Below are 224,556 nucleotides of genomic sequence, written 5' to 3'. Positions count from 1 at the left end.
ACGGACTACCCCAGCGCGGCCACCACCAGCTCGGCCGCGGCGACCTGGCCGGCGGCGAGCGGATGCAGGGTCAGTCCGACGCCGGGGATCGTCTCGACGCCGTTGACCCACGGGTCGTCCGCGCAGACGTCGTGGCCCGCGCTGGCGTCGTACAGATCGACGTACGACGCCTTGGCGGCGCGCGCCGCGCGCTGCTGGACGGTGTGGATCCGCTCGTTCAGCCCGGCGAGGTAGGGCCGGTCGCCGGCGGCGACCGGGAGCCGGTCGGGACAGTCGGCGTCGGGGGCGATGATCTGCGGGTAGCCGACCACCACGACCTCGGCCGCAGGCGCCTGCTCCCGTACGGCGGCCAGCGCGGTGGTGAGGTTCGGGCCGAGCTCGTCGACGGCGGATTCGAGATCGGCCCGGCCCTGCGACCCGAGCCGGTCCCGGCAGGGCGAGCCGCCGGAGGCGCACGAGATCAGCCGCGAGAAGACGCCGCCGTCGTTGCCGCCCATCCCGATCGTCACCAGCGCGGTGTCCGGCCCGAGGGCGTCGAGCTGCGGCGGCGCCTCGCCGGTGGTCGTCGGCTGCGGGGTGCTGAGGTTCTCGGTGGTGGCGCCGCTGCAGCTGACGTCGGTGAGGTCGTAGCCCAGCTCCGCGGCGACCAGGGCGGGGTAGTTCGTCGACGAGCGCAGGCAGCCGTCGACGGCCGTCTCGTCGGTGATCAGCGGGGCCGCGGTGTAGGAGTCACCGAGGGCGACGTACGACCGCTCCGGCGCCGCGCTCGACGGCGGGACCCGGACCGGGTCCGGCACGTCGGCGGAAGGCTCGGGGTCGTCGCCGCAACCGGCCAGGGCGAGGATGAAGGCCAGCGAGAAGGCGGCCAGGGTCGGGCGGCGGAGCATGCGCCCAACCTACGGACCGCTCAGGAACCCCGACGTCAGGAGCCGCGGAGATAGGCCAGCACCGCGGAGACCCGCCGGTCCGAGGCGGGGTCGAGCCGGAGCTTGGCGAAGATGCTGCCGACGTGCTTGCGGACCGCCGCCTCGCTGACCACCAGGACCCCGGCGATCGAGCCGTTGGTGCGGCCCTCGGCCATCAGCCCGAGCACCTCCCGCTCCCGCCCGGTCAGGGTGGCGAGCGGGCCGTCGTCGCGGCGGCGCCCGAGCAGCTGGCGGACGACCTGCGGGTCGACGACCGTCTCGCCGGCGGCCACCCGGTCCAGGCTGTCGAGGAACTCCCGGACGTGCCCGACCCGGTCCTTGAGTAGGTAGCCCACCCCGCCGCCGGGAGCGCTGTCGAGGAGCTCGGGCACGTAGGCCTCGGCGACGTACGCCGAGAGCACCATCACCGCGACCTCGGGCTGCTCGGCGCGGATCCGCGCGGCGGCCCGCAGGCCCTCGTCGGTGTGGGTCGGAGGCATCCGGATGTCGGTGACGACCGCGTCCGGGCGCTCGCGCGCGGTGAAGGCCAGCAGCGCGTCGGCGTCGCCCACGGCCGCGACGACCTCGTGCCCGGCGCGCTCGAGGATGCCGACCAGGCCCTCGCGCAGCAGGGCGGCGTCCTCGGCGAGCACGATCCTCAGTCGTCGCACGGGCACTCCATCCGCACCTGGGTCGGCCCGCCGGGCGGGCTGGTCACCTGCAGGTCGCCGCCGAGCGCGTCGAGCCGCAGGGCCAGCCCGCGCAGGCCGCTGCCCGGGCCGTCCGTGCGAGCCCCGCCGACCCCGTCGTCCACGACGCTGAGCACCAGCGCACCGGACCGCTGCCACGCGTGCACCTGCGCCTGCCGCGCGCCGGAGTGCCGGGCGACGTTGGTGAGCGCCTCGCTGACCACGAAGTACGCCGCCGCCTCCACCGGTCCCGGCAGTCGCCCGTCCAGGCGGACGTCGACGCTCACCGGCACGGGGGAGCGGTCGGCGATCTCATGCACGGCGGCGGCCAGGCCGTGGTCGACGAGCACCCGCGGGTGGATGCCGCGCACCGTGCCGCGCAGGTCCTCCAGCGCCTGCTCGGCCTGCCGGTGCGCCTGCCGTACGGCGTCCAGCCCCGGCCCGTCCGCCACGTCCAGCTCGGCCCGGCCCAGGGTCATCGTCAGCGCCACCAGCTGCTGCTGCACGCCGTCGTGCAGGTCGCGCTCGATCCGCCGCCGCTCGGTCTCGAACGCGTCGACGAGATCGACCCGCGAGCGCCGCAGGTCGGCGACCGCTCGGGTCAGCTCGGCCTCCCGCGGGTCCAGCAGCAGCCGGGCCAGGGCGGCCTGGGCGACGGCCAGCACGGTCAGCAGGTACGCCGCCAGCACGGTCGTCGGCAGCCCGACGGCCAGCGCCGCCACCCAGGCCTCGACGCCGGGATCGACCCGCCAGCCGAGGACCTCGAACGTGTCGACGCGGGACAGCCACGGGGCGAGCATCAGGAGCACCGGCACGGCCGCACCGAACAGCAGCACCATCAGGTCGATCGGCCACAGCACGAGCGCCAGGAGGGCGGCGTACCCGACCTCGGCCCAGGAGACCGGCAGCCGGCGACCGGCCCGCAGCCGCTCGCGCAGGCTCGGACCGGGCGCCGACCGGCCCTGCACCAGGCGCAGGCGGTGCCGCTCCACCGCGGCGATCAGACCGGCCAGCATCGGCACCGAGGCGAGCACCAGGAGGCCGACGACGAGCACCGCGGTCAGCACGCCGAGCAGCACCGTCGTCGAGAGCACCAGCAGCGCGACCAGGCCGACCGGCACCGTCGAGGCGAGGTAGCCCAGCGCGCCCCACGGCCAGCGGGAGCCGAGCAGGCGCCACGGCCTCGACCGCACCGCGGTCCAGGCGTCGGGCAGGCGGCTCACGCCTTGACCCTAGGGGGCGGGGAACGCCCGCGGGGTAGCGCACGCGCTACCCCTGGTGTCGCGTGCGGACCAGCGACCCGATGGCCCGATCCGCGTGGGATGGGCTCATGACCAGCACCCAGATCGACACCGACGTCGCCGTCGCGCTCGACGGCGTCACCCGCACCTACCACTCCCGCGCCGGCGACGTGTCCGCGCTCGCCGGCGTCACCCACGCGTTCGCCCGCGGCAGCTTCACCGCCGTGATGGGTCCGTCCGGCTCCGGCAAGTCCACGCTGCTCCAGGTCGCGGCCGGGCTCGACCGGCCCACCCGGGGCGAGGTGCTGATCGCGGGCCGGCCGCTGGGGCGCCTCGACGAGACCGAGCTGACCCGGCTGCGCCGTACCTCGATGGCGTTCGTGTTCCAGGCCTACAACCTGCTCGACGCGCTGACGGCGTACGAGAACGTCGCGCTGCCGGTGCGGCTCGCGGGCGGTCGGGTGGACCGGGACGCGGTCCTGTCCGCGCTGCGCCAGGTCGGTCTGGAGGACAAGGCCCGGCGTCGCCCGCCCGAGCTCTCGGGCGGCCAGCAGCAGCGGATCGCGATCGCCCGGGCGCTGCACGCGCGGCCGGAGGTGCTCTTCGCCGACGAGCCGACCGGCGCCCTCGACCGGGCCTCGGGACGCCAGGTGCTGGAGCTGCTCCGGGCGGCCAGCGACGAGCACGGGCAGACGGTGGTGATGGTGACGCACGACCCGCTGGCGGCGTCGTATGCCCACAGCACGCTGTTCCTCGCCGACGGCCGGGTCGTCGGCCGGCTCGACCGCGCCGACGCGACCCGGATCGCCGCCGCGATGAGCGAGTTGGAGCGGTGATGATGCTCGCGATCAGCCGGCGGACGGTGCGCCGGTCCTGGCCGGCGTACGTCGGCGCCTTCGTCGCCCTCGCCTGCGGGGTCGTGCTGATCGGGATGGCGGTCACGATCACCGGTGCCGTCGAGCAGACCCTGGGCGCCCCCGGCGTGACAGCCGCCGAGCGGGTCGAGCTGGACGACCTGGCCGCGCTGATCGGGATCATGTCGGCGGTGGCGCTGTTCATGGCGCTCTTCGTGGTGGCCAGCACCTTCGGCTTCGTGGTCGCCACCCGGCAGCGCGAGCTCGGCCTGCTCCGGCTGGTCGGGGCAACCCCGCGGCAGGTGCGGCGGATGGTCCTCGGCGAGTCGGCCGTCGTCGCGCTGCTCGCCTCCGCCGCCGGTGCGCTGCTCTCGACCCTGCTCGCTCCCGCCTTCCTCGCGCTGCTCCGGGCGCGGGGCGTCACCACGCTCGACCTGGAGCTCCCGGCGCCGTGGCTGGCCTGGTCGATCGCCGTACCGTGCGGCGCGGCGGTCGCGCTGGCCGGGAGCTGGCGGGCCTCCAAGCGGGCCGCCAGCGTCGCCCCGTCCGCGGCCCTGCGGGAGGCGTCGCTCGAACGGCGCCGGCCGAGCGTGACCCAGCTCGTGGTCGGGACGACCTTCCTGCTCGGGTCCCTCGCGGTGCTGCCGCTCGCCGGCCGGGTCAGCCCGCTCTTCGCGCTGGTCGCCGCGGTGCTGCTGCCCGAGGTGGTCGTGATCGGGCTGGTCTGCTTCGGTCGGGTGCTGTTCCCGTGGCTGGGCGGGCTGCTCGCCGCGCCCTTCGCGCGCCGCGACGTCTCCGCCCGGCTCGCCCGCGACCACGTGCGGACCGCGTCCCGCGCGCCGGCGGCCCTGGCCGCCCCCATCCTGGCGATCTCGGCGATCGCCGGCTCGCTGATCGTCACGCTCAGCTTCACCGCCGACTGGACCACCGCCCTCAACCGCGAGCAGCTGCACGCATCGGTCGTGGTCGAGACGGGCGGGGATCCCGCTGCGGTCGAGCGGCTCCGCGCCGCCGGCGTCGACGTCGCCGACGAGCGGACGACGCTTCCGGTGCTGCTCGGCGCGGACGCCTCACGCGAGAACGTGGACGTGGTCGACGTCGGGTCGGCGGAGCAGGCCCGCGGGCTGGTCGCCGTACGAGGCAGCCTGGCGCGGCTGGACCGCGGTCACCTCGCGATCAGCGAGACCTTCGCGATGGACCAGGGCCGCCAGGTCGGCGACCGGATGCGCGTGCAGATCGGCGAGCGGGTGCTGCGGCCGCGGGTGGGGGCCGTCGTACGCGACGCGCCGGACCTGTACGGCGAGGTGCTGCTGCCCCGCGTGCTGGTCGGCAGCCGGGCCGGCACGGTGGAGACGGTGTTCGTGGTCCCGGGTGCCGTCGACGTCGCCTCCGTGCTCGCGGGCACCGACGCCGAGGTGCTGTCGGCGCGGACCTGGATCGAGCGCACCGACGAGCAGGCCCGGGCGGGCAACGCCGTCGGGCTGTGGGTGCTGCTCGGCCCGTCGGGGCTGTACGCCGGCATCGCGATCGTGAACTCGGTGCTGATCGCCGGATCCCAGCGGCGTGCCCAGCTCCGAGCGGCCTCGCTGCTGGGCGCGACGGTCCACCAGCTGCGCCGGGCGGCGCTGTGGGAGGCCGGGGTCGTGGGTGCCGCCGCACTCCTGGTCGGGGGCGCCGTCGTCGCGTTCGTGGGCGCGGTGGTGCGGGCCTCGATCGCCCGCGACGTCGGCGACGTCGGCTTCACCCTGCCGTGGCTGCCGCTGCTGGCCATCGCGGTGACCTGCGGCGGGCTGGCCCTGCTCGCCGCGCTGGCGGGCTCCGCCCAGTCGGTCCGGGCACTGCGTCGGGCCGCCTGACGGATCGGGTACCGCTGCTGGGGTGAGCACCCCGGAGGAGCAGACCGAGCAGGAGTCGCTGCTGACCGTGCTGGTCGCCCTGACGGCGAACGGCCTGCTCGCCGTGGCCAAGTCGGTCGCGGCGGTGCTGACCGGCTCCGCCGCGATGGTCGCGGAGGCGGCGCACTCGTGGGCGGACACGGGCAACGAGATCTTCCTGGTGGTGGCCGAGCGGACGGGTCGGCGGCCCCGCGACGAGGAGCATCCGCGCGGCTACGGGCGATCGACGTACATCTGGTCGCTGGTGGCGGCCTTCGGCCTGTTCTCGGCCGGCGCGGTCGTGTCGGTCTGGCACGGCGTCACCGAGCTGCTGAGCGACGGGGCCGGCGCCGAGAGCTACCTGGTCAACTACGTCGTGCTCGGCGTCGCGTTCGTGCTCGAGGGAGCGTCGTTCCTGCAGGCGTCGCGGCAGGTGGGCGGCGCGGCCCGCCGGTGGGGGATGCCCCCGCTGCGCTACGTCAGTCGTACGTCGAACCCCACGTTGCGCGCCGTCTTCTTCGAGGACTCCGCGGTTCTGGTCGGCATCCTGCTCGCCGGCAGCGGGATCGCCCTGCACCAGCTGACCGGGGACCCGGTCTTCGACGCGCTCGGGTCGATCGCCGTCGGGCTGCTGCTGGCCGGGGTCGCCGTCTTCCTGATGCGCCGCAACATGGAGTACCTGCTGGGGGAGGAGCTCTCGCCCGAGCTGCGGGCCCGGGTGCTGGCCCGGCTGCTGGAGCACCCCGAGATCGACCGGATCACCTACCTCCACGTCGAGTACGTCGGCCCGCAGCGGCTCTTCGTCGTCGCCGCGGTCGACCTGGTCGGCGACGACACCGAGCCGCACCTGGCCCTGCGCTTCCGCAAGGTCGAGGCCGACGTTGAGCGGGACGCCATGATCGAGGACGCCGTCCTCACCCTGGCCCCGCCCGACGAGCCGGCCCTGCTGCCCTGATCCCCCGACCACCTCGCCGAGTCCGCGCGAATGGTGGGCCGAGTCAGCACCAGTAGTGCTGACTCGGGCCTCCATTTCTGCTGACTCGGCGGGGGTCTGTCCCGGAGGGAGGGTCAGGGGAGGTCGATCGGACGGAGCACCCGGTTGATCGCGTGCCCGACCTGCCGGTTGCCCTTGTTGACGTCGACGGCCACGACCCGAGCGTTGCGGTCGTTGCGGTCGAGGTCGGTGATGACGACCCGCTTGCCGTTGACCCGGATGCCGACCTTGGCTCCGTTGGCGGTCGTGATCCGCATGCCGTCGGCCCTGACGACCTTCTTCGAGGTCAGCGTCTTGCCGGCGACCACGTGGTAGAGCAGGACGCTCTCGAGCGTGTCGACGTCCGCGACGGAGGCGAGCGCCTTGAAGGTCGCCCGCTCGGTGCGCGGGGCGGTGCCGCTGATGTCCTTGACCAGCGCGCGGAACGCCGCGTCGGTCGGCAGGAACGCCGTTGCGCGCTTGCGGCCCTGGGTGAGCAGCGCGACCGCGCTGTCCGGCTTGGCCTTCAGGACGGTCAGCACCCCCCGCTCGAGGATGTCGAAGTCCTGCCAGTTCTTGTCGAAGCGGTTCCCGTCGGCGGCGAGCACCCGGGCCAGGCTCTTGGTGCCTGCCCTCCGGTCGGCGGACCCTGCCTCCGCCGCCTGAGCTGGGGCGACGGTGCCGAGTGCGAGTGCGGTGGTGGCGGCGACGGCGATGCCGGTGATGAAGTGCTTCATCGAACTCATCCCTCCGTAGGTGTGTCTGGTCGTCAGGGGTTCGGAGCCGGCGCCGGAGCGGATGGGTGCTATTTCGAGTTTGTCTTCGACACCCCCAGCGCGAGCGTCAGCGCGAGCACCAGTTCGGGGTCGTCGAGGCGCTCGCCGTACAGCTCGCGCAGCTGCCCCATCCGGTAGCGCACGGTCTGCGGGTGCACGAACAGCGCAGCGGCGACGTCGTCGCGGCGGCCGAGGTGGAGCAGCCAGGCCCGCAGCGTCTCGGTGAGCTTCTCGGCGGCGGCCGGGCGCAGGTCGGCGAGCGGGGCGAGGACCCGGGCCCGGAGGTCGGCGAGCGCGTCCGGATCGGCGGTGAGCACCAGCTCCGGCAGCTGCGTCTCCGTGTCGACCTCCAGACCGAGCAGCCGCGCCCGGCGCGCCCGGTCGTACGACGCCCGCACCTGCTCCCACGGCCGGGCCGGGCCGGCGACCGCACCCCGGTCACGCAGGGCCCGGAGCAGCCCGGGGCGGCGCCGGCCGTGCGCGTCGGGGACCAGCACCAGCGCGTCGTCGTCGAGGCCGGGCAGGTCGACGGCCCGCAGCGCGTCCGGGCTGATGGCGCCGAGGACGGGCCGCAGCTGCGCGGCCGGCACCAGCACCGCGGTGAGCGTGGTCGGCGGGTCCCAGTCGGCCCGCACGGCGGCCTCGAGCACCGCCTCGGCCGGGGACCCGTCCAGCAGCCGCTGGGCGACCCGGTCCAGCAGCTGCTGGCGCACCCGCCCCGAGGTCGCGGACTCGTCGTCGTGACCGGCGACGCTGGCGGCCGACAGCTCGTCGATGTAGGCGAAGACCAGCTCCGCGAAGGCGGCGAGGGTCTGGCCGTCCATGCCCGCCTCGACCGCGGTCGAGGACATCTCCCGCCAGCAGACCCGGGCGCCGATCCGGTACGCCGCGAGGATCGCGTCGGTCGACCGGCCGCTGCGGGCCTCGCCGCGGCCGAGCTGGTAGGCACCCTCGACCGAGGGGGCGGCGGGCGTGCGGAGGTCGGCCCCGCGGCGGCCGCTCGCGAGGGAGAGGAAGCCGGCCAGCGCCAGCTGCACCGCGGTTCGGATGGTCTCGCCCATCGGCCCGCTGAACGCGTCGGTGTAGCTAGGCACCTCCTCGATGATCGCGGTCACCGCGTGCTCGGCCACCTCGGGCAGCTCGGCGCGCATCTCGCTCACCGCTCGGGCGGGCAGCCGCAGCCCGTGCCCGGCGGTACGACGGCTGGGCGGTCGCGCCACGGCGTACTCCTTTGTCCTCAGTGAACAAGAAATCATGCTCGGTTCACGTCATCTGGACAGGACTTTACTCGCTCTGTTGGACGACAGTAGGAACATGACGGCCTCCGCCATGCCCCGTACGACTCCCGCCGCGACCCGCTCGCTGCGCGGGATGCTGCGCCGCGTCGCCGATGCCGCGGTCACCCCGCTCGCGCTCGACGACGTCCTCGACCACTTCCACCCGCTGCGTCGCGGCACCGAGCTGCGCGGCCGGATCGTCGAGGTCGTCGCCGAGACCGCCCACTCGGCGACGCTGGTGGTCAAGCCCGGCCGCGACTGGGACGGCCACGTGCCGGGGCAGTACGTCCGGGTCGGCGTCGACGTCGACGGCGTGCGCCTGTGGCGCACCTACTCGCTGACCCATGGGCCGCGCCCCGACCGCTGCATCAGCATCACCGTCAAGGCCATCCCGGGAGGCACCGTCTCCCACTACCTGGTGCACCGCGCGCAGGCCGGCGAGATGATCCAGCTCGCGCAGGCCGAGGGCGAGTTCGTGCTGCCCCAGCCGCTGCCGCGCAAGCTGCTCCTGGTGACCGCCGGCTCCGGCATCACCCCCGTGATCGGGATGCTGCGCAACCTGTTCTCGCGGGCGACGTCGCCGGCCACCGACATCACCCTCGTCCACGTGAACCCCAGCGAGTCCGCCTCGATCTTCCGCGAGGAGCTGCGCGCGCTCGGCGCCCGCGGCGCGATCACCCTGCACGAGCGGTACGACGACCAGCACGGCCTGCTCGACGTGAGCGACCTGGCGACCCTCGTGCCGGACCTCGACGACCGGCTCACCTACGCGTGCGGACCGGCCGGGCTCCTCGACGCGCTCGAGGCCCACCACGCCGAGCGCGGCCTGGAGCTGACCACCGAGCGGTTCCGCCCGCAGCTCGTCGAGCCCGGCGATGGCGGCACCGTGACCTTCACCAACGGCATCACCCTCGACGCCGACGGTGCGACCCCGATCCTCGACGCCGCCGAGGACGCCGGCGTCCTGATGCCCAGCGGCTGCCGGATGGGCATCTGCATGGGCTGCGTCCTCCCGATGCGCTCCGGCGCCGTGCGCGACCTGCGCAACGGCGCCATCACCACCGCCGTCCCCGGCGAGACCGGCCCCCAGGGCGTCCCGATCCAGACCTGCATCAGCGCCGCCGCCGGCGCGTGCGACATCGACCACTGATCTCGATACACCCCGCTCGTTCCTCGCGGGGCACTCGATCACCGAAACTGCGACGAAAGGCATCCGCCATGACCGTCATCACGAAGCAGCCCGTCAACCCCACGGCCCACCTCACCCCCGAGGACATCGAGCAGCTCGGTGTCGAGCTCGACGCGATCCGCCAGGAGATCCTCGAGGCTCGCGGCGAGAGCGACGCGGCGTACATCCGCAAGATCGTGAAGGTGCAGCGCAACCTGGAGCTGGGCTCGCGCGCGGTGCTGCTGGGCTCGGCGTTCCCGCCGGCCTGGGTGGTCGGCACGGTGGGCCTGTCGGTCGCCAAGATCCTCGAGAACATGGAGATCGGCCACAACGTCATGCACGGCCAGTGGGACTGGATGCGCGACCCGAAGATCCACTCGACCACCTGGGAGTGGGACAACGCCTCGACGGCGGAGGCCTGGAAGCACAGCCACAACGAGATCCACCACACGTACACGAACATCGTCGGCAAGGACAACGACCTCGGCTACGGCATCATGCGCGTCGACGAGGACCAGCGCTGGGTGCCGATGTACCTCGCGCAGCCGCTGTGGAACTTCATCAACGCCTGCTTCTTCGAGTACGGCATCGCGGCGTACGACCTCGAGCTCGGCAAGAACCTGGCGATCCCGAAGGAGAAGCGCAGCGACGCCTTCAAGGCCAACCTGAAGAGCACCCTGAAGAAGATCCGCAAGCAGGCCACCAAGGACTACGTCGTCAACCCGGCGCTCGCGCTGCCGTTCGGTGCCGTGCTGCCGACCCTGGCCGCCAACTTCACCGCGAACCTGGTGCGCAACGTGTGGTCGCACTCGGTGATCATGTGCGGTCACTTCCCCGAGGGCGTCGAGACCTTCGAGAAGAAGTCGATCCCGGAGAAGGAGACCCGCGGCGAGTGGTACCTGCGCCAGATGCTCGGCTCCGCCAACATCTCCGGCTCCAAGGCCATGCACCTGATGTCCGGCAACCTGTCCCACCAGATCGAGCACCACCTCTTCCCCGACCTGCCGTCCAACCGGTACGCCGAGGTCGCGCCGCGGGTGAAGGCGCTGTTCGCCAAGTACGAGCTCAACTACCACGAGGCCCCGCTGCCGGCCCAGGTCTACTCGGCCTGGCACAAGGTGGTCCGGCTCTCGCTGCCCAACGGCTGGATGGCCACCACCAACGCGAAGAACCTGCCGGCGCAGACCAAACTGCTCTGGGCCATGACCACCAAGGGCCCGAAGGTCCGTCGGGCCGCCCAGGCCCGTCTGCAGCAGCAGGCCCGCAAGCTCACCCAAGCCGCCTGAGGGTCGTGCTGGCGGGATACTCCGTCACACAGGGGGGGTCTGGGGGCCGGATCCTCCCGCTGGTGTGACGGACTACCCCGCCGCTACCCCAGCAGGCCGTCCAGCACCACCGGCGCGAGCCCGAGGGCGGTGGTCATGCCGATGCCGGAGATGACGGCGACCGCGCGGACGCCGTCGTACGGCGCCGCGACCAGGAAGTCGGTCTGCGGCGAGTCGGCGTAGACCCCGCGCCAGCGGCGCCGGACGGTCAGCGGCGAGCCGAGCAGCCGCGCGCCCTCGCGGAGCAGCAGGTCGGCCAGGCGCTCGTCGTCGAACGGCTGATGCGTTCGCGCGTAGTGGTGGGTGTCGCCGAGCACGATCGACCCGTCCGGGCGCTGGGTGAGCATCAGGTTCATCACCACCTCCAGCAGCTCCGGCGCCCGCGACTCGATCTCGCGCCGCACCAGGTGAGCCGACGGCTGGGCGGCCAGCGCGCCGTAGCGCAGCATTGACGTGCCGGTCAGCACGGCGGGCTCGATCGTGCGGCCGCCGGGCGGGGCGACCTCGAGCATCTGGAGGCGGCAGCGGCGTACGTCCCACTCGGCGGCGGTCCCCGGCAGCAGCCGGTCCAGATCGTGGCCGACCGCGACCACGACCGCGGGGGCGGCGACCTCGCCGGACGACGTGAGCACCCCGCCCTCGTGCACGGCACCGACCGACGTGCCCCAGCGCAGCTCCACGCCCGAGGCGCGCAGCCAGGCGGCCAGCGCCGGCAGCGCGGCGCGCGGGTCGAGCCGCAGGTCCAGGGGCAGGTGGGCGCCGCCGACGACCCCGGGAGCTCCGGGCAGCTGCGCGGCGACGGCGTCGGCGGTCAGCAGGACGACCTCGGAGGAGCCCCGGGAGGCGGCCAGCTCCTCCAGTACGCCGAGCTCGGCCGCGGTGCGGGCGACGACCAGGGTGCCGGCCCGCGACACCTCGAACCCGGCCAGCGACGACAGCCGCAGCCACCGCTCCCGGGCCACGAGCGCCAGGTCGTGCGCCTCGCCGGACTGCGCCGTCGTGCAGACGTGCCCGAAGTTGCGGACCGACGCCCCGACGGCGTGCTCGTCGCGGTCGAGCACCGTCACCCGCAGCCCGCGCTCGACGGCCTCGGCGGCGTGCGCGAGCCCGACGATGCCGGCGCCGACGACGACCAGGTCGGGCGTAGGAGCCGCGGGAGGGGTCACGGGCCGATCATCGACGACCCCGGGTGGACGACGGCTCGCGGGGGGTACCGTCGTCCGATGACGACGACCGCGCTGCCCGATCGCCTGCCGTTCCGTCTCGCCGCCCTGGACATGGCCGGCACGACGGTCGACGAGGGCGGCCTGGTCTACCGCGTGCTGGAGCAGACCGTCGCCGAGGCGACCGGGCGCCCGGTGCCGACGGACCTGCTCGCGCTCTGGAAGGGCACCAGCAAGCGGGAGGCGGTCGCCGGGCTGCTGGCCGCGCAGGGTGCCCCGACCGCGGACCCCGACGTCGACAAGGTCTTCGCGGAGTTCTCCGCGCGGCTGGTCGCCGCCTACCGCGAGACGCCGCCGGCCCCGCTCCCCGGCGTGCCGGAGGCGATCGCCGAGCTTCGGGTCCGCGGCGTGAAGGTGGCGCTGCAGACCGGCTACTCCGCCGAGATCGCCGAGTCGATCCTGGCCGGCCTCGGCTGGACGGTCGGCAGCGGCTCGGACGACACGGTTGACGCGATCGCCACGTCCGACGAGGTCCCGATCAGCCGGCCGGCGCCGTACCTCGTCTTCCGCTGCATGGAGCGCACCGGCGTCCTCGACGTCCGCGACGTGCTGGTCGCGGGCGACACCCCGAACGACCTCGCCGCCGGCACGCACGCGGGTGCCGGCCACGTGGTGGGCGTGCTCACCGGCGCTTTCGGTGCCGCCGAGCTCGGCCGCGAGCCGCACACGCACCTGCTGCCCAGCGTCGCCGGGCTGCCGTCACTGCTGGGCTGAGCCCCGCTCGCGTCGAGTGCCAGGAACTGGCCCCTCTCGGCCCCCTTGGAGGGGCCGATTCATGTCACTCGACGACAGCGGCGAGCGCGGCGACCACGTCGGGCTCGTCGGGCAGTCGCCGCAGGGCGGCCAGCAGCCGGTCGCCCGTCCCGGGGGCGTCCAGGAGCCGGTCGAGCTTGGCGACCAGCACGGCGTCGTCCAACGGGAAGTGCGCCGTGTCGCCGATCGGGTCCGGCTGGGCGAGCGCGAGCGTCGTCCCGTCGACCAGCGAGACGGTCACCTCGCAGACCCGCCGCCCGGGCAGGTGGGCGTCGAGCTCGTCGAGGATCTCGACCGTGACCCGCTCGCTGAACGCGTCGGCGGCGTCGAAGGCGGGCGTCCCGGGCTCCATGGTCGCGGGCGTGACGGCGCCGTTGACCGCGGCGGTGGCCACGGCGAACGGCAGCGAGAACATCGCCGACAGCCGGCTGTGGGGCGACCGCCCGAGCAGGGGCGCGGCCAGCGAGTGGATGCCGACCCGGATCGACGCGACGTCGTCGGGGGTCCACCGGCCGGCGGCACGCAACGACAGGACCAGGTCGATCGCGGCGTGCGTGAACGAGCAGGCGGCGTGCTGCTTGAGGTAGCCCTCCGCCGCGAGCCAGCGGGTGCCGAGGTCCTTCACCAGGAGGTCGGGGTCGAGCTCGCCGACCAGGGCGAGGGCGGCCGCGGCGCCGCCGCGGTTCTCGACCAGGCCGGCCCGGGCGAGGTGCGCGGCCGAGAGCCCGGCCAGGTTCGCCTGGCCCATCCACAGGTTGCGGGTCGGGTCGCCCGCGAGCACGGTGTCCCACGGCGCCACGGTCATCAGGCCGGTCGCGGCGTCGACCGCCGCCGCCACCTGCGCGGGCGTCGCCCCGAGCAGGGTCGCGGCGGCGTACGCCGCCCCCGTCACGCCCCAGTGCCCGTGCGGGTGCCAGGCCGGGTCACGGCGTACGGCGCGGCCGAAGCGGGCCGCGACCTCGTAGCCACCTGCGACCGCGCCGAGGAAGCGGCGCCCGTCGATGGGGTGCGGGGACTGCTGGGCGGCCGCGATCGCGGCGAACACGACGTGCGCCGCCGGGTGGCCGGCGGCGTGCTTGTTGCCCTCGTCCAGCTCCTGGGAGCAGGCCGCGGTGGCGGCGAGCAGGGCGGCCGTCTCCGGCGTGGTCCGGTGGCCCGTGCCCGGCAGGGGGTGCGGCCCGGGCGGCAGCGGCCAGGCGGCGACCAGCGCCTGCAGCTCGGGGGTCCGCATCCCCGCGGCGGTCACGCCGAGCAGGTCGGTCAGCACCACCGGCACTCGCGCGCGGACCGGGGCGGGCAGTGCGTCGTACGGCACCGCGACGGCCCGGACCAGGTCGCCGATGGCCGTCGCTGTGCGTTCCGGCAGGAGAAACGATTCGGCGGAACTCATGCGGCCACCGTACGGCCGGGGCTAGGCCCGAGCAAGGCGTCCTGCGGGCAGTGCTTCACGCCCGGAGCGGTACGGGCTACAGTAAAGGCCGTCCCGGGTGTTTCTCCTAGCGAAACGGAGTCCATGTGACCACCGCTCCCGCACCACTCGACGGCCTGAAGGTCCTCGACGTCTCGACGATCCTGGCCGGCCCCCTGTGCTGCCAGATCCTGGGCGACTACGGCGCCGACGTCGTGAAGGTCGAACACCCCCGCGGCGGCGACAACATGCGCGGCCACGGCCGCAGCAAGGACGGCGTTCCGCTGTGGTGGAAGGAGATCAGCCGCAACAAGCGGACGCTCGCCCTCGACCTGAAGGCGCCCCGCGGGGCCGAGGTGCTCCGTCGCCTCGCCGCCACCGCCGACGTGCTCGTCGAGAACTTCCGGCCCGGCACGCTCGAGCGCTGGGGCCTCGGGCCGGACGTGCTCCTCGCCGAGAACCCCGGGCTCGTGATGGTCCGGCTGACCGGCTTCGGTCAGACCGGCCCCTACAGCAGCCGCGCCGGCTTCGGCACCCTCGCCGAGGCGATGAGCGGCTTCGCCGCCGCGACCGGCGAGGCCGACGGCCCGCCGACCCTGCCGGCCTTCGGCCTGGCCGACAGCATCTGCGGCATCGCGGCGTCCTCGGCGGTGATGATGGCGCTGCGGCACCGCGACCTCACCGGCCGCGGGCAGGTCGTGGACCTCAGCATCCTCGAGCCGATCATGACCGCGGTCGGACCCGGCCCGACGGTCTACCAGCAGCTCGGCGAGATCCCGCAGCGGCACGGCAACCGCTCGACGAACAACGCGCCGCGCAACACCTACCGCACCTCCGACGACAAGTGGGTCGCGATCTCCACCAGCGCCCAGCGGATCGCCGAGCGGGTGCTGGAGCTGGTCGGCCACCCCGAGGTGATCGACGAGCCGTGGTTCGCCACCGGCGCCGGCCGCGCCGAGCACGTCGACCTGCTCGACGACCACGTCGGCAGCTGGATCGCCGCCCGCGACCGCGAGACGGTGCTGACCGCGTTCACCGAGGCGGGCGCCGCCATCGCCGCCGTGTACGACGCCCGCGACATCACCGAGGACCCGCACGTGCGGGAGACGGAGATGCTGATCGAGGTCGACGACGAGGACCTGGGACCGCTGCTCCAGCACAACGTCATGTGGCGGATGAGCGAGTCGCCGGGCCGGATCCGCTTCACCGGCCGCGCCATCGGCCAGGACACCGACGAAGTGCTCCACGAGCTCGGCTACTCCGCCGAGGAGATCACCACGATGAAGGACGAGGAGGTCGTGCGATGACGCCGACCAATGACGCACTGCTCGACGCCGTACGCACCGGGGTCGAGATGGTCGACCTGGGCCGCCAGCTGCGGACCGGGATGCCGCAGTCGCCCAACCACCCGCAGTTCTGGCACACCCTGCCGCGGCGGCACGGCGACATGGTCCGCTCCGACGGCAGCAGCGCCGCCAACGACATGATCAGCACCGGCACCCACGTCGGCACCCACATCGACGCCCTCGCGCACGTCTCGTTCGACGGCAAGATGTACGGCGGGGTCGACGCGGTCGCGGCCGGGATCGGCGGCAAGTACGAGGAGCTCGGCGTCCACACGATCGAGCCCATGGTGCGCCGCGGCGTGCTGCTCGACGTCGCCGGCCACCTCGGGGTGCCGCACTGCGAGGGCGGCTACGAGATCACCGTCGAGGACCTCGAGGGCACGGCCGAGCGCCAGGGCGTGAGCGTCGAGTCCGGCGACGTCGTCCTCATCCGCAGCGGCTGGGGCTCGCGCTTCGCCGAGGGCGCGCCGTACGTCGGCGGACCGTCGGGCGTGCCCGGGGTCGGCGAGGCCGGCGCGATCTGGCTGGCCGAGCGCGGTGTGCACGCGGCCGGCGCGGACACCATCGCCTTCGAGCGGCTCGCGCCGGGCGGCGGCCACGCGCTGCTGCCGGCCCACCGGGTGCTGCTCGTCGAGCACGGCATCTACATCATCGAGGCGCTCGACCTGGAGGGCCTGGCCGCGACCGGCTGGAGCGAGTTCACCTTCGTGCTGGTGCCGCTCAACATCTTCGGGGCGACCGGCTCGCCGGTGCGCCCGCTGGCGCTGCGGTCCGGGGGCAGCCGATGAGCGACCCGACCCTGGCCCAGCTGCTCGGCGCCTTCGCGGAGCGCACCGGGTTCGACGACCTGCCGGAGGCCGTCGTCGACAGCGTCCGCAAGCGGGTGCTCGACACCGTCGGCATCGCCGTCGCGGCGGCGCCGCTGGAGACCAGCCGCGCGGCCCGCGCCTGGGCCCGCTCGCAGGGTGGCAACCCCGTCGCCTCGGCGGTCGGCGTCCCGGAGCGGCTGCCGGCCGGGCTGGCGGCGTTCGTCAACGGCGTCCTCGCCCACTCCCTCGACTACGACGACACCCACCTGCCGTCGGTCCTGCACCCGAGCGCCACGATCGTCCCGGTCGCGCTGGCCGTCGCCGAGCGCGAGGGCGCGAGCGGGGCCGAGCTGGTCCGCGCGATCGCCCTGGGCCTGGAGACCTGCGTCCGCCTCGGCATGGCCGGGTACGACGACGTCGCGAAGAACTCCACCTTCTTCGAGCACGGCCAGCACGCCACCTCGATCTGCGGCGCGATGGGCGGCTCCGTCGCCGCCACCGTGCTGATGGGCGGCAAGGCCGACGCGGTCGTCGACGGACTCGGCGTCGCGGCGTCGATGGCCTCGGGGATCATCGAGGCCAACCGCACCGGCGGCACCGTCAAGCGGCTGCACTGCGGCTGGGCCGCCCACGCCGCGGTCTCGGCCGCCGAGCTGGTCGCCTTCGGGCTGACCGGCCCGCCGACCGTCCTGGAGGGCCGGTTCGGCTTCTACCAGGCCTGGCTGCACGGCGAGTTCGACCCGAGCGCGATCACCGACGGGCTGGGGGAGACCTGGGCGGTGCCCGACATCTTCTTCAAGCCCTACCCGGCGAACCACTTCACGCACGCCGCGGTCGACGCGGCCGGGCGGCTGCGCGAGCGGGGCGTCACGCCGGAGTCGGTCGAGCGGCTGACTCTCGGCGTACCCGCTCCCAACCTGCGCACCATCGGCGAGCCGATCGAGGTCAAGCGCACCCCCGAGACCGGCTACATGGCCCAGTTCAGCGGTCCGTACGCCGTCGCGGTCGGCCTGCTCGGCGGCTCCGGACTCGGCGCCGGCGTCGAGGACTACACCGACGAGCTGGCCCGCGACCCGGAGCGCCGGGCGCTGATGGCCAAGGTGGACGTCGTGCCCGACGACCGCTGCACGGCGATCTTCCCGACCCAGTTCCCGGCGGTGCTCACCGCCCGGCTGAGCGACGGCACCGAGCTGGTCGAGGAGGTCCTCACCACCCGTGGGGGCCCGCAGCGGCCGCTGTCCTTCGAGGAGCTGACCGCGAAGTTCCGCGCCAACGCCGGCCGGACGCTGAGCGCGAGCCAGGTCGAGGACCTGGCTCGGGCCTGCGCCGAGCTGGAGACCTACCCCGACGTCAGTGCGGTCCTCGCGCCCCTGACGACGGTGGACCCGCACGACCCGACCGACACCACGACGAGCAGCACGAGCGAAGGGTGAGCCCCATGGCCCAGCAGAACAACGCCCAGCACGACCTGATCATCACGAACGCGCGAGTGGTCCGCCCGGGGCACGAGCCCGAGCGGCTCGACGTCGGCGTCAAGGACGGCGTCTTCACGGCGATCGAGCCGTCGCTCGACACCGAGGGCGTCGAGGTCCTCGACGCCGGCGGCAAGCTGCTCTTCCCGGGTGTCGTCGACGTCCACCAGCACTGGGGCATCTACAACGAGCTCGGCGAGGACGCCGAGACCGAGAGCCGGGCCTCGGCCCAGGGCGGCGTGACCTCCGGCATCACCTACATCCGCACCGGCGCCTACTACCTGAACCGGACCGGCCCCTACCGCGAGGTGTTCCCCGACGTACTGGCCGCCACCGACGGTCGCGCCTACGTCGACTACGCCTTCCACGTCGCTCCGATCCTCGAGGAGCACATCGACGAGATCCCGATGATGATCGAGGAGTACGGCGTCCCGTCGTTCAAGATCTTCATGTTCTACGGCAGCCACGGGCTGCACGGCCGCTCGGCCGACCAGGGCTCGTTCCTGATGCTGCCCGAGGACCAGTCGTACGACCTGGCGCACTTCGAGTTCGTGATGCGCGGCATCCAGAAGGCGCGCAACGACGAGCGGTTCGCCGCCGACCGCGACGCCATCTCGCTGTCGCTGCACTGCGAGACGGCCGAGATCATGCGGGCCTACACGAAGCTGGTCGAGCAGGAGGGCAAGCTCACCGGCCTGGAGGCGTACAGCGCGTCGCGGCCGCCGCACTCCGAGGGCCTGGCGATCACGATCGCGTCGTACCTCGCCCACGAGACCGAGCTGCCGAACATCAACCTGCTCCACCTCACCTCGCGCAAGGCGATCGAGGCGGCGATGATGATGCAGGCGACGTTCCCGCACATCAACTTCCGCCGCGAGGTCACGGTCGGCCACCTGGTCGCCAACTTCAACACCGCGAACCTCGGTGGCAAGGTCAACCCGCCGCTGCGCTCGCCCGAGGACGTCGACTCGCTGTGGGAGCACCTGCTCGCGGGCAACTTCTCCTGGGTCACCTCCGACCACGCCTGCTGCAAGGAGGAGACCAAGTTCGGCGAGCCGAAGGACGACGTCTTCCTGGCCAAGTCCGGCTTCGGCGGCACCGAGTACCTGCTGCCCGGCCTGATCACCGAGGGCCGCCGCCGCGGTCTGTCGTACGGCGCCATCGCCGAGCTGACGGCGAAGAACCCCGCCGAGCGCTTCGGCCTGTCCCAGAAGGGCGACCTGGCCGTGGGCAAGGACGCCGACTTCTGCCTGGTCGACGACGAGGTCAGCTACGAGGTGCGCGCCGAGGACTCCCTGTCCACCCAGGAGTACACCCCGTTCGAGGGCTTCGAGCTCACGGCCAAGGTAACCGACACCTACCTGCGCGGTGCGGCCGTGCTGCGTGACGGTGCGGTCGTCGGCGACCCGCGCGGTCAGTTCGTCAAGCGCTCCGGCAAGCGCTGAGCTCACGCCGAGCGGGCGGCGGCACCGGGTGCCGCCGCCCGCTCACCCGTTCGTGCCCGTGCTGTCGTGCCCGGGGTTCGGTGCGGGACCTGGACACGATCGGCCCGCGCGTCCCACCCTGTGCTGAGATCCAGGTGGAGTGCGGGAGGTGGGCATGGAGGTCGTCGGTCTGTGGCGATACCCGGTGAAGTCGCTGCAGGGTGAGGAGCTGGCCGTGGCCGGCATCGAGCCCGACGGGCTGGTCGGCGATCGCCGGTGGGGCATCCGCGACGGCGGTACGGATCGGATCCTGACCGCGCGCCGCCGGCCCGAGCTGCTCGCGGCGTCCGCGTCGTACGACGACGACCTGCCGGTCATCACGCTTCCCGATGGCCGGGTCGCCGTCGGTCCGGGCGAGTCGACCGACCGGCTGCTGTCGGAGTGGCTGGGCGGCCCGGTCTCGCTGGTGCCGTCGCGGGGGACGGATCCGGGACGGGCCGAGTTCTTCGCCGACGCCACCGACGACACCAGCCAGGCGATCGAGTGGACGATGCCGGAGGGTAGGTACGTCGACGCGGCCCCACTCCTCGTCCTCACCACCGTGTCGCTGCGGACCGGCGCCCATCTGCACCCGGACGGCGTCTGGGACCCGCGCCGCTTCCGGCCGAACATCCTGATCGACCTCGAGGGCGACGGGTGGATCGAGGACGGCTGGGTCGGGCGCCTCCTCCAGGTCGGTGACGCCACCGTCCGTCCGATCGAGCCCTGCACCCGCTGCACGATGGTCACCAGGGCGCAGCCCGGGCTGGAGACCGACCGGGACGTCTTCCGCACGCTCGCGCGTCACCATCAGGGTCACCTCGGCGTCTGGGCCGACGTCGCCACCCCGGGGACTGTCTCCACCGGCCGCCCCGCCAGCGTCATCCGGATGGAGCAACCGGTTGCTCCGTCCGGATGACGTCGCGCCGGCCCCCGGCGACGACCCGGACGGTCGCTAGGACCCCGCCCGCGCGAGCGTCTCGCGCGCGCCGCGCACGACCGCGGCGTCGATGAGCCGACCGGCGGCGTCGGTGGTGACCCCGCCGTCGGCGGCCGCGAACCGGCGTACGACGTCGCGGGCCGCCTCGGCCTCCTCCGCGCTCGGCGTCAGCACGTCGTGGATGACCGGGACCTGCCCGGGGTGGATGGCGGTCCGCGAGCGGAAGCCCAGGTCGAGCGCGAGCCGGGTGCTCTCGGCGAAGGCGTCGAGGTCGCGGAAGTCCGTGGACGTGGGCGCGACCGGCGCCTCGAGACCGGCCGCGGCGCTGTGCACGACCACCTGGGTCCGCAGGTGCAGCACGGCCGCCTCCGTGCGGGAGGAACGGGCCATCCGCAGGTCGCCCAGCAGGTCGACCTCCCCGATCCCGAACGCCGTGAGCCGCGGGTGGGCGGCCATCTCGGCGAGCGCGAGCATCCCGGCCGCGCTCTCGACGAGCCCGACCAGCCGCACCGCGCCCGGAGTCAGCCCGCGCTCGCGCTCCAGCTGCGCGACTCCGTCGGCGACCTGGGCCAGCACGGCGGGCGTGCAGCCGGCGACGAAGAGGCCGTCGAGCCGCGGGTGCACCACGGCGTCCAGGTCGGCGGCCACTCCCAGCGGGTCGACCCGCACCCACACCTCGGCGGAGCCGGCAATGTCGGCATTGTCGGTGTCGAGCCAGCGTCGTACGGCGTCGCGCGCGGCGGCCTTCCCCGCGAGGGGTACGGCGTCCTCGAGGTCGAGTACGACGGCGTCGGCCGCCCCGCCCGCGGCCTTGTCGAACAGGTCGGGTCGGTCGCCGGGGACGTACAGGAACGAGCGGGGCAGCACGGGTCCTCCTGGGAGGGGGTCGGTCAGGCGTGGACGTCGGGTCGCAGCCGCTCGGTGACCTCGCCGGCGGCCTCGAGCACGAGCCGGATCTGCTGGTCCTGCTCCTCGTCGGACTCGTCGCTGTAGCGGAAGATCGGCCCGGAGGCGCTGATCGAGCCGAGCACGTTGCCGGCGGCGTCGAAGAACGGGGCGGCGATGGACGCGGCGCCGGTGCCCCGCTCGTTGAGGGAGATTCCGTAGCCGCGCTCCCGGATCTCGGCGAGCCCGGCGAGATAGGCGTCGACGTCGGTCTCGGCCTGCTGCTGCAGCAGCTGACGGACGGCCGAGTCGATGAACGGCTGGGGCAGATGGGCCAGGATGGCGCGGCTGGAGGCGCCGGAGTGCAGCGGGAAGCGGGGGCCGATCTCGATCACCATCTTCACCTCCTGCGGGCTCTCGAACTGGTCGAGGTAGACCCGCTGGTCGCCGACCAGCACCGAGAGCGTGGTCGTCTCGCGGGTCCGGTCGCGCAGCCGACGCAGCACCGGCGAGGCGACGGAGCGCAGGTCGAGCTGGCTCCAGGCCCGGATGGAGAGCCCGGCCGCTGCGGGGCCCAGCACGTAGGCGGCCCGACCCGGTGCCGCCTGGATCAGCGAGCGCGAGGCGAGCGAGCGCAGGATCCGGTGCACGACGGCCTTGCTCAGCGCCAGGTCGCGGGCGATCCGGGAGACGCCGAGCGGGTCGTCGGAGCGCCCGAAGAGGAGCAGTACGTCGGCGACCCGGTCCGCGGCCTCGGTGCCGCCGGGGGTCTCCTGCTCGACGGCCGATGGGGGGACTGCGCTCATCGCGCACCTCGCCTTTCCGCATTCGTTTCGCTAGGGGAAACGGTAACAGAAGCGACGTCGACGCATGAGCCTCTGGAATTTCGGGCACGAGGCATGCAATAGTGACGGCGATCCCGCTGGTCTGGACCAGTTCGCATATTGAACGGCCCGCTCAGCGAAACGATGCCTGGCTCGGAAGGCGTTCCCACGGGAACGGTTCCGCAGCCGTCTGGCCCGGAAGGACGGTCCTGCACCATGAAGAAGCTTCCCCTCGCTGTGGTCGGTCTCCTCGGCACCGTGGCGATGTCGGCTGCCCTGTCGGCCTGCGGTGGCTACGAGCCGGCCGACGACGAGGTCGTGATCGGCTCGGTGCACCCGCTGACGGGAGCGCTCGCCGGTCAGGGCGAGATGATGCACGAAGGCGCCCAGCTCGCCGTCGCCGACCTCAACGCGGCCGGCGGCATCGAGTCCCTGGACGGTGACCGGCTGGTGCTGCGCGACGGTGACAGCAAGGGCACCGCCGACGCCGGGCAGATCGAGGCCCAGCGGCTGGTGAGCGAGGGCGCGGTCGCGCTCATCGGCACCTACCAGAGCGACGTGACCGCCAACGTCTCCGCCGTCGCGGAGCGCAACCGGGTGCCCCTGGTGATCGACGTCGCGGTCGACGACGTGATCCTCGAGCAGGGCTACGAGCACACCTTCCGGATCCAGCCCAACGCCTCCAACATGGGCCGGGGCGGCGCGGTCGCGCTCGCCGAGCTCTCGGCGGCCAACGGCAAGCCGGTCAAGACCGTCTCCTACCTCCACATCGAGGGGGCCTTCGGCCAGAGCGTCTACGACGCCTTCACCGAGGAGGCCGAGAAGCAGGGCATCGAGGTGGTGTCCGAGGTGACCTACCCGGCGACCAACTTCACCGACGCGACCACCCAGGTCCGCGAGGCGCTCGCGGCGAAGCCCGACGTCGTCGCGGTGACCGGCTACTACCCCGACAGCCTGCTCATCGCCCAGGCGATCCGGGCCCTCGGCGGCGACGTCGACGCGGTGTACGGCGTCGCGAACGGGGGCTTCGACGACAGCGCGTTCCCGGCCGACTCCGGGCCCGCCGGGGCGGACCTGCTGAGCGCGAACTACCACTACGCGGCCACCGACGACCGCGCCCAGGACATCCGCGCCCGCTTCGAGGCGGAGTACGGCCGGACCATGGAGACCTCCGCGATGCTGGCCTACCAGGCCGTCGTGGTGATCGCCCGTGGCCTGGAGGAGACCGGGTCCAAGGACCCCGAGGAGCTGCGCGACGCGATCGCGGAGCTCGAGATCGACGACCCGCTGCTGGAGTTCGGCGGGCCGATCGCCTTCGACGAGACGGGTGAGAACGAGAACGCCTCGGTGACGGTCATGCAGATTCGCGACGGCCGGGTCGAGCAGGTCTTCCCCGACGAGTTCAAGACCGCCGACATCGTCTACCCGGTCGGCCGATGAGCCGGCGAGCCGCTGAGATCGACGAGGAGCAGAGGACATGACGGAACCCACGATCACGGGTACGGCGTCACCGGCGCCCCCGGACCCCGGCGGGACGCGCCGGGCCTCCGAGGCGGCGGTGCCGCTCGGGGTGGTGGCGGCCGTACTGGTCGCGATCGTCCTGGTCTACGCCGTGGGCCAGCGCTCGAACGAGCTGGTCACCCAGTCCGTCGTGACCGGGCTGCTGCTCGGCGGCGTCTATGCCCTGGTCTCGGTCGGCCTGACCCTGATCTTCGGGGTCCTCGGCATCGTCAACTTCGCCCAGGGCGCCATGCTCACGCTGGCCATGTACCTGGTCTACGAGATGACGACCTCGGGCGGCATCCCGGTGTACGTCGCCACGCTGCTCGCCGTGCCGGTGATGTTCCTGTTCGGCGTGGTCGTGCAGGCCGCGCTGCTGAACAAGCTCACCCTGGCCGGCAGCCACGAGGGGCCGCTGCTGGTGACCCTCGGGCTCAGCCTGCTGATCATCAACGTGCTGCTGATGATCTTCGGTGGTCGGCCGCTGCGGGTCCCCGGCTCGGTGGACGGCTCGATCGACATCTTCGGCGCGGTCGCGTCGTACGAGCGGCTGATCGCCTTCGGCGGCGCCCTCCTGGTCTCGGCGGCGCTGCTGCTCTTCCTGCGCCGGACCTCGTTCGGCATGTCGATCCGTGCGGTCTCGGCCAACTCCGAGGGTGCCGCGCTGGTCGGGGTCGACGTCCGTCGCATCTACGCCCTCACCTTCGGCATCGGGGCGGCCTGTGTCGCCGTCGCCGGGGGGCTGATGGCGCCCTTCCTCAGCCTGACTCCCACGGTCGGCGAGCAGTTCACGATCCTCGCGTTCGTGATCGTGGTGCTCGGCGGCCTCGGCAGCGTCACCGGCGCGCTCCTGGGCGGGCTCATCATCGGCCTGGTGCAGACCGTGGGGGCGCTCTACTTCCCCGGCACCGGCTCGCTGATCCTGGTCTTCGCGGTGTTCGTGCTCGTCCTGTTCTTCCGGCCCGAGGGCATCATCAAGGCGGCGTCATGACGACCCTCACCGATCGCCCCGCCACCGTCGCCGCGGACGACCCGCGGCTGCGCGACCGCAGCGCCGCCCGCTCCTACGCCGTGCTCGGCGTCCTGGTCGCGGTGCTCGCCGTACTGCCCCTCGTCCTGGACGACCAGACCGAGACGGTCGCGGTCCGCACCTTGATCTTCGCGATCATGGCCGTCGGCTGGAACCTGATGAGCGGCTACGGCGGCATGTTCAGCTTCGGCCACGCCGCGTTCTTCGGCATCGGCGCCTACACCAGCGCCTACCTGCTCGTGGAGCACGGCGTCTCGCCGTGGATCTCGATGGTCGTCGGCGCCGTCATCTCGGCCGCCGCCGGCTGCCTGATCGCCTTCCTGTGCCTGCGCTACAAGCTGGCCGGGGCCTACTTCGCGCTGGCGACCTTCGCCTTCGCGCAGGTCTTCCTGCTGGGCGTGCAGAACCTCGACTTCCTCAACCGCACCGAGGGCTTCAACGTCCCGATCCTCTCGGAGGACTCCTGGACGATGATGCAGTGGAAGGCCGGGAGCTCGTTCTACTTCTGGATCCCGCTGGCCATCCTGGCGCTGGGCCTGCTCGGCACCATCTGGTTCGTGCACTCCCGCACCGGGCAGTACGCCCAGGCGGTGCGCGACGACGAGGTCGCGGCGGCCTCGCTCGGCATCCACGTGATGCGGGTCCGGCTGGTGACCGTGGCGGCGAGCTGCGCCCTGACCTCGCTGGCCGGGTCCTACTACACGCAGTACTACTTCTTCGTCGGCCCCGAGCAGGCCTTCGGGTCGGCCGTCTCGGTCAACGCGATCGTGCCGGCCGTGATCGGCGGCATCGGGACGATCTGGGGCCCGCTCGTCGGTGCCCTGATCGTCGGCCCGCTCTCGGAGTGGATCGCCGACGTACTCCGTGAGCCGCCCGGGTTCCTGTCGTTCCTCGAGGGCCTCAGCGGCCTCGACGTCGCGGTGTACGCCGCCCTGCTCATCCTCATCGTGCTGTTCATGCCGAAGGGCATCTACGGCACCCTGCGCGATCGGTTCCGCTCATGAGCCTGCTCCAGGTCGACCAGCTGACCAAGTCGTTCTCCGGCCTGCGGGCCGTCGACGACATCGACGTGACCGTGACGGAGGGCGAGTTCCTCGGCATCGTGGGTCCCAACGGCGCCGGCAAGACGACCCTGTTCTCGCTGCTCGCCGGGCAGCTGACGCCGACGACCGGCCGGGTCGTCTTCGACGGCCAGGACATCACCGGCTGGTCCGCCGACCGGGTCGCCGGCGTGGGCCTGGTGCGCACGTTCCAGCTGATGCGCCCGTTCGAGAGCATGAGCGTGCTCGAGAACGTCGCGGTCGCAACGCACCACCGGCACCGCTCGCGCCGGGCGGCGCGGCAGCACGCGCTGGAGGTGATCGAGCGGGTCCGGCTCGCCGAGTACGTCCACTCGCCCTCGGGCAGCCTGCCGACCGCCGGTCTCAAGCGGCTCGAGCTGGCCCGGGCACTGGCCCTGGAGCCGCGGCTGCTGCTGCTCGACGAGGTCCTCGCCGGGCTGGTGCCGGCCGAGCGGGCGCCGATCATCGAGCTGCTCCGCGAGATCCACGCCGACGGCGTCACGGTGATGTTCGTCGAGCACATCATGGCGGCGGTGATGGCCCTGTCCGAGCGGCTGCTGGTGATGGCGCAGGGCCAGGAGCTCGCCCTCGGCGACCCCCAGGAGGTCATCCGTGACCCCCGGGTCGTCGAGGCCTACCTCGGAGAGGACTACGCATGATGCTCGAGCTCGACGACGTCCACGCCGGCTACCGGCGCCTGGAGATCCTGCACGGACTGTCCCTGCACGTCGACCGCGGCGAGATCGTCTCGCTGATCGGCGCCAACGGCGCCGGCAAGACCACGACGCTGCGCGCGATCGCCGGGCTGGTCACGACCTCCGCGGGCCGGATCCGGCTGGACGGCCAGGAGGTGCAGGGCCGGGCCGCGCACCGGATCGTCCGCTCGGGACTGGTGCACGTCGCCCAGGACCGCGCCCTCTTCGGCAACCTGCAGGTGGTCGAGAACCTCGAGATGGGCGCCTACTCCCAGTCGCGGTCGACGGTCCGGTCCTCCCTCGACGAGGTGTACGACCTGTTCCCCATCCTGGCCGAGCGCCGCTACCAGCGGGCCGACACGATGTCCGGAGGCCAGCAGCAGATGCTGGCGATCGGCCGGGCCCTGATGGCCCGCCCCACCTGCCTGACCCTCGACGAGCCGTCGGTCGGGCTCGCCCCGAACCTGGTCGCCCAGGTCCTGGCGGCGATCACCCGGATCCGCGACACCGGGGTCACGGTGCTGATCGTGGAGCAGAACGCCGCCCAGGCGCTCGCGATCTCGGACCGCGCCTACGTCATCGAGAGCGGCTCGATGGTGCTCGAGGGCAAGGCGTCCGACCTCGCCGACGACCCGCGGGTGCGCGAGGCGTACCTCGGGGTCTGAGATGGCCGAGTTCCTGGTCCACATCGAGATCGTCTGGCCGCCGGACGAGCCCGAGGAGCGCCGCGCGGAGATCTTCGAGCGCGAGCTCGAGCAGGGGCAGCGGCTGGCCGCGGCCGGTCGGCTCCGCCGGCTCTGGCGGGTGCCGGGCCGCTGGGCCAACTGGAGCCTGTACGACGTCGCCGACGCGACCGAGCTGCACGACTGCCTGACGTCCCTGCCGCTCCACCCCTGGATGGACATCGAGGTGCACGCCCTCGCCGCGCACCCCAACGACCCCCGCGCGCTGGGCCTCGGGCCCGAGGCGCACCGACTCGAGGAGGACCGCACCTGATGCGGCTGCTTGCCATCACCCCGATCACGGTCGACGACGCCGAGCTGGCCCGTCGCCAGTGGCGCTACGACGAGCTCGCGCCCGCTGGCGTCACCGTCGTGCTGGAGCACCTCGGGTCGGGCATCGCCCTCCCGCGGGCGCTGGAGACCGAGGCCGACGTGCGCGCCAGCGAGGAGGCGCTGCTGGCCCGCTACCGGGAGGTCGAGTCGGCGGACTGGGACGGCTTCCTGCCCGACTGCGTGCTCGACCCGCTCTCCGACGGCGACCACGGCCTGGGCCGGCCGGTCTTCGGCATCGGCCGGCTCGCCGCCGCGTTCGTCGCCGGGCAGGGCGCCCGGCTCGCGGCGGTGGCCCGCAACGCCGCGATCGCCGCCGAGCTGGACCGGCGCCTCGCGTCGTACGGCGTGCCGACGGTCGCGCCGACCGCCGTGCTCGACCTGAGCGTGGAGGACATCGCCGACGACGCCGTCTGGGCGGCCGCTGTCGAGCGGACCGTCCAGGGACTCGACTGCGACTTCGTCCTCAACGCCTGCTCGGCCGTCGAGGTGGCCGAGCAGCCGAGGGCGCCGTACCTCCTCGACCCGACGGCGGCGGCGCTGGCGATGCTCGCCCACCGCGGCGCGGTGACGGGGGCGCGCGGATGAGCGACGTCGAGGGGCCCGACCTGGTCGTCGCCGGTGCGGGCGGCGGGCTGGTCGCCGCGCTGCGCGCGGCCTCGCTCGGGCTGAGCGTGCTGGTCGTGGAGCGCAACGAGCACTTCGCCCGGGGCAACAACACCGCGATGTCGACCGCGATGGTGCCCGGCGCGGGCACCCGATGGCAGCGCGAGGCGGGGGTCGAGGACTCGCCCGAGCGGTTCGTCGCCGACATCCGGGCCAAGACGCACGGCGAGGCCGACGAGCGGCTGGCCGGCGCCCTGGCCGGGGTCAGCGCGCGGCTGCTGGAGTGGCTGGCCGACGACGTGGGCCTGTCGCTGTCCCTGGTGACCGACTTCGGCTACCCGGGGCACTCGGCGTACCGCTGTCACACCGTGCCGGGCCGCGCCGGCCAGGCGATGCTCGCCGACATCCTGCGCGCGGTGCGGTCCACGGACCTGATCGACCTGATGGTCCCGGCCCGGCTGAGCGACGTCGACGTCAGCGACGGCGAGGTACGCCGGGTGCTGGTCGAGACGCCGAACGGCGAGGAGTGGATCCCGACCCGGGCCGTGCTGCTGGCCACCAACGGCTTCGGCGCCGACCGCGAGCTGGTGGCCCGGCACCTGCCCGAGATCGCGGGGGCGACGTACCACGGCAGCGAGGGCTCCACCGGCGACGCGCTGCGGCTGGGGGAGCGGCTGGGCGCGGCGACGGCGTACCTCGACGCCTACCAGGGGCACGCGGCGCTCACCCCGGCGGCGACCCTCGCCGGCTGGGCGACCGTCATGCACGGCGCCGTGGTGGTCGACCTGTCCGGCCGCCGCTTCGGCGACGAGACGACCGGCTACTCCGAGTACGCCGCGGCGCTGCAGTCCGCCGAGGGCGGGCGCGGGTGGATCGTGCTCGACGAGCGGATCCACGAGGCCTGCCTGTCGTTCACCGACTACCGCGACACCGTGGAGTCCGGCGTGACCCGCACCGCGGCCGACGTGGCCGAGCTGGCCGCGACGACCGACCTCGACGCCGACGTGCTGGCCGCGACCCTCGAGGCCGCCCGGGCCGCCGCCGAGGGCGAGGCGGCCGACCAGCACGACCGGAGCCGCTGGGAGGCGCCGCTGCGGGCGCCGTACCGCGCCGTCCCCGTCACCCCCGCGCTGTTTCACACCCAGGGCGGGCTGGTCGTCGACGAGCACGCGCGGGTGCTGCGCCAGGACGGCACGCCGGTGACCGGGCTGTACGCCGCGGGCGGCGCCGCCGCCGGCATCTCGGGGCACGGGGCCGCGGGCTACCTCGCCGGCAACGGGCTGCTGCCGGCGCTCGGGCTGTCCTTCCTGGCCGCGGAGCACGTGGCGGCGGAGGGCTCCGCTCAGCCGGCGACCTCGTAGCCGAACCGGAACCGGAGCCCGTCGACCTCCTCGATGGTGATCGCGAGCTCGTCGGGCTCGGCCGCGCCCTCGACCTGGGCGGTGCAGGTGGACGTGGCACCGACCTCGCCGTCGACCTCCTCGCAGTCCAGCGACTCGACCGTGTAGCCCTGCTCCGCCAGCTGCGCGCCGACCTGCTCGGCGAGGGTGTCGCCAGGCAGGAACAGGCCCGCGTCGAACTCGACGTCCGTGCCGTCGACGGCCGTCACGACGGGCCGGAAGCCGGTGACGCCCCCGTCCGCGTCGGTGCCGAAGCAGTCCACGCTCGCGTCGACCTCGGCCGGCAGCTCGTCGTCGCAGGTGAGGTCGATGCCGGCGGACTCGAGGTCGCCCTCGCCGCCGTCGACGGTGATCTTGCTGGCGATGGCCTGCTCCAGCTTCTCGGCGGAGACGGCGTCGGCGTCGCCGACCGACACCGAGGCCGAGCAGGCGGTGAGGACGGCGGTGGCGAGCAGGGCGAGGGCGGCCGCGGGGGGCCGGAGGCGGAGGTTCACGGGTACAGCATCGACGGCGCGGGGGATCGGCGGAGCCGTTCGGCCGGATGCGCGTCGACGGCCGGATGGTTCAGCAGACTCCTAGGAGTCTGCTGAACAAGGCGGTCGAAGCGAGCGTCGTGAGGGACGTGCGCCGGCAAGGCGGAGGCGCGAAGGCACACTGGGCGTGCGTCGAGTGGCGACAACGCAGCCGGCGTGCGTTCATCGCGGCGCGTAGCCGGCCGGATGGTTCAGCAGACTCCTAGGGCCGGTACGTCGTCTGGCTGTGCGGGTCCTTGCCGAACGCGATCACCTTGGCCGGGCGGACGACGTAGACCCACGGCCGGTCGCCGTGCTCGCTGGTGAACGTCTCGTCGCCCGCCTCCCAGGCCCAGTCGGCGCCGTACTTCGAGCGCCACGCCGCGGCGAGCGGGGCCAGCGCGTCCCGCCCGAGCACGCGCTCGGCCCGGCCCTCGATGACGAGGTCGGTGCCGTCGGTCCAGGTCGGCGTGCCGGTGGTGACGGCGACGAGCGGCGAGGTGGCGAGGTTGACGTGCTTCTGCTCGCCCACGCCCGTGCAGAACGCGAAGGCCGCGTCGTGCCAGACGCCGACCAGCGGCGTCACGTGCGGGCGGCCGTCGGCGCGGACGGTGGTCAGCCAGTAGAGCTCGGCCTCGGCGAGCTGCCGCTCCACGGCCGTCCAGGTGGGCGCGGTCGCCGAGGGGTCGCCGAAGCGGAGGTCGATGGTCCCGATGGTCATGACGGGTAGACCGCCGGCGCCGCCCGGGCTCATCGCTCAGCCCAGGAAGCGCACCTCGAGCGGGCTCTCGGCGACCGTCGGCGCCTGCATCCCGTCGACGGCGTCGAGGCCGCCGCCGGCCAGGTGCACGCGGTACGCGCCGGCGCCCGGCCGCGACGAGACGGCCTCGACCAGCTCGCCGTCGCGGAAGAGCAGCGCGCAGCCGTCCTCGGCCGCGTAGCCGTCGGGCAGCACGCCGCTGCCCACCAGGTCGAGGTACGCCGGCCGCCGCTCCTCCTCGCCGTCGTAGTGCGGGCAGGCGCTGCCGGGGAGGAGTCCGAGCCCGTCCGGCAGGGCCGCGAGCGGGCCGAACGAGTCGGTGACCGAGCCCTGGAACCAGCAGTTCATGCCCGCGCTGATCCCGGCGAGCACCACCCCGTCGGCGAGTGCGTCGCGCAGGATCTCGTCGAGCCCGTGCAGCCGCCAGATCGCGAGCAGGTTGGCGGTGCTGCCGCCGCCGACGTACACGACGTCCTGCGCGAGCAGGTGCTCGCGCACGCTGCGGCCCTCGAGCTCGTGGAGGTGGAACAGACGCAGCTGGGTGGTCTCGGCCCGCTCGGCGAACGCCTCGACGAAGCGGTCGCCGTACTCCTCCGCGTCGCCGCTCGCCGTCGGCACGAAGCAGACCTTCGCGCGGCCCGCGGCGCCGCGGCGGCGAGTGGCGAGCGAGAGCAGGAAGTCGTCGAGGAGGGGGTTCTCCGGCTCCATCGAGAAGCCGCCACCGCCGAGGGTCAGGATCGTGCCGGTCGCCGAGGCCATGGACCGATCGTGTCAGCAGGGCGGCTGTGGTGAGGTGTGCGGGTGCGCTCACCGATCCCGGACTACCTGAACCAGGTCCTCGACACCTGCGGAGCCGACGGGAGCGGCGAGCTCGCGGCGTACATCCCCGAGCTCGCGGAGGCCGACCCCGACCGGTTCGCGCTCGCGCTCGCGACGGTCGACGGGACCGTGTACGGCGTGGGCGACGACGAGGTCGAGTTCTCCATCCAGTCGATCTCGAAGCCGTTCGCCTACGCGCTGGCCCTGGCGCAGCACGGCCTCGACCGGGTGCTGGAGAAGGTCGGTGTGGAGCCGTCGGGGGACGCGTTCAACGAGCTGTCGCTGGAGGTCGACACCGGGCGCCCGCTCAACCCGATGATCAACGCCGGGGCGCTGACGGTGCACGCGCTGATCGACGACGAGACGGTCCGCCGCGGGTTCTCGGCGTTCGCCGGGCGCGAGCTGGAGGTGGACGAGGAGGTCTTCACCTCCGAGCTGGAGACGGCCGACCGCAACCGGGCGATCGCCTTCATGCTGCGCAGCCACGGCATCGTCGAGGAGGACGCACAGGAGGTGGTCGAGGGCTACACCCGGCAGTGCTCGGTCCTGGTCACCGTGCGGGACCTGGCCCTGATGGCGGCCACCCTCGCGAACGGTGGGGTGCAGCCGGTCACCGGCCAGCGGGTGGTGCCGCACGAGGTGACCCGGCAGGTGATGGCGGTGATGGCGACCTGCGGGATGTACGACGCCGCCGGCGACTGGTTCTCCAGCGTCGGGATCCCCGCGAAGAGCGGGGTCGCCGGCGGGCTGATCGGCGCCCTCCCCGGGCAGGCCGGCCTGGCGACGTTCTCGCCGCGCCTCGACCGGCACGGCAACTCCGTGCGCGGCGTGCAGGTCTTCGAGCGGCTCTCCCGCGACATGGGCATGCACCTGATGGAGGTGCCGCCACCGGCCCGCTCGCTGGTCCGCGGCCGCACCGCTCTGCCCGGCGGCCGGCCCGGTCACGGCTGGACCTACGAGCTCCAGGGCTCGGTCAACTTCGTGGGCATGGAGCGGGTGCTGCGCTACCTCGCGGACGAGCCCCCGACCGAGTCCACGGTCGTCCTCGACCTGACCCGGGTGCACGAGGTCCGCGACATCGGTCGCCGGATGCTGATCGAGGCGGTGCGTCGCCTCGTGCTGGACGGGCACCAGGTCACCATCGTCGACCCCGAGGACATGCTGGAGGCGTTCCCCGACGACCACGCCGACGGCGACCTGGACGCCGGCGACGGCGTCGCGGTGCCGGTGCTGCGACGACGCTGAGGCGGGATCAGCGCGATTCGACCCGCAGCCCGAGGTTCTCGGCGAGTACGGCGGCCTGCTCGGGGTCGACGACGGCGCCCTTGAGCATCAGCACCCGCGGGTCGAACGAGACCAGGTTGGAGCCGCGCAGGTCGGCCTTGGTGAAGGTCGCCTCGTGCAGCGTCGCGCCCAGCAGGTCGACCCCGCGCAGGGTCGCGCCGTCGAACCGGGCTCCGGCGAGGTCGGCCTCGCGGAGGCTGACCCCCTCGAAGGTGCTCTTGCGCAGGTCGGCGCCGCGCATCGCGACGTAGTCCCAGGTGCCGCCGTCGACGCGCAGCCCCGAGATCCGGCAGCGCTCGAAGACCGACCCGGTCAGCTTGCACCGGGTGAACGTGGTCGAGAACATCGACGAGCGTCGGAAGCGGCAGCCGGTGAAGGCCGTGTCGGCGAGGTCCGCGCCGTTGAGGTCGACGTCGTCGAAGGTGCACCCGTCGAAGCTCGCCCCCCGGCTGACGACCTGTCCGAGGTCGACGTCGTGGAAGCGGACGTCGACGTACAGCTCGCCGGTCAGGTCGCGCTTGCGCCAGTCCTCGCCCTCGATCTCGGTGACCGACATCCACGCTCCTCGTTCCGGGTCCGAAAGTACGTCGGCGACCGTACGCTGACGCCGTGCGACCCCTCCTGGTGGCCGTCGTCGGACTGGTCCTGCTGGTGACGGGCGTCGCCGTAATGGTGACGGCGAACGGTCCCGCTGACTTCGGCTGGCTCGCCTACACGCCCCTCGAGGACGATGGCGCGTACTCGAGCCAGATCGTGTTGCTGTCTCCGCGCCGGCTCCTGCTCGGCGCCGTCGTCGGCGGCCTGGGCCTGGCGGTCCTCGCCGGGATCGCCGGCTTCCACGCGGGGCGCCGTACCCGCCCGTAGGTCCCGCAGCACGTTTCGTCCGCCCACGCCGTACGACATGGGCGGACCGGGTGGGGCTCAGAGGGTGCCGTCGGTGGAGATCAGGGCTCGGCAGGTGAAGGTGCTCTCGGTCCACGGGGTGTTCCACGAGCGGAGCTCGGGCCGGACCCGGACGGTCCAGGTGCGGCTGGAGTCCTCGCGCTGGCCCTCGAGACTGACCGGGGCGGTCGGCGACGTGGCCGTGGCGCTGCTGATCAGCCGGTTGCCGTTGAGCAGCTCGTAGCGGTAGACCGTGCCGGCCGGGTTGGCACCGCCGTCGAGGCCGGTGGTGGCGACCCTGGCCCGGTCGGCGAGGAACACCCGCGCCTCGCAGGCCCAGGTGCCGCTGATCGAGGTGGGCTGGCTCAGGCTCGCGGTCGAGACGGTCTGCGTGCTGGTGGCGCGGCCGGAGAACGCGGCGACGGCGAGCTGCGGGACCACCACCAGGCAGGTGGTGACGACCAGCAGCGCGATCAGGCGGCGGAGCGGGAGGTTCATGGCTGCGGAGTCCTTCCTGTCTGGTGGTGAGCCCAGTCTGGCGGTGCGATCTCCAGAAGCCCCGGTGCGCAGGCGCAAGGCTTGCGCAAGACCTGCTCGGACCGGGGTCAGACCGTCGCCAGGCCGCGGCGGTCGAGGTACGCCGCCAGGGCGGCGTCGGCGCGCTCGGCAACGGTCGGCAGCACCTGGGCGCTGGCCAGCGCCGCGGCGAGGTCGTCGGCGCGCAGGTCCTCGAAGATGCAGTCCGCGAGGTCGGCCAGCTCCCGGGTGCCGACCGTGGAGGAGGCGACCTTCAGGCTGAGCGTGGCGTCGACGGCCTGCTCGAGGTCGTCGGCCTCCAGGGCGTGCTGGATCCGGTCGAGGCGGGCCGGCAGCAGCTCCTGATAGCGGCTGGCGAAGCCGTCGACGAAGATCTCGTCCTCGACGTCGTCGGCCAGGCGGCGCAGGGTGGCCTCGTGCAGGACGATGACCTCGAAGACGGCGTCGACCGGCGCGTCGGTGCCGGCCGGCTCGGGCTCGGTCTCGTCCTTCGCGGGGGCGGCCCAGATCCGGGAGAGCCCGAGCAGCAGCGTGCCGCCGAGGGCGAGCCAGAGGCCGTACTGCTGGATCCAGGGGTGGCGCAGCGCCCGGATGACGTTGCCGACCTCGGGGATGACGTGGCGGGTGACGTACACGGTGTCGTCGCGGACCTCGGCGGTCCAGGGGTCGACGCCGGCGTTGGCGTCGCCCTTCGTGCGGATGGCGACGGTGCCGTCGTCGCGGTGGATGACCTCGGTGATGCGGTGGGTCTCGACGCGGTGGTCCTCGACGGGGATCTGGTAGCTGATCACGTCGCCGACCTCGAGATCCCGGGTGGCCTTCGGGAAGGAGACCGCGACGTCGCCGGGACTGATGACCGGCGCCATGCTGCCGGTGAGCATGGTCATCGTGCGGTAGCCGAACACGTGCGGACCGACCGCGAGACCGAGGAACGCCACCAGGCACGCGACCAAGACCAGGTTGCCGAGCCCGCCGACCAGCGTCCGACCCAGCGTCCGTCCCAGCCGGACGACGCGGCGTACGCCGGCGCCGGCCCGGGCGGGCTCGGTGCTGAGGTGGGTCGGCTGGGCGGTCATGGTGGTCTCCGAGACGGGTCGACGTGCGCGTGGGATCGGGCGATGCCGCTGGGTCAGCGGGCCTGGCCCGCGCGCTGGGTGGCGTCGAAGGTGAGGTTCAGGGCAGCGGTCTTGCCCTGCAGCGCGTTGTCGTTGGCGGTCTTGTTGTAGGGCAGCGCGAGGCGGACGCGGAGGTTGGCCGCCTTGGCGGTGCCGTTCAGCTCGTCGGTGAGCTTGGGCAGGTCGAGGCCGCTGGTGCCGACGGTCTTCTCGGCGACGATGCTGACGGGGGCGGTGGCGCAGGTGAGCTCGGTGGTGCCGGCCTTGGCGGTCCAGGGGGTCGCGCAGGAGTCGATGGCCACTCGGAGGCTGTTGGCGGCGGTGGGGTCGACGAGGACCTGGTCGCCGGTCGCGGTGGCGGTGAGGTAGACGTTGCCGAAGGTCTCGCTGCCGGTGTTCGTGAGCTTGATGGCGCGGTCGACGGTGTCGCCGGGGACCATGCCCGTGACGGGGGCCGAGAGCGAGCCGGACTTGTCGGAGGAGATGGCCACGGTGCCGGTGCCGACGTTCTGGGCGGCGGCGGTGGTGGAGGTGAACGCGCCGAAGGTGCCGAGGCCGGCGACGGCGGCAGCGCCGGTGACCAGGGCGACGGAGGCGAGAACCTTGGTGGAGGTGACGGTGGTGAGCTTGCGCATGGCCGAGTCCTTTGCTGGGGAGGGAGGCGGTCCGTCTCAGTGGCGGTGCCTTGATGAGTGCAACTCTCCCGTCCGGGACTCAAGGTTCTCGGGGCCGGCGGAGCAGGGTTGGCGCAAGGACTAAGACGGTTCCTCAACGAACCCTCAACGTTCTGGAGAATGGGAGAGCGGTCCCGGCCTCGGCACGAACGGCGAACGTCGACCGCTCGAGGACGGCGGGTCGGCGAGGGCCTCCTCGCGACGCGCTGCGGTGCGCACGAGTCCGGCCACGCCGGACGACGTGCTGCGCGGCGGCCAGGCGATGGCGGTCGTGACCTGGAGCCGTCCGAGAGCGGTACGACGACCAGCCTTGTCGCGCTGGCTCGGGCGGACCTACCGACCTCAACAGCTCCGCGCCCCAGTAAGGCGCCGCAGTCTTCCTGGAACTCGCGACGCGGCCCGGTGGTTGGTCGACCAGCACGAGCTCGGCGCTCGGGTCTTCGGACACGCCATGGAAGGCAGAGGGAGTGGCCATCCGTCTGAGTTGCCGTGAGCCTGTGGAAGACCTAGGGCGTCCGAACGTGCGTTCGAGTAGAATTGGGGCATCATCCCGCACCGTTGTGGAGCTCTCGGAGGCTCGCATGGACCACCCGATCCGGGTCGCCACCCAGGTCATTGACGGTGCCCTGAAGTCGGTGGCCGACGTGAACCCGGCGTTCATGACCACCACCGACAAGGCGTCCGCCCTGGTTGAGCTGGCCGCGATCGAGGACCGGGTGGGCGAGCTGCGACTGCGGGTCACCGCCGACGCCGGTGACGTGGCCGAGGAGTCGGGTGCGCGGGACGTCGGGGCATGGACGGCAGCCGCGACGCGGCGTCGTCGTGGTGACTGTGCTGCCGACCTCCGCCTCGCGTTGGTGTTGGCCGACCGTCCGGTGTTGGCAACGGCGGTCCGTGAAGGTGAGGTGAACCTCGACCAGGCCCAGGCCATTGCGGCGTCCCTCGCCGAGCTCCCGGCCGACGTCGACGCCTGCGTGGTCGACCGGGCCGAGGCCGCGTTGGTGGCGTACGCCGCCCGCTTCGACCCGGTCGAGCTGGGGCGCCTGGGTCGTCGGATCCTCGACGTCATCGCCCCCGACCTCGCCAGGCCGCCGAGGCCCGCCACCTGGCCGACCTCGAAGCCTCCGCCCACCAGCGGATGCGCCTCGGGCTGCGGCCGCTGGGTGATGGGACCACTCGCATCAGCGGACTGATCCCGGACGCCTCCGCTGCCCGCCTCGCGACCTACCTGCACGCCTTCACCAACCCCCGCCGCGACGACGCCGACCCCGAGCCGGCCGAAGCGCGGCGGACTCCGCACGGCCGCAAGACCGCCCGCGCGTTCTGCCAGCTCCTGGAGACCCTCGACCCGACCCGGCTCCCCATCCACGGCGGCGACGCCACCACCCTCGTCGTGACCATGTCGCTGGAGTCGCTCCGCGCCGAGCTCGGCACCGCCACCCTCGGCAACCCGGCACCGGGCGACTCGCTCGACCGGATCACCGCCGACGAAGCCCGTCGCCTGGCCTGCACCGCCCACCTCGTCCCGGCCGTCCTCGGCGGGAAGGGTGAGGTCCTCGACCTCGGCCGCTCCCAGCGTCTCTTCACCCGAGCCCAACGCCGCGCCCTGACCTTGACCGATCGCGAGTGCCGCGCGGAGGGCTGCCGGATCCCGGCTCCGTGGTGCGAAGCTCATCACGCTGGCACCCCCTGGGCCGCCGGCGGCCGCACCGACCTGGCCGACGGGATGCTGCTCTGCTCCCACCACCACCATCGAGCCCACGACCCGACCTACTCGCCCGAGCGGCTCCCCGACGGCGGTGTCCGCTTCCACCGACGGACCTAAACCGGCTTGGTAGGGCATTGGCGGCTACTAGACGATTCCCGTAGGGCCGGTGTCTGGCCAGACTCGGTCCAGGTGTCCGGCGGGAAGCTCTCTATGCGGCTGCCCACCGGCTTGTCGGTGTGGCTCTCTATCGGTCTGCAACCCGCCGGGCACCGCTGACGAGGCGTGGCTCCAGAAGGGACTGCCCAGCTCGTAGTAGCAATGCCCACCTCGCCGTCCACATCGGAACGAGCACAGGCGGGAGCAACACATGGAACAGCAGGCGGAGCACGTGATCATCGGGGTCGATCCTCACAAGCTGTCGGCCACGATCGAGGTCGTCGATCAGCAGGAGAACCTGCTCGGCTCTGGGAGGTTCACCACCGACCAGGCCGGCTACACAGCGATGCGGAAGTACGCGAAGACCTGGCCGGACCGGCTCTGGGGGGTCGAGGGCGCCAACGGGGTCGGACGCCCGCTCGCACAACGACTCCTCGAAGACGGCGAGCAGGTCGTCGACGTGCCGGCCAAGCTTGCTGCCCGGGTCAGGCTCTTCGACACCGGGCACAACCGCAAGACCGACGCCCGTGACGCGCACTCGATCGCCATCGTCGCGGTCCGCACCAAGACCTTGCGAGTCCTCCGGGTCGATGGCGAGCTCGAAGCGTTGCGGATGCTCGCGGACCGCCGCGAAGCACTGACCCGGCGGCGGGTCCAGACCGTCGACCGGCTCCAGGCGCTGCTGGCCGAACTCCTACCTGGCCAAGCGAAACGCGACATCACCACCGGCCAGGCCAAGACGATGCTGGCCACCGTCCGTCCGCGCGACATCGCGGGCAAGACCCGGCGCCGGATCGCTGCCGAGGAGCTCGCCGAACTGATCTCGGTCGAGGCAAAGATCAAGAAGGCCACCGCCGAGCTGAAGACGATCGTCCTCGCTCGGGGTTCGCGGCTGATGGACATCCATGGCGTCGGCCCGGTCGTGGCCGCCCGGGTCTTGGCCGACGTCGGCGACGTAGCGCGGTTCGCCGACCGCAATCGGTTCGCGTCCTGGACCGGCACCGCACCCCTGGACGCATCGTCAGGGGAGCAGAACCGGCATCGCCTATCCCGGGCCGGGAACCGCCGGATGAACCACATGATCCACATCGCCGCGATCAGCCAGATCCGGCTCGACACCGAGGGTCGGGTCTACTACAGACGCAAGCGGGCCGAGGGAAAGAAGTCGCTGGAGGCCATCCGGTGCCTCAAGCGCAGGATCTCGGACGCGATTTACCACCAGCTCGTCAAGGACGCCGCAGCGGCCACTGGCCGCGACGTTGGTACGGGTCCGGGAGGGCACTGCGGGGCGTCTCAAGAATCCAGCGCGGTCGACCTGCCCCCGCACATCGACACTTCGGATCAGCCACTTCCCGGACCCGCGCAACCGACGCTACCTCCGGCCACGGCGACCCGGAAGACCCACCGCGACGACTCCCTCAGACCAGCAGGTTGACAACAGAAGGGAGCCGGTTAGACGCACCCCGTTAGGTGCAGAACTCTCGGCCTGGACGGTCGAACTCACCGCGGACGGGGCGCGCGTCTGTCACGCTCGTGCAGTGGTCAAGTACAGGCGTCCGATCGCTGTCGCGATAGCCGGCGTCGCGTTTGTGTGCGCGTCAGTGGCGGTGGTCGACGCCTTCGACGTCGCCGACGTCCCAGGAGGAGCGATCTTCGGGATCGCGACCTGGATCTTCCTCGCCGCAACGTGGATCTTTCTCGACATCTCGGGGCGATGGCGCACCCCAAAGTTGGACAGCTGACGCTGCTGCAGCCTGGCTTGTCCGACGGTCCCGGGAGGCAAGGGGACCTCGCCTTCCACTACGCAGTCATACAGAGGGGGACAGGTGGCCCCGCGAGGCGACGCCTGATCGCGGGGGAAGGACGCGCCTTCATCACGTCGGATCTGTGGACTCAGTTGGCGATGCTGTCCAGGTCGGCGAGGTCCTGGGAGGAGAGAGCCGTCCCGGCGCCGGCGATGTTCTCGTGCAGGTGGTCGCTCGAGGAAGTGCCCGGGATGAGCAGGATGTTCGGTGAGCGTCGCAGGAGCCAGGCAAGGGCGACCGACATCGGCGTGGTCCCGACCCGGTCGGCAACGGTGGACAGGGCCTGGGACTGCAGAGGCGTGAAGCCCCCGAGTGGGAAGAACGGCACGTAGGCGATGCCGTCGGCGGCGAGGTGGTCGATCAGTTCGTCGTCGTGACGGTGGGCGAGGTTGTACATGTTCTGCACGCACACGATCTCGCCGATACTGCGTGCCTCGCCGACCTGCTCGGCGGTCACGTTGCTGACCCCGAGGTGGCGAATCAAGCCCTCCTTCTGAAGCTCGACGAGCGTGCCGAACGCCTCAGCGATCGGACCGACCTGAGGGCCTTGGGCGTCGCCCATGCGCATGTTGACCAGGTCGAGCACCTCGACGCCGAGCGACTCCAGGTTCTCGTGGACCTGCTGACGCAGGTCCTGGGGGTGTCGCGCGACTGGCCATCCACCCTCCTCGTCACGGTTCGCGCCCACCTTGGTGGCGATCAACAGCGACTCCGGGTACGGGTGCAGGGCCTCGTGGATCAGCTGGTTGGTGAACCGCGGCCCGTAGGCGTCGCTGGTGTCGATGTGGGTGATCCCGGCCGCGACCGCCGCCTGCAGCACGGCCAGAGCGCCGCCGCGGTCAGCGGGAGGTCCCATGACCCACGGACCGGCCAGTTGCATCGCGCCGTACCCGAAACGGGCGACAGTGTCGTCGCCCAGGGTCCAGCTGCCGCCGGGAAGGGTGGAGGTGATATTCATCGAGATGCCTTTCGTTCCACGCAGGGGGTGGCGTGATCAGCCACTGCGCATCAGTATTGGAGCGTTACTTCCCCACGGGAAGTAGGCACCTTGGAGTGCGTAACGCACCGTCCATGAAAGGTCGGGAACAGTGACCACCACCAAGACCGCGCAGCGGGAGCAGGCCAAGGCGGAGTACAACGCCTTCTTCGCGGCCTGCCCCAGCCGTCAGCTGCTCGACCGAATCTCGAACAAGTGGGTCGTGCTCATCCTTTGCGCCTTGGGTGGCGATGCGGGCAACGAGGCGCCAGAGCCGGGACAGTCCGATGCGCCGGGACGACCCGGCGGGCTCGACGCCGTCCAAGCCCTGCGCTACTCCGAGCTCTCGCGCCGGCTGGCCGGGGTCAGCCAGAAGATGCTCACTCAGACCCTGCGAGCCCTCGAACACGACGGACTGCTCACCCGCACCGTCACCCCAACCGTGCCCGTCACCGTCACCTACGCCCTGACCGACCTCGGCATCTCGCTCCACCACCTCACCCGCGACCTGCGCCACTGGGCCCAGGCCCACATGGGCGAAGTCCTCGCACACCGCCAGCAACACGACTCTGAGAAGCCTGCCCACGCCAGCGCCCCACACCTCGAGCGATCGCAGCCGTAGCAGTCAATTGAGAGGGTCGCGCATGTCCTCGATCCGCAGGGTGCCGCAGCGGACTCCGGGTAACGGCGCGAAGCAGGCGGCGGAAGAGTGCCATCGGTCCGAGCCGGATCGCGGCGGATAGACGCACCTCGAATGCGCGCTCTCGGCGGCATGTGAGGGCGTACCGGTCGGTCGCCGCTCCGCCTTTCGTTGGATCCGAACCGGATCCCCTTGCGTCGCTTGCCTATCCGCCAGCCTGCGTCGTCGTTGCGCAGAACAGGGTTGGGGCCGTGACCAAGGAGACCGCGATCCTGAACGACCTGACCGCTGCCAGTCAGGTAGATCCTGGCTGCGTGAGCGAGTTTCGACGAGGCGTCTCGCACTGACGCCGGGCAAAACCTCCCGTGCTGGTTTAGTCCTCTCCTCGAAGCACCCCGCCGGCACCCCGGGGTGTGGTTGTGTTCGGCAGCCGTCCCCGAGCCTGAGGGCGCGAACGGACCCGTGGGGGGACCTGATGCTGAAGACGTTGCGCTCGCGCGCATGGACACGCGGTGGGCTGGTGGGCCTGCTGACGGCCGGTGTGCTGGCGCTGGTGTCGGCCGCCCCGGCGGCCGCGGCCCAGACCATCGCCTGGACGACGGCCCCACCGGCCACGGCGACGCTCGGGCAGCAGGTCGGCTTCGCCTGGTCTGGCACGGCCAACACGTTCCTCGGCGCCCGGATCATCGGGTGCTTCGCCAACTACCCCAACGGGGGCAACTACCTCCTCTCCTTCGGCGGCAACTTCACCACCGGCAACTGCAACACGAGCAAGACGCTGACCACCCCCGGCACCTACGCCATCACCACCGGCTTCATGCTCTCCACCGGTGGGAACATGACCCAGACGCGGAACGTCGTCGTGGCCGCACCGACACCGACGGTCTACACCTCGGGCGACGCGATCGTCACGGCGACGAGCGTCAATGGCGCACCGGCCTTCTTCTCGGCGTACGGCACGGACTCCTACTACGGCACCTACGGCGCGACCTGCACGCCGGCCTCGGGCTCGACGTTCCCCCCGGGTGTCAGCACCGTCGTGTGCCGGGCCACCAACCCCGACGGCAAGACCGGCTCGGCGTCGCTCTCGGTGTACGTGAACAAGGCGACGCCGACCCTGGCCTGGAGCCCGCCCACCACGGTCACCTACGGGACGACGTACCGCGACCTGGCGACGGCCACGATGCAGACCCCCGACGCCGGGGTCAACATCGTCTACACGCGCGCCGACGGCACCGCGTTCGCCCCGGGCGACCTCGTCCCCGCCGGGACCGGCCACGTGCTCCGCGCGACCTACCAGCCGACGACGACGGCGCAGCAGAACGCGTACCACCGGGTCACGGTGGAGCGCACCGTCATCGTGGACCCGGCCGCCTCGGTCGTCGAGTTCGACAGGTGGTCGCCGCGCCGGAAGCAGTACGGCGACGAGCCCTTCCCGGTCAGGGCCACCGGCACCACCGGGGCCGGTGACGTCACGGTCAGCGCCCAGGCGGGGAGTGCCTGCACCGTGACCAGTCCGGCCACCGGCACCGCCGTGAGCGCGACGGTCACGATCACCGGGGCCGGCTCCTGCGTGCTGCTCGCCGACCAGGCCGCCGACAGCAACCACACCGCCGCCCCGACCGTGCAGTGGTCGGTCACCGTGGACCGGGCGAACCCCCAGATCACCTGGACCCCGCCGTCCTCCCTGACGTACGGCGAGCCGCTGTCGACGGTCCTTACCGCGACGGCCGACGCGCCGGGAACGTTCGCCTACCTGGTCGACGGGAACCCCGTCGCCCCTGAGACCGTGCTGGACGCCGGTGCGGACCGGGTCGTCAGCGCGGTCTTCACCCCGGACCGGCCGGCCGATTACACGACCGCGACGACCACCCGGACCCTCTCGGTCGCTCAAGCCGCGCAGACCTTGAGCGTGGAGGCGGTGGCCGACCAGGTGTACGGCTCCGAGCCGATCGACCTGGCGATCGGGGGCTCCGGCGACGGCACCGTCTGGGCCACCGCGACCGGCGCCTGCACCGTCGAGGACCTGAGCGTCACGCTCGTCGCCGCCGGTGAGTGCTCCGTGACCGTGACCAAGGCCGGCACCCCCAACTTCCTGGCCGCGGACCCGGTGACCCGGACGTTCACCGTGAGCCAGGCGCTCGCGGAGCTGCGCTGGGACGACCCGGACCCCGTCACCTACGGCACCGCAGTCGGCGCGGCCCAGCTCGACGCGACCCTCGTCGGCGCCCCGGCCACCGGCGGCGCGCTCACCTACGCCCTCGAGGACGGCACGCCCGCCCTCGACCAGGTGCTCGGCGCCGGTGACCACGACCTGACCGCCACCTGGACGCCGACCGACGCCGGCTGGCGGACCCTCACCACCACGGTGCGACTCCACGTCGACCAGGCCGTCCCGGTCCTGACCTGGGCGGCACCGGCGGGCGTCGTCCAGGGCGTCGCCCTCGGAGACGACCAGCTCGACGCCGTCGCCGACCAGCCGGGCACGCTGACCTACACCGTCGACGGCGGTAGCGCCCCGGCCCACGGCCAGGTGCTCGGACTCGGCGACCACGTGCTGCACGTGCGCTTCGTCCCGACGGACGGCACCAACGTCACGACCGCCGCTGGGCAGGTGCCGTTCACGGTGCTGGCGCCCGACGAAGAGCCGGAAGAGCCGGAAGAGCCGGAGGAGCCCGTGGAGCCCGACGAGGTCGGCCCGGGGGAGCAGCACCAGCTCGACGAGCAGCGGGTCGAGACCCAGGCCGGCCTGTCGGCCGGGGAGACCCGGACCTTCTCGGTGACCTGCCCGACCGGCTTCCTGGCCACCGACGGCTCCGCCCGGGCCGACGCGGTCGACCAGGGCACGGGGACGCTCGCCGACGTCCGGGTCCTGGAGTCCCGCGCGACGGCCCTCGACACCTGGACCATCACCCTCCTCAACCGGGCCACCGGACGCGCGCAGGCGAAGGTCTTCGCCGCCTGCCTCCAGGCGCAGACCTCCGAGCGTGGCGGCCACCGACACGCGCTGGTCCTCGACGAGGCGGACACCGAGACCCGGACCCTGTCCGGTCCGACCACGATCACGGTCGGGTGCGCCGACGGCTGGGTGCCGATCGCGCCGGGCTACCGGCTCGACGGCGACGCCGTCGTACGACGGAGCGCGCCGAGTGGCGACTCGGACTGGACCTTCGAGGTGGTGCCGACCGGGTCGGCCCCCGCAACGAACGGGACCTTCTCCGCCCGCTGTCTCTCTGACCGCGTCGCGGGAAGCTCCGGTCACGACCACGAGCTCACGGTCGAGACCCGGAGTGAACGGGTGACGGTCGTTGCCGGACAGGTGATGGAGGCCCCAGTCACCTGCGGTGACCTCGGCCGCGGCATCGTGGGAGGCTGGTCACTCGACGACGGGCTGGTGCTCGCCGGCGCCGAGCCGCGGGCGAAGACCCGGGCGACCCGGCTGATGAACCCCGCTGCCGACCCGCTCTCGGCCGACCTTGTCGTGCAGTGCCTGGAGACCCGGACCGAAGGCGGTGCGGGAGGTCCCGTGACGCCGCCCGTCGGCCCCACGGCCACACCGCCCTACCTGGGCGCACCGTCGGTCCAGACGTCGCCGGCCTCGCCGGCGTCGCGTGCGGTGACCGTCGGTCGCCACGGCCGCACGGTCGCGGCCGTCAGCTGTCTCGCCGGCTCCGCCCGCTGCTCGGGCACGGCCCAGGTGGTGGCGCTGAGGACCCAGCGAGTCGCTGGCCGGACGCTGCGCCGCGGCACCGTGCTAGCCACCGCGGCCTTCTCCGTGCGGGCCGGCTCCGTCGACCGGGTGGTACTCCGACCTACCAGTGCGGGACGACGAGTGTTGCGCTCCACGGGACTGCGGCGGGCGCTGCTGCGGGTTGGTGACGAGGGCCGGACGGTTCGCCTGCGGCACCGGTGATCCCGGGCGGCGACCTCGGGGTGACGAGAGCTGGGATGTAGCGCTCGCGGTCTCGGTCGACGTCGTCGAACTCGTCGGTGGTCTTGACGCGATGCACCCTCATCGGAATGAGAGTCTGCTCGGACTCGCGCCGGTGTGACGCGGGTCGAGCCGGATCGTCGATGGACGTCGCGGTGGATGGGTCCAGGCACGTGTCGCAACCGGGTACGCCGGCACGGGCCTGGTGGACGGGGGGCTCGTCTCGTCGCGTTGGCCCGGAAGCCGAATGCCCCAGAACGCCAGACAGCCGACCGGCGCGATGTTAACTTCTCTTTACCTTCGATGGCGTCGGCCGACCGGCCGATGTGTGAACGCGGCGCCTGGGTGCGCCGTCGTTCCTCGGTTCCCAGGCAGAACGGTCGGTCATGTCCTTCAGCGTCCCCAGCCGGAGGGTCGCGGCGTTGGCCGTGGCGGCCTCCGGTCTCGCCGCGGTCCTGTCCGGGGCGTTCGCCCCGGCCGCGACCGCGGCACCCACCACCACGAGCGCTGCGACGGCCGTCGTCGCGGCGAAGTCCTCGTGGTTCGTGGACCCCCGTACGCCGGCCCAGCGCCGGGCCGAGGTGGCGGTCCCGCGGAAGCCGGCCGCCTACCGGGGCAGGGTGCGGGAGACCCGCGCGGTGTACCGGACCCGCGCCGGCGCCCTGGCGGTGCCGATGCGGTTCGCGTTCGGACATCAGGTCGCCAAGGGTCAGGCGCTGACCCTCGACGGACGCGGCCTGTTCTCCGGCGGCTCGAACACCCTGACGACTCCCGCGAAGGCCCAGCTCCGTCGGCTCGCGGACTCGCTGGCCAACGCCTCGAAGGTGCGTTGTGAGGGGTATGCGGACTACTCCGGCCCGGCCTCGAAGGCCAGGTCGCTGGCGAGGAGCCGTGCGGCCAAGGTGTGCCAGCGCCTGGCGACGGTTAACCCGGGCCTGCGGACCTCTACGGTCGGCTACGGCTCCCACCGTCCCGCGGTCGTCGGAGGTACGCCGCGGCAGCGTCAGCTGAACCGCCGGGTGGTCGTCGAGATGACCGGCACCCGTCCGGCCCCGGCGACCCCGTCGACTCCTACCCCGCCGCCGGTGCCGCCGGTTCCGCAGCCCCAGGTGCCCGGCGCCCCGGTCCTCGACCACGTCACCGGCGTCGATCAAGGCGTCTACTACGGCTTCGCGGCCCCCACCAGCGACGGCGGCTCCCCGATCACCGGCTACCAGGTCGACTCCGGCACCGGCTGGGAGACCGTGCAGCCGCTGCTCGGTCGGTCCGCCGCGACCGCCTGCCGCGGCGCCTGCGGCGAGGACCTGATCTACGCCTCCCTCACCGGACTGACGCCGGAGACCACGGTCGACCTGCGGGTCCGTGCTCTCAACGGGGTCGGCGCAGGCGGGCCTTCGAACTCACTCTCGGCGACGGCCTTCGGTCGTCCCTCCGCCCCCACGAACCTGACGGTCGTGGGCGACGACGGCACCCTCACCGCCACCTTCGGCGCGCCCGAGCACGACGGCGGCTCCGAGGTCGACTCCTACGAGATCTCCTACGACGGCGGTGAGCACTGGTCGTCGGCCGACATCGACTCCAGCGCGCCGTACACCGTCACCAAGACCGGCCTGGACAACGGCACGACGTACGACGTCCGCGTCCGGGCCAGCAACCAGTGGGGCTCGGGGCCCTCCGCCTCGGCACAGGCTCTCGTCGCCACCGTGCCGGGTGCGCCGACCCTCGAGCAGCCCGAGCTCGACGGAACCTCGGCCTGGGTCGTCTTCGGCCGGCCGGAGTCCGACGGCGGGACCCGCATCATCAGCTACGAGCTCAGCACCGACGGCGGCGAGACCTGGCGCCCCTTCCTCTTCACCGACATCGAGCCGTTCGTCTACGCGACCACCGTGACCGGCCTTTCCTACGGCGAGTCGTACGACGTGCAGGTCCGCGCTTTCAACGACCGCGGTCGCGGGCCGGCCAGCGCCACGCGCACCATCACCCCGGTGACGGTCCCCGACGTGCCGACCGACGTCGTGGCGACGGCCAGCGGCTCGACGGTGACCATCGCCTTCGAGGCCCCGTCGTTCGACGGCGGGTCGGAGATCACCGGCTACCAGGTCAAGGTCGACGACGGCGACTGGGCCGCCGCCGTCCTCGACGGCAACCAGATCGTCCTCGGTGGCCAGACCTGGGGCACCCACGTCTACCAGGTGCGCGCGGTCAACGTCGTCGGCGCGTCGCCGAGTGCCACGAGCAATCAGGTCGTGCTCACCGAGCCGACCCCGATGGCCTACCGCTCCGAGTACTACTACAGCGGCGGCCAGGTCTGGACCTACGTCTACTACAGGACGGTGCCGGGCGCCCTCCGCTACGAGGCCCAGCTCGACGGTGGCGAGTGGCTCCCGATCTCGGTCGAGGCCGACTGGGTCTCGGAGCAGAGGGGTCGCGTCGACGACCCGGTCTGCGGCGCCACGGCCTGCACCGGCGACCGGACGATCCGAGTACGCGCGGTCACCGCGGCCGGTCCCGGCAACCCGGGCAACTCGCTCCCGGTGACGTACTACATCCTCGGCTGACCCCCACGAGACGACGGACGGCCCCGCGCATCGCGCGGGGCCGTCCGTCGTCGTCGGTCGAGTCGATCCTCAGGCGGGCGCGCTGCTCCCCCAGCGCTCGCGCACCCACCAGCGCGACCAGCCGCTACTCGTCACCCGTCAGGTTGAACCCGCGCAGCCGCCGACCGGTCAGCCAGGCCCCGCCGATGATGACGACGAGCGCGGCGCCGACGGCGTACCCGGTGGGGACGTTGCCGACGAGCTCGGTCGAGGCGACGGTGTCGACGATCTCGCCGGACCAACGGGTGATCGAGAGCCAGCGGACGCCGTCGAGGAGGCCGCCGAGCAGGCCCTCCCAGATCAGCAGGTAGATGAGGCCGACCACGATCGCGTGCCGGGTCAGCACGGAGAGGAGGGCGAAGAGGGAGCAGTAGGCGACGCCGCCGAGCAGGCCGGCGAGGCCGAAGCCGACGGCGAGCGAGGGCGTGGAGGTCAGCAGGACGAGACCGGCGGCCAGCAGGGGGAGCGCGGCGAAGACGAGGATGCAGCCGACCGCGACGACCAGCTTGCTCACCACGATGGACGACCGCGGCACCGGCTTGGCGAGCAGGTACGAGATCGAGCCGTCGTCGATCTCCGGCGCCAGCAGGCCGGAGGTGGCGAGCAGGGCGACCAGCGGCGTCACGACGGCGAGGCCGAAGGCGTACAGCGTGTCCTCCGCGACGCCCTGGTCCTCGCCGACGAGCACGCGGACCAGCACCGCCAGGCCGAGCAGCACCACGGGCAGCACCATCAGCAGCAGGCCGCGCCAGCGGCCGAAGACGCTGAGCGCGCCGAGGCGGACGATCGTGCCATTGATGGGCAGAGGGATGATCATGACGACACCAGGTAGGCGAAGACGCTCTCGAGCGACTCGTCGGTCGGCGTCACCTCGTGCAGGCGTACGCCGTGCTCGCGGGCCAGCCGCGGGAGCACCTCGCTGAACCGCCCGAAGTCGGACGCCTCCAGCTCGATCCCGCCCTCCGAGCGCAGCCGGGCGCCCCGCACCGACGGGTCGGCGAGCAGCACCGAGGCCATCAGCCGGTCGTCGGCGGTGCGCAGCACGAACCGGTTCGGCCGGTCGGTCATCAGCCGCCGGATCGCGCCGAAGTCTCCGGAGGCCGCGTGGCGACCGGCGACCACCACCTCGATCTGCCGGGCCACCTGCTCGACCTCCTCCAGGATGTGCGAGCTGAAGAGCACCGTGCGCCCCTCGGCCCCCATCGACCGCAGCAGGTCCATCAGGTGCATCCGCTGTCGCGGGTCCATGCCGTTGAACGGCTCGTCGAGGAGCAGTACGGCGGGGTCGTGCACCAGCGCCGAGGCCATCTTGATCCGCTGCCGCATCCCCTTGGAGTACGTCGAGATCTCGCGGTCCTGCGCGTCCGTCATCTCGATCAGCGCGATGGCTCGTTGCGCCGCCGCACCCGGGTCGGGCAGCCCGTGCAGCTCGGCGTTCGCGACCACGAACTGCCGCCCGGTCAGGTAGTCGAACAGCGCCTCCCGCTCCGGCACCAGGCCGAGCCGGCGGTAGACCTGCTCGTTGCGCCACAGCGGCTCGTCGTCCAGGGTGACCGTCCCGGCCGACGGCGCCAGGAAGCCCGACATCATCGCGATCAGCGTCGACTTGCCGGCGCCGTTGGGCCCGAGCAGGCCGGTGACGCCCGGGCCGATGGTCATGGAGACGTCGTTGACGGCGACGACGTTGCGGTACCACCGCGACACGTGTTCCAGCACGATCGACGCCATCAGTCGGCCTTCCGGTAGCGGAGCAGCAGCGCGCCGATCGACCCGAGCACGACGAGCAGCGTGACCACGACGTACAGCAGCCCCATCGCGGCGCCCTCCGGCGGCGTCGGGGTGGCGGCCGGGGAGTCGAAGAGGACGCGCTGCACGCCGTTGACCAGCGTGTACGGCGAGAACAGCCCCGCGACCTCGCCGACCCGCTCGTTGTCGACCTCCTCGGAGACGCCCTGCACCGTCGAGACCACCGTGTAGCTGACCAGCAGCACCACGATCACCCCCGCGACCGCCAGCCCGCGCCGGATCGTCAGCGCGGCGACCACGGCGGACAGTCCGGCCAGGCAGGCGGCGAGGAGCGCGGCGCCGACGATCGCACCCAGGAACCGCTCGGTCTCCCGGCCGGGCGGCAGGTCGGCCAACAGCCCGCCGACATACATCAGCAGCAGCGGCGAGCCGATCAGCACGAACGTCGCCACGGCCAGCGAGGCCAGCCGGACCAGGACGTACGTCGTGCGCCGCATCGGCCGCGCCAGGTAGAGGGTGATCGTGCGGAAGCGCAGGTCGCGCGAGATCAGCGCCGGCGCCTGGGCGGCGACGAAGACCGAGATGAGCAGCTGGGTGGTGAGCGGGTACGTCGAGTACGCGACGATCTGGCTGTCCAGGTCGAGCAGGTTGCGCGCCTGGACCAGCACGCCCACCAGGATCAGCGCCGGCAGCAGCATCAGGCCGAGCAGGATCATCGGCAGCGCCTTCGAGCGCGCCGAGCGCCCCAGCCCGTAGGTGTTGCGCAGCCCGGTCACGAAGAACGACCAGGCGACCGCGCGCTCGCCGAGCCGCGGGCCGGCGTACGGGCGGTAGCCGAGGTCGTGGATGACGCCGGTGGGCGGCGGCTGCGCGGGAGTCTCAGACGGGCTGGACACGGCCGGCACCCCCCTCGCGGAAGACGTCCTCGATCCGGTGGTGCCGCTCCTGCATCCGCACCAGCCCGAGCCCCAGGTCGACGGTGAGGTCACGGACCTGGTCGGGCGTGTGCTCGTCGCGGACCTCGACCTCGATCATCCGGCCCTCGGCCGGCCGGGCGACCAGACCCGCGTCGACCAGCGCCTGGCCGAGCAGCCGGTCCGCGTCGGGCCGGCCCTGCACCTCCACCAGCAGGCTGCCCGTCGAGTGCAGCAGGTCGGCCGTCGCGGACGACTGCAGCAGGCGCCCGCCGTCGAGCACCACGATGCTGTCGCTGATCCGCTCCAGCTCGCCGAGCAGGTGCGAGGTGACCAGGACGGCGATCCCGAAGTCGGTGCCGATCCGGCGCACGAGCGCGAGCATGTCGTCGCGCGCGGAGGGATCCAGGCCGTTGGTCGGCTCGTCGAGCAGCACCAGCCGCGGGTCGTGCACGAGCGCCTGGGCGAGCTTGGCCCGCTGCTTCATGCCGGTGGAGTAGCCCCCGATGGGGCGGTAGCGCTCCTCGGCCAGGCCCACGTGGCGCAGTACGTCGGAGGCGCGCTCGCGGGCTGCGGAGTACGGCAGTCCCGACATCTGCCCGAGGTGCACCACCAGGTCGCTCGCGGACACGTCCGCGGGCAGGCAGTCGTGCTCGGGCATGTAGCCGACCAGCGCCCGGACCGCCGCCCCCTCGGTCGCCACGTCGTGCCCCAGCACCCGCGCCGTGCCGCCGGTCGCCGGCACCAGGCCGAGCAGGATCTTGATGAACGTCGACTTCCCGGCCCCGTTGGCGCCGACCAGCCCGGTCACGCCGGCACCGATGTCGAGGTCGAGGCGGTCCAGTGCCGTGACGCCGGGGTACGCCTTGGTCAGCCCCACGGTCTCGATCACGGCCACGACGACACCGTAGCCGCCGGAACGCACCGGGGCCCGGCACCGTGCGGTGCCGGGCCCCGATGTCGTCGGAAGCGGTCAGAGTCGGCGGGTCACCGCACGATCCGGACGGTCTTCACCGTCCGGGCGTCGGGGAAGCCGGTGCCCCCTTCGTAGCGCACGACCAGCCGCACCGTGCTCGTCCTCGACTGACGCGGGAGCGCGATGCGGACCCGGCCGTTCCGGAGCGCCTTGGCGCGCAGGGACTTGCCGGCGTACGTCACCTTGATCCGGCCCGTCGGCTTCAGGCCCGGCGAGGTGACGGCGACCTTGGCGGTCGCCGACCTGTTCCGCTTGACCGCCTTGGGCGCCCGGACGGTCAGCTTGACCGCGGCGGCGCGGACCTTGGCGGTCGGGGCGGAGATGGACGTGCCGCTGTCATAGCCGGTGGCCGTCCGGGTCTCGGTGACGGTCACCGTCTTCCCGGAGTCCGAGGGCTTGAGCACGTAGCTGGAGCCGGTCCCGGCGGCCTTGCCGCCGACCGTCCAGGTGAAGGTGCTCGTGCCGGTCACGGCCCAGGTGGCCGGGGTGACGCCGAGGGTCCGGCCCACCCGCGCGGTGCCGGTGATCTGGGCCGGCGCGGTCGCGGCGGCGAACCGGCGACCGGCCTTGATGACCATCCGCCCGGTGCGCTCGTCGGAGGAGAGCACCTGGATCATCGTTCCGACACCGGCGACCTGGGTGGAGAACCACGACGCCGGGGCCGCGGAGCTGTCCCAGTAGCCGTTGACGTCGCTGTCGTCGAAGACCGGGTTGCCGGGCCGGGCGGGGACGTCGTACGTGACTCCGCCCAGGCTCTCGTTGGTCAGGCGCAGGGCGTCGGTCTGGTCGACGTCGAAGGTGGCGTCGTACGCGTTGAGCCGGCCGTTGGCCGCAGCCACGTCGACGCCGTTCTTCTGCCACCGGACGTACTTCGAGCTGGCGTCCACGGGCAGCGCCTGCCCGCCACCGGGGTGCGCGCTGGTGTTGTTGTCGGTGTAGAGCCCGTTGGCGTACCAGACCAGGAGACCGTCCTGGTAGGGGAACTGGTCGACCTTGTTGGGCGCGGTCACGGGGTAGTCGGCGCTGTAGGGGCCCTCGGCCAGCGTCTTGTCGTAGCCCTGGTACTGCCGGTTCTCGGCCAGGTAGTACCGGTCGTAGGACTTCGTGTACGACGGGCCGTCCATCACCTGGAAGCCCTTCAGCGTCCAGGTGGGTGCGCCGTCCTCGACGTTGGTCAGGACCGTGTCGCCGATCGCGATGCTGTCCACCGAGAAGCCGAGCTCGTGGTAGGCCGCGTCGTTGAACATCTCGAACTCGACCTTGACCGGCTGACCGGCGTACGCCGTCAGGTCGGCGCTCAGGTCGGTCCACGCGTTGTCGCAGACGCCGTCGCCGTCGCGCGTCCCCGAGCAGCCGGTGATGCCGAAGCCGGCGTTCTGCTGGTTCGGGTCGTCGGTCGTCGACAGGTTGGTCTGGAGGTAGGTCCAGTTCGCGCCGCCGTCGGTGGAGACCTTCGCGTGGGCGTAGTCCCAGTCGTCCTCGATGGAGTAGCTGACCCGGGCGGTGAGCGTCGGGTCGGTCGCCGGGACGGTCACCGTCGGGCTGGTCACGGTGGCGACCCGGTCGTCACCGTTTCCGGAGTAGAAGTAGTGCGTGCCCTGGTCGGGCTCGACGACCTCGACGGTCGAGCTGCCCTTCGGCAGGTTGACCGCGACGGCCTGCTTGCCCTCCTTCGTGGCGTGGTACGACGGGCCGAGGGTGATCGTCTGCGCGCCGGCGGTGCCGTCGACGATCGCCAGCTCCTCCTTGTTGTCGCCGTACCAGCCGAGGAACAGCTTCTCGGTCGCGCCCATGTGGTTCGGCGTGGTGCCGGTGGTCCCCTTCCCGTGGCCCAGCCAGGAGCCCGAGCTCATCAGGCTCCAGAAGGCGGTGCTGTTGTCGCCGCCCTGGGTGTCGTAGTAGTCGGGCAGGCCGAGGTCGTGGCCGAACTCGTGGGCGAAGACGCCCAGCCCGCCGTTCTCCGGCTCGGTCGTGTAGTCACGGATCCACAGCCCGGTGCTCCCGATCTGGACGCCGCCGTTCTCGTTGCCTGTCGGGCCGGCGTCGGCGTTCTGGTTCACCGCGGATCGGTGCGACCAGATGGCCCAGGTGTCCGCTCCGGCCTCCTCGCCCTCTCCGGCGTGGATCGCCTGGAAGTGGTCGATGTAGCCGTCGGCCTCGTTGAAGTTCGTGTCCCCGTCGAAGTCGTAGCGGTCCCAGACGTCGAAGGTCTTCAGGTACTCCTGGATCTGGGCGTCGGTCCTGCCGCCCGCGACCTGCGCGTCGTACCACGCGTCGGCGGAGTCCTGGAGGAAGCTGGTCATCTTCTGACCGGTCTCCTCGCCCGTCTCCGGCGTCTCGGGGTCGTCGTCGGCGTCCTGCAGCTCCTGGTAGAACGACGCCGGGTGCTCGACCCGGACCCAGTCGGAGACGTCGCCCCGGAGGTCGAACCGGCCGTTCGACATCTCGTCGTAGACGTCCCTGAACGACTCGCCGGCCTGGTCGGCGAGTCCGTTGAAGAACATGTCCAGGAAGTGCTGGCGGGAGAAGTCGCGCTTCCAGTACGTCGTGTTGTCGCTGCGGGTGGGCTCCGGGATGTCGTTGTGCAGCGGACCGGCCGTGTTGTCGGGGAAGTCCGGGTTGCCCTCGCCGTCGCCGAACTCGACGAGGAAGGTCAGCAGCTGCGAGGTCTGCTTGACCGGGTACTCGACCTCCGAGCCGTCGGCCATCCGGATCGTGCGGTCACGACCCTTGCCGACGGTCCTGGCCTTGCCGGCCACGAGGTCGTCGACCGCGCGCTGGCGCAGCGCGGTGCGCTTGCGCGCCAGGGGGTCGGGGAAGTTGTCGGGCCGGGTCTCCGGCTCGCCCGCGGTGGGGGGCAGGTCGTCGAGCCTGGGGTCCGGCTGCGCTGTCGCCTGCGCGGTCGTGGGCGCGGCCATCGACAAGAGGCCGAGACTCGCAACCACACCGACGACCCGAGAGATGCGTCGATTCACATGATCCTCCGAGATATGTGCGAAAGGGCGCCGGGATGGGCGCCGCTCCGGCGGACGCAAGAGGTCCGCACGGAGTACATCACCAGAAAATATGGCGTACAGGAAGCATCGTGCCGGAAATCGTCGGGCTGCCGGTGGACGGGGACCCCGCCTGGTACGGCGCGAACGGGCCCTCGTCTTGGGTGCTGACCTGGGCATTTGGCAATATTTCTCCGTGGACGAATTGCCAGTTTGCGTCGCGATCGTCAGCCCGCAGCCGGTCGTGGCCTCCGGTCTTCGCACGATCCTCGCCCGGTGCGGCGAGGGGATCGACGTGGTCGGCCTGCACGCCGACGGCCCCGATCCGGACGTCGTCCTCTACGACGTGATCGGGCTGGTCGACGGGGACGGCACGGACCTCGACATCCTGGTCGGCAAGACCGCCTCGACCGTGCTCGCCGTCACCCGCGAGCTGCGCCCCGATCTCGGCTCGCAGGCGCTGGCCCGCGGCGCGTCGGGGTTCTTCGCCCTGGGCTCCGACGAGGCGGAGATCTGTGCGGCGATCCGGTCGACCCAGACGGGCTGGCAGCCCGGCGACACCGGCGAGAACCCGGTCGTCGGGTCCAGCGAGTCCGCCGGGTTCCGCGACCAGGTCGGCGCCGACCTCGGCCTCACCGAGCGCGAGCGGGAGATCCTGGCGCTGATCGCGCTGGGCTACTCCAACATCGAGATCGCCAGTGAGATCCACCTCGGCATCAACACCGTCAAGACCCACATCCGCGGCGGCTATCGCAAGATCGGCGCCACCAACCGCGCCGAGGCGGTCGCCTGGGCGATCCGGCACGGGCTGCCCACACAGTTCCGCTGAGTCGGGGCTGCTGCGGGCAGCGTGGGGTCTGCAGATCGGGGCTGCTGGTCCATCACGGTATGCAGATCAGTTGGCAGGTCCCATGGTGGGCACGCCGTGGGGAGTGCGGGCTCGTCGGCATACCGTGATGAACCTGGGACGCGCAGCTCGGACGCGCTGTCGGTGGCGACCGGCAGCATCACCGCCATGACGACGTACGCCGACGCCGACGCCCGCCTGGCGGCGTACTCCGAGCTGGCCCAGCTGGCGGAGTGGTCGACCTGGGCACCGCTGCTCGACGTGGTCGGAGAGGCGCCGCGCCGGCCGGGGGTCTATCTCTTCCTGGAGCGGGACAGCCGGGTCGTCCGGCACGTCGGTCATGCGGGCGAGCGGGCGGGGAGCGGGTCGCCGCAGGGCCTGTACGGCCGGCTGCGCGCCTACCTCACCGGGCAGGCCGCGGTGTCGGGGTTCGTGGAGGCGGCGCTCGACCGAGCGCTGGCCGACCCCGACTGGGTGCGCGAGCGCCTTGCCGCCGGTCCGCAGCGGACCCGGCGGTGGGCGGGGGCCGCCGTACGCCGCCTCGAGCTCGACGTCTCCTGGGCCACCTGCACCGACCGTGACGAGGCCCGCTGGCTGGAGGGCCGGGTCGTCGAGCTGCTCCGGCCGCACGGCCTGTGGGTGCGGTGAGGTGGGATGTCGGTGCAGGGGCCTAGGGTTCGTGGGGTGAAGCAGCGATGAGCAAGATGGACGCCCTGCGGGCGATGCGTGAGGCGCGCTACGCCGAGATGACCGCCCGGACGGCGGCCCCCGCCGCCCCGCGGAAGAAGGCGGCGACCACGAAGCCAGCGGCCGCCACGAAGGCAGCTCCGAAGGCGGCCCCCAACACCGGCCCGAAGGACGAGCCCGCGACCGAGGCGCTCTGCGGCCACCGCAACATGAGCGGCCGCACCTGCACCCGCGAGCAGGGCCACGCGGCCAAGAGCCACCGCTACTCCTGATTCACGCCGGCCCGTCGCCCGGCCCCGTCGCGCACGCCTACCCCAGCGCCGCCGAGACGACCGAGCGCGCCTCGTCCTGCACCTGGGCGAGGTGCTCGGGCCCGCGGAACGACTCGGCGTAGATCTTGTAGACGTCCTCGGTCCCGGACGGCCGCGCGGCGAACCACGCCGAGTCGGTGGTGACCTTCAGACCCCCGATCGCGGCGCCGTTGCCGGGGGCCTCGGTGAGCTTGGCGGTGATCTCCTCGCCGGCCAGCGAGGTCGCCGACACGTCGGCGGGGGAGAGGGCGGCGAGCGCGGCCTTCTCTGCGCGGGAGGCGGGCGCGTCGATGCGGGCGTACGCCGGCTCGCCGTGCTGGGCCACGAGCGAGGAGTACCGGTCCGAGGGCGACGACCCGGTCACGGCCAGGATCTCGGCGGCGAGCAGGCAGAGGATCAGCCCGTCCTTGTCGGTCGTCCAGGTCGAACCGTCGCGGCGCAGGAACGACGCACCCGCGGACTCCTCGCCGCCGAAGCCGAACGACCCGTCGATCAGCCCCGGGACGAACCACTTGAACCCGACCGGCACCTCGACCATCGGCTTGCCGACGGCGGCCGCGACCCGGTCGATCATCGACGACGACACCAGGGTCTTGCCGATCTGCGCGCCCGCGGGCCAGTCGGGGCGGGCGCCGCCGAAGAGGTACTCGATCGCCACGGCCAGGAAGTGGTTGGGGTTCATCAGCCCGGCGCCGGGGGTGACGATGCCGTGCCGGTCCGCGTCGGCGTCGTTGCCGGTCGCGATGTCGTACGACGCCTTCTGGGCGATCAGCGACGCCATCGCGTTCGGTGACGAGCAGTCCATCCGGATCTTGCCGTCCCAGTCGAGCGTCATGAACCGCCAGGTCGGGTCGACGAGCGGGTTCACCACGGTCAGGTCGATCCCGTGCCGGTCGGCGATCTCGCCCCAGTAGTGCACCGACGCGCCCCCCATCGGGTCGGCGCCGATCCGCACCCCTGCGGCCTTGATCGCGGCCAGGTCGACGACGGCGGGCAGGTCGTCGACGTAGGTGCCCAGGAAGTCGTACGAGGTGGCCTTCCGGCGAGCCAGCTCGTACGACGTCCGCTGCACCTCGGAGAGCCCGCCCGCGATCAGCTCGTTGGCCCGGCGCGCGATCACCGAGGTGGCGTCGCTGTCGGCGGGACCGCCGTGCGGCGGGTTGTACTTGAAGCCGCCGTCGGTGGGCGGATTGTGCGAGGGCGTGACGACGATGCCGTCGGCCAGACCCGGGCCCGAGACCCGACCGCCGTTCGCCCGGATGATCGCGTGCGAGACCGCCGGCGTCGGCGTGTAGCCGTCGCGCGAGTCGACGAGCACCGTCACGTCGTTGGCGGCCAGCACCTCGATGGCCGACGCCCAGGCCGGCTCGGAGAGCGCGTGGGTGTCGCGGCCGAGGAAGAGCGGCCCGTCGATGCCCTGCGAGCGCCGGTAGTCGCAGATCGCCTGCGTGGTGGCCCAGATGTGCGTCTGGTTGAACGACGTCTTCAGCGAGGTGCCGCGGTGACCGCTGGTGCCGAACGCGACCTGCTGGTCGACGTCGTCGGGATCGGGGACCCCCGTGTAGTACGCCGTCACGAGGTGCGCGACGTCGACCAGGTCGGAGGGCTCGGCGGGCTGTCCAGCGCGGGGGTCGGCCATGGTGGTCATTCTGCCGGGCGGCCGGGTACCTCAACGCCTACCGCGCGCTCTTCCGCTGATCGGGTCGTCCCCCTGAGGGGGCGTCCCGGCGCGCGCTCAGGGGCACGACCCCGACCAGCAGGCACAATGCGGGCATGCCCGAGCCCGGACCGCGACCGCGTTGAGGTACGCCCGCACGCTCGCCCTGCTCGGGACGGCGGTGCTCTACCTGCTGCTCGGCCCGGTCGTCGTGCTCGTGGTGGTGCTCGCCTTCGGGGTCCCGCGCACCCGCCGACGGCTCTGGCCGTGGCTGCGCCCGACCCGCCGGGTGGTGGCGGCCTGGGCGGGGGCGGTCGTCCTGGTGGTGGGGGTGCCGGTGGTCGCTCCCGACGGGTGGTTCCCGATCCCGCCCGGAGGCGGCTCGCTGGTGACGCCGTCGTACGTCGGCCGCGCCGTGCTCGAGCAGCCGATCTCGATGGAGCTGCCCCAGCACCCCGAGCTGGCGCCGAACGGGCGCAGCTCGATGCACAACGACGCCTGGGCGTCCGATGCGTACCCCGGCCCGGGCCCCACCGGCGACTCCCCGGAGGTCGACACCGCCTGGTACGGCCTGGAGGAGTGCGCGACCCTCGCCTTCGACGAGCACGAGCGGCTGGTCGCGCTCTGCGGTGACCGCAGCGGCCCGACCCTGCACGTCCTGGACCCCGACACGATGCGGTCACTGGTCACCAAGGACCTGCCCGACCGCACCGGCAACTCGGGCAAGCGGCCGTGGCAGGACCTGTGCGGCGGGTCGTACTTCTACCTCGACGCCGAGGACCGCGCGGTGCTCGCGACCACCGACCGGCGGGTGCTCGTGGTCGCCACCGACGACGGGGCGGGCGACCCGGACCTGACCACCGACGAGAGCTACGACCTCTCCGGCGTGGTGCCCGAGGACGACTGCCTGATCGCGCTGATGCCGGACTGGGAGGGGCGGATCTGGTGGGTCACCGGCGACGGCCTGGTCGGCACGATCACCGAGACCGGGGCCGAGGAGCCCGTCGTACGCACCCTCGACCTCGGCGAGGAGGTGGCCAACTCGCTGGCCACCGGCGAGGACGGCGGGGTGTACGTCGTGACCGTCGAGGCGCTGTACAAGCTCGCCGCCGACGACCGGCGACACCGGCCCGTGGTCCGCTGGCGCACGACCTACGACCGCGGCACCGAGCAGAAGCCGGGCCAGCTGAGCCGGGGCAGCGGCACCACGCCCACCCTGCTCCCCGGCGGCCTGGTCGCGATCACCGACAACGCCGACCAGCGGATGCACGTGGTGTTCGTCCGCGCCGACGACGGCCGGGAGGTGTGCCGCGCCGAGGTCTTCGGGAAGGGCGCGGGTGCCACCGACAACTCACTGGTCTCGGTCGGCGACGGCGGCGTGGTGGTGGAGAACAACCACGGCTACGCCGGCCCGTGGAGTACGGCGCTCGGGTTCGCGACCCAGCCCGGCTTCGCCCGCGTCGACGTGGCCGGTGGCGCGTGCGAGGTCGTGTGGACCTCCGAGCAGACCGGCCCGACGTCGGTCCCGAAGGTCTCGCTGCAGACCGGCCTGGTCTACGCCTACACGAAGCGGCCGAGCCGCTGGGGCGTGAGCGCGTGGTACCTCACCGCCCTCGACGCCCGCACCGGTCGCACCGCCTTCTCGGTCCGCACCGGTCTCGGGTCGATGTTCAACAACCACTACGCCGCGGTCACGCTCGCGCCCGACGGGTCGGCGTACATCGCCACCCTCGCCGGGCTGGTGCGCGTGCGCGACCGGGTCAACGAGTAGGGGCCTCAGAATCGGTTGAGCTCGACCGCGTCCCGGACCAGCTCGACGAAGGCGTCCGCGGGCAGGTCGTCGCCCTCGTGCAGGTCGATCGCGCGGCGGGTGCCGGCGTCCAGGCTGGCGTTGAAGACGCGGGCCGGGTCCTCGAGCGACGCGCCCTTGGCGAAGGTGACCTTGACCTTGTCCCGATAGGTCTCGACGGTGCAGACCAGGCCGTCGCACGAGAAGGTCGGGACGCCGTCGGGGTTCGAGGCCTTGCGCCACTTGGCCTCCTCGACCGCGTCGGGCTCGGCCGTCAGGATCAGGGCCCGCACCCGCTCGACCGTCTCGCTGCGCCAGTCATCGCTCACGCCGGCGACGATACTCGCGGCCGGGCCCGGTGCTCCAGACCGAACCGGGCCTCAGGCCGGGTCGGTGTCGTCCTCCGGAGCGGACGCCGGACGGTCGCGCCGCTGCTGCCGCTGCTGCCGCAGCTCGTCCTGCTTGCGCCGGCGCTGGATCTCGGTGCGGGCGATCACGATCGCGAGCACGATCGGCCAGACGTACTTCACCTTGTCGAGCAGCCACTCCACCCAGCCCGGGACGCTCACGTCCGGCCAGGAGATCGACGGCCAGGGGAGGTCGGGCCACGGGATCGACGGGAGGTCCGGCGTCGGGATCGACGGGAGATCCCAGTCCGGCCACGGGATCGCGACGGCGAACCGGGCGACGAGCACCGCGAGCAGGATCGGGACGACGACCTTCGCGACGCCGCCGCCGGCCGCGAGCAGGGCGTAGCGGGTCGGGTGCGCACGGAGCCGGTCCTCGTACGCCGCCGCCGCGGAGCCGTGCTCGGGCACCAGATCGACGCCGCCGACGCCGGCCAGGGACTTCAGGTCGCCCTGCTGGCCCGGGTCGAAGTACGTCGCCCGCCGCGGCTTGCCGAGCCCCGAGAAGAGGACGCCGACCGAGCCCAGGTCGCGTTCGCCGTCGGCCGTGACCTGGATCCGGTCGTCCGTGGACTTCTTGGTGCCGACCAGCTCGCCGTCGACGTACCACTCGACCCGGCGACTCGCGCGGCCGTGCACCTCGACCAGGTGAGCGTGGCCGTCGACGACCAGCTCCCAGACCTGCTGCGGCTTCTCGGGCACCCTTCGGAGGCTAGGGGTCCCGACGCCGCCGGCGCATCGGCCGCTCGTCGGTGCCGGCCGCGACTTTGGTCTACGGGTAGCGGACCCCGGTGACGTTCTCGCTCAGCTCCCAGAGCCGGCGCTGGGCCACCTCGTCGTGCGAGCGCCGGTTGCTGGCGACGACCCGGGGCGGGCCGCCCATCTCGAGCGGCCCACCCGGTCCGCAGTACGTCGCGCCGGGCAGGTCGGCCGTCGCCGCCATCAGCGTCGGCCAGGCGCCGGCGGCCGCGGACTGCGAGACGGCGCGGATCGTGGCGTCCAGGATCGAGGCGCGTCCGCCCCGGGCCCGGCCGTACTGCCCGTTCGCCGCGAGGTGGGTGCCGGCGAAGCCGGGGTGCGCCGCGAGCGCCCTGACGGGCAGCGCGGCCTGCCGGAGCCGGCGGTCGAGCTCGTAGGTGACGAGCAGGTTGGCCAGCTTGGTCTGGGCGTACGCCGGCCACCGCGAGTAGCGGCCCTCGACGCGCGGGTCGCCGAGCGGCGCCGAGCGCGCGTAGCGGTGGAACTGCGACGACACCGTCACCACCGTGCCGTTCCCGCTCGCGACCAGCTGCGGAAGCAGCAACCCGGTCAGCAGGAACGGCCCGAAGTGGTTGGTGGCCAGCTGCAGCTCCAGCCCGTCCTCGGTGCGGGAGTGCGGCGTGCCCATCACGCCGGCGTTGTTGACGAGCACGTGGAGCGGCCCGAAGGCGCTCGCGGCGGCCGCGGCCCGGCGTACCGACCCGAGGCTGGAGAGGTCGACCTCGAGCCGCTCGAGCTCGGCGCCCGGCACCTCGGCGCGGATCGCCGCGTCGGTCTCCTCGATCTTGCTCGGCGTCCGGCCGGCGAGCACGACCCGGGCACCGCGACGGGCCAGCTCGAGCGCGGTGTGATGGCCGAGGCCGCCGACGCTGGTGCCCGTGACGAGGACGGTGCGCCCGGCCTGATCCGGGAGGTCGGCCAGCTCCCAGGCGTCGGTCCGCGGGGCGCTCACGGGGTCGTCGCGAGCGAGTCGAGGATCCGCTGGCCCAGCTCGGCGTCGCCCTCGACGGCCACCGGCCCCGGCGCGGGGCGGCGCCCGCCGGCGAGGCAGACGAAGCTCTCCCGATCCATCCGCAGGGTCACCTGCGGCGAGGGAGGTACGGCGGGCAGCCGCTCACCGCGCCCCGCGTCGTTGACCGTGAACGCGAACGGCTCGCTGCCGGCCAGCTCCAGCACGGCCGTCGTGCCCGGGGTGGCACCGACCTTCTTGGCGAGCACGAACCCGAGCGCCTCGGCGAGGTACTCGGCGGTGTGCCGGGCGGGCTCGCCGTCCATCCCGCCGGGCCGCCCGACCGCGCGGCGCACGTCCTGGTCGTGCATCCACACGTCCAGCGGCCGGTTGCGCAGCAGCGTCTCCCAGCTCCACGGCACGCCCCCGAAGATCACCTCCGGCTTAGCGCTCGCATCCGTCGGCGGGTCCGCCCGCAGCATCGCGTAGCGCGTCTTGGCCGCCTGTCGGATCTCCTCGACGATCTCGCTGACGGGCAGCTCACGCCGGTTCACCACCCCGATCTCGGTGTAGAGCCCCAGGAAGCCGCTGACGTGCGCCGGCTCGCCCACCTCGGCCGTCTCCTCGGGACCGCCGGCCAGGATGCCCTCCAGGTGCGCGGTGTGCGAGGCGACCGCCCGCACGTCCCAGCCGGGCAGGTCGGTCGGCAGCGACCAGTCCTGCTCCGGAAGGCTCTCGAGCAGGGCGACGAAGTCGTCGACCGCCTGCTTCCACACCTCGACGTACGCCGCGAGCCGCTGCTGGTCGTCCATGGCGAGGGAGCCTAACGAGTGCCTGGTCCGATGGGGACGGATCTCAGCCCCGGGCCAGGGACACCGCGATGGCCAGCATGGTCAGCCCGATCAGGACGTCGAGGACCTGCCAGGCGCGGGGCCGCGCGAGCAGCGGCGACAGCAGGCGGGCGCCGAAGCCCAGACCGGAGAACCACAGCAGGCTCGCCGCCCCCGCCCCGACCGCGAACCACCAGCGGCCGTCCGGCCCGTGGGTGTTGGCGATCGAGCCGAGCAGCAGCACCGTGTCCAGGTAGACGTGCGGGTTCAGCCAGGTGAGCGCGAAGGCCCGGCCGACCGCCGAGCGCCGCGACAGCCGCTGCCCGCCGTTGGCGGCCAGGCCGGCCGCGTGCCGCACGGCGAGGAGGGTGCGGACGCCGTACCAGGTCAGGAAGGCGACGCCGAGCCAGCGCACCACGTCGACGACCACGGGAGCCTGTTCGACGACGGTCCCGATGCCGCTGACGCCGGCGAAGATCAGCACCAGGTCGGAGATCGCGCACACCGCGACGACCGGGCCGACGTGCTCGCGCGCCAGCCCCTGGCGCAGCACGAACGCGTTCTGCGCCCCGATGGCCACGATCAGGGTCAGGCCGGTCGCGAGGCCGGCGGCGGCGGAGTCGATCACGGGGCGACGCTACGGTCGTGCCGCGATGAAGACCAGCGAAAGAATCTGCAGGACCATTAGCATTGCTTCATGAGGCCCCATCCGGACCAGCTCGCGGCACTGGTCGCGATCGCCGACCACGGCACCTTCGAGGCCGCCGCCCGGCACCTGCACGTCACGCCCAGCGCGGTCAGCCAGCGGATCCGCGCCCTCGAGTCGGCGGCCGGCCGGGTGCTGGTCCGGCGCGGCACGCCGTGCCGGGCGACGGACGCCGGCGAGACGCTGCTCAGGCTCGCCCGCCAGACCGAGCTGCTGTACGACGAGGCGCGCGACGCGCTCGGCGAGGGCGGCCACCGCGTCGAGCTCCCGCTCGCGGTCAACGCGGACTCCCTGGCCACCTGGTTCCGCGACGTCGTCGGCGAGGTCGCCACCTGGGACGACAGCGTGCTCCGGCTGCACGTCGAGGACCAGGCCTGGTCGGCCGGCCTGCTGCGCGGCGGCGACGTGCTGGCCGCCGTGACGAGCGACCCGGTCGCGGTCCAGGGCTGCGAGGTCGAGCGGCTCGGGACGCTGCGCTACCGCCCGGCCGCCGCCCCGGGGTTCGCCGAGCGCTGGCGCCGCGGTCGCTCGCACGACTGGGCCGCCATGCCGGTGGTGGTCTTCAACGAGAAGGACGCCCTGCAGCACGAGATCCTCGGGTCCCACGGAGTCGAGGCGGCGCCGCTGGTCCACCGGGTGCCGACCAGCGCCGACTTCCACGAGGCGGTCCGGCTCGGCCTCGGCTGGGGGATGCTGCCCGAGCCGCAGCTGCTGCCCGACCTGGAGACCGGCCGGCTGGTGGTGCTGGGTGGCCGGGCGCGGCTCGACCTACCCCTGCACTGGCAGCGGTGGCGGCTCGACTCGCCCGCCCTGGCCCGCCTCACCGACGCCGTACGACGGGCCGCGCGGGCGCACCTGCGGCCCTGACCGGCGCTGATCGGGCGTGACCGGCCCGGGACGCACGACGCCCCCCGCCGCGATGGCGAGGGGCGTCGGGAGGAGCGTGCGTCAGAAGGCGCTCTCGTCGAGGTCCATGATCGACAGGTCGGTGGCCTCGGCGATGGCCCGCTCGGCGCTGATCTTCGGCAGGTTGGTCTGGGCGAAGAACTGGGCGCCCGCGACCTTGCCCTCGTAGAAGGCCCGGTCCTTGCCGGCGTCCCCGCCGAGCTTCTCCAACGCGACCTCGGCCTGGCGCAGCAGCAGCCAGCCGCAGACGACGTCGCCGAGCACCATCAGCAGGCGGCTGGTGTTGAGGCCGACCTTGTAGAGGTTGCGGACCTCCTCCTGCGCCGACATCAGGTCGTTGATCATGTGACCGACCAGCGCGTTGGCGTCGTCGAGCGCCGTCGCGAGCAGCTGCCGCTCGTTCTTCAGCCGGCCGTTGCCCGCCTCGGAGTCGATGAACTGCTGGATCTGGGCCGCGAGGTGACCCAGGGCCTTGCCCTGGTCCTTGACGATCTTGCGGAAGAAGAAGTCCTGGCCCTGGATCGCGGTGGTGCCCTCGTAGAGGGTGTCGATCTTCGCGTCGCGGACGTACTGCTCCAGCGGGTACTCCTGCAGGAAGCCCGACCCGCCGAAGGTCTGCAGCGACTCGGTGCCGAGCAGCACCCAGGAGCGCTCCGAGCCGTAGCCCTTGACGATCGGGAGCAGCAGGTCGTTGAGTGCGGCGGCCAGCCTGGCCTCGTCGCTGCCCGACTCGCCGTTGGCCTCGGCGAGGTAGATCTCGTCCTGCACGGAGGCGGTGTAGAGGACCAGGGCCCGCATCGCCTCGGCGAACGACTTCTGCGTCATCAGCGAGCGGCGTACGTCGGGGTGGTGGGTGATGGTGACGCGCGGCGCGGTCTTGTCGCCGGACTGGGTCAGGTCGGCACCCTGGACGCGGGACTTGGCGTACTCGAGCGCGTTGAGGTAGCCGGTCGACAGGGTGGCGATGGCCTTGCTGCCGACCATCATCCGGGCGTTCTCGATGACGTCGAACATCTGCGCGATGCCGTTGTGCACCTCGCCGAGCAGCCAGCCCTTCGCCGGCTCGCCGCCACCGACCTGCGGGTCGCCGAAGGTGACCTCGCAGGTGTTGGAGACCTTGATGCCCATCTTGTGCTCGACGTTGGTGACGTAGACGCCGTTGCGCTCGCCGGTCAGCTCGCCGGTCTCGTGGTCGAAGTGGTGCTTGGGCATCCAGAAGAGCGAGAGGCCCTTGGTGCCCGGCCCGCCGACGCCCTCGACGCCCTCGGGGCGGGCGAGCACCAGGTGCATGATGTTCTCGCTCATGTCGTGCTCGGCGGAGGTGATGAACCGCTTCACGCCGGTGACGTTCCACGAGCCGTCGTCGTTGGCGACGGCCTTCGCCCGACCGGCGCCCACGTCGGAGCCCGCGTCGGGCTCGGTGAGGACCATGGTGCAGCCCCACTGGCGCTCGACCATGATCTGGGCGATGCGCTGGTCGCGCGCCACGCCGTTGGCGTTGTTCCACACGACCCCGGCGAACGGGGCGCCCGCGGCGTACATCCAGATGGGGGCGTTGGCGCCCAGCACCATCTCGGCCAGGCCCCAGATGACGCTCGGGGGCGCCGGGGTGCCGCCGAGCTCCTCGCGGATCTGCAGGCGCCAGAACTCCGAGTCCATCCAGGCCTGGTAGCTCTTCTTGAACGACTCGCCGATGGGCGCCGTGTTGGTCTTGGGGTCGAAGACGGGCGGGTTGCGGTCGCTGTCCTCGTACGACGCAGCGAGGTCCTCGCGCGAGAGCCGGTCGACCTCGGCCAGCACCTCGCGCGCGGTCTCGGCGTCGACCTCGGCGAAGGGGCCGGTGCCGAGGACCTGGTCGCGTCCGAGCACCTCGAAGAGGTTGAACTCGATGTCGCGCAGGTTGCTCTTGTAGTGGCTCACTGGTGCACACCTATTCCGTGATCGATCGGCTGTCGAGAAAGCGGCCAACAGAAAGCGCTACTGGCCGGTAACTTAATGGTAGGTCGGGGTTCGCGCCCGTGCAACATGTCGGCGGGCGTGGCCTTCGCCACCCGCAGGGCCCGAAGTTCGGCCGGGAGTTTGACAGCAGGCGGCGTCGCAATCTGTACTAGCTCAGTCGAATAAGCCAATTCATGCTTGTCGACTGTCTTATATCCGGTCGGTGATGGTGCAGTCACCGAACGACCCAAGGGTGCAACCTTCATGCGTAAGCTCATCGTGCTCGGCTTCGTGGGCCTGTTGGCCCAGCTCATCGACGGCTCGCTCGGCATGGCGTACGGCGTCACCTCGTCGACGCTGCTGCTCGCGGCCGGCGTCGCGCCGGCCGCGGCCTCCGCGGCCGTCCACTTCTCCGAGATCGGCACCTCGCTGGTGTCCGGCTTCGCCCACCACAAGCTGGGCAACGTCGACTGGCGGACCGTCTCCATCCTGGCGATCCCGGGCTTCGCCGGCGCCTTCGCGGGCGCGACCTTCCTGGTCAGCCTGGACGGGGACACCGCGAAGCCCTGGGTCGCGGGCATCCTGCTCGGCCTGGGCATCTACGTGATCTGGCGGTTCCTGGTCCTCGGCGGCCGGCGGCCGACGTTCAAGAGCCGGCCGTCGGCGAAGATGCTCGCCCCGATGGGTGTCATCGGCGGCGCGCTGGACGCGATCGGCGGCGGCGGGTGGGGCCCGGTCGGCACCACCACGCTGCTCTCCTCCGGGCGCCTCGAGCCCCGCAAGGTGATCGGCTCGATCGACACCTCGGAGTTCGTCGTCGCGGTCGGCGGCTCGCTCGGCTTCATCCTCGCCCTCGGCTCGCAGGGCATCGAGTGGTCGTACGCCGCGGCGCTGCTGGCCGGCGGCGTGATCGCGGCGCCGATCGCCGCGTGGCTGGTCAAGAAGCTCGCCGCCCGGGTGCTGGGCGTCGGGGCCGGCGGGCTGATCGTGCTGACCAACTCCAAGACCATCGTCGAGGCGGTCGGCGGCTCCGACGCGGTCGTGATCGCGGTCGCCGCCGTGCTCGGCGTGCTGTGGATCGCCGGCATCACCTGGGCTGTGCGCCAGGAGCGCCGGTCGCGGATGGTCGAGGCCGAGGACGGCGACGAGGACCTGGTCCTGGCCTGAGCCGTCGCCAGCGGCGGCCGTCGCAGCACTCGCCGGCGGGGAGTCGCCGAGTGTGTGCATCGACATTTCTGACACACTGCACCCATGCGAGTTTCCGCGAAGTCCGACTATGCGCTGCGCGCGCTGATCGAGATGGCGTCGCGGGCGGACGGTCGCGCGGTCAGTGCCGAGGAGCTGGGCAGGCTCCAGGAGATCCCGCACGGGTTCCTCCAGGCGATCCTCGCCGACCTGCGCCGAGCCGGCATCGTGATGTCCCAGCGCGGCCAGTCCGGTGGTTGGCGGATGGGCCGGCCGGCTGACGGCGTGTCGGTGGCCGACGTGATCCGTGCCGTGGACGGCCCGCTGGTCTCGGTCTACGGCCTGCGTCCTGAGGCCGTGACCTACAACGAGGCCGCGGACGTGCTCCAGCACGTCTGGATCGCGGCCCGCCGATCCCTGCGCGACGTCTTCGAGCAGGTCTCGATCCAGCAGCTCGCCGACCGCAAGCTCCCCAAGGCGGTCACGGCGCGGACCGCTGACGAGGACGCCTGGCAGCCGCACTGACCGGTGCTCAGTCGCCGGTCGCATCGGCCAGTCGGCGCTTGAGCCTGCGGCGCTTCTTCTGCAGCTTCGCCGCGCGCACCTGCAGCTGGGCGTGCTCGCGCCGCAGTCGGGCCAGCTCGGCGACGGTCTCCGCGAGGGCGCCGCTGACCAGGTCCAGACGGGCCTGGACCGGCTCGTCGTCGTCCCCGTGGGGAGAGCTCGGTGCGAGTCCGCCGAGGTCACCCTGCACGTCGTACCCACCCTCGGCGATGGTCTTCGCCCACTCCTCGGCCGCCCGGCGCAGCTCCTCGACGGTGGCCAGCAGACCCGCGGAGCTCGCGAGAAGTCGCAGCGCGCCGAGGTCCTGGTCGGCCGTGACCTCGAGGTCGGCGGGCAGCGGGAGCAGCCCGGCGTCGAAGCCCACGACCCGTCCCAGTGCCGCCCAGGTCGCGGTCAGGTCGCCGGGATCGGTCACGAGCAGGTGCACGCGGTCGGGGCTGCGCACGTGCGCGGCCCAGCGGTCCAGGACCGCGCCCAGGTCGTAGTCGTCCGGGAACAGGGTCAGTCGCGGGTCGGCCGGCCCCGCCGCCACCACGACGTGGACGTCGAACCCGGGCAGTCGGTCGACCAGTAGCGCGATCTCCGGGTCGCCGGCCGCCGCGAGCAGCTCGTGCCCGACCACGATGTCGCCCTTGCTCCGGTCGGCACGCCGACAGACGCCCGACCACGCGCCCTCGACGTCGCGACGTCGCAGGCCCCAGGACTGGTGGTCGCGGCGGATCTCCACGGACGCGCGGAACATCTCGTCCGCCGACCGCGCCGGCTGCCGCAGTCCGGCCTCCTCGAGACTGGGCCCGTGCGCGTGCAGGGCCGCCGGGAGGAAGGTTCCGCCGCCGTGCGGCAGGCCGACGATCAGATACGCCGCTCGCTTGGTCATGGCCCCAGCGTCGGCGGGACCGGCGGCCACCGGCTGAACCGGGCATGGCGCGTGGATGAAGCATCGCTCGCCGAAAAGTAGAACTCGTTCTACGCTGCGGTCATGATCACGTCCGAAGCCATCACCTGGACCGCCCCGAACGACCTCCACCCCGCGCGCACCGCGTCGCAGCGCTCGTACTCCGCCGTGGCGAAGGGCGACCTCGCCGAGTGGCTGACCGTGTACGCCGAGGACGCGGTCCTCGAGGACCCGGTCGGGCCGTCGATGTTCGACCCCGACGGCAAGGGCCACCACGGCCACGAGGGGATCTCGGCGTTCTGGAAGCTGGCCATCGAGCCGATCGCGACCTTCGAGTTCGAGATCTACGAGTCCTTCGCCAACCCCGGCAGCAACACCTGCGCCAACATCGGGCGGATCAAGACCAGCTTCCCGGACGGCAGCCACACCACGACCGAGCTGATCATGGTCTACGTCGTCCACGACGACGGCCGGGTCGCCTCCATGAAGGCGTTCTGGGAGCCCGAGCGGACGATGGCGTCGTTCACGAAGGTGTGACGCCGCGCGTCCCCCGTGCGTCGTAGAGGGTGGAGCACCACCCGAGCTACGGACCCTGGGGAGCAGATGAGCGACGACGACGGTTTCGAGGAGTTCGCCCTCGCGCGGACACCGAGGCTCTACCGCTCCGCGTGGCTGCTGTGCGGTGACCGGCACGGCGCCGAGGACCTGGTCCAGGAGACGCTGGCCAAGGTCTTCGTGAAGTGGCGGCGGATCGACAACCCGGCGGCGTACGCCCAGACCACCCTGGTCCGGACGTTCCTCAGCCATCGGCGGCGCAAGTCCAGCCGGGAGCTGCCGTACGCCGACCTTCCGGACGTCGCCGGGGCCGACCCGACCGACCTCAGCGACCTGCGACTCGGGTTGCGGGACGTGCTGGCCGGCCTGGCCCCGATCGACCGCGCGGTGCTGGTGCTCCGCTACAGCGACGACCTCTCGGTGGAGGACGTCGCCACCCGCCTCGGCATCAGTGCCGGGGCGGTCCGCAACCGGAGCATGCGGGCGCTGGAGCGCGCGCGGGAGAGGACGACGCGATGAACGAGCACGAGATGAGCGACCTGCTGGAGCGGGCCGGGTCCGGGCTGGACCCGGACGTGGCCGGACTGGTGGCCGGGGGCGCTGGGCGCGGGCGGACGCTGCGGCGTCGCCGGCGGAGCGGGGTCGCGCTCGGCGCGGTCACGCTGGTCGGGGCCACGGTGTTCGGAGCCGCGGTTGCGCCGGACCTGGTCGGCGGCGACGACCCGGGTCGCTCGACCGGCGGTTTCGCCGGAGCGCCGACCAGCCCGGCCGGGCTCGACGAGGAGGCGCCCACCTCGGCGCCCGGCGAACTGACCGAGTCGCCCACGCCGCCGGCGGCCCCCCAGCTGCGCCGGTTCGGCCCCGATCCCGCCGAGATGGGTCGGGTGCTCGGCGAGCGACTCGAGGGGCGGGTGACCCAGCCCCGGGCCTGGGACCAGCAGCCCGATGATGCGAACGGCTTCCAGGCGGGGTCGGTCCTGCTCGACGGGGCGATGGTGTCGATCGTGCTCGAGCACTCGACGGTGCCGGGATGCGGTCAGCACCCTCCGGGTGCCGAGTGCACGGCCGTGCCCGGCGGACATCTCACGAGCCTGGCCTATGAGGAGCCCGCGAGCGGCGGCGGCCCGACCGGGATCTTCGCCGCCACCGCGACGTACTTCACCGACGACGGGTTCTCGATCACGGCCATTGCCTGGAACGCGCCGTCCGAGAAGAACACCGACCCGGTGCTGGCCGATCCCGTCCTCACCGAGCAGCAGGTCGCCGACCTCGTGCAGGATCCGATCTGGCTCGAGTAGCCGCAGTAGTCGGACGCCGGCGGGTCAGACGCTGGTGTGCCGGGCGATCCACTCGACCAGGGGACGCAGCTCCCGCCAGTCGTCGCGCACCAGGTCGAGCAGCTCGGGGGTGTGGATCACCGGCTCGAAGCCGAGCGAGTGGCCGACGGTGAGCGACCGGTGGCGGAGCAGCTCGATGCGCGGGTGGTCGGCGTCGTACCCGCGCGGGCTGGTCTTGAGGCGGTCGCCGCCCACCTCGAAGCGGTCCTTCTCCAGCTTCCGCAGGATCTTCTCCAGCTCGGGCCCGAATCGCTCGTGGGCCACGGCCGCGCGGAACGCCGCGAGCCGCGGCCCGCTGGCCTCGTAGAAGCCGGCGCCGGTGCGGACCCCGCGCGGCGAGACCTCGACGTACCACCCGGTCGCCTCACCGACCCGGACGAACGCGCCCTGGTGGGTCTTGTAGGGCGTCTTGTCCTTGGCGAAGCGGACGTCGCGGTACGGGCGGAAGATCTTCGCCTCGCCGAACTCGGGTGCGAGGGCGGCGCACAGCGCGGTCATCGGCGCCTTGACCGACGCGGCGTAGACGCCCTTGTGCTTCTCCCAGTACGACTTGGTGTTGTCGACCTCGAGATCGTCGTAGAAGTCCAGGGCGGCGGCCGGGAAGCCTGCGAACTCACTCACCGGCCCAGCCTACGGAGGCGCTCATCCGACCCGGGCGGACACCTGCTCGTCGCCGCCCTCGGCGTACGCCGTGACGGTCAGGACGTCGCCGCCGCAGCGCGGCGTCTCCAGGAACGCCGGCCCGGCGGGCGACTCGTAGACCACCTCGGCGCTGGTGCCGTCCCAGCGGACCAGGCGGGCCGGGTCGGTGGCGTTCTGCGGGTCGCGGACGAAGTACGCCGCGCCTGCGCACCCGACGAGCGTGCCGGACGTGCCGGGGCCGAGCTCGACGACGCCGTCCGCGCCCCGGGCGAAGAGGTCGACCTGCTCGATGTTGCGCTCCTCGCGGACCACCGACCAGACCGGGCCCGACTCGAGGAGCAGGCCGTCCCAGGCGGTGCAGGCCGGGGCGTCGGGGAACGGCGCGACCTCTGCGCCCTCGACGGTGCCGACGGTGCGACACGAGGGCCGGGCATCGTCGAAGGTCTGCAGGGTGGTGCCGGCGTCGGTGATCCGGGCGCCGGTGAAGCCGTGCCGCTCCGGCGCGCACCAGCCGCGGGTGGCCGCCGTCGTGGCGAGCTGGACGGTGGCCAGGCAGTAGGAGCCGTCCGGGGCGATCGTCGCGTGCACCAGGGACGTGTCGCCGAGGGCCCAGGTGCCACCGGTGGTCGTCGGCACCTCGGAACTCCCGTCGAGCACGGTCTCCTCGCCGGAGTCCAGGTCGGTCAGCACCGCCCGGGCCGGCTCGGACTCCTGCGGGTCCTGCTCGACGACCAGCGAGTGGGTCTCGGTCAGGAAGGTCTCGCGGTGGGTCGCACCGGTGAGCTCCGTCCCTCGGGCGTTGCGGGTGACCGCGCGGTCGACCGGGCCCTCGACCGGCTGCCAGTCGGGCGGCGCCGGGGCCGGGGTGGACTCGGCCCCCGTCGGCGTCGGCTGCGTGGGTGCGGCCTCGGGCGGCTCGGAGCCTGAGTCGCCGGCCGGGTCGCTCGAGCAGCTCGCGAGCACGAGCAGGACCGCGGGGACGGCGTACCGGAGCCTCCGCATCAGACGCCGATGTTCTGGTGCGGGTGTTCCTTGTTGGCGCGGTAGCTCTTGTAGGCACTGCGCCACTGGACCCGCTCGACGTACGGCTCCGAGCGGTCGAACCGCTGCTGGTCCCACGGCTCGAAGTAGGAGATCGCCATCGCCTTGCCCGGCCGCTGGCGGTAGCCCCGGCCGACCTGGAAGTGGCCGGACGCGTCGTCGTCGATATAGGGGTAGAAGCGCTTGAGGAGGATCGGGTGCAGCACGACCGGTGCCCGGTAGACGGCGATGTGCTTCATGATCAGCCGGGACCACTGGCGGTAGGACCAGTCGCCGATGTCGAGCACGATGTAGGGCCCGGCGTGGTCCGTGCGGTCCCAGCCGGTGGAGCTGTTGACGGTCGCGACCATGTTGGAGATCGCGGTGCCGTCGGTGGTGGTGCCGAGCCGGGCGGCCCACCGGGACTGGGCGCGCTTCCTGTCCCGCCAGCCCCAGGCGATCATCTGCATGGTCGCCGGTCCGCACCAGTAGGTCTGGGTCTGGGAGGCGACCTGCCTCGCCTTCATGATCCGGGCCGAGGCCGGGTAGTCCGCGGCGCTGGTGCGGGCAACCGGGGCCGCTCCGGGAACCGCGCGGGCCTCCGGGTGCCGCTCGAGGAAGCCGTCCGGGAGCGGTACGCCCTGGAGCTCGTGCCGCAGCAGCCAGACCTTCGCCACCGAGCGGGCGGCCGAGGTCAGCTCGGCCCGCTCCTGCGCGGCGCGCTGGGCCGGCGGGAGGGCGGCGGTACGACGCAGGCGGGAGGCCGTGTCGAGGTCGCCGGTCTGCTCGACCGGACGCGCCCGGGCCGCGACCGGCCGGGCGGCGCCGGCGACCCGGGCCTGCACCTCGGCCTGGGTGTCCTGGGTCCAGCCGGTGCCGAGGCAGTAGCGCTGGCCCTCGAACTCGGCACACCGGGTCAGCGAGGCGGCGAGCGCGGCGGGGGTGGCCCGGGCGGCCACGGTCTCGCGCTGCCCCTGCTCCAGCACCCGCTCGATCTCGTCCGCGGCCGTGGGCGTCAGCTGGCCGAGGCCAGCGGCGGCGGCCGGGCGGGCGTCGTACTCCTGCTGCCCGGAGGGCGTGATCGCACCGTCGTCGTCATCGCCTCCCCGGGGGACGAAGGGGGCGACGGCCAGCAACAGGGCTAGCGCGCCGATGGCGATCCATCGTGGGCGAGACATCCGAGACTCCGAGACATGGGGGGAAGAGGGAGCCGCTCCACCATCACCACTGGCCACACTGATTGTCAATTGCCACACCAGTCACACTCCTCCCGCCCCGGGGCACGCCGAGTCGGCAGAAGTAGACCGACGAGTCGGCAGAAAAGGTGCCGACGCGTGCCGACTGGCGCGGCAATTTCTGCCGATTCGCGCGTGAACTACTGCCGACTCGGCAGGGGGAGGGACTGGAGCGGATGACGAGACTCGAACTCGCGACATCGACCTTGGGAAGGTCGCGCTCTACCAACTGAGCTACATCCGCACGCCGGGCGGACCGGCGGGAGGATGCTACCCCAGGCCGGGTCGGGCGAGAGCGGGGTACCTCGGCTCGAGGCCGTCGCCGGAGGAGCGCCCGGTCAGTCGCCGATGCACCCAGGGCCCGGCTGACTCGCGGACCCAGGCGGTGTGCGCGGCCCGCTGCTCGGCTCGGGACAGCGGCACGACCTCGCGCAGCGGCAGCGGCTGGAGGTCGTGCGATACGCCGAGGGTGTCGAGCACCTCGACGGCCATCCGCTGGTGGCCGGCCGGTCCCAGGTGCATCCGGTCCTCGTCCCACAGCCGCCAGTCGCGGTAGTCGCGGAGCCGCCAGAAGTCCACGATCGTCGCCCCGTGGTGGTCGGCCGCCTCGCGGACCAGCTCGTTGTACAGCGCGAACCGGCCCCGCACCGGGCGGTAGAGCGCGCTCCCGGCCGGGTCGAAGGCCGTCCACACCAGCAGTCGGGCGCCGGTGGCGGTGAGCCTGCCGAGCGCGGCGTCGTACCGCTCCGCCAGGGCGTCGAGGTCGACCCGCGGCCGGAGGATGTCGTTGGCGCCGGCGTAGATCGTGACGAGGTCGGGGGCCAGTGCGATCGCCGGCTCCAGCTGCTCGGCCAGGATGCCGTCGAGCTTGCGGCCGCGGATCGCGAGGTTGGCGTAGCCGAAGTCCGGCGACTGATCCGCGAGCACCTCGGCCACCCGGTCCGCCCAGCCGCGCAGACCGTTCGGACGGGTGGGGTCGGGGTCACCGACGCCCTCGGTGAACGAGTCGCCCAGGGCGACGAATCGGCGGAAATGCGGCATGCGGACATTCTGATCGGTGGTTCCATGAGGACATGACAGGGGTACGACGCGGCCTGGCCGCCGTGGTGCTGGTCATGGTCGCGGGACTGTCCGCCTGCGACGACGAGGCCGAACCCCCACGCGTGGACCTGCCGGCCGCCGGCGACCTCTTCACCTGCGACCGCACCTTCACCCGCGCCTCCGAGCCGCCGGCCGACCTGGTCGAGCAGGGCGGGATCTCGGAGTGGGCGGGCGGCTACGTCGGCGACGGGTACGTCGTACGCCGCGCCGCGAGCAGCCCGCTCGGCCTGATCGCGCTCGTCTCCGGCGACGTGGCCCGGGCGCGCACCGAGCTGGTCCCGCGCGGGGTCTCGGTGGTGGCGCCGTGGCAGGACCCGCAGGGCGACGCGAACCCCTTCGCCCAGGTCACCGAGGTGGTGGCGCAGCGGCTCGCCCCAGTCGCCCGGGAGGTACGACGCGAGGTCCGCGGCCTGGAGGGCGGCTACGACGTGGTGCCCTGGGTCGCCGGCGGCGCCGTGGTGGTGCAGTGGCGAGCGCCGGTCCCGGGCGTGGTCCAGGCGCTCGCCGGCGAGCGGGCGGACCGGGTGCGGGTGATCCTCGAGGAGGTGCCGCTCTCCCGGCACCAGGTGGACCGGGCCGCGGCCGCGATCGAGGAGGCGGACGACCTCGGGGTGGAGGTGACCGCGACGTCCGGCTGCGCGGGCGGCACCGGGCTGGTCGTGGGAGTGCCGCCCGACACCGAGATCGATGACCGGCCCGCGTTGCAGGAGCGGCTGGCCGGGGTGGCCGGCGTACCGGTGCTCGTCGTACCGCTGGAAGCGGCGGCGGCGCCGGGCCCATGACCGGTAGGTTGTGCGCGTGCTGCTGTCAGACCGCGACATCCTCGCCCAGCTCGACGAGGGCCGGATCGCCCTGGAACCCTGGGACCCCGCGATGCTGCAGCCGTCGTCGATCGACGTGCGGCTGGACCGGTTCTTCCGGGTCTTCGAGAACCACAAGTACCCCCACATCGACCCGGCGGCCGACCAGTCCGACCTGACCCGCGAGGTGGAGCCCGAGGGCGACGAGGCGTTCATCCTGCACCCGGGCGAGTTCGTGCTGGGCTCGACGTACGAGGTCGTCACGCTGCCCGACGACATCGCGGCCCGGGTCGAGGGCAAGTCGTCACTCGGTCGGCTGGGCCTGCTGACGCACGCGACCGCCGGCTTCGTCGACCCCGGCTTCTCCGGGCACGTCACGCTGGAGCTCGCCAACGTCGCGACGCTGCCGATCAAGCTCTACCCCGGCATGAAGATCGGTCAGTTCTGCTTCTTCCGGCTCTCCTCGCCCTCCGAGCACCCGTACGGCTCGGAGAAGTACGGCTCGCGCTACCAGGGCCAGCGCGGCCCGACACCGTCGCGGTCCTTCCAGAACTTCCACCGCACCTCGATCTGACGGGCACCCGTCCCGTAAGGTGAGCCTTACTTAGGCTCACCTAATCGAGGATGAAGATGACCACGCTCGCTGCCCCGGACCTGCCGATGCTCCTCGAAGAGGTCGAGGTGGTCGGTGTCGACCGGCTCTCGCCGAGCTTCGTGCGGATCGAGCTCGGCTCGCCCGCCCTGGCGGAGTTCGGGGTCGACGGCCCGCTGTACGACCAGCGGATCAAGCTCGTCTTCCCGCACGGCGACCAGCCGCTGCCCTCGCTCGTCGGGGTCGACCAGGACTGGATGGCCACCTGGTTCGAGCGACCCGCCGAGGAGCGCGGCCACATGCGCACCTACACCGTGCGCGACGTCCTCGGCTCCGGTGCCGACACCCGCCTCGTCGTCGACTTCGTGCTGCACGGCGTCGACGGGCACGGCGAGGCCGGCCCCGGGTCCACCTGGGCGGCACGGGCCCAGGTCGGCGACCGCATCGTCACGCTGGCGCCCCGCAAGGGCGCGGCCTTCGGCGGCATCGAGTTCGTCCCCGGTACGGCGGGCCGCCTGCTGCTCGTCGGCGACGAGACCGCCCTCCCCGCGGTGGCCGCGATCCTGGCCGCGCTCCCGAGCCACGCCCGAGGCGCGGCGTACCTCGAGGTGCCGCTCGCGGCCGACGTACAGACCCTCCAGCACCCGACCGGCGTCGAGATCACCTGGCTGCCGCGTGCGGGCGCTCCCCGGGGCGAGGCCCTGCACGCCGCCGTCCTCCAGCATCTCGGCGCGCCGCTGAAGCCGCTCGAGGTGACCGACGACGAGATCGACCCCGACCTGTGGGAGACGCCGTCGTACTCCTCCTCGGGCGAGCAGGTCGACGCCACGATCACGCACGTCGGCCACGACCTCGACGACCTCTACGCCTGGATCGCGGGCGAGTCGAAGGTCGTCACCGCGCTGCGGCGCGCGCTCGTGAAGGGCCTCGACGTCGACCGGCGCCAGGTGGCGTTCATGGGCTACTGGCGCGAGGGCGTCGCCATGAAGTCCTGATCCGCTGCTGGTCCCGGAGGACCGAAGGGCTCAGGCCCGGACCAGGACGACGTCGCCGCTGACGGTCTTCGCGCGGAGCTCCAGGTGGTCCTGGCCCTCGGCGGGCCGGCCGGCGCCGGCCAGGGCCGAGCGGATCTCGCCGGAGACCGTGGTGATGTCGGTCCAGACGGGGACGCCGGCCGGGACGCCGACCAGCACGTCACCGGACGCGCCCTTGACGGTGATCCGGCCGCGGTGGGCGGTGGCGACCGCGAGGTCCCCGCTGCCGGTGGAGAGCGTCACGTCGGTGCGGGTCTCGCGCACGACCAGGTCGCCGGAGCCGGTCTTCACCGCGGTGGGTCCGTCGGCGCTCCCGATGACGACGTCGCCCGAGCCGGTGGAGACCGCGACGGTGGCCGAGGTGCGGCCGAGCTCGACCGTGCCCGAACCGCTCTTGACGCGCAGGTCGCCGAGCGCGGCGCCGACGCGTACGTCGCCGGACCCGGTCTCGACCACGCCGGGGCCCCCCAGCGACTCGATCCGCACGTCGCCCGAACCGCTCCGGAGCCGGCCGTCGCCGACCCGGCCCTCGACGACGACGTCGGCGGAGCCGGTGCGGATGGCGACGTCGCTGTCCTCGGGCACGGTGACGTCGACCTGGAGCCCTGCGTCGCTGCCGAACAGGTTGTTGCGCTGACGCGGGGCGACCACGGTGACTCGGCGGCCGTGCTGCTCGACGCGGACCTGCTCGGCGTCGCGGCCCTGGATCTGCACCTCGACGGTCGCGGTCTCGGTGGCCCGGACGTGGACCGTGCCCTTGCCGACCTCGACGAAGAGCTCGACGGGTCCGGGGGTCTCGAAGGTGTGCTCGCTCATGGGGTCTCCTGGTCGGGTGGGGGCTACTGCCAGCCGGTCATCCGGCGGCCGCCGCTGCGCCAGGCTCCCGGCGCGTCGCTGCCGCCGAGGAACGGGATGCTGGACAGGTCGATGTCGACGCTGATGGCGTTCTCGCGGGTCGCGTGGCGCACCACGTTGACCAGCCAGGTGTTCAGCGAGTGCCCGGACCGCGCCGCCAGCTCCTCGGCCCGGGCCTTCACCGACTCCGGCATCCGCAGCGTGATCCGGGTGATCGCGCCGTCGTCCTCGGGCTCCTCGGCCGGCGCCCGGTCGGCCGGCGCGACGGCAGCCTCCGGGGCGGCATCGACGACGAAGTCGAGCTCGCGCCCGTTCAGGCGTACGCCGACCGCGCCCGCCGGCAGCTCCGCGGTGATCTCGGCGGCCGCCTGCGAGACGGCCTCCATGATCGCGAGCCGGGCGGCCGGGTCGAGCGCGAAGCCGAGCCGCTCGGCGAGCTGCCGGGACTCCTCGCCCGCGCCCTCGGCGGCGGCGAGCAGGTCGCGGCGCAGACTCTCGACGTACGGCGTGATGTCCATGTGCACCACCATGACACCAGTACGACGTCAACGCAAGGGTGAACGACGTCAACCTGACGTCACGGTTTGTCGGCAGCGGCCGCGGGGAACCCGATCCGAAGGTCAATCTCGGACGACGCAACCGGTTCGGTTGCACGAAGGGCACCGCCATGACGAGTCCGCTCGCGAGCGACACGATCATCTCCGCGCATGCCGTCGACTACCTGATCATCGGCCTGTACTTCGCCGTCGTCCTCGGCATCGGGGTCATCGCCCGCCGCCAGGTCTCCGACTCGGTCGACTTCTTCCTCAGTGGCCGCTCGCTGCCGGCCTGGGTCACCGGCCTGGCGTTCATCTCCGCCAACCTCGGTGCCGTCGAGATCATGGGCATGTCGGCCAACGGCGCCGAGTTCGGGCTGCCGGCCGTGCACTACTTCTGGATCGGCGCGGTCCCCGCCATGCTCTTCCTCGGCGTGGTGATGATGCCGTTCTACTACGGCTCGAAGGTCCGCTCGGTCCCCGAGTTCATGTTCCGCCGGTTCGGCACCGGGGCCCACCTGGTCAACTCGGTCTCGTTCGCCGTCGCCCAGCTGCTGATCGCCGGCATCAACCTCTACCTGCTCGGGACGATCATCCGGGCGCTGCTGGGCTGGAACCTCACCCTCGCGCTCGTCCTCGCCGCCGCGATCGTGCTGTCCTACATCACCCTCGGTGGCCTGTCGGCCGCGATCTACAACGAGGTGCTGCAGTTCTTCGTGATCGTGGCCGCGCTGCTGCCGCTGACGCTGATCGGCCTGCACAAGGTCGGAGGCTGGGACGGCCTGACCGACAAGATCACCGAGAACGCCGGGATCGGCGGCTCGGCGTCCGCGGCCGACCAGCTCAACTCCTGGCCGGGCAACGCGCTGACCGGCTTCGAGTCCGACTTCTGGTCGGTCGTCGGCATCGTCTTCGGCCTCGGCTTCGTGCTCTCCTTCGGCTACTGGACGACGAACTTCGTCGAGGTCCAGCGCGCGATGGCGACCGATTCGATCTCCTCGGCCCGCAAGACCCCGATCATCGGGGCCTTCCCGAAGATCCTGGTCCCGTTCATCACGATTCTGCCCGGGATGATCGCCGCGGTCCTCGTCACCGAGATCGCCGCGACCAAGGCCGGCGAGACCGTGTCCGGCGGGGCCAACGGCACGGTCCAGTTCAACGACTCGCTGATCCTGATGATGCGCGACCTGCTGCCCAACGGACTGCTGGGCGTGGCGATCGCCGGGCTGCTCGCCGCCTTCATGGCCGGCATGGCCGCCAACATCTCGGCGTTCAACACCGTCTTCAGCTACGACCTCTGGCAGCGGTACGTCGTCAAGGACCGCGACGACTCCTACTACCTGAAGGTCGGCCGGGTCGCGACCGTCGCGGCCGCCGTACTCGCGATCGGCACCGCGCAGCTGGCCTCGAACTTCTCGAACATCATGGACTACCTCCAGACGCTGTTCGGGTTCTTCAACGCCCCGCTGTTCGCCACCTTCATCCTCGGCATGTTCTGGAAGCGGATGACTCCGACCGCAGGCTGGGTCGGCCTGTCGGCCGGCACCCTGTCGGCCGTCGCGGTGGCCTTCCTCAGCGAGGACGCCTTCGGCTCGGCCAGCCTCGGCGTACTCCCGCTGGCCGGCCAGGGCGCGTCCTTCGTCGCGGCCGGTGCGGCGTTCGTCGTCGACATCGTGCTGAGCATCATCGTGTCGATGATGACCAAGCCGAAGCCGCCCGAGGAGCTGCGCGGCCTGGTCTACTCCGAGACCCCGCGTGAGGACCTGGTCGACGAGAACGAGGCGTCCTACCCCTGGTACCGCCGCACGATGCCGCTCGCCGGCATCGCGCTCGCCATGGTCATCGTCTTGAACCTCGTGTTCTGATGTCGTCCCCCGAGGAGGACCGCATGTCTTCGAACAGCAGCTCCGAGCGCAAGCACCAGGCGGGCGCTCTCGACATCCGCAACATCATCGGTGGGCTGATCGGGGTGTACGGCGTGATCCTGACGCTGATGGGCATCTTCGGCGACCCCGAGACCGACAAGACCGGCGGCCCGAACGCCAACCTGTGGGCCGGGATCGCGATGCTCGTCTTCGGGCTGGCCTTCCTGACCTGGGCCCGGCTGCGCCCGGTGCTCGTGCCCGAGCACACCGACAAGGACGAGCTGGGTAGTCGCTAGCCGCATATCCACCACCTCGGTGGCGAGCCCCCGGGCCGGGTGCCGAGACGGCAGGGTGTCCGGGTGGACGCGGCGCGGCTGATGACGGAGCAGGGTGGCGTGCTCGCCCGCCGGCAGGCGCTGGCGGGCGGGCTGACGGTGACCGACGTCAACCGGCTGCTCCGTCGACGTGACTGGGTTGCCGTACACCCCGGGGTGTACGTCGCCACACCGGCCCGCTCTCGTGGCTGGAGCGGGCCGGGGCGGCGCGGGCGCGAGGACTCGCTCATCCACGTCGCGGTCGCGCGGTCGCGCCACGTCGCGACCCCGGCGGGCCCTGCCAGACAGCCGCGAAGATCGGGCTCGTGCTCCGGCGGCGCGGCTGGGCGGGCGAGCTGACCAGCTGCCCGAACTGCGGTGGATCCGTTCAACCAGGCTGAACGGATCCACCGCGTTGGCGCTCAGAGGTCGAAGAGCGAGCTCGCCTCGGTGATGTCGACGTCGGTGCGGGGCTGGTGCGCCTCGCCGCTGACCGTCGGCTGCGGCTTCACCTCGGCCGGCTCGGGCTCGGACTCCGTCTCCGGGGTCGGCTCGGTCTCAGCCTCCGGCTGCGGCTCGGAAGTCGGCACCTGGGCCGCCGGCACCTCGCTCGCCGCGGCCGTGGCCGCAGCGCTCAGGTCGGCGCCGGGGTTCTCCGACTCGGGAGTCGGCTTCGGCTCGGCTTCGGTCTCGGTCTCGGTCTCGGGCTCCGGCTCGGGCTCGGCCTGCGGCGCGGCCTCGGACGCCGGAGCGGGCTCAGCCTTCGGAGCAGCCGGGGCCGGGGCGGCGACGGGCTCGGGCGCCTCGATGTCGAAGAGCGAGCCGAGGCTGTCGAAGTCGACGTCCGTGGCCGGGGTGACCGCCGTGGAGGTCGCCGCAGCTGGTGCCGGCTCGGCCTTCGCCTCGGGCTCCGGAGTGGGCTCGGGCTCGGCGGTGACCTCGACCTCGGCGTCGGGCTCGACCTCGGCGGCGGGCTCGGCCGGCACCGGGGTCGCCGGGGTCTCCGGCTCGACCTCGACCTCGACCTCGGCCACGGTCGCTGCCGGGGCGGCGACAGCGACGCTGACCGGCTCGGGCGCCTCGAGGTCGAAGAGCGAGCCGAGGCTGTCGAGGTCGACGTCCGTGGCGGGTGCCGAGGCAGTGGCCGATGCCGTCGCCCCGGTCGGAGCAGCCGGTGCCGCTTCCGGCTCGGGCTCGGGCTCTACGGCGGACTTCTCCGGCTCAGGCGCCGTCTCAGGCGCCGTCTCCGGTGCGGGCTCCGGAGACGGTTCCGCCGGAGGCTCGGTCGGCGCGGACTCGGCGGTCGGCTCGGGCGCGGCGATGTCGAACAGCGAACCGCCCGAGCTCAGGTCGACGGCCGGCTTCGCGGGCGCCGGGGCCGGGGCGGCCTCGGATGCCGGCGCGGCCTGGGCCGTCGGGGCAGGCTCGGCCTTCGCCGTCGGCTCCGCCTTCGCGGCGGGAGCCGACTGCGGCTCCTCGGCCTGGATGTCGAAGAGCGAGCCACCCGAGCCGAGATCGGCGGCGGGCTTGGCGGCCGGCTCCTCCTTCGGGGCAGCAGGCTCGGCCTTCGTCTGAGCAGCCGGAGCCGACTGGGCAGCAGGTGCCGCCGCGGGCTCCTCGGCCTCGATGTCGAAGAGCGAGCCACCACCCGTCGCGGGCGCGGCCTTCGCCTCGGGGGCCGCCTCGGGGGCGGCCTCAGGAGCCGCCTTCGCAGTCGGCGCGGACGAGGAGTCGCCGAGGTCGAAGAGCGAGCCGCCGGAGGAGGCGGGCTTCGCGGCCTGCGCCTCTTCGGCGGGGGCCTTCTCCTCGTCGGCGGTCGCGGGAGCGGCCTTGGCCTGGGGCTCGTCGAACATCGAGGAGGCGTCGTCGAAGAGCGAGGACCCGCCGGAGGCCTTCGCGGCCGGACCGGCGTCCTCGGTGGCGACGACGGTGTCCGCGGTGATGGTCTCGTCGCCGGCCTCCGGCTCCGCCTTCGTCTCGACGGACTTCTCGGCCGGCTTCTCGGCGGGCGCGGCCTTCGCCTCCGGAGCGGCAGGCGAGACAGGCGCGGCAGCAGGGGTAGCCGCCGACGAGCCGGGCGCCAGCTTGGTCGCCATCTCGCCCTTGACCGACGAGAGCAGCATCTGCGCGACGTCGAGGATCTCGACCTCCTCGCGGGCCTCGCCCTTGGCCTGCTGGGCGGTGAGCCCGTCGGAGAGCATCACCCGGCAGAACGGGCAGCCGACGGCGATCTGGTCGGCACCGGTGCCGACCGCCTCGACGGTGCGGTTGACGTTGATCCGCTCGCCGAGGTTCTCCTCCATCCACATCCGGGCGCCACCGGCGCCGCAGCAGAAGGACCGCTCGGAGTTGCGCTCCATCTCCACGACCTCGGCACCCGGCAGGATCTGCAGCAGCTCGCGCGGGGGCGTGTAGACGCCGTTGTGACGACCGATGAAGCAGGGGTCGTGGTAGGTGATCTTGCGCTGGTGGGCGCCGGCGCCGTCCTTGACCGGGGTCAGCTTGCCCTCGCGGACCAGCCGGTTCAGCAGCTGGGTGTGGTGCACGACCTCCAGCTCGACACCGAACTCCTTGTACTCGTTCTTCAGCGTGTTGAAGCAGTGGGCGCAGGTCGAGACGACCTTCTTGACCTTGTACTCCTTGAAGGTCTCGACGTTCTGCTGCGCGAGGCCCTGGAAGACGAACTCGTTCCCGGCCCGCCGGGCCGGGTCACCGGTGCAGGTCTCGCCGTTGCCGAGCACGCCGAAGGAAACGCCGGCGATGTCGAGCAGCTCGGCCACGGCGCGGGTGGTCTTCTTCGCGCGGTCCTCGTAGGCGCCGGCGCAGCCGACCCAGAACAGCCAGTCGACCTCGCCGAGCGACTCGATCCCTCCCTGATCGGACGGAGTGCCGACGACCTTCACCTCGAAGTCGAGACCCTTGGCCCAGTCCATCCGGGCGTTGGGCGACATGTTCCACGGGTTGCCCTTGTTCTCCAGGCCCTTGAACAGGCCGTTGAGCTCCGCGGGGAAGTTCGACTCGACCAGGACCTGGTAGCGCCGCATGTCCATGATGTGGTCGACGTGCTCGATGTCGACGGGGCACTGCTGGACGCACGCGCCGCAGGAGGTGCAGGACCAGAGCACGTCGGGGTCGATGACCGCGGCGCCGTTCTCCGGCATGTAGAACCACTCGCCGTCCTCGAGGCCGTCCATCCGGCCGCCGGTCTCGCCGACGAGGGGGCGCTGGACCTCCTTGGTCAGGGTGTCGTTGCCCTCGAGCAGGGCGGCCTTGGCCTCGTCGCCGTCGGCCTGGAGGTACGGCGCCTTCGCGTACGTCGCGTCGCGCAGCGCGGTGATGAGCAGCTTGGGGGACAGTGGCTTCTCGGTGTTCCACGCGGGGCACTGCGACTGGCAGCGGCCGCAGTCGGTGCACGTCGTGAAGTCGAGGATGCCCTTCCACGAGAAGTCCTCGATCGACCCGACGCCCAGCGTGGAGTCCTCGTCGAGGTCGTCGATGTCGTCGAGGGTGATGGCCTTGCCGTCGCTGGTCAGCGGCTTCATCGCGCCGAGCGCGGTGCGGCCGGAGGCCTCGCGCTTGAACCAGATGTTGAACCAGGCGGTGAACCGGTGCCAGGCCACGCCCATCGTCAGGTTCTTCGAGATCACGATCAGCCAGGCCATGGCCAGGACGATCTTGATCATCGCGATGAACACGATGATGTTCTCGAGCGTGTGCTCGGAGGACTCGACGCCGGCCGGGAAGAGCGCCTCGCCGACCAGCGAGCTGATCGGGAAGTGGAAGCTGTCGAAGTCCTCCGCGTGGGTGCTGTCGATCTGGCCGAGGTTGTACTCCGCGCCGCGGATGAACAGGATCGCCGAGCCCTCGAGGAGGGCCATCGCCTCGACGAAGTAGGCCTGCCAGAAGTTCGAGCCGTAGAAGCGGCTCTTGGTGCCCTTGCGGCGCGGGTGGTTGAGCTGGCGGTAGACGATCAGGAAGACGATGCCGACCGTGCTCAGCAGGCCGAGGCCCTCGCTGACCCACTCGTAGAGGAAGAAGTGCCCGATGATCGGCAGCGCGAACTCGGGGTTGAACAGCTGGAAGTAGCCCGTCGCGACCGCGCCGCTGAGCACGATGAACCCGGCGTACACGAACCAGTGCATGATCCCGACCCAGTGCCACTGGAGCATCCGGGTGTGCCCGAGGGTCTCCTTGACCATCGTCCAGGTCCGGCGTCCGGGGTCGCCGGACCGATCCAGGGCGGAACCGCCGATCCGGACCGTGGCCAGGATGGACCGGACAGCTCGGACGGCCAGGACCACCGCCACGGCCGTGATGGCCAGCGAGACGATGATGGCGAAGGTCTGCATCGAGTAAAGCTCCTCGTCGTGGTGCGCGGCACAAGCCGTCCGCGAGCCTAGAGGGCCGCGGATGCTGCGTCAGTGCCCGGCCAGCGTGAGAAGTATCCTACTGGTCAGTAACTTCATCGGCGAGCTCGGACCGCCTTCACCCGCCCGGCCTTCGAGAACGTGATCGTGACCGGCACCTTGCGGTCCTTCGCGGTCCGCGCGCAGATGCCGTACGACGAGCCGAGCCGCGTGTAGGGCTGGCCGACGGCCTGCATGACGGCGCGGGTGCTCATCCCGCGGCGCACCAGCCGCTGCACGGCGCCGACCCGCTTGCGGAGCTTCGGGTTGCGGCACGAGTCGGCCCGGACGCCCTCGGCCCGCTCCCACATCTGCAGGTAGGCCTCGGCGCCGCGCGCCATGTCGTCGACGATCGCCTTGCCGGTCGCGCCGCCGGCGACCTGGCGGAGGTCCTCGACCCAGTCGGGGTACAGGCCGTACTGCGCGACGCCGTCGACGTTGATGTCGTAGACCCGCTCGCCGGCCCGCTGCTTGTTCACCTTGACCCCGCCGAGGCCGCGGAACGGGTAGCGGACCGGGTTCTGCACGTTCGCGCCGCGCGGGTCGCCCTGCGCTCCGAGACCGTTGATGTCGGCGCCGAAGCCGATGCCCCAGTAGTAGCGCGGGTCGGCCCAGCCGACGTGCTCGCGCCACTTGTCCACGAAGCCGGTGGAGTCGCCGGCGTACGGCGTGATGAAGCCGCCGGAGCGGTAGATCCGCGGGTAGGTGTCGGGGGTGGACCAGGAGTGGCTGGACAGCACGCCGGAGTAGCCGAGCTCCTCGATGGTGTCCATCGAGGCCTGGCGGGCCTTGACGCTCATGTGGTCGGGGTCGAAGAGCATCTTCCGCTTCGCGAGCCCCTTGATGGTGTGCTCGCCGAGCGTCGTCAGCCCGCGGCTGTTGCAGTGGTTCGGCGTCGGGTAGAGCGGCAGCGCGAGGTTCGGCAGCCCGAGGTTCAGGCCGAGGGAGGCGACCGCACCGAACAGGGCGTCCTGCTGGCCGCCGCTGATGTCGGGCAGCGCGACCTGGTTGTTGTCGTGGGAGCGCCCGTCGGCCGGCTCGCAGTGCTTCATGTCCCAGAACGACCCGGTCTCCAGGAAGTTGGCCACGTTGACCAGCGGGCCGATGGCCCCCTTGTCGCCCGCGACCCCGGAGAGGGCGTTGTCGAACTTGTTCACGAGCTCCATCTGGCGCACCCCGAGCCGGTGCACCTCGTCGAGCTGCCGGTCGATGTCGGCCAGCGAGCACTGGGGGATGTCGATCTTCATCGTGCAGCCGAACGGCACCGAGGTCTCGATGCCCATCACCACCGCCATCTTCCCGGCGTTGATGACCTTGCGGGCCTGCCAGGGGGTCTTCACGATCCGGTAGAAGCCCTTGCCGGGGCCGCCGAACTGGGCGTCGACGTAGTCCTGCAGCTCGTACATGTCCCGCGCCTGCAGCCGGACGGCGTCCATGTCGTCGCAGGAGTTCCGCTTCAACGGGTAGAGCTGGCAGAGCTGGTTGTTCTCGACCAGCAGGTTCACGAACAGTCGCTGCCCGCCGCGCCACGCGCGCTCCAGCCACCGGTAGTAGGTGCCCTCGTGGGTCAGCGACTGCGGCGCGGGCCAGTCCTTGAAGGTCGGCCAGCCGACCGGGTCGTGGCCCGGCTCGCCGGACAGCACGCTCTCCAGCACCCCGCCGTACCCGCCGGTGACGGTGTGGTCGACGCAGTCCTTCAGGGCGTACGGCGCGCCGTACCGGTGCCAGGGCCGGCCGCAGTGCGCCTGGCCGCCGAGGAACTCGAAGGCCATGCCGTGGGTGTGCGCGTCGACGTACCCGCGGACCTCCTGGTACGACGTCACGCCGGCGTACGGGTCGCCGTCGACGTCGATCTGGGACTCGGGGTACGCCGTGCACCCGGTGCTGCGCACGAGCGGGAAGTGCGCCTGGCCCCTGATCCGCAAGTAGTCGCCGGCGTTGCGGAAGGTGAAGTTCCGCCGGCCCACCTTGGTGGCCCGCCACTCCACTTCGGGCGACGGCTGCGCCACGTGCTTCCCGCCGACGCTCAGGAAGCGACGGTCGGTCGTGTACAGCAGGTAGGTGCCCAGGGCGGTGGGCTTGAAGAAGACCCTCCGCCCGGCCATCCGGTAGCAGCCACCTGCCATCGCGTAGCGGTCCTGGGGCCGAGCGCGGCGCTTCTGCAGCACCGGCGTCGTGGTCAGTCGCGGGTCCTTCAGCCGCCGCTGGCGCTCGACGTACGACGCGGCCGCGCGCCGCTCGGGCGCCGTCGTGGGGTCCTGGGTGTCGGCCCCGACCTCCGCGGCCCGGGACAGCGAGTTCTTGGTCGCCGGGTCGTTGTGGTCGTGCGGCGGCGTGCCGGGCGGGTCGACGTGGGGCAGGCCCGCGGCGGCCTTCTGCGCGTCGAAGCCCGCAGCCAGGGTGCCGCTGCGCTCGCCGGGCACGTCGCCGACGACGATCGCGCTCACCACCACGGCGGTGGCGGTCAGGCCCGCGACGAGCAGGTGCAGGTACGGGCGGGTCGAGCGCATCCGGGCCTCCCAGGCTGAACAGGAACGTGTTCTACGTTCCCGCTCAACGACCGGTTCAACCGGGAGGTACGACGGGCCTGCGCCCGAGGCCCGCGACGGCGAGCAGGATCAGCGCCGTACCCACCACGCCGAGAGCGCCGATCCGCTCGTCGAGGAAGGCCGCCGCGACCAGGGCCGCGGTCACCGGCTCCAGCAGGGTGGCGATCACGGCCGCGCTGCCGGGGGTGGTGCGCAGGCCGGCGTACAGCAGGCCGTAGGCCAGCGCCATCGTCATCACGCCGAGGTAGAGCAGGGTGCCGGCGGCGACCGGGTCGGTGGTGAGCACCGGGCTGCCGCCCAGCGCGCTGAGCGCGGCGAGGGGCAGCAGGACCAGCGCGCCGACGGTCGTGGTCGTCGTCGTGAGCGCGAGCGGCGAGGTGACCTGGGCGAGCGGCCGGCCGAGCGCGGTCGTGAGGGCGTACGCCGTACCGGACCCGACCGCCGTGAGCAGGCCCAGGAGCGGGTGCGGGCCGCTGTCGCCGGAGTGGGCGGTCCCGCTGACGAGCAGCAGCCCGGTCAGGGCGACGCCCAGCACGAGCAGGTGCCCGGTGTCCGGCCGGCGCCGGTCGCGGACCGCCTCGCCGACGGTCAGCAGCACGGGGGCCAGGCCGAGGCTGACCACGGTCGCGACCGTCACGCCGACGTTGACGACCGAGACGAAGTAGAGGGCCTGGTACGCCGCGGTCGCCGTACCGACACCGACGGCGTACGCCGGCCGCGTGCGGAGCAGCGCGACCACGCCCGCGGACTGGCGGGTCAGGGCCAGGACGGCGACCAGGACCAGTGCGGCGATGACCATCCGCCAGGCGCTGATGACGAGGACCGACATCGGCAGGACGTCGCGGACGACCTGGACGGCCAGCCCGCCGGTGCCCCACAGGGCGCCGGCGAGGGCGACCTGCAGCAGCCCGGTGCGGGCGGAGAGTGCGGGGGAGATCGAGGTGGGGGTGGACATGCGTGTGCTCCTGGAGAGGTCCGACGGGGAGGTGGGTCGGAGCACGCCGGGTGGGGCGCTCCGGTCAGGCGACCGGAGGCGGCAGGATGCCGAGGTGGAGCACGCGGGAGATCACGGGAGCATCCTCCCTGATCGACGGGCTTTCCGGCAGCCCGATTTCGGGAGCGACCTCCCGGGGCCGTCCGGCGGTGAGCTGTCCACCGTCCGCTCCGAGCATCTGGTGGATGGCGCACCGCCCACCCGGCGTGTCTTGCCGATTCAGTGACGGGTCGGCGTGGGGGTGCCGCCCAGCCGGTGGGTGATCAGGTCGGCGGTGCGGCGTACCTCCGCGCTGACGTCGGGCGGGGCGGTGCTGTCGTAGGTGACCGCGACGCCGGCGACGGGGTGGCCGTTGTGGTCGACGACGGCGGCGGCGACGCTGGCGAACCCGGGGGTCACCTCGCCGTCCTCGGTCGCCCAGCCGCGCTGACGGGTCTCCGTCAGCAGGGTGCGCAGTGCGGACGGGGTGCGGGGGCCGGAGCCGGTGCGGTCGGCGAACGCCGCGTCGTCGGGGTAGAGCGCGCGGACCTGGGCACGTGACAGGCCGGCCAGGATGGCCCGGCCGCTGGCGGTGAGATGGGCGGGGAGCCGGACGCCGACGTCGGTGACCAGCGGGGGGCGCCCGGGCGCGCGCTCCTCAACGACGTACAGCACGTCGCGTCCGTGCAGGACGGCGAGATGCGCGCTCTCGCCGGTGCGGTCGGCCAGTGCCGCGACGGCCCGGCGGGCGATCCGCTGGAGCGGCGCCTGGCGGGAGTAGCCGCTGCCGACCTCGAACGCCGCCAGCCCCAGCCCGAAGCGGCGCTCGTCGGCCAGGTGGGAGACGAAGCCCTCCTCGACCATCGCCCGCAACAGGTGGTACGCCGAGCTGCGAGGCAGGTCGCAGGCCTGCGCGATCCGCTCCAGCGGCACGGCGTCCGGTTGGCTGGCCAGGAATCGCAGTACCCGCAGCGCGCGGGTCGCTGCGGGTACCTGGCTCATGCGGGCAGGCTAGGCGTTGCCGGCCTCAGACGTCGCGGTGTCGGCCTCCGGTGCCGTTGTCCGTGGGGATCTCGGTCCCGGTGTCTGTGCCGGTCCCGGTGCCGTTGTCGGTGCCGGTGTCCGTGTGGGCGCCTGCGTCACCGCTGGGCTCGGCCCCCGTGCCCGGGGCGGGCCGGTAGTCGTCGGCGCGGTGGTCGACGTGCGGGTCGAGGCGGTCGGCCTCGCGGAGTACGTCCTCCTGCTTGGCCTCGGTGACGGCCGAGCCCTGGCGGGCCTCCGTGGCCCGGAGCTCGGCCCGCTCGGCCTCGGTGCGGGCGAGTTCGGCCTTGGCCTCGGCCTGGCGGGCCTCCAGCTGGGCGTCGGTGACGGCCGGGGTGTGCGTCTCGGCCTCGCGGCGCAGGTGCGTGGCGTGCTCGTGGGCCTGCTGCTTCTTCCGCTTCTGCTGCTGGCTCAGCAGGTACGCGATGACCGCGAGCACGGCGAGCGCCACGACGGCGATGATGATCCAGACGACGACGTCGTCCATGGGGCCTCCTTGGTCGGGTTCTGGTCTGGTACCCGGAGCCCACTTCGCGCACTCAGGACGGCGCCCGCTCCTCGCCGACCGGGACCAGCGGGGCGGCCAGCAGCGGGAAGACGGCGGCCAGGCCGAACGCGGCGGCGTACCCGAGGTGCGTGACCGCGAGCCCGGCGATCGGGGGCACCGCGGAGCCGGTCAGGAACTGTGCGGTGTTCTGCAGCCCGAGGGCCCGGCCCGACCAGAACGGGCCGGCCCGCTCGGCGACGGCGGTGAACGCGAGCCCGTTGTCGGCGACGGTGACCACCGTCGCCAGCACGATCAGGGGTACGGCGATGGCGAGCTCCTGACCCGCGGCGGCCCCGAGCAGACCCATCGTCACGGCGGCCGCGACCGCCACCCAGCGCAGCGGTCGCATCCGGCTGGCGACCACGTCGGACAGGTGCCCGGCGGCGATCCGGCCGAGTGCGCCCGCCACCTGCGTGCCGGCGACCAGGCCGCCGGCGGCGGCGGGCGACCAGCCCCGGTCCTGCACCAGCCAGACGAGCGCGAAGGTCCACACCACGAACTGGGGGACCACGAGCAGCACCGAGACCCCGTGGATCCGGGTCAGGTAGCCGTTCTCGCGATAGGGGTTGGGTGCGTCCCCGGCCACCCGGGCCGGGCGCGGCGGGTCGATCACGATCGCCGCCACGACGAGCGCGGCGAGCGCACACGCGACGGTCGGCACCAGCAGGGCCGCCCGGATGCCGGAGCGGTCGGCGATGACCGCGATGCTGACCGCGGCGATGCCGACACCGACCGGTTGGGCCATCTGCCGGATGCCCATCGCGAGCCCCCGGCGGTGCGGGGGGAACCAGCCGACCACGACGCGTCCGCTCGCGGCGTTGGTGCTGGCCGCGGCGCCGCCGGCGAGGAACAGGGCGAGGGCGAGCGGGACCAGGCCGTCGACCAGGACGCTGAGCGTGCCGGCGGCCGCGGTGGCGGCGAGCCCGCTCAGCAGCACCTGGCGCTCGCCGACCCGGTCGGTCAGCGCGCCCCAGGCGACCAGGGTGAGCATCACCCCGACGGTCGGTGCCGCCGCCACGAGGCCGGCCTGAGCGAGGCTGAGCCCCTCGCGGTCGTGGAGGACGGGGATCAGGAACGCCGGGCCGTGCATCATCACTGCGGCGGCCGCCTGCGCGAGCGTGCTGGCCGCCAGCATCGCCCAGCGGCGCAGGGTGCTGACGTCGTCCACGCCGGCCAGTCAACGCGTCGGGCCCTCGGTGGACCACGTCGTCTCACGGCTGGGCGGTGTGAGGTTCCAGACAGACCTCGACGCCGGCCGCCCCGAGAGGCGGCCGGCGTCGGAGCCGGTGCAGCGGCGGGTCAGCGACCGCTGCGGGCGATCTTCAGCTTGGCCTGGCCGAGGTTGATGACTCCGCCCATGCCGTTGAGGAGGGTGATCCGCAGGGCCGTGATCTGGCCGCCGTTGTTGAAGCGCTCCTCGACCATCGTCTCGATCTTGGCGACCCCGGGGATCTCCAGGCCGTCGAGCTCGGGCAGCGAGTAGGTCTCGCCGTCGACGGTGATGCCGGCGAGCGTCGAGCCCTTGAAGTCGACAGCGGCCGGCTTGCCCTTGACGCGGGAGACGTTCACCCGGGCCTTGATCGCATCGACGACCAGCGCGCCGTTGCCGAGGTTGATGCCGGCCACCGAGGACTCCTCGAAGCCGAACGCACGGCGCCGGCGCTGCTCACCCATCTGGCTGGACCGCGCGGTGCCGACGTCGAGGAGGCCCGGGATGGTGAGGTCGAGCGCGCTGGAGTGCTTGACCTGCCCGTCGGTGCCCTGGCAGGGCATCGTGATCCGCTGGGTGCGGCCGGTGCCGACCAGCCCGCTGAGCAGCTCGGTCGAGGTGGCGTTCGAGGAGCCCACGAACAGGCCGGTCTGGATGCCCTTGGTCAGGAAGGCGACCGTGCGGCCGACGACGATCTTCGTCTTCGTCGGGATCAGGGTGATGGTGAGGCCGTTGGCCCGGGCGCGGGCGAAGTCGGGGCCGGTGCGCTCCAGCTGGTCGCCGATCGCGACCCGCAGCAGACCGGGCACCTCGATCGGCTTGTTCAGCGTCGGCAGCGGCAGCACCTGGGCCTCGCCGCCGGGCGCCCGGAAGACGAGCTTGGCCAGGGTGGTCTCGGTCTCGGTGGCGTAGCCCGCCGACGTCGCGCTGGCCTTGGAGTACGACGTGACGCCCTCGATCGACAGCCGGCCGAGCGCCGACTCGGCCAGGACGATCTGCGCGACCTTGTGCTCGGAGATCGAGGCGACCTCGGTCGCGGTCTTGACGGTCCGGACGTCGGTGCGGACGCCGGAGATCGTGCCCAGGCCCGGGAGCTTGACCTCCGCGACGTTGTTGTCGCGGTTGATGCCGGTCTTGTTGGTGCACCCGATCACCGCGAGCGCCGTGGCCCCGGACGCCGCCGGCAGCTGGCCGCCCACGACCCGGGTGCCGTAGCCGTGCGCGCGGAAGGCGTACGGGGTGGGCTTCACCTTGGGCTTCTTCGGCTTCTTGGGCTTGGCCTTGGCGAACACCGACGTGGCGTCGGGCTCGGCGCTCGCCGTGGTGCCGGCGAGTGGGACCGTGAGCGTGGCCGCGGCGAGCGCGAGCGCGGTGCCGAGGGGGATGAACCGGCGCATGTGGAACTCCTCTGGGGGATCGTGGGGCACCCGCGAGAGATGGACCGGGGCCGTCGGACGTCTGCCCCACGTGCCCGCTGCGAGAACGCCACAAACGACATTCCTGCAACACGTTCTACTAAATGTCTCGGATCTGAGATGCCGGGACTCGGCGACGTGGTGGCGACCCGTGCCGGTGCCGGTGCCCGCGCCGTTCAGGTCGCGGGAGAGGTGAGCCGCGCCCGTCGTACGTAGGGAGCGACGGGGGAGAAGAGCAGTGCGTCCGGGAGCCGCATGAGCACCTCGCGTCGGCCGGTGAGCGACACCAGACCGTCGCGGACGGCGGCGAGCAGGTCGATCCGGCCCTCCCACACCTGGTAGAGCGTCGACAGCGAGGTCTCGAGGAGTACGTCGATGTCGTGCCCGGGGTCGGTGAAGCAGAGCGACACGTCGTCGCGGTCGACCACGAACCAGAAGCGGGTACGCCGCGCCTCCGGCAGCCGCACGTGCAGCACCACCCGCCGCTCGCCGAAGGCGGCCGGGTCGATCCCGCCGCGGATCCACCACATCAGGACGGTCGGGTCGAGCTCGTCCTGGCGGGGCTCGCCGAACGCCCAGCGGGCGCCCCACTCGGCGAGCCCGAAGATGATCGGGCCGAGGTCGCGGCAGGCGTCGGTGGGCTGGTAGCCGTCGTCGGTGCGGCGGACCAGCTCGTGTCGCTCCAGCAGGTCGAGGCGCTTGGAGAGGATCGCCCGCGACATGCCGGGCAGGCCGCGGGCCAGCTCGTTGAAGTGGGTCGCACCGACCAGCAGGTCACGCACGATGAGCAGCGTCCAGCGGTCACCGAGGATCTCCAGGCTCCGGGTGATCGGGCAGTACTGGCCGTACCGGGACATCTGTCCATGGTGACCCCGCAGGTTCAGATTGAGAACTACCCAGGCGAGTCATCCCGGCGGACGCTCGCTCCATGACCACTCTCACCGAACAGCTCCCGACCACCGACGACCACGTCCTCGCCCTCGCCGCACGCATCGGGGCCGAGGCCGCCCGCCACGACGAGGACCACGACCGGGCCGGCACCTTCGTCACCGAGGCGTACGACCTGATGCACGAGACCGGCTACCTGGCCCTGCCCGTCCCCGTCGAGCTCGGCGGCGGCGGCGCGACCCTGCGCCAGGTCGCCCTCGCCCAGGAGGAGCTCGGCCGCTGGTCCGGCTCGGCGGCGCTGGCCTCGACGATGCACCTCTACCTGACCTTCGTGCAGCGCTGGCGGCTGCGACGGTCCGCGCCCGGTGCCGAGGCCGTGCTGCGGGCGGTGGCGGCGGACCGGCTGGTCATGGCCACCAGCGGCGGCTCCGACTGGGTCTGCCCGACGACGATCGCCACGCCCGTCGAGGGTGGCTACCGGCTCGACGGCCGCAAGGTCTTCTGCACCCAGGCGCCCGTCGCCACGGTGGTGTCGACCAGCGCGGTCGTCGGTGGACCCGGCCCCGACGCCGAGGTGATCCACGCCGGGGTCCCGCTCTCCGCGCCGGGGGTGAGCATCGTGGAGACCTGGGACACCCTCGGGATGCGCGGCACCGCCAGCCACGACCTGGTCTTCGAGGGCGTCTTCGTGCCCCGCGAGAAGGTGCTCGGCACCCGGCCGTACGGCGCGCTCGCCGGCCCGCTGCTGGTCGCCGCGATCCACTTCGCACCGCTCGTCGCGGCGGCGTACCTCGGCGTGGCCCGGGGTGCGTACGACGAGGCGAGGCGGCTGCTGCAGCGTCGGCCAGAGCCGTCCGCGGCCGCGATCCGGCAGGTCGGCGAGATGAGGTGCCGGCTGGACGTCGCGCACTGGGCGCTGCACGGCGCGCTCGCCGAGACCGGCGACGAGCTGCCGGCCGATCAGGCGACACTGATCACGCTGATGACCGCGAAGCGGGAGGCCGTGACCGCGGCCCGGACGGTGGCCGACCTGGCCCTGGAGGTGGCCGGCGGGCCGGCGTTCTTCCGCGGCTCCCCGCTGGAGCGGGCCTACCGCGACGTCCGCGGCGGCCCGTTCCACCCGCTGACCCCCGAGGCGACGCTCGAGCTCGTGGGTCGCGACGCACTCGGCTGATCGCGGCCCGGGCCGGGGGTGGGTATGCCACCCTGGGCGCCGTGACGACACAGCCGACCCGGTCCCGGACGATCCTGCGCGACATCAGCTCGCGGGCCTGGGAGCACCCCGCCGACCGTGGTGCGCTGGTGGCGCTGCGCAGGCTGAAGGGCTTCGACTCGGTGCTCAAGGCGGTCTCGGGGCTGTTCAACGAGCGCGCCGTACGCCTGGTCTTCCTCGGGTCGGCCGTGCGCGCCGACGAGCGGCAGTTCGCGACCCTGCACCGGTTGCTCGGGGAGGTGGGCGAGACGCTCGACGCGCCCGGCCTGCCGAAGCTGCCGGAGCTGTACGTCGTCGCCAACCCGGTCCCGAACGCGCACACCCTCGGCATGAACGAGCCGTTCATCGTGCTGACCTCGGGGCTGGTCGACCTGCTCGACGAGGACGAGCTGCGGTTCGTCGTGGGACACGAGCTCGGGCACGCGATCAGCGGGCACGCGGTCTACCAGACGCTGCTCCAGCGGCTGATCCAGCTCTCCGGGCTGTTCTCGACGATCCCGGTCGGCGGGCTCGGGGTCCGCGCCATCGTGGCGGCGCTGCACGAGTGGTCGCGCAAGTCCGAGCTCTCCGCGGACCGGGCCGGACTGCTCGCGACCCAGGACCCGGCGACGGCGTTCCGGGTGCACATGAAGCTCGCGAGCGGCGGGCGCCTCGACGACCTCGACACGCCGGCCTTCTTCGCGCAGGGCCGGGAGTACCTCGAGGCCGGCGACCTGCGCGACTCCGTGCTGAAGCTGCTGCTGATCGAGAACCAGACGCACCCGTTCGCCGTCGTACGCGCGGCCGAGCTGCGGCGCTGGATCGACTCCGGCGAGTACACCGCGATGCTCGGCGGCGGCTACCCGCGCCGCGGCGACGACGACACGGCCACCGTCTCCGCGGCGGCCCGCGAGGCAGCGCGCAGCTACTCCGAGACCTTCCAGCACAGCCAGGACGCCGTCGGCAAGCTCGTGCACGACCTGGCCGGGTACCTCGGCAGCGCGAAGATCTGGCTCGACGGGGCCGTCCGCCGCACCCGCGGCGAGTGAGTCTCCGGACTACTGCAGCGGGATGGGCTGCCGATGAGTCTGGGCACTCAGGCGGGTCGTTAGGGGCATGAGCGACGAGATGAGCCCGGCTGAGGAATGGCGCGAGATCGGCGGAGGCCTCACCCGGAGGGTCGACGGAGCGGACCCGGAGTCCTGGGACGCCCCGGCCCCGGTCGAGGAGTGGCGGGCCCGCGACGTGATCCGCCACCTCGTCGACTGGTTCCCCGACTTCCTGGAGGCGGGGTCCGGCATCCGTCTGACGGTCGCGACCTCGGTGGACGAGGACCCGGCAGCGGCCTGGCACGAGCTGGCCGACGGAGTCCGCGACCTGCTCGACGACCCGGCGACCGCGACGCGGGTGCTCAGCAATCCGCACCTCGGCGAGGTGCCGCTGGCCGAGGCGGTGTCCCGGTTCTTCACGGCCGACGTCTTCATGCACACCTGGGATCTCGCCAGGGCGACCGGCCAGGACGACACGCTCGACCCGGTGCGGTGCTCGCGGATGCTGGCCGGGATGGAGCCCGTCGAGGACCTGATGCGCTCCAGTGGTCAGTACGGGCCGCGGGTCGCCGTACCTCCCGACGCGGACCCGCAGACCCAGCTCCTCGGCTTCATCGGACGTGACCCGCACTGGAAGGGCCCCGTGGGTCCCTGACCGCTGGCCGAGCCGGCCGAGCCGGCCGGTCCGGCTCGGGTGTGCCTGCGGTGTCCGCACGAGGACGCTCGGGTCCTACGCCGCACTCCCGGGCACCTGACCCCGCCGACTACCGAGTCGGATCCAGGTCCCCGACCGTCCCCCGCTCGGCCCCCGGCGTGGTCATCGGCGTGGTCGCCGGCACTGTCGTCGGCGACGTCACGGGCGGCACCTGGGCGAAGGGCGGCACGGCCTCGGTGACCGGACCGGCACCCTCTGGTGCGATGCCGGCGCAGGTGCCCCGGCGCTGCTCGCGCTGGGGGAGCGGGAAGACGTTGAACAGCTGGGTGCTGCCGTTGAGCCAGCCGCAGCCGACCGTGCGGGAGCCTCGCTCACGGCTGATGGTGGCCCGGGGAGTCACCTGGAGCGGGTCGCCGTTGGCGCGGAAGAGCTGCACACCGGTGAGTTGCCGGCCCTGGGCGTCGAAGGCGAAGACGTTTCGGACGGGGGTGCCGTCCAGTCGCAGCCCGTCCCGGGGGTGGACGGGCTCGCCGCGGTACACGCCTTCGCCCCACGGGGTGGAGCTGCTGCTGAAGTAGGTGCCGGAGGAGAACGAGAAGGTGAGGAGCACCACCACGGCGACGGAGTTCAGTCCGATCAGCACGAGGCGTGCCCCGAGCGTCCGCGCGGGACCGGAGCCGGGCCAGAGTCGGCCGAGGCCGAGGAGCGTGCTGACCGTCACGGCGGCCAGGAGCAGTACGAGGCCCAGACCGGTAACGGCGAAGGACGGGACCATGCTGATCCGCTCCCAGGGTCCGGTCGACTGGTCGAGCAGGGTGACCGCGACCCAGGCCCGCGCCACCCACCACGCCGGACGGAGCGCGGCGAGGACCTCCCCGACCTGGGCGGGGAACCGGCCGAGCAGGTCGGACCAGCGCTCGCGGGCCTGGTCGAGGGCGTGCTCGACGTCGGCGGCACGGGGGAGCAGGTGACCGGCCCTGCGGGCCCGCCCGGCCTCGGGCAGCCCGGCCGCGGCCCGCAGCTCGGCGGCGTAGAGCCACGGGTCGCCGAGGTCGGTGCTGCCGTCGGCGAGCTGGTCGGAGAGGTCCGCCTCCAGGCCGTCGAGCAGCTCCTCGCGCTCGTCCTCACCGAGGTCGGCGAGCCGGGCCCGGACCTGGGCGACGAACGCCTCGACGTCGGGACGGGCGGTAGTGGTCGGCTCGCTCACGATGCTGCTCCCTGCGGGGTCGTCCGGTGCGGGTGGTCGAGGAGGTCGGTCACGGTCTCGGCGAAGGTCCGCCAGTCCTTGGTCTGCCGGGCCAGCTGGTCGCGGCCGGTCGGCGTGATGCCGTAGTACTTGCGGTGCGGTCCCTCTTCCGAGGGCACGACGTACGACGTCAGCGCGCCGGCGGCGTACAGCCGGCGCAGGGTGCCGTAGACCGAGGCGTCCCCGACCTCGGACAGGCCGCCGGCGCGCAGGCGGCGGAGGACGTCGTAGCCGTAGCCGTCCTCGTCGTCGACCACGGCGAGCACCGCCAGGTCGAGCACTCCCTTGAGGAGCTGGGTGGTGTCCATGCACCGCACACTACTGCGGAGTGCGCAGTAGTGTGCGGAAAAGAACCCCGCCGCGTGTCGCGGCGGGGTAGACCGGGCGCTCCGGACATGACACGACCCCGGCCGATGGCCGGGGTCGTGTCGGGTTCAGCCGATGCTCGCGCTAGAAGACGCGCCGGCGGGTGCCGCCGATCGGAACCAGGTTGAGGATCAACCCGACTACCAGCAGGATCGCGCCGATCGTGGTGAGGATGCTCGTGGTGGTCACGAGACCGATCACCAGGAGGATCAGTCCGAGGACGATCATTCCAGTCTCCTTTCAGGAGGGTCTTTCGGACCTGTACCCGGAAGGTGGAGATTGCTCACCTCCCACGGGTGGGGACGTGTCCCGCGCCTTATGGACCCGAGGGTCGCCGGGCCGCGGGATTCGGCAGGATGACCCCATGAGCGCCTACTGGATCAGCATCTACCGCGAGGTCCTCGACGAGTCCAAGCTGGCGGCGTACGCCGCTCTCGCGGGTCCCGCCCTCGAGGGGGCCGGCGGGACCTTCGTGGCTCGCGGGCTGCCGGAGCAGACCTACGAGTCGGGTGAGGCGACCCGCACCGTCGTGATCCGCTTCGACTCCGCCGAGGCCGCGCGGGCCGCGCACGACAGCCCGGCCTACCAGGAGGCGCTCGCTGCGCTCGACGGCGGCGCCGTACGGGAGATCCGGGTCGTGCCCGGCGTGGCGTAGACCCCGCGCCTCTCATCAAATTCGGGGCTGCCCGCGCGGGCCCGCGCTGCGACGATGTCGAGATGCGTGTGCTCGTCGCCAGCACCGCGGGGGCGGGTCACTTCGGTCCGCTGGTCCCCGTCGCCCGCGCCTGCGTGCGGGCCGGGCACGAGGTGGCGGTCGCGGCACCGGAGTCGTTCGCGGCCGAGGTCACCGGTGCGGGCTTCGTGCACCGGCCCTTCGCCGACGTGCCGCGCGACGTCCTCGGGGCGGTGATGGGCCGGCTGCCGACGCTGTCGATGGAGGAGGCCAACCGGGTCGTCGTCGCGGAGGTCTTCGGCCGCCTCGACGCGCAGGCCGCCCTGGCCGGGGTGACGGCGACCGTCGAGGAGTGGCGGCCGGACCTGGTGCTCCGCGAGCCGACGGAGTTCGGGTCGCTCGCGGCCGCGCTGGCGGCGGAGATCCCGCAGGTGGTGGTCGCGGTGGGCGTGGCGTCGTTGATGGAGCAGGTCGGCGCGATGGTCGCCGAGCCGCTCGCCGAGCTCGACACCCTCGCCGGCCTCGCGCTGGGGACCTGCTCCGCGGCGATCCGCACCGCGCCGACGCTCACCAGCGTGCCGCCGGTCCTCGACGAGGTGCGTCCCTCGGACGCCGAGCACCGCGGACCCGTGCACCGCTACCGGGTGCCGGTCGCCCCGAGCGAGGGGCGCCTGCCCGGGGCCTGGGGCGACCCCGCGCAACCCCTGGTCTACGTGAGCTTCGGATCGGTCGCCGCGGCTCTTCCGCACTTCGCCCCGGTGTACCCGGCCGTGCTCGACGCGCTGGCCGACCAGCCGGTGCGCGTGCTGCTCACGACCGGGCGGGGCGTCGCGGTGGACGAGCTCACCGTCCCGCCGAACGCCTGTGTCGAGCAGTGGTGGCCCCAGGACGACGTCATGGCGCAGGCTGCGGCGGTGGTCGGGCACGGCGGCTTCGGTACGACGATGGCGGCGTTGGTCGCCGGGGTCCCGCAGGTGGTGCTCCCGCTGTTCGCGATGGACCAGTTCGTCAACGCCGACCACGTGGCGGCCGTGGGCGCCGGCGTGACGGTGCCCGGCGGGGTGGCCGGCGTCGACGAGCTGCCGGCGGCACTCGCCCGGGTGCTGCAGGACGACCGGTACCGGCTGGCCGCCCGGTCGGTCGCCGACCAGATGGCCGGTCTGCCTCCGGTCACCGCCGTCGTACCCGTGCTGGAGGAGCTCGTGGGCTGACCCGGCCCCGGTGGTCTGTTGTCCCGACGGCGGCCGAGGCGCATCGTGGGACCAACGGCTCGAGGAGGACCCATGAGAGCGAACGTCGGCGACCTGCTAGTGGTGGAGAGTGCCTCGGCGGAGCAGCACCGCCGCGAGGGAGAGATCATCGAGGTGCACGGGGCGGACGGCGGTCCGCCGTTCCTGGTGCGCTGGCCCGACGGGCACGAGGCGCTGTGCTTCCCGGGGCCGGACGCGCGGGTGCGTCCCGCGCGTCCGGCGTAGCGTAGCGCCGGGTCAGGCGTCGAGGGCCCGGATCGCCTCGTCGATGTCGAGCGTGCGCCGGGCCGACTCGACGTGCAGGTTCTCGACCATCTTGCCGCGGTAGGTGACGACGCCGGACCCCGCGCCGTCCTCCCAGGCCTGGATCAGCCCGCGGGCGTCCTCGACCGCCTGCTCGGACGGGGCGAAGGCGGTGTTGGCGCCCTCGACCTGCCCGGGGTGGATCAGGGTCTTGCCGTCGAAGCCCAGCTCGCGGCCCTGGCGGCACTCCGCGAGGAAGCCGTCGAGGTCCTTCACGTCGTTGTAGACGCCGTCGACGATGGCGATCCCGGCGGCCCGGGCCGCGAGCAGGGCGGTGTGCAGCGACGGCAGGATCGGCGCGCGGCCGGGCACGTGCTCGGCGTACAGCTCCTTGACCAGGTCGTTGGTGCCGATCACGAAGGCCGTGAGCCGCTCGGAGGCCCGGGCGATCGAGAGCACGTCGAGGATCGCGATCGGGGTCTCGATCATCGCCCAGAGCTTGGTGTGCTCGGGCGCACCGGCGCGCTCCATCGCCGCCACGAGCTGCTGCACCTCGGCGGCGCTGTTGACCTTCGGGACCACGATCGCGGCCGGGCCGACCTGCGACGCCGCCGCGAGGTCGGCGTCGTGCCAGGCGGTGCCGAGGCCGTTGACGCGGATGGTGACGGTACGACGGCCGTACTCGCCCGAGGCGACCGCGGCGCAGGCCGCCGCGCGGGCGGATTCCTTGGCGTCGGGCGCCACGGCGTCCTCGAGGTCGAGGATCAGCGCGTCGCACGGGATCGACTTGGCCTTCTCGAGCGCCCGCTCGTTGGAGCTGGGCATGTAGAGGACCGAGCGCAGGGGGGTGAAGTCGGTCATCGGGTCAGCTCTCCAGCTCGCTCTTGATTTCCAGGTTGTCGTACTGCTTCTTCAGCTCGGGGTCGATGGCGGCCAGCTGCTCGGCCAGCTCGACCATCACCAGGCACTGCTTCAGGGAGGCGTCGTCCTCCATCTTGCCGTCGAGCATCACCGCCCCGGTGCCGTCACCCATGGCCGCGACCACGCGCCGCGCGTGCTGGATGTCCTCGACGCTCGGCGAGAAGACCCGGTTGGCGATCGCGATCTGCTTCGGGTGCAGGCTCCAGGTGCCGACGCAGCCGAGCAGGAAGGCGTTGCGGAACTGGTCCTCGCACGCCGTCACGTCGGCGATGTCGCCGAACGGGCCGTAGTAGGGGTAGATGCCGTGCATCGCGCAGGCGTCGACCATCCGGGCGATCGTGTAGTGCCAGAGGTCCTGCTGGTACGTCGGCCGCCGGGCGTCGGGCTGGTCGGGGTTGGGGTCCTCGCGGACCAGGTAGCCCGGGTGACCGCCGCCGACGCGGGTGGTCTTCATCCGGCGGTCGGCGGCCAGGTCGGCCGGGCCCAGGGAGAGGCCCTGCATGCGCGGACTCGCGCCGCAGATCTCCTCGACGTTGGCGACGCCGCGGGCGGTCTCGAGGATCGCGTGCACGAGGATCGGCCGGTCCAGGCCGGCCTTGGCCTCGAGCTGGGCGAGCAGCCGGTCGACGTAGTGGATGTCCTCGGCGCCCTGGACCTTGGGCACCATGATCACGTCGAGCTTGTCGCCGATCGCCGGGACCAGCGTGGTCAGGTCGTCGAGGGCCCACGGGCTGTCCAGGCTGTTGATCCGGGTCCACAGCTGGGTCGGCCCGAAGTCCGTCTCGCCGGCGATCCTCACCAGGCCCTCGCGGGCGGCGAGCTTGTTGTCGGCCTTGACCGCGTCCTCGAGGTTGCCGAGCAGCACGTCGACGGTGCCGACCATGTCGGGGATCTTCGCCGCCATCTTCGGGTTGCTCGGGTCGAAGAAGTGGATGGCCCGGCTCGGTCGGGCCGGGACCTCGGTCAGGGGCGTCGGCGCGCCGACGGCCTGGGGCCGGAAGAAGTCCTTCGCGCTGCGTGATCCGCTCATGCGCGCGAACGTAGCAGCGGGCGGTTACTGGTCGGTATGAGCAATGTCTCGACGGGCCAGGACGACCTCGTCGAGCGCCCGCTTGAAGGCGGGGAGCTCCTCCCGGAGGCGTCGTACGGCCTCGGTGGTGAAGTGGATGAGCTCCAGCGGGGTGAGCGCCACCAGGGTCGCGGTGCGCAGCGTGTCGGCGACGATCGCGGTCTCGCCCATGATCTCGCCGGGTCCGAGCCGGGCGATCTCCTGGCCACCGCGGCGTACGGAGACCTCGCCGGCGAGGATGATGTACGCCTTGTCGGCCGGGGTGCGCTCCCGGATCGGGGACCAGCCCGCGGGCAGGTGGAGGCGGGTGCCGGCCGTGGTGATCCGCGCGACCTGGTCGGGGGTGAATGCGTCGAAGAACGAGTCGGTCATGGCTTTGCCTTTCGGAGACGACGGCTCCCTCTGGCTTGCATACTGACGGTATGGAACCGTGTTCGACCACCCCTCAGCGGGGTGACGGTGCCCACGTCAGCGGCGCCGCTGCCACCAGCGTCGGCGGGGCGGCTCCGCCGTCCGGGCGGTACGCCGGGCGGCGATCCGTGCGTCGCGACGCAGTCGCCACGCGGCGACCGTCTCCTCGACGTCGCGCGGCATGGTGACCAGCGGCGGGCCCTCGGGCACCCGGTAGCGGGCCGCGACCACCCGCTGGTTGAAGTCCTCGACCGCGGCGCGGACCTCCCGCTCGGCGGGCAGGGTGTCGAGCCGGTCGTCGAGCCCGGCGTCCTCCTTGCGCAGCTGCACGCTCGGAGGCAGCACCACCAGGCGCTCGCGCTCGACGAGCTTCTTCAGCCACCAGTCGGGGTCGTGCCCGGTGCCGAGATCGCCGAGCGGCTTGCCCGCGCCCGGCAGGTCGTCGAACTCGCCGCGCTCCATCGCGACCCGGATCTGCTGGTCGACCCAGGTCTGCTGCTGGGCGATCCGCGCGGCCGCCGCAGCCCTGCTGTCGGGCGGCGGGTCGGGCCGGGTCCCGGGCCGCGGGTCCTCCTCGCTCATGCCCTCCGAGGGTAGTCCGTCTCCCCGGTCCGGACCGGGGTCCGACCTCAGACGACGACCGGCAGCTCGGTCTCCTCCTCGACGGTGGCCTTCGGCATCATCAGCAGCACCGCCGCCGCGGCCAGCGAGGCGACCGCGCAGACCGCCCAGACGGTGAGGTAGCCCGAGAGTGGGGCCTGGCCCTCGTCCGGGCCGTCGAGGGAGCCGGTGGCGGTGAGGGCGATGGCGAAGACGGCGGAGGCGATCGCGCCGCCGACGGTCTTGGTCGCGTTGGTCATGCCGGTGGCGAAGCCGGTGCGCTCCGGCGGCGCGGCGGCGGCAGCGGTCGCCGGGAGCGCGGCGACCAGGGCGCCCGAGCCGAGGCCGATGACGGCCATGTTGGTCAGCGCCTGCGCGGTGGTGTCGTGCATGGCCAGCCACATGCCGTAGCCGACGGCGACCAGCGCCGACGACGCGACCAGGGCGGCCCGCGGCCCGAGCAGGCGGCTGGAGAGGGGCAGCGTGAACGCACCGATGGCGAGGAAGACGACGTACACGCCGATCAGGGTGGACACGAAGCCCGAGCTCGCGCCGAGGCCGTAGCCGGCGACGTCGGGGTCGGTCTGCGCGAACGTCGACAGCGGGATCTGCGCGCCGAGCACCGACATGCCGAACAGGAAGGCCGTCAGCTGGACCGGCCACTGTGCCGGCGAGGCGAGCAGCCGTACGTCGATCAGCGGCTGCTCGAGGCTGTTCTCGTAGCGGACGAACGGGACCAGGACGGCGACGCCGACACCGATCAGCAGCCAGGCGACGACGCTGCCGACACCCTCCAGCCGGATGACGACCAGGCCGGCCATCACCAGGCCGAGGACCGTGGTGATCAGCGCCAGGCCGCCGAGGTCGATGCCGCCGGTGGACTCACCGGGCGCGTCCTCGATGCCCCACCAGATCACCCCCAGGCAGATCGTCACCACGATCGCGGGCAGCATCAGCAGCACCGTCATCGAGGTCGACTCGACTAGCGCACCCGAGGTGAGCGCGCCGACGATCACCGCCAGCTCGAGCGCGCCGACCAGGATCGCGGCGGAGCGGCGGGTGAGCCGGGTCTGCTGCCCGGTGCGGGCCGTACGCCGGTAGATGATCGAGACCTCGAGCGGAAGCCAGACGACGTACGCGCCCTGGAGCGCCCAGCCGATCAGGAACGTCGTGAAGTTCGGCGCGAAGGCGAGCACCCAGGACCCCAGCGCGGTGACGGCGGTCGAGAGCAGCAGCACCTTCTTGTGGCCGACCAGGTCGCCGAGGCGGGCGAGCAGCGGCACGCAGAGCGCCGAGACGATCAGCTGCGCGGCCTCGAACCAGTTGACGTCGCCCTCGGGGATGTCGAGGTGCTCGGCGATGTCGGGGTAGATCGGCGTGTAGAAGCCCTGCAGCACGCCGCTGGCGACCTCGACGCAGACCAGGAAGCCGACGATGGCGAACAGGCCGTGCACGGGCTTGAGGGGGGTCTGGGTCATGCCGGGAGCCTCTCGATCAGGTGGCGGTACCAGCGCACGCCTTCGAGGAAGGCGTCGATCCCGAGGTGCTCGTCGTAGGAGTGGATGGCCTCGCGCTGCGCCTTGGTCATCCGGAAGGGGGCGAACCGGTAGACGCGCTCGCAGATCGCCGTGAAGTGCCGGGCGTCGGTGGCGGCCATCATGACGTACGGCGCGGCCACCGCGTCGGGGAACACGTCGGTGATCGAGCGCTCGATCAGCTCGAACGCGTCGTCCATCGGGGAGACCGGGCTGGGCTCGTTCTGCTCGACGACCCCGATGGCGACCTGGTCGTCGCCGACCGTCCTCCGGACGTGCTCCAGGACGCCGGCGACGGTGTCGCCGACCATAATCCGGATGTTCACGCCCGCGGTCGCAGTCGCCGCGATCACGTTGAGGGCCGGGCTGCCGGAGAGGGTCGTCACCGCGAACGTCGTACGCGTCATGGCCGCCGGCTCCGGACCGGCCGCGAGCAGGGCCCGGGTCAGCAGCGGCTTGATCCGATCCGCGTTGGCCATCAGGGCGCGCAGCGGGAGCGCGGCGTGCGGGGCCATCCGGCGGAACAGCTCGACGGTCGGCTCGGGGATGCTCGCCGGCATCGGCGAGCGCTCCAGCCGGGTGATGGCGCGGGCGATCCGGGCGGTCGGCCCCCACTTCGCGGGGGTGCTCGCGTGCCCGCCGCGGCCGGTGGAGGTCAGCTCGATGGAGGTGACGCCCTTCTCGGTCACGCCGACCACGCCGACGGGCGCGCCGACGCCCGGGAACGCCTCGCTCGCGATCGCGCCGCCCTCGTCGAGCACGAACCAGGGCCGTACGCCGCGGCTGCGCAGCTCCTCGACGGCCAGCGGCGCGGCCACGCCGAAGACCTCCTCGTCGCAGCCGAAGCTCAGCCAGACGTCCTGGGCCGGCGTCACGCCCGCCTCGAGCAGCGTCTCCACCGCCTCGCAGATCGCGACCAGGCAGCCCTTGTCGTCGAGGGTGCCGCGACCCCAGATCTGCCCGTCGACGACCGCGCCCGAGAACGGCGGGTGCTGCCAGGTGCCCTCGACCGGTACGACGTCGAGGTGCGCCATCAGCACCACCGGCCGCTCGGCGCTGGCGCCCGGCCAGTGGAACAGCAGCGCGTGGGTGTGGATCCGGGTGAGCTCCAGCCGCTCGTGCAGCAGCGGGAACTGGCGCTCCAGCTCGACCAGGAAGTCGTCGAACGCCTGGAGGTCCACCTGCTGCGGGTCGCGGTGGCTGACCGTCGGGATCCGGACCAGTGCCTGCAGCTTCGCGACCGCGCGGTCGCTCGCCGTGTCGTCCGTGTCGTCCGTGGCTGTCATGGCGCGGAAGGCTACTCGTGCGGAGCCGCTCTCGGATCCGAGACCGTGCTGCGGTGCGGCGTCTTGTGGGGCCGGGCGCGGGACGGTCTGCTGGGTCAGTGACCCGTCGTACCGCTCCAGCTGCCGCGGTGGACGACCTCGTCGAGCGGCCGGCGGCGACGCCGGGCCGGCGAGCCCTGCGCGCCGCCGTCGGCGGGATGGCCCAGCGTGATGACGCCGACCGGGTCGTGGTCGTCGGGGATGCCGAAGGCGTCGCGCACCGCGCGGTCCGCGTGCGGCGGCACCCCGAAGAAGCAGCCGCCCAGACCCGCGTCGACGGCCGTCTGCAGGATCAGCAGGCTGGCCATCGCGGTGTCCAGGTGCCAGAACGGCATCGGCCAGCGGGCCTCGTCGCGGTCGGTCCAGCCCTTGTCGGGCTGGGCGTAGCGGTCGAGGTACGCCGCCTTGCTGCTGCACGGGAGGATCACGACCGGGGCGGTCATCATGCCGCGCAGCCACGAGTCCGGCTCCCGGGCCGGGTCGCTGGTGGCGGCCCAGAAGCGTCGTACGTCGTCGGGCGTGTCCAGCACCAGGAACGCCCAGCCCTGGCTGAAGCCGGCGCTCGGAGCGCGGGTCGCGTTGGCCAGGGCGCGGTCGACGACCGCCGGGTCGACCGGCTCGTCGGTGTAGCGGCGCACCATCCGGCGGCGGCGGACGACGTCGGTGAACTCCATGTCGGACAGTATGAGGAGCGCCGCACCCGACGACCGCCGAGAGGTCGATGACGTGACGTCCACCCTGTTCACCGGCATCGCCGAGCTGGTCACCAACGATCCCGAGCGCGACGACCTGCTCGGGATCCACTCCCACGCCGCGCTCGTCGTCGAGGGCACGAAGGTCGCCTGGGTCGGCCCGGTCGCCGACGCACCGGCCGCGGACGCGGCGTACGACCTGGGCGGGCGCGCGGTCCTGCCCGGCTTCGTCGACAGCCACAGCCACCTGGTCTTCGCCGGCGACCGCGCGCCGGAGTTCTCGGCCCGGATGGCCGGCGAGCCGTACGCCGCGGGCGGGATCCGTACGACGGTGGCCGCGACCCGGGCCGCCACCGACGAGCAGCTCAGCGCGCACGTCGCGCGGCTGGTCGCCGAGATGCACCGGCAGGGCACGACGACCGTGGAGATCAAGAGCGGCTACGGCCTGAGCGTCCGCGACGAGGCGCGCAGCCTCGCGGTCGCGCGGCAGTTCACCGACGAGACCACCTTCCTGGGCGCGCACGTGGTCCCCGACGGCACGACCCCGGAGGAGTACGTCGCCCTGGTCACCGGCCCGATGCTCGAGGCGGCCCGCCCCTTCGCCCGCTGGATCGACGTGTTCTGCGAGCGCGGCGCCTTCGACGAGGACCAGGCGCGGACCGTCCTGGCCGCGGGCGCGGCCGCCGGGCTGCGCGGCCGGCTGCACGCCAACCAGCTCGGCCCGGGACCCGGCGTACGCCTGGCGGCGGAGCTCGGCCTGGCCGCCGTCGACCACTGCACCTACCTCGACGACGCCGACGTCGACGCGCTGCGCGACAGCGGCACGGTCGCGACCCTGCTGCCGGGTGTGGAGTTCTCGACCCGGCAGCCCTACCCCGACGCCCGTCGGCTCCTCGACGCCGGCGTCCGGGTCGCGCTGGCCAGCGACTGCAACCCGGGGTCGTCGTACACCTCCTCGATGCCGTTCTGCGTCGCGCTGGCCGTCCGGGAGCTGGGGATGACGCCCGCCGAGGCGGTGCACGCGGCGACCGCCGGTGGGGCCGCCGCCCTCGACCGTGACGACGTCGGCCGCCTGACCGTCGGGAGCAGGGCCGACTTCTTCGCCGTCGACGCCCCGAGCCACGTGCATCTCGCCTACCGGCCCGGGGTCCCGCTCGTCTCCGGCACCTGGATCGGCGGGCGGGCCGTCTGAGGTAGCCGCACCCCGCGGTTCGGGAAGGTAAGGCATCTGCCCGATGTGCGCGGCTACCTCAGAGGACGAATCTCGGGGCATCAACCGAGGACTGAGGAGCCCTGAGATGTTCGAGAGCAACGTGTTCGTCAAGAGCGAGATGGAGGTCCGGAGCAACCGGATCCGCAACGGGGTCGCCGGTCGTCGCCGGGGCTTCGTCCGCGTCCCGCGGGTACGACGTCCCGCCGAGGCCAGCGACAACGCCCGCTGATCCCCGGTGGTAAATGCCGGCCACCTGGCCGCAGTACCCGGGATCATGGATCCCGTGGAGCACCCCAACCGGACGCCGACCGCGATGGTCGGCCGAGACACCGAGCTGACGGAGATCGCGACGTCGCTCGGTGTCGGTGCGTCCGGAGCCGACCGCGGCGGGGTGGTGCTGCTGTCCGGGGACGCCGGCGTCGGGAAGACCCGGCTGCTGACCGAGCTGCGGGACCGGGCCTTCACCGAGGGCTGGCAGGTGGTCGCGGGGCACTGCCTGGACTTCGGCGACAGCGCGCTGCCGTACCTGCCCTTCTCCGAGGTGCTCGGGCGCCTCGCCGTCGACCTCCCCGACCTCGTCGAGCGCGTCGTCGCCACGCACCCCGCCCTGGAGCGGCTCCAACCCGGTCGGCGGGTCCTCAGCGCCGACGCGGGCCGCGACGAGGCCAGTCGTGGCGACGCGGCCGCGCTCGACCGCGGTGACCTGTTCGCCGCCGTCCACCTGCTCCTCGAGCGGGTCGCCGAGCGCGCGCCGCTGCTGCTCGTCATCGAGGACGCGCACTGGGCCGACCGCTCGACCCGCGACCTGCTCAGCTTCCTGTTCTCCCGGCCGTTCGCCGGACCGGTGGGCCTGGTGGCGTCGTACCGCTCCGACGACCTGCACCGCCGGCACCCGCTGCGCAGCCAGGTCGCCGAGTGGTCGCGGCTGCGCGGCGTCGACCGGATCGCACTGGGCCCGCTGCCCGACGAGGCGGTGCGGGTGCTGGTCGCGCGGCTGGTGCCCGAGGGCCTCGACGCGAAGGAGCTCGCGAGCGTGGTCGAGGGCATCGTGGACCGCGCCGACGGCAACGCCTTCTTCGTCGAGGAACTCGCCAGTGCGGCCTCCGGGGGCGACAGCTGGGTGCCCGCCGACCTCGCCGACGTACTGCTGGTGCGCCTGGACCGGCTCGACGACACCGCCCGCCAGGTCGTCCGCACGGCCAGCGTCAGCGGCCGCAAGGTCGCCCACGACATGCTCGCCTCGGCCTCGGGCCTGGACCAGGCGGCGCTCGACGAGGGGCTGCGCCGCTCGGTCGAGATGAACGTCCTGGTCGCCGACCGCGGCAGCTACGCCTTCCGCCACGCGCTGCTCGCCGAGGCGGTGTACGACGACCTGCTGCCGGGCGAGCGGGTGCGGCTGCACGGCCGGTACGCCGCGGCACTGAGCGAGCGTCGGGCCCGTGGCACGGCCGCCGAGCTGGCCCGGCACGCCCGGTTGGCGATGGACCTCGAGGTCGCCCTCGACGCCAGCATCCAGGCCGGTCGCGAGGCCACCGAGGTGGGCGGTCCCGACGAGGCGGCGTACCACTACCAGCAGGCGCTGGAGCTGATCGAGCACCCGCGCCTCGCGCAGGTCTGCGACATCGACGTCTCGAAGCTGGTCGTCTCCGCCGCCGAGGCCCTGAACGCGAGCGGCGACCCCGAGCGGGCGGCGGCGCTGATCGAGGAGCAGCTGGGCCGGCTGCCCGAGGCGGCCACCGACGCCGAGCGCTCCCGGATGCTGATCGCCCAGGCCAACGCCGTCTACCTCACCGAGACCGCGATCGACCCCACGGTGCTCTCCGCGGAGGCGCTCGCGCTGGCGCCCCGGGGCGAGAGCCCGCTGCGGGCCCGCGCCCTCGCCGCCCACGCCCGGATCCTGGCCTCACGCGGCCGGTACGACGAGGCGCACACGGTGGCGATGGACGCGCTCGCCCTGGCCGAGCAGCTCGACCTCAACGAGCTCGCCTCCGACGCGATCACCACCCTCAGCGGGCTGAAGAAGGCGGGCCCGAAGGAGGGGCTGCGCGCCGCGCTGGTCGACGCCGTCGAGCGGGCCGAGCGCACCGGGGCGGTGATGAGCGAGCTCCGCGGCCGGTTCCTGCTGGGTCGCTCCTTCGAGGACTGGGGGGAGTTCGAGGCGGCCGAGGAGTGGTTTCGCAGCGCCATCGCGACGGCGACGACGGCCGGCGTGCCGTGGGCGCCGTACGGCTTCGAGTCGCGCTGGCAGCTCGCCTGGGTGATGCACGTGCAGGGGCGCTGGGACGACGTGCTGGCGCTGACCGAGATCACCGACCCGAATCCGCCGCCGATCCCGCGGGCGATCCTCGACTGTGTCCGGCTGCTGGTCGAGCAGGCCCGGGGCGGGGACGTGTCCCGTGAGGCGCAGGAGCTGCGCCGGCTCTGGGAGCGGGAGGGCGGCATCGCCATCCACGCCGCCGAGCTGCAGATCGTGGCGGCCGGCCGGGGTGACGACGCGGCGGCGGTGCTGGCGGCGTACGACGACGCCGTCGGGGTGCTCAGCCAGATCTGGCACGAGTGGTTCAGCGCCCGGATCCGGCTGGCCGCGGTGACCATGGCCGCGCTGGCCCCGCTGGTGCCGCGGATGAACGCCGCCGAACGGGACCGGGTCGTCGTCGACGCCGACCGGCTGCACGCCGACGGCCATCAGGTGCTGCTGCGCTACTCCGACCCGTCCGGCCACTGGGGCCCCGAGGGTCGCGCCTGGGTCGAGCGACTGGATGCGGAGCGGCTGCGGCTGCGCTGGCTCGCCGGCGTCGACGCGCCGTCGCAGGAGGCGCTGGTCGAGGGGTGGCGCGAAGCGGCCGCGGTCTTCGCGGAGTTCGGCCACGTGCACGAGCTGGCCCGGGTGCGCGCCGGGCTGGCGGGGATCCTGCGTGCGAGCGGCGACCCCGCCGGCGCGCGGGAGATCGCCGATCAGGCGCGTACGACGGCCCGCGCCCTGGGCGCGAAGCCGCTCCTGGAGGAGCTGCGCACCCTGGGGTCCCACGCGGTCCGCTCCTCGGAATCGGCGCCGTCCGCACTGACCGCGCGGGAGACCGAGATCCTGGCGCTGGTCGCCGAGGGGCGCTCGAACGGAGAGATCGCCAAGCAGCTGTTCATCAGCGCCAAGACGGTCTCGGTGCACGTCTCGAACATCCTCGCCAAGCTCGGCGCCGCCGGCCGCACCGAGGCCGCCGCGGTCGCGCGACGGCGCGGCCTGCTCCCGTGACTTCCCCGGGCTCGGCCGCGCCGCCGGTGCGGACTCAGCCGAACGCGCGCGCTACGTGCGCCAGGAGGTCGGGGTAGCGCTGGAGGTGTGCGCCGCCGTTGAGGTCCAGCACCTCACCGGTCAGCCAGCCGGCGCGCGAGATCCAGACGACCGCGTCGGCGATCTCCTCGGGTGACCCGGAGCGGCCGAGGGGCGTGTTGGCGAGGTAGTCCTCCTCGATGCCCGGGATCCCCATCGCGGGCTCGGTGAGCGGGGTGACGACCAGGCCGGGGGAGACCGCGTTGACCCGGATGCCGCGGGGGCCGAGCTCGAGCGCGGCGACCTCGGTGAGCATGGCCAGCCCGGCCTTGGCGGAGCAGTACGCCGCCATCCCCGCCCCCGGCTGCCGGGCGTTTAGCGAGGTCAGCGACGTGATCGAGCCTCCGGACGTCAGCACCCGGGCAGCGTGCTTCATCACGATCAGGCCGCCGGTGAGGTTCACGTCGACCACCCGCCGGAACTCCGCCACGTCGTGGTCGGCCACGGCCATCAGGGTGCTCACCCCGGCGCTGTTGACCACCACGTCGACGCGACCGTGCTCCGCGACGACGGCGTCGAAGAACGACGCGACCGAGGTCTCGGAGGTGACGTCGACCTCGGGCAGGTCGGCGACCTCGACGTCGCAGCCGTCGGCGGCGAGCGCGACGGCGCAGGCCGCCCCGATGCCGGAGGCACCGCCGACGACGATGGCGACGCGGGAACTGGATTCAGGCACGAAGAACCTCCATGAGTGACGTGGGACACCAATTGACGCGTGTCAACTTAGGCCCTAGCGTCCCCGTCATGCCAGGACCCACCACAGCTGTCATCGGCGCGGGCATCAGCGGCCTGACCGCCGCCAAGATGCTCGGCGACTACGGCGTGCCGTACACCTGCTTCGAGGCCTCCGACCGGGTCGGCGGCAACTGGGCGTTCGGCAACCCCAACGGTCACAGCAGCGCCTACCGCTCGCTGCACATCGACACCTCGAAGCACCAGCTGTCGTTCCGGGACTTCCCGATGCCGGACGACTACCCCGACTTCCCGCACCACACCCTGATCAAGGACTACCTCGACGCGTACGCCGACACCTTCGGGCTGCGCGACCGCATCGAGTTCGAGAACGGCGTGGAGCGTGCCGAGCGGCTTCCCGACGGGGGCTGGGAGATCACCGACCAGGCGGGCGACGTACGCCGCTTCGACCTGCTCGTGGTCGCCAACGGCCACCACTGGGACCCGCGCACGGCGGAGTTCCCGGGCGAGTTCACCGGCGCCTCGATCCACTCGCACCACTACATCGACCCGTGGACGCCGCTGAACCTGATGGACCAGCGGATCTTGGTCGTCGGGCTGGGCAACAGCGCCGCCGACATCACCGTCGAGCTCTCCCAGCGGGCGCTGCGCAACGAGGTGACGCTGTCGACGCGCAGCAGCGCGTGGATCGTGCCGAAGCTGATGTACGGCAAGGCCGCCGACATGAACTACCGCACCAGCCCGCACGTGCCGCTGAGCTGGCAGCGCAAGGTCGCCCAGTGGGGCCAGCGCTTCACCGCCTCCGACCCGACGCTGTACGGCCTCCCCAAGCCCAACCACAAGTTCTTCGAGGCCCACCCCACCCAGTCCAGCGAGCTGCCGGTGCGGCTGAAGTCCGGCGACGTGACCCCGAAGGGCGACGTCGCCCGGCTTGACGGCGAGACCGTGCACTTCGAGGACGGCACCAGCGCCGACTTCGACGTGATCATCTACGCGACCGGCTACAACATCAGCTTCCCGTTCTTCGACGAGGGCTTCATCAGCGCCCCGGAGAACCACATCCGGCTCTACAAGCGGATGTTCAAGCCCGGCATGGAGGACCTGGTCTTCATGGGGTTCGCCCAGGCCACGCCGACGCTGTTCCCGTTCGTGGAGAGCCAGGCCCGCCTGCTCGGGGCGTACGCCGTCGGCCGCTACGCGCTGCCCGACCTCGCCGAGATGGAGCAGGTGATCGACGCCGACATGCGGCTCTACACCGGCCACATGCTCGACCGGCCGCGGCACACCCACCAGCTCGACTACTTCGTCTACGAGCACAACCTGCGCACCAAGGAGCTGCCGGCCGGCGTGCAGCGGGCCGCGACGTACGGCGTGCCGACGCTGACGGGCCGCGGATGAGTCTCACCCGCGGCGACCGGCGCCGTACCGCCCTCCTCGCCGCCCTCGACGAGCACCTGCGCGAGGCCGGCCCGGACGCGCGCCTGGAGGACATCAACGTCGCCGACCTGTCGCGGCGCGCGGGCGTGACGCGCTCGGCGTTCTACTTCTACTTCGACAACAAGGCGGCCGCGGTGGCCGCCCTGATGGACGAGATGTACGACGAGGCCTGGGGTGCCGCGGACCTGCTCGGCGGCGACGGGACGATGCGCGACCGGACCGCGGCCGCGATCCGCACCGTCTTCGACGGCTGGACCCAGCGGCCGCACGTCTACCGCGCGATGCTCGAGGCGCGGGCGACCAGCGCGGCCGCCCGCGAGCGCTGGGACACCCACATCGCGTCGTTCGTCGAGGTGGTCGCGGCCGTGATCGACGCGGAGCGGGTGGCCCGGCAGGAGTCCGGCGGGCCGCCGGCGGTCGCGATCGCGACCGCGCTGATGGACGTCAACGACCGCGCGCTGGAGCGGCTGGTCCGCGCCACCGACGCCGCCGACGGCTTCGACTGGGAGACCCATGTCGACGCGGTCGTGCACCTCTGGCTGAGCACGATCTACGGGAGCATCCGATGAGCTACGAGTCCCTCACCTTCACCTCCGGCGGCGTCGCCTGCGACGCCTGGCACTTCGCGGGCGCGGGCGACGAGCTCGCCAGCGCGGCCGGTCGGCCCGTCGTCGTCATGGCGCACGGCCTGGCCGGCACCAAGGACTCCGGGCTGGAGCCGTACGCCGTCGGGCTGGCGAAGGCCGGCGTCGACGTGCTCGCCTTCGACTACCGCGGCTTCGGCTCCTCGGAGGGGACGCCGCGTCAGGTCGTGTCCATGGCCGATCAGCTCGAGGACTACCGGGCCGCGATGGCCGCAGCGGCCCGGCTGCCCGGCGTCGACCCGAGGCGCCTGGTGCTCTGGGGCGTCTCGCTCGCCGGCGGCCATGTGCTCGCCGCGGCCGCCCACCGCGACGACGTCGCCGCCGTGGTCTCGTTGACGCCGCTCGTGGACGGCCTGGCCGCGGGTCGGCACGCGATGGCGCACCACAAGCCGTCGTCGATGCTGCGCTCCACGGTCGCGGGCGTCCGCAGCCGGGTCGGCCGCCAGGTGCTGATGCCGGTCGTCGCCGCCCCCGGCGAGCTCGGCGCGCTGACCCTGCCGGGCGCGCGGGAGGACTACCTCGCGATCGCCGGCCCCACCTGGCGCAACGAGGTCGACGCCGCGGTCGGGCTGGAGCTCGGTGGCCACCGGCCCGCCAAGGAGGCCAAGCACGTCCGGGCCCCGATGCTCGTCCAGATCGCCGACTTCGACCGCAGCGCCCCGCCGTACGCCGCCGCCAAGGCCGCCTTCGACGGCCGCGCCGAGGTGCGCCACTACCCGTGCGACCACTTCGACGTGTGGCCCGGCAAGGACTGGTTCGAGCCGGCGCTGGAGCACCAGGTGGCGTTCCTGCGCCGCCACCTGGGCGCAGCGGGCACGTAACCGCCGGCCCGCGCGCGTGTTCGCCGAGTCAGCACTACTGGTGCTGACTCGGTCATCCACTTCTGCTGACTCGGCCGTCCGAGCGGGTCAGGTGTGGAGCGCGGCCCAGGTCAGGCAGGCGACCGAGGCGGTGGAGGTGAGGGTGCGCAGAACGTTCCAGCGCCGCCAGGCGGACTCGAAGTCGGCCCGCACCGCGGCCAGGTCGCGGATCGAGCCGACCGGGCCGGCGGCGTCGAGAGCGTTGTTGAGTGGGACGTTGAGGGCGCCGGTGATCACCACGGTCGCGACCGCGAGGCCGGCGCCGGCGAGCACCCAGGTCCGGGCCGTCCCGCCGGTGGCGAGGACCGCGAGCCCGGCGGCGACCGGGGCGCCGAGGAAGCTGGCCAGGAAGACCGGGTTCACGATGGCGACGTTCATCTGTTGCATGGCGTGCACGAACGTGCGGTCGTCGACCCGGCCGAGGCCGGGCATCACGCCGCTCGCCCAGGTGTAGTAGGTGCCGGCCTGCAGGCCGCCCAGCACGACGGCGGCGGTCAGGAGCGGTCCGCGGAGGGAGTCGAGGGTCTCGGTCATGGGACCAGCCTGGATCCGGGGAGCGAGACGATCCATCGCTGTGGGTGCCGAATTCATACGCCATCGTCTACGTTGACGAGATGGACGGCCTCGCTGCGCTGCTCGACGGCCCCCGCGCCCGGGGTGCGTTCCTGGTCCGCGTCCTGCTGGAGGCGCCCTGGGCAGTCCGGCTGGAGGACGAGTCGCCGCTGTCGGTCACGGCCGTGGTGCGGGGGCAGGCGTGGGCGGTCCCGGACCGCGGCCCCGCCGTACGCCTCGAGGCCGGCGACGTCGCGATCGCCCGGGGCCCCGACCACTGGAGCGTCGTCGACACCCCGGGTGCGGACCCGTTCGCGGTGATCATGCCGGGACAGATCTGCGTGACGCCGGACGGTCGCGAGCTCGCCGAGGAGCTGCACCAAGGGGTGCGCAGCTGGGGCAACAGTGCGGTGGGCGAGACGGTGCTGCTCACCGGCGCGTACCTGCTGGAGGGCGAGGTCAGCGGCCGGCTGCTCCGGGCCCTGCCGCCGCTGCTGGTGCTGCGCGCCGACGAGCTCGACTCGCCGCTGGTGGCGCTGCTGGGCGACGAGATCGTCAAGGACGCCCCGGGACAGGACGCGGTCCTCGATCGGCTGCTCGACCTGCTGCTGATCGCGGTGCTGCGGGCGTGGTTCGACCGGCCCGACGCCGAGCCGCCGGGGTGGTACGTCGGCCAGGGCGACCCGGTCGTCGGTCCCGCGCTGCGGCTGCTCCAGCATCACCCGGAGCGGTCCTGGACCGTGGCCGAGCTGGCCGCGGCGGGCGGGGTCTCGCGGGCGGCGTTCGCGCGACGGTTCGCGGCGGTGGTCGGCGTACCCCCGATGGCCTTCCTGACCGAGTGGCGCCTCGCCCTCGCCGCCGACCTGCTGCTCGACCCGGACGCGACGGTGGCCGAGGTGGCGCGGCAGGTGGGGTACGGCACGCCGTTCGCGCTGTCGACCGCGTTCAAGCGGGCACGCGGGGTGAGTCCGCGCGAGCACCGGCGTCAGGCCGCGCGGGTCCCGGGCTCGAACGTCGCGGCGACCGCCTCGAACACGTCGCAGTAGTCGGCGTAGTCCTCCCGGGCCACCGTGCCGGTCAGGGTGATGCCGGTGCGCCCGACCAGCCACGACCACTGCTCGCTGACCAGCTCGGCCAGGCCGAGCCGGTGCGCGAACCGCGCGTAGACCACCGGCCGGCCCTCCAGCTCGAACGCGTCCTCGTCCTCGAGGTCGAAACCGTCGAGCCGGTGGCCGAGCTCGGCGTGCGCCGCCCGCCGCCACTCGTTCAGCCCCTCGTCCACCGGCGTGCAGCGGAGCACCAGCTCGGGCGGGGTGCCGCTCGGAGGTACGCCGCCCGCCCGGGCGTGCACCAGCACCCCGTGGTCGGGATCCGAGCGCCGCCGCCAGCGGGGCGGGAGGGCGATGGTCAGGTCCAGGAGTCTCGTCATGCCCGAGCAGCATCGCCGTACCCCGGGGGCCGGCAAACCGTGGTGCCGGGCGGCTGTGGAGAAGGGGGTCGGGAGCCCGGCGCGTGAGGAAACTCCCCGGCCCGGCCCGCCGCAGCAAGGCCCTCAGCGGATCGTGCCCACCCCCGGCACCAGCGGCAGATCCAACGCGGTGACCCAGCCGGGCGGCAGGTCGTTGACGGCGGGTACGGCGTTGAGCGCGCGCAGGCCGGTCGCCAGGCAGCCGGCGACGGCGGGGGAGCGGCCGGAGCCGTCGGTGAACCGGAACGCCGTCTCCTGGCTGATCGACGGCGACCCGACGATGTCGACGCGGTAGACGTCGTCGGCGGAGCCGGCCGGCCACTCGGGGGCGGCGTCGAGACCGATCCGGTTGACGTGCTCGAGGGTGATCACCTCGCGGCCGTCGTACACGCCGTTGATGGTGAAGCGGATCGCGGCGACGTCGCCGGCGGAGATGACGCCTTTCGCCGTCTTCCGGTCGGTGGGCGTCACCCACTTCTCCCAGGTCGTGGTGATGTCGTCGAGCTCGATGCCGGCGGCGTGCGCGATCATCGGCACCGTCGCGCCCCACGCCATCACCAGGAGGTCGGGGATCTCGAGGAGGGGCTTGAAGGAGGGCGGGCGGCCGATCCCCATCTCGTCCTCGTAGTCACCCTCGTAGTCGGTGTAGTCCAGCAGCTCCGAGGCCCGCACCGAGTCGACCCGGCCGCACAGCCCCATCAGGGTCAGCGGGAACAGGTCGTTGGCGAAGCCGGGATCGATGCCGGTGGTGAAGCAGGACGAGCCGCCCTCCTCGCACGCCGCGGTGATCGGGTCGATCCAGGGCGCCGGGTTCTGCTTCATCTGCGGCCACACCCAGGGCGTCATCGCCGTCGAGCAGACGTCGATCCCGGCGCGCAGGAACGCCGACATCACCCGGATGTTCTCGTCGGCGTGCTGGGCCGTCGGGCCGTAGTGGACCAGCGCGTCCGGGCGCAGTGCGACCAGCGACTCGACGGAGTCCGTGGCGAGTACGCCGGTCGCCGGCAGCCCACAGATCTCGCCCGCGTCACGACCGACCTTGGCGGGGTTCGAGACGCCGACGCCGACCAGCTCGAAGAGCGGGTGGTCGACGATCTCCGCGATCACCATCTTGCCGACGACGCCGGTGCCCCAGACGACGACCCGCTTCGGCGTCATCGGTCGAACGCCTCTCGCACCTGGGTCTCGCTCAGCCCGTAGTCGTCGAGGGAGTAGCGGTGCGACGGCGCCGCCTTGCCCTCGCGGGCCTCGCGGTCGATGGCGGTGATCGCGGCCTCGGCCTCGGGGGTCCAGTCCAGCCCGAACTGCTCGTAGATCCCCCGCGTCACCCCGAGCGGGTCGGCGCGCAGGTCCGAGAACGCCACGTCCGCGAACTGGTCCGGGGAGTACGACGGCCGCGCGTCGTGGAAGGCGTGGAAGGAGCGCGACCACAGGTCGAGCTGGGTCCGGCCGACGACGTCGCCGACGTACGTCGTGCTGTGGCCCGCGGTGGTCTCCGCCGACAGCGAGCAGGACGAGGCGATGCAGACCACCGGGTCGCGGTGGGTGTAGACGACCAGCGCGTCGGGATAGACCGCCATCAGGGCGTCGAGCGCGGTCATGTGCGAGGGGTTCTTCAGCACCCAGCGCTTCTCGGGGTCGTTGAGCCCGACCAGCTGGAGGTTCTCCTTGTGCCGGGCGTAGGCGTCGGTCCAGTCCTGCTCGGCCAGCCACTCGGTGTAGCGGGGGATGTTGGCCAGCGACTCGTACGAGTTGGACTTCCCGGTCTGGCGCAGCAGCCGCCAGCACTCCTCGACGGTCGTGGCATCCATGTAGTGGATCCCCATGAACTCCGGCGACTCGGTGTGGTGCGCTGCGAACGCCTGCTGCATGGCGGTGAAGATCGGGTCGCTCTCCCAGGTCTCGCGCGGGGGCCGCGGCTGGGGGTACTGGGTCAGCCACATCTCCAGCCCCTGCGAGATCGGGTCGGCGTGCAGCAGCCGGTGCAGTGCCGTCGTCCCCGTGCGCGGCAGGCCCATCAGGAAGATCGGCCGCTCGATGGGTACGTCGCGGTGCTCGGGGCGCTCGGTGAACCGGGCCTGGGTGAGCAGCCGGCCGACCAGCGCCCCCTTGACCTCGGAGCGCTGGAAGTAGTTGCCCAGCGGGGTGAGGCCGGCCTCGGGGGAGGCGAGGTCCTCGGCCAGCAGCCGGAGTCCCTCCTCGTGGTCGGTGCCCCCGAAGTCGCTCAGGCCGGTGCTGCGCTGCGCGGCCGCCACGATGTCGTCGTACGAACCGACGTCGGGGCGCGTGCGCACCATGATGTTGTCGCTCATCGTCAGTCGTGGAACTCGCCGCAGTCGACGGTCAGCATCTGCCCCGTCACCGCCGAGGCCAGGTCGGAGGCGAGGAACAGCGTCGAGCGGGCGATCTCCTCCGACGAGGCGAGCCGCCGGAGGTCGGTCGGGGCGGCCTTCTCGGCGTACACCTCTTCGTGCGTCTTGTCCTCGACCGCGGCGAGGTAGTCGAAGTAGCCGCGGTTGACGTCCTCGTAGATGTACGACGGGGCGACGCTGTTGACCCGGATGCCGCGGGGGCCGAGCTCGGTCGCGAGCGAGGAGGCGAGGTGCGCGAGCGCGCCCTTGGAGAGCTTGTAGCCGGCGTACTCGGGCTGCGACGAGAACGAGACGCAGGAGTTCAGCATGATGATCGAGCCCTTGCTCTCCGCGAGCGCGTCGGCGAACAGTGCCGAGAGTCGCAGCGGGGCGAAGACGTTGGTCTCGTTGACCTTCGCGAGCTTGCGCGGGTCGATCTGGGTGATCGGGTCCATCGGCGGGATCGTGAACGCGTTGTTGATGACGCAGTCGACGCGGCCGAACGCCTCGAGGGTCTTGTCGCGCAGGTTCACCCGCGAGTCCTCGTCGGTCACGTCGGTGACCACGCTGACGACCTTGACCCCGTGGCCCTCGAGGTCCGCCTGGAGCTCGAGGAGGCGGGACTCGGTGCGACTGGCGATCACCAGGTCGGCGCCCATCTTGGCGGCCTCGTCGGCCAGGGACCGGCCCAGGCCGGGGCCGATGCCGGAGATGACGACGACCTTGCCCTTCAGCAGGGGTACGGCGGTGTAGCGCTCCTCGATCGAGGTGTCGTGGGCTTCGGCGTATCCGGGCTCGCTCAAGAGATCATCCTTCGGGCAACGGAGCGCTGACGCGCGGCGATCCGCGCGGCGTACTCCTCGGTGGTGACGGGGGAGAAGTGAGGGAGCCGGTCGGCCACCTCGGCGAGCTTGCAGATCTCGACCACGGGGCCGTCCTCGGGGCCGAGGTCGCGATCCAGGCGCTGCCAGCGCAGCATCATGGCGCCGGTGCGGTGGCCGAGGGCCTCCAGCCAGTTGGCGACCCCAGGGTTGCCCTCGGAGATCACGAACCGCATCTTGCCGTCGGGGTCGGTGACCGCCTGCGCCTTGGTCAGCGAGGTCTGGTGGGTCTCGTAGTCGGTCGAGGCGTACCAGTCTGAGCCGATCTGGATGGCCTGGTAGGCGCAGTCGGTGCACTCCGGGACCGTCACGATCATCGCCTCGTCCTCGGCGAGCTCGTAGTGGCCGATCGAGGAGCGCTGCGAGGCCAGGCCACCGGGGGTGGACTGAGGGACGGTGAGAGTGTTGACCGGCTCCTTGTACTGGAAGAACTGGGGGAATGCGAACCACGTGTGGATCGAGCCGACCAGCGACCGGGCGGCCACGTCGTACTTCTTCGCGAGCGTCGCCTGCGAGAACGGCTTGGCCGGCTTGCCGAGGGTGTCGGGCCGCTCGATGGTGATCGTGCCGCGCTCCTCGGTGTCCCAGTCGTTGAAGACCTCGCGCACGATCAGCGTCTTCGCGCCCGGCTCGGCGACGTAGGTGAACTCGAAGTTGCCGTCGGCGTCCTTCTCCAGCTCCCGGTCGTCGAAGGCCATCAGGCTGGTGGCCGCCGAGTCGGCGGAGTACGACCCGCCCATCACCTGGAAGGACAGGTCGGCGCTGGTGCCGCGGCGGCCACGGACGACGTACTCGACCCCCTCGCGGAGGTAGGCGTTGAAGTAGATCGCGTCGGGGTTGTCGAGGCCCTGCCGGGAGAACTGGTGGGTCGGGTTGATGAAGATCGGCCGGTCCAGGTCGTAGTCGAAGGCCATCTGCATGGCCATCCGGATCCGGCCGGCGAGGTAGTCGTAGCCCTCCAGTCGGTCGGCCTCGGTCCGGATGAACGGCGCGTTCGCGATCAGCTCCTCGGCCTCCGCGATCGCGTCCTGGAGCGGCTTGGTGAGGTTGAGGCTCTCGCTCATCGGTTCACCTTGCTGATGATGTTCTCGGCGTACTGCTCGAGGTGCTTGATCTTGGTCTCCAGCGGCTCGGTGTCGGGGCCTTTGACGTAGGGCACCCGGAAGCCGACGATGCAGTCGGTGACGCCCTTGTCCTCGAGGCGCTTGATGCCGTCGAGGTCGTAGGCGTCGTACGAGATCACGTGCACCTCGAAGTCGTCGCGGGTGTCGCCCTCCTCGGCGCGGATCTCGGCGAGCCGCTTCAGCAGCCGGTCGAGCTCCTCGCCGTCGCCGCCGGCGTGCATCCAGCCGTCGCCCTTGCGTACGGCGCGGCGCAGGGCGGCGTCGACGTGCCCGCCCACGAGCAGCGGGATCTTCTCGGTCGCGCCGGGGGACTGCTTGAGCGAGTCGATCTCGTAGAACTCACCGGAGTAGCTGAAGAACTCGCCGGTGGTCAGCCCGCGCAGGATGTCCATGCACTCGTCCATCCGCTTGCCGCGCCGCGCCCAGGAGACGCCGAGGTTCGCGAAGTCCTCGGGCCACGGCGAGATGCCGACGCCGAGGCCGAGCCGGTTGCCGGAGAGGAACGCCAGCGAGGAGGCCTGCTTGGCGACCAGCACGGGCGGGCGGACGGGGAGCTTGATGACGAACGGGGTCAGCCGCAGCGTCGTGGTCACGGCGAACAGGTGCGCGCACAGCACCATCGCCTCGATGAACTCCTTGCCGTCGAGGAACTCCCGGTCGCCGGTGTCGGTGTAGGGGTACTTCGAGTCGGAGGTCTCGGGGTAGATCAGGCTGTCGGCCACCGTCATGCTGGTGTAGCCGGCGGCTTCGGCAGCCTGGGCGAGCGGGGCGTAGTACGTCGCCTGGGTCATCGCCTCGGCGTAGGTGAATCGCATAAGTCCGAACACTAGAACGTGTTTCAGTTATCTGCCAGAGTTCGGACCGTGGACCTCCAGGAGATCAGTGACCGGCTCGAGATCACCCAAGTATTGATCCGCTATACGCGCGCGATCGATACCGATGACTGGGACGGCCTCGACACGGTGTTCACGCCCGACGCGGCCATCGACTACACCGAGTCCGGCGGCATCTCGGCGTCGTACGCCGAGGTCAAGCCGTGGCTGGCCGAGGTGCTGCCGGTCTTCTTCCCGAAGCGGATGCACGGCCTCCAGCAGGTCGACATCGCGCTCGACGGCGACGAGGCCACGGTGGACGCCTACTTCCACAATCCCATGCCGCTCAGTGGGCCGGACGCCGGCGGCAAGGTGGCCGAGTTCGGCGGGATCTACCACCACGCGATGGTGCGGACGCCCGACGGCTGGCGCAGCCGGCAGCTGCACGAGGAGATCGTCTGGAAGCGGACGATCTAGTGGGCCTGCCGGAGCAGCGTCCCGACGGGCTCGACTCCCCGTGGACCGTCACGGTCATCAAGTACATGGCCAAGGCCCAGGTCGCGGTCTTCCGCGCCACCAACGGCCGGGTCGGCAACAAGTGGCGCGTCGGCGCCGGGTGGAAGAAGCCGGTCCCGACGCTGCTGCTCGACCACGTCGGCCGCAAGTCCGGCCGGCCGTTCACCACCCCGCTGCTCTACCTGCGCGACGGCGCGGACCTGGTCGTCGTCGCCTCCCAGGGCGGGCTGCCGAAGAACCCGCAGTGGTACCCCAACCTGCTGGCGGCACCCGACACCGTCGTGCACCTGCCCGGTGAGAAGCGGGCGGTCCGTGCCCGCACCGCCGGACCCGAGGAGCGGGCGTTGCTCTGGCCGCGGCTGGTCGACCTCTACGCCGACTTCGAGAAGTACGCCGCCTGGACCGACCGCGAGATCCCCGTGGTGGTGCTCGAGCCCCGGTAGCGGCTTTGGTCCGCTGGGTCGCGTGCCCGACAATGGCGACGTACGCCAACCGCACGACGACCCGGGAGTGACCGCACGTGGCCGAAGGAGAGGGACGTCCCGTCCTGACGGGTCTGGCCGCGCTGGTCGGAGTGGCCGTGGTCGTCGGTCTGGTGCTCGGCGGCGGTGCGCTCGCCGCCACCCAGGTGCTCGGCCTGGGCGAGGACTCGGGCTCCTCGGAGAGCACGTCGGCCGAGTCGCTCTACCTGCCGACACCGTCGAAGACGCCCGACTCGAACGACCCGGCGTTCACGCTCGCCCCGGGCAGGGAGACGACGGCGGCCGAGAGCCCCGCGGCCTCGGAGACCCCTGCCGACGAGATCGTCCTCACCCTCGGCCAGCCCCAGGTCGGGGCGATGCAGAACGTCGACCTCACCGGTGTCTACCCCGGTGGGGAGGGCGCGATCCTGCAGGTCGAGCGGCTGGCGGGAGAGGAGTGGGTCGAGTTCCCGGTCACGGCGTCGGTGAGCGACGAGACGTTCTCGACGTACGTCCAGACCGGTCAGCTCGGTGAGAACCAGTTCCGCATGAAGGACACCGACAGCGGCAAGGTCTCCAACGCCGTGACGGTCACGATCGGCTGATCGCCGACGCGCGACCGGGGCGCCTCACGCGACCGGCACTCGCTCCCGGGCCTGCTGCCGATCCTGCTGCTCCTGCTCCTGCTCCTCGACGGCCGCGCCGGCCGTCCTGCCGAGCCGTCGCCGGACAGCGGCGAGGACGGCGGGCTGACCCGCGACCACGCCCAGCAGGACCAGGAACATCCCGCCGGCCTGGGTCGGCCCGAACGCCTCGCCCGCGAGCGCCACGCCGACGATCGTGCCCGCGACCGGGTTGAGCAGGCCGACGAGGGAGACCGCGGCGGCCGGCAGCTCGCGGAGTCCGCGGAACCACATCACGTTCGCCAGCACCGTGGCGATCAGGCCGATGAACAGGAAGCCGCCGACCGCGCGGGCGTCGATCGGCGGCGGGGCGCCCTCGACGATCAGGGCGACCGGCAGCAGGGCCAGCCCGCCCGCGACCAGCTGCCAGCCGGTGAGGGTGAGCAGGTCGACCGGGACGTGCCAGCGCTTGATCAGCACGTAGCCCAGGGAGGACATCGCGACCGCCCCGAGCGAGGCGGCCACCCCGATCGGGTCCGCGGTGAAGCCGGCACGGAGCACCAGCAGTGCGACGCCGGCGGCGCCGACCGCGGCGCCGGCCAGCGAGGCGACGTGCGGGCGCTCGCGCACCAGCAGCCACGCGAGCAGCATGATCGCGATCGGCGACGTGGCCGTGAGCGTGGCGGCCAGGCCGCCGGGGAGTCGGTACGCCGCGACGAAGATCAGCACGAAGAAGGCCCCGACGTTGAGCACGCCGAGGACCGCCGCGCGCCACCACCAGTCGCCGGTGGGCAGTCGGGGCCGGAACGCGAGCAGCAGCAGCCCGAACGGGAGCGCCCGCACCATCGCGCCGAACAGCGGACGGTCCGGCGGCAGGAACGTCTCCGTCACGTAGTAGCCCGTGCCCCAGGCGATCGGGGCGATCGCGGTGGTGGCGAGGATCCGCCAATTCGTTTCCATGGAAAACAGAATAGTTTCCAGGTCAGATATATTCCGCATCGTGACGACGGAACCGGGCCACGAGCCGGACCATGTGGCGGTCGTGATGTCTCAGTGGGCCGTCGAGCGTCCCGACCTGGACGTCTCCCCGCAGGGCGTGATCGCGCGCCTGCACCGGGTCGCCAACCGGCTGACCGAGGAGCTGGTCGCGGTGTACGCCGAGTTCGGGCTCGGCGAGGGGGAGTTCGACGTGCTCGCGACGCTGCGGCGTACGGGACCGCCGTACGAGCTGACGCCCAGCGCGCTGGTCGCCGGCACCATGGTCACCTCGGGCGCGATCACCAAGCGGGTGGACCGCTGCGTGCAGCAGGGCTGGGTGACCCGGCGGGTCAGCGACCACGACGGCCGGGGCCGGGTGATCGCGCTGACCCCTGCGGGCCGGGAGCTGATGGACCGGGCCTTCGAGGCGCACATCGCCAACGAGCACCGCCTGGTCGACCTGCTCCCCGCCCGCGACCGGGAGACCCTCGCCCGGATCCTGGAGTCCTGGGGCCGCACCCTCGGCTGACCCGAAATCGCCGAGTCGGCGTGAGTTTGGCGCCGAGTCGGCGCAAACTCGCGCCGACTCGGCGGAGGGGGGTGGGTCAGGGGAGGTAGTCGAAGGTGTCCGGGTTGGGGCCGGTGCGGCCGTCCTCGCCCTGGTCGAGGGCGGCGATGGTGGCGACCTCCTCGACGGTGAGGGTGAAGTCGAAGATGTCGAAGTTCTCGCGCATCCGCTCCTCGCGCATCGACTTCGGGAAGACGATGTCGCCGCGCTCCAGGTGCCAGCGCAGGGTGACCTGCGAGGGCGTCTTGCCGTGGGCGGCGGCGATCTTGCCGATCACCGGGTCGTCGAGGACGGCGCCCTGGGCGATCGGGGACCAGGCCTCGACCTCGACGCCGTGGCGGATCGAGGCGGCCCGGGCGTCCTCGTTGGTGAAGTAGGGGTGCACCTCGATCTGGTTCACGACCGGGACCACGCCGGTCTCGGCGACGATCCGGTCGAGGTGCTCGGGCTGGAAGTTCGAGACACCCACGGAGGTCGCGCGGCCGTCGGCCACGAACTCGGCCAGGGTCCGCCAGGTCGAGACGTAGTCGCCGTCGTACAGCGTCGGCAGCGGCCAGTGGATGAGGAACAGGTCGATCCGGTCGAGCCCGAGCTTGGTCAGGGTCTCGTCGAAGGCCCGCCGGGCGTCGTCGGGGCGGTGGACCCCGTTGTTCAGCTTGCTGGTGACGTACAGCTCGTCGCGGGCGATCCCGGAGGCCTTGATCGCCTCGCCGACGCCCTGCTCGTTCTGGTACATCTGCGCGGTGTCGAGGTGGCGGTAGCCGACCTCGAGCGCCGTGCTCACCGTCTCGGCGGTCTGCTCGGGCGGGACCTGGTAGGTGCCGAAGCCGAGCTGCGGGATGGTCGTCTGGTCGTTCAGGGTGATGGTCGGAACGCTCATACAGACCGGAAGCCCGTCGCCGTTCAGAACATTCCACTGGGGCGGACTTGCGAGAATGCTCACGTGACCGATCCGAACGAGCTGCCGCACTACACCGAGTACGACACCCGACTCGCGGCGTACGCCGTCATCCGCGACGAGGGCCGGATCCTGCTGGCCCTGTGGAACGAGGGCGACCAGCGCCGCTGGGCGCTGCCGGGCGGTGGGGTCGAGCTGGCCGAGACCGTCGAGGAGGGGGTCGTCCGCGAGGTCCACGAGGAGACGGGGTACGACGTCCGTCTCGACGGTCTGCTCGGTGTCGACACCGCCGTCTTCGGGCCGACGCGGCGCGCGAACGGGACGGACCGGGCGCTGAAGGCGGTCCGGGTCGTCTTCGCGGCCACGATCACCGGCGGCGAGCTGACCCACGAGGTCGACGGCACCACCGACGAGGCCCGCTGGTTCCCGATCGACGAGGTCCCCGGGCTGCCGCGGGTCTCCCTGGTCGACGTGGCGCTGTCCTACCTCGACGGTCACTGACGTGCGCGCGGCCGTCGAGGTTCTGCTGCTCACCCTGACGGCCTGCACGAGCGCGTCGGCGCCGGAGGTGGAGCCGACGGGGTCCACTCCCTCCAGCGCGTCGTCCGAGCCGGCGCCCTCCGAACCGGCGCCCTCCGAACCGGCCCTGCCCGACCCGGTGCTCGCTGTCGTCGGGCACGCGACCGAGCCGCAGCTGGAGCTGTCCCGGGCGGCGTACCGGCGCATCGTCGACGGCGACCTCGACCGCTGGCGCGGACGGGACGTCGTCGCGGGGATCCGGGACGTCGAGCGCCGGCCGGGCGCGATCGCGGTCGTGCCGCTCGACGAGGTCGGTCCGACGGTGGTGGCGGCCCGGGTGGCGGGCGTCGACCCGGTGCGCGACGACCCGCGCGCGGTCGAGCTGGTCGTCGGCGGCGACCTGATGCTGGTGCGCGGCGTGCCCTCCGCGGCCGGCGCGCTCCGACCGCTGGCACGCCGGCTGCGGTCGGCGGACCTGGCCGTCGCCAACCTGGAGAGCACGCTGTCGCGCGACGGGGCGCCGACCCAGGGCGGGGACTCGTTCGGGGCCACGCCCGCGCTGCTCGGGCCGATACGCCGGGCCGGCCTCGACGTGCTGTCGCTGGCCAACAACCACGCCGGCGACTACGGCCCGCGGGCCCTGGTGGAGACCGTCGACGTCCTCGCGGACAGTCCCGTCGTGCCGGTCGGGGCGGGACGCGACCTGGCCGCGGCGAGCCGGCCGGCGTACGTCGAGCGCGGCGGGGTGCGCTTCGCGTTCGTCGCCTTCAACGCGATCGGCGAGACCCCGCGCGCGACCCGCACCGAGCCCGGCGCGCTGTCGGTGCGGATGCCGCCGCGCACCGGTCCGCTCGTCGCCGCCGACCTGCGCCACGTCGCCGCCGTCGTACGACGGGCCGCGCGGCGCGCCGACGTCGTGGTGGTGCTGCCGCACTGGGGCACGCAGTACACCCACGAGCCGGAAGACATCCAGCGGGTCGTCGGGCGGCGCCTGGTCCGCGCCGGCGCCGACCTGGTCGTCGGCGGGCACCCGCACTGGGTGCAGGGCGTGGACGCGGTCGACGGCGTACCGGTCCTGCACTCGCTGGGCAACCTGGTCTTCGACATGGGTCCCGCCCGCTTCCCGGTCCAGGCCCGCGAGGGGGTGCTGCTGGAGGCGACCTTCTGGGGTGCGGAGCTGAGGGCGGTGCGGCTGGCGCCGTACCGGATGGACCCGACGACGTACGCGCCCCGGCTGCTCGGCGGCCCGGACGCGGCCGGCGTGCTCGCCGACGTCTGGGGAGCCAGCACCGGTCCGTACGCGCGCCGGTAGGCGGGTCCGTAGGTCGGCCGCAGTAGTTTCGGCTCGTGATCGAGCTGAGCAAGGGCCAGGAGTGGACGCTCGCGACCGAGTCCGGCGAGCCGGTGACCCGGCTGCGGCTGGGCCTGGGCTGGGACCAGGAGCGCAACGCGGGCCCCGCCGGTGCCAAGCGCGACGTCGACCTGGACGCCTCGGTCGTCCAGTTCATGGGCGAGCAGCTCTTCGACCTGGCGTTCTACAACAACCTCGCCACCCGCGACGGGTCGGTGGTGCACCAGGGCGACAACCGCAGCGGCAGCGGCGACGGCGACGACGAGGTGATCGCGGTCGACCTGGCGAAGGTCTACGCGAAGGTCGAGACCATCGTCCTCCTGGTCAGCAGCTACCAGGGCCACACTCTGGACTGGATCGCCAACGCCTACTGCCGGATCGTCGACGACGCCACCGACACCGAGCTCGCGCGATTCACGCTGACCGCCGGCGTGCCCCAGACCGGGCTGGCAATGGCCACGATCTTCCGCGACGGCTCTGGCTCCGGCTGGCGGCTGCGCGCCATCGGCGAGGGGATCGCGGTCACCGTGCCGGCCAAGTCGGTCGGTGCCCTCCGCCCGTACCTCCGCAGCACCCGCCAGCCCGACGGCCGCGACGTCGCCACCCTCGTCGGCCTCGACGTCGCCGAGGCCACCCGCCTCGCCACCGAGGCCGGCTGGCACGTGCGCGCGCACCCGCTCGACGCGATGCTCACGATGGACTTCCGGCCCGATCGGGTGAATCTTGCGCACGATGCGTCCGGGCGGGTGGTCAGCGCGCGCGTGGGGTGAGGGGCTTGTGGGGCTCGGTCTGCAGGCTCGCTCGCGTGTGCGTTCCCTATCGCCCACTATGACGCGACGGCGCGCTTCCCGTTCTCGGTTTGCGTCCGCTCGAATGGAGCTACTTCGGGAGTACTCGAACTGTTGAGCCACCGATGGTTCCAGCTGAGTTGTGGCAGGAATTCACCAATGGGGGCGGCACGACGTCACAACTCAGGTATGCCAATACGAGCAGTCCTCGGCCTCGGGCGCGCCCAACTGCGGGGGATCAGGAGCGCTCGGCTTTGGATATGGCGTCGCCGATCCCGTACACGCCGAGCTCTAAGAGACGATCGAGCACATCGAGCAAGGCGGCTCGGTGCGACCGATCGCGAGATTGCGCCAGACCTCGGACCACGAGCTCGCTGATGTACCGCGCGTCTCCCGCAGCCCCGTGCCGGATGTCCGCAGCCTCGTCCCCGAAGATCTCCAAGAAGCGCCGTGCGGCTCGTAGAACGAGATCGTCAACCTTGTCAGGCGCGTGCTGCAGGGTGATCAATAACTGCGGCGTCGCCTGGTCGTACGCCGGCGACTCGATCAGGGCGATTAGGAGCTGAGCGTACGGGCGCAGCGGCAGGTCACGGAGGTGTGCGGCAACACCCGCCGCTTCCTTGCGCACGTCCTCGTTGTTGTCGTTCATCAGCTCCAGCAGGGCTGCCGTAGCTAGTTGACTATTGGACGTTCGGTCGACTCGACCAGCAGCGACGTCAGCAGCGCCGCGCCGCACCCACTCGTCGGCAGCCAGAGCCTGGGCCATTAGCTCAGGGCGACTCCACTCTAAGGACGCAAACGCGGCTAAGGCACCACCCGCCTCCCGGGCCTCGTGATTGTCCGACGCCAGCATCCGCGCGATGACAGGGTCGATCGCGTCCGGGTTGACGTTGCCGATGTACAGCATCAGCTGTTGCACCAAGCCCGATGCTAGGAGCACGTCTTCGGCTTCGATCAGGCGCTCAAACGCGCGGACGGCATCCGGACGCGCATGCCGAAGCGACGCAGCGATCGTGTGGGCAACGCAGGAGCGGACATACAGGACAGGATCGCTGGCAAGGGTCTCTAGATGTGGGCGCACAAGCTCGGTACGCGTGCCATCCACGTCGAACACAAGCAGGTCGCCAAGCGCCTCCGCCATAGTGCCCCGTGTCGTGTTGATGCCGTTGCCGTGCAGATCCTTCGCGCTCTTACCGTCATCGCCTTGACGTACGAACACGGGTGAGTCGTCAACGGGGTCGGCTGCGTGCAGTGCCCGGTCGAGGATGAGCTCAACGAGATCGAGCGGCGCCTGACGGTTAAAGCGACGGATGGCAGTCCCCAACCACCGCTCGTTGTCCTCATGGCCCAACGAGGAGATGTGCCGTACTGCCGTATAGACGTGTTCCGCGTCCTCGTCAGTCCCGACAACCGCATCGCCAAAACCCATCAGGATGGCGTCCCCGTAGGACGGGTTGAAGTCAGCGGTGAACCTGAGCGCCAGCTTCGTGAAGCGGGAGGGATCTGTCTTGACCTGCTCTTGCAGTGCTCGGGACAACTCGCGAGCTCCACCGGTAAAGGAGTCCCAGTTGGTCTCGTCGGTGCCGTACTTCGCCATGGCCCGCAGCCATTGGTCGTCAGACATCTTGGCACTTGCGTCAGGAGCAATCGGCGAGCCGATGAAGCCGCCGCGGATGCCCGTCGGGGCCGGCGGTTCGTTGGCGCCGAACTTGCGGCGATACTCCCCCAATCGGCGCGTGCCATCGGCGCTCAACCGAGATTCATCAAGCGCCGAGAGGAACGTGAACGCAGCGCGGCCACCACTACGACGGCTCTCGTAACGATCTTTGAGGTCTCGCACTGCCAGTTCGAGCTGCAGGTGAACCGCGTCAGTCAGGTGCGGAGCGATGGCTGCCACGAGTTCACGCGCGACCCACGTGCTGTCCGACATATACCCGCACCGCAGCCGCGTTCCGCCTTGAAGAAGCAAGCTTGCCGACCAATCCGCGAACTCAGGACACGCGGCAATCAGTGCCCGATAGAGCAGGAACTGCGAAGCCTCGTACGGATCGGCAGACAGCGTCTCTAAGACTGGTCGCAGCTCGGCCGGTGTAGATCGACCAACGTCCTCCAGAGCCCGCATGGCGGCCGCGAAAAGGACGTCTTCCAGCTCGCGCTCGTCATGATCCTCGTCCGGGTAGCGCATGCTGAAGTGCCTGTCTCGCACCACACCGTCATCGTCGCGAGGGTCGTAGGCGGCGACCGCCATGACCTCGCGCAGATACGGCACGACAACATCGAGGAACTGACGAGGCTCGGCCGCGGCCGCGGTCCGCACCAGTTCGGACAAGCTGTAGTCGCGCAGCGCCAGGTTGATGACCTTGCCATCATCGTCGACTGCTAGCGCGTCGGCTGGGTCGATGAACCGAGCCTGCAGCAACTCGATCGCCCAAGCCGGCTCGTGCTCAGCCAACTCGTGTGCCGATAGCCAGAGTTCTTGGTCAGCGTCGCGGTAGGCACCGCTTCGGACGGCATCCAGGAACACGTCGAAGAGCGGTCGGAACTTGTGCAGGTCCGCGGTGCTGACCACGGAACGAACCCACAGCAGGTAGTCAGGCAGGTGTTGGCGAGCCTGCAGTAGCTCGACTACGGCACCACCGTGCTGCACCGTTCCGCTGAGCATGATGTTAGCGGCACGGTCTTTCCACACCTGGTCGTCGCTATCGAGCCATTCGGCGATCGGTCCATCGTCGTACAAGCGGGCGAACCACTGCGGTCGACGTAATTGCTGCCATATCCGACTCTCAAACGACGGCTTGCTAGCCGCGACTTTGAGCGCTACGGCAGCGTCATCACTCGTCGGCGACTGCAGATTGGCTAAGACTGCGAGAGCGGTCTCCTTGATGTGATACCGAACAGCGGGACTTATCAGTAGTGCCTCTAGTTCACTCAGGAATCTGTCGGCGTCACGCTCGTGCAGGTGCTGCAGGATCTGACGTATCTGGGAGCGACGAAACAACTCCTGTTCGTCACGCTGCAGAAAGTCGACCAGGTTCTCTGAGCGCGAGACCCACTGGCGGGCGAACGTGTAATCGAAGAAGGCTTCGTGGAAGAATGCGATGCGGTCATCTTGCTGAGCGAGCACGTGCTCGGACACGAGCACGTTGGCGTCGTCGATCAGGTCATCTTCGTCCAGGACTTCGATCGGGACGGAGAGCACCTGACGGTCACTGACCGCGTTCGCGATCCGAGCAAGGACTTCGGCGTAACGCACCGTGTCGCGGCGGGCCTTGACGGCCTGGCGCTTGCGTTGCCAGAACGCCTCGAACAGTGACCCCTTCGACTCGAAGGCGAGGGCATCCGCCTGTCCAGCAATGCTGCTGAGGAGAACCAGGTGCAGTGGAGTTCGCAGCAACTCACGCTGCGATGCGCTCAGACTGGTCGGGTCAAGCTGCATCTCGGTGACGGCGTGCTCAACCGCCTCAGTTGACAGCAGGGCTACCGGCACGGTTTGAAGGTCTGGACGTGCGGCCAGGGCTCGGATCCGATGGTCGTTGTCGACGTCGAACTCCCGGCAAGCCAGGACTACACGCATTCCACTGACCGACAGAGCCTCGCCGATCAGATCGACGACAACGTCGAAGCTTTCCGGCATACGGCCGGACGCCAGACTGACTGCATCAAGTTGATCGATCACCAGGTAGGCATCCCGGCCGTCAGCAGCCATGGCCAACGCAGCGGCGGGCGAACCGTCAAGACCCAGCTGCCGTCCGAGATCGACAGTTGATGCGAAGCGATCCAAGCGGTCGAGACGGAAGGCCAAGATCTCGGCTCCACTGTCGACAGCGCTCTCAGCCAGCTGTTCGAGGGCCGCACTCTTGCCACCGCCCGCCGTCCCCACAACGAGCCCCACTCGGTTGACCTGAAGGGCCGACGCAAGCTCAGTAGCTTCGCTACGGCCGATAGCAGGTTGCAGCAGCTCGCGTTGCACCGTGCTCCGCCAGCTCGTGGTGACTGCTCGGACTTGCTCCGCCGTCGAGGCGCGGGAGCTAGCAGCGAGCGGCTTGATGCCATGCTCCTGCAGCTCTTCGAGGAAGTTGGCACGGACCAGACGCTTGCCGAGGTTGCCGAGGACGATGTCCCCCAGAGCCAATGACGCTAGGTGACCGGTCGTGCCCTCCAAGCTGAGCTCGGCCAACATCCCGTTTACCCGAACGATGTCGTGCTCATCGTGGACCTCGAACCACATGCCGCGGAGGGTGCTCCAGGCTGCAGCCGGGCTACCAAGAACCTCGGTCGCCGCGAGTTCATCGAAGGCGTCCGACAACTCGTTGGTAAGCCAGTTCCGCGTGAACGCTTGGAGGTCTGACGACTTACGTGCCCGTTCCGAGAGCTCGCGAAGCGGACCGCAGGGAACAAGTGAGACAAAGTGATAATCATGACCAGCAGCCACGTGCTCGGCCGCGGCGGCGAAGATGTTGAGACGATTGAGCGTCTTAATGTTCCACTGATTACTGTTCCCATCCTGACGCTTCAGCTGATGAATCTCAACCCGCGAGCCCGCCACATAGGTGAACTCGGAACCCTTGCCCAGCTCGACGTCAGACTCTTCGGGGGTTAACGAACGACTAGCGTCCAAGATGCAGTACAGGGCGTGTCGAATAGTCCATGCCAGTTCGTACCGGTTACCGATCTTGTCGGTTTCGCCACCGGGCCTAGGCGCCATGAACCCACCTTGGGATCGACAAAGCGCGCGACCCGTAGGCAATCATACGAGCAACCATCGTGGACATAATGCACTTATTATATGCCTCGAATCGCAGTGGGCGATACTCTCGCACCTCTACCGAGGCACGTTTCCTCAGCGATGCCCGTACTGACCGGAGCCCTACCGATCAGTGCTTCGTGTTGCGCGCTGGGGACTCGTTCTTCGAGCCGGAGTCGCTGTCCCGGAACTGTCCGTCCCGGCCCTGAATCCGAACCTCACCGTCACCACCGAGGTTCTCAACGATCTCTCTGGCGCGATTCGATCGCGTCCTTCTGCGTACTGAAGTGCGCTGACGCGTTCGCGGACTTCCTTCACCACGACCCAGCGCGTCGCGCTGCCCGGATCGCGCCTGTGGCGTGCCGGATCTACTATTCCGCAACCCGACGAACGCTGTGGTGACAGCCGGCCTGGAATGGAACAGAGAAGACATGCGGGTTCGACTGTGGCCAGTAAGCGGCTCGATGCCCGTCATAGACATCTTGAACTGGGAGGAAGCGACCCTCGTGTCGGGCACATCCGGATGGCTGCCACTTTGCTGGGGCTGCTCGGTACACCTCAACCTCCTCAACATTCTCGTCAAGAAGCCGCGCGCAGAGGCCGCGCACATACCAGGTGTTGAACTCGCTCGTAGCAAGTAGTTCACAGGCTTGCCCGAGGTTGACGACGCGCGATCGGGTCACGCCGTTCCGGACGTACAACTCGGAGCTGCGCATCATCCCGTGCCCGTTGGCGAGCGAGAGGTACAGAGACTCGTCGTCTCCGGCACGGATGGCGTCTTCCATCAGCGTCCACCAGAGATCAACGCCCAATGGAGTCAGCCGGTCGGAGACGTACGGCTGAGAGCCGTCCCGTTCCGCCTCGAACTCGCGGCGCATGTACGCACGGGTTGTCTCATCGAGTTCATCTAGTGCGAGCACCACGGCGGACCTCCTCGAACAGTTGTTCTAAGGATAGGCCATCAAGACGCGGCGTCCGCCGGCTTCCGGTCGTCGTGTCGAATCCTGGCCTAGTCCGGCGCGGCGCGACTGTCGGTGACCGCTCGTAGCGTTCGGACATGCATCTACAGACAAAGCACCTCATTGGTGGAGTCGAGATCAAGGTTGGTACGCGGCTCCTCCAGCACCACAGCCTCCTACAGCGGGCAATCGTGATCGCTGCCGTTTGTGACAGCGTTCAGCCAATGCGCTGGCATGGCGAGGTGGCGTTGTTCGGGCAATGCATCCTGCGCACCGAGTCGGTCGCGTCCGACGCTCTGGCTGCGCGAGCCGCCGAAGACGCGTTCGCGGCCAAGGCGCTGGCCCTCTTCGCGGCCTAGACATGACTGCTGCCGACGAGTTCCGGGTCGAGCCTGACCCGCGGATGGCACAACTAGTGGGAGGCATTGACGAGGCAGGCCGTCCGTTGCCTATGAGCCCCGGCCGACTTCGCCAATCCGTCGCCAGCTGGCCCATCACCCCAGGCACACCCCCAGGAGTAGCCGGCCTGCTGCAGACCAGCCGATCCCTGTTCGTCCAGAGCTACTTCGTCTACGAGTTTCTGACGCTGGCGGTGTTGGTCTCGCTTCAAGCGGTAGAGACAGCACTCAACGTCAGGCTCGACGCTCCGCGCCTCTCCTTCGAGAAGCTCATTGTGCGGGCTGGTCGTGAGGGCCTGCTCAACGAGGAGGCCAAGGACGGCCTACACGCCGGACGTGGGCTCCGGAATCACTTCAGCCACCCCAGCGAGCAAACCGCATGGTCATACGGCATGACGGCACCGATCGTCCGGCGCTCGCACGAACTGGTCAGCGAGCTTTTCCCGACGACTGACTGATCGTTCGTGAAGCCCTACAGGCGCTAGACCCGGGACTGCTGAAGGTTCGATTGTCGCCCTGCTGTGCATCTTCCCCCGCCATTGTCGGTGCGCCCCTGCACACTCAGGTTCGTGACGAGATCCAGGCGATCGGACAACCGCCGTCGACCCAACAGCCAGACGAGCGTCCATCCACGAGGCCCTGAGGCCCCGCGGTACATCAACGACCCGTTGCAGCACGAGATGGAGCGCTACGTTCTGCAAGGCGGCACGGAAGAAGCCTGGCACGCCCTCCACGCGTCCCTCCGCAAGGCAGCCGAGGACGCCGAAGAAGAACTGCCCGCCGTCTACGCGGAGCTGCGCGCACTTATCGCGAAGACTAACCCCATTGTTCTGTATGGGGCGATCGACGTATACGACGCCATGCGGCGGTCTAACATGCCAGGACCCGCGAACTTTGGCAGCGACGCGATGGTCGAACTCCTCGGCGGGTTCGTCACCAGCTCCGACGAAGTGGAGATGCTCAACCGCATCAGCGCCACCTTCGCACCCGAACACCTCCAAGAAGCAGATCACTTGCTTCGACGGATCGCCAATCTGCGCTTTCAAGCCGGCCGCAGGGGGAGTTTCGACAGCGATGGCGGGCCGCGCTCCCGGGTCTTGAATCTCTTGAGGCTCGAGAACGACTTCGACCGCATGGCCGGCTTCGACAAGCACGTCCGCCAGATCGCCGCCGAGGTCTTCAGCCGTGTCGACGAACGCGTCGTCGACACATTCGGCTTTCGGCTCACCGAAGCGCTTCGATTCGCCGATCTTTACAGTCAGGTACGAGTGCAGCACGCGCAGCATGCAGACGACTACATTGACACCTCTTACCCGGCCCTTCCGCCGGATGTCACCCAGGCGCGGCAACAGGCCTGGATGATCGGCCAAATCGTCTTCTGGGCACTCACGGCCGCAGCGCCACTCGAAGGAACGGACTTCGACGACGTTCTGGCCGAGAACCTCGATATCGACCCATCCACCTTCACCAAGCTGGTCGAAGCGCTGAGCACACGTATCGGCTCGGTAAGCGCCGACGACGCGCTCAACGACAACCCTGTCCGGACTCGACCGATCATTGGTCTCAGCAGCGGCGAGTGGATGTGGCCGCGGCCCATCGACTTCATCCACGCCGCCGTGGAATGGGGCTATGCCGTCGTCCAAACGAACGCCAGACTCGCCACGGCCTACGACAAAGCACGACACCACACCACTGAAGATCTCACCGAGGAAGCTCTACGCGCCGTCTTCGGCGATCGAGTCCACCGGGCAGTGCGCTACCCGACCGCCGAAGCCGACGCCGAAATCGACGTCCTCGTCGCCCTACCCGGAGTCGTCCTCGTCGTCGAATGCAAGGGCGGACGGTTCAGTCGCGCAGGCCGCCGGGGCGCCCCACGACGCGTCGACCGTCACGTCCAAGACATCGTCGACCGGGCCAACACCCAGAATGCACGCACCGAAAGCGCCATCCGAGACGGTTTGCCATTCACCGACACCGATGGGCATCTAATCGACCTCGATCCAAGCGCGACCGTCCTCCCCATGACAGTCACTCTCGACCGCATGGACCCCTTCAGCGCCTACCTTGGCTTCTCCGAGGACGGCGACCGCAGTCAGCGCTCCTGGATCATCAACCTCGCCGACCTCCTCCTACTCGCGGAAGTCCTCCCAGCACCAAGCGACTTCGCCGCGTATCTCGTCGAACGGCGAACAATGCTCGCCGACGAAGTCTCCGTCTTCGTCGAGGCCGACTCCCTCGGCGCATGGTGCGAAGACCGACTTGTCTCAATCCGCACCCTCACCAACGCCCACGGCACTGTCGTAGCAAGAATGGTGAGCAACACCTCGGACTGGATGAACGACTACTTCACCACCGAGACCATCACCGAACTACAGGGTGAGGTGGAAGCGCATCACTATCGGAGGGCCCACCCCAAAGCCGCCGAGAGACCGAATACACGTGTCCCACCGCCAGTCATGGCTGCTCTTGACAGCATGCTCGCGCGTGACGACCCGAACTGGCTGGCCGCCACTACCTCGGTCCTCTCCGTCGCGCCGCGATCGTGGAACGTATTGACACGACTACTTGCCGCAGTCGAAGCCGCAGGCGGTAGGCCGCTCGGAAAAGGCAAGGCCAAGCAACTGCGCCGAGCAGCTGGCGGCCTCAACATCGACAACAAGGTCGTCATTCAGGTCACGCTTACTGCGGAAGGGCTCCCCCGACTCGCCATTGACATTTCCTAGCGGACGCTGTCAGGCCGACGACCGAGTGACACCCATGGTGAACTAGGCCCGGGCCGCGCACCGAGGCAGGTCACAGGATCGCGGGGTTGTGCAGCGGACCCGAACAGCCGACGTCTGCACCATCAACACGTGTGTCATACCGCCGCGACGCCCCTCCTCGGTCACCGCGATCGACGAGTCCGCCGTGCAGCAACGTACACATAAGCCGCCCGTCGGCGTGAGTTCAGTCGGTCTCCTAGGGACGGCGCAAGCGTCGCAAGCACCCCCACCGCTCCGAGCCCCACGCCAGCAAGTCCTCCGGTGATACCTCCAACCACCATGGTGGCTGCGGTCAGGCCGCCCGGCAGGACGGCCTTCCAAGTTCGATCAGATGCCGAGACCTTCTGCAGGCTGTGTGAAGCGGCCTCGAGCTGGTGACTGAGTTCAGTAATCGCATCAATCTTGTCGCCGTCACTTCGAGCCGTCATTAGACTCGCGCGTACTTGGTGGCGTAGGTCCGCTACGGCGGCCTCGTTCTTTAGAAGCTTGACCAAGTCGCCACCGCTTAGGCTGGTCAGTTCAGGAATGTCGGCCCAGACAGCGGCTTGCGCTGGTCCCATCCTGTGCGTGCGCTCGCGCGTACGAAGCAAGCGAGCTTCAAAAAGGGAAGCCGAGACATATTCCGCACCGAAGACGTCTGCAGCGACCACGCGTTCGTGCGTTCGCTGCACCAGTGCGCTGATCGCCGAGTTTTTCACCTGGGCAATCCACGACTCGTAGTCAAATCTGGAATCGAACGGCTGCAGCATAAGCGTCCTGAAGTGCCCCGTCTCTTCGTCGAGTGACTCTCGGTCGATGTGCCCGTGTAGCCAGAAGTTCACCGGCTCCCGCGCGAGATCGTCGGCCGCTCGCACGAACAATGCCTCGCGAGCCGTCGGCCCCTCGATGATCAACTGAGTTCGGACCCACGAGACGAGCTCTGACTGCTGAAGATCGCCAGCAGTGAGCTCCTGAGCGACCGGTCCTTGCGCTGCCATCGCCACCCCTGGCGGGACGGGGATGGCGATGCCTCCAGAGAGCAGGTCGGCGTGTTTCAGTTCTGCCGTGGCGTCGTCGACCAATTGCTGCATGGTCGGACTTCGGCGCAATGTGTCGAAGACCCGGTCGGGGTACAGCACATGGTCGGCAAGTAGCAGAGTGCGACCGAGGAACTGAGCAAGGTCGAGTTCTTGATTCCACAGCATGGCTGGCCGCGGCTGCTGCCTCGCGAGTTGCGCAACGGTCCGCACCGTTTCTGCGGCAAGCGCATACAGTGCCGTTGTTACGTCGCTGGACGGCGATTGTTCCGTAGGTCGCATCCCGGCAACCCGCCTGAGAACCTCAACTCGCAAATTTCCCAGCTCTTCGACCGCCATTACGTCTGGGCTTGGGGCTAGGGCAGCGCCCAGATCCGCTTCCCAGTTGGTATACGTGATTGCTGTTGGTGCTGGGCCGTCCGACGGCAGAGTAATCGCGGCGCCGCCGGGCAGCATGGTCTGTAAAGCTCCATTAGCTAGGGATGTGGACGGGCTTAGAAACATGCTGCCATCGCCATCCGGCGGAAGTGGCGCACCGGGCTGCGAAGGAGGCCTCTGCAGGCCGTGGCAGACCTTGTACTTGCGATCGGAACCGCACCAACACGGCTCATTTCGGCCGTACGGAGCGAGCAGGTCGGGTCCGTTCAACCGCTCATCCTCTGTAGTGATCGGGCATACGCGGACCATAGTCGCCACAGGCCTGTGCAGGTAGTAGATCTGTTGCCAACCGGCGGATCTGGGGCTGCCGCGCGGTCCAGCGACCCCTCGATGCGCGTCTTACCGGCTCCCTTCTGTTGTCAACCTGCTGGTCTGAGGGAGTCGTCGCGGTGGGTCTTCCGGGTCGCCGTGGCCGGAGGTAGCGTCGGTTGCGCGGGTCCGGGAAGTGGCTGATCCGAAGTGTCGATGTGCGGGGGCAGGTCGACCGCGCTGGATTCTTGAGACGCCCCGCAGTGCCCTCCCGGACCCGTACCAACGTCGCGGCCAGTGGCCGCTGCGGCGTCCTTGACGAGCTGGTGGTAAATCGCGTCCGAGATCCTGCGCTTGAGGCACCGGATGGCCTCCAGCGACTTCTTTCCCTCGGCCCGCTTGCGTCTGTAGTAGACCCGACCCTCGGTGTCGAGCCGGATCTGGCTGATCGCGGCGATGTGGATCATGTGGTTCATCCGGCGGTTCCCGGCCCGGGATAGGCGATGCCGGTTCTGCTCCCCTGACGATGCGTCCAGGGGTGCGGTGCCGGTCCAGGACGCGAACCGATTGCGGTCGGCGAACCGCGCTACGTCGCCGACGTCGGCCAAGACCCGGGCGGCCACGACCGGGCCGACGCCATGGATGTCCATCAGCCGCGAACCCCGAGCGAGGACGATCGTCTTCAGCTCGGCGGTGGCCTTCTTGATCTTTGCCTCGACCGAGATCAGTTCGGCGAGCTCCTCGGCAGCGATCCGGCGCCGGGTCTTGCCCGCGATGTCGCGCGGACGGACGGTGGCCAGCATCGTCTTGGCCTGGCCGGTGGTGATGTCGCGTTTCGCTTGGCCAGGTAGGAGTTCGGCCAGCAGCGCCTGGAGCCGGTCGACGGTCTGGACCCGCCGCCGGGTCAGTGCTTCGCGGCGGTCCGCGAGCATCCGCAACGCTTCGAGCTCGCCATCGACCCGGAGGACTCGCAAGGTCTTGGTGCGGACCGCGACGATGGCGATCGAGTGCGCGTCACGGGCGTCGGTCTTGCGGTTGTGCCCGGTGTCGAAGAGCCTGACCCGGGCAGCAAGCTTGGCCGGCACGTCGACGACCTGCTCGCCGTCTTCGAGGAGTCGTTGTGCGAGCGGGCGTCCGACCCCGTTGGCGCCCTCGACCCCCCAGAGCCGGTCCGGCCAGGTCTTCGCGTACTTCCGCATCGCTGTGTAGCCGGCCTGGTCGGTGGTGAACCTCCCAGAGCCGAGCAGGTTCTCCTGCTGATCGACGACCTCGATCGTGGCCGACAGCTTGTGAGGATCGACCCCGATGATCACGTGCTCCGCCTGCTGTTCCATGTGTTGCTCCCGCCTGTGCTCGTTCCGATGTGGACGGCGAGGTGGGCATTGCTACTACGAGCTGGGCAGTCCCTTCTGGAGCCACGCCTCGTCAGCGGTGCCCGGCGGGTTGCAGACCGATAGAGAGCCACACCGACAAGCCGGTGGGCAGCCGCATAGAGAGCTTCCCGCCGGACACCTGGACCGAGTCTGGCCAGACACCGGCCCTACGGGAATCGTCTAGTAGCCGCATACGACGTCACGTGCGGCTGCCACGGTCGCGGGTCGTATCGCCATCGCCATGCGGCAGGTCCGATCGCCACCCTCACGACGGGTGATGGGACGAAGACCGTCGCGGTAGCGTTCGCCCGTTCGGTCTCCTCAGGGGGGTCGGCCGTCGCCGACACTGCGGACTCGGTAGCTCCCGTTTTGCGCTGCAATTCCTAGGTCGGTCTCCGCCGAACGGGTAGCCTCCACCAGACCGAAGAACAGGAGGCACGGTGGACACGGCGTTCGGTGGAGAGCTTCAGGTCTGGTCGCACGGCCACGCCGGACAGGTGCAGTCCGCGCAGGGCTTGCTCGTCGAGCGCACAGGGTTCTACATGCGAATCAAGGCCGCCCAAGCGGCCGAAACATGGTTGCACTACGCCCCGGCGTCGCATCTCAGCGTCTTCGGCTGGCCCGTTCTGCTTGGGGCATTGATCGAGTTCCGCACCAGTGGCTCTGCCCACTTGGCACAGGTTGACATATGGAACGGCGCCAATCAGCTGGCCTCGTCCGGGGGGATGCGTGCGACGTCGACGATCGGTGAACCCGGAGAGGGCGCGCAGTTCGCACACGGGCGCCTCATGGTGCCGCTGGCAGATGCCCCGCAGTCTGATGCCGCGATTGGTGTTTCCATACTTATTCGACTGCCGCTGGACAGGTCGGGCAAAAGTTCGACAGATATTGACACTCTCAGCATCGTCGGGGTAGGCCTTGAGTACGGCTAGTGAACGCTGCCGCCCCGAGAACGATCTAAACAGATTGCATGGCTCGCAGCACATCGACTATTCCAGCACCCTGGAATGTGCGCTCTCGTCCAAGGTCAGTTGCCGTTGTACACAATATTTGCTTCACGAGCTCGGGACGGCCGATCAGTTCGGGATTGCGGGCGAGCAGCATGGCTGCAGCTCCCGAGACATGCGGGGCAGCTTGGCTAGTTCCGTCCTTCGACGCCGTTGAATTGGGCCCACTGGCGGAAGTGATGTTCTCGCCTGGGGCGAGAAGGTCGGGCTTGTGCCGACCGTCGGCGGTCGGACCCTTGCTGGAGAAGTAGCTTGCCCCATAGCGAAGCGGCTCGAGGCGGTGGGTTGCGCCGACTGTGATGACGTCATCGGCGTTTCCAGGATCGGTAATACCCAAAATCGAATAGCCGGCCCCGGCTGTACGGAATCCGGCCGAGGCAGCGAACCCGGCGTTTCCTGCAGCTGCGACAACGACAACTCCGGAGCGTACGAGTCGTCGCGCCTCCTTGCAAACAGGTGTCCAGCCGCACGCGTCGCTGGCTGGATTGTAGGGAATTGAGAGACTGAGATTGGCCCCGCAGACCTGCAGATGGCGGGGATCTTGAGCGTTTACGGCTTGGATGTACTGCATCGCCAACAGGATGCGATCTTCCCACCCGAAGTCCTCGACACCGCCGGCACCGCCGCCATCGACAGCGTCGACTACACGTAAATCCCAGATGTTTATGTCGGGGCAAATTCCGTGAACGGGCTCTCGAGCCTCGTGCGGTCCCGATCCCGCGAGAATTCCGGCGACATGAGTGCCGTGATTTGATCTCGGCGGACTGTAGCGCGGTGTCGTGCCATAGACACGTACATGCGGTTCGAGCGCCTTTACCAGCGATTCACCACGCTGCAGAGACTGCGACAACGCGACGATGTCGACTTGGGTGAAGTCGATGGTCCGCGTTACTCGACTACCAGAGCCTCCGCGCGCTTTGAAGGCGGGGTGGCGGGCATCGACGCCGGCGTCAAGGATCGCCCAAACAAGGCTAGAACAGTCGACACTAAAGACTGACGAAGCAGCATCGGCCTTGATCGTGCGCCGTGACGTCGAGACCGCGGTCTTCGAACGACGATTGAGGTTGATGCTCGCTACGAGCGGACCGGATTCAGATCCAGCGAGGTCTCCTTGCCGAGATGACCAGTGTTTGCGAAGGGCCGCAACCATCCGATCGACATCCGCGATGGCACCTGGCAACTCGCCAGGGAAGGCACAGTCATATCCCCACACTCGCGCGATCACATTCACAAGCCAGGCGGCCCGACGTGTCGCTCCGGAGTTCAGGAGGTCCTCAGCTTGGTCGTCTCTGATCTCGCCGGACGCCGACCTGAGATCACCGCGGGCAGAGTCGGCCCGGAGCAGTTCTGCCACCGCTGACCGGTCCATCTGGGAAAGCACCGCAGCTACGTCGGCCCACGATGTGTAGGGCAGCAGAGCGACAATCTGGTGTAGGGCAGGTCGGACAAGAATCCAGGATCCGAAGGCTGCTAGGCCATCGCTTTCATCGCCCGGCGGCTCATCGGCACGGTTATCACGGCTCTGACTTAGATCGCGAATTCTATCGCCCTCACCATCGCCTCTAACGGGTGGCGGTAGAAGCAACCTCGCTGCAACTGGTTGAAGGTCTGGCCGAGTGGGCTGGAGCGGAGGCGCGTTTCGAAGGGCCTGCTGCAGCGTTTCTACGTCGAATGCCGACGCCGAACTCCGCTCGATTAGAAGTGCCGGGCGGTGATCGGCACCCCAGAGGGCATACTCACGCCAAACCTCGTAGCGTATCGGACAATCGACGGCATCGAAGCGCAATCGATCCTCGACGAGAAGCCGCTCGATCTGGTCGCCAGGGATTCCGGTCATGGTGCAGGAACTTGATCCACTGGTGACTCTCGCCTAGGCCTCGTCGTCTCCGAGATCACCCTGTTCCTCCCATGCGACGTCGCCGCTGGCCACGGAAGCCGTTCCGAGGGGTCCAAGCAGCTTGACCTTGTGGGCGCGAAATAGTGGTGTCGCGGCCAAGCTTGAGAACACGTCATTTGCAGACATGGTCGACTTCAACGTGAAACCAGCTGAGATGTCACCCAGTTGAAGACCGGAAACGTTCGGGCTGCCGGCGGCTTCGAGTTCGAAGCTTGAGCCACCCTCGGCACTGGCGAGGAATGTCATCGATTCCACGTCGGTCACTGAAGTGACGATTCGCCGGCGGAGGTCCCATGTCCACTTGTTGACCTCCCCGCGGACGTGGTCCCAAAACTCGTCGACATCAGCGATGCGGCGGAATCGCGCGCCCTTCATGGCGAGCGCGAACGCGTTCTTGTCATTGAGCGTGATCTTCACGCCGGCCTTCGCCTCGGCTACGAACTTGAACTTCGGGTCGAGCGTGGCCGCCGCCTTGGTCTCAATGTTGCAGCCGCTCGTCGCCGAGGGTGACCAATCGGCAGGGGTGGGATCTTCTACAACATCGATCGAGACCCCCGCCCGTTTGGCCAAGTTGCCGACGACCGTCCATGTCCCTGCGTCCGGCACGACGATGTCCCCGAGTTGCAAGGGCTGGCCGGGCGGGTATGAGAAGTGCATCGAGTACTGCGCCCGCACCTGTCGGGTGATATCGGCAGCAAAACCCATCATCCACTCCTCGCGTAGGGGTCACCTTCGTCGGCAGCCACATCATGGCTTATCAAGTTGGTATCCGCACTCGTCGAGACTGGAACGACCGAAACCCGCCGTCGTCGAGTCGTGGCATCCGGAGGTTCGGCTAGACGCCGGCTACGACGAGCTGTCCTACCACTCATGCCTATGACGTAGGGGCCAAGCATGCCTAGGCAAGGACTGGTGCGTCATACCCCCGCCAATGCCCTACCAAGCCGGTTTAGGTTCGTCGGTGGAAGCGGACGCCGCCGTCGGGGAGCCGCTCGGAGGTGTAGGTGGGGTCGTGGGCTCGGTGGTGGTGGTGGGAGCAGAGCAGCATCCCGTCGGCCAGGTCGGTGCGGCCGCCGGCGGCCCAGGGGGTGCCGGCGTGGTGGGCTTCGCACCACGGGGCGGGGATCTGGCAGCCCTCGGCGCGGCATTCGCGGTCGGTCAGGGCCAGGGCGCGGCGTTGGGCGCGGGTGAAGAGGCGTTGGGAGCGGCCGAGGTCGAGGACCTCGCCCTTTCCGCCGAGGACGGCGGGGACGAGGTGGGCGGTGCAGGCCAGGCGACGGGCTTCGTCGGCGGTGATCCGGTCGGCCGAGTCGCCCGGTGCGGGGTTGCCGAGGGTGGCGGTGCCGAGCTCGGCGCGGAGCGACTCCAGCGACATGGTCACGACGAGGGTGGTGGCGTCGCCGCCGTGGATGGGGAGCCGGGTCGGGTCGAGGGTCTCCAGGAGTTGGCAGAACGCGCGGGCGGTCTTGCGGCCGTGGGGAGTCCGCCGCGCTTGGGCCGGTTCCGGGTCGGCGTCGTCGCGGCGGGGGTTGGTGAAGGCGTGCAGGTAGGTCGCGAGGCGGGCAGCGGAGGCGTCCGGGATCAGTCCGCTGATGCGGGTGGTCCCGTCGCCCATCGGCCGCAGTCCGAGGCGCATCCGCTGGTGGGCGGAGGCTTCGAGGTCGGCCAGGTGGCGGGCCTCGGCGGCCTCGGCGAGGTCGGGGGCGATGACGTCGAGGATCCGACGACCCAGGCGCCCCAGCTCGACCGGGTCGAAGCGGGCGGCGTACGCCACCAACGCGGCCTCGGCCCGGTCGACCACGCAGGCGTCGACGTCGGCCGGGAGCTCGGCGAGGGACGCCGCAATGGCCTGGGCCTGGTCGAGGTTCACCTCACCTTCACGGACCGCCGTTGCCAACACCGGACGGTCGGCCAACACCAACGCGAGGCGGAGGTCGGCAGCACAGTCACCACGACGACGCCGCGTCGCGGCTGCCGTCCATGCCCCGACGTCCCGCGCACCCGACTCCTCGGCCACGTCACCGGCGTCGGCGGTGACCCGCAGTCGCAGCTCGCCCACCCGGTCCTCGATCGCGGCCAGCTCAACCAGGGCGGACGCCTTGTCGGTGGTGGTCATGAACGCCGGGTTCACGTCGGCCACCGACTTCAGGGCACCGTCAATGACCTGGGTGGCGACCCGGATCGGGTGGTCCATGCGAGCCTCCGAGAGCTCAACAAACGAGTGCGTGATGATGCCCCCATTCTAATCGAACGCACGTTCGACCGCTTGGATCTTCCACAGGCCTTCGGCACCCACGACGAGGTGGCCGACCCCTCAATCTGCCCGGCGGGTTCAGCAAGGAGGGTCCAGGTCTGCGACCGCGTTTCGCGCCCGTCCGACTCGCGCGGCAGCAGACTGCAAGGGAAGGCAGCTCAGCGCAGCCAGGCCAGCACGACCCGCGCGGTCCGCTCCAGCTGGGCGGGCTCGACCACGGCGGGGACGTCGCCGGGGGAGTGGTAGCCGGCGTACGGGGTGCTGCCGAGGCGGACGGCCGGCATCGCCTCGCGGGCGAACGACCAGTGGTCGCTGGAGCGCTGGCCGGTCTCGGGGAGCGTGGGTACGCCGGCGCGGGCGGCCGCCGCGAGCACTCGCCGGGTGGGCGGGTCCAGGTTGTCGGCGGGGCTGCCGACGGGGACGGCCGGGCCGACGCCGACCCGGTCGAGCGAGATCATCCCGCGCAGGGTGCGCCGCTGCTCGGGGGTGAGCGAGGCGACGTACGCGCGCGAGCCGTAGTGGTGGTGGGAGTCGCCCTGGCCGCGCGGCTCCTCGGAACCGAACGCGATCAGCACGACCGGCAGTCGGCTGCGCCGTCCGGACAGGGCCTCGGCGACGGCGAGCAGGACCCCCACCCCGGACGCGTTGTCCTCGGCACCGGGCGAGCCGACGACGGTGTCGAGGTGGGCGCCGACGGCTAGCCAGGGCTCTCCGGGTCGGACGTCGCCGCGGGTGGCGAGCACGTTCACGGACGGGCCGGCCGCGACGGGGCCGTTCCAGGAGTAGCCGGCCGGTGTCGGGAAGCGTTGCCGCTCGACCTGCCAGCCCAGCTCCTCGAGCCGGCGCTGCGTCCAGGCTGCTGCGCGGAAGTACGCCCGGGTGGTGCCGGGCCGGGGGCCGATCTCGTCCGCGAGGTGGCGGACGGCGGCGGTCGCTGTACGGACCCGGACGTCGTCGGGCGAGACGCGCGGCTCGGGCTCCGCGGAGGCCCGGGGCGGAGTCGCCTTCGGTGTGGGGATGGGCGTCGGGGCGGCCGAGCCGGACGTCGGAGCGGCCGGACGCGGCTCGCCCGAGCACCCCGCCGCGAGCGCGGCGAGCGTGAGGAGCGCGGCGGCTCGGCGCATGCCCCGAGTCAACCAGGGCGCACCGATGATGGGGTCGTGCGTCGGACTCTCGGAATCGTGTTCGTGCTCCTCGCGCTGGCCCTGGCCGGCTGCGGCGAGGTCGCCGGCCCCGGCTCACCGGCCGAGCGCGACGCCGTGCGCGACGCCGAGCGCGACGCCGTGCGCGACGCCGAGCGCGAGCACGAGGTCGCGGCCGACCCCGAGGCACCGTCGACGAGATCGTCGAGGCCGGCCGGCCGAGCGGGATCGAGGTGTCGGGCACGGGGGAGGTGCTGGTGTCGTACCTGGTCGAGTCCGACGACGACGAGGGACCGCAGGCCTCCGCCTGGAGGTTGTACGACGGCGAGCGCGTCCTCGCCGACGGGCACGCGCACCGGGTGTCGGAGGCGAGCGCGAGCCCGGGCCTCTGGGCCCTCGAGGCGGGGTTCCTGCTGCAGCGCGACCCGGCTCGCCAGCGGTACGAGGTGCTGGGCGTCGACGGCACCCTGACCCCGGCGACCCGGTCCCCCGAGCCGCTCCCGGTCGAGCCGGGCGACCTCCAGCTCGACGACTACGCGAACCTCGTCTTCCGGCCCTCGACCGGCACCGTGTTCGCGGCGCCGCGCAGTCCCGCCGGACGTTCGGCCCAGGGACAGGCGGTGGACGAGACCGGGGGCGTCTGGGTCCTGGGTGAGTGGGGTGACGAGCTGCCGGTGCTGCACTCGGCCGACGGTGGGTCGAGCTGGGAGCGGGTCCCGATCTCGCTGCCGCGCGACGCCCACCCGCTGGGGATCGCGGTGGCCGGCGACCGGGTCGTGGTGCCGCTCGCCGGTCTCGACGAGGACGGCGGCGAGCGGCTGCTCTCCCTGCAGGTGCGCGACGTCGCAGCGCCGGGCGCCGAGCCGTGGCGCGCGGTGCCGGCCCAGGTCGGCGCGGGCGAGCAGTGGTTCGGCGCCGATGTCGGCGTGCTCCCGGACGGCCGGCTGCTGCTCTCGGGGTGGGACCAGCCGGGCTACGCCGTCCCGCTCGACGGCGGCGCCTGGGAGCCGCTCGCGCTGCCGGACGTCGGGGGCGACGTCGACGGCTGGTCGGTGCGGACCGCGGGCGGCCGGCTGTACGCCCTGAGCTGGCGGCTGGCCTCGGCGTACACCTCCGACGACCTGGGTGAGACCTGGGACGTGCTGCCCAGGTAGCGCTCATCCGGGTCGGGTCGATCGACCAGCGCCCGTACCGCCGGGTCACCCGCCAACGCCTTCCGAGCCCGGTGCAGGCGGACGCGGGCCGTGGCAGGGCGGACCCCCAGCGCCGTGGCGAGCTCGGCCGTCGTCACGCGCTCCCACTCGACGAGCCGGAGGATCTCCCGGTCCCCGGAAGGCAGCCGGGCCATCGCCGCTGCCACGGTGGCCGTCGTCAGGCTGTCCTGGTCGGCCACCGGGGAGTCGTCGGGGCGGTGCGCGAGCTCAGCGGCGGCGCTGCCTTCCCGTGCCTGCCGGCGGTGGTTGGCCTGCAGCACCTTCTGCGCCGTGCCGAAGAGCCAGGCCCGGCGCATCATGGGCGCGGGCAGGTCGACCCGCCGACGCCAGGCGATGGCGTAGACCTCCGCCACGTCGTTCTCGGCGTCGGCGGCGCCCCGGCGGCGCAGGTAGGCGATCAGGTCGTGGACCGTCGCGCGGTAGAGCTCCTCGAACTCCTGACCGGTCAGGGGGCGACCCATGTCACGGGACCCGGTGCTCGGCGGGCACCGCAGCGGGCAGGTCCGGCATCAGCTCCGGGACGCAACGCGTGTACTCCACGAGGGGCCGGCCCACTGCCTCGGCGTCGCGTCCTCGGGCGGCCGCCACGACGAGCGGGAGGTAGGCGAAGACGGTGTTGTCCAGGTAGGGCTCCCGCCGGGTCGCACCCGTCTCCGAGTCGGTGACCCACTGCTTCTTCCAGGTGAGCGTCTGGAGGGCGTCGACGTCGGTCACCGCCGGCCAGGTGCGCGAGGCCTCGAGCATCTCGATGGCCTCGGCGCGGCCGTCGGCGTCACCGGCCGCCGTGGTCGCCGCCCAAGCGTTCGCCCAGGAGCAGATGGCCGCTCGCGCCGCCTCGGCCCGCATGCCCCCGGTGACCTGTCGCATGGACCAGTCCTCGTCACCGCGGGCCCGCGCCATCTCCATGCCCGCCGCGTCCCGGCGGGCGAACCTCACCTGGTCGGCCACCGCGATCTCCCGCGCCCCGTCCGAGGGGAAGGGGATGTCGGAGATCTCCTCGCGGAGCACCTGCTCGTAGTCGGCGCCACTGGGGTCGATCAGCTCACCGGGACCGCCCAGTCGGATGCTCTCCGGGTCGGTCTGGAACTCGCCGGTCCGGGCCTGCCACACGGCCGTGCCGGCCACGGCCACCCCGGACGTGCCCAGGACGAGCGCGGCCAGTCCGACCCCCCACGCGATCCGTCGCCGGGGGCGCCGGGTGGCTGCGGGAGCCGTGACGACCTCGGCGACCACGTCCCAGACCCGATCGACCTCAGCCTCGGTCGGTGTCGGGACCAGCGGCGCCGAGTCAGCGACCAGTCGTGCGTGCTCGTCGGTCCACGAAGGCGTGGGCATGGGTCCTCCAGCAGCTAGGTGAACATCCTTCACCCCTACATGTCGCTGCGTTACAAGCAGCGGCGCTGCTGGTGCCGACGGCGAGCCCTCAGAGGTACGGCGTCGCCGCGTCGCTCAGCCAGGCCGCCAGGTGGCGGGCGAAGGCGGCGCGGACGTAGAGCCGGAGCGTGTTCGGGCCGACCCGGCCGATCGCGACCTGGGCGCCGGCGAGGGTGCCCTGGACGCAGCCGCCGACCGGTACGACGGAGAGGTCGATCGGGCAGCCGTGCGCGATCACGGTCGCAGCGTGCTCGCCGGTCAGCACGATGGTGGTCCGGTGGGCCGAGACGTCGGTCGCCGCGGCACCCGGACCGCGCAGCTGCCCGGCCAGCGGGACCTCCAGCGCCGGCTCCGACGGCGGCGGGCCGTCGACCAGCCACCAGTCCGGCCCGAGCCGCCAGACGTGCCCGGCCGACGGCGAGACGCCCGGCGCGACGCTCGGTGCGACGTCCGAGCGCACCTCGACCAGCGAGCGGAACGGCTCCTCGGCCATCGTCAGCCCGAGGCCGACGACGCCGAAGCCGGTCCCCTCCAGCGGCGAGCGCCGCAGCGCGAGCACGTCAGCCGTCACGGCGGGCCTCCTCCTCGTCGTACGACACGGGCCCGGTGACCCGCACCGGCACCGGCACCAGGTCGTCGACGGCGTCGAGCACCTCGCCGATCCGGTCCCGGCCGCCGTCGAGCAGCGCGAGCGCGAACGGGCGCCCGTCGTGGCCGGCGGGGTAGGCGCTGGTGACGTGCCCGGCCATCGGCACCGGGTACGCCGTCAGGTCGGCGCCGTGCGCCACCAGCTGGGCACCCTCGGCGATCCGCGAGGTGCCGTCGACGGGCTTCAGGCCGACCAGGTGCCGCCGGTCCGGGCGCTGGGCGTCGGCACGGGCCAGCGAGCGCTTGCCGATGAAGTCGACCTTCTTCTTCGAGACCGCCCACCCCAGCCCGAGGTCGTACGGCGTCACGGTGCCGTCGGTGTCCTGCCCGACGATCGGGAAGCCCTTCTCGGCCCGCAGCACGTGCATCGTCTCGGTGCCGTACGGCGTGATGCCGTACGCCGCGCCGGCCTGCGCGACCGCGTCCCACAGGGCCGCGCCCCACCAGCTGGGGACGTCGATCTCGAAGGCCAGCTCGCCGGAGAACGAGATCCGCATGACCCGCGCCGGGATCCCGGCCACCGGGGCGGAGCGCCACTCCATGAAGCCGAACGCCTCGGCCGAGCAGTCCAGCTCGGGTGCGAGCGCGGCGACCACCTCGCGCGAGCGCGGTCCGGCCACGGCGACCACCGACCACTGGTCCGTCACCGACGTCATGCTCACGTCGAGCTCGGGCCACTCGGTCTGGTGCCACTCCTCGAGCGCGTCGAGGACGGCGGCCGCGTTGCCGGTGGTGGTCGACATCAGCCACTCGGTCTCCGACAGTCGGGCCGTGGTGCCGTCGTCGATCACCATGCCGTCGGGGCCGCACATCACGCCGTACCGCACCTTGGCGACCTTCAGCGTCGAGAACAGGTTGGTGTAGACCCGGTCGAGCAGCACGCCGACGTCGGTGCCCTGCAGCAGGATCTTGCCGAGTGTCGAGGCGTCCATCATCCCGACGCCGGTGCGCACCGCCCGCACCTCGCGGGCGACGGCGTCGTCCAGAGCCTCCTCCGGAGCGGGGAAGTACCACGGCCGCTTCCACTGCCCGACGTTCTCCATCGGCGCGTGCGCGACCCGGTCGTGCAGCTGCGAGAGCCGGACCGGGTCGGAGAGCAGGCCGCGGTTGCGGCCGGCGAGCAGCCCGAAGGAGAGCGGGAGGTACGGCGGCCGGTACGTCGTCGTCCCGACCTCGCCCACGGGCCGGCCGAGCTCCTGCGCGAGCACGCCGACGCTCAGCACCCCCGAGCCGCGGCCCTGGTCCGCGCCGGTGCCGATGGTCGTGAACCGCTTGACGTGCTCGACGCCGGTCAGGCCGGCGGTGTGCGCGCGCCGCAGGTCGTGCAGGGTCGCGTCGCGGTGCGGGTCGAGGAAGACCCGCTCCGGGTCGCCGACCGAGGAGCGGAAGTGCGTCGCCGGTAAGAGGTACGTCGGCCGCCGGCCCCCGAGCTCGCCCGCCGCTGCACCCACGGTGCTTACCCGGTCATCGAGCGCGGACCCGGGCCCGGGCAGCGGCACGAAGCCCGCCACCTCGTCGGACCACCGGGTCCGCCCGCCGGCGTGGCTCCACAGCTGGACGGCCGGGTTGGCGCCGCCGCTGACCGCGAGCAGGTCGGCGTCGTACAGGCCGGCGCTGGTGTGGACCCGGGTGAGCCGGCCGTCCTCGGGGCCGTCGGTGCCGGTCACCTCCCCGCCCAGGTGGACCGGGATCCCGCGGGCGGCGAACGCCGCGGCGAGCGGCTGGCCCATCCCGTCTCGGACGTCGAGCACGGCCAGCACCTCGACACCCGCGTCGGCCAGCTCGAGTGCGGCGTGCAGACCGGGGTCGTGGGCGACCCAGACGACCGCGCGCTCGCCGGGCCGGACCGCGTAGCGGCGCAGGTGGTCGGCCGCCGCGCAGGCCAGCATCACGCCGGGTCGGTCGCCGTCCTCGAAGACCAGGCCCCGCTCCTGGCTGCCGGTGGCGAGCACGACCCGGCCGGCCTGCAGGTGGTGCAGCCGGTCGCCGGCGATCTCTGGGAGTCGCTCGACGGCGACCAGGCGGCCGTGGCCGTAGAACCCGGTGACCGTGGTGCGGGTCCGGACGGTGACGCCGTCGAGGCGCTCGAGGAACGTCGCGAGATCGCGGCCGGGGGGCGAGTCGGCGGGCAGGTCGGCCGCCGAGCCCCCGAGGGCGGGCTGGTCGTCGACGAGCAGCACCCGGCCCTCGCCCGCCTCGGCGGCCTGGGCCGCCGCGCGCAGGCCGGCCGCCCCGCCGCCGACCACCACGACCTCCCAGTGCGAGAACAGCGTGTCGAGGCGGGTCGTCTCCGGATCGGGCGACAGCCGGCCCCGGCCCGCGAGCCGCTCGACCGCGAGGCCGTCGTACACCTCGAGCAGGGTGGCCTGCACCATCGGCTCGCCGCCGCGCGAGAGCACCTGGACCCAGGCGTTGGGCTCCTCGGGGCCGACGCCGACGACGCCCCGCGGGCGGCCGGAGTAGATGCCCCGGCCGACCAGCGGCAGGTCGGCGGCGAGCATCGCGGAGGCCAGCGTGTCGCCGGCGTACGCCTCGAGCTCCTCGCCGTCGACACTCACGCGGATCGGGCGGGAGCGGTCGATCCGGGTGCCCCCGGTGTCGAGACGCCGGCTCACGAGGGACTCCTGATCTCGTCGGTGACGGTGTGCCGCTCCACGGTCAGCCAGCGCCGGCAGCCGGCGCCGTGGAACCAGCGCTCGCGGAGCCAGCCCCGCGGGTTGCTCCGCACGAAGAGGTACGACGACCACGCGGCGTCGTCGAGCGCGCCCGGGTCCGCGGGGTAGTCGACTCCGGCCTCGCCGCCGTAGTGGAACTCGGTCTCGTCGCGCTCGCCGCAGTGCGGGCAGGGGACCCGGATCATCGCTGTGCCTTCATCAGTGGGCCACCGCGGCCGCGCCGTGCTCGTCGATCAGCCGGCCGGTGACGAACCGGTCGAGCGCGAACGGCTCGGCCAGCGGGTGCGGGCGCTCCTGGGCGACGGTGGCGGCGTACACCGACCCGACACCGGGCGTGGCCTTGAAGCCGCCGGTGCCCCAGCCGCAGTTGACGTAGGCGTTCTCCCACTGGTGGAGACGGCCGATGATCGGCGAGGCGTCGGGGGTGACGTCGACGATGCCGGCCCAGGTGCGCAACACGTGGGCGCGCGCGAAGATCGGGAACAGCTCGACGGCCGCGGCCATCTGGTCCTGGATGACGTGGAAGGAGCCGCGCTGGCCGTAGCCGACCTGCGGGTCGACGCCGGCGCCCATCACCAGCTCGCCCTTGTGCGCCTGCGAGACGTAGACGTGCACGGCGTTCGACATCACGACCGTGTCGAGCACCGGCTCCAACAGCTCGGAGACCAGCGCCTGCAGCGGGTGGCTCTGCACCGGGAGCCGGACGCCGAGCAGGTCGGCCAGCACGGAGGAGTGCCCCGCCGCGCACAGGGCGAGCCGGCCCAGCCCGATCCGCCCGCGGGAGGTCTCGACGGCCGTCACGGTGTCGCCGTCGGTCACGAACCCGCTCACCTCGCAGCCCTGGACGATGTCGACGCCGAGCGCGTGCGCCGCTCGCGCGTAGCCCCACGCGACGTGGTCGTGCTTGGCGATGCCCGCGCGCGGCTGGAAGGTGCCGCCGAGCACCGGGTGCCGCGGCCGGTCGGTGACGTCGAGGATCGGGACGAGCCGGCCGATCTCCTCCGGCGTCAGCCACTGCGCGTCCAGGCCGTTGAGCTGGTTGGCGTTGACCCGGCGCTTGCCCTCGCGGATGTCGGGGAGGCTGTGGGCGAGGTTGAGCACGCCGCGCTGGCTGAACAGCACCGACGTCCCGAGCTCCTCCTCCAGCGTCTCCCACAGCTTCAGCGAGTGCTCGTAGATGCCGGCGCTCTCGTCCCAGAGGTAGTTGGAGCGGATGATCGTGGTGTTGCGGGCCATGTTGCCGCCGGCCAGCCAGCCCTTCTCCAGCACCGCCACGTCGGTGATCCCGTGGTCCTTGGCGAGGTGGTACGCCGTGGCCAGGCCGTGCCCGCCGCCGCCGACGACCACGACGTCGTACGCCTTCTTCGGCTCGGCGTCGGCCCAGAGGAAGTCGGGGTGCTCGGGAAGCCGGTCGCTGACCTTCATCCGCGGAGCCTCGTCATCGCCGGGTCGAAGAGCGGCTCCTCGGTGACGACGTAGGGGAGCTCCTGGTCGAAGTAGCCGACGGTCAGCTCCGTGCCGGGGCTGCTCAGCTCCGCGGGGACCCAGGCGTAGGCGATCGCGCGCTCGACGGTGAAGCCCCAGGCGGCGCTGGTGACATAGCCGACCGCGTCGCCCCCGTGCAGCACCGGCTCCTTGCCCATCACGACCGCCTGCGGGTCGGTCGAGGTCAGGCAGACCAGCCTGCGAGTGGGCTCGCTCAGCGCCGCGAGGGCGGACTTGCCGACGAACGCCTCCTTGGCCGTCTTCACCGCGAAGCCGACGCCGGCCTCGGCGGGGGTGTGGTCCCAGGTCATGTCGGCGCCGAAGGAGCGGTAGCCCTTCTCCAGCCGCAGCGAGCTGAAGGCGGCCCGGCCGCCGGCGATGATCCCGTGCTCCTGCCCGGCGGCCCAGAGGGTGTCCCAGAGCTTCTGGCCCAGGTCGGCGGTCGTGTAGAGCTCCCAGCCGAGCTCGCCGACGTACGACAGCCGCAGCGCGGTCACCGGCACCATCCCGACGTGCGCCTCGATGCCGCGGAAGTACCTCACGCCGTCGTTGGACCAGTCGTCGGTCGACACGCTCTGGACCACCTCGCGGGCCAGCGGGCCCCACAGCCCGAGGCAGCAGGTGCCGGGCGTGACGTCGTGGACGAACACGTCGGCCGGCGCTCGCTCCTGGAGGTAGGCGAGGTCGAGGTTCCCGTTGGCGCCGACCTGGTAGCGCTGCCGGCCGGGAGGCGCGCTCAGCCGGGCCACCGTCACGTCGCTGCGGATCCGGCCGCGCGGGTCGAGCAGCAGGCAGTACGTCACGCTGCCGACCGAGGTCGCGACGTTGCCGGTCACCAGGCCCTGCAGGAAGTCCGTCGCGCCGCGACCGACCACCTCGATCCGCTTCAGCGCCGTCATGTCGTACAGCGCCACCCGCTCGCGGGTCGCGAGCGCCTCGGCGCCGGCGATCGGGGACCAGTAGCGGCTCGCCCAGTCGCCGGGCGTGGGTACGTCGTAGTCGTCCAGCAGCGACGCGTTGGCGGCGTACCACTGCGGTCGCTCCCAGCCGTTCGCCTCGAGGAAGTAGGCGCCCAGCTCCTCCTGGCGGCGGTGGAACGGCGAGAGCCGCAGCGGCCGCGGCGAGGTCATCGGCTGCAGCGGGTGCAGGACGTCGTACACCTCGACGAAGTTCTGCTGGTCGCGCTCGAGGACGTACGCCGGCCCGCGCTGGTGGGCCTCGAAGCGGTCGAGCGCGGCCTCGTGCAGGTCGGTCGTCGGGACGCCGTCGACCAGCAGCTCGGCCACCGCGCGACCGACGCCGGCGGAGTGGGTCACCCAGACCGCCTCGGCGACCCAGAAGCCGGCGACGTCGGGGCTCTCCCCGATCAGCGGGGCGCCGTCGGTGGTGAAGGAGAACATGCCGTTGATGCCGGACTCGACGCCCGCCTCGGCCAGGGCCGGCAGCAGCGCCTGCGAGTCCTTCCACGGCCCCTCGAAGTCGTCGGGCGTGAAGACCCGGACGCTCGGCATCTCGGGACCGTCCCAGCCCTCGAAGTCCGCGACGGCGACCGGGATCGGGCGGTGCGCGTAGGAGCCGATCACCTGTCGGTCGTGGTCGTCGCGGTAGTAGAGGTCCGCGCCCTGGTGGCGCAGGATCGGGCGGCGTACCTCCTCGGTCTGGGCGGCCAGTGCCGGCACCGGGGTGGTGTGCACCAGCTGGTGCTCCAGCGGGGTCAGCGGCAGGTCGAGGCCGACCATCGCGGCGATCTTCTGCCCCCAGATGCCGGCGCAGCAGACCACGAGGTCGGCGTCGATCCGGCCGCGCCCTGAGGTCCGGCTCAGCGTCTCGACGCCGACGACCCGGCCGTCCTCGACGAGCACGTCCAGCACCTCGGTTCCGGGGCGGAGCGTCGCGCCCCGCTCGGCCGCCCGGCGGGTCTGCGCGTCGACCGCGCGCACCGCCTTGGCCAGCCCGTCGGTCGGGGTGAGCAGGCCGCCGAGCACGACCGCGGGGTCGAGCAGGTCGTGCTGGGCGACGCACTCCGCGGGCGTCAGGACCCGGGCGGGCACACCGGTGGCGGCCAGCCAGCCGGCCCGCCGGTGCAGCTCCCGGAGCCGGTCGGGGCTGGTCGCGACCTCCAGGCCGCCGACCTGCAGGAAGCACGGCCCCTCGTCGGTCTCGAGAGACACCAGCTTCTCGACCGTGTACGTCGCCAGCTCGGTCATCATCCGCGAGGAGTTGGCCTGGAAGACCAGCCCGGGCGCGTGCGTCGAGGAGCCGCCGGTGTGCGGGATCGGCCCCGCGTCGACCACCGTCACGTCGGTCCAGCCGCGCTCCGTGAGCTCGTCGGCCAGCGCCGCCCCCACCACGCCGGCCCCGATGACGACGACCTTGGGTCCGCTCACGACATCCTCCGATGTGTTGCGCTATGCGCAACGAATATCACGATGTGCAACAAGCCTACCGGTGGTTGAGCAGGTTGCGCCAGCAACCGTGTCGAAACCCCCGCAGCCGACGACGCACGTCGGCTGCGGGGGTTTCGACACGCTCAGGACTTCGTCCTTCGCTGCTCAACCAGCGGCGTCAGCTCAGGAGAGCCAGGCCTCGACCTTGTCGGGGTTCTCCTCGACCCACTTGGCGGCGGCGTCCTCGGCGGACATGCCGTCCTGGGAGATGTACTTCGCGACCAGGTTCTGGTCGTCGTTGGTCCACGTGAAGTTCTGGACCAGGCCGACGGCCGTGCTGTCCTCCTCCACCCACGAGGTGGAGACGACCTTCTTCAGCTCGGTCTCGGGGTAGTCGCAGGCGACCTTCGCCGGGTCGTCCTGGCAGCCCTCCTCGTACGGCGGCAGCGCGACCTTGGCCAGCGCCACCTCGGCGAAGAGCCACTGCGGCTCGTAGAAGTAGCCGATCAGGAACTCCTTGTTCTTCTCGGCCTGCTGGAACGCCGTGATGCTGGCGGCCTCGCTGCCGGAGAAGACGACCTTGAAGTCGAGGTCGAGGTTGCTGGCGATCGCCTCGTCGAACTGCACGAACGACGGGTCGGCGCCGAGGAACTGGCCCTGGCCCTCCGACTCGGAGGTGGCGAACTCCTTGGCGTACTTGTTGAGGTTCTCCCACTCCAGGATGTCGGGGTGCTCCTCGGCCAGCCACGCCGGGACGTACCAGCCGATGACGCCGACGTTGCCGGTCGGCCCGAAGTCGGTCGCGCTGCCGTCGCCGGTCCCCTCGAAGAACTTCTTCTCCAGGTCCGGGTGGCCCCAGTCCTCGAGGACCACGTCGACCTGGCCGGTCCCGAAGCCCTGCCAGGAGACGTCCTCCTTCAGCTCGCGGTAGTTGACCTTGCAGCCGAGCTCGGCCTCGGCGACGTGACCGACGACGTAGGCGTCGGCCTCGTAGCCGACCCACGGGTTGACCGCGAGGTTGAGGTCCCCGCAGTCGCCGGCGTCGCCGGCCTGCGACTCGTTGGCCTTCGTCTCGTCGTCGATCGAGCTGCCGCCGCATCCGGCGAGGGTGAGGGTCACGCACGCGGCAACCGAGGCGAGGCCGGCCACCCGCTTTCCTGAGTTCCGCAACTTGTTCTCCTTGGTGGGTTGGTGTGGCGTGGTCACAGTCCCGAGGTGCCGAGAGACGGCTAGACCTCGCGGGCCGAGGCCCGCGCGATCCGGTCGATCATGATCCCGAGGAGCACGATGCTGAGGCCGGCGGCGGCGCCCTTGCCCCACTCCTCGGAGCGGGAGAAGCCGAGGACGACGTCGTAGCCGAGCGCCTGGGCGCCGACGAGGCCGCCGATGACGACCATGGCCAGCACGTAGAGCAGGCCCTGGTTGGCGGCGAGCACGAGGGAGCCGCGGGCCATCGGCAGCTGCACCTTGGTGATCTCCTGCCAGGTCGTCGCCCCCGTCGACCGCGACGCCTCGAGGGTGGTCGGCGAGACGGCCTTGACCCCGTCGGCGACGAGCTTGACGGCGACCGGGGCGGCGTACACGACGCCCGCCACGATCGCGGTGAAGCGGGAGGTCCCGAAGAGCGCCAGCACCGGGATCAGGTAGACGAACGGCGGGATGGTCTGGCCGGCGTCGAGCAGCGGGCGCAGGGCGACGTCGACCCGGTGGCTGCGGGCCATCCAGACCCCGAGGACCAGGGCGAGGGCGACCACCATCAGGGTGCCGACCAGGGTCATCGTCAAGGTGAGCATGGTGTCGTGCCACAGGTCGAGGAAGCGGATGCCGGCCAGGCAGAGCACGGTCGGGAGCAGGGCCCGCCAACCGCCGAAGACGGCCGCCAGGGCGAGGATCGCGGCCCCGGCGAGCCACCAGGGGGACTCGCCGAGGAGTGCCTGCAGCGGGTTCAGCAGGGCGGTGCTGATCGCGTCCTTGAAGGCCTGCGTCGCGCCGCCGAAGGTGTCGAGGAACCAGGTGAAGAAGCGGTCGACCGCATCGGCGACCGTGCGGCCCCACGTCAGCTCGGGGAACTTCGCGGCCGACGGGAAGTAGCGCGAGACCCACACGGCGACGCAGACCCCGACCGCCGCGACGGCGAGCACGATCCGGCGCAGTCGCGGGTCGGCGCCCGCCCGGGCGAGCTTCTCGGGGCGCTCGCTGGCGGCGGTGGTGGTGCGGTCGAGCATCACGGCCATCACCACGATCAGCATGCCGGGCACGAACGCGCCGCCGACGTCGAGGCGGGTCAGCGCGGAGAGCACCGGCTGCCCGAGGCCGGGCCCGTCGACGTACGACGCGATGGTCGCCATCGAGAGCGCCGCCATGATCGTCTGGTTGAGGCCGACGACGATGGTCGCGCGCGCCATCGGGAGCTGGACCTTGGTGAGCCGCTGCCACCGGGTCTGGCCGACGGAGTCGGTCGCCTCGATCGTGGTGCCGGAGACCGAGCGGATGCCGTGCCCGGCGATCCGGATGATGGGCGGCAGGGCGTAGACCAGCGTGCACACCACGGCGCCGGCGGCACCGATGCCGAAGAAGAGCACGATCGGCAGCAGGTAGACGAAGGTCGGCATGGTCTGCATCGCGTCCAGGACGCCGGTGATGACCACCCGGACCGTCCGCCCGCCGGTGCCGTAGAGCACCGCGAGCGGGAGCCCGATCAGCACCGAGGCCGCGACGGCGACGAAGGTGACGATGAGCAGGTCGAGGGCCTCGGACCAGTAGCCGAAGGCGCCGAAGGACAGGAACGACGCGGCCACCAGGACCGCGATCCGCCAGCCGCCGAGCGCCAGCCCGACCCAGGACGCCAGCGCCGTCACCCCGAGCCAGCCCAGCTGCGGAACCGGTCGCGGGTAGTCGGGGATCGAGACCATCCGCTGGGCCCAGCCGACGACCGAGGTGAACCAGTCGCCGAGGTTGTAGGTGAGCTGGATCAGCGGGTTGGTGTCGCGGCTGGCGAGCACGGTGTCGCGGAAGCCGGTGAGGGAGTCGTGGAGATCGGTGTGCTCGCGACCCGGCAACGACAGCGTGTCCTGACCCTTGGTGAACGCCCAGACGACGATCCAGACTCCGAGCACCCCGAGCGCCCGGACCCAGCGCGGCACGGGGCGCCGCTCCGGCGGGGCGGGCGGCGCGGGGCGCACGGGGGCGGGTCGCTCGAGCGTGGAGGTCATGCGGTGACGGCCTCCTCCGCGACGACGACCCGCAGGATCGCGTCGTCGTCGACGATGCCGACCAGCTCGCCGTTGCGGACCACCTGCACCGGATGCTCGGAGGCGAGCGCGGCTCGCGCCGCCTGTCGTACGACGACGTCCGGGGCCATCACCGGGCCCTCGAGCGAGTCGGTCGGCTCGGGCGCGCGCATGACGTACTCGAGGGTGAGCACGTGCGAGCGCGGCACGTCGCTGACGAAGTCGCGGACGTAGTCGTCCGCCGGCCGGGCGACGATCTCGGCCGGCGTCCCGACCTGGACCACCGCACCGTCGCGCATGATCAGGATCCGGTCGCCGAGCCTGAGGGCCTCGTTGAGGTCGTGGGTGATGAAGACGGCCGTCTTCTGCAGCTCGGCCTGCAGGCGCACGACCTCGTCCTGCATGTCGCGGCGGATCAGCGGGTCGAGGGCGGAGAAGGGCTCGTCGAAGAGCAGGATCGAGGGGTCGTTGGCCAGCGCCCGGGCCAGGCCGACCCGCTGCTGCATGCCGCCGGAGAGCTGGTCGGGGTAGGAGCGTTCGTTGCCGGAGAGACCGACCAGGTCGACCAGCTCCTGGGCCTTCGCGTGCCGCGCGCTCTTCTTCACGCCGCGGACCTCGAGGCCGTACGCGACGTTGTCGAGGACCTGCCGGTGCGGCAGCAGGCCGAAGTGCTGGAAGACCATCGAGACCTTGTGCCGGCGCAGGTCGCGCAGCTCGGCCTCGGAGGCCGCGACGACGTCCTGCCCGTCGAGGGTGATCGCGCCCGCCGTCGGCTCGATCAACCGGGTCAGGCAGCGCACCAGGGTGGACTTGCCGGAGCCGGAGAGGCCCATGACCACGAACACCTCGCCGGGCGCGACCTCGAAGGACACGTCCCGTACGGCGGCGACGCAGCCGGTGCGCTCCTTCAGCGCGGCCCGGTCGAGCTCGTCGTCCGGGGTGCCGATGATCTTGTCCGCGCGCGGGCCGAAGATCTTCCACAGCCCCTCGACTCGCAGGGCGGGGCTGGTCGCGTGGCCGGTCATGCGGGCTCCTGAATGGTGTTGCGTGGGTCCCCGGGCGGGTGGAGCGGTGATCCGTCGCGGTAGCGGTAGAACGGCACGTGCAGGGGCGCCAGTGGCTCGTTGCCGGCGATCAGGTCGGCTGCCCTCTCTGCCAGCATCATCACAGGTGCGTAGATGTTGCCGTTGGTGACGTACGGCATCGCGGAGGCGTCGACGACCCGCAGCCCCTCCAGACCGTGCACCCGCAGCGAGCCCGGGTCCAGCACGCTGTCGGCGTCGATGCCCATCCGGGCCGTGCACGAGGGGTGCAGCGCGGTCTCCGCGTCCCGGGCCACCCAGTCGAGGATCTCCTGGTCGGTCTCGACGCCCGGCCCGGGCGACAGCTCGCCCGCACTGAACGCCGCGAACGCCGGCTGCTCGAGGATGTGCCGAGCGGCCCGGACCATCTCGACCCACTCGCGGCGGTCGGTCTCGGTCGACAGGTAGTTGAACCGCAGCGCCGGGTGCTCGAACGGGTCGCGGCTCTTCAGGGTCAGGCTGCCCCGCACGTCGGAGTACATCGGTCCGATGTGCACCTGGTAGCCGTGGTCGGCGGCCGGCTGCGACCCGTCGTACCGGATGGCGATGGGCAGGAAGTGGAACATCAGGTTGGGGTAGTCGACCAGCTCGTTGGAGCGGATGAAGCCGCCCGCCTCGAAGTGGTTGGACGCCCCGACGCCGCGGCGCAGGAACAGCCACTCGGCGCCGATCCGCGGTTTGTGCCGGTGCCGGAGCCACGGGCCGATCGAGACCGGCTGCTTGCTCGCGTGCTGGACGTAGACCTCGAGGTGGTCCTGCAGGTTGCGGCCCACGCCGGGCAGGTCGGCGACCACGGGGATGCCGAGCGCCTCCAGCTCGGCCGCCGGCCCGACGCCGGAGAGGAGCAGCAGCTGGGGCGAGTTGATCGCGCCGCCGCAGAGGATCACCTCGCCGGCGTTGACGGTACGACGCACGCCCCGGCGGCCCACCCCGCGCACGTAGTCGACGCCGGTGACCGTCGTACCCCGGGTGCGCAGGCCGGTGACCTGCGCGAGGGTCTCGACGGTGAGGTTGGGCCGCTTGCGCACCGGGTGCAGGTAGGCCCGCGCGGCACTGAGCCGGCGTCCGCGGTGCACGTTGCGGTCGAACGGCGCGAAGCCCTCCTGGCGGTAGCCGTTCACGTCGTCGGTCAGGGGGTGTCCGGCCTGCTGCGCGGCCTCGAGGAACGCCCCGAACAGCGGGTTGGTCGCCGGCCCGCGCTCCAGCACCAGCGGCCCCGAGCCCCCACGCCAGGCGTCGGCGCCGACGTGGCCGTCCTCGAGGAGACGGGTCTCCAGCCGCTTGAAGTAGGGCAGGCAGTGGGCGTAGTCCCACTCCTTCATCCCCGCGTCGGCCGCCCAGCGCTCGAAGTCGAGCGGGTTGCCGCGCTGGAAGATCATCCCGTTGATGGAGCTCGATCCGCCGAGCACCCTGCCCCGCGCGTGGTAGACCGTCCGCCCGCCCAGGTGCGGCTCCGGCTCCGAGTGGTACCTCCAGTCGTAGAGCGGGTTCCCGATCGGGAACGGCAGCGCCGCCGGCATGTGGATGAACGGGTCCAGCCGGTGGTCGCTGCGCCCCGCCTCGAGCACGAGCACGCTGGTCGTGCCGTCGGCGCTGAGCCGGTTGGCCAGCACCGAGCCGGCGGACCCGCCGCCCACGATCACGACGTCGTACGCCGGCTGCCTGGCCATCAGCCCTCGTCCCGGAACCAGCCCTGGACGACCGGCTTGACGTTGTGCCAGACGTGCTTGGTCTCGCGGTACTCCGCCAGCCCGGCCGACCCGAGCTCGCGGCCGATGCCGGACTGCTTGTAGCCGCCCCACTCGGCCTGGGCGACGTACGGGTGGTAGTCGTTGATCCACACCGTGCCCATCCGCAGTCGGGCGGCGACCCGCTCCGCGCGGCCGGCGTCCTGCGTCCAGACCGCCCCGGCGAGGCCGTAGATGCTGTCGTTGGCGAGCCGGACCGCGGCGTCCTCGACCTCCTCGGGCGTGCCGCCGCCGAACGTCTCCACCGTCAGCACCGGGCCGAACGACTCCTCCTGCACCACGCTCATGCCGCTGTGGCAGGCGCCCAGGATCGTGGGCGGGTAGTAGAAGCCCTGCTCGTACGCCGGCCCCGCCGGCCGCTCACCGCCGAGCAGCAGCCGGGCGCCCTCGGCGAGCCCGGCGGCGACGTACGCCTCGACCTTCTCGCGGTGGGCGGCGCTGATCAGCGGACCGGTCTCGGCGTCGGGGTCGAACGGCCCGCCGAGCCGGATCCGGCCCGCGCGCTCGACGAGCTGCTCGACGAACGCGTCGTGGACGCTCTCCTCGACCAGCAGCCGGGCGCCGGCCGAGCAGACCTGACCCGAGTGCAGGAAGACCGCGGCCAGGGCGAGGTCGAGCGCGACCTCGAGGTCGGCGTCGGCGAAGACGATGTTGGGGTTCTTGCCGCCCAGCTCCAGCGCGATCCGCTTGACCGTGCCGGACGCCGCCGCCATCACCCGCCGGCCGGTCGAGAGGCCACCGGTGAACGAGACCAGGTCGACCCCGGGGTGCTCGGTCAGCGGCGCGCCGACGCCCGCGCCGTCGCCCAGGACCAGGTTGGCGACACCGGCGGGCAGGCCGGCCTCGCTCAGCGCGTCCATCAGCCACAGCGCCGTGCTGGGCGTGAGCTCGCTGGGCTTGAGGACGAACGTGTTGCCGGTCGCGAGGCAGGGCGCGACCTTCCAGGCCGTCTGCAGGAGGGGGTAGTTCCACGGCGTGATCAGCGCGCACACGCCGACCGGCTCGTGGACGACCCTGCTGACGACGTCGCTGCGGCCGGTGTCGACGACCCGACCGGCCTCGGCGCCCGCGAGCCCGGCGAAGTGGCGGAAGACGCTGACGACGTCGGCGACGTCGTACTCCGACTCGACCAGGCGCTTGCCGGTGTCGAGCGACTCGCGGCGGGCCACCTCGGCGACGTCGCGCTCGAGCAGGTCGGCGACCCGGTGCAGCAGCGCGCTCCGCTCGGGGGCGGGGGTGCGCGGCCACGGTCCCTCGTCGAAGGCCCGGCGGGCGGCGGACACGGCGGCGTCGACGTCGGCGGCCGCGCCCTCGCTCACCACGCGCACCGGGCTGGCGTCAGCGGGGCAGCGGATCTCCCGCGTGCCCCTGACCAGCGCCTCGCGCCAGGACCCGTCGACGTACAGATCGGCCACAGATCACCCTCTGCTCGGTGTTGCGAATGACGCAACAGATGGCATTATAAGCAACTCCACGTTTCGCGGGAATCACGATGGCGGAACGTTCTAGACCCCTGGCCCGGCCTCCTGCCAGCCCAGTCGTCGCGACACCTCCAGCGCGTGCTCGACCACTGCCTCGGTCGCCTTCGCGACCTCGGGGCCGCCGAAGCGGAAGGTCGGCCCGGAGACCGAGAACGACGCGACCACGTCGCCGTGGGCGTTGCGGATCGGCGCGGCCACGGCGCTCAGGCCGTGCTCCAGTTCGTCAACGACCAAGGCGTACCCCTGCTCGCGGACCCGGGCGAGCTGGGCGACGAGGGTGGCGGGATCGGTGACGGTGTTCGCGGTGTACGCCGCCAGCTTGCGGCCGAGGGTCGCCCGCGCCTCGGCGTCGGTCAGGCCGGCGAGCAGCACCTTGCCGTTGGAGGTGGCGTGCAGCGGGATCCGCTGGCCCACCCAGTAGTGCGACTGGAGCGCGCCGGCGGTGGCCACCTGGTCGACGTACAGGGCGGCACCCTCGGACAGGACCGCGATGTTGACCGTCTCGGCGGTGCTCGCGGCCAGCGCCTTGGCGACCGAGCGGGCCTCCTGGACCACGTCGAGCCGGGCCGTGGTCGCGCCGGCGAGGCGCAGGACGCCGATGCCGAGCCGGTACTTGCCGCGGCCCTCGAGCTGCTCGACGAGGTCGCGCTCCTCGAGGGAGTCGATGAGGCGCGACACGGTGGACTTGTGCACCCCCAGGTGGCCGGCGATCTCAGTCACCCCGGCCTCGCCGTCGCGTGCGAGGATGTCCAGGATCATCAGCGCTCGGTCCACGGACTGCACGCTCCCCATGCTGTTGCACACTACGCAACGACTTGCGAAGCACGCAACGACTCGGCCACCCTTTCGGGATGAGACCCGGGCCCGACCGCTACGTGCTGACGCTCGCCTGCGACAACCACGTCGGCCTGGTGCACGCCGTCGCCGGCTGGGTCGTGGCCCATCGCGGCGACATCACCGACTCCCAGCAGTTCGACAACCCGGTCAACGGCCGGTTCTTCATGCGGGTGGAGTTCCGCGCCGAGGGCGTCGACGTCGCGTCGCTGCGGGCCTCCTTCCTCGCGGTCGCCCAGGCCCACGCGATGTCGTGGCAGCTGGTGGCCGCGGACGCGCCGTACCGCACCCTGATCATGGTGTCGCGGTTCGGGCACTGCCTCAACGACCTGCTGTTCCGGCACAGCACCGGCGCGCTGAACGTCGACATCGCGGGCGTGGTCTCCAACCACCGCGACTTCGAGCGGCTGACGTCGACGTACGACATCCCCTTCCACCACTTGCCGGTCACCGCGGACACCAAGACCGACGCGGAGGCGCGGCTGCTGGAGCTGGTGGAGGCCGAGCGGGTCGACCTGGTGGTGCTCGCGCGCTACATGCAGGTCCTCTCCGACGAGACCTGCGCCAAGCTCGACGGCCGGGTCATCAACATCCACCACTCGTTCCTGCCGAGCTTCAAGGGTGCCAAGCCCTACCACCAGGCCCACGACCGCGGCGTGAAGCTGATCGGCGCCACCGCCCACTACGTCACGGCCGACCTCGACGAGGGCCCGATCATCGAGCAGGACGTCATCCGCATCGACCACCGCCCCACCCCCGAGGAGATGGTGCAGGCCGGCCGCGACGTCGAGGCCCGCGTCCTCGCCCAGGCCGTCCGCTGGCACACCGAGTCCCGCCTCCTCCTCGACCGCTCCCGCGTCATCGTCTTCGACTGAGGCACCGGTGGTTGAGCAGCGGCGGTGACCACCGCGGGCTGCGGGGTCACCGAACGGATCGGAGTCTCCGGAGCACCAGGTACGTCAAAGATTCCGCGCTCGTCCACAGGCTGCCGCCGGGCGGGTGCGGGTCGGACGGCTCGTCGCCAGGCTGTCTCGCATGGCTCTCGACAGGGACGGACTCGCTCGGTTGCTCGGCGCCCAGTCCGGAGTCGTCACGCGCCGCCAGCTGCATGAGCTGGGCGCGGCGAAGCACGACGTCGAGCGCCTGGTCCGCCGGCGGGAGCTCGTTGCGGTGGGTCGGTCCGTCTTCGTCGACCACACCGGTGCTCTGACCTGGCTCCAGCGGGCGTGGGTGGCAACGCTCGCGGCCGGCCCGTCGGCGTTGTGCCTCGGCTCGGCGTCTCCGACGCCGGACGAGGACGGGCCGATCCATCTGGCGATCGACGAGTCGAGGCGGGTGACAGCCCTCCCCGGCGTCCGGGTCCATCGGGTCGTCGGTCTGGCGGACAAGGTGCGGTGGACCGCGTCGCCGCCGCGGCTGCGACCCGAGCACAACGCACTGGAGCTCGCTCACCGGGCGAGGAGCGAGGTGGAGGTCGTCCGGGTGCTCACCGACGAGGTCAACGCCCGACGGACGACGTCCGAGCGACTGCGGCAGGCGTCCGAGTCCCGACCGCGACTGCGCCGGCGGGCCTTCATCGTCGACGTGCTGGCGGATCTCGCCGCTGGCGCCTGCTCGGTGCTGGAGCGTGGCTACCTCGAACGGGTCGCGCGACCCCACAGCCTTCCCATCGCCGACCACCAGGCGGTACGCCGGGTCACGGGCCGCTCGGAGTACCGCGACCTGGAGTACGTCGCACTCGGAGTCGTCATCGAGCTCGACGGCGCGACCGGGCACGACTCGTGGGTCGCGAGCGGGCGCGACGCCGACCGGGATCTGGACGACCTCGCCGCGAACCGGATCACCGTGCGCCTGCGCTGGTGGCAGGTGTACGAGCGGCCGTGCGCCACCGCTGTGCGACTGGTGCGGGTTCTCCAGAGCAGGGGATGGCAGGGACGGGCGTCGGCTTGTGGACCGACCTGCGACCTCGCCGAGGACGACGGAGCCCCCGGCGTACCAGAGGCGCCGGAGGCTCCGATCAGGCCAGCTTCGCAGTGACCCAGTCGTGGAAGCCGGCGATGTGGTGCTCGGCGGGGACGAGTACGCCGCCGGCGGCGTACAGCTTCGAGGACATGGCGGGCTGGGTGCGCTCGCAGGCCTCGAAGTCCTGGCTGTTGACCCGGTGGAAGAGCTCGACGGAGGCGGTGACGTCGCGGCCGGAGTCGACGACGTCGGGGAGGTAGAGCCAGTCGCACTCGACGACGGTCCGGTCGGCGGCCATCGGGTACATCCGGTGGAAGATCACGTGGTCGGGGACCAGGTTGACGAAGACCTGCGGCTTGACGGTGATCGCGTAGTACTTCCGGTCGCGGTCCTCGGCCAGTCCCGGGATCACCCCGAAGCCCGCGGAGCCGTCGACGGTGAAGCCGGAGACGTCCTCGCCGAACTCCGCGCCGTGGTCGACGAAGTACTGCGCGGCGAGCCCGTCGGCGAACTCCGGCAGCACCTCGGTGAGCTCGGGGTGGATCGTGGCGCAGTGGTAGCACTCCATGAAGTTCTCGACGATCAGCTTCCAGTTGGCCGCGACGTCGTAGACGATCCGGCGGCCGACGGCGAGGTTCGCGACGTCGTACCCGGCGATGTTGTCGAGGGTGCCGAGCCGGTCGACGATCTCCTGCTGCACGGTGTCCTCGAACGACGGCGGCGCGTCGGCCAGCGAGACCCAGACGTAGCCCAGCCATGAGCGCACGTGGACGGCGCGCAGGCCCCGCTCGACCCGGTCGACGTCGGGCATCCTGGTGAGGTTGGGGGCGGCGATCAGCTTGCCGTCGAAGTCGTAGGTCCAGGCGTGGTACGAGCACTGGAACGACCGGGCCCGCTCGCCGGACTCCTCGGTGCAGATCCGCGCGCCGCGGTGTCGGCAGACGTTGTAGAACGCCCGCACCTCGCCGCGGCGCGAGCGGGTCAGCAGGATCGACTCCCGGCCGACCTGGACGGTACGGAACGCGCCGGGCCTCGGCAGGTCGCTCTCCCGGGCCGCGCAGAACCACAGGTCCTCGAAGATCCGCTCGCACTCGGCGTCGAAGACGGCCGGGTCGACGTACGCCGAGCCGGGCAGCGTCGGGATCAGGCTCGCGGCGGGCGGAGCGTCAGCGCTCATCGGGGACTCCCTGGTGCTCACGCGGGGACGGGGGTGCTGGCCAGCTGCCGGCGGAGCCGGCCGAACAGGCGAGGCTGGTTCATGCCGAGGACCGCGACCGGCGTCTCGGCGCGGCGGTAGACCGCGAGCACGTCGCAGCTCGCCGGGTCGCCCGCCTCGATGCTCACCGTCTCGTCGCCGAGCCGGCGTCCGGCGTACTGCACCTGGACGCCGTACTGCTCGCTCCAGAAGTACGGCGGGGGCAGCGGTTCGTCGACCGAGCCGGTCCCGAGCAGCGCGTCGACCGTGCGGCGGGGGCGCTGCAGCGAGTCGGTCCAGTGCTCGATGCGTCGGCGGCCGGCGTACGCCGGGTCGTGCCAGGCGGCCACGTCGCCGACGGCGTAGACGTCGGGAGCCGCGGTCCGCCCGACCGGGTCGCAGGCGACGCCGCCGGCGTCGAGCGGCAGCCCGGAGCGGTCCAGCCAGTCGGTGGCCGCGACCGAGCCGACCCCGACCACGACGACGTCGGCGGGGACCAGTCGGCCGTCGGTGAGCCGGACGCCCTCGACCCGGTCGCTGCCGACGAGGCCGTCGACGGGCGTGCCGGTCAGCAGCGGGACGCCGTGGGCGTGGTGCAGTCGGGCCACCAGGGCGCCGACCTCCACCCCGAGTGGTCCGGCGAGCGGGGCGGCCGCCGCCTCCACGAGGGTCACGTCGACGCCCAGCGCGCGGGCGGTCGACGCGATCTCGGCGCCGACGAAGCCGGCCCCGACCAGCACCAGCCGCGCGCCCGGGAGCAGCTCGGACCGGAGCGCGAGCGCGTCGTCGAGGGTGCGCAGGGTGTGCACGCCGGCGAGCGGCGGGTCCGGCAGCCGGCGGGCGTGCGAGCCGGTGGCGATCACGACGGCGTCCCCGGCCAATCGCTCGCCGGACGCGAGGGTGACGGTGCGGGTGCCGGGGTCCAGGGCGACGGCGCGGACGCCGAGGCGCCAGTCCAGCCCGAGGTCGTCGGTCTCCAGGGACAGGTCGGCCTCGGACACCGTGCCGGCCAGGAACCCCTTCGACAGGGGCGGCCGGTCGTAGGGCCGGTGCGGCTCGTCGCCGACCATCGTGACGTCGCCGTCGAAGCCTGCGGAGCGCAGCGCGCCGGCGGTGGCGAGCCCGGCCAGCGAGGCCCCGACGACGACGATCCGGCGCGGGTCGGTCATCAGCCGGCCTCGTAGCTCACGCCTGGGGGCAGGTGTGCGACGGCCTCGGACAGGGCCACCCAGACCTCGCCGTCCCGGACCTCGACGCGGTGCGCCCGGACCGGAAGCTTGGCCGGCGGCGCGTCGACGGCGCCGGTGCGCAGGTCGAAGCGGGACGCGTGCAGGGGGCACTCCACCCAGCAGTCCTCGACCCAGCCGTCGGCCAGCGAGGCGTCCTGGTGGGTGCAGGTGTCGTCGAGCGCGAACACCTCGCCGTCCTCGGTGCGGAACACCGCGATCGGCGGCGTCACCGAGCCGATCCGCAGGCCCTCGCCCGCGGGGACGTCGGCCAGGGCGCACACGTGCTGCATGACACGAGCGTGCGGCCCGGCCCCGAGCCGTGTCAACGCCAGCCGAGAGATCTGTTCGGCAATTTCACGTGGCCGAAACAGGGCCGTCCGCAGCCGCTCTGACCTGGGGAAATGGACGGAGCGACGGATCGAAGGGAGTTCCATGATGTGGAACCAATGATCTACTATGTGGACATGACCGGCACTCAGTCCGTGGATCGCGCCGCCGACCTGCTGCGCCTCGTCGTGCAGGCCGACGCGGCACCGTCGTACTCCGAGCTGGTGGCCGCGAGCGGCCTCGCTCGCTCGACGGTCTCGCGGCTGCTCGGCGCCCTGGAGCGCGGCGGTCTGGTGGAGCGCGAGGGCGCGGGCTACCGCGGCGGCCGGCTGTTCGCCGACTACGCCGCCCGCTTCGACCGGGTCGACGAGCTGGCGCGGGTCGCCCACGTCCACCTCGAGGACGTCGCCGCGGGCACGGGCGAGACGGTCAACCTCGCTATCGCGCGCGGCAGCCGGGTCGTGCACGTCGACCAGGTCGAGGCGCGCTACGTCATCGGCTCGGTCAACTGGGTCGGGATCGACGTCCCGAGCCACTGCTCCTCGCTCGGCAAGGTGCTGCTCGCCTGGGGGGCGGTACGACGGCCGGCGGGCCGCCTCGAGGTCCGCACGCCGTCGTCGGTCGCGACCCACGCCGACCTGGACGCCGAGCTGGACCGCACCCGCGAGCGGGGCTACGCGCTGACCCGCGGCGAGCTGGAGGAGGGACTCGACGGCGTCGCGGTCCCGGTGCGCGGGGTGGAGGGGGCGGTGGTCGCGGCCCTCGGTGTGTCCGGCCCGACCTTCCGGATCGGCGCTCGACACGCCGAGGTGGCCGAGCTGTTGCGGACCGCCGCGACCGGGGTGGAGCGCGACCTCCGGGCCCGGCGTCGGCTCCTCGCGCAACACCCCGGCCGGCCCGGGAACAACTCGGCCCGTGCCTCCGTTGGATCCAGTGAGCAAACTTGAGTTCATCACACTCAACTTGTTTGCTTGTCCCAGCGGGACCACGCAAGATGGGCCGCTGAGTCTTCCCCAGCATTTTTACGCAGCAGGTCTTCACACGGAGGTAAGAAACATGGCACGTGCGGTTGGCATCGACCTCGGTACGACGAACAGCGTCGTCTCGGTCCTGGAGGGCGGCGAGCCCACCGTCATCGCGAACGCGGAGGGTGCTCGTACGACCCCGTCCGTCGTCGCCTTCGCCAAGTCCGGCGAGGTGCTCGTCGGCGAGGTGGCGAAGCGCCAGGCCGTCACGAACGTCGATCGGACCATTCGCTCCGTCAAGCGCCACATGGGCACCGACTGGAAGCAGAAGATCGACGACAAGGACTTCACCCCCCAGCAGATCAGCGCGTTCGTGCTGCAGAAGCTGAAGCGGGACGCGGAGGCCTACCTGGGCGAGACGGTCACCGACGCGGTGATCACCGTCCCGGCGTACTTCTCCGACGCCCAGCGCCAGGCGACCAAGGAGGCCGGCGAGATCGCGGGCCTCAACGTCAGCCGGATCGTCAACGAGCCCACCGCGGCCGCGCTGGCCTACGGCCTCGACAAGGGCGACGACCAGACCATCCTCGTCTTCGACCTCGGTGGCGGCACGTTCGACGTGTCCCTGCTGGAGATCGGCGAGGGCGTCGTCGAGGTGAAGGCCACCTCGGGTGACAACCACCTCGGTGGCGACGACTGGGACGCCCGCGTCGTCGAGTGGATGATCAAGAAGTTCAAGGACAACAACGGCGTCGACCTCGGTGCCGACAAGATCGCCAAGCAGCGCCTCCAGGAGGCCGCCGAGAAGGCGAAGATCGAGCTCTCCTCCTCGAGTGAGACCACGATCCACCTGCCCTACATCACCCACGGCGAGTCCGGCCCGCTGCACTTCGAGGAGAAGCTCAGCCGCAGCGAGTTCCAGAAGCTGACGGCCGACCTGCTCGACCGGACCAAGAAGCCTTTCCAGCAGGTCCTCAAGGACGGTGGCGTGGCGGTCGACAAGATCGACCACGTCGTGCTCGTCGGTGGCTCGACCCGGATGCCCGCCGTGAGCGACGTCGTGAAGGAGCTGCTCGGCGGCAAGGAGCCCAACAAGGGCGTCAACCCCGACGAGGTCGTGGCCGTCGGCGCCGCGCTCCAGGCCGGCGTCCTCAAGGGCGAGGTCAAGGACGTGCTGCTCCTCGACGTCACCCCGCTGTCGCTGGGCATCGAGACCAAGGGCGGCGTGATGACCACCCTGATCGAGCGCAACACCACCATCCCGACCAAGCGCTCGGAGATCTTCACGACCGCCGACGACAACCAGCCGTCGGTCGAGATCAAGGTCGCCCAGGGCGAGCGCCAGCTGTGGGCGCAGAACCAGCCGCTCGGCAACTTCGAGCTGACCGGTCTCCCGCCGGCCCCGCGCGGCCTGCCGAAGATCGAGGTCACCTTCGACATCGACGCCAACGGCATCGTCCAGGTGCACGCCAAGGACCAGGCCTCCGGCAAGGAGCAGTCGATGACGATCTCCGGCGGCTCCGCGCTGTCGAAGGACGACATCGACCGGATGGTCAAGGAGGCCGAGCAGTACGCCGAGGAGGACGCCCAGCGTCGCGCGGCCATCGAGACCCGCAACCAGGCCGACCAGCTCGTCTACACGACCGAGAAGTTCCTGGCCGACAACGCCGAGAAGATCCCGGAGGACGTCAAGACCGAGGTCCAGGCCGACGTCGACGCCCTCAAGGTCACGCTCGAGAACGCCGAGGCCACCGCCGACGAGCTGCAGGCGGGCGTCACCAAGCTGGGCGAGTCGAGCCAGAAGATGGGCGCGGCCATGTACGCCGCGGCCGAGGCCGACTCCGCGGCTGCCGGTGGCGCGACCGGCGCGACCGGTGAGTCCGACGACGACGTCGTGGACGCCGAGATCGTCGACGAGACGCCGGAGGACGACGCCCAGGGTGAGACCAAGTGACCGAGCCCCGCGAGGAGCCGGTCATCCCGACGGGGGAGGAGCAGCCCGCTCCTCCCCCGGAGGGGGCGCCCGAGGACCGGTCGGAGGCCGGCGAGGGCACCGAGGAGCCGCTGGTCGAGCTCGACCCGCTGCAGACCGCGCGGGACGAGGTCACGCTGCTCCAGCACGAGCTGGCCGAGCGGACCTCCGACCTTCAGCGACTGCAGGCCGAGTTCGTCAACTACAAGCGCCGGGTCGAGCGGGACCGCGACCTGATCAAGCAGAACGCGACGTACGCCGCGCTCGCGCCGATCACCGAGGTCCTCGACACCATCGACCGCGCGCGGGAGCACGCGCCGCTCGAGGACGGCTTCAAGGCCGTCGCCGAGCAGCTCGAGCGCACCGTCGCCGGTCTGGGCCTGACGAAGTTCGGTGCGCCGGGCGACGCCTTCGACCCGAGCCTGCACGAGGCGCTCAGCCACGTCGGCGAGGACGCCGAGGTCGAGGTGACCACCTGCAAGGTGATCGCCAAGGCCGGCTACCGGATCGGCGATCGGGTGGTGCGGGCCGCGCAGGTCCTCGTCGTCGACCCGCCGTCCGGGCCGACGGCCTGAGCATGGGTCTCGACAGGCTCGACCACCGAGAGTCGGGACTCAACCACCGTGGAACTGGAGAGGGGGTGCGTTGATGAGTGACGAATACCGGGCCGACTGGGCCCAGAAGGACTTCTACGCCGAGCTCGGCGTCAAGAAGGACGCGACCACCGACGACATCAAGAAGGCCTACCGCAAGCTCGCGCGGGCCAACCACCCCGACTCCAACCCGGGGGACGACGCCAAGCACGAGAAGTTCAAGGCGGTCGCCGAGGCGTACGACGTGGTCGGCGACCCCGCCAAGCGCGCGCGGTACGACGAGTTCCGGTCCTCGATGGGCTCCGGCGGGTACCGCTACTCCGGTGGCGGCCCCGGGTTCGGCGGTGCCGGCACCGGCTTCAACCTCGACGACCTGCTCCGCGACCGGGCGGGCGGCGGCGCCGGCGGTCCCGGCGGTGCCGGCGGTGGGTTCGGCGACATGTTCGGCGACCTCTTCGGGGGTGGTGGCTCCCGGCGACAGCAGCCGCGTCGCGCCCGGAAGGGCCCGGACGTCGAGAGCACGGCGACGATCAGCTTCGCCGACTCCCTCGAGGGAGTCACGATCTCGCTGCGGCTGACCTCCGACGCGGCCTGCGCCGAGTGCAACGGCACCGGGGGCAAGCCGGGCACCAAGCCGCACGTCTGCCCCGAGTGCGAGGGCGCGGGGTACGTCGTCGCGTCGGTCGGCGGCGGGTTCTCGATGAACGAGACCTGCCCGTCGTGCGGCGGCCGTCAGCTGGTCTACGACGACCCGTGCCCGGTCTGCCAGGGCTCGGGTCGTGGCACCTCGGCGCGCACCATCCAGGCCCGGATCCCCGCGGGGGTCAAGGACGGGCAGCGGATCCGGCTGCGCGGCAAGGGCGGCGCCGGCGAGGGCGGTGGCCCGGCGGGTGACCTCTACGTCACCGTGAAGGTCGGCCCGCACCGGGTGTTCGGCCGCAAGGACGACAACCTGACCATCGACGTGCCCGTCTCCTTCGACGAGCTCGCGCTGGGGGCCGAGGTGAAGATCCCGACCCTGGCCGGTGCGCCGGTCACGCTGAAGATCCCGGCCGGCACCCCCAACGGCCGCACCTTCCGGGTGCGCGGCAAGGGCGCCAAGAAGGCCGACGGCAGCACCGGCGACCTGCTGGCCACGGTCAACGTGCACGTCCCGGCCCACCTGCACGAGCAGGCCCGGGCCGCGGTCGAGGCCTATCGCGACGCGATGGCCGGCACCCCGCTCCGGGCGAACCTCTTCGACCAGGCGGGATCGTGACCCACGGGGGCGAGCGGTGAGGGGACGGGCGCCGTTCGAGGCGCCCGGACCGGACGCCGCCGTCTTCGTGATCAGCGTGGCGGCGGAGCTCAGCGGGCTGCACCCGCAGACGCTGCGCACCTACGAGCGGATGGGCCTGATCACGCCCGGTCGCACGGGTGGGGGCGGGCGGCGCTACTCCCACCGCGACATCGAGCGGCTGCGCGTGATCGCCGACCTCACCTCCTCGGGCATCGGGATCGAGGGGGTGCGCCGGATCCTCGACCTGGAGAACCGGATGAATGCGCTGGCCACGCGCAACGCCGAGCTGGTGGCCGAGCTCGAGGCCACCCGCGACGCCCTGCGCCAGGCGCTCGCGGCTCGTCGTGCCGACGCGCCACGGAGCCGGCTGCCCGTGCTCCGGAGCCCGGACCCCGGGCAGTCGCTGGTCGTCTGGCGGCGCGGTCGATCCTGAGGATCGGCGGCCAGGACCAGTGGCCCAGGATCAGTGGTCTAGAACCAGTGGTCTAGGACCAGTGGTTGCGCGGGTCGACGTCCGGGTGCTCGGTGACCGTCCGCAGCAGGTCGGCGGCCGAGTGGGCGTTGCCCCGGCTGGCCGCTGCCAGCAGCGCCTCGTCGCCCTGGTCCGGGGTCAGCTCCGGCGGCACGACCAGCAGCCGCAGCACTCGGCCGTCCGCCTCGGCGGTGGTCAGCACGATCAGGTGCGTGTCGTCCGGCGGCAGCGCCTCGGTCGTCACCCGGCCGCCGGCGATCCGCAGCTGCTGCGGAGGCGCGGTCCAGTCGGCCACGGAGTAGCGGACGTGCACGACGGGCGGCTCGGGTGCCGAGAAGTGGGCGAGCAGGTCGGCGAGCTCGACCTCCAGGTCGCGGCTCTGCGGCCACCAGCCCCCGTCCAGGACGTCGCGACGGAAGTCCTCGCCCAGGTTCAGTCGCAGCGGCTTGCGTCCCGTCGTGCTGATGGACGTCGTCATGACGTTCGCTCCTCGTGACCTCTCGGGCGGAACGCGCGTCCGGCGGACGCAGCCTTGACGGCCAGTTGCCCCTAGTCTACGCGGATTTCGCTCTCGCGAGAGCGTGACGACGCTCGCGTGCCGCAGCCTCAGGAGGTCGCGCCGAACTGCTCCACCCGGATCGTGTCGGCGCGCACGCCCACCTCGCCGAGCAGCCGGGTCGCGAACGACGCGAAGCCGACCGACCCGCAGACGTAGGCCCGCTCGACGTCCTCGGCGAGCGGCAGCACCTCGTCGGGGTACGGCGGATGCGCCACCCGGTCGCCGAGGTTCTCGCGGGTGAGGGCGAGGAAGGCGCCGTACTTCTCGAGCTCGGCGGCGTACGGGAGGTCGTCGTACGTGCGGCCGACGGCGACGATCCGCAGCATCGAGGAGAGGCCGAGCCGGTGCGCGTAGCGGGCCATCGAGACCACCGGCACCACGCCGGAGCCGCCCACCACACAGATCGCCGGCTGCTCGCCGGTCCAGGTGAACCAGCCGCCGATCGGTCCGCGCAGCTCGAACACGTCGCCGACCTCGGCGACGTCGTGCATGAAGCCGGAGACCTCCCCGTCGGGCAGGCACTCGATCATCAGCTCCAGCAGCGGGTCGTGCGGGTCGGAGGCGATGGAGTACGACCGCTGGGCGGTGTAGCCGTCGGGGGCGCGCAGGCGCAGGACGTAGTGCTGACCCGGCCAGTGGTCGACGCGGTCCTCGACGTGGAAGCGCAGCCGGACCAGGCGGTCGGTGGGTCTCTCGACCTCGATCAACCGGCCCGTCGTCCAGGCGCCAGCAGGTGCAGTCTCATTCCTGGGCAGCCTCGACGGTGAGGTCACGGGTCGCCCTGGTAGCGCTGCTCCAGCCACGGGTCGCCGCGGTCGTGGTAGCCGTTCTGCTCCCAGAAGCCCGGCCGGTCGCGGGCCATCAGCTCCAGCCGGGTCACCCACTTGGCGGACTTCCAGAAGTACAGGTGCGGGACCAGCAGCCGCACCGGCCCGCCGTGCTCGACCGGCAGCGGCTTGCCGTCGTACTCCCAGACCACCCAGGCTTTGCCGCCGGTGACGTCGGCGATCGGGAGGTTCGTCGTGTATCCCGTCGTGGAGTGAGCCATCACGTACGCCGCCTCGGGCAGCGGACCGGCCGCCTCGAGCAGGGTGTCGACGCTGACGCCGGCGAAGGTCGTGTCGAACTTCGACCAGGTGGTCACGCAGTGGATGTCGCCGAAGTACGACGACCCGGGCAGCGCATGGATCTCGCGCCACGACCAGCTGCGAGGCGTCTCGACCAGCCCGTCGACGCTCATCGTCCACTCCTCGGGCACCAGGTGGGGGGTGACCTCCGCGGTCAGCGTCGGCCACCCCGGGCCGGTGTCGTACTGGCCGGGCGGCAGCCGGTCGGAGCGCGCGCCGGCGTCGCGGCGCTTGCCGGTGAATCCACGGGTGACGGGCACCGGCCCATTGTCACCCAGCGCTCCTAGCGGCGCTCAGCTCGCGGATCACGCCGAGGATCACGACCAGCGACTCGCCCTTCTGGACGTACCCGTCGGCGCCGGCGGCCAGGGCGCGGTCGGCCATCTGCTCCGCCCCGAAGCCGGAGAGCACGAGGATGGTCGCGTCGGGGACCAGCCGGCGCAGCGTCGGCAGGGCTTCGAGGCCGTCCATGACCGGCATCGACAGGTCGAGGAGCACCAGGTCCGGGCGGTGCTCGGTGACAACCTCGATGCCCTCCCGGCCGTCCGCGGCCTCGGCGACCACCCGGTGCTCAGCCCGGGTCAGGGCGAGGCGGAGCAGGGCCCGGATGTCGTCGGTGTCGTCGACGATCACGGCCCGCATGGATCCGGCGCCAAGCGTCTGCTTCATCTCGAGACGAACGTTAGGGAAGGGGAGAGCCTCGCGGGTGGCGTTCGCCGAACTTTTCCAAACTTGAGTGGAACAGACTCAAGTTCTGCTGCGTTGAACCCGATGACGAGGGAGACTCCTCGCAGCACCGCTCGAGACCAGGAGATCACGCACATGAGCCAGTTCGGCGCCGACAAGTTCACCACGCGCAGCCGCGAGGCGATCGAGGCCGCCCAGCTCGCCGCGACCACGGCGGGCAACTCGACCGTCGAGCCCATCCACCTGCTGGTGGCCCTGCTCCTCCAGGAGGGCGGGACCACCGCGTCGCTCGTCACCAAGGCGGGTGCCGATCCCGCGGCGCTGGTGCGCGCGGCCTCCGCGCAGCGCGACGCGCTGCCGAAGGCGAGCGGGTCGAGCGTGCAGACGCCCAAGGCCTCGTCCGCCCTCACCCGGGTCCTCGCCGGGGCACTCGACCTCGCCGGCGGCATGAACGACGAGTACGTCGCCACCGAGCACCTGTTCATCTCGCTGGCCACCGTCGAGAGCTCGGCGGCGAAGGTGCTGACCGACGCCGGCCTGACCGAGCAGGGGCTGCGGGAGAGCCTGACCACCGTGCGCGGCAACCGCCGGGTGACCAGCCAGGACGCGGAGTCGACGTACGAGGCACTGGAGAAGTACTCCGTCGACCTGACCGCGTCGGCCGAGGAGGGCCGGCTCGACCCGGTCATCGGCCGCGACTCCGAGATCCGCCGCGTGATCCAGGTGCTGAGCCGACGCACCAAGAACAACCCGGTCCTGATCGGCGAGCCCGGCGTCGGCAAGACCGCCGTCGTCGAGGGCCTCGCCCAGCGCGTCGTCGACGGCGACGTCCCCGACTCCCTGAAGGGTCGCCGGGTGCTGAGCCTGGACCTGGCCGCCATGGTGGCGGGCGCGAAGTTCCGCGGCGAGTTCGAGGAGCGGCTCAAGGCCGTGCTCGACGAGATCAAGGCGGCCGAGGGCCGGGTCATCACCTTCATCGACGAGCTGCACACCGTCGTCGGCGCGGGCGCCGGCGGCGACTCCGCGATGGACGCCGGCAACATGCTCAAGCCGATGCTGGCCCGCGGCGAGCTGCACATGATCGGCGCGACCACCCTCGACGAGTACCGCGAGCGGATCGAGAAGGACCCCGCCCTGGAGCGCCGCTTCCAACAGGTCTTCGTCGGCGAGCCCAGCGTCGAGGACACCATCCAGATCCTGCGCGGCATCCAGGAGAAGTACGAGGCGCACCACGGCGTCCGGATCACCGACGCCGCCCTGGTCGCGGCCGCGACCCTCTCCGACCGCTACATCACCGGCCGCCAGCTGCCCGACAAGGCCATCGACCTGGTCGACGAGGCCGCGTCGCGGCTGCGGATGGAGATCGAGTCCTCGCCGGAGGAGATCGACCAGCTTCGTCGCCAGGTGGAGCGGATGAAGATGGAGGAGTTCGCCCTGGGCCGCGAGAGCGACCCCGGCTCCCAGGCCCGGCTGGCCGACCTGCGCGCCGACCTCGCCGACAAGGAGGAGGAGCTGCGCGGCCTCGAGGCCCGCTGGGAGCGCGAGAAGTCCTCGCTGGAGGGCGAGGGCGAGCTGCGCCGCCAGCTCGACCAGTTGCGCATCGAGGCCGAGCGGCTGCAGCGCGAGGGTGACTTCGAGAAGGCCAGCGAGCTGCTCTACGGCCGGATCCCCGAGCTCGAGAGCCGGATCCACCAGGCCGCCGACGCCGAGAAGATCGAGACCGACGAGGCGCCGCTGGTCGGCGAGGAGGTCGGTGCCCAGCAGGTCGCCGAGGTCGTCGAGGCCTGGACCGGGATCCCCACCGGCCGGATGCTGGAGGGCGAGACCGCCAAGCTGCTCAAGATGGAGGACGTGCTCGGCGAGCGGCTGATCGGCCAGCGGGCCGCGGTCACCGCCGTCAGCGACGCCGTACGACGCTCGCGCGCCGGCATCGCCGACCCGAACCGGCCGACCGGCTCGTTCCTGTTCCTCGGCCCGACCGGCACCGGCAAGACCGAGCTCGCGAAGTCGCTGGCCGACTTCCTCTTCGACGACGAGCGGGCCATCGTCCGCATCGACATGAGCGAGTACTCCGAGAAGCACTCCGTCGCCCGCCTCGTCGGTGCTCCTCCCGGCTACGTCGGGTACGACGAGGGCGGCCAGCTCACCGAGGCGGTGCGCCGCCGGCCGTACTCCGTCGTCCTCCTCGACGAGGTCGAGAAGGCGCACCCGGAGGTCTTCGACATCCTGCTGCAGGTGCTCGACGACGGCCGGCTGACCGACGGCCAGGGCCGCACGGTCGACTTCCGCAACACGATCATGATCCTGACCAGCAACCTCGGCTCGCACTTCCTGGTCGACCCCCTGCTGGACCCGGAGAAGAAGCGCGACTCGGTCATGGCCGTCGTGCGCTCGACGTTCAAGCCGGAGTTCCTGAACCGGCTCGACGAGGTCGTCACCTTCGACGCGCTCACGCCCGAGGAGCTGACGCACATCGTCGACCTGCAGCTCGCGCTGCTGGAGAAGCGGCTGGCGGTGCGGCGGATCACGATCACGGTCACCGAGGCGGCCAAGCGCTGGCTCGCCGAGACCGGGTACGACCCGGCGTACGGCGCCCGCCCGCTGCGCCGGCTGATCCAGACCTCGATCGGCGACTCGCTGGCCAAGCTGCTGATCGCCGGCGAGGTGACCGACGGGGCGGCCGTGCAGGTCGACATCGCCGACGCCGGTGGGCTGGTGCTGCGCAGCGCCTGACCCCGGCCTGATCCCGAGTGGTGTGCCCCAGGACGCGTTCCGGCGCGTGCTGGGGCACACGACCGTCCGGCCCCGACCGGTCCTCTGATGGAATGAGAGCTATGAGCAGCCCGACCCGCCCCCCACAGGCCACCTTCGCGGCGGGCCTGGCCATCGGCGGCTCGGTCCTGCTGGTGCTGTTCGCGTTCGAGACCGTCTCGGGCCTCCGGTCCCTGGAGACCCGTCAGGCGGTCGAGGAGTTCGTCGCCCGCCCGCCCGGTGAGGGCATGGGCCTGGACGTCGAGCAGGTCCTCGGGATCATGCGCGGGCTCGCCATGGTGGCCGCGGCCAGCGCCGCCGCGATCGCGGTGCTCGGGGTCTACGCCCTGCAGCGTTCCCGCCCGGCCCGGCTGGCGCTCACCGTGCTCGCTCCGCTGCTGGCGGTCAGCGGGCTGGTCCTCGGGGGGATGCTCTCCTCGGCCGTCGCCGTCGCCATCGTGATGCTCTGGCTGCAGCCGTCCCGGGACTGGTTCAACGGCGTCGCGCCGCGGCCGGCGCCCGAGCGGCGTCCCGAGCGGACTCCGGATCCCGAGCCGCCGACGCCCTGGCAGCAGCCGCCCCCGCCGGCGTCCGTCCCGTCGACGAGCGAGCCCCGCCCCTACGCCGGGTTCGGCAACGCCCCGCAGCCGCACCAGGCGCCGCTGGCACCGGGCGCGCCCGCGCCGTACCAGCCGCACGGCGCCGCCCGCCCGGGCGCGCCCGGGCCACGGCCGCCGGCCGTGCTGTGGGCCTGCGTGCTGACCTGGGTGCTGACCACCCTGATCGCCGGCGGCATGCTGCTGACCGCCGTCGTGGTCGGGCTCTCGCCCGAGCTGGTCCTCGACGAGGTACGCCGCCGCGAGCCGACCATGGCCGACGACATCACCGAGGACATGCTGGTGGGCACGGCGATCGCGATGGCCGCGATCGTGGTGCTGTGGTGCGTGGCGGCGGCCGTCCTCGCGTGGTTCGCGTTCCGCCGGGCCCAGTGGGCGCAGGTCAGTCTGCTGGTCTCGGCGGGGGCCGCCGCGGCCTGCTGCCTGCTCGGCGCCGGGGTCGGGACCTTCCCGCTGCTGGTGCCGCTGGCCGCCTGTGCGGTCACGTTCTCGCTGCTGCTGCGGCCCGAGGTGCGCGCCTGGTACGCCGCTCGTGGAACGATCTGACCCATGAGCGATCCGCACCCGCCCTGGGGCCCGCCGCCGCAGGACAACCCCTACGGTCAGCAGCCGCCCGCGAACCCCTACGGCCAGCAGCCGCCGGCCGGCTCGTACGGCCAGCAGCCCGGCAACCCGCACGGCCAGCAGCCGCCGGCCAGCCCCTACGGCCAGCCCGGCGCGCCGTACGGCCAGCCGGCCCGCGACCCCGACCGCCGGCCGGGCACGGTCACGGCCGCGGCCATCGTGACGATGGTGTCCTCCGGGGTGAGCTTCCTGCTGTGCGCCCTGCTCGCGCTGCTCATCATGGTGGCCCGCGACGACCTGATCGACGCGATGGAGGACGAGATGACCGCCTCCCAGCGCGACGTCTTCAACGGCGACGACCTCGCGACCGTCATCACGGTGATCGTGGTGGCCTTCGCCGTCTGGTGCCTGGTCGCCCTCGTGCTGGCGATCTTCGCGATGCGGCGCTCCAACGTCGCGCGGATCCTGCTGGTGATCTCGGCCGCGATGACCGCCATCGTCAGCCTGCTCATCATCACCTCGGTCGTGAGCGGGCTGACCCTGATCGCCGGGATCGTGGTGATCGTGCTGCTGTTCACCGGCGGCGCGAACGAGTGGTTCGCCCGGCGCGGTCAGCAGCCCGAGCTGCCGGTCGGCACCACCCAGCCCTGGGGCTGAGCCTCAGGCGTGGAGCTGCGCCGCCGCGAGGCGGCGCAGCCCCTCCTCGATGATCTCGGGCTGCTTGCAGAACGCCCACCGCACGAGGTGACGACCCGCGTCGGCGTCGTCGTGGAAGACCTGGCTCGGGATCGCGACCACCCCGGCCCGCTCGGGCAGCGCGAGGCAGAAGGCCATCCCGTCCGGCCAGCCAAGGCCGCCGACGTCGGTGGTGGCGAAGTAGGTGCCCTCGGGCACCCGGACCTCCAGCCCGACCTTCGCGAGTCCGGCGCAGAGCAGGTCGCGCCGCTCGCGGAGCTCGGCGGCCAGCCGGGCCGGGTAGTCCGGCTCGTCGTCGAGCGCGTGCGCGACCGCCGGCTGCAGCGGTGAGCCCGAGGTGAAGGTCAGCCACTGCTTGGCGGCCAGCACCGCCTGCACCAGCTCGCGCGGCCCGGTGGCCCAGCCGACCTTCCAGCCGGTGAAGGAGTACGACTTCCCGGCGCTCGAGAGGGTCAGCGTCCGCTCGGCCATGCCGGGCAGGGTCGAGATCGGGACGTGCTCGACGTCGTACACGAGATGTTCGTAGACCTCGTCGGTGATCACGACGAGGTCGCGCTCGACGGCGACGTCGGCGACCGCCTGCAGCTCGGCCCGGGTCAGCACGGTGCCGGTCGGGTTGTGCGGGCTGTTGAGGAGCACGTAGCGGGTGCGGTCGGTGACGGCGGCGCGCAGCTCGTCGACGTCGAGCCGGAAGTCGGGCGCGCGCAGGGTGACCGGCCGACGTACCCCGCCGGCCATCTGGATCATCGCGACGTAGGAGTCGTAGTACGGCTCCAGCACGACGATCTCGTCACCGGGGTCGACCAGCCCGAGCAGCGCGGCCGCGATCCCCTCGGTGGCGCCGGTCGTCACGACGACCTCGCTGTCGGGGTCGAGCTCGATGCCGTAGTGCCGCTGCTGGTGCCGCGCCACCGCGTGGCGCAGCGCCGGTACGCCGACCCCCGGTGCGTACTGGTTGTGCCCGCCCTCCAGCGCCTGCACCGCCCGCGCGATCACCTCCGGCGGCCCGTCCACGTCCGGGAACCCCTGCCCCAGGTTGACCGACTGCGTCCGCACCGCCAGCGCCGACATCTCCGAGAAGATCGTCGGCGCGATCCCGTGCAGGCGCTGGGCCAGTCGCTGCGTAGCCATGCGGGCGAGCGTACGACGCACGGGTCTCGATACGCCCCGCTCGTCCCTCGCGGTGCTACTCGACCGGCGAGTGGCGCCTCGTTGGTCGAGTAGCGAGCGAGTGGCGCCTCGTTGGTCGAGTAGCGAGCGAGTGGCGCCTCGTTGGTCGAGTAGCGAGCGCCAGCGAGCGTATCGAGACCTACTCCTGCCGCCGCCGCTCGAAGTCCTTCTTGGCCAGGGCCGGGAGGCCGGCGTAGTCCTGGCGGATCAGGGCGAGTCGCTTGGCCCTGCTCCAGTTCTGGATCTGCTTCTCGCGCGCGAAGGCGATGCCGACGTTCTCGTGCTCCTCGTGCCAGACGAGCTCCACCGGTCGCCGCCAGCGCGTGTACGTCGCCCCCTCGCCGATCTGGTGCTCGTACAGACGGCGCTCGAGGTCGCGGGTGCTACCGACGTAGAACGTTCCGTCCGAACAGCGGAGCATGTAGGTGAAGGCCATGCCGCCCGATGGTGGGCGGCGGGCCGGGCGAGTGCAATCGGTCGTGGAGCGCCTGTGGAGAAGGGTGGTCTCGATACACCCCGCTCGTTCCTCGCGGGGCTACTCGACCGGCGAGGAGTCGTGGTGCGGGATGATGGGCGGGTGACGACCGTGGACACTGACCTCGCTGCCGACATCGACGCCTGCTGCCGGCTGACCGGCACCTTCACGCTCCGCTCAGGGCAGGTGGCGTCGGAGTACTTCGACAAGTACCTCTTCGAGGCCGACCCGGCGCTGCTGTCGCGGGTGGCGCGGGAGATGGTGCAGCTGCTGCCGGCCGACACCGAGATGCTCGGCGGGCTGGAGCTCGGCGGGGTCCCGATCGCGACGATGGTGAGCTACCTGACCGGCCACCCGGCGCTGTTCGTGCGCAAGAAGGCCAAGGAGTACGGCACCTGCAAGCTCGCCGAGGGCCCGGACGTGGCCGGCCGGCGGGTCACCCTGATCGAGGACGTCATCACCACCGGCGGCGCCGTACGCGACGCCACGCGCGCGCTGCGCGAGGCCGGGGCGATCGTCGAGGTCGTCGTCTGCGCCATCGACCGCAGCCCGGCGGGCGAGAACCCGCTCGCCGACGTCGGCCTCGAGGTCCGCCCGGTGCTCACCAAGGCTCAGCTCGACGCCGCTCGGGACGCCGCCTCCGTCTGAGGTTGAGAGCTGCCCCTACGGTCGGGGACATGTACGCCGCCGCCTCGTCGACCGCCCAGAGCTCCGACGACCTGACCGGGGTCGCGGGGTGGGCGGTCGAGGTGATGGAGCGGCTCGGCGGTCCCGGTGCCGGGCTGCTCATCGCGCTGGAGAACCTCTTCCCGCCGCTGCCGAGCGAGATCATCCTGCCGCTGGCCGGGTTCGCGGCCAGCCGCGGCAGCTTCTCGCTGACCGGCGCGATCGTGTGGACCACGGCGGGGTCGGTCGTGGGTGCGCTGGTGCTGTACCTGCTCGGCCGCTCGCTCGGCCGCGAACGGGTGCTGGCGCTCTGGCTGCGGCTGCCGCTGGTCGAGCAGCACGACTTCGAGCGCACCGAGCAGTGGTTCGGCCGGCACGGCCGCAAGGCGGTCTTCTTCGGCCGGATGCTCCCGCTGTTCCGGAGCCTGATCTCGATCCCGGCCGGCGTCGACCGGATGCCGCTGTGGCAGTTCGGGCTGCTGACCACGATCGGCAGCGCGATCTGGAACACCACGTTCGTGCTGGCGGGCTACCTGCTCGGCCACGAGTGGCACCGCGTCGAGCCCGTGGTCGGCTGGCTGCAGTGGGTGGTGCTGGCGGTGGTCGCCGTCCTGGTCACCCGGTGGATCGTGCTGCGGGTCCGGCACCGGGGTACCGCCTGAGGCTCAGCCTCCGTGGGCCCCGGTGTTGTCGAACCCGGCGATGTCCACGTCCGGGCGGCCGTCGCCGTCGTTGTCGTCGCCGCGCGGGCCGGACGTACGACGGTGCCGCACCCACTCGTAAGCGAGCGGGACGACGGTGAACGCGAGGATCGCCAGGGTGACGTAGTCGATGTTCTCGCCGATGGCGGGGAACGCGGCGCCGAGGAAGAAGCCCAGCAGGGTGATGCTGGTGACCCACAGCAGAGCCCCGATGGCGCTCCAGAAGAAGAAGCGGCGACGGTCCATCAGGGTGATGCCCGCGACGACCGTGATGTAGGTGCGGACGAAGGGCACGAACCGGCCACCGACCAGGGCCTTGCTGCCGTGCTTGTCGAAGAAGGCCGACGTCTGGTCGAGGTACTTCTTCTTCAGCAGCCGCCCGTCGCGCTCGTAGAGCGGCGGGCCGATCTTGCGCCCGATCTCGTAGCCCGCGACGTTGCCGAGGAACGCCGCCAGGCTGAGCAGCGCGATCGCGATGACCAGCTCGACGATCTCGTGCTCGATCCCGAGCAGGTGGATCTGCCCGCCGGCGATGAACAGGCCGAGGGCGAACAGCAGCGTGTCGCCGGGCAGGAACGGGAAGAACAGCCCGCACTCGACGAAGACGATCGCCAGACTGATCCAGATGAAGTAGCCGCCGTACTCGTGTTGCAGCCACTCCGGGTCCAGCCACTTGATCCCGAACAGGAGTGGGGTCAGGTCGAGGCCGGCGATCACCCGCTTACGGTACCTGCCCGTGCGCGCGACCCGGACCCGTCTTTAGTCTCTGCGACGTGGGTCACGAGACGGACGACGAGCGGCGGGCGCCGTACGACCCGATGCCGCACGGCCCGGCCGAGGTCGGGGTGGGCCCCTGGGAGGGTGTCCGGCCCACCGGTCCCGGCTCCGAGGTGTACGACGAGCAGCTGCTGGCCGAGGGCGACCGGCGCAACGTGGTGGACCGCTACCGCTACTGGAGCCTCGAGGCGATCGTCGCGGATCTCGACACCCGGCGACACGGGTTCCACGTCGCCATCGAGAACTGGCAGCACGACTTCAACATCGGCACGATCGTGCGCTCGGCGAACGCGTTCCTCGCGGCCGAGGTGCACATCGTCGGCAACCGCCGGTGGAACCGTCGCGGCGCGATGGTGACCGACCGCTACCAGCACGTGCGGCACCACCCGGACGTGCCGGCGCTCGCGGCGTACCTCGCCGGGCTGCCCGGGGGCCCGGTGCGGCTGCTCGGCATCGACAACCTGCCGGGCTCGGAGCACCTGGAGACGATGGAGCTGCCGGAGCGGGTGTGCTTCCTGTTCGGCCAGGAGGGCCCCGGTCTCTCGCCCGGCGCGCGCGAGGCGTGCGACGGCACCTTCTCGATCGCGCAGTTCGGCTCGACCCGCTCGATCAACGCCTCGGCGGCCGCCGCGATCGCCATGCACGCCTGGGTCCGCGCGCACGCCGACCTGGGCGGCGGGTCGGCCTGGCGCGGCTGAGGGGCGTCCCCTGACATCGTCCGCCGAGACCTCCGGCTCGGAGGTCGGTGACGTGCCCGACGGTCCGGGGCGGCGGCGGACGACCCCGGGCTGGGACTAGGCTGGCGGGTGATCGCCGTCGTCGCCCGAGGAGCCTGAGATGCCCATCGCCACCCCCGAGAAGTACGCCGAGATGCTCGACGCCGCGAAGGGCAACGCCTACGCGTTCCCCGCGATCAACGTCTCGTCGTCGCAGACCCTGAACGCGGCGCTGAAGGGCTTCGCGGACGCGGGCTCCGACGGCATCATCCAGGTCTCGACCGGCGGTGCGGAGTACCTCTCCGGCCCGTCGATCAAGAACATGGTCGCCGGCTCGGTGGCGTTCGCGGCGTACGCCGCCGAGGTCGCGAAGAACTACCCCGTCAACATCGCGCTGCACACCGACCACTGCCCGAAGGACAAGCTCGACGGCTTCGTCCGCCCGCTGCTCGCGATCTCCGCCGAGCGGGTGGCCCGGGGCGAGGCGCCGCTGTTCCAGTCGCACATGTGGGACGGCTCGGCCGTGCCGCTGGAGGAGAACCTCGTCATCGCCGAGGACCTCCTCGAGCGCTGCATCAAGGCCAAGATCATCCTCGAGATCGAGGTCGGTGTCGTCGGCGGCGAGGAGGACGGCGTCGCCCACGAGATCAACGACAAGCTCTACTCGACCCCGGCCGATGCGATCGCGACGGCCAAGGCGCTGGGGTACGGCGACCGCGGCTACTACATGACCGCGCTGACCTTCGGCAACGTGCACGGCGTCTACAAGCCGGGCAACGTCAAGCTCCGCCCGGAGGTGCTGATGGAGGCCCAGGAGGCCGTCGTCGGCGAGTTCGGGCTCGAGGCCGGCAGCAAGCCGTTCCACCTGGTCTTCCACGGCGGCTCGGGCTCCACGCCCGAGGAGATCGCCGCGGCGGTCGACTACGGAGTCGTGAAGATGAACGTCGACACCGACACCCAGTACGCCTTCACCCGCCCGGTCGCCGAGCACATGCTCCGCAACTACGACGGCGTGCTGAAGGTCGACGGCGAGGTCGGCAACAAGAAGCAGTACGACCCGCGCGCCTGGGGCAAGGCCGCCGAGGCCGGCATGGCGGCCCGGATCGTCGAGGCCTGCGAGAACCTGCGCTCCGCCGGCAAGTCCCTGGGCTGAGCCCCACCTGTCCGACGTCATGCGCCCCGAGCCCTGGAGGGCTCGGGGCGCATGACGTTGCGGGGTCAGTCGGGCAGCTCGGCGGCCGTTTGCGGGGCGGGGCGCGCCGCAGCCCCGAATCCGGCGTGGTCGGGGCGCTCGAAGAACAGCACGGCGACCAGGCCGATGACGAGCACCGCGGCCGGCAGCAGCACCGACGCGGCCATCGCGTCGGCGAACGGGTCGAGCGCGGCCGCGGGCAGTGCGCCGCCGGAGGCGCCCTCGGTGGCGCCGGAGAACGACGGCAGGCCCTCCGCCGCCAGTCGGGCGTCGATCAGCACCGCGATCGCGGCGGAGCCGATGACGGCGCCGACCTGGCGGGTCGCGTTGTAGACCCCCGACCCGGCGCCGGCCTGGTGGAGGGGCAGGTTGCGGGTGGCGGTGGCGGAGTTGGGCGCCCAGACCGAGGCGTTGCCGATGCCGAAGACGACCATCGGCAGCACCAGCCACCAGGTGGCGGCGCCCGACGCCATCACCGCGGCGATGCCCGTGGTGGCGCCCACCAGCAGCGCGAAGCCGACGCCGGTGATCGCCCGCGGGTGGACCCGGTCGGTCAGCACCCCGACGGGCTTGGCGAGCGCGATCGTCATGATCGCCATCGGCACCAGCAGCAGGGCGGCCCGGGTGGGGCTGAGCCCGCGCACCACCTGGGCCCAGAGCATCAGCGGGATCGCCATGCTGGTGATGGCGAAGCCCATCACCGAGATCGCGACGTTGGCGAGCGAGAAGTTGCGGTCGCGGAACAGCTCCAGCGGCACCAGCGGCTCCCGGGTGTTGCGCGCCTGCCAGAGGACGAAGGCGCCGAGCACCACGACGCCCCCGACGATCATCGCGATCACCGCGGTGCTCCAGTCGAGCTCGTGGCCCTCCTGGATGCCGAAGACCAGCAGGAACATGCCGACCCCGCTCAGGGCCACGCCGAGCCAGTCGAAGCGGTGCTGGTTGGTCGGGAGCGTCGGCACCAGCCGCCAGGCCAGCGCGAACCCGACGATCCCGACCGGGACGTTGATGAAGAAGATCCACTCCCAGCCGAGGCCGTCGACCAGCACGCCGCCGAGGATCGGGCCGACCAGCGTCGCGACCCCGGCCGTCGCACCCCACAGCGACATCGCCTTGCCCCGGCGCTGCGCCGGGAAGATGCGGGTGATGATCGCCATCGTCTGCGGCGTCATCATCGCGGCACCGAGGCCCTGCACGACCCGTGCGAGGACCAGTCCCTCGATGGAGCCGGTGAGTCCGCACCACAGCGACGCCAGCGTGAAGACGGTCAGGCCGATGAGGTAGAGCCGCTTCGGCCCGAACCGGTCACCGAGCCGGCCCGTGATCAGCACCGGCACGGCGTACGCCAGCAGGTAGGCGCTGGTCACCCAGACGACGGAGTTCACGTCGGCGTCGAGGTCGGCGATGATCGCCGGGGTCGCGACCGACACGATGGTCGAGTCGACCAGGATCATGAAGAAGCCGAGGCAGAGCGCGAACAGTGCCGGCCAGGGGTCCTTCTCCTCCGTGGCGGGGACGGTCGTCGGGGCAGCGGGACGGGTCACGGTCCTACTGAACACCACACCGTGGACACTGGGACCATGAGCCACGTCGATCTGATGGCCGGACCCCCGCCCACCCACCTCCCCGTCGACCCCGCGAGCGCCGAGCTGACCGGCTCGGTCGAGCCCGTCGACGTCGTACGACGCCACCCCGAGTCACCGCTCGCCTGGGCGACCCTCGCGGCGAAGGCCGCCGACGAGGGACTCGACCCGGTGACCGTCTACGCCTACTCCCGGGTCGGCTACCACCGCAGCCTGGACCTGTTGCGCCGCAACGGCTGGAAGGGCCACGGCCCGGTGCCGTGGGAGCACGAGCCCAACCGCGGCTTCCTCAGCGCGCTGGCCCTGCTCGCCCTGTCGGCCAAGGCGATCGGCGAGACCGCCGAGTGGGAGCGTTGCTCGGAGTTCCTGCGCGACTCCAGCCCGACGGCGTACGACGAGCTGCTCGGCGGCGCCTGACCGGCACGCGTGTCCCGGCCGGGTCTTATCCAAGGTTTTGGCAGAAAGCTTGGATAAGATCTGCTGGTGAGCCAGGAAGCTGCGCCGGGACCGAGTGCCGTCAGCTACGAGGAACGACCGTGGGATGCCGACGGCACGGCGATGTCGCGCCGCGCGCGACTGCAGGCCCGGGGCCGTTACAAAGCCGCGTTGGTTCCGCCGATCGCCGATGCCGTGTTCGATCTTCCGGCAAGCGTCGCGGCCGAGGCTGGGGACGCCCTCAACGAGATCACCCGGTTCGACGCCGAGCTGTCCAGCCGTCAGGGGACCTACGGGGTCGAGTTCGCTCCGCTCGCTGCCGTGCTCCTGCGCACCGAGTCGGCGTCCTCCTCCCAGATCGAGAACGTCACGGCGGGAGCGAAGGCGCTGGCCCTGGCGGTCATCCACGAGGGGGCCGGTGAGAACGCGCGTCTGGTCGCAGCGAACGTCGAGGCCATGCGCCGGGCGATCGACCTGACCGAACGACTCGGTCACGCCGAGGTCCAGGCCATCCAGGGGGTTCTCACCGCCGGGCAGGAGCAGGCGCAGCCGGGGCGCTACCGGGAGGGACAGGTGTGGATCGGAGGGCATGCCCCCACGCCGCACACCGCGTCGTTCGTGCCACCCCACGACAGCCGGGTCGTCGACGCGATGGAGGACCTGTTCGTGTTCGGCGAGCGCACGGACCTGCCCGTCCTGGTGCACGCCGCGCTCGCCCACGCCCACTTCGAGACGATTCACCCGTTCGCCGACGGCAACGGTCGCACCGGACGCGCGCTCGTGCACGTGATGCTGCGCCGGGCGGGCGCGACGACCCGCCTGACGATCCCGGTCTCGGCGGGGCTGCTGGTCGAGGTGGACTCCTACTTCGCCGCGCTGACCGCCTACCGACATGGAGACGCCGTCCCCATCGTCGAGCAGTTCACCTCGGCGGCCTTCGCCGCGGTGGACAAAGGGCGTCGGCTGGACCTCGACCTGGCTGACATCTACGCCGAGTGGGAGGAGGTCGTGCACGCCCGCCGCCACGCGACGGTCTGGCGGGTGCTGCCCCACCTGGTCGCCCAACCGGCCGTCAACGTCGCGTTCGTGAGGGAGGCGACGGGGGTGTCGGACACGGCAGCCGCGGCCGCCATCGATCGGCTCGTCGAAGCCGGCGTCCTGAGCCCTGCGTCGGCGAACCGGCGCAATCGGGTCTGGGTCGCCGACCGCGTGCTCGGGGCGCTCGACGAGTTCGCCGCCCGTGCGGGCCGCCGGGGTGCACCGCGGTAGCCACTCGCCGAGCTCGCAGGCGTGGGCAGTGAGCGCCTAGGAATGCACCCTCAGGCCGCCGCCGGCCGCAGCAGCCCGCGCACCCGCTCCGAGCCCAGCGCGAGGAACAGCGTGGGGAGCCGCGGACCGCGGTCGGCGGCGACCAGCAGGTTGTAGAGCAGCTTGAAGAACCGCTTCTGGTCGTCCTTGACCTCGTCGGTCGGGGCGTCGTCGAGATCGAGCCCGCGGGCGAGCTTCGGGACGCCGTAGATCAGCGTCGTGAGCTCGTCGGGGCCGGGGGAGTCGGGTAGCCGGTCGAGCAGCTGGTCCAGCCAGCGCGACTCGTCCTCGTCGAGCGCGGCGAGACGCTCGACGTCGGGCGACGTGCGGACCGTCGTGCGCTCGGAGTCGGGCACGAACTCCGTCACCCAGGTCGCCGCCTTGCCCAGCCGCGGCTGCAGGTCGTCGACCGAGTCGTGTGGGTGCCCGACCTCGCCGACGATCCGGCTGACCTGCTCGGTGCTGCCGGCGGTCACGTCGGCCACCGACGACAGCAGTCGGAAGGGAACCACGACGCGGGGCGTCGGCAGGACTCCGGCGGCCGCGGTCGAGGAGGCGCGCTCGAAGGCGAGCACCTGCGCGTCCCGCTTGTCCGGGTTCGCGGCCTTGCGGCCCAGCGCGTCCCACTCGTCGTACAGCCGCACGACCTCGGCGCCGAAGTCGATGTCGAAGGCCTGCTTGGGCTGGCGGCGCGCGTAGAGCCAGCGCAGGATCGGCGCCTCGAGGATCTGCAGCGCGTCGGCCGCGGTCGGCACGCCACCGGCCGACGACGACATCTTCTGCATGCCGGCGAAGCCCACGAACGCGTAGGCGACGTACGACGGCGCGCGGAAGTCGAAGACCCGCTTCACCAGCTCCTTGCCGACGGTGTACGACGAGCCGGGCGTCGAGTGGTCGAGCCCGCCGGGCTCGAAGTCGACGCCCTCGTAGGCCCAGCGCATCGGCCAGTCGACCTTCCACACGAGCTTGCCCTCGTGCTGGGTCGCGACGTTGGTGACGCCCGTGAACGAGCACGAGGAGCAGGTGTAGGACAGGTCGGTGGTGTCGTCGTCGTACGCCGTGACCTCGACGGTGTCCCGGCCGCAGTCGCGGCAGTACGGCCTGTAGGGGAACCGGGCCAGCGACCCGCTGCCGGTGCTCTCGTCGGTGTCGTCGAGGCCGGCGACCGAGTCGGCGAGCGCCTCGGCCTCCTGCTCGGTCTCCGCGACCGGCTCGGCCTTCTTGGTGCGGTGCTTGGCGAGCACGTCCTCGATGGTGTCGCGGTGCCGGATCGCGTGCAGGACCTGCTCGGTGTAGGCGCCCGCGCGGTACTGCTCGGTCTGGGAGATCTCGAGCATCTCCACGCCGAGCTCGGCGAGCGCCTCGCGCAGCGGCGCCTTGAAGTGCTCGGCCCAGGACTCGTGGCAGGCCCACGGGTCAGGCACGGCGGAGAGCGGCCGGCCGATGTGCTCGCTCCACGACGGGTCGACGCCCGCCGGCACCTTGCGGAACCGGTCGAAGTCGTCCCAGCTGTGCAGGTGGCGCACCGGGATCCCGCGGCGGCGGATCTCCTCGGCGACCAGGTGCGGGGTCAGGAACTCGCGCAGGTTGCCGAGGTGGATCGGCCCCGACGGGCTGGCGCCGGAGGCGCAGGTGATGACCCGGTCGTCGCCGCCTTCCCGTGCGTGCCGGACGGCGTCGTCGGCGGCGCGGGTCACCCAGTCCGTGGGCTCGCCCTGGTTGCTGCCTCGTGCCATGTCCGCGTCGTCTCCTGGGTCGTGCTGGTCGGCTGAGCGGATCACGCTACTAGGGCATCCGGCGGCGGAGACCGGGAAGGGCGCCGGAGCCGTCCCCTGTGGCGGCTCCGACGCCCTCGCGGACGCCGGTCGTCGGGCCCCCCCCGCGGGGGGGCGACCGCTCGTCCGGTGCGACCGCTCCCCCGAGACGGGGCGGCGGACCGGCCGGCGTCTCCTGATCGTGGCACTGACCACTCCCTGCCACTGGCTCTCGAGGGCCGGTGACCCTAAGTTGCCAACCATGGCCCGCCAGTCCGCCACCCTGATGACCGCACTCGGATTCCCGCGCGCGGTCGACCGGCTCTACCACCGGGTGCTCGCCCAGTCCGGGCGCGAGCTCGTCTCGGTGGCGAGCTCGCTGCTGCTGACGGCCGAGGAGCTCGAGACCCAGCTCGGGCCGCTGCTGGAGCACGGCATCGCGCGGATCGAGGAGTCGCGGCTCTTCGTGGCGAACCCGGTCGAGGCCGTGGGCCGGATGCTGAGCGAGACGGCCGCCTCTGCCGCGCGGGCCCATGCCCAGCTCGACGCGGTGGCCGCCTCGATCCCGTTCCTGACCGCCCCGGCCGCGGGGCCCGGGCCGGGTGACGTCTCCGAGGTCCTGCCCATCGACGGGGAGATCAGCTCGGGCGGCCGGCCGGTCGCGCTGCTGAGCGCCCTCATCGGGGCCAGCAAGGGCGAGCTGATGTGGCTGCGACCCGACCAGTTCCACAGGCCCCGCGAGGACGCGATGGCCGACGTCGTACGCAAGGCGGTCGCGCAGGGCCGCCGCTCCCGGGCCATCTACCCGGTCCGGGCGCTGACCGACGCCCGCGAGACGCTCGCGCACCGGGCCGAGGTGGGCGAGGAGCTGCGGGTGCTGCCGGAGCTGCCGACCCGGATGTTCGTCATCGGTACGACGCACGCGATCCTCCCCGAGCCGCTCGGCTTCACCGACGAGCCGCGCACCCTGATCCGGCAGCGCGGGCTGGTCGACGCGCTGACCCTGTGGTTCGAGTCGATGTGGGACCGCGCCACGCCCGTCGTGGGGCTGGACCACCCCGTCGCCCGGCCCGACCTGCGGCGCTTCCTGCTGCAGCAGCTTGCCAGCGGCGCCCAGGACGAGCAGATCGCGCGGCGGCTCGGGGTCAGCCTGCGAACGGTCCGCCGCCGGGTCGCCGACATCCTCACCGAGCTCGGCGCCGACAGCCGCTTCCAGGCCGGGGTCGAGGCGGCTCGGCGCGGGTGGATCTAGCGCACCGTCGCTCGCCGGCTGCGGGGGTCTCGACGGGCTGCTCGACCACCGGTGGCTGCTCGACCGTCGGGGTGGGTCAGGTGGGCAGGATCATCGAGTACGCCGCGGGCTCGACCCGCCAGGTGCGGGAGCGTTCCGGGCCGTAGATCTCCCCGTCGGCGCTGCACCAGAACTCCTCGCCGCGGATCGAGACCGTCGACCCGCGCAGCTCGATCACGTCGTCGCGGTTCCCGTGCGTCCCGCGGACCAGCTGGGCGACGTACCCGAACCGCGCCAGCGGGCCGATCGCGCGCGAGATCATCACGTCGACCCGGCCGTCGCTCGGGTCGGCGTCCGGGGTGAGCTCGGTGCCGCCCCCGACGGAGGAGCCGTTGCCGACGGCGACCATCAGCACCGGCTGGTCGAAGTCGCACACGACCTGGCCGTCGACCTCGACCCGGACCCGCACGTACGGCGGCTCGAGGGCGGCCAGCGCCGCCCCGATGGGGTAGCCGAGCTTGCCGAGGTTGGCCTTGCCGACCCCGACGGCGTGCAGGCGGGTCTTCCAGCGTGCCCCGCGGCGGCTGGCCTGGGCGCCTGCGCCGGCGTGCACGCTGTTGACGACGATCTCGCCGACCTCGTCGACGATCAGGTCCATCGGCGCGACCCGGCCCTCGAGCACGACCTTGGCGGCGTCCTCGACGTCCAGCGGGATCCCGGTGCCGCGGGCGAAGTCGTTGCCGGTGCCCAGCGGCAGCAAGCCCAGCACGCTGCCGGCCAGGTCGTTGCGCCGGTAGAGCGCCGCCACCACCGCGTGGAAGCTCCCGTCCCCGCCGGCGACCACGATCCGGCGCGACCCCGCCCGGGTCAGCGCCCCGTCGAGCTCGCCGGGGTTCGACGTGCCGACCACCTCGACCGAGGCCTGCTCGCGCAGCACGGCCAGCGCGCGCTCCAGCGGCTCCTCGTCGGATGGGCCGGCGCCGTTGTTGGTGATGACGAGGAGGGGGTCCACGCGGCGGACCATATCCCGCGCGGCCTGAGGTCGGGGGAGGTTCGTTTGGTAGCGTGACGCCGCAAGAGCCCCGGTGCGCTGTTGCCGGGGTTTTTTGTTTGTCCGAGACGAACACAGTGTGACGAGGAGTGCTCATGCCCGCCATCGCCATCATCGGCGCCCAGTGGGGTGACGAGGGGAAGGGCAAGGCGACCGACCTGCTCGGCAGCCGCGTCGACCACGTCGTCAAGTTCAACGGCGGCAACAACGCGGGTCACACCGTCGTCATCGGCGACGAGAAGTACGCCCTGCACCTGCTGCCGAGCGGCATCCTCAGCCCGAACGTCGTGCCCGTGATCGGCAACGGCGTCGTGATCGACATCGAGGTGCTGTTCCAGGAGCTCGACGCGCTGGAGGCCCGCGGCGTCGACGTCAGCCGCCTCAAGGTCAGCGCGAACGCCCACGTGATCGCCAGCTACAACCGGGCGCTCGACAAGGTCACCGAGCGGTTCCTCGGGAGCCGTCGCCTCGGCACGACCGGTCGCGGCATCGGCCCGACGTACGCCGACAAGATGAACCGGGTCGGCATCCGGGTCCAGGACATCTTCGACGAGAAGATCCTCACCCAGAAGGTCGAGGGCGTCCTGGAGCTGAAGAACCAGGTCCTCTCCAAGATCTACAACCGCCGCGCGGCGACCGTCGAGGGCGTCGTCGAGGAGCTGCTGGAGTACGCCGAGCGCCTGCGCCCGATGGTCTGCGACACCGGTCTGCTGCTCAACCAGGCCCTCGACCGCGGCGAGGTCGTGCTCCTCGAGGGCGGCCAGGCCACGCTGCTCGACGTCGACCACGGCACCTACCCGTTCGTGACCTCCTCCTCGGCCACCTCCGGTGGCGCGTGCACGGGCTCGGGGATCCCGCCGTCGCGCCTGGACCGGGTCATCGGCATCGTCAAGGCCTACACGACCCGCGTCGGCGAGGGCCCGTTCCCGACCGAGCTGTTCGACGACTTCGGTGCGCACCTCGCCAAGGTCGGTGCGGAGTACGGCACCACGACCGGTCGTCCGCGCCGCTGCGGCTGGTACGACGCCGTCATTGCCCGCTACGCCGCCCGCGTCAACGGGGTCACCGACTTCGTGCTCACCAAGCTCGACGTGCTCACCGGCCTGGACCAGGTGCCGGTCTGCGTGGCGTACGACGTCAACGGCGTGCGCCACGACGAGATGCCGGTCAACCAGTCCGACTTCCACCACGCGAAGCCGATCTACGAGTACTTCCCCGGCTGGTGGGAGGACATCAGCGAGGCGCGCACCTTCGAGGAGCTCCCGAAGAACGCCCGGGACTACGTGCTGGCCGTCGAGAAGATGTCCGGAGCCCGGATCTCGGTCGTCGGCGTCGGGCCCTCGCGGGCCGCGACCATCGTGCGCCACGAGCTGGTCTGAGCGAGGACGTCTAGGCTCTCAGCCCGTGAAGACGCTCGTGATCGGCACCGGTGGCCGCGAACACGCCCTGGCCCGCGCCCTGTCCCGCGATCCCGGGGTGAGCGAGGTGCACGCCGCCCCCGGCAACCCCGGCATCGCCGCGGTCGCCACCCTGCACGACGTCGACCCGATGGACGGCGAGGCGGTCGCCGCCCTGGCCCTCGACCTCGGCGTCGACCTGGTCGTCGTCGGCCCGGAGGCCCCCCTGGTCGCCGGCGTCGCCGACGCGGTGACGACCCGGGGCATCCCGGTCTTCGGCCCGTCCGCCACCGCGGCCCGGCTCGAGGGGTCCAAGGCCTTCGCGAAGGACGTGATGGCCGCCGCGGGCGTGCCCACCGCCGCCGCGCGCTCCTGCACCACCGCCGAGCAGGTGGCGGCCGCCCTCGACGAGTACGGCGCGCCGTACGTCGTGAAGGACGACGGCCTGGCTGCCGGCAAGGGCGTCGTCGTCACCGACGACCGCCAGGCGGCGCTCGACCACGCGGCGCAGTGCGAGCGGGTGCTGGTCGAGGAGTACCTCGACGGCCCCGAGGTCTCGCTGTTCGCCATCACCGACGGACGCACGGTCTACCCGCTCCAGCCCGCCCAGGACTTCAAGCGGATCTTCGACGGCGACGCCGGCCCCAACACCGGCGGCATGGGCGCCTACACGCCGCTCCCGTGGGCGCCCGAGGGGCTCGTCGACGAGGTCCTCGCGACGGTCCTGCAGCCGACGGTCGACGAGATGGCCCGGCGCGGCGCCCCGTTCGCGGGGTTGCTGTACGCCGGTCTCGCGCTCACCTCGCAGGGGGTGCGGGTGGTGGAGTTCAACGCCCGCTTCGGCGACCCCGAGACCCAGCCCCTCCTCGCGCTGCTCGACAGCCCGCTCAGCCCGCTGCTGCTCGGCGCGGCGACCGGCACCCTCGCCGAGGTCCCCCCGCCCGCGTGGAAGCCGGGCTCGGCCGTGGGGGTCGTGCTGGCCAGCAAGGGCTACCCCGAGACCGCCAGCAAGGGCGACGTCATCAGCGGGCTGGACGCCGCCGAGGCGCTCGCCGGCGTACACGTCATCCAGGCCGGCACCGCCATCGCCGACGGCCAGCTCGTCACCGCCGGCGGGCGGGTGCTCGCCGTCGTCGGCACCGGCACCGACCTCACCGCCGCCCGGCAGGCGGCGTACGCCGGGGTCGCCCGCATCGACTTCCCCGGCGCGCAGCACCGCACCGACATCGCCGCCTCGGTCTGACGTCGAGTCGGTCCCCCAGACCGTTGAGTCGGTCCCCCAGACCGTTGAGTCGGTCCCCCAGACCGTTGAGCCGGGAGTTCTGACGCTTGAGTCCGACACCGTCTCCCGACTCAACCGCCGGGACGCACGACTCAACGGGCATGGGAGAATCACCCACCGTGACCGTCCCCAACGTCCTCGCCACCCGGTACGCCGGAGCCGATCTCGCAGCCATCTGGTCGCCCGAGCACAAGATCGTCCTGGAGCGGCAGCTCTGGATCGCCGTGCTGAAGGCCCAGCGCGACCTCGGGATCGAGGTGCCGGACGGCGTCGTCGAGGCCCACGAGGCCGTCGTCGACCAGGTCGACCTCGGCTCGATCGCGGCCCGCGAGCGGATCACCCGCCACGACGTGAAGGCCCGGATCGAGGAGTTCGCCGACCTCGCCGGTCACGAGCACATCCACAAGGGCATGACCTCGCGGGACCTCACCGAGAACGTCGAGCAGCTCCAGATCAAGCAGTCCCTGGGGCTGCTCCGCGACCGGGCCGTCGCCACGCTCGCCCGTCTGGCCCGGCTCGCCGCCGAGCACGAGGCCACCGTGATGGCCGGGCGCAGCCACAACGTCGCCGCCCAGGCGACGACGCTCGGCAAGCGGTTCGCGACCGTGGCCGACGAGATGCTGATCGCGCTGGAGCGGATCGAGAACCTGCTGGGCCGCTACCCGCTGCGCGGCATCAAGGGCCCGATGGGCACCGCCCAGGACATGCTCGACCTGCTCGACGGCGACGGCTCGAAGCTGGCCGAGCTGGAGCAGCGGGTCGCCGCGCACCTCGGCTTCGACCGGGTGCTGACCAGCGTCGGCCAGGTCTACCCGCGCTCGCTCGACTACGACGTCGTCACCGCCCTCGCCCAGCTGGTCGCCGGCCCGTCCAACCTGGCCACGACGGTCCGGCTGATGGCCGGCAACGAGGTCGTGACCGAGGGCTTCAAGGAGGGTCAGGTCGGCTCCTCGGCGATGCCGCACAAGATGAACAGCCGCTCCTGCGAGCGGGTCAACGGCCTCGCGGTGGTCGTCCGCGGCTACGTCTCCATGGTCGGCGAGCTCGCCGGCGACCAGTGGAACGAGGGCGACGTCTCCGACTCCGTCGTCCGCCGGGTCGCGCTGCCCGACGCGTTCTTCGCCACCGACGGGCTCTTCCAGACCTTCCTGACCGTGCTCGACGAGTTCGGCGCGTTCCCGGCGGTGATCCAGCGCGAGCTGGACCGCTACCTGCCGTTCCTGGCCACCACCAAGGTGCTGATGGCCGCGGTGCGCAACGGCGTCGGGCGCGAGTCCGCGCACGAGGCGATCAAGGAGGCCGCGGTCGGCACCGCCCTCGACATGCGGAAGGGGCAGGCCGAGAACGACGTCTTCGCCCGCCTCGCAGCCGACGAGCGGCTGGGGCTCACCGCCGACCAGCTGGCCGGCCTGGTGGCCGAGCCGATCACCTTCACCGGTGCCGCCGTCGACCAGGTGCAGGCCGTCGTACGACAGGTCGCCGACGTGACCGCCCGCCACCCGGAGGCGGCGGCGTACTCCCCAGGCGAGATCCTCTAGCCGCTCGCCTGCAACGCCCGTGCGGCTGCCGGACATGAGGTGAGCATGGGCGAGGCTCGGCAGGAGACCTTCAGCCGGCTCTACGCCGGGCACTTCGACGCGATCCTCGGCTACGCGCTGCGCCGCACGGACCGGCCCGAGGACGCGGCTGACGTGACGGCGGAGACCTTCCTGGTCGCGTGGCGGCGGCTGGCGCACGTGCCGGACGGGCCGGAGACCCGGCCCTGGCTGTACGGCGTCGCCCGCCGGGTGCTGGCCAACCGCCGGCGCGGCGACCGGCGGCGCAGCTTGCTCGGCGAGCGGCTGCGCGCCGAGCTGGCTGTCGCCGTGCCGGACGCGAGCGTGGAGGTCGCCGGGCGCACCGACGTCGCCGTGGCGATGCGCCGGCTCAGCGGCCGGGACCAGGAGATCCTCGAGCTGCACCTGTGGGAGGGACTCGAGCCGCGCGAGATCGCCGAGGTGCTCGGGCTGTCCACGACCGTGGTTCGGCCCCGGCTCTCGCGTGCCCGGGCGCGACTGCGGGAGCTGCTGGGCGAGGACGGTGGCAACGATCCCGACCCACCCGGACATCTCCCTTCCAGACACCCACAGCTCGCCCGGAGGGAGCAGCCATGAGCAGTCACCTCACCGACGACGAGGTCGTCGCCCTGCCCCTGCACCACGGGCGGGCCGAGCTCCTGGAGGAGATCATGCGCAGTCCCGTCCTCGACGACCGTCCGGTCCGCACGCGCCCCCGTGGCCGGCGTACCTGGCTGGTGCCGGTCGCCGCGGCCGCCGCCGTCGCCGCGCTGGCGGCGGGCGCGGCCTGGTGGGGCGGCGCCGGCCCGGGCGCCGGCGGGTCCGCCCAGCCGGCCGGTCCCGTCGATCCCACCGTCGAGGCCGGGTGGACCGTGCTCGACGCCCCCGGCTGGGTGGCCTCCTACGCCTACGTGGACAGCCGCGGTGGCGAGGTCATCTTCGAGAAGGGGGACGCGTCCTTCGACGTGTCCTGGCAGGACGCCGCCAGCTACGAGGAGTACGTCGAGGACCGCCGGCACATCACGGAGCCGCCGGCCGACGGCGTGCCTGTGGAGGTGCTGGGCCGGCCCGCCCAGATCTGGGCCTACAGCGCCCGGGACCACACCGTGATTCGCGAGGTGCAGAACGGCAGCTGGGTCGAGGTCCGCGGCAGCGGCATGGACGAGGACGCGTACCTCGACCTGCTCGGCCGGCTCCGCCAGGTCGATCGGGCCACCTTCGAGGCCGCGCTGCCACCGGACTTCGTGGACGGCACCGAGCGGGACGCGGAGATCGAGGAGCTGCTCGACGGCATTCGCGCCCACGTCGACCCGCTGCTCCCGCCGGGCAGCACCCGGACGGGCTTCTCGTCGGAGCAGAACGACCCGTACCAGCTCGGCGCCGACGTGGCCGGTCAGCTGGCGTGCGAGTGGATCACCGAGTTCCGGCTCGCGGTGCGAGCCGGTGACGAGGCGCGCGCCGATCTCGCCGCGGAGGCCATCGCGACGACCCGCCAGTGGCCGGTGCTGCGGGAGATGGCGGCCGACGGCGAGTACCCCCAGTTCATCTGGGGACTCGCCGACGAGGTGGCCGCCGGCCGGGTGCCGAGGAACTACACCGACGGACTGGGCTGTGAGGGCTGAGCACCAGCCCGGCACCGTCGAGTGACATGGATTGGCCCCCAGGAGCTCGGTTTGCGGGGCCAATCCATGTCACTCGACGCGCGAGGGCGGACGCGCCGCCCGTACGGCGATCAGCAGGGCCAGGAGCACGAGTCCGGCACCGGTGAGCAGGGCGGCGCGCAGCGCGGCGTCGGTGGACATCGAGTCCGAGGTGAGCTGGTAGACGGTGACCAGCAGGGCGGCGCCGATCGAGGCGCCGATCCGCTGCCCGGTCTGCAGCCCGCCGCCGGCGGCGCCGCCCATCCGGGGCGGTACGTCGGCGAGGGTGAGCGTGATGTTGGGCGAGACGACCGCACCGGCGCCGAGCCCGGTGAGCAGCAGCGTCGGCAGCAGCCAGGGCCAGATCGGGTCCCGGCCGGGGGCGAGCAGCGCGACGAGCACGACGCCGGTCATCATCACCGCGAGCGCGGCGACGGTGAGCCGGCGGCCCGCGTCGGAGACGTAGCGCCCACCCAGTGGTGCGCTCACCGCGGAGCCCACCGCGAAGGGCATGATCGCCAGCCCGGCCTGCAGGGCCGAGAGCTCGAGCGCGACCTGCAGGTGGATCGAGATCACCAGCAGCAGCCCGGTGAAGCCGGTGAAGTAGAGCGCCCCGATCGCCAGCCCCTTGACGTAGCTGGGCAGCGTGCGCAGCAGTCCCACGTCGATGAGGGGCGGATGGCCGCGGCTCGTCGTACGACGCTCCCACGCGACGAAGGCCCAGCCGAAGAGCGGCACGCCCGCGAGCAGCGCCAGTGGCAGCCGTTCGCCGCCCTCGAGCGACACCACCGGGTAAAGCAGGGACAGCACGGTCAGGCCCAGCAGCACCGCGCCGGGTACGTCGATGCGGTGGTCGGTCGGCTCGGGGTCGGGCCGACGCTTCGGGACCATCCGCAGCACGGCGACGGCGGCCACCAGGCCGATCGGCACGTTGACGAGGAACAGCCAGCGCCAGCCGTCCTCCTCACCGGCCAGGGCGATGATCAGTCCGCCGAGCACCGGCCCGGTGGCCGAGGCCGTCGACACCGTGAACCCGAACAGCCCGAACGCCTTGGCCCGCTCGCGACCGCGGAAGAGCTGCTGGATCATCCCGGTGTTCTGCGGGGTGAGCAGCCCGGCGAACGCCCCCTGGAGCAACCGCGCGAGGATCACCAGCGCAGCGTTGGGGGCCAGGCCGACGGCGGCGCTCGCGAGCGTGAAGCCGGCCAGGCCGATCAGCATCATCCGACGGCGACCGTAGGCGTCCCCGAGCCGGCCGCCGGCGACCAGGGTCAGCCCGAAGGCCAGCGTGTAGCCCGAGACCACCCACTGGATGGTCCCGGCCGAGGTGTGCAGGCCCTCCTGCATCGACGGGATCGCGACGTTGACGATCGAGACGTCGAGCAGCGACATGAAGCCGACGACCAGGGAGACCCCCAGGATCCGCCACCGGCGCGGATGCGGCTCGTACGCCGGGTCGCCCGACTCCTGGTGGGGCCGGTCGTCGACGGCGTGCTCGCTCACCCGACCGTTGTACCCCGAACCCGCAGCGGGGTTTGGGGGTGGTCTCGAAAGGCGCGTGATGATGGAGGCATGACCACAGCCGTCGACGTGACCGTGACCGGACGGGTGCAGGGCGTCTCGTTCCGGATGTACACCGAGCAGGAGGCCCGCCGCCTCGGCGTCGTCGGCTGGGTCCGCAACGAGCCGGACGGCTCGGTCGCGGGGCACTTCGAGGGCAGCGAGGACGGCGTGCGCGAGCTGGTCGCCTGGTGCCGCACCGGGCCGTCGTACGCCCGGGTGAGCGGCGTCGACGTCCGAGCGGGCGAGGCCACCGGCGCGACCCGGTTCGAGGTCCGCGGATGAGCGAGCCGGTCACCGTCGCGATCACCCGCCATCTCGAGCCGGGACACGAGCCGGAGATGCTCAGCTGGCTGCAGGCGGGCACCACGCTCGCCCAGCAGTTCCCGGGGTTCCTCGGGTCCGGCTGGGTGCGCCCGGAGGTCGGGTCGACCGAGTGGCACATGCTCTACCGGTTCGCCGACCACGACTCGCTGCTGGCCTGGGAGCAGTCGCACGAGCGGCAGTGGTGGCGCTCCTCGGCCGCCGGGCTGGGGATCGTCGAGTCCCGCGTCGAGCGTCGTACCGGCATCGAGGGCTGGTTCGACCCGCCGGCCACCCGTGACGTCGAGGACCTCCGCCCGGCGCCGGTCGCGCCGCCGCGCTGGAAGCAGGCCTGCGTGATCTTCCTCGTCTTCTTCCCGCTCAGCCTGATCGTCAACGTGCTCACCGGCCGGCTGATCCCGGACTGGCCGCTCCCGCTCCGGGTCTTCGTGACGATCGCGGTGATGACGCCGGTGATGACGTACGCCGCGCTGCCGTGGATCACCCGGCGGATGGAGTGGTGGCTGCACGGCCGGCCCGCGCCCTGGCGCCGGCGGGCACCTGCCCCGACCGGATGACGTCCGCGGACGTCACCCGATCTGGCGACCACGTCGTACGACGTCCGCCGCGCGCCCCCCCGCCCCGCGCGACGTCATCCGAGCTGGTCAGGCTCGCGCGTGACCGCCCCAATTGGCGAGCTTGGCCCCGACGGTGTGCAGGTCGGCGCGCCAGACGTCCTCGGGGCCCGGCGGCAGCACGGCGTCCCACTCGACGGCGTAGGACCCGAGCACCTGGCCCAGCCGGGCCGTCCGGGCGAAGAACCACAGGTGGAAGTGCGAGCCGCCGTCGCCCCAGCGGTCGACGTGCACGCGGCCGATGTTCGGCAGGCTGCCGATGATCCGGGTGAGCCGGACGGTGATCCGGCCCAGCTCGGAGGCGAGGTCGTCGCTGAGGTCGGCCATGTCGAGGTGCTCGCGGGTGTGCAGCATGACGACCAGCGGCAGCCCGGACGGGGCGCCGTGGTGGGTCAGCACCCAGCGCTCGTCCTCCCACACCACCCGGTCGGGGTCGAGGCCCTGACAGGTCGGGCACGGCTTCGACTCCGACTCGCCCCAGCGTGGCGGCTCGTCCGCCGGCGCCGCGAGCACCTTCGGGACCACCCGGTCGCCCACCGCCTCCCAGGGGAACACGTCCCAGTCACCCAGGGAGGGCAGCGGCAGCCGCCCGCCCTCCCCGACCGCCGCGATGACCCGGGCATAGACCTCTTCCGCTGACTCAGCCACGCGACCAGCCTCGCAGGGCCGGCAACGGTCCGCCAACGGCGTCAGCCGGTGGCCCTCACCGGCGCACCCGCGCCCGCACCGTCGCCCAGGGTCCCTGGCCGGCCGCGTTGACCGCGGCCACCCGGAACGACGTACGTCCGGCCGGGACCTTCGTGACGGTCGCGGCGACCCGGGCGCCACGACCGTCCGCCACGGTCCGCCACCGGTTCCCGACGCGGCGCTGGACGACGTAGTCGCTCACCCGCGCCCCGCCGGTGGCGGCCGGGACCCGCCAGCTCAGCCGGACCACGCCACGTCCTCGGGGTCCTCGGGCCACGTCGGCCCGCAGGCCCCGCGGGGCGCTCGGCCGGGTGACGGGGGATACGGGTACGACGCGCGCCTCCGCGCTCCAGGCACCGGTGCCGGCTGAGTTCACGGCCGCGACCCGGAAGCGGTACGACGTGCCGGCCGCCAGCCCGGTGACCGCCAGCTGGGGCGACGTGACGGTGCCGACCGTCGTCCAGGGTCCGTCGCCGCCGGCCTGTTGCACGACGTACCCGGTCAGCGGTGCGCCGCCGTCCTCGGCGGGTGCCCGCCAGGTCAGGCTCGCCCGGCCGACTCCCCCTCCGGCTGTGAGCCCGAGCGGCGCGGACGGGGCGGACGGGGCGACGACCGGGTCGGGCACCGTCGCGGTGGCGACCGGGCTCCACGGGCCCTGTCCGATCTCGTTGACCGCGGCGACCCGGTAGTGGTGGGTGCTGCGCGGGGCCAGCCCGGTGACGGTGTGGGTGAGGGCGTCGCCCTCCTCGTCGGCGACCGGCTCCCACGGACCCTCGGCCGAGTCCGCGTGCTCGAGGAGGTAGTCGACGACGTCGGGACCGCCCGGGTGCTCGGGCGCGGTCCAGGTCAGGACCACGGTGCCGTCGGAGGTCGCAGCGGCGCCCGGCGTCCGGGGCTCGGTCGGGACGCTGTCGGGCACGACCGCGCTCGCGGGCTCGTTCCACGGGCCCTGCCCGCCCTCGGTCAGCGCGGCCACCCGGAACTCCTGGGTGGTGGCGCCGGGAAGACCGTCGACCAGCCGTGACGTCTCGTCGTCGTCGTCCCCGATCAAGGCCCAGTCGCCGCCCGGCAGCCGGTGCTGGACCAGGTAGCCCCGGATCCGCCCTCCGGCCAGGTCGTCCGGCTCGGACCACTCCAGCGCGACGCCGCCCGGGCCGTCGGGCTCCGCGGACAGGCCGGTCGGTGCGGTCGGCAGGCCCACGACGGTCTCGCGGACCGGCTCCGTCCAGGGTCCCCGGCCGCGGTCGTTGACGGCGGCGACCCGGAAGGCGTAGCGCCGGCCGACCGTGAGGTCGGTGACCATGGATCCCGTCGTGGTGGTGACCGGCTCGGTGACGGCCGCCCACGGACCGAGCTGGTCGTCCTCGACGAGCGCCCGCTCGACGACGTAGTCGCTCAGGGCGACGCCGCCGTCGTGCTCGGGCGCCGTCCAGCGCAGCTCGATGCTGCCGCTCGCGCCGGCCGACGCGTCGAGCGCGCGAGGCATCGCGGGCGGTCCGGGCGCGAGCGCGACGTCGTGGTGCAGCAGCTCGTCCTCGCCGAGGGTGAACGTGAGGGTGTCCGGGTCGGTGGCCTCGAAGCCCTCGGGCAGGGTCACCGTGTGGTCGCCCGGGGCCAGGAAGGGTCGGTCGTAGTCCCCGCGCTCGTCCACCTCGGTGGTCTCGGTCCGGTCGCGCGAGGTCTCCCCGCAGCTCTCGCCGGCGGGTCCCGTCACGCAGTAGTCGAGGCGAGGCAGCCCGGGCTCTCCCGGGTCGCGGGCGCCGTCGAGGTCGAGGTCGACGAAGAAGGTGCCGGCCACGGCGCCGTCGGGTCCGTCGACACCGAGCTCCAGGTCGTACGACGACTCGGGCGCGACGTCGACGGTGGTGGGCGTACCGGCGGTGACGTGCCAGCCCGGTCCCGGTCCGATGATCCTGAAGGTGTGGTGACCCGGGGGCACCTTGACGAGGCTCCACCGCCCGTCCTCGCCGGGATGGACGCAGTGCTCCGTCCGGTGGCCGAAGCCGTACTGCACGCACACCACTCCACGGCGGGTCGGCTCCCCGGCGTCCCGGTCGCCGTCGGCGTCGTCGTCGCGGAACAGCACCCCGGTCAGCGTGCTGGTGCCCTGCACGACGCCCAGGTCGTGCTCCGCGCTCTCCTCCGGACCCAGGACGACGGGAGCCTCCAGGGTCGTCGCGTACCAGTCCTTGGGCATTCCGGAGGTGGCGATCTCGTACTGCCCGGGGGCTCGGTCGCCCACGTGGTACCTGCCGTCCTCGTCGGACCAGGCCACGGCCAGGTTGCAGGTCCGCGTGTGGGGACGGGACCAGCACTGGATCGCGGTCTCGCCGTAGCCACGCTCGCCCGCGTCGCGCACGCCGTCGAGGTCGCTGTCGACGAACACGGTGCCGTGCACGCTGGAGCGTCCGGTCTGCCACAGGAGACCCGGCTTGACCCCGAAGTCCACCCGGCCGACACCCCGGCCGTCGACCACGTCGACCAGGTACGGCTGGTTGTCGCGGGGAGCGCTCTGCACGGTGCGCTGGATGTCCTCGTCCACCACGGCGAGCGAGGCCCAGTAGGTCCCGTCCGGGACGTCGCGCGCGATCCACACCCCGGTGGCGTCGTCGGACCAGGAGAAGTCCTCCTGGCCGCCACCGACCCGGGTCAGCACCACGCTGTAGCCCCAGCCCGTGGCGACGGTCGCGGGACCCTCGCCCTCGTCGCGTCGACCGTTGTCGTTCGCGTCGAGGTAGACGGTGCCGGTGACCTCGGGGACCTCCAGGACGGTGGTTTCGGGTGTGATGAAGGTCCGGGCGGGACCGGTGGTGCTGACGCCACCGATCTCGTTCTCCGCCTCGACGCGGACGTCGTACGACGTGTTCGCGGTGAGCCCGGTCAGCCGGTGCGTGCGGGTCTCCCCGTCGGTAGTCGCGACCTCGGTGCCGTCGACCAGGATCCGATAGCCCGCGATCTCGTCCTCGTCGGCCGCCGCCGGCCAGCGCAGCCGGGCCGAGGAGCTCGTGATCCGATCGGCGACGACCCACCGGTCCGGCCAGGTCGGCAGGCCCGCGGCGGTGCGCGTCTGCAGCGTCGGACCGCCCGTGCTCCAGTTCCCGGCCGCATCGCCGGCCTCGACCCGGAAGGTGTACGACGTGTCGGCGGCCAGCCCGGTCACCTTCAGCGTCCGCGCGGTGACCGTGTCGACCAGGGTCGCGCCGCGGTAGACCCGGTAGCCGGTGACGGCCCGGTCGTCGACCGCGGCCGACCAGCTCAGGGTGAGCGAGCGCCGCCCGACCTCGCCGGCGGTCAGGGTCTTGCCCGAGGGCCAGGTGGGCGCCTCCTCGTCGGGGCAGTCGTTCGGCGGGTTCGGGGCCAGCACGTGGGCGGTGCCGCCGATCGTGGCGAGATGGCCGGTCGGCGCCGCCGAGAACGCGATGCCGGAGACCGGATCGGTCCGGGTGGCGTCGACGGTGCCGGTCCGGGTGTCGACGAGCCGGGTGTGCATCTGGGTGGCGCTGGTCTGCTCGACCACGGCGAGCTTGGTGCCGCAGGGGCTGAAGGCCCAGTGCCCGGTGCCGGTCATCGTCGTCGACCAGGTCCGCTTCTCCTGGTCGAGGTCGACGAGGGCGAGCTGGACCTGCTGGGCCGAGCTGGTGTGGGCGTGGAAGAACCGGCCCTCGTCCGGCGAGAAGCCCCACCCGGCCTCGCCGAACCGCTTGCCCGCGGGGGCGAGGAAGAAAGAGAAGGTGGTCGTGTAGGCGGTGTCGCCGCTCGTGGCGTCGACGATCTCGATGCCGGCCTGGTTGGTGGTGTTGGTGACCAGCCAAGTCAGGCTCAGCCAGCGCCCGCCGGACGAGAAGGCGATCCGGGCGTCACCGGTCGTGACGGTCCGCACCAGCACCGGTGTCGCGGGTCGCGAGCCGGTGAGGTCGTACAGCGCGACCTCCAGGTTGGGGCCGCTGACCCGCCAGGTCACCAGCCGCTCCTGGTCCGGGCTGAAGCCCCAGTCGGTGTGGCCGGTGTGAACGGTGGCGACGACCGCGCTGCCGCTCGTCCGGCGCACCGTCAGGGCGACCGACGGGAAGGTGCCGGCTGCCTCGATCCGGTACTTCGGTGCGGTGGGAGCGGACGAGCCGTCGCCGCCGACGTACGGCTCCTCGAGCCCGCCGGGGGCCCGGTAGGGGCCGGCCTCGGCGCAGCCGCACTCCGGCGCGGCCGCCGTCGCTGCCGACGCCGAGGCCGAGGCCGGACTGGGTGGTCCACCGAGGACCAGTCCGAGGAGGAGGGCGGCGAGCGCGAGGAGCGTGGAGGACGAGAGGCGGCTGAGCATTCCCGGAGCCTGGTGCGCCCGGCGTCCTGGGGGTCAGGGCGCGGAGTCCCGGGTGCCCGGGAGGATCCTCGGCGGGGAACCGGCCCCGGGCATGTCTAGGCTGACGCTCGTGGCCGACCTGAACATCCCCGACGCCCCTGCGATCCCCGGGGCGGAGCACCTGCACTCGGGCAAGGTGCGCGATCTCTACGTGCTCGGCTCCGGCGACCTGCTGATGGTCGCCAGCGACCGGATCTCGGCGTACGACTTCGTCCTCGACACCACGATCCCCGACAAGGGCGAGATCCTGACCCGGATGTCCCTGTGGTGGTTCGACCAACTGCGCGACGTGGTCGACAACCACGTGATCTCCACCGACGTCCCGGAGGCCGTGCGCGGCCGGGCGGTGGTGTGCGAGCGGCTGGAGATGTTCCCGGTCGAGTGCGTGGCCCGCGGCTACCTGACCGGCTCCGGCCTGCGCGAGTACGACGAGTCCGGCGAGGTCTGCGGGATCCCGCTGCCGGCCGGCCTGGTCGACGGGAGCCGGCTGCCGCGGGCGATCTTCACGCCCGCCACCAAGGCCGCGGTCGGCGACCACGACGAGAACGTCTCCTTCGACGCCGTCGTCGCGGAGGTCGGCGCGGACCCGGCCGAGCGGCTGCGCGACCTGACCCTCACCGTCTACACGCGGGCCGAGGACCTGGCCCGCGAGCGCGGCATCATCCTGGCCGACACGAAGTTCGAGTTCGGCCGTCGTCCCGACGGCACCACCGTGCTGGCCGACGAGGTGCTCACCCCGGACTCCTCGCGCTTCTGGCCGGTCGACCGGTGGGTGCCCGGCACCCCGCAGCCGTCCTTCGACAAGGACGTCGTGCGCGGCTGGCTGACCTCTCCTGAGTCCGGCTGGGACCGCACGTCCGGCGAGGCGCCGCCGCCGCTGCCCGCCGAGGTCGTCGAGCGCACCCGCGCCCGCTACGTCCAGGCCTACGAGCTGCTCACGGGACAGTCGTTCTGATCGTGCACTTCGCGGCGCCGGTCGAGGAGGTCTTCGACTTCCTGGTCGAGCCGCGCAACCGGCCCGCGTGGCAGTCCAGCCTGGCGCGGGTCGCGGACGTGACGCCCGGGCCGGCCGTGGGCCAGACCTGGGTCGACGTCACCAGCCCCGGGCTGCGCCCCCTGATGGAGACCACCGAGCTCGACCGGCCGCACCGCTGGACCGAGCGCGGCACCTGGCGGGGCTTCGCCGCCGAGCTCACGCTGGAGTTCGCACCCGCCCCGGGCGGCTGCGTGGTCGAGCCCACGATGACCCTGCGCGCCGCCGGTGCGGCCCGCCCGCTGGCCCTCGCGCTGTCCGCAGTCGCGCCGTACGCCGTCCGCGCGGACCTGCGCCACGCGGCTCGGCTCCTCGGCGACCGCCGCTGAGCGCACCCGCTGGGTGACCAGCAGGGCGAGCAGGACGAGGGCGGCCCCGGCGGCCGCGTCGAGGAGGTAGTGGTTGCCGGTCACCACGACGGTGACCGTGGTGAACGCCGGGTGCAGCAGCCACCACCAGCGCCACCGGCTGCGCAAGGTCACGACCAGCACCAACGCCACCAGCAGCGCCCAGCCCACGTGCAGGCTCGGCAGCGCGGCGTACTCGTTGGCGAGGCCGGCCATCGGCGACCCGTCGTACACGCTCGCGCCGGCCTGCTGTCCGGTGTCGACCGCGCCGGACGCCGCGAGCAGCCGGGGCGGGGTCACCGGCACCACCAGGTGGACGACCATCGCCACGCCGGTGGCGAGCACCAGCGCGTGCTTGGTCCAGCGGTACGCCGACCGGTCGCGCCGCCAGAGCCAGAGCAGGACGCCGATGGTGACCGGGAAGTGCAGCAGGTAGTAGCGGTCCGCGATCCCGACCAGGTGGTGCACGTCCAGCGCCGCCGCCTGGAGGACGGCCTCGGAGGGCAGCCGCACCGCCGCCTGGAGGTCGAGGATGCGCAGCGCGTTGTCGTCGGCCGAGTCGACCCGACCGGTGGCCAGCATCCGGCCGAGGTTGTAGGCGCCCATCAGGGCCAGCACGGACGCGAGCTCGACGACGGCGGCGGGCACGGCGCGCGAGTGGGCGGAGGCGATGGACACGGCCATGACCATCAGCCTGGCGACGTTCTCGCCCGTGCGCATCCGAGTTCTCCCGGACCGGACCCCGAGGCCGGCCTCGGGGAAGGACGTAAGTTGGCCATACCCGATCGTGATGGAGGTCCCTGGTGAGCTTCAACCTCTCGACCCTGCTGGAAAACAGTGCGAAGCGGTACGCCGACCGCGAGGCGATCGTCTTCGGGGGCACCCGGCTGACCTACGCGCAGGTCGACGGAGCGGCCAACATGGTGGCCAACCTGCTGACCTCGCGGGGCATCGGGCACGGCGACAAGGTGGCGCTGAGCTGCCCGAACCTGCCGTACTTCTCGATCGTCTACTTCGGCATCCTCAAGGCCGGCGCGACCGTCGTACCCCTGAACGTGCTGCTGAAGGGCCGCGAGGTGGCCTACCACCTCGGCGACTCCGACGCGAAGGCCTACTTCTGCTTCCAGGGCACCCCCGAGCTGCCCATCGGCGAGGAGGGGTACGCCGGCTTCCGCCAGGCCGACGGGTGCGAGCACTTCTTCGTGATCACCGCCGACCCGGCCGCGCCCTCACCGATCGAGGGCACCCCCGAGCATCCGGTGGAGACGATGGGCGCGGCGATCGCCACCCAGCCGGCGACGTTCGAGAGCGTGGCCACCGACGAGGACGACACGGCGGTCGTGCTCTACACCTCCGGCACCACCGGGCAGCCCAAGGGCGCCGAGCTGCGGCACCGCAACATGCGCGACAACGCACTGGCGAGCGAGGACCTCTTCGGCGCCGACCCGGGCTCGCCCGACACCTACCTGTGCGTGCTCCCGCTCTTCCACTCCTTCGGTCAGACGGTCATCCAGAACGGCGCGTTCGCCTTCGGCGGCACCGTCGTGATGCTGCCGCGCTTCGAGGCCGGCCCCGCGCTGGACCTGATGCTGAAGGAGCGCGTGACGTTCTTCGCGGGCGTCCCGACCATGTACTGGGGCCTGCTCGGCGCCCTCACCCCCGAGGTCGGCGTCGAGACCATCGCCCGGAACCTCCGGGTCGCGGTCTCCGGCGGTGCGGCGCTGCCGGTCGAGGTGCACAAGGAGTTCGAGCGCCGGTTCGGCGTCACCATCCTCGAGGGGTACGGCCTCTCGGAGACCTCGCCCGTCGCGTCGTTCTCGGTGTACGGCGAGCCGGTGCGGGTCGGCTCGATCGGCCTCCCGATCCCCGGCGTCGAGATGGCCCTGCTGCAGCCCGACAGCTGGGACGAGGTCGAGTGGACCCCCGAGGCGATCGGCGAGATCGCGATCAGGGGGCACAACATCATGCGGGGCTACTACGGCCGGCCCGAGGCGACGGCCGAGGTGATCCGCGACGGCTGGTTCCGCTCCGGCGACCTGGGGCGCCGCGACGAGGACGGCTGGTACTACATCGTCGACCGGTCCAAGGACATGATCATCCGCGGCGGCTACAACGTGTACCCGCGCGAGATCGAGGAGGTCCTGCTGACCCACCCCGCGGTCTCCCTGGCCGCCGTGGTCGGAGTACCCCACGAGAGCCACGGCGAGGAGATCAAGGCCTACGTCATCCTCGCCGACGGCGCCTCGATCCCGCCCGCCGAGCTGGTCGCCTGGGCCAAGGAGCAGATGGCGGCGTACAAGTACCCGCGCCTGGTCGAGATCGTCGCCTCGCTCCCGATGACCGCCACCGGCAAGATCCTCAAGCGCGAGCTCACCTGACCCCCGCCGGTGGTTGAGCAGGTTGCGCTGGCAACCGTGTCGAAACCCCCGCACCCGACGTCGGCGCCCGGGTGCGGGGGTTTCGACACGCTCACCCGCTGGCGCGGCTTCGCTGCTCAACCACCGGTGGTCGGGGGGCTTGGGTCAGGCGAAGGGGTTCGGCAGGGCGCCCGGCAGGCCGGCCAGCAGCTCGCGCGCCTGCGCGGCCGACTTGTGCTCGACGAGCACCTCGTACCTCGTCGCCACCACCTGGGTGACCGAGGAGAAGTCCCGCCGGCCGCGGGTGGCGGCGTACCCGGCGAGCGCCCAGACGAGTCCGAACAGCGCGCCGAAGAGCATCGTGGAGATGATCGTGACGAAGCCCTCGCCGGAGAACAGCGACAGGATCACACCGACGAAGAGGCCCAGCCAGAGGCCAGAGAGGACCCCGCCCATGGCGACCCGGTTCCAGCTCAGCCGGCCGGTGATCCGCTCGATCCGCTTCAGGTCGGTGCCGACGATCATCAGCTGCTCGACCGGGAACTTCTGGTCGGCGAGGTAGTCGACGCTCTTCTGGGCGGCGGCGTAGTCGTCGTACACCGCGAGCGACTGGGGGAACTCCAGCCGCAGCGGTGAGGTGGTGTCGCCGCGGCCGGCGCCGGAGGTGGGCATGCTCATACTGATCAGTGTGCCGGTCCCGCCTAGGATGGGGCCATGCCCCGAGTCGTCGTCGACGTCATGCCCAAGCCCGAGATCCTCGACCCGCAGGGGAAGGCCGTGCAGGGTGCCTTGCCCCGACTCGGCTTCACCGGCGTGAGTGACGTCCGCCAGGGCAAGCGCTTCGAGCTCACCGTCGACGGCGAGGTGACCGCCGAGGTGCTCGAGCAGGTCCACCAGATGGCCGCGACGCTGCTGTCCAACCCGGTCATCGAGAACTTCACCGTCCGCGTCGAGGACGCCGCGGGCGCCGAGGTCCTCGCGTGAAGGTCGGCGTCGTCACCTTCCCCGGTTCCCTCGACGAGGCCGACGCCCAGCGCGCGGTCCGGATCGGCGGCCACGAGGCGGTCGCGCTGTGGCACGGCGATCACGACCTGCGCGGCGTCGACGCGGTGGTGCTGCCGGGCGGCTTCTCGTACGGCGACTACCTGCGCTGCGGCGCGATCTCCCGCTTCTCCCCGGTGATGACCGAGGTGATCGAGGCGGCCGGTCGTGGCCTGCCGGTGCTCGGCATCTGCAACGGCTTCCAGATCCTCTGCGAGTCCCACCTGCTGCCGGGCGCGCTGATCCGCAACCAGCGCCAGAAGTTCCTCTGCCTCGACCAGACGCTGCGCATCGAGAACAACCGGACCCCCTGGACCTCCGCGTACGCCGAGGGCGCCGAGGTGGTCATCGCGCTGAAGAACGGCGAGGGCTCCTTCGTCGCCGACACCGAGACGCTGGACCGCCTGGAGGGGGAGGGCCGGGTCGTGGCCCGCTACCTCGGCGAGAACCCCAACGGCTCGCTGCGCGACATCGCCGGCATCTGCAACGAGGCCGGCAACGTCGTCGGGCTGATGCCGCACCCCGAGCACTCGGTCGAGGACCTCACCGGCACCGGCACCGACGGGCTGGGCTTCTTCACCTCGCTCGCCGCCGCGGCGTTCGCATGAGCCCGCTGAAGCTCTTCCGCGCCGTTGCCGTCGCCGAGGCGATCACCTGGGCGCTGCTGCTCTCCGGCATGTTCTTGAAGTACGTCACCGAGACCACCGAGCTCGGCGTCCGGGTCGGCGGCATGCTCCACGGGGTCGTCTTCGTCGCCTACTGCGTGACCACCGTGGTCGTCGCCGTCGACCAGAAGTGGTCGGTCGGCCGCACGCTGCTGGGCCTGCTCGCGGCGGTCCCGCCGTTCTTCACCGTGCTCTTCGACCGGTACGCCGAGCGCCGCGGCCTGCTCGGCGACGCCTGGCGGCTGCGCACCGAGCAGCCGACTGGCCCGGCCCAGAAGCTCGTCTCCTGGCTGCTCCGCCGACCGCTCCAGGGCCTCGCGGCCGGTGCGGCCGCGGTCGTGGTGCTGACCGGCGTCGCGCTGCTCGTCGGCCCGCCCGCCTGAGCCGTGGCTCTGCTCGGGTGTGGATGAGTGCGGCTGCAGGTTCATCACGGTATGCAGATCAGTTCACACCTCCCATGGTGGGTACGCCGTGGCAACTGCGGGCTCGTCTGCATACCGTGATGAACCTGCGGGACCCGGCGCGCGTCGGGCTTGCCCGCCGCCCGGCCGGCAGCGCCGGAGTCAGCGGCGGCGCTTGCCCACGCTGAAGGCCCGCCAGGTGGCGGCGGTGGCGACACCGCTCGCGGCGTGGCCGACCCGGGACTGGTAGGTCTTCAGCGCCCGGTCCGTGGTCGCGCCGAACACCCCGCTCACGGTCAGCTTGGCGGTCGGGACGGCGGCGTTCAACGCGCGCTGCAGCCGGCGTACCCCCTCGCCGGCGGAGCCGTACTTCAGCAGGGTCCGGGAGCCGTCGCCGAGCAGCGACATCCAGCTCGGGCGGGACCAGTTGTCGGAGACCCGCAGGCTGTGGGTCGCCTGCCAGGTGCGGGCGGCGCGGACCGTGCGCTTGTTGTAGCGGCCGGTCACGCTGCCCTGGTAGAGGCCCTTCTCCTTCAGCAGGCACTGCAGCGCCTTGACCTGGAGTCGCGAGCCGGCGGTCGGGGCGGCCGCGCGCCGGATGGCCCGGAAGGCGCGGAGGTCGAGCCGGACGCCGCCGCAGCGCAGCTCGGCCGCGGCGATCGAGCCGTGACCGACGTCGAGGAAGTTGCGGTCGATGTTGATCCGCACGCCGCCCCAGGTCTCGTCGTGACCGCCCTGGTACTGCTTGACCCGGCCACCGGGCAGCCAGCCGTCGGGGCGGAGGTACGACGTGGAGGTGTTGGCCTTGCCGTCCCAGCGGGCCACCCAGATCCGGTCCGGCATCACGTACATCCCCGGACGGTCGACCCGGGCGTTGTCGAGGTCGCGGATGCCCGAGCCGGCACTGGAGTAGACGCCCGAGACGTAGCCGAGCTCGCGGATCCGCACCGTCCAGCCGCTGAGGAACCGCAGCGCGGACTCGCGGCAGTGGGTGTTCTTGCTGTCGTAGCCCTCGAGGTCGTACCAGAGGGTGCTGCCCGCGACGATGCCGAGCGCCTGGGCGTCCACCACGGTGGTCTCCGCCTCGGCGACCCCCATCCGGTAGGCCCGGCCGTAGGTGCCGGTGCCGGGGCGCGGGTCGATCCGGACGTCGTCGCTGTAGCGCGGGAACCGGGGCTGGCAGGACGCCTGCGGACCGAGCGTGATCGGCAGCAGCCGCCAGCCCTTGCGCAGCTGGGTGGCGACCCAGGTCGGCGTGAGGTTCGGCTGGCTGCGGCAGGCGCGCGACTTGCCGGAGATGTAGATCCCGACGGCGAGGAACGGCGACCGGGCCAGCCAGCGGTTCATCTTCGCCTGGTCCGGGGTCAGGCACTGGTCGAACCCGTAGCCGGTGAAGTCGCCCGGTGTCACCGGGTTCGTCGACCTCTTCGCCGCCACGGCGCTCGAGACGGGGTACGACGCCGTCGCGTCCTCGGCGGCGAGCGTGCTGCTCCCGCCGACGGCCAGGACGACGCCGGTGGTGGCGACGAGCAGGCCGGTCAGGGTCGCCGCGAGGGCGGCGCGAACGGGCAGGCGGGCGGGGCGGCGCATGGAGGAGCTCCCGGGGGAAGAGGGGGCGGAACCGTCGGGTCGGCGCCACCATAACCTCACCAGTCACACCAGTAACAGGGTCGGTCGTGAACTACAATGCTGTAGTTCACGATTCGCGTTTCCGCAGGTCAGCGAGGTGTTCGGCAGGATCGTCCGAGGCCTGGCGGGCGCCGCGGACGACGCGACCCGGGTGCCGGCCGGAGCCGGCGCCCGGGTCGCGCGGGTCGCGTCGGGAGCGGTCAGGCGGTGCCCGGTTCCGGCTCGCGGCGGCGTCGTACGAGCACGACCGCGGCGACGAGCGCCAGCAGTGCGAACGCCGACGAGGTCAGGAACGCCGCCTGCGCGCCCGGGAGGAACCGACCGGGCTCGGCGCCCGCGGCGTACACGGACACGATCACGGCGAGGCCGATCGCGCCGCCGAGCTGCTGGAAGGTCTGCAGCAGGCCGGACGCGGCGCCGGCGTGCTCGGGCTCGACCCCGGCCAGGATCGTGGCGGTCAGCGGCATGAACACCAGGCCGGCCGCGAGCCCGTTGAGGAGCATCGGGCCGAAGACACCGCCGAGGTAGCCGTCGCCCGCCGAGAACGTGCTGAGCCAGGCGAAGCTGGTGGCGAGGCCGAGCGAGCCGACGACCATCATCGGCACGACCCCGACCCGACCCAGCAGTCGCGGCGTGACCCGGGACATCCCGAAGATGCCGAGGGTCAGCGGCAGGAAGGCCAGGCCGGTCCGCATCGGGCCGAAGCCCAGCTCTTGCTCGATGAGCTGCACGGCGAGGAAGAACATCGTGAACTGGCCGCCGACGATCAGGGCGATCATCAGCAGTCCGCCGACCCGGCTGCGACTGCGCAGCAGCGCCGGCTGCAGCAGCGGGTGCGCGACCCGGGTCTCGGTGACGGCGAGGGCGCAGACGAGCGCGAGCCCGAGGAGGAGCCCGATCAGGGTGCGTGCGGAGGTCCAGCCGTGCTCGGGGGCGCCGATCAACGACCAGACGATCGCGACGGCGCCGCCGGTGGCGCTCACGGCGCCCACCAGGTCGAAGCGCCCGGGTCGGCGGGTTGTCTCGTCGAGGTACCGCCGGGTCAGGGCCAGCATCGCCAGGCCGATCGGCACGTTGATGAACATCGTCCAGCGCCAGGAGCCGACGTCGGTCAGGAAGCCGCCGAGCAGCAGTCCGAGCGACATGCCGCCGGAGGAGACGGCGCCGAAGAGGGCCAGGGCGCGGTTGCGGGCGGCCTGGTCGGGCGCGCTGGTGGTCAGCAGGGCCAGGACGCCGGGTGCGGCCATCGCGGCGCCGACCCCCTGGAGGGCGCGGGCGCCGACGAGGACCTCGGGGGTCTGGGCGAGGCCGCCCAGGAGCGAGGCGAGGGTGAAGACCGCGAGGCCGGTCTCGAACATCCGGCGCCGGCCGAAGACGTCGCCGAGCCGGCCGCCGAGCAGCAGCAGTCCGCCGAACGCGAGCGTGTAGGCGTTGAGCACCCACGAGAGCGAGGCCGGGCCGAAGCCGAGGTCGGCGTCGATGTGCGGCAGGGCGACGTTCACCACGGTGGCGTCGAGGATCAGCATCAGCTGCGCGACCAGGACGATCGCGATGCCGGCGGCGGCGCGGCCGGCGTTCTCGGGCAGCTCGGTCGGCCGGTCGGTCGGGAGGTCGGGGCTGCCCGCGGGGGTGGTGCGGGTGGGAGAGACGGTGGTGTCGGTGGACATGAGGGGACGTCCTGTTCTGGCCCGGCGGGCCGAGGTACATTAGATCCGGAGGATGGCTCCGCTTCCTTCGGAGACGATACGGAGATGCTCTCCGGTTAGCAAGAGAATTCTTGGAGGACCTGTGCGCGCCGACGCCAAGCGCAACCGTGAGCGCATCGTCGAGGTGGCCCGCGAGGTCTTCCGCGAGCAGGGGTACGACGCCTCTCTCGACCTGGTCGCCAAGCGGGCGGGCGTCGGCGCCGGCACGCTCTACCGGCACTTCCCGACCCGCGACGACCTCCTCGACGCGATCATGCAGAGCTGGGTCGATCGCGTGCAGGAGACGGCCGACCGGGCGCTCGCCCACGAGGGCGGCCCGCGCGAGCTGCTGCTCGCGTGGTTCGAGGAGTACGTCCGGCTGATCAGCGTCCATCGCGGCGGCCCGGCGAAGATCACCTGCGCGATGGGCGACGAGCAGTCCCCGATCCGCACCAAGTGCGAGGTGCTCCGCGGGGCCGGCGACCGGGTCCTGGACCAGCTGAGGTCCGAGGGCGCCCTGAAGGACGACGTCTCGGCGCTGCACGTCGCCCGGCTCGTCGGCGGCATCGCGACCGTCGCCGACCAGGGTGAGCTCGACGACGCCGCCGTACGCCCGATGCTCGAGGTCGTCGCCGACGGTCTCCTGCGTCCGGCCGCCGGCTGAGCCGGACGTCAGGGCCGCGGTCGGGACGCGGTGTGATCGCCGGTAGATTGGCGTCGTGCTGGACACCGTCACCGCCGCTGCCGAGGACCCCACCCGCGACCAGCCCTGGGCTGACCTCGGCCTGAAGGCCGACGAGTACCAGGAGATCCGCGAGATCCTCGGGCGCCGGCCGACGAGCTCGGAGCTCGCGATGTACTCCGTGATGTGGAGCGAGCACTGCTCCTACAAGTCGTCCAAGGTGCACCTCAAGCAGTTCTCCGAGATCCCGCAGGAGACGCCCGCCGGCAAGATGCTGGCCGGCATCGGCGAGAACGCCGGCGTCATCGACATCGGCCAGGGCTACGCCGTCACCTTCAAGGTCGAGTCGCACAACCACCCGTCGTACGTCGAGCCGTACCAGGGCGCCGCGACCGGGATCGGCGGCATCGTCCGCGACATCCTCGCGATGGGCGCCCGCCCGGTCGCCGTGATGGACCCGCTGCGCTTCGGCCCGCTCGACGCCCCCGACACCCACCGGGTGCTGCCCGGGATCGTGGCCGGCGTCGGCGGCTACGGCAACTGCCTGGGCCTGCCCAACATCGGCGGCGAGGCGGTCTTCGACCAGTCCTACCTGGGCAACCCGCTGGTCAACGCACTCTGTGTCGGCGTGCTCCGCCACGAGGACCTGCACCTCGCCAAGGCGAGCGGTGTCGGCAACCAGGTGATCCTGTACGGCGCCCGCACCGGCGGCGACGGCATCGGCGGCGTGAGCGTGCTCGCCTCCGAGACCTTCGACGCGGACGGCCCGGCCAAGCGGCCCAGCGTCCAGGTCGGCGACCCGTTCATGGAGAAGCTCCTCATCGAGTGCACGCTGGAGATCTTCGCGGCCGGCCTGGTCGCCGGCATCCAGGACCTCGGCGGTGCCGGGCTCTCCTGCGCCACCTCCGAGCTGGCCTCCGCCGGTGACGGCGGCATGCACGTCGAGCTCGACCGGGTCCCGCTGCGCGACTCCACGCTCGCGCCCGAGGAGATCCTGATGAGCGAGTCGCAGGAGCGGATGATGGCCGTCGTCGAGCCCGACGACGTCGCCGCCTTCCTGGCGATCTGCGCCAAGTGGGACGTCGAGGCGGTCGTGATCGGCGAGGTCACCGAGACCGGCCGGCTGCACATCGACTGGCACGGCGAGCGGGTCGTCGACGTACCCCCGCGCTCGGTCGCCCACGACGGCCCCACGTACCAGCGCCCCTTCGCCCGTCCGTCCTGGCAGGACGCGCTGCAGGCCGACGGGGCCGAGGCGCTCGCCCGCCCGACGACCGGTGCCGAGCTGCTCGAGACGCTGCTGCGCCTGGTCGCCTCGCCGAACCTGTGCGACAAGTCCTGGATCACCGACCAGTACGACCGCTACGTCCGCGGCAACACCGTCCTCTCCCAGCCCAGCGACAGCGGGATGATCCGCGTCGACGAGGAGACCAACCTCGGCGTCGCGGTCTCCACCGACTGCAACGGCCGGTTCGCCAAGCTCGACCCGTACGTCGGCGCCCGGCTCGCGCTCGCCGAGTCGTACCGCAACGTCGCGACCGGCGGTGCGACCCCGCTCGCGATCAGTGACTGCCTGAACTTCGGCTCGCCCGAGGACCCCGACGTGATGTGGCAGTTCGCCGAGGCCTGCCGCGGCCTCAAGGACGGCTGCCTGGAGCTCGGCATCCCGGTCACCGGCGGCAACGTGAGCCTCTACAACCAGACGGGCGACACCGCGATCCTCCCGACGCCGGTCGTGGCCGTGCTGGGCGTCATCGAGGACGTCACTCGCCGGACGCCGTCGGCGTGGAGCACCGCCGGCGAGCAGGTCTTCCTGCTCGGCGAGACCCGCGAGGAGCTCTCCGGCTCGGAGTGGGCGCACGTCGTCCACGGGCACCTGGGCGGCCGGCCGCCGCGGGTCGACCTGGCCGCCGAGAAGGCGCTCGCCTCCCTGCTCGGCGAGGGCGTCGGGCTGCTCACCTCCGCCCACGACGTCTCCGACGGCGGCCTGGCCCAGACCCTGGTCGAGGGTTCGCTGCGACACCTGGTCGGGGTCTCCGTGAGCATCCCGGGCGACGCGTTCGTCGGGCTGTTCGCCGAGTCGGCCGGCCGGGTCGTCGTCACCGTCGCCCCGGGCGACGAGGGCCGGCTCACCGACCTGGCCGCGCAGCACGGCGTACCCCTCACCCCGCTGGGCGTCACCGGCGGCGACAGCCTGGTCGTCGAGGGCCAGTTCGAGGCCCCGCTGCTCGAGGTGCGGTCGGCGTGGATGGCGACCCTGCCGGCAGCACTGGGCTGAGGCGCGTCCCGGACGTCGTACGACCTGGCGACCCTGACCGCCGGTTCGCCTGACGTCCGCCCGTCCGCGATGCTGAGCGGATGGACGACGGCCTGCAGGTCACCGGCTCGTGGGCGGTGCCCGCGGCCGAGCTGACCGAGCGGTTCTCGCGCTCCTCCGGCCCGGGCGGCCAGGGCGTGAACACCGCCGACAGCCGGGTCGAGCTGTCGTACGACGTCGCCGGCTCGCCCTCGGTGCCGGACCACCTGCGGGACCGGCTCCTGGCGCGGCTCTCGTCGCGGCTGGTCGACGGGGTGGTGACCATCGCGGCCAGCGAGCACCGCACCCAGCTGGCCAACCGCCGGGCCGCTCGCGAACGGCTCGCCCAGCTGCTCCGCGAGGCCGCCGCCCCGCCCCCGCCGTCGCGGCGGCCCACCCGACCGACCCGCGGGTCGAAGGAGCGGCGGCTGTCGGCCAAGAAGCGTCGCGGCGAGACCAAGCGCGGGCGGCAGGGCCGCTTCGACTGACCGACCCGCGGGCCGGCCATCCGTGCGCTCGCCCGCTCCGAACCACTCGTGTGCGCCGGAGGACCCTGTTGAGCCTGCCCGTCCTGAGCGCGGCAGGTGCGCTGCTGGCCGAGTGCGGGGAGGATGCGGCCATGACGGCGGAGCAGCCCGAGCAGCCCGAGTCGCAGCGGACGTCGTACGGCGACGACCCGAGCCAGTACGCCGAGCTGACCCGGCCGGCCGGTGAGGCGCGAGGGGTGGCGGTGGTGGTGCACGGCGGGTTCTGGAAACCGGAGTACGGCGTCGAGTACGCCCGCCCGCTGGTGCCGAGCCTGGTCGCGGCGGGGTGGGCGGCGTGGGCGGTCGAGTACCGCCGCGGCACCGGCGCGGCCGACACGCTCGCCGACGTGCGCGCCGCGATCGCGGCCTGCCCGGTGGAGGCCGAGACGATGGTCGGGATCGGGCACTCCGCCGGCGGGCACCTGGCGACCTGGGCCGCGGGTCAGGACGTCGGGCTCACCCACGTGGTCGCGCAGGCCGGCGTGCTCGACCTGGTCGCCGCCCACGACGCGGGCCTCGGGGGCGGGGCCGTCGAGGCCTTCCTCGGCCACCCACCGGGCCGGGGTGACGCCGAGGTCGACCCGATCCGGCAGGCGCCCGTCGGCGTACCCGTGTGGTGCGTGCACGGCCGCGACGACGACACCGTGCCGATCTCGCAGTCCGAGGCGTACGTGACGGCCGCCGGCGGGAGCGCGGAGCTGGTGGCGGTCGACGGCGACCACTTCGCCGTCATCGACCCCGACTCCGCGGCCTGGGCGCGGACGCTGGCGATCCTGGACGACCTGCCGGTCCGATAGCTCCTGACGACCGGAGGTCAGGCCTTCGGGAGCACCGAGATCTTCTGCCAGATCTTGCGGGACATGCCGGTAGTGAGCGACTCGATGGTGCTGACGGTGTCGAGTACGACGTTGTCGCGCGACTCCTCGGCGCAGAGCGCGGCGGCCTTGCCGACCAGGCTGAGCAGCTCGGAGCAGTAGTTGAGGTAGTGCTCCAGCTGGTCGCGGTCCAGGTGCGGCTCGGGACTGACCGGCGTGCGCACGAAGCCGGGGCGGAGCCGCTCGGGGTCCTTGGTGAGCTGGTGCATGTCGATGATGTGGGCCAGGGAGCGGAGCTGGTGCAGCAGCTTCAGGACCTGCCCGCGCTGCACCCGCTCGGGGAAGGACCACAGGAAGAACACCGCGAGCGCGGCGAAGACCAGGTCGTTGATCGCGGACTCGATCAGCGGCACCCAGCCGACGCCGCTGTCCGGCCCGCCGTCGCGGAACACGTCGCGCGCGGCGATGCCGATGGCGATCGCGGTGGCCAGGACGACCAGCGCCATCAGCGCCCGGGAGACGGTCCTCGCGGTGTCGATGCGCCGCCGGTTGACCACCGCGACGCCGGCGACCCGGTCGACCATGGTCACCAGCTCGAGGGCGACCTGGTGCAACCCGCGCTCGGGGAAGCGTGCGTCGATCCGGCGCTCCAGCGCGACGACGGTCGCGCGGACGTGCTCGGCGCCGAGCTTGTCGAGACTCACGGCTGGCAGCGTAGGCGGTCGTGCCCCTGAGGGTGCGGCGGAGCACGCGCTCAGGGGCACGACCCGGGTCAGCTCGACGCGCGCATCGCCCGGAGGCCGACCACCAGTCCCAGGGCGGCGACCAGGGCGGAGGCGAGCAGGCCCGCGCCGACGGTGTCGAGGGGGTAGGACCCGGCGAAGAGCGGCCGGACCGCCTCGACGACGTACGTCAGCGGGTTGAGGTCGGAGAGGAACCGCAGCCAGCCCGGTGCACCCTCGAGCGGCAGCAGGACGCCGGCGAGCAGCAGCAGCGGGAAGATCAGCGTCTGCTGGACGGTCCAGAACAGCCAGTCCTGGTCCTTGGCCGCCAGCGCGAGGGCGAACGACAGCGCCCCGATCCCGATGCTGAAGCCCGACAGGATCAGCACGGCGAGCAGTACGCCGCCGAGGTGCAGGTCGAAGGAGAACGGCGTGCAGACGACGACGATGATCGCCGTCTGCATCAGCATCGGCACGATCTCCTTCAGCGCCCGGCCGACCAGCAGCGAGGAGCGCGACAGCGGCGAGACCAGCAGCCGCTCGTGGGAGCCGGTGACCATCTCCTGCATCAGGTTGGCACCGGTGAACGACGCCCCCATCAGCGTGGTCATCGCGACGATGCCGGGCACGAACCACTGCAGCGCCGAGCCGTCGCCGGTGTCGGGGAGCAGCGGCGCGAACAGCGCCAGGAAGACCAGCGGCTGCACCATCGCGAACAGCACCGAGGCCGGCTCGCGGACGACCGGCCGCAGCTCGCGGGTCATCACGTTCCAGGTGTCGAGGAGGAACCCGGGAGCGGGGAAAGCGGGGTGGGTGGTGGCGGTGCTCATGCGACGGCTCCTTCGAGCGCGGGGGTGGTGGTCTCGTCGGTCTCGCGCAGGCTGCGGCCGGTCAGCTCGAGGAACACATCGTCGAGGGTGGCGCTCGCGACCTCCAGCCGGGCGATCGCGACGCCCGCACCGGCGAGGTCGGTGACCAGACCGGGCGCGGCCTCCGAGGCCCGCGGTGCCCGGAGCCGTACGACGCAGCCGGCGCGCTCGACGCTCACGCCGGGCAGCACGCGCGCCCCGTGCTCGGCGGCCGTGACGGCGTCGGCCCCGGACGGCAGGGTGAGCGTGACCAGGTCGCCGAGGCCGGACTTCAGCGCGGTCGCGGTGTCGTCGGCGATCACCACGCCGCGGTCGATGACGACGACCCGGTCGGCGATCGCGTCGGCCTCCTCGAGATAGTGCGTGGTCAGCACGATCGTGGTGCCCTGCTCGCGGTGCAGCCGACGGACC

209 protein-coding genes and 1 tRNA gene (1 of these 210 cut by a window edge) are annotated in these 224,556 nt (G+C 71.9%); 101 read left to right on the top strand and 109 right to left on the bottom strand.

Features of this window, described 5'->3' with window-relative positions; genetic code table 11:
- Positions 1-5: 5 nt before the first annotated feature.
- From MUB56_RS03260 to MUB56_RS03250, 3 genes are read right to left on the bottom strand one after another with little or no spacing between them, the layout of a single operon-like run.
- Positions 6-887 carry an SGNH/GDSL hydrolase family protein gene (locus MUB56_RS03260; protein WP_244930485.1) on the bottom strand — a complete coding sequence of 294 codons (882 nt, stop codon included), beginning with the start codon at positions 885-887 and terminating at the stop codon, positions 6-8.
- 35 nt (positions 888-922) lie between these two features.
- Positions 923-1,567, bottom strand: a complete 645-nt coding sequence (locus MUB56_RS03255) for a response regulator transcription factor (protein WP_348536721.1) — start codon at positions 1,565-1,567, stop codon at positions 923-925.
- Positions 1,564-2,817: a sensor domain-containing protein gene (locus MUB56_RS03250; protein WP_244930483.1), complete on the bottom strand. Its 1,254-nt coding sequence runs from the start codon at positions 2,815-2,817 to the stop codon at positions 1,564-1,566. The genes MUB56_RS03255 and MUB56_RS03250 overlap by 4 nt, the downstream gene beginning before the upstream one ends.
- A gap of 107 nt (positions 2,818-2,924) precedes the next feature.
- Here MUB56_RS03250 and MUB56_RS03245 point away from each other — a divergent pair, with 107 nt between their 5' ends.
- From MUB56_RS03245 to MUB56_RS03235, 3 genes are read left to right on the top strand one after another with little or no spacing between them, the layout of a single operon-like run.
- A complete protein-coding gene (locus MUB56_RS03245; RefSeq protein ID WP_244930482.1) occupies positions 2,925-3,671 on the top strand; it encodes an ABC transporter ATP-binding protein in 747 nt (248 codons plus the stop codon).
- Entirely contained in the window at positions 3,671-5,545 is a 1,875-nt protein-coding gene (locus tag MUB56_RS03240) for an ABC transporter permease (protein ID WP_244930481.1), read from the top strand. The genes MUB56_RS03245 and MUB56_RS03240 overlap by 1 nt, the downstream gene beginning before the upstream one ends.
- A 22-nt stretch (positions 5,546-5,567) precedes the next feature.
- Positions 5,568-6,518, top strand: coding sequence for a cation diffusion facilitator family transporter (locus MUB56_RS03235; protein ID WP_244930480.1), 951 nt, complete (start codon positions 5,568-5,570; stop codon positions 6,516-6,518).
- 113 nt (positions 6,519-6,631) lie between these two features.
- Here MUB56_RS03235 and MUB56_RS03230 read toward each other — a convergent pair whose 3' ends face one another.
- Positions 6,632-7,273 (bottom strand): fasciclin domain-containing protein, encoded by a 642-nt coding sequence (locus MUB56_RS03230; RefSeq protein ID WP_244930479.1) that lies wholly within the window; start codon positions 7,271-7,273, stop codon positions 6,632-6,634.
- A gap of 68 nt (positions 7,274-7,341) precedes the next feature.
- Positions 7,342-8,532 carry a helix-turn-helix domain-containing protein gene (locus tag MUB56_RS03225; protein WP_244930478.1) on the bottom strand — a complete coding sequence of 397 codons (1,191 nt, stop codon included), beginning with the start codon at positions 8,530-8,532 and terminating at the stop codon, positions 7,342-7,344.
- Positions 8,533-8,626: 94 nt separating this feature from the next.
- On the opposite strand from MUB56_RS03225, the gene MUB56_RS03220 reads away from it, so the two are divergent.
- Both MUB56_RS03220 and MUB56_RS03215 read left to right on the top strand, forming a co-directional pair.
- Entirely contained in the window at positions 8,627-9,739 is a 1,113-nt protein-coding gene (locus MUB56_RS03220; RefSeq protein ID WP_244930477.1) for a ferredoxin reductase, read from the top strand.
- A gap of 68 nt (positions 9,740-9,807) precedes the next feature.
- Positions 9,808-11,043 (top strand): acyl-CoA desaturase, encoded by a 1,236-nt coding sequence (locus tag MUB56_RS03215; protein ID WP_244930476.1) that lies wholly within the window; start codon positions 9,808-9,810, stop codon positions 11,041-11,043.
- Between the two features lie 83 nt (positions 11,044-11,126).
- On the opposite strand, the gene MUB56_RS03210 is transcribed toward MUB56_RS03215, so the two are convergent.
- Complete coding sequence (locus MUB56_RS03210) at positions 11,127-12,248, bottom strand: TIGR03364 family FAD-dependent oxidoreductase (RefSeq protein ID WP_244930475.1); 1,122 nt, start codon at positions 12,246-12,248, stop codon at positions 11,127-11,129.
- Between the two features lie 57 nt (positions 12,249-12,305).
- On the opposite strand from MUB56_RS03210, the gene MUB56_RS03205 reads away from it, so the two are divergent.
- Positions 12,306-13,019 (top strand): phosphonatase-like hydrolase, encoded by a 714-nt coding sequence (locus MUB56_RS03205; protein ID WP_244930474.1) that lies wholly within the window; start codon positions 12,306-12,308, stop codon positions 13,017-13,019.
- A 64-nt stretch (positions 13,020-13,083) separates the two neighbouring features.
- Here MUB56_RS03205 and MUB56_RS03200 read toward each other — a convergent pair whose 3' ends face one another.
- On the bottom strand, positions 13,084-14,448 hold the full coding sequence (locus MUB56_RS03200; protein ID WP_244930473.1) for an MmgE/PrpD family protein: 1,365 nt from the start codon (positions 14,446-14,448) through the stop codon (positions 13,084-13,086).
- 125 nt (positions 14,449-14,573) lie between these two features.
- Here MUB56_RS03200 and MUB56_RS03195 point away from each other — a divergent pair, with 125 nt between their 5' ends.
- The 5 genes from MUB56_RS03195 to MUB56_RS03175 all read left to right on the top strand — a co-directional run bounded on the left by MUB56_RS03195 (position 14,574) and on the right by MUB56_RS03175 (position 20,475).
- On the top strand, positions 14,574-15,773 hold the full coding sequence (locus MUB56_RS03195) for a CoA transferase (RefSeq protein ID WP_244930472.1): 1,200 nt from the start codon (positions 14,574-14,576) through the stop codon (positions 15,771-15,773).
- Positions 15,770-16,600: a cyclase family protein gene (locus tag MUB56_RS03190; RefSeq protein WP_244930471.1), complete on the top strand. Its 831-nt coding sequence runs from the start codon at positions 15,770-15,772 to the stop codon at positions 16,598-16,600. Before MUB56_RS03195 ends, MUB56_RS03190 begins: the two co-directional genes overlap by 4 nt.
- Positions 16,597-18,054 (top strand): MmgE/PrpD family protein, encoded by a 1,458-nt coding sequence (locus MUB56_RS03185; protein WP_244930470.1) that lies wholly within the window; start codon positions 16,597-16,599, stop codon positions 18,052-18,054. Before MUB56_RS03190 ends, MUB56_RS03185 begins: the two co-directional genes overlap by 4 nt.
- Positions 18,055-18,059: 5 nt before the next feature.
- Complete coding sequence (locus tag MUB56_RS03180; RefSeq protein WP_244930469.1) at positions 18,060-19,538, top strand: dihydroorotase family protein; 1,479 nt, start codon at positions 18,060-18,062, stop codon at positions 19,536-19,538.
- Between the two features lie 154 nt (positions 19,539-19,692).
- Positions 19,693-20,475 (top strand): MOSC N-terminal beta barrel domain-containing protein, encoded by a 783-nt coding sequence (locus tag MUB56_RS03175; RefSeq protein ID WP_244930468.1) that lies wholly within the window; start codon positions 19,693-19,695, stop codon positions 20,473-20,475.
- 36 nt (positions 20,476-20,511) lie between these two features.
- On the opposite strand, the gene MUB56_RS03170 is transcribed toward MUB56_RS03175, so the two are convergent.
- Both MUB56_RS03170 and MUB56_RS03165 read right to left on the bottom strand, forming a co-directional pair.
- Positions 20,512-21,363: a CoA ester lyase gene (locus MUB56_RS03170; protein WP_244930467.1), complete on the bottom strand. Its 852-nt coding sequence runs from the start codon at positions 21,361-21,363 to the stop codon at positions 20,512-20,514.
- A 23-nt stretch (positions 21,364-21,386) separates the two neighbouring features.
- The gene (locus MUB56_RS03165) at positions 21,387-22,187 is read right to left on the bottom strand and encodes an IclR family transcriptional regulator (RefSeq protein WP_244930466.1); all 801 of its coding nucleotides are present in this window, start codon (positions 22,185-22,187) and stop codon (positions 21,387-21,389) included.
- 234 nt (positions 22,188-22,421) lie between these two features.
- Between MUB56_RS03165 and MUB56_RS03160 the strand changes: the two genes are divergently transcribed.
- From MUB56_RS03160 to MUB56_RS03125, 8 genes are read left to right on the top strand one after another with little or no spacing between them, the layout of a single operon-like run.
- Entirely contained in the window at positions 22,422-23,645 is a 1,224-nt protein-coding gene (locus MUB56_RS03160; protein ID WP_244930465.1) for an ABC transporter substrate-binding protein, read from the top strand.
- A gap of 37 nt (positions 23,646-23,682) precedes the next feature.
- On the top strand, positions 23,683-24,696 hold the full coding sequence (locus MUB56_RS03155) for a branched-chain amino acid ABC transporter permease (protein WP_244930464.1): 1,014 nt from the start codon (positions 23,683-23,685) through the stop codon (positions 24,694-24,696).
- The gene (locus tag MUB56_RS03150; protein WP_244930463.1) at positions 24,693-25,739 is read left to right on the top strand and encodes a branched-chain amino acid ABC transporter permease; all 1,047 of its coding nucleotides are present in this window, start codon (positions 24,693-24,695) and stop codon (positions 25,737-25,739) included. The genes MUB56_RS03155 and MUB56_RS03150 overlap by 4 nt, the downstream gene beginning before the upstream one ends.
- Entirely contained in the window at positions 25,736-26,455 is a 720-nt protein-coding gene (locus tag MUB56_RS03145; RefSeq protein ID WP_244930462.1) for an ABC transporter ATP-binding protein, read from the top strand. Before MUB56_RS03150 ends, MUB56_RS03145 begins: the two co-directional genes overlap by 4 nt.
- Positions 26,452-27,156 (top strand): ABC transporter ATP-binding protein, encoded by a 705-nt coding sequence (locus tag MUB56_RS03140; RefSeq protein ID WP_244930461.1) that lies wholly within the window; start codon positions 26,452-26,454, stop codon positions 27,154-27,156. The genes MUB56_RS03145 and MUB56_RS03140 overlap by 4 nt, the downstream gene beginning before the upstream one ends.
- A gap of 1 nt (position 27,157) precedes the next feature.
- Positions 27,158-27,487, top strand: coding sequence for a muconolactone Delta-isomerase family protein (locus MUB56_RS03135; RefSeq protein ID WP_244930460.1), 330 nt, complete (start codon positions 27,158-27,160; stop codon positions 27,485-27,487).
- Entirely contained in the window at positions 27,487-28,131 is a 645-nt protein-coding gene (locus tag MUB56_RS03130; protein WP_244930459.1) for a hypothetical protein, read from the top strand. Before MUB56_RS03135 ends, MUB56_RS03130 begins: the two co-directional genes overlap by 1 nt.
- Positions 28,128-29,510 (top strand): FAD-binding protein, encoded by a 1,383-nt coding sequence (locus MUB56_RS03125; protein WP_244930458.1) that lies wholly within the window; start codon positions 28,128-28,130, stop codon positions 29,508-29,510. The genes MUB56_RS03130 and MUB56_RS03125 overlap by 4 nt, the downstream gene beginning before the upstream one ends.
- Here the strand turns inward: MUB56_RS03125 and MUB56_RS03120 are convergent.
- The 3 genes from MUB56_RS03120 to MUB56_RS03110 all read right to left on the bottom strand — a co-directional run bounded on the left by MUB56_RS03120 (position 29,492) and on the right by MUB56_RS03110 (position 31,580).
- Complete coding sequence (locus MUB56_RS03120; protein WP_244930457.1) at positions 29,492-30,043, bottom strand: DUF4333 domain-containing protein; 552 nt, start codon at positions 30,041-30,043, stop codon at positions 29,492-29,494. The two genes, MUB56_RS03125 and MUB56_RS03120, sit on opposite strands and share 19 nt — an antisense overlap.
- A gap of 241 nt (positions 30,044-30,284) precedes the next feature.
- Positions 30,285-30,782: a pyridoxamine 5'-phosphate oxidase family protein gene (locus MUB56_RS03115; protein ID WP_244930456.1), complete on the bottom strand. Its 498-nt coding sequence runs from the start codon at positions 30,780-30,782 to the stop codon at positions 30,285-30,287.
- A gap of 36 nt (positions 30,783-30,818) precedes the next feature.
- Positions 30,819-31,580 carry a peptidase E gene (locus tag MUB56_RS03110; protein ID WP_244930455.1) on the bottom strand — a complete coding sequence of 254 codons (762 nt, stop codon included), beginning with the start codon at positions 31,578-31,580 and terminating at the stop codon, positions 30,819-30,821.
- A gap of 42 nt (positions 31,581-31,622) precedes the next feature.
- Here MUB56_RS03110 and MUB56_RS03105 point away from each other — a divergent pair, with 42 nt between their 5' ends.
- The gene (locus MUB56_RS03105; protein ID WP_244930454.1) at positions 31,623-32,885 is read left to right on the top strand and encodes a glutaminase; all 1,263 of its coding nucleotides are present in this window, start codon (positions 31,623-31,625) and stop codon (positions 32,883-32,885) included.
- Positions 32,886-32,892: 7 nt separating this feature from the next.
- Here MUB56_RS03105 and MUB56_RS03100 read toward each other — a convergent pair whose 3' ends face one another.
- The gene (locus MUB56_RS03100; protein ID WP_244930453.1) at positions 32,893-33,480 is read right to left on the bottom strand and encodes a pentapeptide repeat-containing protein; all 588 of its coding nucleotides are present in this window, start codon (positions 33,478-33,480) and stop codon (positions 32,893-32,895) included.
- A gap of 53 nt (positions 33,481-33,533) precedes the next feature.
- Here MUB56_RS03100 and MUB56_RS03095 point away from each other — a divergent pair, with 53 nt between their 5' ends.
- A complete protein-coding gene (locus tag MUB56_RS03095) occupies positions 33,534-33,788 on the top strand; it encodes a hypothetical protein (RefSeq protein WP_244930452.1) in 255 nt (84 codons plus the stop codon).
- A 57-nt stretch (positions 33,789-33,845) separates the two neighbouring features.
- On the opposite strand, the gene MUB56_RS03090 is transcribed toward MUB56_RS03095, so the two are convergent.
- The 3 genes from MUB56_RS03090 to MUB56_RS03080 form a co-directional block, all read right to left on the bottom strand.
- Complete coding sequence (locus tag MUB56_RS03090; RefSeq protein ID WP_244930451.1) at positions 33,846-34,304, bottom strand: hypothetical protein; 459 nt, start codon at positions 34,302-34,304, stop codon at positions 33,846-33,848.
- 107 nt (positions 34,305-34,411) lie between these two features.
- Complete coding sequence (locus tag MUB56_RS03085) at positions 34,412-35,419, bottom strand: hypothetical protein (protein WP_244930450.1); 1,008 nt, start codon at positions 35,417-35,419, stop codon at positions 34,412-34,414.
- A 53-nt stretch (positions 35,420-35,472) separates the two neighbouring features.
- Positions 35,473-36,093 carry a CalY family protein gene (locus MUB56_RS03080; protein WP_244930449.1) on the bottom strand — a complete coding sequence of 207 codons (621 nt, stop codon included), beginning with the start codon at positions 36,091-36,093 and terminating at the stop codon, positions 35,473-35,475.
- Positions 36,094-36,713: 620 nt separating this feature from the next.
- Between MUB56_RS03080 and MUB56_RS25845 the strand changes: the two genes are divergently transcribed.
- The 4 genes from MUB56_RS25845 (at position 36,714) to MUB56_RS03065 (ending at position 39,738) form a co-directional block, all read left to right on the top strand.
- Complete coding sequence (locus MUB56_RS25845) at positions 36,714-37,325, top strand: DUF222 domain-containing protein (RefSeq protein WP_280637355.1); 612 nt, start codon at positions 36,714-36,716, stop codon at positions 37,323-37,325.
- On the top strand, positions 37,271-37,957 hold the full coding sequence (locus MUB56_RS25840) for an HNH endonuclease signature motif containing protein (RefSeq protein ID WP_280637354.1): 687 nt from the start codon (positions 37,271-37,273) through the stop codon (positions 37,955-37,957). The genes MUB56_RS25845 and MUB56_RS25840 overlap by 55 nt, the downstream gene beginning before the upstream one ends.
- 250 nt (positions 37,958-38,207) lie before the next feature.
- Positions 38,208-39,431, top strand: a complete 1,224-nt coding sequence (locus tag MUB56_RS03070; protein WP_244930356.1) for an IS110 family transposase — start codon at positions 38,208-38,210, stop codon at positions 39,429-39,431.
- Between the two features lie 103 nt (positions 39,432-39,534).
- A complete protein-coding gene (locus MUB56_RS03065) occupies positions 39,535-39,738 on the top strand; it encodes a hypothetical protein (protein ID WP_244930448.1) in 204 nt (67 codons plus the stop codon).
- A 151-nt stretch (positions 39,739-39,889) separates the two neighbouring features.
- On the opposite strand, the gene MUB56_RS03060 is transcribed toward MUB56_RS03065, so the two are convergent.
- Positions 39,890-40,759, bottom strand: a complete 870-nt coding sequence (locus MUB56_RS03060; RefSeq protein ID WP_244930447.1) for an oxidoreductase — start codon at positions 40,757-40,759, stop codon at positions 39,890-39,892.
- A 130-nt stretch (positions 40,760-40,889) separates the two neighbouring features.
- Here MUB56_RS03060 and MUB56_RS03055 point away from each other — a divergent pair, with 130 nt between their 5' ends.
- The 3 genes from MUB56_RS03055 to MUB56_RS03045 all read left to right on the top strand — a co-directional run bounded on the left by MUB56_RS03055 (position 40,890) and on the right by MUB56_RS03045 (position 47,906).
- Positions 40,890-41,399 (top strand): helix-turn-helix domain-containing protein, encoded by a 510-nt coding sequence (locus tag MUB56_RS03055; protein WP_244930446.1) that lies wholly within the window; start codon positions 40,890-40,892, stop codon positions 41,397-41,399.
- 538 nt (positions 41,400-41,937) lie between these two features.
- Entirely contained in the window at positions 41,938-45,330 is a 3,393-nt protein-coding gene (locus MUB56_RS03050; protein ID WP_244930445.1) for a hypothetical protein, read from the top strand.
- A 404-nt stretch (positions 45,331-45,734) separates the two neighbouring features.
- Positions 45,735-47,906, top strand: coding sequence for a fibronectin type III domain-containing protein (locus MUB56_RS03045; RefSeq protein WP_244930444.1), 2,172 nt, complete (start codon positions 45,735-45,737; stop codon positions 47,904-47,906).
- A gap of 124 nt (positions 47,907-48,030) precedes the next feature.
- Here the strand turns inward: MUB56_RS03045 and MUB56_RS03040 are convergent, their stop codons facing one another.
- From MUB56_RS03040 to MUB56_RS03020, 5 genes are all read right to left on the bottom strand, one after another.
- Positions 48,031-48,762 (bottom strand): ABC transporter permease subunit, encoded by a 732-nt coding sequence (locus tag MUB56_RS03040; protein ID WP_244930443.1) that lies wholly within the window; start codon positions 48,760-48,762, stop codon positions 48,031-48,033.
- Positions 48,759-49,673 (bottom strand): ABC transporter ATP-binding protein, encoded by a 915-nt coding sequence (locus MUB56_RS03035; RefSeq protein WP_244930442.1) that lies wholly within the window; start codon positions 49,671-49,673, stop codon positions 48,759-48,761. The genes MUB56_RS03040 and MUB56_RS03035 overlap by 4 nt, the downstream gene beginning before the upstream one ends.
- The gene (locus MUB56_RS03030) at positions 49,673-50,587 is read right to left on the bottom strand and encodes an ABC transporter permease (RefSeq protein ID WP_244930441.1); all 915 of its coding nucleotides are present in this window, start codon (positions 50,585-50,587) and stop codon (positions 49,673-49,675) included. The genes MUB56_RS03035 and MUB56_RS03030 overlap by 1 nt, the downstream gene beginning before the upstream one ends.
- Positions 50,571-51,503 (bottom strand): ABC transporter ATP-binding protein, encoded by a 933-nt coding sequence (locus tag MUB56_RS03025; RefSeq protein ID WP_244930440.1) that lies wholly within the window; start codon positions 51,501-51,503, stop codon positions 50,571-50,573. Before MUB56_RS03025 ends, MUB56_RS03030 begins: the two co-directional genes overlap by 17 nt.
- 89 nt (positions 51,504-51,592) lie before the next feature.
- The gene (locus MUB56_RS03020; RefSeq protein ID WP_244930439.1) at positions 51,593-54,499 is read right to left on the bottom strand and encodes an immune inhibitor A domain-containing protein; all 2,907 of its coding nucleotides are present in this window, start codon (positions 54,497-54,499) and stop codon (positions 51,593-51,595) included.
- Between the two features lie 271 nt (positions 54,500-54,770).
- Here MUB56_RS03020 and MUB56_RS03015 point away from each other — a divergent pair, with 271 nt between their 5' ends.
- The 3 genes from MUB56_RS03015 (at position 54,771) to MUB56_RS03005 (ending at position 56,380) form a co-directional block, all read left to right on the top strand.
- Positions 54,771-55,403, top strand: a complete 633-nt coding sequence (locus tag MUB56_RS03015) for a response regulator transcription factor (RefSeq protein WP_244930438.1) — start codon at positions 54,771-54,773, stop codon at positions 55,401-55,403.
- Between the two features lie 162 nt (positions 55,404-55,565).
- Entirely contained in the window at positions 55,566-56,069 is a 504-nt protein-coding gene (locus tag MUB56_RS03010; protein WP_244930437.1) for a hypothetical protein, read from the top strand.
- A 47-nt stretch (positions 56,070-56,116) separates the two neighbouring features.
- Positions 56,117-56,380, top strand: coding sequence for a hypothetical protein (locus tag MUB56_RS03005; protein ID WP_244930436.1), 264 nt, complete (start codon positions 56,117-56,119; stop codon positions 56,378-56,380).
- Positions 56,381-56,417: 37 nt separating this feature from the next.
- Here the strand turns inward: MUB56_RS03005 and pgm are convergent, their stop codons facing one another.
- Complete coding sequence (pgm, locus tag MUB56_RS03000; protein ID WP_244930435.1) at positions 56,418-58,058, bottom strand: phosphoglucomutase (alpha-D-glucose-1,6-bisphosphate-dependent); 1,641 nt, start codon at positions 58,056-58,058, stop codon at positions 56,418-56,420.
- Between the two features lie 160 nt (positions 58,059-58,218).
- Between pgm and MUB56_RS02995 the strand changes: the two genes are divergently transcribed.
- On the top strand, positions 58,219-59,847 hold the full coding sequence (locus MUB56_RS02995; RefSeq protein WP_244930434.1) for a hypothetical protein: 1,629 nt from the start codon (positions 58,219-58,221) through the stop codon (positions 59,845-59,847).
- Positions 59,848-59,852: 5 nt separating this feature from the next.
- Here the strand turns inward: MUB56_RS02995 and MUB56_RS02990 are convergent, their stop codons facing one another.
- The 5 genes from MUB56_RS02990 to MUB56_RS02970 form a co-directional block, all read right to left on the bottom strand.
- A complete protein-coding gene (locus MUB56_RS02990) occupies positions 59,853-60,194 on the bottom strand; it encodes a DUF1801 domain-containing protein (RefSeq protein WP_244930433.1) in 342 nt (113 codons plus the stop codon).
- Between the two features lie 51 nt (positions 60,195-60,245).
- Positions 60,246-60,974, bottom strand: coding sequence for a hypothetical protein (locus tag MUB56_RS02985; RefSeq protein WP_244930432.1), 729 nt, complete (start codon positions 60,972-60,974; stop codon positions 60,246-60,248).
- A gap of 70 nt (positions 60,975-61,044) precedes the next feature.
- A complete protein-coding gene (locus tag MUB56_RS02980) occupies positions 61,045-61,983 on the bottom strand; it encodes an oxidoreductase (RefSeq protein ID WP_244930431.1) in 939 nt (312 codons plus the stop codon).
- Positions 61,980-62,792: a maleylpyruvate isomerase family mycothiol-dependent enzyme gene (locus MUB56_RS02975; protein WP_244930430.1), complete on the bottom strand. Its 813-nt coding sequence runs from the start codon at positions 62,790-62,792 to the stop codon at positions 61,980-61,982. Before MUB56_RS02975 ends, MUB56_RS02980 begins: the two co-directional genes overlap by 4 nt.
- 43 nt (positions 62,793-62,835) lie before the next feature.
- Complete coding sequence (locus tag MUB56_RS02970; protein WP_244930429.1) at positions 62,836-63,438, bottom strand: LysE/ArgO family amino acid transporter; 603 nt, start codon at positions 63,436-63,438, stop codon at positions 62,836-62,838.
- A 69-nt stretch (positions 63,439-63,507) separates the two neighbouring features.
- Between MUB56_RS02970 and MUB56_RS02965 the strand changes: the two genes are divergently transcribed.
- Positions 63,508-64,383, top strand: coding sequence for a LysR family transcriptional regulator ArgP (locus MUB56_RS02965; RefSeq protein WP_244930428.1), 876 nt, complete (start codon positions 63,508-63,510; stop codon positions 64,381-64,383).
- Positions 64,384-64,464: 81 nt separating this feature from the next.
- Here the strand turns inward: MUB56_RS02965 and MUB56_RS02960 are convergent, their stop codons facing one another.
- On the bottom strand, positions 64,465-66,342 hold the full coding sequence (locus tag MUB56_RS02960) for an acyl-CoA dehydrogenase (RefSeq protein ID WP_244930427.1): 1,878 nt from the start codon (positions 66,340-66,342) through the stop codon (positions 64,465-64,467).
- A gap of 282 nt (positions 66,343-66,624) precedes the next feature.
- Between MUB56_RS02960 and MUB56_RS02955 the strand changes: the two genes are divergently transcribed.
- Entirely contained in the window at positions 66,625-67,527 is a 903-nt protein-coding gene (locus MUB56_RS02955; protein ID WP_244930426.1) for a sulfite exporter TauE/SafE family protein, read from the top strand.
- Between the two features lie 84 nt (positions 67,528-67,611).
- Positions 67,612-68,070, top strand: a complete 459-nt coding sequence (locus MUB56_RS02950; RefSeq protein ID WP_244930425.1) for an Rrf2 family transcriptional regulator — start codon at positions 67,612-67,614, stop codon at positions 68,068-68,070.
- A gap of 7 nt (positions 68,071-68,077) precedes the next feature.
- On the opposite strand, the gene MUB56_RS02945 is transcribed toward MUB56_RS02950, so the two are convergent.
- On the bottom strand, positions 68,078-68,986 hold the full coding sequence (locus MUB56_RS02945) for a hypothetical protein (RefSeq protein ID WP_244930424.1): 909 nt from the start codon (positions 68,984-68,986) through the stop codon (positions 68,078-68,080).
- 102 nt (positions 68,987-69,088) lie between these two features.
- On the opposite strand from MUB56_RS02945, the gene MUB56_RS02940 reads away from it, so the two are divergent.
- From MUB56_RS02940 to MUB56_RS02930, 3 genes are all read left to right on the top strand, one after another.
- Positions 69,089-69,541, top strand: a complete 453-nt coding sequence (locus MUB56_RS02940) for a nuclear transport factor 2 family protein (protein ID WP_244930423.1) — start codon at positions 69,089-69,091, stop codon at positions 69,539-69,541.
- A 66-nt stretch (positions 69,542-69,607) separates the two neighbouring features.
- Entirely contained in the window at positions 69,608-70,078 is a 471-nt protein-coding gene (locus MUB56_RS02935) for a SigE family RNA polymerase sigma factor (protein WP_244930422.1), read from the top strand.
- Positions 70,075-70,857 carry a hypothetical protein gene (locus MUB56_RS02930; protein WP_244930421.1) on the top strand — a complete coding sequence of 261 codons (783 nt, stop codon included), beginning with the start codon at positions 70,075-70,077 and terminating at the stop codon, positions 70,855-70,857. The genes MUB56_RS02935 and MUB56_RS02930 overlap by 4 nt, the downstream gene beginning before the upstream one ends.
- A 24-nt stretch (positions 70,858-70,881) precedes the next feature.
- On the opposite strand, the gene MUB56_RS02925 is transcribed toward MUB56_RS02930, so the two are convergent.
- From MUB56_RS02925 to MUB56_RS02905, 5 genes are all read right to left on the bottom strand, one after another.
- Positions 70,882-71,517, bottom strand: a complete 636-nt coding sequence (locus MUB56_RS02925; protein WP_244930420.1) for a DUF2461 domain-containing protein — start codon at positions 71,515-71,517, stop codon at positions 70,882-70,884.
- A gap of 21 nt (positions 71,518-71,538) precedes the next feature.
- The gene (locus MUB56_RS02920; protein ID WP_244930419.1) at positions 71,539-72,540 is read right to left on the bottom strand and encodes a hypothetical protein; all 1,002 of its coding nucleotides are present in this window, start codon (positions 72,538-72,540) and stop codon (positions 71,539-71,541) included.
- Positions 72,540-73,736, bottom strand: coding sequence for a C39 family peptidase (locus MUB56_RS02915; RefSeq protein WP_244930418.1), 1,197 nt, complete (start codon positions 73,734-73,736; stop codon positions 72,540-72,542). The genes MUB56_RS02920 and MUB56_RS02915 overlap by 1 nt, the downstream gene beginning before the upstream one ends.
- A 225-nt stretch (positions 73,737-73,961) precedes the next feature.
- A tRNA-Gly gene (locus tag MUB56_RS02910) sits at positions 73,962-74,037 on the bottom strand.
- Positions 74,038-74,063: 26 nt separating this feature from the next.
- Complete coding sequence (locus MUB56_RS02905) at positions 74,064-74,834, bottom strand: SGNH/GDSL hydrolase family protein (RefSeq protein WP_244930417.1); 771 nt, start codon at positions 74,832-74,834, stop codon at positions 74,064-74,066.
- Between the two features lie 32 nt (positions 74,835-74,866).
- On the opposite strand from MUB56_RS02905, the gene MUB56_RS02900 reads away from it, so the two are divergent.
- The 3 genes from MUB56_RS02900 to MUB56_RS02890 are packed head-to-tail and all read left to right on the top strand — an operon-like array spanning position 74,867 to position 77,281.
- Positions 74,867-75,676, top strand: coding sequence for a hypothetical protein (locus tag MUB56_RS02900; protein ID WP_244930416.1), 810 nt, complete (start codon positions 74,867-74,869; stop codon positions 75,674-75,676).
- Positions 75,677-75,692: 16 nt separating this feature from the next.
- Positions 75,693-76,268 carry a dCTP deaminase gene (gene dcd, locus MUB56_RS02895; RefSeq protein WP_244930415.1) on the top strand — a complete coding sequence of 192 codons (576 nt, stop codon included), beginning with the start codon at positions 75,693-75,695 and terminating at the stop codon, positions 76,266-76,268.
- A gap of 56 nt (positions 76,269-76,324) precedes the next feature.
- Positions 76,325-77,281 (top strand): siderophore-interacting protein, encoded by a 957-nt coding sequence (locus MUB56_RS02890; RefSeq protein ID WP_244930414.1) that lies wholly within the window; start codon positions 76,325-76,327, stop codon positions 77,279-77,281.
- Between the two features lie 30 nt (positions 77,282-77,311).
- Here the strand turns inward: MUB56_RS02890 and MUB56_RS02885 are convergent, their stop codons facing one another.
- Positions 77,312-78,136 carry a DUF4097 family beta strand repeat-containing protein gene (locus MUB56_RS02885; RefSeq protein WP_244930413.1) on the bottom strand — a complete coding sequence of 275 codons (825 nt, stop codon included), beginning with the start codon at positions 78,134-78,136 and terminating at the stop codon, positions 77,312-77,314.
- Positions 78,137-78,159: 23 nt separating this feature from the next.
- The gene (locus MUB56_RS02880; RefSeq protein ID WP_244930412.1) at positions 78,160-78,693 is read right to left on the bottom strand and encodes a pilus assembly protein HicB; all 534 of its coding nucleotides are present in this window, start codon (positions 78,691-78,693) and stop codon (positions 78,160-78,162) included.
- 149 nt (positions 78,694-78,842) lie between these two features.
- On the opposite strand from MUB56_RS02880, the gene MUB56_RS02875 reads away from it, so the two are divergent.
- Together MUB56_RS02875 and MUB56_RS02870 are read left to right on the top strand one after the other, a co-directional pair.
- A complete protein-coding gene (locus tag MUB56_RS02875; protein ID WP_244930411.1) occupies positions 78,843-80,576 on the top strand; it encodes a sodium:solute symporter family protein in 1,734 nt (577 codons plus the stop codon).
- Between the two features lie 23 nt (positions 80,577-80,599).
- Positions 80,600-80,872 (top strand): hypothetical protein, encoded by a 273-nt coding sequence (locus MUB56_RS02870; protein ID WP_244930410.1) that lies wholly within the window; start codon positions 80,600-80,602, stop codon positions 80,870-80,872.
- A 440-nt stretch (positions 80,873-81,312) separates the two neighbouring features.
- On the opposite strand, the gene MUB56_RS02865 is transcribed toward MUB56_RS02870, so the two are convergent.
- From MUB56_RS02865 to MUB56_RS02830, 8 genes are all read right to left on the bottom strand, one after another.
- Positions 81,313-85,239, bottom strand: a complete 3,927-nt coding sequence (locus tag MUB56_RS02865) for a heterodisulfide reductase-related iron-sulfur binding cluster (protein WP_244930409.1) — start codon at positions 85,237-85,239, stop codon at positions 81,313-81,315.
- Positions 85,240-85,352: 113 nt separating this feature from the next.
- Entirely contained in the window at positions 85,353-87,806 is a 2,454-nt protein-coding gene (locus MUB56_RS02860; RefSeq protein ID WP_244930408.1) for a hypothetical protein, read from the bottom strand.
- Positions 87,807-87,861: 55 nt separating this feature from the next.
- Positions 87,862-88,800, bottom strand: coding sequence for a DMT family transporter (locus MUB56_RS02855; RefSeq protein ID WP_244930407.1), 939 nt, complete (start codon positions 88,798-88,800; stop codon positions 87,862-87,864).
- 258 nt (positions 88,801-89,058) lie between these two features.
- Complete coding sequence (locus MUB56_RS02850; RefSeq protein WP_244930406.1) at positions 89,059-89,820, bottom strand: IclR family transcriptional regulator; 762 nt, start codon at positions 89,818-89,820, stop codon at positions 89,059-89,061.
- 25 nt (positions 89,821-89,845) lie between these two features.
- Positions 89,846-90,346, bottom strand: a complete 501-nt coding sequence (locus MUB56_RS02845; RefSeq protein WP_244930405.1) for a hypothetical protein — start codon at positions 90,344-90,346, stop codon at positions 89,846-89,848.
- Positions 90,347-90,398: 52 nt separating this feature from the next.
- Positions 90,399-91,574 carry an MFS transporter gene (locus tag MUB56_RS02840; RefSeq protein ID WP_244930404.1) on the bottom strand — a complete coding sequence of 392 codons (1,176 nt, stop codon included), beginning with the start codon at positions 91,572-91,574 and terminating at the stop codon, positions 90,399-90,401.
- Positions 91,575-91,705: 131 nt separating this feature from the next.
- Positions 91,706-93,013 (bottom strand): choice-of-anchor P family protein, encoded by a 1,308-nt coding sequence (locus MUB56_RS02835; RefSeq protein ID WP_244930403.1) that lies wholly within the window; start codon positions 93,011-93,013, stop codon positions 91,706-91,708.
- Positions 93,014-93,207: 194 nt separating this feature from the next.
- A complete protein-coding gene (locus MUB56_RS02830) occupies positions 93,208-93,888 on the bottom strand; it encodes a helix-turn-helix domain-containing protein (RefSeq protein WP_244930402.1) in 681 nt (226 codons plus the stop codon).
- 71 nt (positions 93,889-93,959) lie between these two features.
- Here MUB56_RS02830 and MUB56_RS02825 point away from each other — a divergent pair, with 71 nt between their 5' ends.
- The 3 genes from MUB56_RS02825 to MUB56_RS02815 all read left to right on the top strand — a co-directional run bounded on the left by MUB56_RS02825 (position 93,960) and on the right by MUB56_RS02815 (position 96,815).
- Positions 93,960-95,093 carry an acyl-CoA dehydrogenase family protein gene (locus tag MUB56_RS02825; RefSeq protein WP_244930401.1) on the top strand — a complete coding sequence of 378 codons (1,134 nt, stop codon included), beginning with the start codon at positions 93,960-93,962 and terminating at the stop codon, positions 95,091-95,093.
- 41 nt (positions 95,094-95,134) lie between these two features.
- Positions 95,135-96,160, top strand: a complete 1,026-nt coding sequence (locus MUB56_RS02820) for a M48 family metallopeptidase (RefSeq protein ID WP_244930400.1) — start codon at positions 95,135-95,137, stop codon at positions 96,158-96,160.
- Between the two features lie 67 nt (positions 96,161-96,227).
- A complete protein-coding gene (locus tag MUB56_RS02815; RefSeq protein ID WP_244930399.1) occupies positions 96,228-96,815 on the top strand; it encodes a TIGR03086 family metal-binding protein in 588 nt (195 codons plus the stop codon).
- 109 nt (positions 96,816-96,924) lie between these two features.
- Here the strand turns inward: MUB56_RS02815 and MUB56_RS02810 are convergent, their stop codons facing one another.
- From MUB56_RS02810 to MUB56_RS02800, 3 genes are all read right to left on the bottom strand, one after another.
- Positions 96,925-98,022 carry a hypothetical protein gene (locus tag MUB56_RS02810; RefSeq protein ID WP_244930398.1) on the bottom strand — a complete coding sequence of 366 codons (1,098 nt, stop codon included), beginning with the start codon at positions 98,020-98,022 and terminating at the stop codon, positions 96,925-96,927.
- Positions 98,019-98,369: a PadR family transcriptional regulator gene (locus MUB56_RS02805; protein WP_244930397.1), complete on the bottom strand. Its 351-nt coding sequence runs from the start codon at positions 98,367-98,369 to the stop codon at positions 98,019-98,021. The genes MUB56_RS02810 and MUB56_RS02805 overlap by 4 nt, the downstream gene beginning before the upstream one ends.
- Before the next feature lie 142 nt (positions 98,370-98,511).
- Positions 98,512-98,655 (bottom strand): hypothetical protein, encoded by a 144-nt coding sequence (locus tag MUB56_RS02800; protein ID WP_244930396.1) that lies wholly within the window; start codon positions 98,653-98,655, stop codon positions 98,512-98,514.
- A 136-nt stretch (positions 98,656-98,791) separates the two neighbouring features.
- Here MUB56_RS02800 and MUB56_RS02795 point away from each other — a divergent pair, with 136 nt between their 5' ends.
- From MUB56_RS02795 to MUB56_RS02785, 3 genes are all read left to right on the top strand, one after another.
- On the top strand, positions 98,792-99,082 hold the full coding sequence (locus MUB56_RS02795) for a DUF1330 domain-containing protein (protein WP_244930395.1): 291 nt from the start codon (positions 98,792-98,794) through the stop codon (positions 99,080-99,082).
- A gap of 62 nt (positions 99,083-99,144) precedes the next feature.
- A complete protein-coding gene (locus MUB56_RS02790; protein ID WP_244930394.1) occupies positions 99,145-100,311 on the top strand; it encodes a glycosyltransferase in 1,167 nt (388 codons plus the stop codon).
- Between the two features lie 72 nt (positions 100,312-100,383).
- Entirely contained in the window at positions 100,384-100,575 is a 192-nt protein-coding gene (locus MUB56_RS02785) for a DUF1918 domain-containing protein (RefSeq protein ID WP_244930393.1), read from the top strand.
- Positions 100,576-100,587: 12 nt separating this feature from the next.
- Here MUB56_RS02785 and MUB56_RS02780 read toward each other — a convergent pair whose 3' ends face one another.
- The 7 genes from MUB56_RS02780 to MUB56_RS02750 all read right to left on the bottom strand — a co-directional run bounded on the left by MUB56_RS02780 (position 100,588) and on the right by MUB56_RS02750 (position 107,128).
- The gene (locus tag MUB56_RS02780) at positions 100,588-101,454 is read right to left on the bottom strand and encodes a CoA ester lyase (protein WP_244930392.1); all 867 of its coding nucleotides are present in this window, start codon (positions 101,452-101,454) and stop codon (positions 100,588-100,590) included.
- A 4-nt stretch (positions 101,455-101,458) separates the two neighbouring features.
- Entirely contained in the window at positions 101,459-102,544 is a 1,086-nt protein-coding gene (locus tag MUB56_RS02775) for a CoA ester lyase (protein WP_244930391.1), read from the bottom strand.
- A 24-nt stretch (positions 102,545-102,568) separates the two neighbouring features.
- Complete coding sequence (locus tag MUB56_RS02770; RefSeq protein ID WP_244930390.1) at positions 102,569-102,955, bottom strand: cyclic nucleotide-binding domain-containing protein; 387 nt, start codon at positions 102,953-102,955, stop codon at positions 102,569-102,571.
- 96 nt (positions 102,956-103,051) lie between these two features.
- Positions 103,052-103,576: a DUF1992 domain-containing protein gene (locus MUB56_RS02765; protein WP_244930389.1), complete on the bottom strand. Its 525-nt coding sequence runs from the start codon at positions 103,574-103,576 to the stop codon at positions 103,052-103,054.
- A gap of 47 nt (positions 103,577-103,623) precedes the next feature.
- Positions 103,624-105,072, bottom strand: a complete 1,449-nt coding sequence (locus tag MUB56_RS02760; RefSeq protein WP_244930388.1) for an MFS transporter — start codon at positions 105,070-105,072, stop codon at positions 103,624-103,626.
- Positions 105,069-106,415, bottom strand: coding sequence for a M20/M25/M40 family metallo-hydrolase (locus tag MUB56_RS02755; protein WP_244930387.1), 1,347 nt, complete (start codon positions 106,413-106,415; stop codon positions 105,069-105,071). Before MUB56_RS02755 ends, MUB56_RS02760 begins: the two co-directional genes overlap by 4 nt.
- A gap of 95 nt (positions 106,416-106,510) precedes the next feature.
- Positions 106,511-107,128 (bottom strand): nitroreductase family protein, encoded by a 618-nt coding sequence (locus MUB56_RS02750; RefSeq protein ID WP_244930386.1) that lies wholly within the window; start codon positions 107,126-107,128, stop codon positions 106,511-106,513.
- A gap of 52 nt (positions 107,129-107,180) precedes the next feature.
- Between MUB56_RS02750 and hutI the strand changes: the two genes are divergently transcribed.
- The 3 genes from hutI to MUB56_RS25835 all read left to right on the top strand — a co-directional run bounded on the left by hutI (position 107,181) and on the right by MUB56_RS25835 (position 111,609).
- Complete coding sequence (hutI, locus tag MUB56_RS02745) at positions 107,181-108,338, top strand: imidazolonepropionase (RefSeq protein WP_244930385.1); 1,158 nt, start codon at positions 107,181-107,183, stop codon at positions 108,336-108,338.
- 106 nt (positions 108,339-108,444) lie between these two features.
- Positions 108,445-108,588 carry a hypothetical protein gene (locus tag MUB56_RS02740; protein WP_244930384.1) on the top strand — a complete coding sequence of 48 codons (144 nt, stop codon included), beginning with the start codon at positions 108,445-108,447 and terminating at the stop codon, positions 108,586-108,588.
- A 54-nt stretch (positions 108,589-108,642) separates the two neighbouring features.
- The gene (locus MUB56_RS25835; protein ID WP_280637353.1) at positions 108,643-111,609 is read left to right on the top strand and encodes a helix-turn-helix transcriptional regulator; all 2,967 of its coding nucleotides are present in this window, start codon (positions 108,643-108,645) and stop codon (positions 111,607-111,609) included.
- 34 nt (positions 111,610-111,643) lie between these two features.
- On the opposite strand, the gene MUB56_RS02725 is transcribed toward MUB56_RS25835, so the two are convergent.
- On the bottom strand, positions 111,644-112,363 hold the full coding sequence (locus MUB56_RS02725; RefSeq protein WP_244930383.1) for an SDR family oxidoreductase: 720 nt from the start codon (positions 112,361-112,363) through the stop codon (positions 111,644-111,646).
- Between the two features lie 68 nt (positions 112,364-112,431).
- Here MUB56_RS02725 and MUB56_RS02720 point away from each other — a divergent pair, with 68 nt between their 5' ends.
- The 3 genes from MUB56_RS02720 to MUB56_RS02710 are packed head-to-tail and all read left to right on the top strand — an operon-like array spanning position 112,432 to position 115,282.
- The gene (locus tag MUB56_RS02720) at positions 112,432-113,778 is read left to right on the top strand and encodes an NAD(P)-binding domain-containing protein (protein WP_244930382.1); all 1,347 of its coding nucleotides are present in this window, start codon (positions 112,432-112,434) and stop codon (positions 113,776-113,778) included.
- Positions 113,775-114,386, top strand: a complete 612-nt coding sequence (locus MUB56_RS02715; protein ID WP_244930381.1) for a TetR/AcrR family transcriptional regulator — start codon at positions 113,775-113,777, stop codon at positions 114,384-114,386. The genes MUB56_RS02720 and MUB56_RS02715 overlap by 4 nt, the downstream gene beginning before the upstream one ends.
- Positions 114,383-115,282 (top strand): alpha/beta hydrolase, encoded by a 900-nt coding sequence (locus MUB56_RS02710; RefSeq protein ID WP_244930380.1) that lies wholly within the window; start codon positions 114,383-114,385, stop codon positions 115,280-115,282. Before MUB56_RS02715 ends, MUB56_RS02710 begins: the two co-directional genes overlap by 4 nt.
- A gap of 87 nt (positions 115,283-115,369) precedes the next feature.
- Here the strand turns inward: MUB56_RS02710 and MUB56_RS02705 are convergent, their stop codons facing one another.
- A complete protein-coding gene (locus MUB56_RS02705) occupies positions 115,370-115,855 on the bottom strand; it encodes an anthrone oxygenase family protein (protein WP_244930379.1) in 486 nt (161 codons plus the stop codon).
- A gap of 80 nt (positions 115,856-115,935) precedes the next feature.
- Between MUB56_RS02705 and MUB56_RS02700 the strand changes: the two genes are divergently transcribed.
- Positions 115,936-116,919 carry an AraC family transcriptional regulator gene (locus MUB56_RS02700; RefSeq protein ID WP_244930378.1) on the top strand — a complete coding sequence of 328 codons (984 nt, stop codon included), beginning with the start codon at positions 115,936-115,938 and terminating at the stop codon, positions 116,917-116,919.
- Here the strand turns inward: MUB56_RS02700 and MUB56_RS02695 are convergent.
- The 6 genes from MUB56_RS02695 to MUB56_RS02670 form a co-directional block, all read right to left on the bottom strand.
- Positions 116,859-117,302 carry a hypothetical protein gene (locus MUB56_RS02695; protein WP_244930377.1) on the bottom strand — a complete coding sequence of 148 codons (444 nt, stop codon included), beginning with the start codon at positions 117,300-117,302 and terminating at the stop codon, positions 116,859-116,861. The two genes, MUB56_RS02700 and MUB56_RS02695, sit on opposite strands and share 61 nt — an antisense overlap.
- A 123-nt stretch (positions 117,303-117,425) precedes the next feature.
- Positions 117,426-118,499, bottom strand: coding sequence for a diacylglycerol kinase (locus MUB56_RS02690; protein ID WP_244930376.1), 1,074 nt, complete (start codon positions 118,497-118,499; stop codon positions 117,426-117,428).
- Positions 118,496-119,653 (bottom strand): sulfotransferase, encoded by a 1,158-nt coding sequence (locus tag MUB56_RS02685; RefSeq protein ID WP_244930375.1) that lies wholly within the window; start codon positions 119,651-119,653, stop codon positions 118,496-118,498. Before MUB56_RS02685 ends, MUB56_RS02690 begins: the two co-directional genes overlap by 4 nt.
- A 2-nt stretch (positions 119,654-119,655) precedes the next feature.
- Positions 119,656-120,495 (bottom strand): SDR family oxidoreductase, encoded by an 840-nt coding sequence (locus MUB56_RS02680; protein WP_244930374.1) that lies wholly within the window; start codon positions 120,493-120,495, stop codon positions 119,656-119,658.
- The gene (locus tag MUB56_RS02675; protein ID WP_244930373.1) at positions 120,492-121,637 is read right to left on the bottom strand and encodes a hypothetical protein; all 1,146 of its coding nucleotides are present in this window, start codon (positions 121,635-121,637) and stop codon (positions 120,492-120,494) included. Before MUB56_RS02675 ends, MUB56_RS02680 begins: the two co-directional genes overlap by 4 nt.
- Entirely contained in the window at positions 121,634-122,512 is an 879-nt protein-coding gene (locus tag MUB56_RS02670; RefSeq protein WP_244930372.1) for a TIGR03619 family F420-dependent LLM class oxidoreductase, read from the bottom strand. Before MUB56_RS02670 ends, MUB56_RS02675 begins: the two co-directional genes overlap by 4 nt.
- 48 nt (positions 122,513-122,560) lie before the next feature.
- On the opposite strand from MUB56_RS02670, the gene MUB56_RS02665 reads away from it, so the two are divergent.
- The 3 genes from MUB56_RS02665 (at position 122,561) to MUB56_RS02655 (ending at position 124,091) form a co-directional block, all read left to right on the top strand.
- A complete protein-coding gene (locus tag MUB56_RS02665) occupies positions 122,561-122,986 on the top strand; it encodes a nuclear transport factor 2 family protein (protein WP_244930371.1) in 426 nt (141 codons plus the stop codon).
- A complete protein-coding gene (locus MUB56_RS02660; protein ID WP_244930370.1) occupies positions 122,986-123,468 on the top strand; it encodes a nitroreductase family deazaflavin-dependent oxidoreductase in 483 nt (160 codons plus the stop codon). Before MUB56_RS02665 ends, MUB56_RS02660 begins: the two co-directional genes overlap by 1 nt.
- Positions 123,469-123,545: 77 nt before the next feature.
- Entirely contained in the window at positions 123,546-124,091 is a 546-nt protein-coding gene (locus MUB56_RS02655; RefSeq protein ID WP_244930369.1) for a hypothetical protein, read from the top strand.
- A gap of 24 nt (positions 124,092-124,115) precedes the next feature.
- Here the strand turns inward: MUB56_RS02655 and MUB56_RS02650 are convergent, their stop codons facing one another.
- Positions 124,116-125,069, bottom strand: coding sequence for an EamA family transporter (locus MUB56_RS02650; protein WP_244930368.1), 954 nt, complete (start codon positions 125,067-125,069; stop codon positions 124,116-124,118).
- Between the two features lie 40 nt (positions 125,070-125,109).
- Here MUB56_RS02650 and MUB56_RS02645 point away from each other — a divergent pair, with 40 nt between their 5' ends.
- On the top strand, positions 125,110-125,616 hold the full coding sequence (locus MUB56_RS02645) for a MarR family winged helix-turn-helix transcriptional regulator (protein ID WP_244930367.1): 507 nt from the start codon (positions 125,110-125,112) through the stop codon (positions 125,614-125,616).
- A 76-nt stretch (positions 125,617-125,692) separates the two neighbouring features.
- On the opposite strand, the gene MUB56_RS02640 is transcribed toward MUB56_RS02645, so the two are convergent.
- Positions 125,693-126,535: an aldo/keto reductase gene (locus MUB56_RS02640; RefSeq protein ID WP_244930366.1), complete on the bottom strand. Its 843-nt coding sequence runs from the start codon at positions 126,533-126,535 to the stop codon at positions 125,693-125,695.
- A 63-nt stretch (positions 126,536-126,598) separates the two neighbouring features.
- Between MUB56_RS02640 and MUB56_RS02635 the strand changes: the two genes are divergently transcribed.
- The 3 genes from MUB56_RS02635 to MUB56_RS02625 are packed head-to-tail and all read left to right on the top strand — an operon-like array spanning position 126,599 to position 129,193.
- Complete coding sequence (locus tag MUB56_RS02635; protein WP_244930365.1) at positions 126,599-127,054, top strand: NUDIX domain-containing protein; 456 nt, start codon at positions 126,599-126,601, stop codon at positions 127,052-127,054.
- Between the two features lies 1 nt (position 127,055).
- Positions 127,056-128,384 carry a CapA family protein gene (locus MUB56_RS02630; protein ID WP_244930364.1) on the top strand — a complete coding sequence of 443 codons (1,329 nt, stop codon included), beginning with the start codon at positions 127,056-127,058 and terminating at the stop codon, positions 128,382-128,384.
- Positions 128,385-128,419: 35 nt separating this feature from the next.
- On the top strand, positions 128,420-129,193 hold the full coding sequence (locus tag MUB56_RS02625) for a TerD family protein (RefSeq protein ID WP_244930363.1): 774 nt from the start codon (positions 128,420-128,422) through the stop codon (positions 129,191-129,193).
- 256 nt (positions 129,194-129,449) lie between these two features.
- On the opposite strand, the gene MUB56_RS02620 is transcribed toward MUB56_RS02625, so the two are convergent.
- Together MUB56_RS02620 and MUB56_RS02615 are read right to left on the bottom strand one after the other, a co-directional pair.
- A complete protein-coding gene (locus MUB56_RS02620) occupies positions 129,450-133,916 on the bottom strand; it encodes a hypothetical protein (RefSeq protein ID WP_244930362.1) in 4,467 nt (1,488 codons plus the stop codon).
- A 410-nt stretch (positions 133,917-134,326) separates the two neighbouring features.
- Positions 134,327-134,878, bottom strand: coding sequence for a hypothetical protein (locus MUB56_RS02615; RefSeq protein ID WP_244930361.1), 552 nt, complete (start codon positions 134,876-134,878; stop codon positions 134,327-134,329).
- Positions 134,879-135,012: 134 nt separating this feature from the next.
- On the opposite strand from MUB56_RS02615, the gene MUB56_RS02610 reads away from it, so the two are divergent.
- From MUB56_RS02610 to MUB56_RS02600, 3 genes are all read left to right on the top strand, one after another.
- Positions 135,013-135,273: a hypothetical protein gene (locus tag MUB56_RS02610; protein ID WP_244930360.1), complete on the top strand. Its 261-nt coding sequence runs from the start codon at positions 135,013-135,015 to the stop codon at positions 135,271-135,273.
- Between the two features lie 2 nt (positions 135,274-135,275).
- The gene (locus MUB56_RS02605) at positions 135,276-135,770 is read left to right on the top strand and encodes a hypothetical protein (protein WP_244930359.1); all 495 of its coding nucleotides are present in this window, start codon (positions 135,276-135,278) and stop codon (positions 135,768-135,770) included.
- A gap of 222 nt (positions 135,771-135,992) precedes the next feature.
- A complete protein-coding gene (locus tag MUB56_RS02600; RefSeq protein ID WP_244930358.1) occupies positions 135,993-138,035 on the top strand; it encodes a nuclease-related domain-containing protein in 2,043 nt (680 codons plus the stop codon).
- Between the two features lie 161 nt (positions 138,036-138,196).
- Here the strand turns inward: MUB56_RS02600 and MUB56_RS02595 are convergent, their stop codons facing one another.
- Both MUB56_RS02595 and MUB56_RS02590 read right to left on the bottom strand, forming a co-directional pair.
- Positions 138,197-139,546 carry a hypothetical protein gene (locus MUB56_RS02595; RefSeq protein WP_244930357.1) on the bottom strand — a complete coding sequence of 450 codons (1,350 nt, stop codon included), beginning with the start codon at positions 139,544-139,546 and terminating at the stop codon, positions 138,197-138,199.
- A 341-nt stretch (positions 139,547-139,887) separates the two neighbouring features.
- On the bottom strand, positions 139,888-141,111 hold the full coding sequence (locus MUB56_RS02590; protein ID WP_244930356.1) for an IS110 family transposase: 1,224 nt from the start codon (positions 141,109-141,111) through the stop codon (positions 139,888-139,890).
- A gap of 479 nt (positions 141,112-141,590) precedes the next feature.
- Here MUB56_RS02590 and MUB56_RS02585 point away from each other — a divergent pair, with 479 nt between their 5' ends.
- Complete coding sequence (locus tag MUB56_RS02585; RefSeq protein WP_244930355.1) at positions 141,591-142,082, top strand: DUF6623 family protein; 492 nt, start codon at positions 141,591-141,593, stop codon at positions 142,080-142,082.
- A gap of 25 nt (positions 142,083-142,107) precedes the next feature.
- Here the strand turns inward: MUB56_RS02585 and MUB56_RS02580 are convergent, their stop codons facing one another.
- Positions 142,108-143,337 carry a S8 family serine peptidase gene (locus MUB56_RS02580; protein ID WP_244930354.1) on the bottom strand — a complete coding sequence of 410 codons (1,230 nt, stop codon included), beginning with the start codon at positions 143,335-143,337 and terminating at the stop codon, positions 142,108-142,110.
- A gap of 531 nt (positions 143,338-143,868) precedes the next feature.
- Between MUB56_RS02580 and MUB56_RS02575 the strand changes: the two genes are divergently transcribed.
- Positions 143,869-144,009: a hypothetical protein gene (locus tag MUB56_RS02575; protein WP_244930353.1), complete on the top strand. Its 141-nt coding sequence runs from the start codon at positions 143,869-143,871 to the stop codon at positions 144,007-144,009.
- 18 nt (positions 144,010-144,027) lie between these two features.
- On the opposite strand, the gene MUB56_RS02570 is transcribed toward MUB56_RS02575, so the two are convergent.
- From MUB56_RS02570 to MUB56_RS02495, 16 genes are all read right to left on the bottom strand, one after another.
- Entirely contained in the window at positions 144,028-144,759 is a 732-nt protein-coding gene (locus MUB56_RS02570) for a hypothetical protein (protein ID WP_244930352.1), read from the bottom strand.
- A 244-nt stretch (positions 144,760-145,003) separates the two neighbouring features.
- Entirely contained in the window at positions 145,004-146,248 is a 1,245-nt protein-coding gene (locus MUB56_RS02565) for an HNH endonuclease signature motif containing protein (protein ID WP_244930351.1), read from the bottom strand.
- Positions 146,249-146,466: 218 nt separating this feature from the next.
- On the bottom strand, positions 146,467-147,432 hold the full coding sequence (locus MUB56_RS02560; protein ID WP_244930350.1) for a M28 family peptidase: 966 nt from the start codon (positions 147,430-147,432) through the stop codon (positions 146,467-146,469).
- Positions 147,433-148,423: 991 nt separating this feature from the next.
- Positions 148,424-149,125: a sigma-70 family RNA polymerase sigma factor gene (locus MUB56_RS02555; protein WP_244930349.1), complete on the bottom strand. Its 702-nt coding sequence runs from the start codon at positions 149,123-149,125 to the stop codon at positions 148,424-148,426.
- Between the two features lies 1 nt (position 149,126).
- Positions 149,127-149,999, bottom strand: a complete 873-nt coding sequence (locus MUB56_RS02550) for a hypothetical protein (protein WP_244930348.1) — start codon at positions 149,997-149,999, stop codon at positions 149,127-149,129.
- Between the two features lie 88 nt (positions 150,000-150,087).
- Positions 150,088-150,609, bottom strand: coding sequence for a sarcosine oxidase subunit gamma family protein (locus MUB56_RS02545; protein WP_244930347.1), 522 nt, complete (start codon positions 150,607-150,609; stop codon positions 150,088-150,090).
- The gene (locus MUB56_RS02540) at positions 150,599-153,301 is read right to left on the bottom strand and encodes a 2Fe-2S iron-sulfur cluster-binding protein (protein WP_244930346.1); all 2,703 of its coding nucleotides are present in this window, start codon (positions 153,299-153,301) and stop codon (positions 150,599-150,601) included. The genes MUB56_RS02545 and MUB56_RS02540 overlap by 11 nt, the downstream gene beginning before the upstream one ends.
- Positions 153,298-153,546: a sarcosine oxidase subunit delta gene (locus MUB56_RS02535; RefSeq protein WP_244930345.1), complete on the bottom strand. Its 249-nt coding sequence runs from the start codon at positions 153,544-153,546 to the stop codon at positions 153,298-153,300. Before MUB56_RS02535 ends, MUB56_RS02540 begins: the two co-directional genes overlap by 4 nt.
- 13 nt (positions 153,547-153,559) lie before the next feature.
- The gene (locus MUB56_RS02530; RefSeq protein ID WP_244930344.1) at positions 153,560-154,786 is read right to left on the bottom strand and encodes a sarcosine oxidase subunit beta family protein; all 1,227 of its coding nucleotides are present in this window, start codon (positions 154,784-154,786) and stop codon (positions 153,560-153,562) included.
- Positions 154,783-157,233: an FAD-dependent oxidoreductase gene (locus tag MUB56_RS02525; protein WP_244930343.1), complete on the bottom strand. Its 2,451-nt coding sequence runs from the start codon at positions 157,231-157,233 to the stop codon at positions 154,783-154,785. The genes MUB56_RS02530 and MUB56_RS02525 overlap by 4 nt, the downstream gene beginning before the upstream one ends.
- A 183-nt stretch (positions 157,234-157,416) precedes the next feature.
- Positions 157,417-158,403, bottom strand: a complete 987-nt coding sequence (locus MUB56_RS02520) for an ABC transporter substrate-binding protein (protein ID WP_244930342.1) — start codon at positions 158,401-158,403, stop codon at positions 157,417-157,419.
- Positions 158,404-158,462: 59 nt separating this feature from the next.
- Positions 158,463-160,445 carry an ABC transporter permease subunit gene (locus tag MUB56_RS02515; protein ID WP_244930341.1) on the bottom strand — a complete coding sequence of 661 codons (1,983 nt, stop codon included), beginning with the start codon at positions 160,443-160,445 and terminating at the stop codon, positions 158,463-158,465.
- Positions 160,442-161,488: a glycine betaine/L-proline ABC transporter ATP-binding protein gene (locus tag MUB56_RS02510; protein WP_244930340.1), complete on the bottom strand. Its 1,047-nt coding sequence runs from the start codon at positions 161,486-161,488 to the stop codon at positions 160,442-160,444. Before MUB56_RS02510 ends, MUB56_RS02515 begins: the two co-directional genes overlap by 4 nt.
- Entirely contained in the window at positions 161,485-163,215 is a 1,731-nt protein-coding gene (gene betA / locus MUB56_RS02505; protein ID WP_244930339.1) for a choline dehydrogenase, read from the bottom strand. Before betA ends, MUB56_RS02510 begins: the two co-directional genes overlap by 4 nt.
- Positions 163,215-164,708 carry an aldehyde dehydrogenase family protein gene (locus MUB56_RS02500; RefSeq protein ID WP_244930338.1) on the bottom strand — a complete coding sequence of 498 codons (1,494 nt, stop codon included), beginning with the start codon at positions 164,706-164,708 and terminating at the stop codon, positions 163,215-163,217. The genes betA and MUB56_RS02500 overlap by 1 nt, the downstream gene beginning before the upstream one ends.
- Before the next feature lie 90 nt (positions 164,709-164,798).
- Positions 164,799-165,566, bottom strand: a complete 768-nt coding sequence (locus MUB56_RS02495; protein ID WP_348536707.1) for an IclR family transcriptional regulator — start codon at positions 165,564-165,566, stop codon at positions 164,799-164,801.
- Between the two features lie 59 nt (positions 165,567-165,625).
- On the opposite strand from MUB56_RS02495, the gene purU reads away from it, so the two are divergent.
- Together purU and MUB56_RS02485 are read left to right on the top strand one after the other, a co-directional pair.
- Complete coding sequence (gene purU, locus MUB56_RS02490; protein WP_244930336.1) at positions 165,626-166,483, top strand: formyltetrahydrofolate deformylase; 858 nt, start codon at positions 165,626-165,628, stop codon at positions 166,481-166,483.
- Between the two features lie 160 nt (positions 166,484-166,643).
- Complete coding sequence (locus tag MUB56_RS02485) at positions 166,644-167,645, top strand: hypothetical protein (RefSeq protein ID WP_244930335.1); 1,002 nt, start codon at positions 166,644-166,646, stop codon at positions 167,643-167,645.
- Here the strand turns inward: MUB56_RS02485 and MUB56_RS02480 are convergent.
- The 3 genes from MUB56_RS02480 to MUB56_RS02470 are packed head-to-tail and all read right to left on the bottom strand — an operon-like array spanning position 167,626 to position 170,284.
- The gene (locus MUB56_RS02480) at positions 167,626-168,747 is read right to left on the bottom strand and encodes an aromatic ring-hydroxylating dioxygenase subunit alpha (RefSeq protein ID WP_244930334.1); all 1,122 of its coding nucleotides are present in this window, start codon (positions 168,745-168,747) and stop codon (positions 167,626-167,628) included. The two genes, MUB56_RS02485 and MUB56_RS02480, sit on opposite strands and share 20 nt — an antisense overlap.
- 17 nt (positions 168,748-168,764) lie before the next feature.
- Positions 168,765-169,934, bottom strand: a complete 1,170-nt coding sequence (locus tag MUB56_RS02475; RefSeq protein ID WP_244930333.1) for an FAD-dependent oxidoreductase — start codon at positions 169,932-169,934, stop codon at positions 168,765-168,767.
- Entirely contained in the window at positions 169,934-170,284 is a 351-nt protein-coding gene (locus tag MUB56_RS02470) for a bifunctional 3-phenylpropionate/cinnamic acid dioxygenase ferredoxin subunit (protein ID WP_244930332.1), read from the bottom strand. The genes MUB56_RS02475 and MUB56_RS02470 overlap by 1 nt, the downstream gene beginning before the upstream one ends.
- A 174-nt stretch (positions 170,285-170,458) precedes the next feature.
- On the opposite strand from MUB56_RS02470, the gene MUB56_RS02465 reads away from it, so the two are divergent.
- From MUB56_RS02465 to MUB56_RS02445, 5 genes are all read left to right on the top strand, one after another.
- Positions 170,459-171,268: an IclR family transcriptional regulator gene (locus MUB56_RS02465; protein WP_244930331.1), complete on the top strand. Its 810-nt coding sequence runs from the start codon at positions 170,459-170,461 to the stop codon at positions 171,266-171,268.
- A gap of 109 nt (positions 171,269-171,377) precedes the next feature.
- Positions 171,378-173,240 (top strand): molecular chaperone DnaK, encoded by a 1,863-nt coding sequence (gene dnaK / locus MUB56_RS02460; RefSeq protein ID WP_244930330.1) that lies wholly within the window; start codon positions 171,378-171,380, stop codon positions 173,238-173,240.
- Positions 173,237-173,833 carry a nucleotide exchange factor GrpE gene (gene grpE / locus MUB56_RS02455; RefSeq protein WP_244930329.1) on the top strand — a complete coding sequence of 199 codons (597 nt, stop codon included), beginning with the start codon at positions 173,237-173,239 and terminating at the stop codon, positions 173,831-173,833. The genes dnaK and grpE overlap by 4 nt, the downstream gene beginning before the upstream one ends.
- Positions 173,834-173,906: 73 nt before the next feature.
- Positions 173,907-175,109: a DnaJ C-terminal domain-containing protein gene (locus tag MUB56_RS02450; protein ID WP_244930328.1), complete on the top strand. Its 1,203-nt coding sequence runs from the start codon at positions 173,907-173,909 to the stop codon at positions 175,107-175,109.
- Positions 175,110-175,125: 16 nt separating this feature from the next.
- Complete coding sequence (locus MUB56_RS02445) at positions 175,126-175,563, top strand: MerR family transcriptional regulator (RefSeq protein WP_244930327.1); 438 nt, start codon at positions 175,126-175,128, stop codon at positions 175,561-175,563.
- Positions 175,564-175,615: 52 nt separating this feature from the next.
- Here the strand turns inward: MUB56_RS02445 and MUB56_RS02440 are convergent, their stop codons facing one another.
- From MUB56_RS02440 to MUB56_RS02425, 4 genes are all read right to left on the bottom strand, one after another.
- The gene (locus MUB56_RS02440) at positions 175,616-176,080 is read right to left on the bottom strand and encodes a DUF5994 family protein (RefSeq protein WP_244930326.1); all 465 of its coding nucleotides are present in this window, start codon (positions 176,078-176,080) and stop codon (positions 175,616-175,618) included.
- 128 nt (positions 176,081-176,208) lie between these two features.
- Complete coding sequence (locus tag MUB56_RS02435) at positions 176,209-176,868, bottom strand: FAD-binding oxidoreductase (protein WP_244930325.1); 660 nt, start codon at positions 176,866-176,868, stop codon at positions 176,209-176,211.
- Positions 176,869-176,930: 62 nt separating this feature from the next.
- Positions 176,931-177,548: a sulfite oxidase-like oxidoreductase gene (locus MUB56_RS02430; protein WP_244930324.1), complete on the bottom strand. Its 618-nt coding sequence runs from the start codon at positions 177,546-177,548 to the stop codon at positions 176,931-176,933.
- A 10-nt stretch (positions 177,549-177,558) separates the two neighbouring features.
- Positions 177,559-177,957 (bottom strand): response regulator transcription factor, encoded by a 399-nt coding sequence (locus tag MUB56_RS02425; protein ID WP_244930323.1) that lies wholly within the window; start codon positions 177,955-177,957, stop codon positions 177,559-177,561.
- 153 nt (positions 177,958-178,110) lie between these two features.
- On the opposite strand from MUB56_RS02425, the gene clpB reads away from it, so the two are divergent.
- The 3 genes from clpB to MUB56_RS02410 all read left to right on the top strand — a co-directional run bounded on the left by clpB (position 178,111) and on the right by MUB56_RS02410 (position 182,564).
- Positions 178,111-180,708: an ATP-dependent chaperone ClpB gene (gene clpB / locus MUB56_RS02420; protein ID WP_244930322.1), complete on the top strand. Its 2,598-nt coding sequence runs from the start codon at positions 178,111-178,113 to the stop codon at positions 180,706-180,708.
- Between the two features lie 101 nt (positions 180,709-180,809).
- On the top strand, positions 180,810-181,889 hold the full coding sequence (locus MUB56_RS02415) for a hypothetical protein (protein WP_244930321.1): 1,080 nt from the start codon (positions 180,810-180,812) through the stop codon (positions 181,887-181,889).
- Between the two features lie 3 nt (positions 181,890-181,892).
- The gene (locus tag MUB56_RS02410; protein ID WP_244930320.1) at positions 181,893-182,564 is read left to right on the top strand and encodes a proline-rich domain-containing protein; all 672 of its coding nucleotides are present in this window, start codon (positions 181,893-181,895) and stop codon (positions 182,562-182,564) included.
- Between the two features lie 3 nt (positions 182,565-182,567).
- Here the strand turns inward: MUB56_RS02410 and MUB56_RS02405 are convergent, their stop codons facing one another.
- Together MUB56_RS02405 and MUB56_RS02400 are read right to left on the bottom strand one after the other, a co-directional pair.
- Entirely contained in the window at positions 182,568-183,734 is a 1,167-nt protein-coding gene (locus MUB56_RS02405; protein ID WP_244930319.1) for a pyridoxal phosphate-dependent aminotransferase, read from the bottom strand.
- A 178-nt stretch (positions 183,735-183,912) separates the two neighbouring features.
- Positions 183,913-184,209 (bottom strand): GIY-YIG nuclease family protein, encoded by a 297-nt coding sequence (locus tag MUB56_RS02400; RefSeq protein WP_244930318.1) that lies wholly within the window; start codon positions 184,207-184,209, stop codon positions 183,913-183,915.
- Positions 184,210-184,350: 141 nt separating this feature from the next.
- Between MUB56_RS02400 and pyrE the strand changes: the two genes are divergently transcribed.
- Positions 184,351-184,896 (top strand): orotate phosphoribosyltransferase, encoded by a 546-nt coding sequence (gene pyrE, locus MUB56_RS02395; RefSeq protein WP_244930317.1) that lies wholly within the window; start codon positions 184,351-184,353, stop codon positions 184,894-184,896.
- A 29-nt stretch (positions 184,897-184,925) separates the two neighbouring features.
- Positions 184,926-185,576: a DedA family protein gene (locus MUB56_RS02390; protein ID WP_244930316.1), complete on the top strand. Its 651-nt coding sequence runs from the start codon at positions 184,926-184,928 to the stop codon at positions 185,574-185,576.
- 3 nt (positions 185,577-185,579) lie between these two features.
- Here the strand turns inward: MUB56_RS02390 and MUB56_RS02385 are convergent, their stop codons facing one another.
- Positions 185,580-186,332, bottom strand: coding sequence for a VTT domain-containing protein (locus tag MUB56_RS02385; RefSeq protein ID WP_244930315.1), 753 nt, complete (start codon positions 186,330-186,332; stop codon positions 185,580-185,582).
- Between the two features lie 101 nt (positions 186,333-186,433).
- On the opposite strand from MUB56_RS02385, the gene MUB56_RS02380 reads away from it, so the two are divergent.
- Positions 186,434-187,090, top strand: coding sequence for a TrmH family RNA methyltransferase (locus tag MUB56_RS02380; RefSeq protein WP_244932340.1), 657 nt, complete (start codon positions 186,434-186,436; stop codon positions 187,088-187,090).
- 139 nt (positions 187,091-187,229) lie between these two features.
- Positions 187,230-188,261 (top strand): class II fructose-bisphosphate aldolase, encoded by a 1,032-nt coding sequence (gene fbaA, locus MUB56_RS02375; RefSeq protein ID WP_244930314.1) that lies wholly within the window; start codon positions 187,230-187,232, stop codon positions 188,259-188,261.
- Positions 188,262-188,326: 65 nt separating this feature from the next.
- On the opposite strand, the gene MUB56_RS02370 is transcribed toward fbaA, so the two are convergent.
- Complete coding sequence (locus tag MUB56_RS02370) at positions 188,327-189,844, bottom strand: DHA2 family efflux MFS transporter permease subunit (RefSeq protein ID WP_280637351.1); 1,518 nt, start codon at positions 189,842-189,844, stop codon at positions 188,327-188,329.
- A gap of 36 nt (positions 189,845-189,880) precedes the next feature.
- Here MUB56_RS02370 and MUB56_RS02365 point away from each other — a divergent pair, with 36 nt between their 5' ends.
- Together MUB56_RS02365 and MUB56_RS02360 are read left to right on the top strand one after the other, a co-directional pair.
- On the top strand, positions 189,881-190,300 hold the full coding sequence (locus MUB56_RS02365) for a DUF3151 domain-containing protein (protein ID WP_244930313.1): 420 nt from the start codon (positions 189,881-189,883) through the stop codon (positions 190,298-190,300).
- Positions 190,301-190,366: 66 nt separating this feature from the next.
- Positions 190,367-191,587, top strand: coding sequence for a Fic family protein (locus tag MUB56_RS02360; RefSeq protein WP_244930312.1), 1,221 nt, complete (start codon positions 190,367-190,369; stop codon positions 191,585-191,587).
- Positions 191,588-191,637: 50 nt separating this feature from the next.
- Here MUB56_RS02360 and lysS read toward each other — a convergent pair whose 3' ends face one another.
- The gene (gene lysS / locus MUB56_RS02355; RefSeq protein WP_244930311.1) at positions 191,638-193,362 is read right to left on the bottom strand and encodes a lysine--tRNA ligase; all 1,725 of its coding nucleotides are present in this window, start codon (positions 193,360-193,362) and stop codon (positions 191,638-191,640) included.
- A gap of 280 nt (positions 193,363-193,642) precedes the next feature.
- Here lysS and MUB56_RS02350 point away from each other — a divergent pair, with 280 nt between their 5' ends.
- Entirely contained in the window at positions 193,643-194,632 is a 990-nt protein-coding gene (locus MUB56_RS02350) for a LuxR C-terminal-related transcriptional regulator (protein WP_244930310.1), read from the top strand.
- 76 nt (positions 194,633-194,708) lie between these two features.
- On the opposite strand, the gene MUB56_RS02345 is transcribed toward MUB56_RS02350, so the two are convergent.
- Positions 194,709-195,623, bottom strand: a complete 915-nt coding sequence (locus MUB56_RS02345; protein ID WP_244930309.1) for a diacylglycerol kinase family protein — start codon at positions 195,621-195,623, stop codon at positions 194,709-194,711.
- Positions 195,624-195,757: 134 nt separating this feature from the next.
- Between MUB56_RS02345 and MUB56_RS02340 the strand changes: the two genes are divergently transcribed.
- The 5 genes from MUB56_RS02340 to MUB56_RS02320 all read left to right on the top strand — a co-directional run bounded on the left by MUB56_RS02340 (position 195,758) and on the right by MUB56_RS02320 (position 201,519).
- Positions 195,758-197,041 carry an adenylosuccinate synthase gene (locus MUB56_RS02340; RefSeq protein WP_244930308.1) on the top strand — a complete coding sequence of 428 codons (1,284 nt, stop codon included), beginning with the start codon at positions 195,758-195,760 and terminating at the stop codon, positions 197,039-197,041.
- A gap of 25 nt (positions 197,042-197,066) precedes the next feature.
- Positions 197,067-198,302, top strand: coding sequence for a phosphoribosylamine--glycine ligase (purD, locus tag MUB56_RS02335; protein WP_244930307.1), 1,236 nt, complete (start codon positions 197,067-197,069; stop codon positions 198,300-198,302).
- 140 nt (positions 198,303-198,442) lie between these two features.
- Positions 198,443-199,879: an adenylosuccinate lyase gene (gene purB, locus MUB56_RS02330; protein ID WP_244930306.1), complete on the top strand. Its 1,437-nt coding sequence runs from the start codon at positions 198,443-198,445 to the stop codon at positions 199,877-199,879.
- A gap of 45 nt (positions 199,880-199,924) precedes the next feature.
- A complete protein-coding gene (locus MUB56_RS02325) occupies positions 199,925-200,494 on the top strand; it encodes a sigma-70 family RNA polymerase sigma factor (protein ID WP_244930305.1) in 570 nt (189 codons plus the stop codon).
- Complete coding sequence (locus MUB56_RS02320; RefSeq protein ID WP_244930304.1) at positions 200,491-201,519, top strand: hypothetical protein; 1,029 nt, start codon at positions 200,491-200,493, stop codon at positions 201,517-201,519. The genes MUB56_RS02325 and MUB56_RS02320 overlap by 4 nt, the downstream gene beginning before the upstream one ends.
- A gap of 69 nt (positions 201,520-201,588) precedes the next feature.
- Here MUB56_RS02320 and MUB56_RS02315 read toward each other — a convergent pair whose 3' ends face one another.
- Entirely contained in the window at positions 201,589-203,040 is a 1,452-nt protein-coding gene (locus tag MUB56_RS02315) for an MFS transporter (protein WP_244930303.1), read from the bottom strand.
- A gap of 69 nt (positions 203,041-203,109) precedes the next feature.
- Between MUB56_RS02315 and MUB56_RS02310 the strand changes: the two genes are divergently transcribed.
- Positions 203,110-203,382, top strand: a complete 273-nt coding sequence (locus tag MUB56_RS02310; RefSeq protein WP_244930302.1) for an acylphosphatase — start codon at positions 203,110-203,112, stop codon at positions 203,380-203,382.
- The gene (locus MUB56_RS02305; RefSeq protein WP_244930301.1) at positions 203,379-203,978 is read left to right on the top strand and encodes an antibiotic biosynthesis monooxygenase; all 600 of its coding nucleotides are present in this window, start codon (positions 203,379-203,381) and stop codon (positions 203,976-203,978) included. Before MUB56_RS02310 ends, MUB56_RS02305 begins: the two co-directional genes overlap by 4 nt.
- 87 nt (positions 203,979-204,065) lie before the next feature.
- On the opposite strand, the gene MUB56_RS02300 is transcribed toward MUB56_RS02305, so the two are convergent.
- Positions 204,066-204,683, bottom strand: coding sequence for a hypothetical protein (locus MUB56_RS02300; RefSeq protein WP_244930300.1), 618 nt, complete (start codon positions 204,681-204,683; stop codon positions 204,066-204,068).
- 55 nt (positions 204,684-204,738) lie between these two features.
- Positions 204,739-209,037, bottom strand: coding sequence for a fibronectin type III domain-containing protein (locus tag MUB56_RS02295; protein ID WP_244930299.1), 4,299 nt, complete (start codon positions 209,035-209,037; stop codon positions 204,739-204,741).
- 109 nt (positions 209,038-209,146) lie between these two features.
- On the opposite strand from MUB56_RS02295, the gene MUB56_RS02290 reads away from it, so the two are divergent.
- Positions 209,147-210,031: a phosphoribosylaminoimidazolesuccinocarboxamide synthase gene (locus MUB56_RS02290; protein WP_244930298.1), complete on the top strand. Its 885-nt coding sequence runs from the start codon at positions 209,147-209,149 to the stop codon at positions 210,029-210,031.
- Here MUB56_RS02290 and MUB56_RS02285 read toward each other — a convergent pair.
- The gene (locus tag MUB56_RS02285; protein ID WP_244930297.1) at positions 210,001-211,140 is read right to left on the bottom strand and encodes a phosphatase PAP2 family protein; all 1,140 of its coding nucleotides are present in this window, start codon (positions 211,138-211,140) and stop codon (positions 210,001-210,003) included. The genes MUB56_RS02290 and MUB56_RS02285 overlap by 31 nt on opposite strands.
- A gap of 119 nt (positions 211,141-211,259) precedes the next feature.
- Here MUB56_RS02285 and MUB56_RS02280 point away from each other — a divergent pair, with 119 nt between their 5' ends.
- Positions 211,260-212,834, top strand: a complete 1,575-nt coding sequence (locus MUB56_RS02280; RefSeq protein WP_348536706.1) for a long-chain fatty acid--CoA ligase — start codon at positions 211,260-211,262, stop codon at positions 212,832-212,834.
- A 144-nt stretch (positions 212,835-212,978) separates the two neighbouring features.
- On the opposite strand, the gene MUB56_RS02275 is transcribed toward MUB56_RS02280, so the two are convergent.
- On the bottom strand, positions 212,979-213,485 hold the full coding sequence (locus MUB56_RS02275) for a general stress protein (protein WP_244932337.1): 507 nt from the start codon (positions 213,483-213,485) through the stop codon (positions 212,979-212,981).
- 42 nt (positions 213,486-213,527) lie between these two features.
- Between MUB56_RS02275 and purS the strand changes: the two genes are divergently transcribed.
- Genes purS through MUB56_RS02260 form a run of 3 tightly spaced genes read left to right on the top strand, consistent with a single transcriptional unit; the run spans position 213,528 to position 214,902 of the window.
- Complete coding sequence (purS, locus tag MUB56_RS02270; protein WP_244930296.1) at positions 213,528-213,797, top strand: phosphoribosylformylglycinamidine synthase subunit PurS; 270 nt, start codon at positions 213,528-213,530, stop codon at positions 213,795-213,797.
- Complete coding sequence (gene purQ, locus MUB56_RS02265; RefSeq protein WP_244930295.1) at positions 213,794-214,462, top strand: phosphoribosylformylglycinamidine synthase subunit PurQ; 669 nt, start codon at positions 213,794-213,796, stop codon at positions 214,460-214,462. The genes purS and purQ overlap by 4 nt, the downstream gene beginning before the upstream one ends.
- The gene (locus MUB56_RS02260) at positions 214,459-214,902 is read left to right on the top strand and encodes a DUF3817 domain-containing protein (RefSeq protein ID WP_244930294.1); all 444 of its coding nucleotides are present in this window, start codon (positions 214,459-214,461) and stop codon (positions 214,900-214,902) included. Before purQ ends, MUB56_RS02260 begins: the two co-directional genes overlap by 4 nt.
- Before the next feature lie 180 nt (positions 214,903-215,082).
- On the opposite strand, the gene MUB56_RS02255 is transcribed toward MUB56_RS02260, so the two are convergent.
- Both MUB56_RS02255 and MUB56_RS02250 read right to left on the bottom strand, forming a co-directional pair.
- Entirely contained in the window at positions 215,083-216,510 is a 1,428-nt protein-coding gene (locus tag MUB56_RS02255; RefSeq protein WP_244930293.1) for a glycoside hydrolase domain-containing protein, read from the bottom strand.
- Between the two features lie 239 nt (positions 216,511-216,749).
- The gene (locus MUB56_RS02250; RefSeq protein WP_244930292.1) at positions 216,750-218,216 is read right to left on the bottom strand and encodes an MFS transporter; all 1,467 of its coding nucleotides are present in this window, start codon (positions 218,214-218,216) and stop codon (positions 216,750-216,752) included.
- Positions 218,217-218,337: 121 nt separating this feature from the next.
- On the opposite strand from MUB56_RS02250, the gene MUB56_RS02245 reads away from it, so the two are divergent.
- The 4 genes from MUB56_RS02245 to MUB56_RS02230 all read left to right on the top strand — a co-directional run bounded on the left by MUB56_RS02245 (position 218,338) and on the right by MUB56_RS02230 (position 222,536).
- A complete protein-coding gene (locus tag MUB56_RS02245; RefSeq protein WP_244930291.1) occupies positions 218,338-218,898 on the top strand; it encodes a TetR/AcrR family transcriptional regulator in 561 nt (186 codons plus the stop codon).
- Positions 218,899-218,953: 55 nt separating this feature from the next.
- Complete coding sequence (gene purL, locus MUB56_RS02240; RefSeq protein WP_244930290.1) at positions 218,954-221,194, top strand: phosphoribosylformylglycinamidine synthase subunit PurL; 2,241 nt, start codon at positions 218,954-218,956, stop codon at positions 221,192-221,194.
- 80 nt (positions 221,195-221,274) lie between these two features.
- On the top strand, positions 221,275-221,700 hold the full coding sequence (arfB, locus tag MUB56_RS02235) for an alternative ribosome rescue aminoacyl-tRNA hydrolase ArfB (RefSeq protein ID WP_244930289.1): 426 nt from the start codon (positions 221,275-221,277) through the stop codon (positions 221,698-221,700).
- A 131-nt stretch (positions 221,701-221,831) separates the two neighbouring features.
- Positions 221,832-222,536, top strand: coding sequence for a prolyl oligopeptidase family serine peptidase (locus tag MUB56_RS02230; protein WP_244930288.1), 705 nt, complete (start codon positions 221,832-221,834; stop codon positions 222,534-222,536).
- A gap of 17 nt (positions 222,537-222,553) precedes the next feature.
- Here the strand turns inward: MUB56_RS02230 and MUB56_RS02225 are convergent, their stop codons facing one another.
- The 3 genes from MUB56_RS02225 to MUB56_RS02215 all read right to left on the bottom strand — a co-directional run.
- Positions 222,554-223,258: a hypothetical protein gene (locus MUB56_RS02225; RefSeq protein WP_244930287.1), complete on the bottom strand. Its 705-nt coding sequence runs from the start codon at positions 223,256-223,258 to the stop codon at positions 222,554-222,556.
- Positions 223,259-223,326: 68 nt separating this feature from the next.
- A complete protein-coding gene (locus tag MUB56_RS02220) occupies positions 223,327-224,106 on the bottom strand; it encodes an ABC transporter permease (RefSeq protein ID WP_244930286.1) in 780 nt (259 codons plus the stop codon).
- On the bottom strand, positions 224,103-224,556 hold the 3' portion of the coding sequence (locus MUB56_RS02215; RefSeq protein WP_244930285.1) for an ATP-binding cassette domain-containing protein. The gene runs 536 nt beyond the window's last position; the window shows 454 of its 990 coding nt (coding positions 537-990); its start codon lies beyond the right edge, outside the window; it ends in the stop codon at positions 224,103-224,105. The genes MUB56_RS02220 and MUB56_RS02215 overlap by 4 nt, the downstream gene beginning before the upstream one ends.

Origin of the sequence: Nocardioides sp. W7, from assembly GCF_022919075.1 — a bacterium.
In the GTDB taxonomy this organism is placed as follows: Bacteria; Actinomycetota; Actinomycetes; order Propionibacteriales; family Nocardioidaceae; genus Nocardioides.
The sequence above is the reverse complement of the archived record's forward strand: the minus strand, read 5'-3'. Positions and strand labels throughout refer to the sequence as shown.

What these genes read in the sequence shown, in the direction of transcription:
- MUB56_RS03260 (WP_244930485.1), bottom strand. Translation starts at nt 887, where the DNA reads ATGCTCCGCCGCCCGACCCTGGCCGCCTTCTCGCTGGCCTTCATCCTC.
- MUB56_RS03245 (WP_244930482.1), top strand. Translation starts at nt 2,925, where the DNA reads ATGACCAGCACCCAGATCGACACCGACGTCGCCGTCGCGCTCGACGGC.
- MUB56_RS03240 (WP_244930481.1), top strand. Translation starts at nt 3,671, where the DNA reads ATGATGCTCGCGATCAGCCGGCGGACGGTGCGCCGGTCCTGGCCGGCG.
- MUB56_RS03230 (WP_244930479.1), bottom strand. Translation starts at nt 7,273, where the DNA reads ATGAAGCACTTCATCACCGGCATCGCCGTCGCCGCCACCACCGCACTC.
- MUB56_RS03220 (WP_244930477.1), top strand. Translation starts at nt 8,627, where the DNA reads ATGACGGCCTCCGCCATGCCCCGTACGACTCCCGCCGCGACCCGCTCG.
- MUB56_RS03215 (WP_244930476.1), top strand. Translation starts at nt 9,808, where the DNA reads ATGACCGTCATCACGAAGCAGCCCGTCAACCCCACGGCCCACCTCACC.
- MUB56_RS03205 (WP_244930474.1), top strand. Translation starts at nt 12,306, where the DNA reads ATGACGACGACCGCGCTGCCCGATCGCCTGCCGTTCCGTCTCGCCGCC.
- MUB56_RS03200 (WP_244930473.1), bottom strand. Translation starts at nt 14,448, where the DNA reads ATGAGTTCCGCCGAATCGTTTCTCCTGCCGGAACGCACAGCGACGGCC.
- MUB56_RS03190 (WP_244930471.1), top strand. Translation starts at nt 15,770, where the DNA reads ATGACGCCGACCAATGACGCACTGCTCGACGCCGTACGCACCGGGGTC.
- MUB56_RS03185 (WP_244930470.1), top strand. Translation starts at nt 16,597, where the DNA reads ATGAGCGACCCGACCCTGGCCCAGCTGCTCGGCGCCTTCGCGGAGCGC.
- MUB56_RS03180 (WP_244930469.1), top strand. Translation starts at nt 18,060, where the DNA reads ATGGCCCAGCAGAACAACGCCCAGCACGACCTGATCATCACGAACGCG.
- MUB56_RS03175 (WP_244930468.1), top strand. Translation starts at nt 19,693, where the DNA reads ATGGAGGTCGTCGGTCTGTGGCGATACCCGGTGAAGTCGCTGCAGGGT.
- MUB56_RS03165 (WP_244930466.1), bottom strand. Translation starts at nt 22,187, where the DNA reads ATGAGCGCAGTCCCCCCATCGGCCGTCGAGCAGGAGACCCCCGGCGGC.
- MUB56_RS03160 (WP_244930465.1), top strand. Translation starts at nt 22,422, where the DNA reads ATGAAGAAGCTTCCCCTCGCTGTGGTCGGTCTCCTCGGCACCGTGGCG.
- MUB56_RS03155 (WP_244930464.1), top strand. Translation starts at nt 23,683, where the DNA reads ATGACGGAACCCACGATCACGGGTACGGCGTCACCGGCGCCCCCGGAC.
- MUB56_RS03150 (WP_244930463.1), top strand. Translation starts at nt 24,693, where the DNA reads ATGACGACCCTCACCGATCGCCCCGCCACCGTCGCCGCGGACGACCCG.
- MUB56_RS03145 (WP_244930462.1), top strand. Translation starts at nt 25,736, where the DNA reads ATGAGCCTGCTCCAGGTCGACCAGCTGACCAAGTCGTTCTCCGGCCTG.
- MUB56_RS03140 (WP_244930461.1), top strand. Translation starts at nt 26,452, where the DNA reads ATGATGCTCGAGCTCGACGACGTCCACGCCGGCTACCGGCGCCTGGAG.
- MUB56_RS03135 (WP_244930460.1), top strand. Translation starts at nt 27,158, where the DNA reads ATGGCCGAGTTCCTGGTCCACATCGAGATCGTCTGGCCGCCGGACGAG.
- MUB56_RS03130 (WP_244930459.1), top strand. Translation starts at nt 27,487, where the DNA reads ATGCGGCTGCTTGCCATCACCCCGATCACGGTCGACGACGCCGAGCTG.
- MUB56_RS03125 (WP_244930458.1), top strand. Translation starts at nt 28,128, where the DNA reads ATGAGCGACGTCGAGGGGCCCGACCTGGTCGTCGCCGGTGCGGGCGGC.
- MUB56_RS03115 (WP_244930456.1), bottom strand. Translation starts at nt 30,782, where the DNA reads ATGACCATCGGGACCATCGACCTCCGCTTCGGCGACCCCTCGGCGACC.
- MUB56_RS03110 (WP_244930455.1), bottom strand. Translation starts at nt 31,580, where the DNA reads ATGGCCTCGGCGACCGGCACGATCCTGACCCTCGGCGGTGGCGGCTTC.
- MUB56_RS03100 (WP_244930453.1), bottom strand. Translation starts at nt 33,480, where the DNA reads ATGTCGGTCACCGAGATCGAGGGCGAGGACTGGCGCAAGCGCGACCTG.
- MUB56_RS03090 (WP_244930451.1), bottom strand. Translation starts at nt 34,304, where the DNA reads ATGAACCTCCCGCTCCGCCGCCTGATCGCGCTGCTGGTCGTCACCACC.
- MUB56_RS03085 (WP_244930450.1), bottom strand. Translation starts at nt 35,419, where the DNA reads ATGACCGCCCAGCCGACCCACCTCAGCACCGAGCCCGCCCGGGCCGGC.
- MUB56_RS03080 (WP_244930449.1), bottom strand. Translation starts at nt 36,093, where the DNA reads ATGCGCAAGCTCACCACCGTCACCTCCACCAAGGTTCTCGCCTCCGTC.
- MUB56_RS25845 (WP_280637355.1), top strand. Translation starts at nt 36,714, where the DNA reads ATGGACCACCCGATCCGGGTCGCCACCCAGGTCATTGACGGTGCCCTG.
- MUB56_RS25840 (WP_280637354.1), top strand. Translation starts at nt 37,271, where the DNA reads ATGCGCCTCGGGCTGCGGCCGCTGGGTGATGGGACCACTCGCATCAGC.
- MUB56_RS03070 (WP_244930356.1), top strand. Translation starts at nt 38,208, where the DNA reads ATGGAACAGCAGGCGGAGCACGTGATCATCGGGGTCGATCCTCACAAG.
- MUB56_RS03060 (WP_244930447.1), bottom strand. Translation starts at nt 40,759, where the DNA reads ATGAATATCACCTCCACCCTTCCCGGCGGCAGCTGGACCCTGGGCGAC.
- MUB56_RS03045 (WP_244930444.1), top strand. Translation starts at nt 45,735, where the DNA reads ATGTCCTTCAGCGTCCCCAGCCGGAGGGTCGCGGCGTTGGCCGTGGCG.
- MUB56_RS03040 (WP_244930443.1), bottom strand. Translation starts at nt 48,762, where the DNA reads ATGATCATCCCTCTGCCCATCAATGGCACGATCGTCCGCCTCGGCGCG.
- MUB56_RS03035 (WP_244930442.1), bottom strand. Translation starts at nt 49,673, where the DNA reads ATGGCGTCGATCGTGCTGGAACACGTGTCGCGGTGGTACCGCAACGTC.
- MUB56_RS03020 (WP_244930439.1), bottom strand. Translation starts at nt 54,499, where the DNA reads ATGGCCGCGCCCACGACCGCGCAGGCGACAGCGCAGCCGGACCCCAGG.
- MUB56_RS03005 (WP_244930436.1), top strand. Translation starts at nt 56,117, where the DNA reads ATGAGCAAGATGGACGCCCTGCGGGCGATGCGTGAGGCGCGCTACGCC.
- pgm (WP_244930435.1), bottom strand. Translation starts at nt 58,058, where the DNA reads ATGGCCGACCCCCGCGCTGGACAGCCCGCCGAGCCCTCCGACCTGGTC.
- MUB56_RS02975 (WP_244930430.1), bottom strand. Translation starts at nt 62,792, where the DNA reads ATGGACGACCAGCAGCGGCTCGCGGCGTACGTCGAGGTGTGGAAGCAG.
- MUB56_RS02965 (WP_244930428.1), top strand. Translation starts at nt 63,508, where the DNA reads ATGAGGCCCCATCCGGACCAGCTCGCGGCACTGGTCGCGATCGCCGAC.
- MUB56_RS02955 (WP_244930426.1), top strand. Translation starts at nt 66,625, where the DNA reads ATGCGTAAGCTCATCGTGCTCGGCTTCGTGGGCCTGTTGGCCCAGCTC.
- MUB56_RS02950 (WP_244930425.1), top strand. Translation starts at nt 67,612, where the DNA reads ATGCGAGTTTCCGCGAAGTCCGACTATGCGCTGCGCGCGCTGATCGAG.
- MUB56_RS02945 (WP_244930424.1), bottom strand. Translation starts at nt 68,986, where the DNA reads ATGACCAAGCGAGCGGCGTATCTGATCGTCGGCCTGCCGCACGGCGGC.
- MUB56_RS02940 (WP_244930423.1), top strand. Translation starts at nt 69,089, where the DNA reads ATGATCACGTCCGAAGCCATCACCTGGACCGCCCCGAACGACCTCCAC.
- MUB56_RS02935 (WP_244930422.1), top strand. Translation starts at nt 69,608, where the DNA reads ATGAGCGACGACGACGGTTTCGAGGAGTTCGCCCTCGCGCGGACACCG.
- MUB56_RS02930 (WP_244930421.1), top strand. Translation starts at nt 70,075, where the DNA reads ATGAACGAGCACGAGATGAGCGACCTGCTGGAGCGGGCCGGGTCCGGG.
- MUB56_RS02920 (WP_244930419.1), bottom strand. Translation starts at nt 72,540, where the DNA reads ATGCGGAGGCTCCGGTACGCCGTCCCCGCGGTCCTGCTCGTGCTCGCG.
- MUB56_RS02915 (WP_244930418.1), bottom strand. Translation starts at nt 73,736, where the DNA reads ATGTCTCGCCCACGATGGATCGCCATCGGCGCGCTAGCCCTGTTGCTG.
- MUB56_RS02905 (WP_244930417.1), bottom strand. Translation starts at nt 74,834, where the DNA reads ATGCCGCATTTCCGCCGATTCGTCGCCCTGGGCGACTCGTTCACCGAG.
- MUB56_RS02900 (WP_244930416.1), top strand. Translation starts at nt 74,867, where the DNA reads ATGACAGGGGTACGACGCGGCCTGGCCGCCGTGGTGCTGGTCATGGTC.
- MUB56_RS02890 (WP_244930414.1), top strand. Translation starts at nt 76,325, where the DNA reads ATGACCACGCTCGCTGCCCCGGACCTGCCGATGCTCCTCGAAGAGGTC.
- MUB56_RS02885 (WP_244930413.1), bottom strand. Translation starts at nt 78,136, where the DNA reads ATGAGCGAGCACACCTTCGAGACCCCCGGACCCGTCGAGCTCTTCGTC.
- MUB56_RS02880 (WP_244930412.1), bottom strand. Translation starts at nt 78,693, where the DNA reads ATGGACATCACGCCGTACGTCGAGAGTCTGCGCCGCGACCTGCTCGCC.
- MUB56_RS02875 (WP_244930411.1), top strand. Translation starts at nt 78,843, where the DNA reads ATGACGAGTCCGCTCGCGAGCGACACGATCATCTCCGCGCATGCCGTC.
- MUB56_RS02870 (WP_244930410.1), top strand. Translation starts at nt 80,600, where the DNA reads ATGTCTTCGAACAGCAGCTCCGAGCGCAAGCACCAGGCGGGCGCTCTC.
- MUB56_RS02865 (WP_244930409.1), bottom strand. Translation starts at nt 85,239, where the DNA reads ATGCAGACCTTCGCCATCATCGTCTCGCTGGCCATCACGGCCGTGGCG.
- MUB56_RS02860 (WP_244930408.1), bottom strand. Translation starts at nt 87,806, where the DNA reads ATGCGCTCGACCCGCCCGTACCTGCACCTGCTCGTCGCGGGCCTGACC.
- MUB56_RS02855 (WP_244930407.1), bottom strand. Translation starts at nt 88,800, where the DNA reads ATGTCCACCCCCACCTCGATCTCCCCCGCACTCTCCGCCCGCACCGGG.
- MUB56_RS02850 (WP_244930406.1), bottom strand. Translation starts at nt 89,820, where the DNA reads ATGAGCCAGGTACCCGCAGCGACCCGCGCGCTGCGGGTACTGCGATTC.
- MUB56_RS02845 (WP_244930405.1), bottom strand. Translation starts at nt 90,346, where the DNA reads ATGGACGACGTCGTCGTCTGGATCATCATCGCCGTCGTGGCGCTCGCC.
- MUB56_RS02835 (WP_244930403.1), bottom strand. Translation starts at nt 93,013, where the DNA reads ATGCGCCGGTTCATCCCCCTCGGCACCGCGCTCGCGCTCGCCGCGGCC.
- MUB56_RS02830 (WP_244930402.1), bottom strand. Translation starts at nt 93,888, where the DNA reads ATGTCCCGGTACGGCCAGTACTGCCCGATCACCCGGAGCCTGGAGATC.
- MUB56_RS02825 (WP_244930401.1), top strand. Translation starts at nt 93,960, where the DNA reads ATGACCACTCTCACCGAACAGCTCCCGACCACCGACGACCACGTCCTC.
- MUB56_RS02815 (WP_244930399.1), top strand. Translation starts at nt 96,228, where the DNA reads ATGAGCGACGAGATGAGCCCGGCTGAGGAATGGCGCGAGATCGGCGGA.
- MUB56_RS02805 (WP_244930397.1), bottom strand. Translation starts at nt 98,369, where the DNA reads ATGGACACCACCCAGCTCCTCAAGGGAGTGCTCGACCTGGCGGTGCTC.
- MUB56_RS02800 (WP_244930396.1), bottom strand. Translation starts at nt 98,655, where the DNA reads ATGATCGTCCTCGGACTGATCCTCCTGGTGATCGGTCTCGTGACCACC.
- MUB56_RS02795 (WP_244930395.1), top strand. Translation starts at nt 98,792, where the DNA reads ATGAGCGCCTACTGGATCAGCATCTACCGCGAGGTCCTCGACGAGTCC.
- MUB56_RS02790 (WP_244930394.1), top strand. Translation starts at nt 99,145, where the DNA reads ATGCGTGTGCTCGTCGCCAGCACCGCGGGGGCGGGTCACTTCGGTCCG.
- MUB56_RS02785 (WP_244930393.1), top strand. Translation starts at nt 100,384, where the DNA reads ATGAGAGCGAACGTCGGCGACCTGCTAGTGGTGGAGAGTGCCTCGGCG.
- MUB56_RS02780 (WP_244930392.1), bottom strand. Translation starts at nt 101,454, where the DNA reads ATGACCGACTTCACCCCCCTGCGCTCGGTCCTCTACATGCCCAGCTCC.
- MUB56_RS02775 (WP_244930391.1), bottom strand. Translation starts at nt 102,544, where the DNA reads ATGAGCGGATCACGCAGCGCGAAGGACTTCTTCCGGCCCCAGGCCGTC.
- MUB56_RS02770 (WP_244930390.1), bottom strand. Translation starts at nt 102,955, where the DNA reads ATGACCGACTCGTTCTTCGACGCATTCACCCCCGACCAGGTCGCGCGG.
- MUB56_RS02765 (WP_244930389.1), bottom strand. Translation starts at nt 103,576, where the DNA reads ATGAGCGAGGAGGACCCGCGGCCCGGGACCCGGCCCGACCCGCCGCCC.
- MUB56_RS02760 (WP_244930388.1), bottom strand. Translation starts at nt 105,072, where the DNA reads ATGACCCAGACCCCCCTCAAGCCCGTGCACGGCCTGTTCGCCATCGTC.
- MUB56_RS02755 (WP_244930387.1), bottom strand. Translation starts at nt 106,415, where the DNA reads ATGACAGCCACGGACGACACGGACGACACGGCGAGCGACCGCGCGGTC.
- MUB56_RS02750 (WP_244930386.1), bottom strand. Translation starts at nt 107,128, where the DNA reads ATGGAGTTCACCGACGTCGTCCGCCGCCGCCGGATGGTGCGCCGCTAC.
- MUB56_RS02740 (WP_244930384.1), top strand. Translation starts at nt 108,445, where the DNA reads ATGTTCGAGAGCAACGTGTTCGTCAAGAGCGAGATGGAGGTCCGGAGC.
- MUB56_RS02720 (WP_244930382.1), top strand. Translation starts at nt 112,432, where the DNA reads ATGCCAGGACCCACCACAGCTGTCATCGGCGCGGGCATCAGCGGCCTG.
- MUB56_RS02715 (WP_244930381.1), top strand. Translation starts at nt 113,775, where the DNA reads ATGAGTCTCACCCGCGGCGACCGGCGCCGTACCGCCCTCCTCGCCGCC.
- MUB56_RS02710 (WP_244930380.1), top strand. Translation starts at nt 114,383, where the DNA reads ATGAGCTACGAGTCCCTCACCTTCACCTCCGGCGGCGTCGCCTGCGAC.
- MUB56_RS02705 (WP_244930379.1), bottom strand. Translation starts at nt 115,855, where the DNA reads ATGACCGAGACCCTCGACTCCCTCCGCGGACCGCTCCTGACCGCCGCC.
- MUB56_RS02700 (WP_244930378.1), top strand. Translation starts at nt 115,936, where the DNA reads ATGGACGGCCTCGCTGCGCTGCTCGACGGCCCCCGCGCCCGGGGTGCG.
- MUB56_RS02695 (WP_244930377.1), bottom strand. Translation starts at nt 117,302, where the DNA reads ATGACGAGACTCCTGGACCTGACCATCGCCCTCCCGCCCCGCTGGCGG.
- MUB56_RS02690 (WP_244930376.1), bottom strand. Translation starts at nt 118,499, where the DNA reads ATGACGCCGAAGCGGGTCGTCGTCTGGGGCACCGGCGTCGTCGGCAAG.
- MUB56_RS02685 (WP_244930375.1), bottom strand. Translation starts at nt 119,653, where the DNA reads ATGAGCGACAACATCATGGTGCGCACGCGCCCCGACGTCGGTTCGTAC.
- MUB56_RS02675 (WP_244930373.1), bottom strand. Translation starts at nt 121,637, where the DNA reads ATGAGCGAGAGCCTCAACCTCACCAAGCCGCTCCAGGACGCGATCGCG.
- MUB56_RS02670 (WP_244930372.1), bottom strand. Translation starts at nt 122,512, where the DNA reads ATGCGATTCACCTACGCCGAGGCGATGACCCAGGCGACGTACTACGCC.
- MUB56_RS02650 (WP_244930368.1), bottom strand. Translation starts at nt 125,069, where the DNA reads ATGGAAACGAATTGGCGGATCCTCGCCACCACCGCGATCGCCCCGATC.
- MUB56_RS02640 (WP_244930366.1), bottom strand. Translation starts at nt 126,535, where the DNA reads ATGAGCGTTCCGACCATCACCCTGAACGACCAGACGACCATCCCGCAG.
- MUB56_RS02620 (WP_244930362.1), bottom strand. Translation starts at nt 133,916, where the DNA reads ATGGCGCCTAGGCCCGGTGGCGAAACCGACAAGATCGGTAACCGGTAC.
- MUB56_RS02610 (WP_244930360.1), top strand. Translation starts at nt 135,013, where the DNA reads ATGCATCTACAGACAAAGCACCTCATTGGTGGAGTCGAGATCAAGGTT.
- MUB56_RS02605 (WP_244930359.1), top strand. Translation starts at nt 135,276, where the DNA reads ATGACTGCTGCCGACGAGTTCCGGGTCGAGCCTGACCCGCGGATGGCA.
- MUB56_RS02600 (WP_244930358.1), top strand. Translation starts at nt 135,993, where the DNA reads ATGGAGCGCTACGTTCTGCAAGGCGGCACGGAAGAAGCCTGGCACGCC.
- MUB56_RS02595 (WP_244930357.1), bottom strand. Translation starts at nt 139,546, where the DNA reads ATGCTGCCCGGCGGCGCCGCGATTACTCTGCCGTCGGACGGCCCAGCA.
- MUB56_RS02590 (WP_244930356.1), bottom strand. Translation starts at nt 141,111, where the DNA reads ATGGAACAGCAGGCGGAGCACGTGATCATCGGGGTCGATCCTCACAAG.
- MUB56_RS02570 (WP_244930352.1), bottom strand. Translation starts at nt 144,759, where the DNA reads ATGGGTTTTGCTGCCGATATCACCCGACAGGTGCGGGCGCAGTACTCG.
- MUB56_RS02565 (WP_244930351.1), bottom strand. Translation starts at nt 146,248, where the DNA reads ATGGACCACCCGATCCGGGTCGCCACCCAGGTCATTGACGGTGCCCTG.
- MUB56_RS02560 (WP_244930350.1), bottom strand. Translation starts at nt 147,432, where the DNA reads ATGCGCCGAGCCGCCGCGCTCCTCACGCTCGCCGCGCTCGCGGCGGGG.
- MUB56_RS02555 (WP_244930349.1), bottom strand. Translation starts at nt 149,125, where the DNA reads ATGGGTCGCCCCCTGACCGGTCAGGAGTTCGAGGAGCTCTACCGCGCG.
- MUB56_RS02550 (WP_244930348.1), bottom strand. Translation starts at nt 149,999, where the DNA reads ATGCCCACGCCTTCGTGGACCGACGAGCACGCACGACTGGTCGCTGAC.
- MUB56_RS02535 (WP_244930345.1), bottom strand. Translation starts at nt 153,546, where the DNA reads ATGATCCGGGTCCCCTGCCCGCACTGCGGCGAGCGCGACGAGACCGAG.
- MUB56_RS02530 (WP_244930344.1), bottom strand. Translation starts at nt 154,786, where the DNA reads ATGAAGGTCAGCGACCGGCTTCCCGAGCACCCCGACTTCCTCTGGGCC.
- MUB56_RS02515 (WP_244930341.1), bottom strand. Translation starts at nt 160,445, where the DNA reads ATGACCTCCACGCTCGAGCGACCCGCCCCCGTGCGCCCCGCGCCGCCC.
- MUB56_RS02510 (WP_244930340.1), bottom strand. Translation starts at nt 161,488, where the DNA reads ATGACCGGCCACGCGACCAGCCCCGCCCTGCGAGTCGAGGGGCTGTGG.
- betA (WP_244930339.1), bottom strand. Translation starts at nt 163,215, where the DNA reads ATGGCCAGGCAGCCGGCGTACGACGTCGTGATCGTGGGCGGCGGGTCC.
- MUB56_RS02495 (WP_348536707.1), bottom strand. Translation starts at nt 165,566, where the DNA reads ATGGGGAGCGTGCAGTCCGTGGACCGAGCGCTGATGATCCTGGACATC.
- purU (WP_244930336.1), top strand. Translation starts at nt 165,626, where the DNA reads ATGAGACCCGGGCCCGACCGCTACGTGCTGACGCTCGCCTGCGACAAC.
- MUB56_RS02485 (WP_244930335.1), top strand. Translation starts at nt 166,644, where the DNA reads ATGGCTCTCGACAGGGACGGACTCGCTCGGTTGCTCGGCGCCCAGTCC.
- MUB56_RS02480 (WP_244930334.1), bottom strand. Translation starts at nt 168,747, where the DNA reads ATGAGCGCTGACGCTCCGCCCGCCGCGAGCCTGATCCCGACGCTGCCC.
- MUB56_RS02475 (WP_244930333.1), bottom strand. Translation starts at nt 169,934, where the DNA reads ATGACCGACCCGCGCCGGATCGTCGTCGTCGGGGCCTCGCTGGCCGGG.
- MUB56_RS02470 (WP_244930332.1), bottom strand. Translation starts at nt 170,284, where the DNA reads ATGCAGCACGTGTGCGCCCTGGCCGACGTCCCCGCGGGCGAGGGCCTG.
- MUB56_RS02465 (WP_244930331.1), top strand. Translation starts at nt 170,459, where the DNA reads ATGACCGGCACTCAGTCCGTGGATCGCGCCGCCGACCTGCTGCGCCTC.
- dnaK (WP_244930330.1), top strand. Translation starts at nt 171,378, where the DNA reads ATGGCACGTGCGGTTGGCATCGACCTCGGTACGACGAACAGCGTCGTC.
- MUB56_RS02450 (WP_244930328.1), top strand. Translation starts at nt 173,907, where the DNA reads ATGAGTGACGAATACCGGGCCGACTGGGCCCAGAAGGACTTCTACGCC.
- MUB56_RS02440 (WP_244930326.1), bottom strand. Translation starts at nt 176,080, where the DNA reads ATGACGACGTCCATCAGCACGACGGGACGCAAGCCGCTGCGACTGAAC.
- MUB56_RS02425 (WP_244930323.1), bottom strand. Translation starts at nt 177,957, where the DNA reads ATGAAGCAGACGCTTGGCGCCGGATCCATGCGGGCCGTGATCGTCGAC.
- clpB (WP_244930322.1), top strand. Translation starts at nt 178,111, where the DNA reads ATGAGCCAGTTCGGCGCCGACAAGTTCACCACGCGCAGCCGCGAGGCG.
- MUB56_RS02415 (WP_244930321.1), top strand. Translation starts at nt 180,810, where the DNA reads ATGAGCAGCCCGACCCGCCCCCCACAGGCCACCTTCGCGGCGGGCCTG.
- MUB56_RS02410 (WP_244930320.1), top strand. Translation starts at nt 181,893, where the DNA reads ATGAGCGATCCGCACCCGCCCTGGGGCCCGCCGCCGCAGGACAACCCC.
- MUB56_RS02405 (WP_244930319.1), bottom strand. Translation starts at nt 183,734, where the DNA reads ATGGCTACGCAGCGACTGGCCCAGCGCCTGCACGGGATCGCGCCGACG.
- MUB56_RS02400 (WP_244930318.1), bottom strand. Translation starts at nt 184,209, where the DNA reads ATGGCCTTCACCTACATGCTCCGCTGTTCGGACGGAACGTTCTACGTC.
- MUB56_RS02390 (WP_244930316.1), top strand. Translation starts at nt 184,926, where the DNA reads ATGTACGCCGCCGCCTCGTCGACCGCCCAGAGCTCCGACGACCTGACC.
- MUB56_RS02380 (WP_244932340.1), top strand. Translation starts at nt 186,434, where the DNA reads ATGCCGCACGGCCCGGCCGAGGTCGGGGTGGGCCCCTGGGAGGGTGTC.
- fbaA (WP_244930314.1), top strand. Translation starts at nt 187,230, where the DNA reads ATGCCCATCGCCACCCCCGAGAAGTACGCCGAGATGCTCGACGCCGCG.
- MUB56_RS02365 (WP_244930313.1), top strand. Translation starts at nt 189,881, where the DNA reads ATGAGCCACGTCGATCTGATGGCCGGACCCCCGCCCACCCACCTCCCC.
- lysS (WP_244930311.1), bottom strand. Translation starts at nt 193,362, where the DNA reads ATGGCACGAGGCAGCAACCAGGGCGAGCCCACGGACTGGGTGACCCGC.
- MUB56_RS02350 (WP_244930310.1), top strand. Translation starts at nt 193,643, where the DNA reads ATGGCCCGCCAGTCCGCCACCCTGATGACCGCACTCGGATTCCCGCGC.
- MUB56_RS02340 (WP_244930308.1), top strand. Translation starts at nt 195,758, where the DNA reads ATGCCCGCCATCGCCATCATCGGCGCCCAGTGGGGTGACGAGGGGAAG.
- purB (WP_244930306.1), top strand. Translation starts at nt 198,443, where the DNA reads ATGGGAGAATCACCCACCGTGACCGTCCCCAACGTCCTCGCCACCCGG.
- MUB56_RS02325 (WP_244930305.1), top strand. Translation starts at nt 199,925, where the DNA reads ATGGGCGAGGCTCGGCAGGAGACCTTCAGCCGGCTCTACGCCGGGCAC.
- MUB56_RS02320 (WP_244930304.1), top strand. Translation starts at nt 200,491, where the DNA reads ATGAGCAGTCACCTCACCGACGACGAGGTCGTCGCCCTGCCCCTGCAC.
- MUB56_RS02310 (WP_244930302.1), top strand. Translation starts at nt 203,110, where the DNA reads ATGACCACAGCCGTCGACGTGACCGTGACCGGACGGGTGCAGGGCGTC.
- MUB56_RS02305 (WP_244930301.1), top strand. Translation starts at nt 203,379, where the DNA reads ATGAGCGAGCCGGTCACCGTCGCGATCACCCGCCATCTCGAGCCGGGA.
- MUB56_RS02295 (WP_244930299.1), bottom strand. Translation starts at nt 209,037, where the DNA reads ATGCTCAGCCGCCTCTCGTCCTCCACGCTCCTCGCGCTCGCCGCCCTC.
- MUB56_RS02285 (WP_244930297.1), bottom strand. Translation starts at nt 211,140, where the DNA reads ATGGCCGTGTCCATCGCCTCCGCCCACTCGCGCGCCGTGCCCGCCGCC.
- MUB56_RS02275 (WP_244932337.1), bottom strand. Translation starts at nt 213,485, where the DNA reads ATGCCCACCTCCGGCGCCGGCCGCGGCGACACCACCTCACCGCTGCGG.
- purS (WP_244930296.1), top strand. Translation starts at nt 213,528, where the DNA reads ATGCCCCGAGTCGTCGTCGACGTCATGCCCAAGCCCGAGATCCTCGAC.
- MUB56_RS02260 (WP_244930294.1), top strand. Translation starts at nt 214,459, where the DNA reads ATGAGCCCGCTGAAGCTCTTCCGCGCCGTTGCCGTCGCCGAGGCGATC.
- MUB56_RS02255 (WP_244930293.1), bottom strand. Translation starts at nt 216,510, where the DNA reads ATGCGCCGCCCCGCCCGCCTGCCCGTTCGCGCCGCCCTCGCGGCGACC.
- MUB56_RS02250 (WP_244930292.1), bottom strand. Translation starts at nt 218,216, where the DNA reads ATGTCCACCGACACCACCGTCTCTCCCACCCGCACCACCCCCGCGGGC.
- arfB (WP_244930289.1), top strand. Translation starts at nt 221,275, where the DNA reads ATGGACGACGGCCTGCAGGTCACCGGCTCGTGGGCGGTGCCCGCGGCC.
- MUB56_RS02230 (WP_244930288.1), top strand. Translation starts at nt 221,832, where the DNA reads ATGACGGCGGAGCAGCCCGAGCAGCCCGAGTCGCAGCGGACGTCGTAC.
- MUB56_RS02220 (WP_244930286.1), bottom strand. Translation starts at nt 224,106, where the DNA reads ATGAGCACCGCCACCACCCACCCCGCTTTCCCCGCTCCCGGGTTCCTC.